The sequence below is a fragment of the Streptomyces sp. NBC_00212 genome, from assembly GCF_045206365.1.
Taxonomy (GTDB): Bacteria; Actinomycetota; Actinomycetes; order Streptomycetales; family Streptomycetaceae; genus Streptomyces.
The window spans coordinates 8,353,332-8,577,053 of record NZ_CP108115.1; the positions used below are offsets into that span (position 1 = coordinate 8,353,332).

211 protein-coding genes, 1 tRNA gene and 21 pseudogenes (2 of these 233 running past the window's edge) are annotated in these 223,722 nt (G+C 68.7%); 120 read left to right on the forward strand and 113 right to left on the reverse strand.

Features of this window, described 5'->3' with window-relative positions:
* From OHA17_RS38205 to OHA17_RS38230, 6 genes are all read left to right on the forward strand, one after another.
* Positions 1-923, forward strand: the 3' portion of a protein-coding gene (locus OHA17_RS38205; protein ID WP_406510925.1) for a molybdopterin-dependent oxidoreductase. It extends 364 nt beyond the left edge of the window; only the last 923 of its 1,287 coding nucleotides appear in the window; its start codon lies beyond the left edge, outside the window; its stop codon occupies positions 921-923.
* A 2-nt stretch (positions 924-925) separates the two neighbouring features.
* Positions 926-1,402 carry a hypothetical protein gene (locus tag OHA17_RS38210; protein WP_398881447.1) on the forward strand — a complete coding sequence of 159 codons (477 nt, stop codon included), beginning with the start codon at positions 926-928 and terminating at the stop codon, positions 1,400-1,402.
* A gap of 113 nt (positions 1,403-1,515) precedes the next feature.
* Positions 1,516-2,094: an RNA polymerase sigma factor gene (locus OHA17_RS38215; RefSeq protein ID WP_406510358.1), complete on the forward strand. Its 579-nt coding sequence runs from the start codon at positions 1,516-1,518 to the stop codon at positions 2,092-2,094.
* Positions 2,091-2,762 (forward strand): hypothetical protein, encoded by a 672-nt coding sequence (locus OHA17_RS38220; RefSeq protein ID WP_406510359.1) that lies wholly within the window; start codon positions 2,091-2,093, stop codon positions 2,760-2,762. The genes OHA17_RS38215 and OHA17_RS38220 overlap by 4 nt, the downstream gene beginning before the upstream one ends.
* 290 nt (positions 2,763-3,052) lie before the next feature.
* Positions 3,053-4,108: a beta-propeller fold lactonase family protein gene (locus OHA17_RS38225; RefSeq protein WP_406510360.1), complete on the forward strand. Its 1,056-nt coding sequence runs from the start codon at positions 3,053-3,055 to the stop codon at positions 4,106-4,108.
* A gap of 93 nt (positions 4,109-4,201) precedes the next feature.
* A complete protein-coding gene (locus OHA17_RS38230; RefSeq protein ID WP_406510361.1) occupies positions 4,202-5,206 on the forward strand; it encodes a helix-turn-helix domain-containing protein in 1,005 nt (334 codons plus the stop codon).
* Positions 5,207-5,287: 81 nt separating this feature from the next.
* Here the strand turns inward: OHA17_RS38230 and OHA17_RS38235 are convergent, their stop codons facing one another.
* Positions 5,288-5,902, reverse strand: coding sequence for a hypothetical protein (locus OHA17_RS38235; RefSeq protein ID WP_406510362.1), 615 nt, complete (start codon positions 5,900-5,902; stop codon positions 5,288-5,290).
* A 148-nt stretch (positions 5,903-6,050) separates the two neighbouring features.
* On the opposite strand from OHA17_RS38235, the gene OHA17_RS38240 reads away from it, so the two are divergent.
* A complete protein-coding gene (locus tag OHA17_RS38240) occupies positions 6,051-6,179 on the forward strand; it encodes a hypothetical protein (protein WP_406510363.1) in 129 nt (42 codons plus the stop codon).
* A 66-nt stretch (positions 6,180-6,245) separates the two neighbouring features.
* Here the strand turns inward: OHA17_RS38240 and OHA17_RS38245 are convergent, their stop codons facing one another.
* The 5 genes from OHA17_RS38245 to OHA17_RS38265 form a co-directional block, all read right to left on the reverse strand.
* Positions 6,246-7,439, reverse strand: a complete 1,194-nt coding sequence (locus OHA17_RS38245) for a macrolide family glycosyltransferase (RefSeq protein WP_406510364.1) — start codon at positions 7,437-7,439, stop codon at positions 6,246-6,248.
* A gap of 231 nt (positions 7,440-7,670) precedes the next feature.
* Positions 7,671-8,450 (reverse strand): ATP nucleotide 3'-pyrophosphokinase, encoded by a 780-nt coding sequence (locus OHA17_RS38250; protein WP_406510365.1) that lies wholly within the window; start codon positions 8,448-8,450, stop codon positions 7,671-7,673.
* A gap of 224 nt (positions 8,451-8,674) precedes the next feature.
* Entirely contained in the window at positions 8,675-9,454 is a 780-nt protein-coding gene (locus OHA17_RS38255) for an SDR family oxidoreductase (protein WP_406510366.1), read from the reverse strand.
* A 146-nt stretch (positions 9,455-9,600) separates the two neighbouring features.
* Positions 9,601-11,001, reverse strand: coding sequence for an Ig-like domain-containing protein (locus OHA17_RS38260; RefSeq protein WP_406510367.1), 1,401 nt, complete (start codon positions 10,999-11,001; stop codon positions 9,601-9,603).
* A gap of 222 nt (positions 11,002-11,223) precedes the next feature.
* Positions 11,224-11,772, reverse strand: a complete 549-nt coding sequence (locus tag OHA17_RS38265) for a GNAT family N-acetyltransferase (protein WP_406510368.1) — start codon at positions 11,770-11,772, stop codon at positions 11,224-11,226.
* Between the two features lie 148 nt (positions 11,773-11,920).
* Here OHA17_RS38265 and OHA17_RS38270 point away from each other — a divergent pair, with 148 nt between their 5' ends.
* On the forward strand, positions 11,921-12,868 hold the full coding sequence (locus tag OHA17_RS38270; RefSeq protein WP_406510926.1) for an isopenicillin N synthase family dioxygenase: 948 nt from the start codon (positions 11,921-11,923) through the stop codon (positions 12,866-12,868).
* 124 nt (positions 12,869-12,992) lie between these two features.
* On the opposite strand, the gene OHA17_RS38275 is transcribed toward OHA17_RS38270, so the two are convergent.
* Both OHA17_RS38275 and OHA17_RS38280 read right to left on the reverse strand, forming a co-directional pair.
* Positions 12,993-13,583, reverse strand: a complete 591-nt coding sequence (locus OHA17_RS38275; protein WP_406510369.1) for a snapalysin family zinc-dependent metalloprotease — start codon at positions 13,581-13,583, stop codon at positions 12,993-12,995.
* A gap of 166 nt (positions 13,584-13,749) precedes the next feature.
* Positions 13,750-17,103 carry a BTAD domain-containing putative transcriptional regulator gene (locus OHA17_RS38280; protein WP_406510370.1) on the reverse strand — a complete coding sequence of 1,118 codons (3,354 nt, stop codon included), beginning with the start codon at positions 17,101-17,103 and terminating at the stop codon, positions 13,750-13,752.
* A gap of 217 nt (positions 17,104-17,320) precedes the next feature.
* Here OHA17_RS38280 and OHA17_RS38285 point away from each other — a divergent pair, with 217 nt between their 5' ends.
* From OHA17_RS38285 to OHA17_RS38320, 8 genes are all read left to right on the forward strand, one after another.
* Positions 17,321-17,929, forward strand: coding sequence for an SUKH-4 family immunity protein (locus OHA17_RS38285; protein ID WP_406510371.1), 609 nt, complete (start codon positions 17,321-17,323; stop codon positions 17,927-17,929).
* 119 nt (positions 17,930-18,048) lie between these two features.
* Positions 18,049-18,711: a carbonic anhydrase gene (locus OHA17_RS38290; protein ID WP_398881478.1), complete on the forward strand. Its 663-nt coding sequence runs from the start codon at positions 18,049-18,051 to the stop codon at positions 18,709-18,711.
* A 67-nt stretch (positions 18,712-18,778) separates the two neighbouring features.
* Positions 18,779-19,582 carry a class I SAM-dependent methyltransferase gene (locus tag OHA17_RS38295; protein WP_406510372.1) on the forward strand — a complete coding sequence of 268 codons (804 nt, stop codon included), beginning with the start codon at positions 18,779-18,781 and terminating at the stop codon, positions 19,580-19,582.
* Between the two features lie 201 nt (positions 19,583-19,783).
* Positions 19,784-19,990 (forward strand): hypothetical protein, encoded by a 207-nt coding sequence (locus OHA17_RS38300; RefSeq protein ID WP_053727104.1) that lies wholly within the window; start codon positions 19,784-19,786, stop codon positions 19,988-19,990.
* Positions 19,991-20,163: 173 nt separating this feature from the next.
* The gene (locus tag OHA17_RS38305) at positions 20,164-20,796 is read left to right on the forward strand and encodes a hypothetical protein (RefSeq protein ID WP_406510373.1); all 633 of its coding nucleotides are present in this window, start codon (positions 20,164-20,166) and stop codon (positions 20,794-20,796) included.
* 112 nt (positions 20,797-20,908) lie between these two features.
* Complete coding sequence (locus OHA17_RS38310) at positions 20,909-21,166, forward strand: ferredoxin (RefSeq protein ID WP_398881482.1); 258 nt, start codon at positions 20,909-20,911, stop codon at positions 21,164-21,166.
* A complete protein-coding gene (locus OHA17_RS38315; protein ID WP_406510374.1) occupies positions 21,159-22,550 on the forward strand; it encodes an NAD(P)/FAD-dependent oxidoreductase in 1,392 nt (463 codons plus the stop codon). The genes OHA17_RS38310 and OHA17_RS38315 overlap by 8 nt, the downstream gene beginning before the upstream one ends.
* Before the next feature lie 25 nt (positions 22,551-22,575).
* On the forward strand, positions 22,576-23,814 hold the full coding sequence (locus OHA17_RS38320; RefSeq protein WP_398881486.1) for a cytochrome P450: 1,239 nt from the start codon (positions 22,576-22,578) through the stop codon (positions 23,812-23,814).
* Positions 23,815-24,068: 254 nt separating this feature from the next.
* Here the strand turns inward: OHA17_RS38320 and OHA17_RS38325 are convergent, their stop codons facing one another.
* The 3 genes from OHA17_RS38325 to OHA17_RS38335 all read right to left on the reverse strand — a co-directional run bounded on the left by OHA17_RS38325 (position 24,069) and on the right by OHA17_RS38335 (position 26,850).
* Positions 24,069-25,307, reverse strand: coding sequence for an acyltransferase family protein (locus OHA17_RS38325; protein WP_406510375.1), 1,239 nt, complete (start codon positions 25,305-25,307; stop codon positions 24,069-24,071).
* A gap of 305 nt (positions 25,308-25,612) precedes the next feature.
* Entirely contained in the window at positions 25,613-26,515 is a 903-nt protein-coding gene (locus tag OHA17_RS38330) for a hypothetical protein (RefSeq protein WP_406510376.1), read from the reverse strand.
* Complete coding sequence (locus tag OHA17_RS38335; protein ID WP_406510377.1) at positions 26,512-26,850, reverse strand: PadR family transcriptional regulator; 339 nt, start codon at positions 26,848-26,850, stop codon at positions 26,512-26,514. Before OHA17_RS38335 ends, OHA17_RS38330 begins: the two co-directional genes overlap by 4 nt.
* Before the next feature lie 164 nt (positions 26,851-27,014).
* Between OHA17_RS38335 and OHA17_RS38340 the strand changes: the two genes are divergently transcribed.
* Positions 27,015-27,818 carry an NAD-dependent epimerase/dehydratase family protein gene (locus OHA17_RS38340; RefSeq protein ID WP_406510378.1) on the forward strand — a complete coding sequence of 268 codons (804 nt, stop codon included), beginning with the start codon at positions 27,015-27,017 and terminating at the stop codon, positions 27,816-27,818.
* A 122-nt stretch (positions 27,819-27,940) separates the two neighbouring features.
* On the opposite strand, the gene OHA17_RS38345 is transcribed toward OHA17_RS38340, so the two are convergent.
* The 4 genes from OHA17_RS38345 to OHA17_RS38360 form a co-directional block, all read right to left on the reverse strand.
* Positions 27,941-28,843: an aminoglycoside phosphotransferase family protein gene (locus OHA17_RS38345; protein WP_406510379.1), complete on the reverse strand. Its 903-nt coding sequence runs from the start codon at positions 28,841-28,843 to the stop codon at positions 27,941-27,943.
* A gap of 104 nt (positions 28,844-28,947) precedes the next feature.
* Entirely contained in the window at positions 28,948-30,783 is a 1,836-nt protein-coding gene (locus OHA17_RS38350; protein WP_406510380.1) for a glycoside hydrolase family 15 protein, read from the reverse strand.
* Positions 30,784-30,928: 145 nt separating this feature from the next.
* Positions 30,929-31,375, reverse strand: a complete 447-nt coding sequence (locus tag OHA17_RS38355; RefSeq protein WP_406510381.1) for a nuclear transport factor 2 family protein — start codon at positions 31,373-31,375, stop codon at positions 30,929-30,931.
* A complete protein-coding gene (locus tag OHA17_RS38360; protein ID WP_406510382.1) occupies positions 31,372-32,220 on the reverse strand; it encodes an NmrA family NAD(P)-binding protein in 849 nt (282 codons plus the stop codon). Before OHA17_RS38360 ends, OHA17_RS38355 begins: the two co-directional genes overlap by 4 nt.
* A gap of 111 nt (positions 32,221-32,331) precedes the next feature.
* On the opposite strand from OHA17_RS38360, the gene OHA17_RS38365 reads away from it, so the two are divergent.
* A complete protein-coding gene (locus tag OHA17_RS38365; protein WP_406510383.1) occupies positions 32,332-33,270 on the forward strand; it encodes a cupin domain-containing protein in 939 nt (312 codons plus the stop codon).
* A 147-nt stretch (positions 33,271-33,417) separates the two neighbouring features.
* Positions 33,418-35,121 carry a protein kinase domain-containing protein gene (locus tag OHA17_RS38370; RefSeq protein WP_406510384.1) on the forward strand — a complete coding sequence of 568 codons (1,704 nt, stop codon included), beginning with the start codon at positions 33,418-33,420 and terminating at the stop codon, positions 35,119-35,121.
* Positions 35,122-35,319: 198 nt separating this feature from the next.
* Here OHA17_RS38370 and OHA17_RS38375 read toward each other — a convergent pair.
* Positions 35,320-35,881: pseudogene (locus OHA17_RS38375) on the reverse strand (carboxymuconolactone decarboxylase family protein).
* A 118-nt stretch (positions 35,882-35,999) separates the two neighbouring features.
* Positions 36,000-36,923, reverse strand: a complete 924-nt coding sequence (locus OHA17_RS38380) for a S41 family peptidase (RefSeq protein ID WP_406510385.1) — start codon at positions 36,921-36,923, stop codon at positions 36,000-36,002.
* A gap of 57 nt (positions 36,924-36,980) precedes the next feature.
* Here OHA17_RS38380 and OHA17_RS38385 point away from each other — a divergent pair, with 57 nt between their 5' ends.
* Both OHA17_RS38385 and OHA17_RS38390 read left to right on the forward strand, forming a co-directional pair.
* Positions 36,981-37,523, forward strand: a complete 543-nt coding sequence (locus OHA17_RS38385; protein ID WP_406510386.1) for an ArsR/SmtB family transcription factor — start codon at positions 36,981-36,983, stop codon at positions 37,521-37,523.
* Between the two features lie 83 nt (positions 37,524-37,606).
* Positions 37,607-38,754 (forward strand): annotated as a pseudogene (locus OHA17_RS38390) (IS630 family transposase).
* Positions 38,755-38,837: 83 nt separating this feature from the next.
* On the opposite strand, the gene OHA17_RS38395 reads toward OHA17_RS38390, so the two are convergent.
* Positions 38,838-39,197: a nuclear transport factor 2 family protein gene (locus OHA17_RS38395; protein ID WP_406510387.1), complete on the reverse strand. Its 360-nt coding sequence runs from the start codon at positions 39,195-39,197 to the stop codon at positions 38,838-38,840.
* A 25-nt stretch (positions 39,198-39,222) separates the two neighbouring features.
* Positions 39,223-40,004, reverse strand: a pseudogene (locus tag OHA17_RS38400) (SDR family oxidoreductase).
* 109 nt (positions 40,005-40,113) lie between these two features.
* Between OHA17_RS38400 and OHA17_RS38405 the strand changes: the two are divergent.
* A complete protein-coding gene (locus tag OHA17_RS38405; RefSeq protein ID WP_406510388.1) occupies positions 40,114-40,620 on the forward strand; it encodes a winged helix-turn-helix transcriptional regulator in 507 nt (168 codons plus the stop codon).
* A gap of 250 nt (positions 40,621-40,870) precedes the next feature.
* Here OHA17_RS38405 and OHA17_RS38410 read toward each other — a convergent pair whose 3' ends face one another.
* Together OHA17_RS38410 and OHA17_RS38415 are read right to left on the reverse strand one after the other, a co-directional pair.
* A complete protein-coding gene (locus OHA17_RS38410; RefSeq protein WP_406510389.1) occupies positions 40,871-41,245 on the reverse strand; it encodes a hypothetical protein in 375 nt (124 codons plus the stop codon).
* Positions 41,246-41,413: 168 nt separating this feature from the next.
* Positions 41,414-41,809 (reverse strand): hypothetical protein, encoded by a 396-nt coding sequence (locus OHA17_RS38415; RefSeq protein ID WP_406510390.1) that lies wholly within the window; start codon positions 41,807-41,809, stop codon positions 41,414-41,416.
* Positions 41,810-43,459: 1,650 nt separating this feature from the next.
* Between OHA17_RS38415 and OHA17_RS38420 the strand changes: the two genes are divergently transcribed.
* Positions 43,460-44,923, forward strand: a complete 1,464-nt coding sequence (locus OHA17_RS38420; protein ID WP_406510391.1) for an alpha/beta hydrolase — start codon at positions 43,460-43,462, stop codon at positions 44,921-44,923.
* A gap of 355 nt (positions 44,924-45,278) precedes the next feature.
* On the opposite strand, the gene OHA17_RS38425 is transcribed toward OHA17_RS38420, so the two are convergent.
* Positions 45,279-45,782 (reverse strand): NUDIX hydrolase, encoded by a 504-nt coding sequence (locus tag OHA17_RS38425; protein WP_406510392.1) that lies wholly within the window; start codon positions 45,780-45,782, stop codon positions 45,279-45,281.
* 358 nt (positions 45,783-46,140) lie between these two features.
* On the opposite strand from OHA17_RS38425, the gene OHA17_RS38430 reads away from it, so the two are divergent.
* Positions 46,141-46,284, forward strand: coding sequence for a hypothetical protein (locus OHA17_RS38430; RefSeq protein ID WP_406510393.1), 144 nt, complete (start codon positions 46,141-46,143; stop codon positions 46,282-46,284).
* Positions 46,285-47,740: 1,456 nt separating this feature from the next.
* Here OHA17_RS38430 and OHA17_RS38435 read toward each other — a convergent pair.
* Together OHA17_RS38435 and OHA17_RS38440 are read right to left on the reverse strand one after the other, a co-directional pair.
* Positions 47,741-47,950, reverse strand: a complete 210-nt coding sequence (locus OHA17_RS38435; protein WP_406510394.1) for a hypothetical protein — start codon at positions 47,948-47,950, stop codon at positions 47,741-47,743.
* A 195-nt stretch (positions 47,951-48,145) separates the two neighbouring features.
* A complete protein-coding gene (locus tag OHA17_RS38440; protein ID WP_406510395.1) occupies positions 48,146-49,210 on the reverse strand; it encodes an aldo/keto reductase in 1,065 nt (354 codons plus the stop codon).
* Positions 49,211-49,325: 115 nt separating this feature from the next.
* Between OHA17_RS38440 and OHA17_RS38445 the strand changes: the two genes are divergently transcribed.
* A complete protein-coding gene (locus OHA17_RS38445; protein WP_406510396.1) occupies positions 49,326-50,159 on the forward strand; it encodes a helix-turn-helix transcriptional regulator in 834 nt (277 codons plus the stop codon).
* 429 nt (positions 50,160-50,588) lie between these two features.
* Here OHA17_RS38445 and OHA17_RS38450 read toward each other — a convergent pair whose 3' ends face one another.
* Positions 50,589-50,939 carry a hypothetical protein gene (locus tag OHA17_RS38450; RefSeq protein WP_406510397.1) on the reverse strand — a complete coding sequence of 117 codons (351 nt, stop codon included), beginning with the start codon at positions 50,937-50,939 and terminating at the stop codon, positions 50,589-50,591.
* Positions 50,940-51,284: 345 nt separating this feature from the next.
* On the reverse strand, positions 51,285-52,892 hold the full coding sequence (locus OHA17_RS38455) for an MFS transporter (RefSeq protein WP_406510398.1): 1,608 nt from the start codon (positions 52,890-52,892) through the stop codon (positions 51,285-51,287).
* 632 nt (positions 52,893-53,524) lie between these two features.
* On the opposite strand from OHA17_RS38455, the pseudogene OHA17_RS38460 reads away from it, so the two are divergent.
* The 5 genes and pseudogenes from OHA17_RS38460 to OHA17_RS38480 all read left to right on the forward strand — a co-directional run.
* Positions 53,525-53,827: pseudogene (locus OHA17_RS38460) on the forward strand (hypothetical protein); the annotation flags it as partial.
* 33 nt (positions 53,828-53,860) lie between these two features.
* Positions 53,861-55,069, forward strand: coding sequence for a cytochrome P450 (locus tag OHA17_RS38465; RefSeq protein ID WP_406510399.1), 1,209 nt, complete (start codon positions 53,861-53,863; stop codon positions 55,067-55,069).
* 36 nt (positions 55,070-55,105) lie between these two features.
* The gene (locus OHA17_RS38470; protein ID WP_406510927.1) at positions 55,106-55,642 is read left to right on the forward strand and encodes a cupin domain-containing protein; all 537 of its coding nucleotides are present in this window, start codon (positions 55,106-55,108) and stop codon (positions 55,640-55,642) included.
* 333 nt (positions 55,643-55,975) lie between these two features.
* Positions 55,976-57,025 carry a zinc-binding alcohol dehydrogenase family protein gene (locus OHA17_RS38475; protein WP_406510400.1) on the forward strand — a complete coding sequence of 350 codons (1,050 nt, stop codon included), beginning with the start codon at positions 55,976-55,978 and terminating at the stop codon, positions 57,023-57,025.
* 110 nt (positions 57,026-57,135) lie between these two features.
* Positions 57,136-57,339: pseudogene (locus tag OHA17_RS38480) on the forward strand (IS630 family transposase); the annotation flags it as partial.
* Positions 57,340-57,393: 54 nt separating this feature from the next.
* Here the strand turns inward: OHA17_RS38480 and OHA17_RS38485 are convergent.
* Positions 57,394-58,155 (reverse strand): class I SAM-dependent methyltransferase, encoded by a 762-nt coding sequence (locus OHA17_RS38485; protein ID WP_406510401.1) that lies wholly within the window; start codon positions 58,153-58,155, stop codon positions 57,394-57,396.
* Between the two features lie 296 nt (positions 58,156-58,451).
* Here OHA17_RS38485 and OHA17_RS38490 point away from each other — a divergent pair, with 296 nt between their 5' ends.
* A complete protein-coding gene (locus OHA17_RS38490) occupies positions 58,452-59,456 on the forward strand; it encodes a DUF1259 domain-containing protein (protein ID WP_406510402.1) in 1,005 nt (334 codons plus the stop codon).
* Between the two features lie 214 nt (positions 59,457-59,670).
* Here OHA17_RS38490 and OHA17_RS38495 read toward each other — a convergent pair whose 3' ends face one another.
* The 4 genes from OHA17_RS38495 to OHA17_RS38510 form a co-directional block, all read right to left on the reverse strand.
* Positions 59,671-60,870: a transposase gene (locus OHA17_RS38495; protein WP_406510403.1), complete on the reverse strand. Its 1,200-nt coding sequence runs from the start codon at positions 60,868-60,870 to the stop codon at positions 59,671-59,673.
* A 163-nt stretch (positions 60,871-61,033) separates the two neighbouring features.
* Positions 61,034-61,333: a hypothetical protein gene (locus OHA17_RS38500; protein ID WP_406510404.1), complete on the reverse strand. Its 300-nt coding sequence runs from the start codon at positions 61,331-61,333 to the stop codon at positions 61,034-61,036.
* Positions 61,334-62,002: 669 nt separating this feature from the next.
* Entirely contained in the window at positions 62,003-62,458 is a 456-nt protein-coding gene (locus OHA17_RS38505) for a VOC family protein (RefSeq protein WP_406510405.1), read from the reverse strand.
* Between the two features lie 89 nt (positions 62,459-62,547).
* Entirely contained in the window at positions 62,548-63,171 is a 624-nt protein-coding gene (locus OHA17_RS38510; RefSeq protein ID WP_406510406.1) for a TetR/AcrR family transcriptional regulator, read from the reverse strand.
* Positions 63,172-63,278: 107 nt separating this feature from the next.
* Here OHA17_RS38510 and OHA17_RS38515 point away from each other — a divergent pair, with 107 nt between their 5' ends.
* Together OHA17_RS38515 and OHA17_RS38520 are read left to right on the forward strand one after the other, a co-directional pair.
* Positions 63,279-64,058 carry an alpha/beta fold hydrolase gene (locus tag OHA17_RS38515; protein ID WP_406510407.1) on the forward strand — a complete coding sequence of 260 codons (780 nt, stop codon included), beginning with the start codon at positions 63,279-63,281 and terminating at the stop codon, positions 64,056-64,058.
* 497 nt (positions 64,059-64,555) lie between these two features.
* Positions 64,556-64,711, forward strand: a complete 156-nt coding sequence (locus tag OHA17_RS38520) for a hypothetical protein (protein ID WP_406510408.1) — start codon at positions 64,556-64,558, stop codon at positions 64,709-64,711.
* Positions 64,712-65,299: 588 nt separating this feature from the next.
* Here the strand turns inward: OHA17_RS38520 and OHA17_RS38525 are convergent.
* Together OHA17_RS38525 and OHA17_RS38530 are read right to left on the reverse strand one after the other, a co-directional pair.
* The gene (locus OHA17_RS38525; RefSeq protein WP_406510409.1) at positions 65,300-65,575 is read right to left on the reverse strand and encodes a hypothetical protein; all 276 of its coding nucleotides are present in this window, start codon (positions 65,573-65,575) and stop codon (positions 65,300-65,302) included.
* 655 nt (positions 65,576-66,230) lie between these two features.
* Positions 66,231-67,148 carry an NADP-dependent oxidoreductase gene (locus tag OHA17_RS38530; protein ID WP_406510928.1) on the reverse strand — a complete coding sequence of 306 codons (918 nt, stop codon included), beginning with the start codon at positions 67,146-67,148 and terminating at the stop codon, positions 66,231-66,233.
* A gap of 467 nt (positions 67,149-67,615) precedes the next feature.
* Between OHA17_RS38530 and OHA17_RS38535 the strand changes: the two genes are divergently transcribed.
* On the forward strand, positions 67,616-67,897 hold the full coding sequence (locus OHA17_RS38535) for a hypothetical protein (RefSeq protein ID WP_406510410.1): 282 nt from the start codon (positions 67,616-67,618) through the stop codon (positions 67,895-67,897).
* 83 nt (positions 67,898-67,980) lie between these two features.
* Here the strand turns inward: OHA17_RS38535 and OHA17_RS38540 are convergent, their stop codons facing one another.
* Entirely contained in the window at positions 67,981-68,409 is a 429-nt protein-coding gene (locus OHA17_RS38540) for a hypothetical protein (protein ID WP_406510411.1), read from the reverse strand.
* A gap of 986 nt (positions 68,410-69,395) precedes the next feature.
* Complete coding sequence (locus tag OHA17_RS38545; RefSeq protein WP_406510412.1) at positions 69,396-70,985, reverse strand: putative glycoside hydrolase; 1,590 nt, start codon at positions 70,983-70,985, stop codon at positions 69,396-69,398.
* 178 nt (positions 70,986-71,163) lie between these two features.
* Between OHA17_RS38545 and OHA17_RS38550 the strand changes: the two genes are divergently transcribed.
* Positions 71,164-72,201, forward strand: a complete 1,038-nt coding sequence (locus tag OHA17_RS38550) for a polysaccharide deacetylase family protein (RefSeq protein WP_406510413.1) — start codon at positions 71,164-71,166, stop codon at positions 72,199-72,201.
* 61 nt (positions 72,202-72,262) lie between these two features.
* Here OHA17_RS38550 and OHA17_RS38555 read toward each other — a convergent pair.
* Both OHA17_RS38555 and OHA17_RS38560 read right to left on the reverse strand, forming a co-directional pair.
* A pseudogene (locus OHA17_RS38555) lies at positions 72,263-72,991 on the reverse strand (transposase family protein); the annotation flags it as partial.
* Positions 72,992-73,150: 159 nt separating this feature from the next.
* Complete coding sequence (locus OHA17_RS38560) at positions 73,151-73,534, reverse strand: hypothetical protein (RefSeq protein ID WP_406510414.1); 384 nt, start codon at positions 73,532-73,534, stop codon at positions 73,151-73,153.
* A gap of 37 nt (positions 73,535-73,571) precedes the next feature.
* Between OHA17_RS38560 and OHA17_RS38565 the strand changes: the two genes are divergently transcribed.
* Positions 73,572-74,582: a hypothetical protein gene (locus OHA17_RS38565; protein WP_406510415.1), complete on the forward strand. Its 1,011-nt coding sequence runs from the start codon at positions 73,572-73,574 to the stop codon at positions 74,580-74,582.
* 119 nt (positions 74,583-74,701) lie between these two features.
* On the opposite strand, the gene OHA17_RS38570 is transcribed toward OHA17_RS38565, so the two are convergent.
* Entirely contained in the window at positions 74,702-75,112 is a 411-nt protein-coding gene (locus OHA17_RS38570; RefSeq protein ID WP_406510416.1) for a winged helix-turn-helix transcriptional regulator, read from the reverse strand.
* Positions 75,113-75,212: 100 nt separating this feature from the next.
* Here OHA17_RS38570 and OHA17_RS38575 point away from each other — a divergent pair, with 100 nt between their 5' ends.
* On the forward strand, positions 75,213-76,070 hold the full coding sequence (locus OHA17_RS38575) for an alpha/beta fold hydrolase (RefSeq protein ID WP_406510417.1): 858 nt from the start codon (positions 75,213-75,215) through the stop codon (positions 76,068-76,070).
* A gap of 202 nt (positions 76,071-76,272) precedes the next feature.
* Here OHA17_RS38575 and OHA17_RS38580 read toward each other — a convergent pair whose 3' ends face one another.
* Both OHA17_RS38580 and OHA17_RS38585 read right to left on the reverse strand, forming a co-directional pair.
* The gene (locus OHA17_RS38580) at positions 76,273-77,403 is read right to left on the reverse strand and encodes an NAD(P)-dependent alcohol dehydrogenase (protein WP_406510418.1); all 1,131 of its coding nucleotides are present in this window, start codon (positions 77,401-77,403) and stop codon (positions 76,273-76,275) included.
* Between the two features lie 73 nt (positions 77,404-77,476).
* On the reverse strand, positions 77,477-77,947 hold the full coding sequence (locus OHA17_RS38585; protein WP_406510419.1) for a DUF4334 domain-containing protein: 471 nt from the start codon (positions 77,945-77,947) through the stop codon (positions 77,477-77,479).
* Between the two features lie 409 nt (positions 77,948-78,356).
* Between OHA17_RS38585 and OHA17_RS38590 the strand changes: the two genes are divergently transcribed.
* Entirely contained in the window at positions 78,357-78,827 is a 471-nt protein-coding gene (locus OHA17_RS38590; RefSeq protein ID WP_406510930.1) for an alpha/beta hydrolase fold domain-containing protein, read from the forward strand.
* Between the two features lie 259 nt (positions 78,828-79,086).
* Here OHA17_RS38590 and OHA17_RS38595 read toward each other — a convergent pair whose 3' ends face one another.
* The 3 genes from OHA17_RS38595 to OHA17_RS38605 form a co-directional block, all read right to left on the reverse strand.
* On the reverse strand, positions 79,087-79,587 hold the full coding sequence (locus OHA17_RS38595) for a VOC family protein (protein WP_406510420.1): 501 nt from the start codon (positions 79,585-79,587) through the stop codon (positions 79,087-79,089).
* Between the two features lie 49 nt (positions 79,588-79,636).
* Positions 79,637-80,167, reverse strand: a complete 531-nt coding sequence (locus OHA17_RS38600) for a transposase family protein (protein ID WP_406510421.1) — start codon at positions 80,165-80,167, stop codon at positions 79,637-79,639.
* Positions 80,168-80,469: 302 nt separating this feature from the next.
* The gene (locus OHA17_RS38605; protein WP_406510422.1) at positions 80,470-81,393 is read right to left on the reverse strand and encodes an alpha/beta hydrolase; all 924 of its coding nucleotides are present in this window, start codon (positions 81,391-81,393) and stop codon (positions 80,470-80,472) included.
* Between the two features lie 181 nt (positions 81,394-81,574).
* Between OHA17_RS38605 and OHA17_RS38610 the strand changes: the two genes are divergently transcribed.
* Entirely contained in the window at positions 81,575-82,465 is an 891-nt protein-coding gene (locus tag OHA17_RS38610; RefSeq protein ID WP_406510423.1) for a helix-turn-helix transcriptional regulator, read from the forward strand.
* Positions 82,466-82,761: 296 nt separating this feature from the next.
* Positions 82,762-83,343 (forward strand): annotated as a pseudogene (locus OHA17_RS38615) (FAD-dependent monooxygenase).
* Between the two features lie 342 nt (positions 83,344-83,685).
* Here the strand turns inward: OHA17_RS38615 and OHA17_RS38620 are convergent.
* Together OHA17_RS38620 and OHA17_RS38625 are read right to left on the reverse strand one after the other, a co-directional pair.
* Positions 83,686-84,105 (reverse strand): TetR family transcriptional regulator C-terminal domain-containing protein, encoded by a 420-nt coding sequence (locus OHA17_RS38620; RefSeq protein ID WP_406510931.1) that lies wholly within the window; start codon positions 84,103-84,105, stop codon positions 83,686-83,688.
* 24 nt (positions 84,106-84,129) lie between these two features.
* Positions 84,130-84,975: a helix-turn-helix domain-containing protein gene (locus OHA17_RS38625; protein ID WP_406510424.1), complete on the reverse strand. Its 846-nt coding sequence runs from the start codon at positions 84,973-84,975 to the stop codon at positions 84,130-84,132.
* Between the two features lie 139 nt (positions 84,976-85,114).
* Between OHA17_RS38625 and OHA17_RS38630 the strand changes: the two genes are divergently transcribed.
* The 3 genes from OHA17_RS38630 to OHA17_RS38640 all read left to right on the forward strand — a co-directional run bounded on the left by OHA17_RS38630 (position 85,115) and on the right by OHA17_RS38640 (position 87,011).
* Entirely contained in the window at positions 85,115-85,858 is a 744-nt protein-coding gene (locus OHA17_RS38630) for an SDR family oxidoreductase (RefSeq protein ID WP_406510425.1), read from the forward strand.
* A gap of 31 nt (positions 85,859-85,889) precedes the next feature.
* Positions 85,890-86,246 carry a nuclear transport factor 2 family protein gene (locus OHA17_RS38635; RefSeq protein WP_406510426.1) on the forward strand — a complete coding sequence of 119 codons (357 nt, stop codon included), beginning with the start codon at positions 85,890-85,892 and terminating at the stop codon, positions 86,244-86,246.
* Between the two features lie 195 nt (positions 86,247-86,441).
* The gene (locus OHA17_RS38640; protein WP_406510427.1) at positions 86,442-87,011 is read left to right on the forward strand and encodes an SET domain-containing protein-lysine N-methyltransferase; all 570 of its coding nucleotides are present in this window, start codon (positions 86,442-86,444) and stop codon (positions 87,009-87,011) included.
* Between the two features lie 29 nt (positions 87,012-87,040).
* Here the strand turns inward: OHA17_RS38640 and OHA17_RS38645 are convergent, their stop codons facing one another.
* From OHA17_RS38645 to OHA17_RS38655, 3 genes are all read right to left on the reverse strand, one after another.
* Positions 87,041-88,321: a peptide ligase PGM1-related protein gene (locus OHA17_RS38645; RefSeq protein ID WP_406510428.1), complete on the reverse strand. Its 1,281-nt coding sequence runs from the start codon at positions 88,319-88,321 to the stop codon at positions 87,041-87,043.
* 609 nt (positions 88,322-88,930) lie between these two features.
* Entirely contained in the window at positions 88,931-89,260 is a 330-nt protein-coding gene (locus tag OHA17_RS38650; protein WP_406510429.1) for a hypothetical protein, read from the reverse strand.
* Positions 89,261-89,546: 286 nt separating this feature from the next.
* Positions 89,547-90,380 (reverse strand): MBL fold metallo-hydrolase, encoded by an 834-nt coding sequence (locus tag OHA17_RS38655; protein ID WP_406510430.1) that lies wholly within the window; start codon positions 90,378-90,380, stop codon positions 89,547-89,549.
* A gap of 1,018 nt (positions 90,381-91,398) precedes the next feature.
* On the opposite strand from OHA17_RS38655, the gene OHA17_RS38660 reads away from it, so the two are divergent.
* Positions 91,399-92,034, forward strand: a complete 636-nt coding sequence (locus OHA17_RS38660) for a maleylpyruvate isomerase N-terminal domain-containing protein (RefSeq protein WP_406510431.1) — start codon at positions 91,399-91,401, stop codon at positions 92,032-92,034.
* Between the two features lie 101 nt (positions 92,035-92,135).
* On the opposite strand, the gene OHA17_RS38665 is transcribed toward OHA17_RS38660, so the two are convergent.
* A complete protein-coding gene (locus OHA17_RS38665) occupies positions 92,136-92,678 on the reverse strand; it encodes a GNAT family N-acetyltransferase (protein ID WP_406510432.1) in 543 nt (180 codons plus the stop codon).
* 17 nt (positions 92,679-92,695) lie between these two features.
* On the opposite strand from OHA17_RS38665, the gene OHA17_RS38670 reads away from it, so the two are divergent.
* The gene (locus OHA17_RS38670; RefSeq protein WP_406510433.1) at positions 92,696-93,286 is read left to right on the forward strand and encodes a GNAT family N-acetyltransferase; all 591 of its coding nucleotides are present in this window, start codon (positions 92,696-92,698) and stop codon (positions 93,284-93,286) included.
* 380 nt (positions 93,287-93,666) lie between these two features.
* Here OHA17_RS38670 and OHA17_RS38675 read toward each other — a convergent pair whose 3' ends face one another.
* The 3 genes from OHA17_RS38675 to OHA17_RS38685 form a co-directional block, all read right to left on the reverse strand.
* Entirely contained in the window at positions 93,667-95,463 is a 1,797-nt protein-coding gene (locus tag OHA17_RS38675) for an alkaline phosphatase family protein (protein ID WP_406510434.1), read from the reverse strand.
* A gap of 780 nt (positions 95,464-96,243) precedes the next feature.
* Entirely contained in the window at positions 96,244-97,248 is a 1,005-nt protein-coding gene (locus tag OHA17_RS38680; protein ID WP_406510435.1) for a TIGR03842 family LLM class F420-dependent oxidoreductase, read from the reverse strand.
* Positions 97,249-97,461: 213 nt separating this feature from the next.
* Positions 97,462-98,529, reverse strand: coding sequence for a glycosyltransferase family 87 protein (locus OHA17_RS38685; RefSeq protein ID WP_406510436.1), 1,068 nt, complete (start codon positions 98,527-98,529; stop codon positions 97,462-97,464).
* A 741-nt stretch (positions 98,530-99,270) separates the two neighbouring features.
* On the opposite strand from OHA17_RS38685, the gene OHA17_RS38690 reads away from it, so the two are divergent.
* The 11 genes and pseudogenes from OHA17_RS38690 to OHA17_RS38740 all read left to right on the forward strand — a co-directional run bounded on the left by OHA17_RS38690 (position 99,271) and on the right by OHA17_RS38740 (position 110,425).
* Entirely contained in the window at positions 99,271-99,444 is a 174-nt protein-coding gene (locus OHA17_RS38690; protein WP_406510437.1) for a hypothetical protein, read from the forward strand.
* A 284-nt stretch (positions 99,445-99,728) separates the two neighbouring features.
* A complete protein-coding gene (locus OHA17_RS38695) occupies positions 99,729-100,466 on the forward strand; it encodes a helix-turn-helix domain-containing protein (RefSeq protein WP_406510438.1) in 738 nt (245 codons plus the stop codon).
* Between the two features lie 69 nt (positions 100,467-100,535).
* Positions 100,536-102,047: a CoA transferase gene (locus tag OHA17_RS38700; protein ID WP_406510439.1), complete on the forward strand. Its 1,512-nt coding sequence runs from the start codon at positions 100,536-100,538 to the stop codon at positions 102,045-102,047.
* A complete protein-coding gene (locus tag OHA17_RS38705) occupies positions 102,044-102,607 on the forward strand; it encodes an IS630 family transposase (protein WP_406503981.1) in 564 nt (187 codons plus the stop codon). The genes OHA17_RS38700 and OHA17_RS38705 overlap by 4 nt, the downstream gene beginning before the upstream one ends.
* Entirely contained in the window at positions 102,607-103,140 is a 534-nt protein-coding gene (locus tag OHA17_RS38710) for a CoA transferase (protein WP_406510440.1), read from the forward strand. The genes OHA17_RS38705 and OHA17_RS38710 overlap by 1 nt, the downstream gene beginning before the upstream one ends.
* Before the next feature lie 158 nt (positions 103,141-103,298).
* Entirely contained in the window at positions 103,299-104,492 is a 1,194-nt protein-coding gene (locus OHA17_RS38715) for a CaiB/BaiF CoA transferase family protein (protein ID WP_406510441.1), read from the forward strand.
* Positions 104,493-104,552: 60 nt separating this feature from the next.
* A complete protein-coding gene (locus OHA17_RS38720) occupies positions 104,553-105,722 on the forward strand; it encodes an acyl-CoA dehydrogenase family protein (protein WP_406510442.1) in 1,170 nt (389 codons plus the stop codon).
* Positions 105,722-106,789, forward strand: coding sequence for an acyl-CoA dehydrogenase family protein (locus OHA17_RS38725; protein ID WP_406510443.1), 1,068 nt, complete (start codon positions 105,722-105,724; stop codon positions 106,787-106,789). Before OHA17_RS38720 ends, OHA17_RS38725 begins: the two co-directional genes overlap by 1 nt.
* Before the next feature lie 119 nt (positions 106,790-106,908).
* Positions 106,909-108,483 (forward strand): annotated as a pseudogene (locus OHA17_RS38730) (BTAD domain-containing putative transcriptional regulator); the annotation flags it as partial.
* 535 nt (positions 108,484-109,018) lie between these two features.
* Positions 109,019-109,546, forward strand: a complete 528-nt coding sequence (locus tag OHA17_RS38735; RefSeq protein ID WP_406510444.1) for a hypothetical protein — start codon at positions 109,019-109,021, stop codon at positions 109,544-109,546.
* A 47-nt stretch (positions 109,547-109,593) separates the two neighbouring features.
* Positions 109,594-110,425, forward strand: a protein-coding gene (locus tag OHA17_RS38740) for an IS5 family transposase (protein WP_406510932.1) whose coding sequence is annotated in 2 segments (ribosomal slippage) — positions 109,594-109,901 and positions 109,900-110,425 — 834 coding nt in all. Because the reading frame shifts where the segments join, the coding sequence is not laid out codon by codon here.
* Positions 110,426-110,452: 27 nt separating this feature from the next.
* On the opposite strand, the gene OHA17_RS38745 is transcribed toward OHA17_RS38740, so the two are convergent.
* From OHA17_RS38745 to OHA17_RS38765, 5 genes are all read right to left on the reverse strand, one after another.
* The gene (locus OHA17_RS38745) at positions 110,453-111,934 is read right to left on the reverse strand and encodes a ferredoxin (RefSeq protein ID WP_406510445.1); all 1,482 of its coding nucleotides are present in this window, start codon (positions 111,932-111,934) and stop codon (positions 110,453-110,455) included.
* Positions 111,931-112,764: a hypothetical protein gene (locus OHA17_RS38750; protein WP_406510446.1), complete on the reverse strand. Its 834-nt coding sequence runs from the start codon at positions 112,762-112,764 to the stop codon at positions 111,931-111,933. Before OHA17_RS38750 ends, OHA17_RS38745 begins: the two co-directional genes overlap by 4 nt.
* 1,139 nt (positions 112,765-113,903) lie before the next feature.
* Positions 113,904-114,041, reverse strand: a complete 138-nt coding sequence (locus OHA17_RS38755) for a hypothetical protein (protein WP_406510447.1) — start codon at positions 114,039-114,041, stop codon at positions 113,904-113,906.
* Entirely contained in the window at positions 114,026-114,271 is a 246-nt protein-coding gene (locus tag OHA17_RS38760; protein ID WP_406510448.1) for a hypothetical protein, read from the reverse strand. The genes OHA17_RS38755 and OHA17_RS38760 overlap by 16 nt, the downstream gene beginning before the upstream one ends.
* Before the next feature lie 162 nt (positions 114,272-114,433).
* Complete coding sequence (locus OHA17_RS38765) at positions 114,434-115,564, reverse strand: haloacid dehalogenase-like hydrolase (protein ID WP_406510449.1); 1,131 nt, start codon at positions 115,562-115,564, stop codon at positions 114,434-114,436.
* A 217-nt stretch (positions 115,565-115,781) separates the two neighbouring features.
* On the opposite strand from OHA17_RS38765, the gene OHA17_RS38770 reads away from it, so the two are divergent.
* From OHA17_RS38770 to OHA17_RS38780, 3 genes are all read left to right on the forward strand, one after another.
* The gene (locus tag OHA17_RS38770) at positions 115,782-116,012 is read left to right on the forward strand and encodes a hypothetical protein (protein ID WP_406510450.1); all 231 of its coding nucleotides are present in this window, start codon (positions 115,782-115,784) and stop codon (positions 116,010-116,012) included.
* 22 nt (positions 116,013-116,034) lie between these two features.
* Positions 116,035-116,370 carry a hypothetical protein gene (locus OHA17_RS38775; RefSeq protein ID WP_406510451.1) on the forward strand — a complete coding sequence of 112 codons (336 nt, stop codon included), beginning with the start codon at positions 116,035-116,037 and terminating at the stop codon, positions 116,368-116,370.
* 504 nt (positions 116,371-116,874) lie between these two features.
* Positions 116,875-117,204 carry a helix-turn-helix domain-containing protein gene (locus OHA17_RS38780; protein WP_398882289.1) on the forward strand — a complete coding sequence of 110 codons (330 nt, stop codon included), beginning with the start codon at positions 116,875-116,877 and terminating at the stop codon, positions 117,202-117,204.
* Positions 117,205-117,235: 31 nt separating this feature from the next.
* Here the strand turns inward: OHA17_RS38780 and OHA17_RS38785 are convergent, their stop codons facing one another.
* The 6 genes from OHA17_RS38785 to OHA17_RS38810 form a co-directional block, all read right to left on the reverse strand.
* Positions 117,236-117,970: a hypothetical protein gene (locus OHA17_RS38785; protein WP_406510452.1), complete on the reverse strand. Its 735-nt coding sequence runs from the start codon at positions 117,968-117,970 to the stop codon at positions 117,236-117,238.
* A 591-nt stretch (positions 117,971-118,561) separates the two neighbouring features.
* On the reverse strand, positions 118,562-119,179 hold the full coding sequence (locus OHA17_RS38790) for a hypothetical protein (protein WP_406510453.1): 618 nt from the start codon (positions 119,177-119,179) through the stop codon (positions 118,562-118,564).
* A gap of 118 nt (positions 119,180-119,297) precedes the next feature.
* Entirely contained in the window at positions 119,298-119,807 is a 510-nt protein-coding gene (locus OHA17_RS38795) for an RICIN domain-containing protein (protein ID WP_406510454.1), read from the reverse strand.
* A 225-nt stretch (positions 119,808-120,032) separates the two neighbouring features.
* Entirely contained in the window at positions 120,033-120,392 is a 360-nt protein-coding gene (locus OHA17_RS38800; protein WP_406510455.1) for a hypothetical protein, read from the reverse strand.
* Positions 120,393-120,446: 54 nt separating this feature from the next.
* Entirely contained in the window at positions 120,447-120,719 is a 273-nt protein-coding gene (locus tag OHA17_RS38805; protein ID WP_406510456.1) for a hypothetical protein, read from the reverse strand.
* 544 nt (positions 120,720-121,263) lie between these two features.
* Positions 121,264-122,103, reverse strand: a complete 840-nt coding sequence (locus OHA17_RS38810) for a helix-turn-helix domain-containing protein (protein WP_406510457.1) — start codon at positions 122,101-122,103, stop codon at positions 121,264-121,266.
* 1,131 nt (positions 122,104-123,234) lie between these two features.
* Here OHA17_RS38810 and OHA17_RS38815 point away from each other — a divergent pair.
* The 8 genes from OHA17_RS38815 (at position 123,235) to OHA17_RS38850 (ending at position 130,247) form a co-directional block, all read left to right on the forward strand.
* On the forward strand, positions 123,235-123,996 hold the full coding sequence (locus OHA17_RS38815) for a DeoR/GlpR family DNA-binding transcription regulator (protein ID WP_406510458.1): 762 nt from the start codon (positions 123,235-123,237) through the stop codon (positions 123,994-123,996).
* 82 nt (positions 123,997-124,078) lie between these two features.
* Positions 124,079-125,440 (forward strand): ABC transporter substrate-binding protein, encoded by a 1,362-nt coding sequence (locus OHA17_RS38820; RefSeq protein ID WP_406510459.1) that lies wholly within the window; start codon positions 124,079-124,081, stop codon positions 125,438-125,440.
* A gap of 1 nt (position 125,441) precedes the next feature.
* On the forward strand, positions 125,442-126,398 hold the full coding sequence (locus tag OHA17_RS38825; protein WP_406510460.1) for a carbohydrate ABC transporter permease: 957 nt from the start codon (positions 125,442-125,444) through the stop codon (positions 126,396-126,398).
* Complete coding sequence (locus tag OHA17_RS38830; protein WP_406510461.1) at positions 126,395-127,222, forward strand: carbohydrate ABC transporter permease; 828 nt, start codon at positions 126,395-126,397, stop codon at positions 127,220-127,222. Before OHA17_RS38825 ends, OHA17_RS38830 begins: the two co-directional genes overlap by 4 nt.
* Positions 127,219-128,208, forward strand: coding sequence for a zinc-dependent alcohol dehydrogenase family protein (locus OHA17_RS38835; protein ID WP_406510462.1), 990 nt, complete (start codon positions 127,219-127,221; stop codon positions 128,206-128,208). Before OHA17_RS38830 ends, OHA17_RS38835 begins: the two co-directional genes overlap by 4 nt.
* The gene (locus OHA17_RS38840) at positions 128,205-129,200 is read left to right on the forward strand and encodes a carbohydrate kinase (RefSeq protein ID WP_406510463.1); all 996 of its coding nucleotides are present in this window, start codon (positions 128,205-128,207) and stop codon (positions 129,198-129,200) included. Before OHA17_RS38835 ends, OHA17_RS38840 begins: the two co-directional genes overlap by 4 nt.
* A 78-nt stretch (positions 129,201-129,278) precedes the next feature.
* Positions 129,279-129,698: a winged helix-turn-helix domain-containing protein gene (locus OHA17_RS38845; protein WP_406510464.1), complete on the forward strand. Its 420-nt coding sequence runs from the start codon at positions 129,279-129,281 to the stop codon at positions 129,696-129,698.
* 360 nt (positions 129,699-130,058) lie between these two features.
* The gene (locus OHA17_RS38850) at positions 130,059-130,247 is read left to right on the forward strand and encodes a hypothetical protein (protein ID WP_406510465.1); all 189 of its coding nucleotides are present in this window, start codon (positions 130,059-130,061) and stop codon (positions 130,245-130,247) included.
* A 214-nt stretch (positions 130,248-130,461) separates the two neighbouring features.
* Here OHA17_RS38850 and OHA17_RS38855 read toward each other — a convergent pair whose 3' ends face one another.
* On the reverse strand, positions 130,462-130,866 hold the full coding sequence (locus OHA17_RS38855; RefSeq protein WP_406510466.1) for an STAS domain-containing protein: 405 nt from the start codon (positions 130,864-130,866) through the stop codon (positions 130,462-130,464).
* Positions 130,867-131,934: 1,068 nt separating this feature from the next.
* Between OHA17_RS38855 and OHA17_RS38860 the strand changes: the two genes are divergently transcribed.
* Positions 131,935-132,339 (forward strand): carboxymuconolactone decarboxylase family protein, encoded by a 405-nt coding sequence (locus tag OHA17_RS38860; protein WP_406510467.1) that lies wholly within the window; start codon positions 131,935-131,937, stop codon positions 132,337-132,339.
* A gap of 56 nt (positions 132,340-132,395) precedes the next feature.
* Positions 132,396-132,469, forward strand: a tRNA-Met gene (locus OHA17_RS38865).
* On the opposite strand, the gene OHA17_RS38870 is transcribed toward OHA17_RS38865, so the two are convergent.
* Together OHA17_RS38870 and OHA17_RS38875 are read right to left on the reverse strand one after the other, a co-directional pair.
* Positions 132,451-134,061: an ISAs1 family transposase gene (locus OHA17_RS38870; RefSeq protein WP_406510468.1), complete on the reverse strand. Its 1,611-nt coding sequence runs from the start codon at positions 134,059-134,061 to the stop codon at positions 132,451-132,453. The genes OHA17_RS38865 and OHA17_RS38870 overlap by 19 nt on opposite strands.
* A gap of 233 nt (positions 134,062-134,294) precedes the next feature.
* Positions 134,295-134,588 carry a transposase gene (locus OHA17_RS38875; RefSeq protein WP_406510469.1) on the reverse strand — a complete coding sequence of 98 codons (294 nt, stop codon included), beginning with the start codon at positions 134,586-134,588 and terminating at the stop codon, positions 134,295-134,297.
* Here OHA17_RS38875 and OHA17_RS38880 point away from each other — a divergent pair.
* Positions 134,518-134,706, forward strand: coding sequence for a zinc-binding dehydrogenase (locus OHA17_RS38880; RefSeq protein WP_406510470.1), 189 nt, complete (start codon positions 134,518-134,520; stop codon positions 134,704-134,706). The genes OHA17_RS38875 and OHA17_RS38880 overlap by 71 nt on opposite strands.
* On the opposite strand, the gene OHA17_RS38885 is transcribed toward OHA17_RS38880, so the two are convergent.
* The 3 genes from OHA17_RS38885 to OHA17_RS38895 are packed head-to-tail and all read right to left on the reverse strand — an operon-like array spanning position 134,666 to position 136,583.
* A complete protein-coding gene (locus OHA17_RS38885) occupies positions 134,666-135,067 on the reverse strand; it encodes a hypothetical protein (RefSeq protein WP_406510471.1) in 402 nt (133 codons plus the stop codon). The two genes, OHA17_RS38880 and OHA17_RS38885, sit on opposite strands and share 41 nt — an antisense overlap.
* Positions 135,064-136,053 (reverse strand): metallophosphoesterase family protein, encoded by a 990-nt coding sequence (locus OHA17_RS38890; protein WP_406510472.1) that lies wholly within the window; start codon positions 136,051-136,053, stop codon positions 135,064-135,066. The genes OHA17_RS38885 and OHA17_RS38890 overlap by 4 nt, the downstream gene beginning before the upstream one ends.
* The gene (locus OHA17_RS38895) at positions 136,050-136,583 is read right to left on the reverse strand and encodes a plastocyanin/azurin family copper-binding protein (RefSeq protein WP_406510473.1); all 534 of its coding nucleotides are present in this window, start codon (positions 136,581-136,583) and stop codon (positions 136,050-136,052) included. Before OHA17_RS38895 ends, OHA17_RS38890 begins: the two co-directional genes overlap by 4 nt.
* A 395-nt stretch (positions 136,584-136,978) precedes the next feature.
* Between OHA17_RS38895 and OHA17_RS38900 the strand changes: the two genes are divergently transcribed.
* Positions 136,979-137,431 carry a hypothetical protein gene (locus tag OHA17_RS38900; RefSeq protein ID WP_406510474.1) on the forward strand — a complete coding sequence of 151 codons (453 nt, stop codon included), beginning with the start codon at positions 136,979-136,981 and terminating at the stop codon, positions 137,429-137,431.
* Between the two features lie 394 nt (positions 137,432-137,825).
* Here the strand turns inward: OHA17_RS38900 and OHA17_RS38905 are convergent, their stop codons facing one another.
* The 7 genes from OHA17_RS38905 to OHA17_RS38935 form a co-directional block, all read right to left on the reverse strand.
* Positions 137,826-139,034, reverse strand: a complete 1,209-nt coding sequence (locus OHA17_RS38905; protein ID WP_406510933.1) for an anhydro-N-acetylmuramic acid kinase — start codon at positions 139,032-139,034, stop codon at positions 137,826-137,828.
* A gap of 80 nt (positions 139,035-139,114) precedes the next feature.
* On the reverse strand, positions 139,115-140,437 hold the full coding sequence (locus tag OHA17_RS38910) for an MFS transporter (protein WP_406510475.1): 1,323 nt from the start codon (positions 140,435-140,437) through the stop codon (positions 139,115-139,117).
* A gap of 412 nt (positions 140,438-140,849) precedes the next feature.
* Positions 140,850-142,205, reverse strand: coding sequence for an OFA family MFS transporter (locus tag OHA17_RS38915; RefSeq protein WP_406510476.1), 1,356 nt, complete (start codon positions 142,203-142,205; stop codon positions 140,850-140,852).
* Between the two features lie 146 nt (positions 142,206-142,351).
* Positions 142,352-142,726 carry a toxin Doc gene (locus OHA17_RS38920; protein WP_406510477.1) on the reverse strand — a complete coding sequence of 125 codons (375 nt, stop codon included), beginning with the start codon at positions 142,724-142,726 and terminating at the stop codon, positions 142,352-142,354.
* Between the two features lie 3 nt (positions 142,727-142,729).
* Positions 142,730-142,984: a hypothetical protein gene (locus OHA17_RS38925; protein WP_406510478.1), complete on the reverse strand. Its 255-nt coding sequence runs from the start codon at positions 142,982-142,984 to the stop codon at positions 142,730-142,732.
* A gap of 253 nt (positions 142,985-143,237) precedes the next feature.
* Positions 143,238-143,984, reverse strand: a complete 747-nt coding sequence (locus OHA17_RS38930; protein WP_406510479.1) for an SDR family NAD(P)-dependent oxidoreductase — start codon at positions 143,982-143,984, stop codon at positions 143,238-143,240.
* A gap of 95 nt (positions 143,985-144,079) precedes the next feature.
* Positions 144,080-144,511 carry an Rrf2 family transcriptional regulator gene (locus tag OHA17_RS38935; protein WP_398881928.1) on the reverse strand — a complete coding sequence of 144 codons (432 nt, stop codon included), beginning with the start codon at positions 144,509-144,511 and terminating at the stop codon, positions 144,080-144,082.
* Between the two features lie 485 nt (positions 144,512-144,996).
* On the opposite strand from OHA17_RS38935, the gene OHA17_RS38940 reads away from it, so the two are divergent.
* The 6 genes from OHA17_RS38940 (at position 144,997) to OHA17_RS38965 (ending at position 149,761) form a co-directional block, all read left to right on the forward strand.
* On the forward strand, positions 144,997-145,485 hold the full coding sequence (locus OHA17_RS38940) for an N-acetylmuramoyl-L-alanine amidase (RefSeq protein ID WP_406510480.1): 489 nt from the start codon (positions 144,997-144,999) through the stop codon (positions 145,483-145,485).
* Positions 145,486-145,950: 465 nt separating this feature from the next.
* A complete protein-coding gene (locus OHA17_RS38945) occupies positions 145,951-146,805 on the forward strand; it encodes a hypothetical protein (RefSeq protein ID WP_406510481.1) in 855 nt (284 codons plus the stop codon).
* A 279-nt stretch (positions 146,806-147,084) separates the two neighbouring features.
* Positions 147,085-147,273: a hypothetical protein gene (locus OHA17_RS38950; RefSeq protein ID WP_053730694.1), complete on the forward strand. Its 189-nt coding sequence runs from the start codon at positions 147,085-147,087 to the stop codon at positions 147,271-147,273.
* On the forward strand, positions 147,273-147,881 hold the full coding sequence (locus OHA17_RS38955; protein ID WP_398881932.1) for a sigma-70 family RNA polymerase sigma factor: 609 nt from the start codon (positions 147,273-147,275) through the stop codon (positions 147,879-147,881). The genes OHA17_RS38950 and OHA17_RS38955 overlap by 1 nt, the downstream gene beginning before the upstream one ends.
* Before the next feature lie 7 nt (positions 147,882-147,888).
* Positions 147,889-148,590, forward strand: coding sequence for a hypothetical protein (locus OHA17_RS38960; RefSeq protein ID WP_406510482.1), 702 nt, complete (start codon positions 147,889-147,891; stop codon positions 148,588-148,590).
* A 427-nt stretch (positions 148,591-149,017) separates the two neighbouring features.
* Positions 149,018-149,761: a class I SAM-dependent methyltransferase gene (locus OHA17_RS38965; RefSeq protein WP_406510483.1), complete on the forward strand. Its 744-nt coding sequence runs from the start codon at positions 149,018-149,020 to the stop codon at positions 149,759-149,761.
* On the opposite strand, the gene OHA17_RS38970 is transcribed toward OHA17_RS38965, so the two are convergent.
* Positions 149,747-149,878, reverse strand: coding sequence for a hypothetical protein (locus OHA17_RS38970; protein WP_406510951.1), 132 nt, complete (start codon positions 149,876-149,878; stop codon positions 149,747-149,749). The genes OHA17_RS38965 and OHA17_RS38970 overlap by 15 nt on opposite strands.
* On the opposite strand from OHA17_RS38970, the pseudogene OHA17_RS38975 reads away from it, so the two are divergent.
* Positions 149,816-150,214: pseudogene (locus OHA17_RS38975) on the forward strand (phosphotransferase); the annotation flags it as partial. The gene OHA17_RS38970 and the pseudogene OHA17_RS38975 overlap by 63 nt on opposite strands.
* A gap of 14 nt (positions 150,215-150,228) precedes the next feature.
* Here OHA17_RS38975 and OHA17_RS38980 read toward each other — a convergent pair.
* Both OHA17_RS38980 and OHA17_RS38985 read right to left on the reverse strand, forming a co-directional pair.
* On the reverse strand, positions 150,229-150,702 hold the full coding sequence (locus OHA17_RS38980) for a hypothetical protein (protein ID WP_406510952.1): 474 nt from the start codon (positions 150,700-150,702) through the stop codon (positions 150,229-150,231).
* A 60-nt stretch (positions 150,703-150,762) separates the two neighbouring features.
* Complete coding sequence (locus OHA17_RS38985; RefSeq protein ID WP_406510484.1) at positions 150,763-152,334, reverse strand: trypsin-like serine peptidase; 1,572 nt, start codon at positions 152,332-152,334, stop codon at positions 150,763-150,765.
* A gap of 943 nt (positions 152,335-153,277) precedes the next feature.
* On the opposite strand from OHA17_RS38985, the gene OHA17_RS38990 reads away from it, so the two are divergent.
* Positions 153,278-153,622 (forward strand): WhiB family transcriptional regulator, encoded by a 345-nt coding sequence (locus OHA17_RS38990; protein ID WP_406510485.1) that lies wholly within the window; start codon positions 153,278-153,280, stop codon positions 153,620-153,622.
* A 117-nt stretch (positions 153,623-153,739) separates the two neighbouring features.
* Here the strand turns inward: OHA17_RS38990 and OHA17_RS38995 are convergent.
* Positions 153,740-154,017: pseudogene (locus OHA17_RS38995) on the reverse strand (HU family DNA-binding protein).
* Positions 154,018-154,453: 436 nt separating this feature from the next.
* Entirely contained in the window at positions 154,454-154,747 is a 294-nt protein-coding gene (locus OHA17_RS39000) for a hypothetical protein (protein WP_406510487.1), read from the reverse strand.
* Positions 154,748-155,448: 701 nt separating this feature from the next.
* On the opposite strand from OHA17_RS39000, the gene OHA17_RS39005 reads away from it, so the two are divergent.
* Complete coding sequence (locus OHA17_RS39005) at positions 155,449-155,877, forward strand: hypothetical protein (RefSeq protein WP_406510488.1); 429 nt, start codon at positions 155,449-155,451, stop codon at positions 155,875-155,877.
* A 173-nt stretch (positions 155,878-156,050) separates the two neighbouring features.
* On the opposite strand, the gene OHA17_RS39010 is transcribed toward OHA17_RS39005, so the two are convergent.
* Positions 156,051-156,392, reverse strand: coding sequence for a hypothetical protein (locus OHA17_RS39010; protein WP_406510489.1), 342 nt, complete (start codon positions 156,390-156,392; stop codon positions 156,051-156,053).
* 410 nt (positions 156,393-156,802) lie between these two features.
* Complete coding sequence (locus tag OHA17_RS39015) at positions 156,803-156,952, reverse strand: double zinc ribbon domain-containing protein (RefSeq protein ID WP_406510490.1); 150 nt, start codon at positions 156,950-156,952, stop codon at positions 156,803-156,805.
* Positions 156,953-157,164: 212 nt separating this feature from the next.
* On the opposite strand from OHA17_RS39015, the gene OHA17_RS39020 reads away from it, so the two are divergent.
* Positions 157,165-157,410 carry a hypothetical protein gene (locus OHA17_RS39020; protein WP_406510491.1) on the forward strand — a complete coding sequence of 82 codons (246 nt, stop codon included), beginning with the start codon at positions 157,165-157,167 and terminating at the stop codon, positions 157,408-157,410.
* Between the two features lie 454 nt (positions 157,411-157,864).
* Here the strand turns inward: OHA17_RS39020 and OHA17_RS39025 are convergent, their stop codons facing one another.
* Entirely contained in the window at positions 157,865-159,610 is a 1,746-nt protein-coding gene (locus OHA17_RS39025; RefSeq protein ID WP_406510492.1) for a DUF4157 domain-containing protein, read from the reverse strand.
* A 76-nt stretch (positions 159,611-159,686) separates the two neighbouring features.
* Here OHA17_RS39025 and OHA17_RS39030 point away from each other — a divergent pair, with 76 nt between their 5' ends.
* From OHA17_RS39030 to OHA17_RS39040, 3 genes and pseudogenes are all read left to right on the forward strand, one after another.
* Complete coding sequence (locus tag OHA17_RS39030) at positions 159,687-160,181, forward strand: transposase (protein WP_406510493.1); 495 nt, start codon at positions 159,687-159,689, stop codon at positions 160,179-160,181.
* Positions 160,182-160,432: 251 nt separating this feature from the next.
* On the forward strand, positions 160,433-160,714 hold the full coding sequence (locus OHA17_RS39035) for a hypothetical protein (protein ID WP_406510494.1): 282 nt from the start codon (positions 160,433-160,435) through the stop codon (positions 160,712-160,714).
* Between the two features lie 660 nt (positions 160,715-161,374).
* Positions 161,375-161,620 (forward strand): annotated as a pseudogene (locus OHA17_RS39040) (DUF2637 domain-containing protein); the annotation flags it as partial.
* Here OHA17_RS39040 and OHA17_RS39045 read toward each other — a convergent pair.
* A pseudogene (locus tag OHA17_RS39045) lies at positions 161,602-162,008 on the reverse strand (transposase); the annotation flags it as partial. The pseudogenes OHA17_RS39040 and OHA17_RS39045 sit on opposite strands and share 19 nt — an antisense overlap.
* A gap of 451 nt (positions 162,009-162,459) precedes the next feature.
* Here OHA17_RS39045 and OHA17_RS39050 point away from each other — a divergent pair.
* The 5 genes from OHA17_RS39050 (at position 162,460) to OHA17_RS39070 (ending at position 165,479) form a co-directional block, all read left to right on the forward strand.
* Positions 162,460-162,780, forward strand: coding sequence for a hypothetical protein (locus OHA17_RS39050; protein ID WP_398881954.1), 321 nt, complete (start codon positions 162,460-162,462; stop codon positions 162,778-162,780).
* A 351-nt stretch (positions 162,781-163,131) separates the two neighbouring features.
* Entirely contained in the window at positions 163,132-163,563 is a 432-nt protein-coding gene (locus tag OHA17_RS39055; RefSeq protein WP_406510495.1) for a hypothetical protein, read from the forward strand.
* Between the two features lie 103 nt (positions 163,564-163,666).
* Complete coding sequence (locus OHA17_RS39060; protein ID WP_406510496.1) at positions 163,667-164,149, forward strand: hypothetical protein; 483 nt, start codon at positions 163,667-163,669, stop codon at positions 164,147-164,149.
* 101 nt (positions 164,150-164,250) lie between these two features.
* Positions 164,251-165,237 (forward strand): hypothetical protein, encoded by a 987-nt coding sequence (locus tag OHA17_RS39065; RefSeq protein WP_406510497.1) that lies wholly within the window; start codon positions 164,251-164,253, stop codon positions 165,235-165,237.
* The gene (locus OHA17_RS39070; RefSeq protein WP_406510498.1) at positions 165,234-165,479 is read left to right on the forward strand and encodes a hypothetical protein; all 246 of its coding nucleotides are present in this window, start codon (positions 165,234-165,236) and stop codon (positions 165,477-165,479) included. Before OHA17_RS39065 ends, OHA17_RS39070 begins: the two co-directional genes overlap by 4 nt.
* Before the next feature lie 100 nt (positions 165,480-165,579).
* Here the strand turns inward: OHA17_RS39070 and OHA17_RS39075 are convergent, their stop codons facing one another.
* Positions 165,580-165,741, reverse strand: a complete 162-nt coding sequence (locus OHA17_RS39075; protein ID WP_406502983.1) for a hypothetical protein — start codon at positions 165,739-165,741, stop codon at positions 165,580-165,582.
* Between the two features lie 747 nt (positions 165,742-166,488).
* On the opposite strand from OHA17_RS39075, the gene OHA17_RS39080 reads away from it, so the two are divergent.
* On the forward strand, positions 166,489-167,787 hold the full coding sequence (locus OHA17_RS39080; RefSeq protein ID WP_406510499.1) for a DUF4157 domain-containing protein: 1,299 nt from the start codon (positions 166,489-166,491) through the stop codon (positions 167,785-167,787).
* A gap of 361 nt (positions 167,788-168,148) precedes the next feature.
* Here OHA17_RS39080 and OHA17_RS39085 read toward each other — a convergent pair whose 3' ends face one another.
* On the reverse strand, positions 168,149-169,426 hold the full coding sequence (locus OHA17_RS39085) for an IS701 family transposase (RefSeq protein ID WP_406503276.1): 1,278 nt from the start codon (positions 169,424-169,426) through the stop codon (positions 168,149-168,151).
* 239 nt (positions 169,427-169,665) lie between these two features.
* On the opposite strand from OHA17_RS39085, the gene OHA17_RS39090 reads away from it, so the two are divergent.
* From OHA17_RS39090 to OHA17_RS39100, 3 genes are all read left to right on the forward strand, one after another.
* Entirely contained in the window at positions 169,666-169,791 is a 126-nt protein-coding gene (locus OHA17_RS39090) for a hypothetical protein (protein ID WP_406510500.1), read from the forward strand.
* 3 nt (positions 169,792-169,794) lie between these two features.
* Positions 169,795-169,923 carry a hypothetical protein gene (locus OHA17_RS39095; protein WP_406510501.1) on the forward strand — a complete coding sequence of 43 codons (129 nt, stop codon included), beginning with the start codon at positions 169,795-169,797 and terminating at the stop codon, positions 169,921-169,923.
* Between the two features lie 324 nt (positions 169,924-170,247).
* On the forward strand, positions 170,248-170,913 hold the full coding sequence (locus OHA17_RS39100; RefSeq protein WP_406510502.1) for a Pr6Pr family membrane protein: 666 nt from the start codon (positions 170,248-170,250) through the stop codon (positions 170,911-170,913).
* A gap of 354 nt (positions 170,914-171,267) precedes the next feature.
* Here OHA17_RS39100 and OHA17_RS39105 read toward each other — a convergent pair whose 3' ends face one another.
* The 4 genes from OHA17_RS39105 to OHA17_RS39120 are packed head-to-tail and all read right to left on the reverse strand — an operon-like array spanning position 171,268 to position 173,370.
* A complete protein-coding gene (locus OHA17_RS39105; RefSeq protein WP_398880700.1) occupies positions 171,268-171,642 on the reverse strand; it encodes a hypothetical protein in 375 nt (124 codons plus the stop codon).
* Between the two features lie 56 nt (positions 171,643-171,698).
* On the reverse strand, positions 171,699-172,100 hold the full coding sequence (locus OHA17_RS39110) for a roadblock/LC7 domain-containing protein (protein ID WP_406510503.1): 402 nt from the start codon (positions 172,098-172,100) through the stop codon (positions 171,699-171,701).
* A 38-nt stretch (positions 172,101-172,138) separates the two neighbouring features.
* Complete coding sequence (locus tag OHA17_RS39115; protein ID WP_406510504.1) at positions 172,139-172,951, reverse strand: transcriptional regulator; 813 nt, start codon at positions 172,949-172,951, stop codon at positions 172,139-172,141.
* Complete coding sequence (locus OHA17_RS39120; protein WP_406510505.1) at positions 172,951-173,370, reverse strand: hypothetical protein; 420 nt, start codon at positions 173,368-173,370, stop codon at positions 172,951-172,953. The genes OHA17_RS39115 and OHA17_RS39120 overlap by 1 nt, the downstream gene beginning before the upstream one ends.
* Before the next feature lie 460 nt (positions 173,371-173,830).
* Between OHA17_RS39120 and OHA17_RS39125 the strand changes: the two genes are divergently transcribed.
* Positions 173,831-174,073, forward strand: a complete 243-nt coding sequence (locus OHA17_RS39125) for a hypothetical protein (protein ID WP_406510506.1) — start codon at positions 173,831-173,833, stop codon at positions 174,071-174,073.
* 118 nt (positions 174,074-174,191) lie between these two features.
* On the opposite strand, the pseudogene OHA17_RS39130 reads toward OHA17_RS39125, so the two are convergent.
* A pseudogene (locus OHA17_RS39130) lies at positions 174,192-174,278 on the reverse strand (IS5/IS1182 family transposase); the annotation flags it as partial.
* 88 nt (positions 174,279-174,366) lie between these two features.
* On the opposite strand from OHA17_RS39130, the gene OHA17_RS39135 reads away from it, so the two are divergent.
* The gene (locus OHA17_RS39135) at positions 174,367-174,669 is read left to right on the forward strand and encodes a hypothetical protein (protein WP_406510507.1); all 303 of its coding nucleotides are present in this window, start codon (positions 174,367-174,369) and stop codon (positions 174,667-174,669) included.
* A 361-nt stretch (positions 174,670-175,030) separates the two neighbouring features.
* Here OHA17_RS39135 and OHA17_RS39140 read toward each other — a convergent pair.
* Positions 175,031-175,333 (reverse strand): annotated as a pseudogene (locus tag OHA17_RS39140) (IS110 family transposase); the annotation flags it as partial.
* Between the two features lie 366 nt (positions 175,334-175,699).
* Here OHA17_RS39140 and OHA17_RS39145 point away from each other — a divergent pair.
* Genes OHA17_RS39145 through OHA17_RS39180 form a run of 8 tightly spaced genes read left to right on the forward strand, consistent with a single transcriptional unit; the run spans position 175,700 to position 181,705 of the window.
* Positions 175,700-176,380, forward strand: a complete 681-nt coding sequence (locus OHA17_RS39145) for a hypothetical protein (RefSeq protein ID WP_406510508.1) — start codon at positions 175,700-175,702, stop codon at positions 176,378-176,380.
* Positions 176,361-177,074, forward strand: a complete 714-nt coding sequence (locus tag OHA17_RS39150; RefSeq protein WP_406510509.1) for a cupin domain-containing protein — start codon at positions 176,361-176,363, stop codon at positions 177,072-177,074. The genes OHA17_RS39145 and OHA17_RS39150 overlap by 20 nt, the downstream gene beginning before the upstream one ends.
* Positions 177,071-177,844, forward strand: coding sequence for an SDR family oxidoreductase (locus tag OHA17_RS39155; protein ID WP_406510510.1), 774 nt, complete (start codon positions 177,071-177,073; stop codon positions 177,842-177,844). Before OHA17_RS39150 ends, OHA17_RS39155 begins: the two co-directional genes overlap by 4 nt.
* 14 nt (positions 177,845-177,858) lie before the next feature.
* Positions 177,859-178,608, forward strand: coding sequence for an SDR family NAD(P)-dependent oxidoreductase (locus tag OHA17_RS39160; RefSeq protein WP_406510511.1), 750 nt, complete (start codon positions 177,859-177,861; stop codon positions 178,606-178,608).
* A 42-nt stretch (positions 178,609-178,650) separates the two neighbouring features.
* On the forward strand, positions 178,651-179,940 hold the full coding sequence (locus OHA17_RS39165) for an MFS transporter (RefSeq protein ID WP_406510512.1): 1,290 nt from the start codon (positions 178,651-178,653) through the stop codon (positions 179,938-179,940).
* Positions 179,933-181,087 (forward strand): aminotransferase class I/II-fold pyridoxal phosphate-dependent enzyme, encoded by a 1,155-nt coding sequence (locus tag OHA17_RS39170; protein WP_406510513.1) that lies wholly within the window; start codon positions 179,933-179,935, stop codon positions 181,085-181,087. Before OHA17_RS39165 ends, OHA17_RS39170 begins: the two co-directional genes overlap by 8 nt.
* Positions 181,088-181,097: 10 nt before the next feature.
* A complete protein-coding gene (locus OHA17_RS39175; RefSeq protein ID WP_406510514.1) occupies positions 181,098-181,415 on the forward strand; it encodes a chorismate mutase in 318 nt (105 codons plus the stop codon).
* Positions 181,412-181,705 carry a Dabb family protein gene (locus OHA17_RS39180; RefSeq protein WP_406510515.1) on the forward strand — a complete coding sequence of 98 codons (294 nt, stop codon included), beginning with the start codon at positions 181,412-181,414 and terminating at the stop codon, positions 181,703-181,705. Before OHA17_RS39175 ends, OHA17_RS39180 begins: the two co-directional genes overlap by 4 nt.
* A gap of 66 nt (positions 181,706-181,771) precedes the next feature.
* Here the strand turns inward: OHA17_RS39180 and OHA17_RS39185 are convergent, their stop codons facing one another.
* The gene (locus tag OHA17_RS39185; RefSeq protein WP_406510516.1) at positions 181,772-181,921 is read right to left on the reverse strand and encodes a hypothetical protein; all 150 of its coding nucleotides are present in this window, start codon (positions 181,919-181,921) and stop codon (positions 181,772-181,774) included.
* A gap of 140 nt (positions 181,922-182,061) precedes the next feature.
* A pseudogene (locus tag OHA17_RS39190) lies at positions 182,062-182,205 on the reverse strand (IS5/IS1182 family transposase); the annotation flags it as partial.
* 86 nt (positions 182,206-182,291) lie between these two features.
* On the opposite strand from OHA17_RS39190, the gene OHA17_RS39195 reads away from it, so the two are divergent.
* The 8 genes from OHA17_RS39195 to OHA17_RS39230 all read left to right on the forward strand — a co-directional run bounded on the left by OHA17_RS39195 (position 182,292) and on the right by OHA17_RS39230 (position 203,960).
* On the forward strand, positions 182,292-182,426 hold the full coding sequence (locus OHA17_RS39195) for a transposase (protein ID WP_398880731.1): 135 nt from the start codon (positions 182,292-182,294) through the stop codon (positions 182,424-182,426).
* Between the two features lie 230 nt (positions 182,427-182,656).
* The gene (locus OHA17_RS39200; RefSeq protein ID WP_406510517.1) at positions 182,657-183,778 is read left to right on the forward strand and encodes an SDR family oxidoreductase; all 1,122 of its coding nucleotides are present in this window, start codon (positions 182,657-182,659) and stop codon (positions 183,776-183,778) included.
* A 94-nt stretch (positions 183,779-183,872) separates the two neighbouring features.
* The gene (locus OHA17_RS39205) at positions 183,873-185,456 is read left to right on the forward strand and encodes a PfaD family polyunsaturated fatty acid/polyketide biosynthesis protein (RefSeq protein WP_406510518.1); all 1,584 of its coding nucleotides are present in this window, start codon (positions 183,873-183,875) and stop codon (positions 185,454-185,456) included.
* A gap of 46 nt (positions 185,457-185,502) precedes the next feature.
* Positions 185,503-191,418, forward strand: a complete 5,916-nt coding sequence (locus OHA17_RS39210) for an SDR family oxidoreductase (protein WP_406510519.1) — start codon at positions 185,503-185,505, stop codon at positions 191,416-191,418.
* 45 nt (positions 191,419-191,463) lie between these two features.
* Entirely contained in the window at positions 191,464-199,077 is a 7,614-nt protein-coding gene (locus OHA17_RS39215) for a beta-ketoacyl synthase N-terminal-like domain-containing protein (RefSeq protein ID WP_406510520.1), read from the forward strand.
* On the forward strand, positions 199,074-201,311 hold the full coding sequence (locus OHA17_RS39220) for an MMPL family transporter (RefSeq protein WP_406510521.1): 2,238 nt from the start codon (positions 199,074-199,076) through the stop codon (positions 201,309-201,311). The genes OHA17_RS39215 and OHA17_RS39220 overlap by 4 nt, the downstream gene beginning before the upstream one ends.
* 813 nt (positions 201,312-202,124) lie before the next feature.
* The gene (locus OHA17_RS39225) at positions 202,125-202,874 is read left to right on the forward strand and encodes a hypothetical protein (RefSeq protein WP_406510522.1); all 750 of its coding nucleotides are present in this window, start codon (positions 202,125-202,127) and stop codon (positions 202,872-202,874) included.
* 546 nt (positions 202,875-203,420) lie between these two features.
* Positions 203,421-203,960 carry a GNAT family N-acetyltransferase gene (locus tag OHA17_RS39230; protein WP_406510523.1) on the forward strand — a complete coding sequence of 180 codons (540 nt, stop codon included), beginning with the start codon at positions 203,421-203,423 and terminating at the stop codon, positions 203,958-203,960.
* Positions 203,961-204,072: 112 nt separating this feature from the next.
* Here OHA17_RS39230 and istB read toward each other — a convergent pair.
* Positions 204,073-204,863, reverse strand: a pseudogene (istB, locus tag OHA17_RS39235) (IS21-like element helper ATPase IstB).
* Positions 204,860-205,165 (reverse strand): hypothetical protein, encoded by a 306-nt coding sequence (locus OHA17_RS39240; protein WP_406510953.1) that lies wholly within the window; start codon positions 205,163-205,165, stop codon positions 204,860-204,862. Before OHA17_RS39240 ends, istB begins: the two are co-directional and overlap by 4 nt.
* Between OHA17_RS39240 and OHA17_RS39245 the strand changes: the two genes are divergently transcribed.
* Complete coding sequence (locus OHA17_RS39245; protein WP_406510524.1) at positions 205,081-205,635, forward strand: transposase; 555 nt, start codon at positions 205,081-205,083, stop codon at positions 205,633-205,635. The genes OHA17_RS39240 and OHA17_RS39245 overlap by 85 nt on opposite strands.
* A gap of 44 nt (positions 205,636-205,679) precedes the next feature.
* Here the strand turns inward: OHA17_RS39245 and OHA17_RS39250 are convergent, their stop codons facing one another.
* Together OHA17_RS39250 and OHA17_RS39255 are read right to left on the reverse strand one after the other, a co-directional pair.
* Positions 205,680-206,228: a DUF4262 domain-containing protein gene (locus tag OHA17_RS39250; RefSeq protein ID WP_406510525.1), complete on the reverse strand. Its 549-nt coding sequence runs from the start codon at positions 206,226-206,228 to the stop codon at positions 205,680-205,682.
* A gap of 320 nt (positions 206,229-206,548) precedes the next feature.
* On the reverse strand, positions 206,549-207,142 hold the full coding sequence (locus OHA17_RS39255; protein ID WP_406510526.1) for a hypothetical protein: 594 nt from the start codon (positions 207,140-207,142) through the stop codon (positions 206,549-206,551).
* A 292-nt stretch (positions 207,143-207,434) separates the two neighbouring features.
* On the opposite strand from OHA17_RS39255, the pseudogene OHA17_RS39260 reads away from it, so the two are divergent.
* Positions 207,435-207,806 (forward strand): annotated as a pseudogene (locus OHA17_RS39260) (transposase); the annotation flags it as partial.
* Here the strand turns inward: OHA17_RS39260 and OHA17_RS39265 are convergent.
* A pseudogene (locus OHA17_RS39265) lies at positions 207,698-208,410 on the reverse strand (ISAzo13 family transposase); the annotation flags it as partial. The pseudogenes OHA17_RS39260 and OHA17_RS39265 overlap by 109 nt on opposite strands.
* Positions 208,408-208,812 (reverse strand): annotated as a pseudogene (locus tag OHA17_RS39270) (helix-turn-helix domain-containing protein); the annotation flags it as partial. The pseudogenes OHA17_RS39265 and OHA17_RS39270, both read right to left, overlap by 3 nt.
* A 139-nt stretch (positions 208,813-208,951) precedes the next feature.
* Here OHA17_RS39270 and OHA17_RS39275 point away from each other — a divergent pair.
* Positions 208,952-209,731, forward strand: a complete 780-nt coding sequence (locus OHA17_RS39275; RefSeq protein ID WP_406510527.1) for an NAD(P)H-dependent oxidoreductase — start codon at positions 208,952-208,954, stop codon at positions 209,729-209,731.
* Positions 209,732-210,444: 713 nt separating this feature from the next.
* Here OHA17_RS39275 and OHA17_RS39280 read toward each other — a convergent pair.
* Together OHA17_RS39280 and OHA17_RS39285 are read right to left on the reverse strand one after the other, a co-directional pair.
* The gene (locus OHA17_RS39280; RefSeq protein WP_406510528.1) at positions 210,445-210,870 is read right to left on the reverse strand and encodes a DUF4267 domain-containing protein; all 426 of its coding nucleotides are present in this window, start codon (positions 210,868-210,870) and stop codon (positions 210,445-210,447) included.
* Positions 210,871-211,189: 319 nt separating this feature from the next.
* On the reverse strand, positions 211,190-211,636 hold the full coding sequence (locus OHA17_RS39285) for an anthrone oxygenase family protein (RefSeq protein WP_406510529.1): 447 nt from the start codon (positions 211,634-211,636) through the stop codon (positions 211,190-211,192).
* Between the two features lie 90 nt (positions 211,637-211,726).
* Between OHA17_RS39285 and OHA17_RS39290 the strand changes: the two genes are divergently transcribed.
* Complete coding sequence (locus OHA17_RS39290; RefSeq protein ID WP_406510530.1) at positions 211,727-212,305, forward strand: TetR/AcrR family transcriptional regulator; 579 nt, start codon at positions 211,727-211,729, stop codon at positions 212,303-212,305.
* Positions 212,306-212,443: 138 nt separating this feature from the next.
* On the opposite strand, the gene OHA17_RS39295 is transcribed toward OHA17_RS39290, so the two are convergent.
* Entirely contained in the window at positions 212,444-212,842 is a 399-nt protein-coding gene (locus OHA17_RS39295; protein WP_406510531.1) for a hypothetical protein, read from the reverse strand.
* 169 nt (positions 212,843-213,011) lie between these two features.
* On the opposite strand from OHA17_RS39295, the gene OHA17_RS39300 reads away from it, so the two are divergent.
* Entirely contained in the window at positions 213,012-213,536 is a 525-nt protein-coding gene (locus OHA17_RS39300; protein ID WP_406510532.1) for a hypothetical protein, read from the forward strand.
* A 262-nt stretch (positions 213,537-213,798) separates the two neighbouring features.
* Here OHA17_RS39300 and OHA17_RS39305 read toward each other — a convergent pair whose 3' ends face one another.
* The 3 genes from OHA17_RS39305 to OHA17_RS39315 all read right to left on the reverse strand — a co-directional run bounded on the left by OHA17_RS39305 (position 213,799) and on the right by OHA17_RS39315 (position 215,713).
* A complete protein-coding gene (locus OHA17_RS39305; RefSeq protein WP_406510533.1) occupies positions 213,799-214,140 on the reverse strand; it encodes a DUF3732 domain-containing protein in 342 nt (113 codons plus the stop codon).
* A 261-nt stretch (positions 214,141-214,401) separates the two neighbouring features.
* Positions 214,402-214,686 carry a hypothetical protein gene (locus OHA17_RS39310; RefSeq protein WP_406510534.1) on the reverse strand — a complete coding sequence of 95 codons (285 nt, stop codon included), beginning with the start codon at positions 214,684-214,686 and terminating at the stop codon, positions 214,402-214,404.
* Between the two features lie 721 nt (positions 214,687-215,407).
* A complete protein-coding gene (locus tag OHA17_RS39315) occupies positions 215,408-215,713 on the reverse strand; it encodes a hypothetical protein (RefSeq protein ID WP_406510535.1) in 306 nt (101 codons plus the stop codon).
* A gap of 851 nt (positions 215,714-216,564) precedes the next feature.
* Between OHA17_RS39315 and OHA17_RS39320 the strand changes: the two genes are divergently transcribed.
* The gene (locus OHA17_RS39320; RefSeq protein WP_406510536.1) at positions 216,565-216,777 is read left to right on the forward strand and encodes a hypothetical protein; all 213 of its coding nucleotides are present in this window, start codon (positions 216,565-216,567) and stop codon (positions 216,775-216,777) included.
* A 198-nt stretch (positions 216,778-216,975) separates the two neighbouring features.
* Here OHA17_RS39320 and OHA17_RS39325 read toward each other — a convergent pair whose 3' ends face one another.
* The gene (locus OHA17_RS39325) at positions 216,976-217,320 is read right to left on the reverse strand and encodes a hypothetical protein (protein ID WP_406510537.1); all 345 of its coding nucleotides are present in this window, start codon (positions 217,318-217,320) and stop codon (positions 216,976-216,978) included.
* Positions 217,321-217,559: 239 nt separating this feature from the next.
* Between OHA17_RS39325 and OHA17_RS39330 the strand changes: the two genes are divergently transcribed.
* Positions 217,560-217,925, forward strand: a complete 366-nt coding sequence (locus OHA17_RS39330; protein WP_406510538.1) for a hypothetical protein — start codon at positions 217,560-217,562, stop codon at positions 217,923-217,925.
* Positions 217,926-218,202: 277 nt separating this feature from the next.
* On the opposite strand, the gene OHA17_RS39335 is transcribed toward OHA17_RS39330, so the two are convergent.
* The 4 genes from OHA17_RS39335 to OHA17_RS39350 all read right to left on the reverse strand — a co-directional run bounded on the left by OHA17_RS39335 (position 218,203) and on the right by OHA17_RS39350 (position 220,275).
* Positions 218,203-218,679: a transposase gene (locus OHA17_RS39335; protein ID WP_406510935.1), complete on the reverse strand. Its 477-nt coding sequence runs from the start codon at positions 218,677-218,679 to the stop codon at positions 218,203-218,205.
* Between the two features lies 1 nt (position 218,680).
* Positions 218,681-219,031, reverse strand: coding sequence for an IS3 family transposase (locus tag OHA17_RS39340; protein WP_406510539.1), 351 nt, complete (start codon positions 219,029-219,031; stop codon positions 218,681-218,683).
* Between the two features lie 55 nt (positions 219,032-219,086).
* Positions 219,087-219,392 carry a transposase gene (locus OHA17_RS39345; protein WP_406510540.1) on the reverse strand — a complete coding sequence of 102 codons (306 nt, stop codon included), beginning with the start codon at positions 219,390-219,392 and terminating at the stop codon, positions 219,087-219,089.
* Positions 219,393-219,693: 301 nt separating this feature from the next.
* Positions 219,694-220,275, reverse strand: coding sequence for an RICIN domain-containing protein (locus tag OHA17_RS39350; RefSeq protein WP_406510541.1), 582 nt, complete (start codon positions 220,273-220,275; stop codon positions 219,694-219,696).
* 651 nt (positions 220,276-220,926) lie between these two features.
* On the opposite strand from OHA17_RS39350, the gene OHA17_RS39355 reads away from it, so the two are divergent.
* Both OHA17_RS39355 and OHA17_RS39360 read left to right on the forward strand, forming a co-directional pair.
* On the forward strand, positions 220,927-222,120 hold the full coding sequence (locus OHA17_RS39355; protein ID WP_406510542.1) for a serine hydrolase domain-containing protein: 1,194 nt from the start codon (positions 220,927-220,929) through the stop codon (positions 222,118-222,120).
* A 251-nt stretch (positions 222,121-222,371) separates the two neighbouring features.
* Positions 222,372-222,617: pseudogene (locus OHA17_RS39360) on the forward strand (GNAT family N-acetyltransferase); the annotation flags it as partial.
* A gap of 106 nt (positions 222,618-222,723) precedes the next feature.
* On the opposite strand, the pseudogene OHA17_RS39365 reads toward OHA17_RS39360, so the two are convergent.
* A pseudogene (locus tag OHA17_RS39365) lies at positions 222,724-223,722 on the reverse strand (integrase core domain-containing protein); it runs 100 nt beyond the window's last position.

A 223,722-nucleotide genomic window follows, 5' to 3' on the forward strand; every position in this document is an offset into this window, starting at 1 on the left:
TCCGGACGGTCGCCCACGGCCTTGAGCGGCTGTCCCTGCTGATGCTGGTGGGCGGGGTCATCTTCGAGTTCGTGACCGGAATCCTCAACATCCAGCTCTACTACGTCTTCCCGGGCTCCTTCTACACCCTGCACTTCTACGGTGCCTGGGTGTTCATCGCCGCGTTCGTGGTGCACGTGGCGCTGCGGCTCGGCCGGATGACCCGTGCCCTCGGCTCCCGCGACCTGGCCGTCGAACTGCGCACCGGCGTGGCCGACACCCGGCCCGATCCCCCCGACCCGGACGGCCTGGTACCGGCCGCGCCCGCGGCGCCGACGATGTCACGCCGCGGTGCCGTGGGGATGGTGGGGGCGGGGTCACTGCTCCTGCTGGTGGTGACCGCCGGGCAGAGCATCGGCGGTCGGCTGCGCACCACCGCCCTCCTCGCGCCGCACAACCGCGACCCGGGCAGCGGGCCCAACGGCTTCCAGATCAACAAGACGGCCGCGGCCGTCGGGGTCTCGCCGTCCCACGTCGGCCCGAGTTGGCGGCTGGAGGTGCGTGGCCGCGGACCGGCGGCGGTCTTCACGCGCGAACAGCTCCTGACGATGCGTCAGCACGCGGCCGCGCTGCCGATCGCCTGTGTGGAAGGGTGGTCCACCGCCGACCAGCACTGGAGCGGCCTGCGCCTCGCCGACCTCGCCGCCATGTCAGGACTGCCCGACGCGGGCAGCGTTCTGGTGGAATCCGTGCAACCGCCGGGCCCCTACAGCTCGGTGGTCCTGCGCGGCAACCAGATCCACGACCCCCGGGCCCTGCTCGCCCTGCGCGTCAACGGCGCGGATCTCTCGCTCGACCACGGCTACCCCGCCCGTGTCATCGTCCCGGCCAACCCCGGTGTGAACAACACCAAGTGGGTGCACCGGCTTACCTTCAGGACCTGACCATGGCACGATTCGCGCGCTGGTACGGCTCCGGGCCCCTCCATCTCCTCGTGCTGATCTGCTCGTTCGCGCTCACCGGCTACGCCCTGGTGCGGCTGTTCGCGGTCAGGCCGCTCGAAGTGGCGATCTGGTTCGTGGGGGCGGCGATCCTCCACGACCTGATCCTGCTACCGCTGTATTCGCTCGCCGATCTCTCGGCCCAGTCCGTACTACGGCACCGCGCGGGCCGCGTGCCGTCGGTGCCGTGGATCAACTACCTGCGCGTACCCACCTTCCTGTCCGGCGTGCTGCTCCTTGTGTGGTTCCCTCTCATCCTCGATCTGGCGGTCCCTTACGAAGGTGCCACGCGGCTGTCCGAAAACGTCTACCTCGGCCGCTGGCTGGCGATCACCGCGGTGCTCTTCGGTGCTTCGGCACTGGCCTTCGCACTCACATTGCGCCGCCTGCGCCGGGCCGCCGATACCGACGACGAGGAGTAGTTCGTTCGGCTCGGGTGAGCACGAAGGCCGATGAGGGATGTAACACTTCCGGGCGCTGCGACCAAGTAGAGATGTAAGGCACCACACGCCCGGCCTGCCCCAAGGAGCCATCCGTGCCAGCGGAGCATCCGACAGCACCACCCATGCGCGACCCCGCCGGGTTCGCAGCGTTCTACGAGCAGCAGTTCGACACCGTGCTCGGCTTTGTCACCCGGCGTGTCGACAGCCCGCACCTGGCCGCCGACCTCACCGCGGACATCTTCGTGGCCGCACTGGAACACGCGCACACCTACGACGCCCGGCGCGGCGCGCCCGTCGCCTGGCTGCACGGCATATCCCGCAACGTCATCTCCGCACACTTCCGCGGCAGCGCCCGCGAGCAGCACGCGGTGGCCCGGATCACCGGACGACGGCTGCTGGACGACCAGGACATCAGCGCCATCGAGGGGCGGATCGATGCCGCCCGCGCCGCCCGGCAGATGGCAGCGGCCCACGCCGCGCTGCCCGACACACTGCGCGAGGTGCTCGACCTGGTCGCCCTGGACGGGTTGACCACCCGCGAAGCCGCGCAGGCGCTGGGCATCACCTCGACCGCCGCCCGGGTCCGGCTGCACCGCGCCCGTAGGGCCCTGCAAGCCGCCGAGCACACCCGAACCGACTCCCGCGAAGCCGTTCTGGAGGCCACCCAGTGAACGCCCCCCTGCACTTCAAGCAGCAGCTCGCGGACGAGCTCAACGCCCGCGCGGCCACCCTGGCCGACTCGCCCGGCCACCGCGCCCGGATCCGCGTCCCACGCCGCCGAGTCACGTTCACGCTCGGCGCCGTCGCGGCCGCCGTCGCCGTGGCGGTCGCCGTGCCACTGGCCGGCGGGACACACGACAAGCAGACCGCGGTCGGTCCCTCGGCCGCGCCGACGCCGCACCGCACCGAGAGCGGCGGCATCGACATCGTCAATGCCGACTACGCGATGAAGTCCATCCCGGACGGCACCATCGCCGTGAAGGTGATGAGCCCCAAGGGCATCCCCGGGCTGCAGGACGCCCTGCGCCAAGCGGGCATTCCCGCGGCGGTGATGGGATTCTCCGCCTCCTGCAACGCCACCGTCCACTACGACAACAGCGTCGACCCATTGAAGGTGTTCCCCCAGGCCGGCGCGGACAGCGGGATCAGCGGGCACTACTCGCTGATCAGGCCGAGTGCCGTCCCGAAGGGGGAGCACCTGCTGTTCGTGGCGACGACCGGACTGCACGGGCAGGTGGGCACGCTGCAGATGTCGGTGGTGCGCGAGGTGCCCAACTGCGTCCCGGAGTCCGACAACGGCATCGGCGAGGGATACGTCGCCCCGGGGACGAACCCGTAGGCAAGTAGGCCAGAAACCCTGCACGGCGCGGCAGTTGTCGTCCTGGACGACACCCTGCCCGCCGTGCTGCGGGGCAGCCCCGAGGTGGCCGCACTCGCCGTACCGCGGCCATGCGGCCGGAGCCGGATCCGGTCGACGAAGTCCGCGATCAGCGGCGGGAAAAGCCGCGATGGCCGGGTTCGGCCGAAGACCGGTTCCGGCCAGACCGGGTGGCGCGGGGCCGTCGACAAGGCGTCAGCGCGCTGTCTAGCGTGCGGGGCAGACTTCCACCCCACCACTGGAGGATCCCCATGAGACGTGCACGTCGAAGCAGCCTGTCCACGGCCGTCACGCTCGCGGTGGCGCTGCTCTGTGCGACCCCCGTGAGCGCCCACGCCTCAGCCGAGCCGGACAACGGGCACCCGGGGCAGCAGAGGAACCAGCACGGTGGCGGCCACGACACGCTGTGGACCACACCGAGCACCCTCAGCAAGGACGACAACACCGAGTTGGTCGGCATCGACCCCGCCACCGGCAAGGAGGTGGCACGCTTCGGGATCGGCAAGGAAGCCGAGACTTGGGCGGCCGCACTGTCGAAGGACCAGCGCACCGCGTACCTGGCGAACCACCACAGCGGCACGCTGTCCGTGGTGGACATAGACGGGCGCAGGCTGGCGAAGGAGATCCCGATGGGCGTGGACGCCGACGCCATCGCACTCTCCCCGGACGGGAAGACCGCCTACGTGACCAGCATGGTCGCGCAGTCGCTGTCGGTGGTGGACCTCATGGCCGGCAAGGTCGTCAGGACCGTCGATCTGGGTGCACCGGCGCAGGGCGTGGTGATCAGCTCCGACGGAAGGACCGCGTACCTGGGTATCTACTCCAGGGACCGGATCGACCGAATGGACCTCTCGAATTACCAGGTCACGGCCTCTTACACCGGCGGCAAGGCTCCTCGCGAGGTGCTGCTCAGCCACGACGGCAAGACGCTGTACGCCACTGACTACTACGGTGGCACCGTCTCGGAGTACCAAGTGGGCGACCCGGCCGCGAAGCCCCGTCAGGCGCAGGTCGGCGGGCGACCGTTCAAGGCCCAGCTGTCGAAGGACGGCAGAAGCCTGTACGTGGCCAACACCGCGAACGACAGCGTCTCGGTGGTGGACACCCGCACGCTGAAAGCCCGTCAGATCGCCGTACCGGACTCCTTCGGCACGCTGGCTCTGGCATCGAACGGCAAGCAGCTGTTCCAGGCGCAGGAGGACAAGGCCGGCATCACCTCCATCGACCTGCGTGCCGGGAAGCCCACCGCGACCCTGGACCCGGCCGGGCTGCCACAGGTCACCTCGCTGTTCCTGACGGCCGGCTGAGTTGAGGCCGAACGCGAGCTCTGCGTCGACGAGTTGTCCACAGGCCGCCGCCGGATGCTGTCGGGTCCGGCGGCGGCCGGATAACCTGCGGGAGTGTGGGAAGCCGTGGGGTTGGGTGAGAGCGAGGAGCGGGTCTATCGGGCGCTCGTGAGGCTCGGCAGGGGCTCGGCCCAGGAGTGCGCGGCGGAAACGGGCCTGGCCCGGACCGAAGTACGGGCCGCGCTGCGGAACTTGGCCGGGCTCGGGCTGGTCAAGGCCGACGGTGACGATGCGGAGGGGTCCGACGGCGAAGCGTGGCTGTCAGCCGATCCCCAGGTGGCGCTCGGCGCGCTGCTGCGCCAACGCCGCACGGAGCTGGACCGTATGCGGCAGTCGGTGGACGAGCTGTCCGCCGAGTACCGAGAGGCTCAACTACGGGACGACCCGGCGCGGTTGACCGAAGTGGTACGGGGTGGCACGGCGCAGTATGCCCGAGTTCAGGACCTCCTGGCCGGCACCGAGAGGGAATTGCTGACGCTGGTCGGCCCGCCGTTCCTGGATCCGGCCGACGACAGCCTGGCCCCGATGCAGCGGCTCTTGGAACGGGGTGTGGAGTGCCGCGCGGTACACGCCGCCGAGGTGCTGGCCGCGGACGGGGGCTGGCGGCAGGCACAGCGGCTGGCGGAGCTGGGCGAGCGGATACGGGTGCTGCCGAGTGTGCCGGTGAAACTGGTGATCGCGGACCGGCGGCGGGCGCTGCTGCCGCTGTCCACCCATGCCGACCGGATGATGGACAGCGCGGTGCTGGTGCGCCATTCGGCGTTGACGGACGCACTGGTGGCCCTGTTCGAGCAGTTGTGGGAGCGGGGCATTCCGCTGGGAGCGCTGGACGGAGCGCGAATCGGCGCCGGCCCGGTGGCCGCGTCGGCGCAGACGCCGACACCGGACGATGCGCTGCTGGCGCTCCTGGCGGCGGGTTTGAAGGACGAGGCGATCGCGCGGCAACTCCACATCAGCGAGCGGAGCCTGCGGCGGCGGATGTCGGTGCTGATGGGACGCCTTGCGGCGACGAGCAGGTTTCAGGCGGGAATTCAGGCGACGCGGCGGGGCTGGCTGTAGGGGAGCCACAGGGAGTCGCCTCCGGGCCTTCCTCGCGGAAGAGCCGCACTCAAAGGAATTCTGCTCAACGGGAGTGGCCGGCTACCACAGTCCCCAACGCGGCATCGTCGGCGAGGAACCGACCAACACCTCCAGCTCAGGCGGTAGCCGGTCGGGGCGCAGCATGAACGCGGTCAGGCGGGCGTGGCCCTCCAGCACCACCAGGTCGGCGTCGGAGCGGGGCTCGGCGGTGACCAGAATCAGCGGCGGGAACCGTGCGGCGTCGGCGACCGCTGCGGCCATGGCCGGCAGCCAGTCGCTTCGCACTCCGAACGGTGCCACGCCCGCGCGGATGCGCGGGGCGGCGTCAGTCGCCAGGCGGGTGCCGCCCGACAGCTCGACCCAGTAGCTGTAGTCGATGTATCGAACCCTGGCGAGTTCGGCCGGAGTAATGGCCGCCCACTCCCAGCGGACGTCGTCCGGGAAGCCGTTGAACAGCCCGGACCGGGTGCCGTATTCGCGGTGCCAGGTCAGGAGTTGGCGGCGTGCGTGATTCTCGTCGCGGTCGTCGAGGTTGGGGTCGGTGACGACCCGCTCGGGCTGGCCGGCGCGTGCCAGTAGCGCTTGGAGGCCGTCCTGGAAGCGGGCGGAGGCCAGTTCGGTGCGCAGGAACAGGGCGATCATCTCCGCTTCGCTGCTCGGTTGCAGCCGCCGCATCCTCCACACCTCACGCAGTGTCCGTAGCCGTGCCGCTCCCATCATGCCAGCGCCCGAGCCCACACCCAGTGCCCGGCCACACAGGCACTGATCCAATCGCCAAGAGCGGTGCACGCCCATCGCTCATGCGGCCTGATCCACGTCGTCGATGCGGTCCTGGTCGCGGCGTGCCGGGAAGCCGCTCGGCCCGGACAACCCTGCGGCCGAGGACCAGACGGTCGGCTCCCCGGTGCTCAAGCAGCTCTTCGGCAACGGCGACACCGGGCCGGGCGTGTGACCCGGGCCGAAGGCGGTTCCCCGGCTTGTCGGTGAGCGGTTTCGCCCGCGCGGTGCTGACGTGCTGTCAGCCCACTCGCTCCTTCGCCAGTTCCTCCTCGATCAGGTCCGCGGCCCGGCGGGTGCCGCCCTCGGCGCGCACCTCGGCCCACAGCCATGCTGAGCGCGCGGCGATCCGTGGATCGCCGATGAGTTCCATCAGGGCTGTGCGCAGCGCCGCCGCTGTGAGGTCGGTGGTGTTGATCCGGCGGGCGACGCCCAGTTCGACCAGCCGGTCGGCGTAGATGCCCTGCTCGGCGCCGTCCGGCACCGCGATCGCCGGCACGCCGGCGTACAGGCACTCGCTGCTGCTGCCCATCGCGGTGTGCGTCACGCATGCGTCCGCGTGCTCAAGGATCGTCATCGGGCTTGTCCACGGCCGCACTTCGAAGTTGGCGGGAATCCGTTCCGTCAGCTCGGAAGGATCGCTGTCGCCGGTGGTCTGGAGCACCACATGCCAGCCCGGAAGGTCCGCGAAGGCGGCGACGCACTGCTGGTAGATCTCTTGCGGTCCGAGGTACGCCGAGCCGGCCAGCGACACCAGCAGTACCTTTTTGGCGCCGGCCGGCCGCATCCAGCCGTCCTGCTCCTCGCCGGCGCCTGTGCACGGGCCGACGAACGTGACGGCCTCGGTGTCGACCCGGTCCGCATGTGGCTGCATGGCGTGGGGGATCATGGAAAGGACGCGCCTCGGGTGGCCGGTGAACTCTTCCATGCTCGTGGTCACCGCCCCGCACCGCGCCAGCCAGTCGGCGAACCGCGCCCGGTGCTCGTGGCCTCCGGGCAGCTCGCCGAGCGCCGCGCTGATCTCCTCCTGGGCACCCTCCCAGGCCGCATGCGTCGGTGACAGCTGAACGAGGGGGCGGCCCTGCGCCTCGGCCAGCGCGCGGGCCGCGTAGGCGCCGGTGTCGTAGAGGTAGAGGTCGGCGGGGTCGTCGTCGTACGCGGCGTGCAGTTGTGGCAGAACGGCCATCGCCTCGTCGAGGAAGAGGGCGGCGGCGGCGATGGGGTCCTGCGGCCAGTCCTGGTGCGCGACCGGCAGCGTCGAGGTCAGGGGGACGAGTTCGGCGCCGGTGTGGGTGATCAGTTCGGCGGTGTGGTCGGCGTTGGCGTACGTCACGCGATGGCCGCGGGCCACCAGCTCACGGATGATCTCCAGGCTGGGCAGCACGTGGCTGACCAGGGGCGTGCCGATCATGGCGATGTGGGCAGGTCGGGGCATATCAGGACTTCCTTGAATATGAGGGCTACGTCAGGGAAACGCCGAGGAGCCCGACTCGGCAACGGGCAGAGCGCAAAACGCAACGCATCGCGCGGTGCCCGGGGCACTCTCGTGCGGGTGTGGGGCACGAAAGCACCCCACACCCGGTCGGCGCACCCGGGCGCGACTGCGAGCGCGCCCGTGCCCTCTCCCTCGCACGACCTCACTTCCGTCCCCTCGGCGGGGCCCTCGTCAGCCGACGGGCACGGCTGGCGGCGCGGTCAGGCGGTCGGCGCCCGGAGGCACGGGGACGGCGGCGAAGATCGCGTCCTGCTCGGCCTGGAGTTCGCGGGCGCGTTCGGGACTGGTGGAGGGCAGGCGCTGTTCCTCGTAGAGCTTGTGGGTGACTTCCTGGGCGTGCTTACTGGCGGGCGTGTGGAACTGGACCTCGAAGACGTGCTGCGAACTGGGCGCTCGCCAGGCGGAGTTGATGGCCTTGTAGCCCTTGCCGCGAGCCCAGGTGTTGGACCATTTGGTGCTCTCGTTGCCCCAGGCGGAGAGCACCTCGGAGGCGACGGTCACTCCCTTGGTGTAGCGATCGTCCGGCCACTGGAGGGTGTAGCGCACGGAGTCCTTGATCTCGGCCAGCGCCTCGTTGACCTCCTGGCCGGGGTGTTCCTTGAGGGAGGTGGCGACCTTGCGCTTGAGCGAGTCGGGTGACTTGAGGCGGTAGTCGAAGCCGATGAGTTCGGCGCCGCTGATCCAGGCGGCCGTCCGCACCTGGGGGCTGATGGTCCGCTCGGCCTTCGTCGCCCGGTCGTAGAACGCGTTGACCGCAGCATTGTCGGCGGGCTTCAGCGACAGGCCGTCACCGCTCCAACTCCCGTCATCCGCAGGCAGGTTGAGGCGATGGGCCTTGCTCGTCCTGTCGGTCAGGGGCCCCGCTTCGGCTCCGTGGACGGTGACTGTACTGAGGGCGGCGGCGAGGGCGGCGGCGGTCGCGGCCCGCGCGACGGTGCGGCTGAGATTCATCGGCGGTGGTCGTTCCTCTCTCGGTGACAGCCGTCCGCCGCCCCGCGAGACACGGAGCGACGGACGACCTCTGGCGAAAGACCCAACAGGAACCACCCCCTCCAGGTGATCCCGCCACTCTCAACCAGAGGGAATCTGGCTTGATCGCACCGTGCCTCGACGAGATCCGAACCCTGGACGCCTCGGTACGTAGCGGGGGCGCCCGGTACGGGCACCCGGGCGGATCACCCGGCTGCGATGGGGCCGAGGTAGGTGCCGCCGGAGACGTCTATGGTCTGGCCGGTCACCCAGCGACCCTGTGGGCCCGCCAGGAAGCCCACCACGTCTGCGACGTCCTCCGGCTGCCCGATCCGGCCGAGCGCGGTGATCGCCTCAAGTCCGGCGACCGCCTCGGGAACCGCGGCGTAGTGGGCGATCAGGGCGGTCAGCACCGCCCCGGGTTCGACCGTGTTCACGGTGATCCCCCGACGGCCCAGCTCGTTGGCGAGCGACGGGCCGAGGGCGGCCAACGCCGCCTTGCTGACGGTGTAGCCGATCTGGAGGGGGTTCGCGATCCGGGTGGCGGCCGAGCCCATGTTGACGATCCGCCCGCCGTCCCGCAGCAGCGGCAGCGCCCGCTGGACCACGAAAATCGGCGTGCTCACGTTGATGGCCAGCAGCCGCTCGAACTCCTCCTCGGTGAGCTTCCCGATCGAACTGGTCGAGTGGATGCCCGCGTTGTTGACGAGGATGTCCAGGCCGTCCGCGCCGTGGTCCGCCAGGCCGGCGGCGAGCCCCTCGAACAGCCGGTCCACCGCACCGCGCTCGCCGAACCGGGCCCGCACTGCGAACGCGCGCCCCCCGGCCTCGGCGATCCGCGCCACACTCTCCGCGGCGGCCGCGTCGTTGTCTCCGTAATGGACCGCGACCAACGCCCCGTCGGCGGCGAGCCGCAGCGCGACCGCGCGCCCGATCCCACGCGAGCCGCCCGTCACCAGTGCGGTCCTACCGTCGAGTTCCCCCATGATCGCCCCTTCTCTTATGACGCCCGGCCGAATCCGGGAACGACTCAGTCTCGCGATGAGCCTGTTCCGGTGCGACGGACATCATCGGTGTGGGGGGTGGATCGGTGGCCCCGTTGTCCCGTCCTGGCGCGTGGGGGATGGCGGGATCAGGGCGTGGGGCGGAGGCGGGCGGCGGTGGTGGTCGCGTAGTGGGGGACGTCGGTCAGGGAACTCCCGGCACGCCACTGCTTCCAGGTGAGGTTCCAGTCGCCGTAGCCGTTGTCGAAGACGGTCATGGGGGCGCCGTAGCCGTCGATCACGTTGACGATGTCGCCGGGGCGGACGGTGTCGTAGAACCAGGCGGCGTCGTCGGTGGACATGCCGGTGCAGCCGTGGCTGACGTTCTCCGCGCCCTGGGCTTCGAGGGACCAGGGCGCGGCGTGGACGTACTCGCCGCTCCAGGTGAGGCGGGTGGCGTAGGAGACGGGCAGGTCGTAGAAGTCGCTGGTGCCGCGGGCGATACCGATGGAGTCGCCCCGCATCCGTACGGTGAGTTCCTTGCCCAGGACCACCTTGATGCCCCCGCGGGTGCGGAAGCCCGGCTTGCCGGTGGTCACCGCGATCGTTCTGACCGTGTGGCCGTTGCGCTTGACGGTCATCTCGTGTGCCGCGACGTCGGTGACGGCTTCGATCCGGTCCCCGGTGGTGAGGGTGAGCGGCTGTGAGGGGCCGCCGTACAGCTTGCCGGTGACGTGGATCCCGTCGAGGCCGCTGCGGACCTGGATGGCGGCGTGGGTGGGCCAGTACGTCTTGGGCCGGTAGTGGAGCGTGCTGTCGTCCACCCAGTGCCACGAGCCCTCCACGGCGGGCTGGGACGTCACTTGCAGGGACCGTTCGGCGAGCCTTCGTGCCTGGTGGTCGGCTGCCGGGACCGGCTGGGACAGTTCGGCGACGAGGGGCTGCCCCACTCCGTAGACGCCGGGCGTGGGGCCGAAGGCGGCGGTGAGTCTGCTGCCCGGTGGCGACGGCGCGGTCTCCAGGTCCCAACTGGCCTGCCCGGGCAGGCCGTCCTGGTCCTCGGCCACGGCTCGCAGGAGGTAGCGGGTGCCGGCGCGCAACGGTGTCGTGCTGTGCCAGCAAGCACCGTCGTCGCTGGTCCGGCCCGCGAGGTGGCGCCCCTGTGCGTCGGTGACGTTCACGTCCGTCAGCCGGCCGTCCGCCCTCAGCCTGATCGTCAGAGAGTCGGCAGGATCCGCCAACGGCATCACGGAGTCCGGGTCCAAGTCGGCACGGACGATGGGCAGTTGACTTTTGTCGTCGTCATCGATCGTGTGCGGCCGGTCGTCGCCCCAGGAACCCGCGGCCCCGCACGCCCCGACGGGACAGCTCGTCGTGCACTGCCCGCCCGCCGGTTCCTTCCCCGCCACGGCTTCCAGCGCCGTGTCCGCGAGGAGGGGCACTGTCGAGGAGGCGGGCAGCGCCGATGTGGGCATGGTCGCCGCGGCCACCATGGTCATGGCGCCTGCCGTGGCGAGCACCATGCTCCAGTTCTTGACCCGGGGTCTCACGGTGCGGCCCTCCCAGGCATCGACAGCGGGATGGCGTCATCACAGCAGACCGCGGGAAGACCATATGACCGCGTCGTCGCCGATGGCCCCGAACGGGTGCAGCGGACCGCCCGGTTGAACCAACCGTTCCGCGCAAGGTGAAAGGTCGGCGGGAGGCCTCCCAGCTCCGGGCATGGTCGATCCTCCTCGCTCACCACCTCGATCCACTGTGGATGTGCGCCCTCAGACCTCGGGAAGCGATGGATCGGGTGTCCAGGGGGTCGGTGCGGTGATGGCCCAGCGTTCGTGGTCCCGCCAGGCCCCGTCGATGTAGAGGTAGGCGGACGAAACCCCTTCGTAGCGGAAGCCCAGCCGCTGGACCAAGGCGAGGGACGCCCTGTTCGACGGCTGAATGTTGGCCTCCAGGCGGTGGAGCCGCAGGTCGGTGAACGCGTGCCGCAGGATGGCGGTGAGGCCTTCGGTCATGTAACCGCACCCGGCGGACGGGGCGAAGGCCGCATAGCCGAGGGACGCGCCCTGGTAGCGGCCCCGGATGATCGAGTTGATGTTGACCGTGCCGGCGGCCGCGCCGGTCTCCCGGACCCGGATCAGATAGCCCCGATTGGAGCCGTCGTCGAAGCGGCGCATCCAGACCTGGAACTCCTCCGCGGTCGCGGGCAGCCGCATCCACGGCAGGTGCAGTTCGGAGCTGGCCCGCACGAGCGTGCAGAACTCGTCCTGGTCGGAGAGGGTGAGCGGGCATAGTTCGACACGTGACGGCATCTTGGGCATGGAACAACGTTAGGGCCTGTCGGTACTGGGTCACCCAGTGATCCATCACACCGGGATGATCTCGGCGTGGATCGTGGCGATTTGACGGGCGCTCAGTTGGTGGTACTGCGCGATGCCTGCCCTGCGGCCGGCACATGTTCCGTACCGGATGGGGCGGCGGGGCCTGGTTTCGGGAGGCGGAGGGGTGGGGGAGACCTCCCCCGTGGACCTCATCCCCACCGTCGATCTGGCTGCCCCTGACCCGGCCCGGATCGACCGTGCTCTCCAGAGCGCCGGTTTTCTCCTGGTCACGGGCCACGGCATCGACCCGTCGCTGCCCGCCGCCATCCGCGAGACCGCCCGCGCCTTCTTCCACCTCCCTGCCCCTGCCAAGCAGCCGTACGCCGTGAAGGTGGGTGGAAGGGGATGGCTGGGCCCGGGTGCCGAGGCCAATGGCTACGCCGAGGGCACCGAAACCCCGCCGGACCTGAAGGAGTCGCTGTCCTTCGCCGCCGAGCACCCCACCGAGGACGCGGCCGTCGACGCGGAGTGGTTCGCGCCCAACACCTGGCCCGCCGAGGTCCCGGACCTCAAACCGCTCCTCGACGACTACCTCGCCGGGATGAAGGCGCTCTCCGATCGCCTCCTGGACCTCCTGGCCGTGGCCCTCGGCCGCCCCGAGGACTTTTTCACCCGGCACACCGGCCACCCCACCTGGGGGTTCAACATCAACTGGTATCCCGGGACGGACACCGTCGGCGCCCCGCAGCCGGGCCAGTTCCGGATCGGGCCCCACACCGACTTCGGGACGGTGACGGTCCTGGACCGGCAGCACGGCAAGGGCGGGCTCCAGGTCTTCACGGACCGGCACGGCTGGCAGGACGCCCCGTACGATCCCGCCGCGCTGACCGTCAACATCGGTGATCTGATGGCGCGTTGGGCTGACGGGCGCTGGAAATCGGGCCGCCACCGCGTGCTGCCGCCGCCCGCCGACGCCCCGGCGGAAGAGCTGCTGTCGCTGGTGTACTTCTACGAGTGCGACCCGGGCACGGACGTACGGGGCGTCGACTCGCACAGCTACCTGCGCGCCCAACTGGACGCGATCACAGCCGACTGACCCGGCTGCCCCCGCCTGCCCGTCCCCAATGGGCCCGGCGGCGTGGGCAGTTCACCGGAGCGCCCTCGTACGGCACCGGTGGGAGCGCGTGCCGCGACCGGCCCGCGGGGGCATCGGTCTCGGTTCAGTGCGAGCCGGTGAGGACCCGGCCGGACCAGATGTCGATGACCACTTGGTGGCGCTGACGGTGCGGCGCCGCCACGCCGGCGGCGTAGTTGCTGTCGACCTGCGCCGCCTCGGCCGCATCGGGCTTGGCGTTCGTGCAGGACGTGCCGGGGCCGTGGCCGGACATGAGCTCCGAACACGGGCCGCTGTAGTCGTCGGGCAGTCCCAGGATGTGCCCCGTCTCGTGCGCCGTGATCCGGATCGCGTCGTAGCCCTCGTCCACCGCCTGCTGGCCCAGCTGCACGTCACCGCCGCCACCGGGGAAGATCGGACCCAACGTGGTCTGCGGCCAGCCGCTCGTCGCCTCGTAGACGTAGTCGGCCGAACCGGGGCTGCTTGCCGGTTCCAGGCGCACGTTGTGCACCGCGTCGTTCCAGTTCTGAACGGCCTGCTTGACCGAGTCGGCCCACGGGCCGGCCGCGTCGGCGTCGTAGGTCAGAGTGATCACGGCTGCGGGCGCGCGCGGCGCCGAGTGGGCCGGAGCGAGGCCGGTCGTGGTGCTCAGCAAGGCCGGGATGAGTGCCGCCAGGACGGCTGTTCGCTTCCTCATGAGACTGTTGCGCCTCCTTGAGTCTCAGCTGTTGTCCGCAGTAAACAAGTTCATCGCGGACATGACAACAGTTGGTGCGGGGTCCGGCCCGAAGTCGTCAAGTTGACTGGAAACACGCGGAGTTCGGCTGGAGTGGGGGAGTCGGCTCGCTCGCCTTCGACAGTCGTCAGCCGGGTCCACCGCGGGTGAGGGCCGCTCGGGCGGCCTCGGCCCAGTGCGGGGCACCGGTACGTTCGGCGATGGCCAGCGCGTGGCGGTGGTGCGCGGCTGCTTGGTCCGGCCGGCCCAGGCAGCGGGCGAGCTCGCCGAGGTAGTGGGACACCGGGCCGAGGGTCACCACTCCGCTGCCCGCACCGGCCAAGCAGTCGGCGGCGGGCAGGAGTTCCTCGTAGACCGACGCGGCCATCTCACGGTCGTCGAGGGACACGGCCAGGATGGCGGCGAGACCGAGGCGCGCCTCAAGGAGATAGTCGCGGGGCAGCTCCCGCGCCGCCGAGGTGACGGCGCGCGCCTGTGCGGGGTGCCCCTCGGCCAGCAACATCAGGGCCTTGCCGCGGGCGTAGTTGGAGCCCCAGCGCTGGTACTGCTCGTCGGCCTCGCCGGCCAGGTCGAGCAGGGTGCCGTTCTGGATGTAGAGGCAGAACAGGGCGAAGTGCAGCAGATCGCGTTCGATGCCCCACATCCAGGACTCGCCGAGCCGCTCGGTGGTCCGGCGGTAGGCGGTGTCGGCGTCCGCGAACCGGCCCGCGATCGACACCCGCATCGCCCGGTACCAGCCGAGCAGTGTCCCCGGCAGCGGCAGGTCGTAGCGGTCCGCCAACCGCTCGACCGCGTCGGCGTGTTCATCGGCCGTCTCCGGCTCGGCGAGCGCGGCATGCGCCTGGGCGAGGATCACATGGCCCAGCACCTCCACGGCGGCCAGGTCGTGGCGGACCCCGAGGGCCAGCAGCTCGCGGCCGATGGCAAGGCGTTCGAGGGCGAGCCCCGCGCGGTGGTAGGCGTGCGCGTGCCGGGCGTTGAGCGCCTGCGCGAGCAGATCCGGCCGGTCCAGGCCGCGAGCGAGGGCCTCGGCCTGGTGCGCGGCCTGCCGGCCCCGGTCGTCCTGGGTGCCGTCGAGTTCCAGGGCCAGCGTGGTGAGCACGCGGCAGCGCGCTTCCCCGGCGTGCGGGGGCAGGAGGCGCAGGACGCGCTCGGCCGCGGCCACGACCTGCTCGTCCTTGGCCGCGTAACGGCGGTTGGTCCAGACGGTCGGTACGTCGAAAGCGGAGAGCAGGTCCGCGGTGAGCAGGGGGTCGCCGAGCCGCTCGGCGTCGGCGATGGCCGCGTTGCGCCGCTCGCGCGCGGCGACCACGTCACCGGCAAGGGCGAGCGCTCTGATCGTGCCCATGACGAGGCCGAGGCGGGTCCGTTCGTCGTGGACCTCCGAGCGGTCGTGGGCCGCGAGGGCCTCCTGCCACAGCCGGGCCGCCTCACGGTGGGCGAACCGCCATGCCGCCTGTTCCGCGGCCGCCTTCGCATATCGTGCGGCGCGCGGGGCGGTGGCCCGGTCGCCGGCCGCCAGGAAGTGGTAGGCCAGCAGGCTCACTTCGGCGGGGCGCAGCCGCTGGATCTCGGTGCCGGCCCGGGCGTGCCAGCGCGCCCGGCGCAGCTGTGGAGCCTCCTCGTAGAGGGCGTCGCGCACCAGGATGTGAACGAAGCGCACCCGGTCGGGGCCGTCCTCCACGAGCAGCCCCGCATCCAGGGCCGTCTCGACGGCGGTGGCCACGGTCTCGGGGTCGCTGTCGGTCATGGCGGCCAGGACGTCCAGGTCGACTTCACGGCCGAGTACGGTGGCCTGCCGCAGCAGGGCCTGGGCGGTCTCGGGCAGCCGGGCGAGGCGCTGCCGGACCACCGCGTGGACCCCGGCGGGCACTTGGGAGAGGGCGTCCTCGGCGCCCGCCGCGCTGATCAGCCGCGCGGTCTCGCACACGAAGAACGCGTTGCCGCCGGTCCGCTCGGCGACCGCCCGTACCGTGACCTCGTCCAGGTCGGGTGCCCCGGACCGCAGGAGCTCGCCCACGGCCTCCTCGGACAGTCCCGCAAGATCGACGCGGACCGGAGCGTAGCGGGCGAGCTGGCCGAGCGCGTCCCGCAGCCCGGGCGACTCCTCGTGGGGCCGCAGCGTCGTCACGACCATGATGGGCGCCGCGCCGGCGCCGTCGACGAGGTGGGCCAGCAGGTCGAGTGTCTCCTCGTCGGCCCGGTGCAGGTCCTCGATGACGATGAGCAGCGGGGCCGTACGGGCCGTGGCAGTGAGGTGGTTGACGACCGCGTGACGCATCCGGAATCGACCGCCGGTCGCGTCGTGGGAGGTGTGCGCGGACGCGCTCTCCAGGAGCGGAGCCAGCACCCGGGCCGATTCGGGGAGCGGCTCGTGCCCGGCGGCCGCGAGTTCGGACAGCAGCTCGGTCCACGGCCAGGCGGCCGGTGCGCCACCGCTCTCCGGGCAACGCCCCCGCACACAGGTCCAGCCCCGCCGGGCGAGTACGTCGCCGACCTGCTCGACCAGCCTCGTCTTGCCCACCCCCGGCTCGCCGGTGACCAGGGCCAGGGTCAGCCGCCCGGCGGCGGCCACGGCCGCGGCTTCTTCAAGGCGGCCCAGCTCGTTCGCGCGCCCCACGAACGGCGGGGCGGCGAGGAGCGCGGCCGAGGGCGTGAGTTGCGCGCTAGGGGGTGTGACCGAGGGGGCGAGCTGCGCGGTGGGCTGGGCGACGGCGGCCGGCTCCAGGCGCGGCGCCTGAGCGAGGACGTCGGCCTCCAGGCGCCGCAGCTCCGCGCCGGGCTCCACTCCGAGATCGTTCATCAGCACGCGCCTGACGCGGCGAAGCGCCGCGAGCGCGTCACCCTGGCGCCCGGCCTGGTAGAGGGCGAGCGCGAGCAGCCGCCAGCTCTCCTCGCGCAGCGGATGGTCGAGGACCTGCGCTTCGAGGTCGGGCAGCGGTTCGGCGGCACGGCCGAGCGTGATCAGTGCCTGGGCCCGCTGCTCCACCGCCCGTGCGCGGAACTCTTCGAGCCGGGCCGTCTCCCGTGCGGCCCAGCGCGCGGTGGAAAACTCGGCGTAGGCGGGGCCGCGCCACATGGTCAGCGCGCGGTCGAGCTGCCGCAGCACCGCCTCCGGGGGAGTGCCGCTCGCGCGGGTCCCCCGCACCGCAGCCTCGAAACGCCAGGCGTCCACCGCTTCTTCGGGCACCCGCAGGGCATAGCCGGTGGGGGCGGATACCAGCAGCCGCGGTGGTGTGCGTGGTGGCCGGTCCGGCTCCAGCGCCTTGCGCAGACCGAAGACGACGGTCCGCAGAACGCCCGTGGCGCGCAGCGGCGGCACCCCGTCCCAGAGCCCGTCGATGAGACTCTCGACGGACACCACCTGGCCCTGAGCGGCCAGCAGCCGCGCGAGCATCATGCGGCGCTGAGGTCCCTGCACTTCGACGGGCGCGCCGTTCCCCGTCACTTCCAAGGGACCGAGCACCCTGAACGTGAGCATTGAACAGCCCCCTCCTGCCCCGGACATCAGCAGCACCATGAGTGTGCGGCTGACAACCCTGCCACGCGGCGGCCACGGGCCCTCATACCAACTGGAAGGTATGCGCTCGGTGGAAACTCGTGCCTGTCGTGGAGGAGCTGACCCGTCAGCGGTCGCTGTCCGTGCGACGCGCTTGAATAGGGTCCGTCGCACCACTTTGACCGGGGGAGATCCACCCATGACAGCTGCCGTTGACGCCGAGTTCCTTGCCGCCGCCAGGAACCCCACCGTCGAGTGGCTGGAGTCCTGCTTCGGTGCAGGCACCCTGTGGCGCCCGAGCCCTCAGTCGCTGCCCGAGGGGCTGGAGCACGCCAGGACCCGGGCGTTCCTCTCGGAGGTCGGCATCCCCGCCACGCGGAACCGTTTCACCGGGTTCGACGGGATGGAACTGCCGGAGCGCGGCCTGTGGGAGGCGGATCCGGACGAGATCTTCGGCCGCCGCTACCCCGACGACGACACCCCGCCGGACGGCTACGCCTACAGCGCAGGGCTCGTCAACGGGCTGCACCTGATGGTCGACGGAGGCACGGGCTCGGTCGAGGCGTACGATCCGAACGGCTGGGACCACGCCGCCGGCCACGTGGGCTACGTGGCCGACTCGGCGTCGCAGGCGCTGGCCGCGTTCGCGCTGCTGGCCCGATACGAGGAGCGCTTCGACGGCGGCGACGTGACGGCGCTGACCGAATTCACCGAGCTGCTGGAGGAGTTGGGCCTGTACCTGGACGACTACGACTTCTGGCAGAACGTGGTGGACGAGCTGCGCGAGGGCTACCTGAACCTCGACTGACGCCTTGTGGAGGGCCGGCCGCACCACCTCCGCCGGGTCGGCGACGGCGCGCCGGCCCGGCGGCCTCGGATGGCGGGGGGCGGCAAGGCGAGGGGTGAGTCGCCTCGTAGGCTGCGGGCATGTCATCCACCGCGCTCTCGCCCGGCCAGGCGCTTGACGCCCTCCTCAGGGGGAACGGGCGCTTCGTAGCCGGAACTCCCGACCATCCCAACCAGGACGCCGCGCGGCGGGCCGAGCTCGCGCCTGCCCAGAAGCCCTTCGCGGTCCTGCTGGGTTGCTCCGACTCCAGGCTGGCCGCCGAGATCATCTTCGACCAGGGGCTCGGTGACCTGTTCGTGGTCCGCACCGCCGGCCACGTCCTGGGGCCGGAGGTCCTGGGCAGCATCGAGTACGGCACGAGCGTGCTGGACTGCCGCCTCGTCGTCGTCCTGGGGCATGACTCCTGCGGTGCCGTCGCAGCCGCACGCGCCGCTGTCGAGGAGGGGCTGTCCGCCACGGGATACGTCCGCGATGTCGTTGAGCGAGTCACCCCGAGCGTGCTCGCTGCCCGCGCGGCCGGCCTCACCTCGGACAGTGACTTCATCGACGCACACATACGGCACACCGTGGACCTGCTTCTGGACCGCTCCCGCGTCCTCGCCGACCAGGTCGCCGCAGGCCACACCGGCGTCGTGGGCCTCGCCTACCAACTCGCTGAAGGCAACGCCCGGCTCGTCACCGCGCACGGCATCCCGACCGCAGCGTCGTCCAGCGCACCGATCGGGCGTGCACTGCCCGCCTGAAAGGGCCGTCGAGAGTATTGGGCGGCGCGGCGCGGTGGGGGTTTCCTGGGGTGGCGCTAGCGTCTCAATGGTGACGGATATCGATGCGGGCCGACGGTGGTCGGAGTCCATGCCGGCGGCGTACGAGCGGTACCTCGTGCCGGTGCTCTTCCGGCCCTTCGCCGAGGACCTGGCCGCACGGGCGGGGGCCCTCCGCCCGCAGCGCATCCTCGAACTGGCCGCGGGCACGGGCGTGTTGACGTCCGAGCTGCTCGCGAAGGCACCGTCGGCCGTCGTGACAGCGAGCGACCTGAACACGGCCATGGTGGATTTCGGGTCGGCCCGTGTGCCGGGCGCGGTGTGGCGGCAGGCCGACGCCCAGCGGCTTTCGTTCCCGGACGGGTCATTCGATCTCGTGATCTGCCAGTTCGGTGTGATGTTCTTCCCCGACCGGGTCGCGGCCTTCACCGAAGTCCGTCGGGTGCTGGCCCCAGGCGGCCGATTCCTGTTCAACACCTGGGGCCCGCTGGAGGCGCACGGCTTCGACGCCGCGGTGCAGGCCGCCCTGGAGCGGGCCTTCCCGGTCGATCCGCCGCGGTTCCTGCCGACGTTGCCGCACGGTTACGCGGACCCCGCCGTCGTGGCCGCTGACCTGGCGGGGGCCGATTTCACGGTCGAGGAGGAGCAGGAGCTGACGCTTCAGGGCCGGGCCGCGTCGGCCGCCGACGTCGCCACCGGGTTCCTCACGGGGACGCCGGTGCGTGCGGCCGTCGAGGAGCGCGGCGACGGGCCCGCCGTCCGAGCCACCATCATGGAGGAGATGACGGCCCGTCTGGGTGAGGGGCCGGTCACCGCCCCGATGACGGCGTACGTCTTCCGCAGCGCGGCCTGAACGCAGGTTGCGCCCACTGTCCCGGACCCGGTCCGTGGTTGGAGCCCGGCTCGCTCGGGGCTGAGGGCGCCGGGGGAGGGCTCGGCCTGTGAGCTGCGCCATTCGGGGGATGGCGGGCCGACAGCCACGGCTCCGGGCGGCAGGGAGAGGAGAGTGGGTGTGTGAGCCCGCCTGCGGGGTGGCTGTCAACGGGAGTTGCGGGTGAACGCTTCGCTTTCGGATGTCCAGCGCACAGCGATCGCGGCGATCGTCAGGGCCGTGGACGAGGGGCGCGGACACTGTGTCATCAGGCTGTTGGACGAGTTCGTGCGGGAGGCCGACCTGACCGCGTTGTTCGCCTTGCGCGAGGCCTTGCACGATGCCAGGACCAGCCGCGAGGACCGTTCGTGGTCTTTCAGCTCGTGGTGAGAATCGCTGTGATGTCTTTCGGCCCACCCCAGACTGGCCGACCTTCACCGCGCGCTTCCCCCGCAGGAGGTACTGGGGGTACGAAGCCCCCCCCCGCCAGGCACCCTGTCACCGGTTCACCCGGCTGGCTGACCCCGTTGGCAGCCGGGCGGGGTGCTCGGCTTGCTGGACGGATGAGAGAGCGATCACGGGGCGCATCCCGGACACAGAATCTGGAGACGCCGCGGGCGGCGGGAGTGGCAGGCATCGTCTTCGCGGTCCTGCTGGCGGCGGCGATCGTGCTGGCCCGGATCGGTCTGCCGGAAGGAGCCGGCGGCTCCACCGTGCGGGTCGACGCGGGACAGCGCGACGAGGTGAACACGGCGGTGGAGCTCATCCCCTTCGCCGGCATCGCCTTCCTCTGGTTCATGGGCGCCGTGCGCGCGCATACCGGTGAGGCCGAGGACCGGTTCGTCGCCACCGTCTTCCTGGGCAGCGGACTGGTCTTCGTCGCCTCCCTCTTCGCCGCCGCCGCGGCCGCCGGGACCGTGCTCGCCGCCCACCAGCCCCAGGACTTCGGCCGGCACTTCGGGTACGAGCTGCTCACGACGTACGGCATGCGGATGGCCGCCGTCTTCGTATTCGTGACGTCCACCATCGGGCGCAGGCTGGGCACCTTCCCGCGCGGCTTGAGCCTGGCCGGGGTGGTGGCCGGTCTGGTCCTCCTGGTGGTGGGATCCTCCGTGCCGTGGTCCGAGCTGGTATTTCCCGCCTGGGCCCTCCTCATCAGCGTGTACATGCTGTGGGCCGCCCGCCGCGCCCCGTGAGAACCCGTGGCCGCGCGGCCGTCACCCCGATTGTCCGCGTGGACGGGCCGAAACGGCGCGCGTCGGGCAGGCTGGTCCGGGGAGCCGAGGGGGTCACCGAGAGGACCGCACGTTGCTGAGGCTTGTCGTCGATCTCAACCGGTGCCAGGGATACGCGCAGTGCGCCTTCCTCGCGCCCGATGTCTTCGCGATGCACGGGGACGAGGGGCTCCTCTACGATCCCCAGGCCGAGGAGGAACAGCGCGAGCGGTTGGCGCAGGCCGCCGCCGCGTGCCCCGTCCAGGCCATCCTCGTGGACGACCTGGACCGCGACCGGACCCGCGAACAGGACCGGGACCGGACGGTCGCCGCGGAGGCCTCCGATGCATGAAGCAACCCTGGAGCACCTCAAGCGCGACGGCCGGATCGTCGTGGTGGGGGCCTCACTCGCCGGCCTGCGCGCCGCCGAGACCATCCGCGACAAGGGTTTCACCGGCTCGCTGACCATGATCGGCGACGAGCCGTACGAGCCCTACGACCGCCCGCCCCTCTCCAAGGGGGTCCTGCTCGGCAAGTCGAGGGCCGAGCGCACCGCACTGCCCCGCCGCCGCGCCATCGACGCCGAGTGGCGGCTCGGCGTACCGGCCGTCGGCCTCGACATGGCGGCCCGGCGGGTCAAGCTGGCCGACGGGGACGAGGTCCCGTACGACCGGCTGCTGATCGCCACCGGCGTACGGGCCCGGCCCTGGCCGAACGCGGAAGAGGGCGAACTCGACGGCGTGTTCGTGCTGCGCACCCGCGACGACGGCGCGGCGCTGGCGGGGCGACTCGACGCGGGGCCCCGCCGGGTCCTGGTGATCGGCGCCGGTTTCACCGGCTCGGAGATCGCCTCGGCGTGCCGGGAGCGCGGGCTGGAGGTCACCGTCGCCGAACGCGGCGACGCGCCCCTGGTCGGGGCGCTCGGCGGGGTGATCGGGGCCGTGGCCGCCGAGCTCCAGCGAGAGCAGGGCGTCGACCTGCGTACCGGCATCATGGTCACCGCACTGGAGGGCGACTCCACCGGACGCGTACGGGCCGCGCACCTCTCCGACGGCACCACGCTGGATTGCGACGTGGTGGTCGTCTCGTTGGGCGCCCAGCGCAACACCGAGTGGCTGGCGGGCTCGGGGCTCGGCGCGGGTCCGCGCGGCATCGCCTGCGACGCGGGCTGCCGGGCCTTCGACATCCGGGGCATCGTCACCGACGACATCTACGTGGCGGGGGACGTGGCTCGCTCCCCGCACCCCTTGTTCGGGTACCAGTTCCTTTCCCTGGAGCACTGGGGCAATGCCGTCTCCCAGGCGGAGACCGCGGCACACAACATGCTCAGCGTGAGCACCGACCGGCGCCCGCACATCTGGGTGCCGGCCTTCTGGTCCTCGCAGTTCGGGGTCAACATCAAATCCGTCGGCGTTCCGTCGATGGGCTCCGAAATCATGATCACGCAGGGCTCGCGCGCGGAACGCCGCTTCACCGGTGTCTACGGGTATCAGGGCCGCGTCATCGGGGCCGTCACCTTCGACAACTGCCGGTGGCTGCCGTTCTACCAGCAGCAGATCGAGAGCACCGCGCCCTTCCCGGTGCCGTTCCCGACGGTCGACCGGCGCTCCGACGGCCACCGTCCCGTCCCCGCCGACTTCCCCGACCCGTCCGTGCCCACGCACGGGCCGACCATCACCCTCAGCGGATACTCGCCGGCCGACCGGCGGATGACGTTCACCCCCGCCGGGCACTGACCCGCAGGCCCCCGGAGGACCGCAAATGACCCAAGGCATCCTGAGCGAGATCCTGGACTACGCCAACCGCGCGAACCCGTACCCCCTGTACGAGGAACTGCGCAAGACTCCCGTCTTCCACGACGGGAGCGGGCCGTACGTCATCAGCACCTACTACGAGATCCAGAGCCTGCTGCACGACCCGCGGCTCAGCTCCGACACCCGCAACCTGGCCGCGACCGCCAAGGACCCGTTGGCCGAGGGTGCCGAGGAGGAGGCCGCGGCCCTGCCGCCGAGCTTCCTCAAGCTGGATCCGCCCGAACACGACCGGCTCCGCCGGATGACCAACCGGCCCTTCGGGCCGCCGCACTCCCCGCGCCGCGTCGACGGGATGCGGGACGACCTCCGCTCCATCGTCACCGGGCTGATCGACAACCTCGGAGACCCCGGAAGCATCGACCTGGTCGACCAGTTCGCCTACCCGTTCCCCGTGACCATGATCTGCCGGCTGCTGGGAGTGCCGCACGAGGACGAGCCCCGCTTCCACGTCTGGGCCGACACCCTCGCCGCGAGCCTGGACCCCGACCCGGACGCGGATCCCGCCGAAAGGCAGCGCAAGACCCACGACTCCCGCATGGAACTGGGCATGTACCTGGCCGGTCTCATCGAGGAGCGGCGCAAGCAGCCCGGAGACGACATGCTGTCCCAACTGGCCACGGGGCACGGGCAGGACGAGTCCATGTCGACCATGGAACTGCTCAGCACCGCCGCGCTGCTGCTGATCGCCGGCCACGAGACGACGGTCAACCTGATCACGAACGGGATGCTCACGCTGCTGCGCAACCCCGACGTACTGGAACGGCTGCGCCGGGACCCGGCGCTCGCGGCACCGCTGGTGGAGGAGCTGCTGCGGTTCGAACCGCCGGTCCAACTGCTGCCCCAGCGCACCCCGCTCGTCGACATCGAGGTGCGTGGCGTCACCATCCCCAAGGGCTCCTCGATGTGGCTGATCCTCGCCTCGGGAAACCGCGACCCCCAGCGCTTCGAGAACCCCGACCGCTTCGACCCGGACCGCCCGGACGTCCAGCACCTGGGCCTCGGCAGCGGCATCCACAGCTGCTTCGGTGCCCCCCTGGCCCGCCTGGAGGCCCAGCTCGCCCTCACCGAACTGGCCCGCCGCCTCCACAACCCCCGCCTCCTGGAGGACCCGCCCCCCTACCGCCAGAACGCCGTCCTCCGCGGCCCCCGCCACCTCCGCATCGCCTGCGACGAAGTCCGCGCCTAGCCCCTGGGCGGGCTGTGGTGGCGGGTCCTTTCGAATGCGCCGAGTACGGCTTCCCACCGCCGTTCCCCGCGACGATCGTGCCGAGCAGCAGAACCTCGGCGTAGTGATGGCGGGCGGCGGGTTCGATGTCGTGCGCTCGGATCGTCGGACCGCACCAGGAGCCCGGCCGCCCCGCCAGGTCGTCCGCGTCGAGGACGCGCACCGGCAGCCCCTCATCCGCGCGAGCCAGGGCATGTCGTTCGGCGCTCTCGCCGTCATGGGCGGCGCTGTGTCAAAGGTCCTGTGGAGAGGGCGGGTTCTGGGGCATCGCCATCGGGTGCTGGCGTGTGGGGATTGTCGGCAATGGGTGGTGTGGGGTTGAGGGCTGCGGTGAGGTGGTGGCGGAGCAGGCGGCCGAGTTTGCGGTCGACCAGGCGGTTCAGCGCGGCTGCCAGGAGGAGGGAGAAGAGGAGACCGAGGGCGATCGAGGGGAGCAGGCCGAGGCCGGGGGCGGTCTTGAGGATGCCGCGGGTCACTGGTATGCCGAGGCTTTGGTGGACCAGGTAGAACGGGTAGGTCAGGGCGCCCGCGTAGACGAGGGTTCGCCATTGGAGGTGGCGCAGCGGGCCGGGGCCGGCCAGGGCGAGCAGGAGGAGGAAGCCGGTGAGGACGGCCGCGCTGACCGCCCAGTTGGAGCCGGAGTGTCCGGCGACACGGTCGTCCAGGACGGTGAGGGTGTAGCACCAGGCGAAGCCGGCCAGGAGCCACAGGAGCAGGTTGGGCCCGAAGCGGTGCACCAGGTGGAGCGCGATACCGGCCACGAAGAGCCCGGCGTACTGGCTGAGCAGGAACTCGTCCAGGACGGTGGAGTGCAGTTCGCGGCCGATGGACGCCAGGACGAGCCAGAGGAAGCCGAAGGCTATGACGCGCCGGTACGTGAGGCCGATCAGCAACAGCGCGCCCATGAGCAGGTAGAAGCGGGCTTCCACCCAGAGCGTCCAGGCGACGCCGGCGGTGAAATCCAGGCCGAGCGGGCTGGGAATCATCGTCAGGTTGCCGAGGGTGGTGCGCAGGTCCGTGGGTGCTCCTGAACGCTGTCCGGCGAGCACGGCGACGGTACCCGTGGCGACGATGATCAGGACGACGGCCCAATACAGCGGGAAGAGCCGGGAGATACGGGAGACGGCGAACTGCGCCGGGGTGCGGCCCCAGCAGCTCATGCAGATGACGAAGCCGCTGATCAGAAAGAACGCCTCGACGCCGAGCCAGCCGTATCCGCTGACCGCGTGGAGAAGTGGTGCAGCCTGCGGGAGGTCGTGGGCCTCGCCCCAGAAACGGGGGGTCGGGGTGCCCAGGTAGTGGTAGGCCGCCACGGCTGCTGCTGCGAGCATCCGCAGCCCGTCGACTGCGGCCAGACGCCCGCCCCTGGCTGAAGCACGGTTCACGCGCTGCCCGACAGCCAGGACTGGCCGGGGCCGGCTGCCGGTGCCTTCGGTGCGTACGGACACGGGCATGGGAACTCCTGTGACGAGGCGGCCGGTCGAAGAAGGGCTGGCTATAGGGGGGAAGGGAGGGGCCTGCCGCCTCGTCGTCGGCGGCAGGGGCGGCGAGGTGGGGAGTCGGCTCTGTACCGGGGCGGCGATGCGCAGCGCACGTGGTCATTTCCCCGGCTGTTTCACGATCGCCGAAGTCGCCGAAGTCGAATAGCCACAACCCGCATCACGGGGGGCCATCACCCGTCGGGTGAATCCTGGTGTGCACGCCCGACGTTGCACCTCTGTCTGCTCTGCCTGGCAACGGTGGGCGAACTCCCCAGTGTTCAGGCCGGGTTCACCGTGTCGGAGCCGCTGCGGCGGCGCAGTCGCAGGGCGACGGCGGTGACAGCGAGAGCGCCGAGGGCGGTGAGGATGTCGTCGCTCTGCGCCCATCCGGAGAAGTACAGGATGACGAGGAACGGTGCGGCGGCGCAGGCGAGTTGGACTGTGGTGCGGATCCCGGCGACGGCCCGGCGGCCCGCCAGGAGCAGGGCTGCGGCCATCGGGACGCCGAACCTCCAGGGCAGGAGCAGGCCGATGCCGAGCGGGTCGATCACGGTGACCGCGGCCACCAGAAGCACGGCCCACGCCACCAGCGCGAGCACGCCTGCCGTGCCGCGCACCCGGTGGGCCGGGCGGAGGTCGGGCGGGCAGGCGAGGGGGAGTGCGGCGATCAGGATCGGTGCGAGAAGGAAGCCCACAAGTTCCCATCGCAGGTCGGGCGGCATGCGCCAGACCGGGTAGAGGAAGGCGACCGAACTGCCCGCCGCCCCGATGACCGCGCACAGCACCCCGGGCAGGTAGCGTCCGGCCAGTGCGACCACCGCGCCGACCAACGTCAGCAGGTAGCAGCCGTTCATCAGGGTCACGAGCGGACCCATGTCACCTGCGGTTCCCGCGGTGCGCATGACGTACCAGTCGCCGATGCTCCCGATGAGGTTGAAGGCGGAGTACGTGGCCGTCGCGGCCAGACCGAAGGGGGCGACGGCCGCGAAAAGCCGTCCGCCCGGGTGCGCGGAGCCGACGCCGAGGCGCAGCCGCAGGGCGTGCGTGACTATGTCGGCCGTCTCGCGGAGGCGGGCGCCACGGCCCGCTCCCTCGGTCGCCTCCCGGTAGGACTCGGCGATCTCGTCGCCGAAGGCGCGGCGGAAGCCGACCGGATACAGGTGCAGCAGAACGGGGTTCACGCGGTGGCCGCCTTGCCGGTGGCTCCCAGGCGCCGGGTGGCTTCGCGGGCGGTGGCCGCGATCCGCTCGGCCTCGACGGCCAGTGCCGTACGGCCGGGAGGGGTCAAGGTGTAGGTGCGCCGCAGCCGGCTGTCGACGACCTCCTCCTTGTGCACCTCGATCAGGCCCTGCTGCAGCAGGCGCTCCAGCGCCCCATAGAGAGTGCCGGTCCGCATCTTCACCCGCCCGCCCGAGATCGTCTCCACCTCACGCGCGATCGCGTAGCCGTGACGTGGCTTGTCCGCGAGCGCGGTGAGGAGAAGCAGGGTCGGTTCCTGCATCGCACGGTCAGTCATGGAACCAGAGTATGTCAGTCACCGGCATATACGGAAACTGGGTCCGGGTCTGCCATGACGCTGCTCCCGCGCGAACCGGCGCCCCCTCATCGCGATGACCCGTGATGGGAGGATCACCGCGTGCTCGGATCAGGGCCTTGGCGAGATGGAGTAGGGGAGACGCCATGGGGTTGGGAACGGTAGTTGTCACCGGTGCGGCCGGGAGTATCGGTCGGGTTGCACGGCGGGCGTTGCGCGGCGAGGTTGGCCAGTTGGTTCTGCTCGACCGGGTTGCGATCCAGCAGGAGGCAGCCAACGAAGTGGTTCACACGGTCGACCTTCGGGATGCGCCCGCTGTGGAGGTTGCACTGTCGGGCGCGGACGCGGTGCTCCACCTGGGCGGGCTGCCGGACGAGGCGCCGCTGCCCGACCTCCTGGAAGCCAATGTGCTGGGTAGCCACAACGTCTTGGAAGCTGCCCGGCGCACCGCGGTTCCGCGTGTGGTGCTGGCCAGCAGCAATCGCGTGACCGGTTTCTATCCCACGGCCCACCTCACCGGTCCACAGGATCCGGTGCGCCCGGATGGTCTGTACGGGGTGAGCAAGGCAGCCATCGAGGCCCTGGGGCAGCTGTATGCCGACAAGTTCGGCCTCTCTGTGATCTGCCTGCGCATCGGCAGCTTCGAGGTGACACCCACTGAGCCCCGCCATCTCGCGACGTGGCTGAGCCCGCGTGATGCCGTCGGCTTCAGCCGGGCCGCGCTCACCTGCCCGCTCTCCACCCGGTTCGCCACGGTGTACGCCGTCTCTGCCAACACCCGCCGCTTCTGGCAACTTCCCGCGGAGTCTGAACTGGACTACACGCCCGTCGACAACGCCGAGCTCTATGCGGCACACATCACCGGCGCCGACACGCCTGCCGACCCCTCAGCTCCGCAAGCCGGCCCGTATGCCCTGCCCGAATTCACGTTGAAGCACATCCGGCCCTGACCTTCATCGCTCGGGCACTCGCCCATGATGCGTCCGCATGAGGAGGTGGTTACTTCCGCCTGACGGACAACGGCTACCCGACTCCGGCGGCGGGTGTCGGACGGGGCTCGGTCGCTCCGTGCCTACGTCAGATCGTCGCTCAGGACGCGATCGAGTGCTGCCCGGCCTGCGGGTCCCCATGTCGGCTTGCCGCCGGGCAGGCCCCGGTCGCCGCTCTGGCCCATGAGCATGAGGAACAGGCTCTTGAGGGCGGCCAGCCCGCGGGCGCGCCGGATGGTCCCCGCGTCTGCCTGCGCGTACATGTTGAAGAACCGCGAGGCGCAGCCCGCGGGTAGGAGTACCCATGCGGCGGCGAGGTCCCAGGCCGGGTCGCCGGCGAACAGGGCACCGAAGTCGACGATGCCCGAGAGTGTTCCGTCCGTGACGACGACGTTCGCGGGATGAAGGTCGCCGTGCACCCAGAGTGGCGGGCCTGCCCACTCTGGGGCCGCGACGGCGTCGTCCCAGACGGCCCGGACGTCGTGGGCGAGGTCGTCGGGGACGGCGGCGTGGAAGAAGTGGTCGAAGCCGTCCGTGCACTTCTTGGGGTGTTCGCCGCGGTCCTCACTGATCGGCGCCTCGGTGGGCGCCTCCACGTGGAGCGCTGTGAGGAAGCCCGCCAGGATGTCGGCCGCGTGGTGGCCGCGGCTGATCGAGCCGTAGTCCAGTGGCTGGCCGGGGACCCACGTCATGATGGTCCAGTGCTTGGGGAAGCGCTCGGACGGTTCGCCGAACCGCACCGGGGTCGGCACGGGGAGTGGCAGGCGCGGGGCCAGCACGGGTAGCCACCGCCGCTCCTTGAGCTGGAGCTCCGGGGTGGGGTCCATGCGCTGCATGCGCACGGCCAACTCGTCCCCGAGGCGCCACATTTGGTTGCCCCAGCCGCCCGCCACCTCGCGGATGGCCAGCCCTGCGAGGTCTGGATGCTGTTCCTGCAGCAGGTCGCGGACCAGGTCCGCGGTGATCTCGATCTCGGCGTCGGTCATGCGAAGCCACACTACTGGGGCAGGATGTTGACCTGCTGTCGCTGCCCACAGCCGTCGACCCGCAGCAATACTTCCGGCACCTCCGACCCGGCGGTGACGCCGCGTCAGCCCAGTGCCCGGTCGAGGTTGAAGGCGGCGCTGATCAGCGAGAGGTGGGTGAAGGCCTGGGGGAAGTTGCCCAGTTGTTCGCCGGTCGGGCCGATCTCCTCGGCGAACAGACCCAGGTGGTTGGCGTAGGTGAGCATCTTCTCGAAGGCGAGCCGGGCCTCCTCAAGCCGTCCTGCGCGGGCCAGCGCCTCCACGTACCAGAACGAGCAGATCGAGAAGGTGCCCTCGGAGCCGTGCAGGCCGTCCGGGCTGGCGGTCGGGTCATAGCGGTAGACCAGCGAGTCGGACACCAGGTCCGTGGTGAGCGCGTCCAGGGTGGAGAGCCACTTGGGGTCGGTGGGCGAGACGAACTTGGCCATCGGCATCATCAGCAGCGAGGCGTCCAGCACGCTGTCGTCCAGAGCCTGGACGAACGCGCCCCGCTCGACCGACCAGCCGCGCTGCATGATCTGCCGGTAGATCGCATCCCGGGACTCCCGCCACCGTGGCAGGTCGGCCGGCAAGCCGCGGCGGTTAGCCATCCGCATCGCCCGCTCCAGTGCCACCCAGCACATCAGCCGCGAGTACACGAAATTCCTCCGGCCCCCGCGGGTCTCCCAGATTCCCTCGTCGGGCTGGTCCCAGTGCTCGCAGAGCCAGTCCGCCATCGCGCCGACCTCGTCCCAGCGGGCGCTGCTGATCGGCTGCCCCCACTTGTCGTACAGATAGATGGAGTCGATCAGGGCTCCGTAGATGTCCAGCTGAAGCTGGCCGGTGGCGGCGTTGCCCACCCGGACCGGCGCGGAGCCGAGGTAGCCCTCCAGGTGCGAGAGCTCGTACTCGGGCAGCTCGCTGCGCCCGTCGATGCCGTACATGATCTGCAACGGGCCGGTCGCACCGGTGCCGCGCATGATGCCGCGCTCGCCGAGGAACCCCATGAACGCCTCGGCCTCCGAGGTGAACCCGAGGCGCAGCATGGCGTAGACGCAGAAGGCGGCGTCGCGGACCCAGACATAGCGGTAGTCCCAGTTGCGCCCGCCGCCGATCTGCTCGGGCAGGCTGGTGGTCGGTGCGGCGACGATCGCACCGGTCGGCGCGTAGGTGAGGAGCTTCAGCACCAGCGCGGAGCGGTGCACCATCTCCCGCCACCGCCCGTGGTAGTGCGAACCGGCCAGCCAGTGGCGCCAGAACCGGACGGTCGCGTCGGCCTGCTCCTGCGCCTCGGCGCGCGGGCACGACCGGGCCGGGACGTTGTCGCCGATCTGGTCGAGGGCGAACACGTGGGACTCGCCCTCAAGGAGCTTGAAGTGCGACCACACGTCCAGGCCGTCGCTTTCCAGGGGCGCGGTGGCGGTCAGCGCGAGCGTCAGTGACGGGGAGCGGAACACCGCCGCGTGGTCTTCGAGGTGCGTGGTGTGCGCTTCTGCGCCGTAGCCGAAGCGGGGGGCGATCCGCGCCCTGAACGGGAGGGTTCCCCGGACGCAGATCACCCGCCGGATCAGCCGGTGCCGGGCTTTCTCGGACGACTCGTCGGCCACGGGCATGAAGTCCTGGATCTCCGCCACCCCGTCCGCCGCGAAGAACCGCGTGATCAGCACGTTCGTGTCGGGGAAGTAGAACTGCCGGGTACGTGTCGGGACCTCGGCGGCCAACTCGAACGATCCGCCCCGGTCGGCGTCGAGGATGGACCCGAAGACACTGGGCGAATCGAAGCGGGGGCAGCAGTACCAGTCGATGGTGCCGTTCGTGCCGACCAGGGCGGTCGTACGAAGATCGCCGATCAGGCCGTGCTCGGAGATCGGCATGTAGCGGTAGCTGTCGGCCTGCTCGAAGCCGGCCGTGTCGAACGCCATGCGGGCCTCCTTGCGCCGACGCGCGGCCCTGGAGGTGAAGCCGTGCTTTCATGCTAGACCCCTACTTCGAGGCGGGGTCCTGACGGAGCCGAGCGGCCGGGACCCGGCGGCCGGGCTCGCTCGTCGCCAGGTACGTGATCCCTGTCTAGCGAGGCTCGGCCGGCCAGCCGAGGGCCCGGAAGACGGCGACGGGGTCCAGGTAGTCCCGCCAGTGCGTTACCTGCCGGTCCTTGACGGTGATCACCGAGACGAAGTGGTTGTCGTAGGCGTGTCCGGTGTGGACCGCCCGCCCGTGCACGGCGTACTCCAGGACGACGACGGATGTCGCGGGGTCGTGGTGGACGGCGAGTTCGTCCGCGCCGTGCAGGACGATGACGTCGCCGTAGCCGCGGTACAGGTCGGCGACCGCTCGTCGGCCCTGGACGCGGCGCGGGTAGCCAGGGGCAGAGACGACGTATTCGACGACCACGTCCTCGGCCAGGAGGTCGAAGAAGTGCTCGCCGTCGACCAGGCCCGCCAGCCCCACTCGGATGATGCGGAAGAACGGGTCCAGCGCCGCGAAGTCGGCGATGTCGCCCACGGGCCCGGTCACCGGCCCGCCGTCCAGGCGTGGGCCTCGCGTCGGGCGAAGTCGAGAAAGGCGGTCGGGGGCCGGCCGGTGACCCTCTCGACGTCGGCGTTGGAGGTGGAGCCGTCGCCGGAGCTGAGGGTGCCGGTCAGCCAGCGGAGCAGCACCGCATAGTCGGCGGGGACGACACCGGCGGCGACGGCGCCTCCGATCCACAGCTCGGGGTCTGGGTCGTGGTGCGCGACGGGTCGGCCGGTCACGGCGGTGATGGTGTCGGCGACCTCTGCGACGGTGAGGGCCTGCGGGCCGGTGGGCGCGTAGTGGGCGCCTGCGTGGGTGGTGGGGGCGAGCAGCGTCTCGGCGGAGACGGCGGCGATGTCGTCCGCGTCGACGAAGGCCTCGGTGCCGCCGCCGGTGGGGACCGTGATGGCCCCGTTGACGACCGGAAGGTGGGCGTCGGCGAAGTTCTGCATCACCCAGGCGGGGCGCAGGACGCAATGGGTGATGTTGCTGCGGGCGGCGAGGTCGGCCTCGACGGCTCCGATGTCGGCCTGGGGCGGTGCCTGGTCGGCGCCGTAGGTGCTGAGGTAGGTGACGTGGCGGACGCCCGCGGCTTCGGCGAGATCGAGGAAGGCGGCGACCTGGTCGGCGTACGTGACACGCATGACGGGGGTGACGAGGTAGAGGCGGTCGACCCCGGTCAGGGCGCCGGGGTGGGTGGCCGGGTCGTCCCAGTCGAAGTGCACGTCGGCGCCGTGGCGCGCCGCGGTGCGGGTGGCCAGGCCGCCTTCGGCGAGCTTCTTCGCCAGGCCTGAACCGGTGCGGCCGGTGCCGCCGAGGATGAGAGCGGTCTGTGGTGATCCAGTCATGAGTCCATCGTGAGAGTAGCGATGGAGCGGATCAATGTGTGAATCACTCAACTCTTTATGTCAAACGATCGTTCCGTTGCCAGGCGTGGTCGTCCTGTCGATACTGAGTGAGTGGACATACTGCATGATCACCTGGCGCGGGCTCGCGCCGGCGGCGCGGTCTTCGCCCGGACGGTCGCCGAGCCGCCGTGGGGGCTGCGGCTGGCCGGCTCGATCCAGTTGGCCGTGCACACAGTGGTGCGCGGCCGGGGATGGCTGTGGCTGGACGATCCGAGCCGGGCGGTGGAACTCGTGCCCGGGGAGGTGACGCTGGTGCGCGGCGGACCGGACCACCACATCGGGCACGAGGCGGGCACCGACTGCCTCGAACCGGAGGAGTTCCGGGCCCGGCATGCCCACGACGCGCAGGCCGACAACCCCCGGGCGACGGTGTTCCTCTGCGGCGCCTACCGGTTCACCGGCGACATCGGCAACGGGCTGTTGGAGGCGCTGCCCCAGGCCCTCACCCTGCAAGCGGCGGTCGGCGACCCGCTGCGGGATGTGATCGGGCTGCTCTCCCACGAGCTGGCCACCCCCGAGCCGGGCCAACCCACCGTGCTCGACCGGCTTCTGGACGTCCTCCTCGTCCTGGCCATCCGCAGCGACTTCCGCCGCAGCCCCACCGCCCCCCGCTGGTACCGGGCCCTGGCCGATCCCCGCCTGAGCGCCGCACTGCAGGCCATCCACGAGAACGCCGGGCGCGACTGGTCGGTCCCCGAACTCGCAGCGATCAGTGGCCTGTCCCGGGCCGCTTTCGCCCGGACTTTCCGCGACGCGCTCGGCCAGACCCCCATGCAGTACCTGACCGACTGGCGCATGGCCCTCGCCCGCGACCACCTGCGCAGCGGCGAACTCGGCATGGCGGCCATCGCCCGCACGATCGGCTACAGCTCGCCCTACGCGTTCGCCGCCGCCTTCCGCCGCCACCACGGCGAACCCCCCGGAGCCTGGCGGCAACGGGAGGCGCAGCGCGAGCGGGAACTCCCTGTCCTTGGTTCCGCCACACACTGACCCCGCCCGCCTAGGTGATGAGGGCTGTTGGAAGGTTCGCCTGCGCGCCGAGGCCGGGGGCCGCGCGAACTCGCCCGCACCATTACGCCTACCCTGGGGCCCGCCACGTGGCGGATTTTGAACAGTGCGACGAACGGAGCGTGACACGTGACGGGGGCCAACGGCGCGGAGCTGGTCGGCGAGGTTCTGGGCGGCCGATACCGCGTGACCGCGATGATCGGGCGCGGTGGCATGGGCGTGGTCGCCCGCGCGGTGGACCAGTTGCTGAACCGGGAGGTCGCCGTCAAGGTCCTGCGGGCCTACACCGACGCCTCCCCGGCCGAACTGGCCGAACTGCGGGACCGGATGCAGCGCGAGGCGCAGGCCGCCGCCCGTATCCGGCACAGCGGTGTGGTCACCGTGCACGACGTGGTCGAGGAGCGGGGGCTGCCCGTCATCGTCATGGAGCTGGTCGACGGGCCCTCCCTCGACGACGTGCTGACGGAGCGCGGCCCACTGGACCCGCGCGAAGCGGCCGCGATCGGCGCCAAGTTGATGGACGCGCTCGACGCGGCTCACCGGGCCGGAGTCCTCCACCGGGACGTCAAGCCCGGCAACGTGCTGCTGGAGCGCGGCGGCCGGGTCGTGCTCACCGACTTCGGCATTGCCAGCATGGAGACCTCCGGCGACGAGGCCCTGGCCAAGCTGACCCAGAGCGGTCAGATCGTCGGCTCCCTCGACTTTCTGCCGCCAGAACGCGCACAGGGCCGGGAACCGAGTGCCGCGTCGGACATCTGGGCGCTGGGCATGACGCTGTACGCGGCCGTGGAGGGCTCTTCTCCCTTCCGCCGTACGTCGGTGTGGTCCACGCTGTCGGCGATCGTCACCGACCCGCTTCCGCAGGCCCAGCGGACGGGAGCGCTCACGCCGGTGCTGCAGGCGCTGATGGCCAAGGATCCGCTGCAGCGGCCCGACGCCGGGCAGGCGCGCGAGATGCTGGAGGCGGTCGCCGGGGGCAGCACTGCGGACCTCGCGTCGGCACCGGCCCCCCAGCCCGTCACTCCGCCGGGCTTCGGTCCTGCCGCGCCGTTCTTCCAGCCTGCCGCGCAGCCCGCCGCCCCCTACACGCCGGCCGACGCCTACGGCGCCCCTCCGCAGCCGGACGCCGCACAACCGGGCATGGTGCCCGGCATACTCGACGGTGTCGGCAGCCGTTCCGAGACCCGTGCCACGATCGTCCCCGCGCGGCGCCGCCGCACCCGTACCGTCGTCGCGGTGGCGGCCGCTACCGTCCTCACCTGCGGCGGAGTTGCCTACGCTCTGATGGACATGCGGGGCAACGCGGGCGGCGGGTCGAACGCGGCGCTTCCGACGGCGAGCACCGGCGCCGGCGGTGACGTGTCCCGCGGCCCGACCTCCCCGGGGGACCTGGCGTCCACAGGCCCCAGCGGGACGCCGTCCAGCACCCCCTCGAAGAAGGACGACGTCCGAGAGACAACAGGTCCCACGCCGACGCCAGGCAACGGCGGCGGCAAGTCGACCGCGGACCCGTCCGGCTCGCCGAAGGCGACGCCCAGCTCACCGGTGAAGGAGCCCGTCCCGGTGTCGACGGCGTGCACCGGCTGGGCCCACTCGAACCGCAGCGACGGCTACGGTAACGCGGCCCAAGACACCCACCTCTACACCGGCCCGTACGCGGTGTGCTCCTATGTGACCGCGATGAAGTCCGGCGTGAAGGTCTACTACCACTGCTACGTCACCAATGACCAGGGCAACAAGTGGATCTACGCCCGTATCGCGGGCACGAACACCGAAGGCTGGGTGTTCAGCGACAAATCCACGCTGAAGAGCGGCACACTCGCCCGCTGCTGAAGCAGGTGATCCGGCCGATGGGGGGGGGAGGGGCGAACGGCCGCTGCCGCCGATCACGCAAATGGGCCGACGGTGCAGCGCCACGGGCTCATTGGTCAAGCAGGAAGCCTTGTGGTTCATGACCTGGAGGCATTGCGGGCCACCCCGGCTGTAGCCGACCGCCTTGCGGCAGCGCGATCGAAAAGCTCTCCGTGAGCTCTACGTCCTGGGCGACATCAGGGCCAGTGGGATCTCGCAGGCATCGGAGCAGCCCTGCGAGGTGATCCCATGCGCCGTGTTGCACCTGGCCGCCAAGTCGGCGAAGCCGATGAATACGGTGAGCTCGACCAGCGCCGCCGGGCCGAGTTGGCCGAGCAAACTCGCCGACAGCTCATCGGTGACGGTCGTCGGCGTGTTCGTCATGGCCTCGGCGTACTCCATCACCTCCCGCTCCAACGGCGTGAACACCTCCGACTCCCGCCGGCGCGGCACCTGGCTCGCCTTGGCCAGGTCCAGGTTCTGGTTCAGTGCCGCGAAGTGGTTGACGTCGAGGCACCAGCTGCAGCCGACCCGTGCGGCAACAGCCATGTACGCGAACGTCTTGAGGCTCGCGTCGACCGCGTCCCAGGTGGCCACCTTGGCTTGAGAACTCCTGGTTGGCCTCGGCGAGCTTCGGGTTGTTCCACAGCACCTCGTTGGGCTCGGGCACCGAACCGAGCTGCTTGATCAGATTTTCGCGGAGCTCGGCGGGGAGCTCGGCCGTCGGGACGCGTAGCGCCATGGTGTTCTCCTTGGACGCCTGCCTGTTTGGCATGAAGACACCACCGGGTCCACGAATGTGACAACCTCCGTCGCCACTGCGCATGGATCGTCAGCGCGCGCGCCGACCCTCGGCCACGTCAGACAGCAGCGACCGGAAGGTCATTGAGCCGGGCGAGGGCCAGCGCGTGTGCGCGGTCGAGGGAGTCCGCAGCGGTGCAAGGGATGTCCGGGTGCACGCCGGTGCCCTCCCAGTTCGTGCCGGAGACGGGGTTGATGGCACGGCCCACAGGGATGCTGGCTTCCAGGTGCGGGTGCACGGTCCAGCCCTCGCGCGGGTGCGCGCCGCCGCGGGTGCGTTCGCCGACGACTACGGCGCGGCCGAGCTGCTGCAGGTCGTACGCCAGCTCCTCGGCGGCGGAGAAGGTGCTGTCACTGGACAGCACGTACAACGGCTTGCTGCCGCCGAAGCGGGCGCCGGGGACGTGCGGCAGGCTCCAGGACTGCTCGCTGCGCTCGCCGGCGCGCCAGTACATGGTGTTGAGGTGGGTGCGCTCGTCCAGTAGGTAGCTGCAGACGAAGGCGACCGTGTCCGGGTCGCCGCCCCGGTTGGCGCGGAGGTCCACGATCAGCGCCTGGGCGCGGGCAGCCAGGGTGAGCGCGGCGCTCAACGGTTCGGCGGCCCACTCCAGCGGAAACAGCATCGGCGCCAGCTCCAGTACGGCGACCCCTCCGTCGAGCAATGCCACCCGGGGCGCACCGCCCAGCGAGCTGTCGAACTCCCGGCGGACGGCGGCCAGGTTGGCCGCCCCCTGCTTGGGGGGCACCGGGTCGGTGTGGTGCTTCAGGCTCAGGTGCCGGTCGCCGTTGACGGACTGCAGGTCCGTAGTGACCAGCCGGGCGAGCTCCTCGGCGTCGTCGACGTCATAGGCGCCCTGGGCGAGCCGTCGTTGCAGGAGGCCGGTCAGCTGCTCGGCTATCTCGGGGAAGACGTAGTGCTCGGTCAGCAGCCGGGCCGTCTCGTCGATGACAGGGGCCGGTTGAAGCTTCGTCAGGATCGTCATGGCAGGAAGTAGAGCACCGCCCTTGCGGAAGCGTCAAAGAATTTAGACACTTTCGGTATGCGCGATCAGCCTTCCTGCCTGCCGCCTCCTGAGGACGTCCTGGAGATCGGTGCGCCTGAGCAGTTCGCGGCGCTCTCTCACCCGTTGCGCCAGCGGTTGCTCTTCGCCCTGGGCCAACGGCCTGCCACCATCAGCGGGCTCGCGGCGCAGCTCGACGCGAAAAAGGGCAACGTGGCCCACCACCTCAAAGTGCTCCGCGGAGCCGGCCTTGTCCACATCGCCGAGACCCGCCAGGTCCGCGGCGGCACCGAGCAGTACTACCAGCGCACGGCACGTCACATGGTCGTCGCCGAACCCCAAGCGGCAGGCACCGCCGCGATGCTCGCTGCGGTCGCCCAGGAGCTGGACCGCTCACCCGCCGAGACCCACCTGACACTGCGCCACCTGCGTCTGAGCCCCGCGAAGGCAAGAGAACTCGGCGAGGCCCTCGCCGAACTGGTCGACGAGGCCGAGGAAAACGCGGAGGACCAGCCCGTGCACGGCGTGTTGGTGGCGCTCTATCAGCAGGCCCTGCCGACCAGCACCACCAGCTCCGCCTAATGCTGTGACCACATAGGTTTGCCGGTTTGGTGATCGTGACGGTTGGACGTGCGGTGACGTTCGATCCCACCGCTGGAGGCGCGGTGGCCGCGCCCGTCCGTATGCGCAGACTGACCGACCAGGAAGGGCAGAAGAAGGGCAGAAGCTGCGGCAGATTGTGCGGCGTGGCAGCACTCACGCGGTGCGCTACTGGCGCACGGGGATGCTGCTGGCGTCGGCTGGCGGGAGCCGCGTGTCGGTGATTGCCCAGTTGGTGCAGGCCGACGAGGGCACCGTCCGGGATGTGTTCCACTGGTTCAACAAGGTCGGCCTGGCCTGCCTGGACCCTATGTGGGCGGGAGGCCGTCCCCGCCGGCTCAGCCCTGACGACGAGAACTTCGTCATTGCGACGGCCACCACCCGCCCGACCAAGCTCGGTCAGGCCTTCACCCGCTGATCACTGCGCAAACTGTCGCCTACCTGCGGAAAGCCCAGGGCCGAGTGATCCTCATCGGCCGCGAAAGCTTACGTGGCCTGCTCGCCCGCCGCGGCGTTACCTTCCAGCGCACCAAGATGTGGAAGGAGACCCCCTACCTGGACAGCGAAGCGAAGCCGGACCGGATCGGATCGGATCGGGGAGGTCATTGTCCGTTTCCCGGACCGGCGCCGCGGGTCTTCGCCTTCGACGAGTTCGGACCGCTCGGATCGGCTCACCGCAGGCTCAGGCTGGGCCGAACGTAAACACCCTGACCGGCTCCCGCCACCTACCACCGCACGCACGGCGGGCGCTATTTCCACGGCTGTTACTCGCTCGGCGACGACACCCTGTGGGGCGTCACCCGCCGTAGGAAGGGGGCCGCCAATACGCTGTCTGCGGCTGAAGTCGATCCGTGCCGCCCGGCCCGACGGCGTCCCGATCTACGTCATCCTGGACAATTTGGCCGCCCACAAAGGCCCGGGCATCCGCCGCTGGGCGAAGAAACACAAGGTCGAGTTGTGCTTTCCCCCGGCCTACGCCTCCTGGGCCAACCCGATCGGGGCCCACTTCGGACCACTGCGGCAGTTCACCATCGCCAACTCCAATCACCCCAACCACACCGTGCAGACCCGGGCCCTGCACGCCTACCTCCGGTGGCGCAACGCCAACGCTCGCCACCGCGATGTCTTGGCCGCCGAACGCGAGGAACGCGCCCGCATCCGCAGCGAGAAGGGCATCCGCTGGGGCGGACGGCCACTGCCATTGGCGGCCTGACCTGGCACGAAGGTGAGTCACCGAGATTTCGGGGCGAGCGGGGCTTCTCGCCTGAGGCGGCAACGGGTGGCGCCGGCAGGGTCTCAGGGTTCGATGACGAGGCGTTCGATGAGGCCGTCGCGGAGTGTGAACTGGTATCGCAGATCGATGGTCCCGCCAGGGAAGTTGCCCTCAAGGTGGTGGGTGGCGATGTAGCGGATTGCGTCGGTCTGCTCGGCGCCGGTGAGGTGGATGCTGTAGGTGAATTCGGTGGCCGATCGGTTCAGCCACTTCGCGATCGCCTCGATGCCCTCGTAGGTGTTGCCGTCGTCGATCACTGTGGCTTCGCGGGTGAACGCCGTGATCGCGGTTGCGGTGTCGTGGGCGCGGTGTGCTGTCAAGTAGCGGGTGATCACCTCGGGCAGGGTGTCCGGGGTGCTGGTTCGGGGCTGGTTGTCGTGCATGACGCTCCCTGGGGTGGTGGCGGGTTCAGACGGTGGGGGTGGTGCCGCCGTCGATGACGTGTTCGGCGCCGACGATGGCCGAGGCGCGGTCGGAGACGAGGAAGGCGACGAGCTCGGCGACTTCCTCGGGCCGGTTGGGACGGCCCAGCGGGATGCCGCCCAGGGAGTCCATGAGCCGGCCCAGCGCCGCTTCCTGCGTGATGTCCGCGTCGTGGGCGATCCGGACGACGAGGTTGTCGGCGGCCGAGGTCTGCACAAAACCGGGCGAGACGGTGTTGACGCGGACGCCGTGCGGGGCGACCTCGTTGGCCAGGCCCTTGCTGTAGGTGGCCAGGGCGGCCTTGGCGGCGGCGTAGGCCAGGGTGCCGTTCCACAGCGGCATGCGGCGCTGGATCGAGGTGACATGCACGATCACGCCCTTACCTGTGGCGATCATGTGCGGCAGGAGTGCGCGGTCCAGCCGGACGGCGGCCAGCAGGTTCGTGTTCAGCTCCCTGGCCCAGTCGTCCTCGCCGAGCGCGGCGAACCCTCCGGTCGGCGCCTCGGACCCGCCGAGGGTGTTGACCAGGATGTCGACACCGCCCACGCGGGCGTCCACCTCGGCGGCCACATGAGAGGCGCCCTGGGCGCTGGACAGGTCGGCGGCGATAAACGCCTTCTCCTCGACGTCGTCGGGGCGGCTGCGAGCCGTTACCACGGTCGCACCGGCTGGGCGAGACGCCCGGCGATGGCGGCTCCGGTGCCCTTGGTGCCGCCGGTGACCAGAGCACGTCGGCCTTCGAGGGATTCGCTGATGGATGTGGTCACGGTGTGCTCCGTTCCCGGACGCGGACGCAGAAGGCACCGCTCCCCTCAGTTACTGCTAAAGTAGAAGCTACTAACTTCGACGTTAGCAGTAACTGAGGGGATGGCCACCATGGCAAGCCGGATCAGGCTGGAGGACCGAGAGTGCCCACTGTCCACGACGGTGGAACACGTAGGCGAGTGGTGGACGCTGCTGATCCTCCACGACGCGTTCGACGGCTACACGCGCTTCGACCAGTTCCAGGAGAGCCTGGGCATCTCCTCCAGCATGCTCACCACCCGGCTGAAAACCCTGGTCGCCGACGGACTGCTGGAGCGCCGGCCCTACCAGACCAACCCCGTACGCCACGAGTACGTCCTCACTGAACTCGGGCACTCCCTGCGACCGGTGATCGTCGCCCTGGCCGCCTGGGGCAACTCCCGTCTCGCACCGGCCGAACGCAGCATGATCCTCATCGACGCGCACAGCGGCGAGGAGGTCGAACCCGTCGTCGTCGACGCCAAGACCGGCCGCCGACTCGACGACAGCGACACCTACGTCTTCACCGCAGGCCCCTCAGCCAGCGACGCCATGCGCCACCGATATGCGACACGACCGACCACCCCCGGGGAGGCGTAAGGCCGGCTCAAGCCGGCGCCGAACAGCCGCGTGCAGTGCCGGACGCACCTCGTACCTGATCGACCAGGCAACACCGGATCGCCGGCAGCATCACGCATGCCGTACTGCTTGCAGAGCATTTGGATGTGGCTGCCCATCACCCTGTTCGGGTTGAGCGCGTTGATGCCGAATGTGTGCGCCAAGTCCTTGCCGTCCTTCGTCCAGCTGAGCCGGGAGTCGATGCTCTGACAGACGTGGAAGCTGTCGGGGATCATGTTCGGGTCGCCGTCTCCGTCACGTCGGAGATGCCGTCGGCGACGACCGGGATCAGGGAACCAAAGGCACCTCCGGAGCCCACCACAGGGACGTCCGGCCCGCCGCGACTATGTCGTCGGGCCAGTCGGCTGACACGTCGGGCCGGGTGCAGACGGTGCCGGTTGACGGTGACGCGCGCCCCTGGGGCCACCCGGCCCTGCCGAAGGAGGGCGACGGAAAGGCTGTTGCCGGCCCCGTCGAGGTTCGCCGCGGTCAGGTCCGCTTCCGCGCTGATGACCGCCTTGTTGAGGGCGCTTTTGAAGGACGGGTACATGACCTCGGAGGAACTCGCGGTCGCCGCTGCCAAGGTGACGGCGGCCAGACTCGGCACGGTCCGTCCCTTCTGCTCGCGCCATGGCGGAGCCATGCCCTCCGAGCGGCACGGTCTCTCCGTAGTTCGATTGCCTCACGGCGACGCTGATCGCCTGGCCGGTGCGGTACGCGCCATCGCGCGCACCGTCGGCCCACAGGCTCCGCCGCATCGCTCACAGCCACACGGCTACGAGCTCGTCTGGGACATGCACGCCGAAATGACAGCGAGCGTGCCGATTCCAATGGACATGGCGATCCACCACAGGGCCAACATGTTCGGCTGCACCTTGGTGCCCGGATTCTGCTCCTGTTCCAGGATGTCGGCTGCGATCCTGTTGCGTACCGGAGCGAACGCGATGACGAAAATTAGCAGAATGGAGCTGTAAAGAAAGAGTGTTTCGGCTGCGGTGAAACCCTTCACCACGGCGCTCGCCCACAAGAACAACCCGCCGACGAGAGGCATGAAGGAAACACTCTTCTTGGACTTCGCTGTTGGCATGCACCACCGCATCACGCTGAAGTGGATGGGGGTGACGACCGCGGCAATGAGAGCCCAGGCGTACGTGGACAGATGAAGGAACATGATGGTGGCGCCTCCCCGGGGCGGAACACGTTGTGATTTCTGGTGTGAGGCAGTGCGTCCCGCCCCGGAGGGTCTCAGTTGCCGATCATCGGGGGACCGTCACGTGGTCACCAAGGGGTCAAGTCGTGCCAGGTGTCACTGATGGGTCTCCCACGCCGGTGACGGCTCCGACCGTCGGCGGGCGTCCTGATGGCGCCGAAATGAACTGCCTGGACAAGAAATTAAGGCGCAGGGCTCATGGCTTGGCGCTCCCCTTTGGTCAACTCGGCCCATTCAAGCCTCACTTCGGTGGCTTGCCCAACGTGCAAACTGGGACAAATGGGCGATTTGGTGGATGAATGGAAGTTCGAAAGGGGCTGACATTGCGACGGTTGTACGGCTCGGTCTATGGAATCTGTAAACAATTGGAAAAGTGGTCGACCTCATGAAACGGGCGTCTCCAACGAACTCTGCATGTGCCTCACACGCCCAACCCTCACGTCCCGGCGGAGACCATCACTGGAACTTCGTGTTGGGATTGGAATCCGTTACGTCCTGCCTGCGCTGCAGGGCAACCAGCAACCCCTTCACTCACCTGGTGGACGGTGTTGTGGGGCCTTGCCGGCGTCGCCCGCTACGAGCCCCAGAGCTCGACCAAGTCGATCGATATTGATTAGAAGAGCGACCAGGCAACCAATGCCATAGAAAACCTCCTCGCAATGGCTCTCTGTCTGTCATCCCCGAACTCGGCACTCGTGAATTGGGATCTGGGCCGGCCCCTGGTTGGTCGTGCAGGCCGGATGCGCGGACGCTCCCATCCTCGGCGCGGAACGCGGCAGCTCCTGCGGCGCTGACCACGAACACCTCTTCTGGTACGGGTCGGAGGGGGGCAACCATTGTTCTGCGCTTGTCTTTCAGAGACTGGCTCGGGAATGTATAGCGCTGCGGCAACTCGGGCTGGCGCTTGGGCTGATGAGGTGACCACGCCACGGCGTTGGTGCTCCGGCAGGCGTACGTCTCCCATCATCTGGTTGCGTCCGGCCACAGTCGCGGGGCATTTGATGGATTTACCCCTGCGTCGTAGCTGCGCTGCCCCTCGAACTCCTCTTCCGGCGTGGGGCGATGCTGGATCAAGGGTGCCAAGCAGTCGGGCGAGGCCGGTTTTGAGTGCGGCGCAGGAGTCGTCCAGTGCCCTTGCCGCGGCGGGTACGCGCGGGGCGAGGGTGCGGAGGCGTGGACCAGGTCTTCGTGGTTGCGGTGTTCGACCGGGGCGCCTGCCGCGCGGAGGAGTTGGGCGTAGGCGGGGAGTCGGACACCTGCTCATCCTGCCAGTGGGGGTCGGCGCGGCGGCTCCCCCCTGCGGGGGAGAAGGAACCCACAGGCGGGGGAGGCCGCAGTACCCCCTGGGCGGCGAAGATGGCTGTGATCAGCATCGACGGCCATGACCTTCCAAAGGGACCGGGGTGGCATGCCGGGCGGGCCGGTTCCCCGTCAGCGTGGGGCCGGTCCGGGACACGACCCCCGGCATCGCTTTCCCGGCGCAGCTCAGCGCCCCGATGGTGACTGGCCGCGCGAGGCCATGCGCATCCATGCGTGCGGCCCATCGCAGAGACCGCGCCACGACGCGGATGTCGCAGGCGGCCGTCAACACCTCTAGATCTGGAGACAATGATGAAGCACAGACTCGCCGTTGTACTGGGCGTCCTGTCCCTCGGTGCGACATGCCTGGCTGGTGCCGGCCCAGCGTCAGCGTTCTCCTGGAAGTCATGTGCTCAGCCCGACGGCCCCGCTGACCAGCAGTGCACTGCTCTCTCCGTCCCCGTCGACTACCGCAAGCCGGACGGCGCCCGCCTCACCTTACGAGTCACCCGTCTGCTCAGCGACCGCCCGGCCGCCCGACGCGGCACCCTGCTGGTCATCCCGGGCGGCCCGGGCGGTTCCGGCGTCGACGCGCTCGCCCACACTGGCCCGGCGCTGCGCGAGGCCTTGCACGGTGCCTACGATCTGGTCAGCCTCGATCCGCGTGGGGTGGGTGGCTCCACGGCAGCCGACTGCGCGCTGAGCGCGGACGACCGGGACGTGATGAACCTTCGCAGCTGGCCCGGTTCCGGTGGCGACATCAGCGACAGCGTCGCCCGCGCCCGTCGCATCGCCGACGCCTGCGCCCGCAACGGCGGTGCCGTGGTTAGCAGTTACTCCACGGCGAACGAGGTGCGCGACATCGAGCGCCTCCGCCAGGCCCTCGGCAGCGCGAAGCTGTCGATCTACGGGGTGTCGTACGGCACGTATGCGACTGCCGCCTACGCGCAGGAGCACCCCGAGCTCACCGACCGGGTGGTGCTCGACAGCACCGGCGACCCCGACCCGGCGCGAGTGGAGCGCGGCTGGCTCGCCAACACGGCAGCCGGCGCCGACGAGCGCTTCTCCGACTTCGCCCGCTGGGCCGCCGACCCCGCTCGCGAGCAGCGCCGCCTGGCCCAACGCGCCGTAGACGTACGGCCGTTGGTGCTGTCACTCGCCGACCGGCTGGACCGCGCACCCCGGGCGACCACCACGCCGAACAAACCGCTCACCGGCAGCATCTTGCGCCAAGCCGTCCAGCAGGCGCTCTACAGCGACGACAATTTCCTCTGGCTGGCCCAACTGATCAAGGCGGCCGAGGACCCCCACACCACGCTGGCCCTGCCTCCCGGATACGCCACGCCGATGCCGGACCGGGACGCCGCCGTGTACACGGCGACACAATGCAACGACGTGAACTGGCCCAGCGACGTTCGCGACTACGCCCGCGCCGTGGCCGCCGACCGCGTCCGGCACCCGCTCACCGCCGGGCAGCCCGTGAACATCACCCCCTGCGCCTTCTGGCACACCGGGCCGGCCGACAAGCCGGTCCGCATCACCTCGGACGGGCCGTCCAACATTCTGATGCTCCAAAACCTCCGAGACCCGGTCACGCCCTACTTCGGCGCCCTGCGCATGCGGACCGCCCTCGGCGACCGCGCCCGTCTCGTCACCGTCGACCACGGCGGCCACGGCTCCTACCTCGCCACCGGCAACGCCTGCGGCGACCAGTTGGTGACCGACTTCCTCCTGAGCGGGCACCGCCCGCAGACCGATGTGCGGTGCCAGGCTTAGCGGCATCGCTTTCCATCCTCCAGGCCAGAGCGGTCTGCGCCGCCAGGCCCAGCGTCGCTACGACCAGCGAGAGGCAGGTGCCCAGGTGTTCGGCGATTCGGATCGCCACCAGCGCCTTGACTGTGCCTGTCGCCGAGACGAACAGAGCCCGCGTGTGGGGGCGGTGCCTTGACGCACCATCCCATCTGGCCCCCGCTCTTGGTGTGCCTGCAACATTGGAGCGGTCGGCGAATACCGGCGAGAAAGAACTCATGCGTTGACCATGGCCCAGCCCAGATGGCATAGCGGCTGATTGCGTACGGGGGAGGTTGATGCCGATGCCGCCTACTCGACCGGGGACCCAAGCCGCGCGCAGCTAGGACTTGTCTGGGCGATCTCCGATGGCCCGTGCGATGAGGTCGTGGATCAAGAACTCCCCGGGTCTGCGGTTCTCTTTGAGGCGGACGAGGTTGTCGGCGCCGAACCAGTCGTAGGCAGAATGCTTGGACCATTCCAGCGTGGGGTGGTCCAAGTCGCCATCGACCTCGACGAGATAGTCGGCCTCGTGGCGGAGTCCGCCGCCATCGTCCCCCGTCCAGGTTGTGGTGCCAAGGAACCGCCGCACGTGGGTCAGGCGCCAGCCGGTCTCCTCCTCAATCTCGCGTGCGAGGGCCTCCAAGACCGTTTCCCCAGCCTCGACGTGGCCACCCACGATGTCCCAGGTATCGGGAAACAGACGGCGGTCCGGGCTCCGCTTTTGGGCGAAGGCTTGGCCGTCCTGGTTGAGGATGACGGCGCCGACGGTCCAGACTTCGTCTGAGGCGGGATCGGGCACCTCGACGTCGTCGTTGACAGTGAATGACGGGTTGTGAGTGGGCATGACCGATAGCGTAAGACGGGCGTTTTCCGCGGCAGGCCGATTTCGGTGGGTGGGCATGGGGCGGGGAGATCTGAGCGATGCCGAGTAGGAACGGCTACGGCCGCTCCTGCCGGTCAGCAACAGGAGTTGTGGCAGGTAAAGGGAACACCGACATCAACTGCGCGCGGGCTGTGTGCTGGAGAACACCTCACACCGGCGCGGATATAAGCAGATAAGTCGATCCGTACCGCTACGACTGCGCTCCGGCCCAGCTCGCCTTGCCGGCAATAGTGGACGGGACCGGACAGCAGACGGCGCTCTCGCCCACGCGGGTATCGGAGGCGGGTCAGGGCAAGGCAGCGTGGCGTTCACCGGCCGGATGCGGCTGTTTGCGCCGGTCGCACACGTGGTGTCGACCCGGCAACTCGGCGAGGTGGCCGAGGCGTTCGCGCACACGGTCGCGGCACGAGGGGTGCTGTGTTTCTACGGGGACCCGGGCCACGGCAAGACCGTCGCGATATAGGAGGCGTTGCGTCTGCTCCCGCACCGCATGGCGGTCCACCGGGCGCTGGTGGTCGGGAAGCCGGTGCTCCCGTAGTTGCGGGCCGCGCCGCTGACCGCGTTCAGCTTCCCCCGTGAAGGCGCTCACGAACGGCGTTGTCAGCACCCGGTGTGCGGCGGCTCGACGAGCGGGACGTGCCCGGTGTCGCCAAGTGGGTGCTGCTGTGGCGCGGTTCCTGATTTCCCGGCATGTGAGCCACTCAAATCACTACCGTGTGTGATGAAATACGGGCATCCAATTACCCTATGTGGTCGCTATTGTGCTGTTCCGCGCCGCGCACAGCGTCCCGTGTTCTCACGAGGAGTCCCATGTTCCGCAAGGGGATCCGCCGCAGGGGGAGGTGGACGTTCGCGGCCTGTGCCGCGCTCGTCGTCCTGTCCGCCACCGCGCCTGTCACGCTCGACCCCCACCCGGCTGGCTGGCGTCCGTTGGGCCTCCGGCGGGTCCAGGGTGCCGATCTGGTGCCGGAAGTGGTCTGGCGGCACGGCCAGTTGGGACCGTGCGGCCACCAGGGCGGCGCCCGGTCCGCCGTTTACGGGCAGCGGCCGCACCTGCGCCTCGTTTTCGACACGTTCGATTACGTCGAGCACGCGCCGTGTGCTGAGCGGGTCCCACGGCAGGACGTGGGCACCCTCCCGGTTTTCCGCGGCCGGGACGCCGCTGAGGAAGCACAGGACGCGAAGGGCGGGCATGTCCGAGCTGACGAACACGGCCGAGGTGAGGAGACACGTGGAGGCAAGCGTGATGGGGAGCGGGTGGGCGGGGCGTCAGCCGAAGAAGGCCTGTCCGTCCGGGAGCCGGCCGCGCACCTCGCGAGCGGCCCGCAGTACCAGCGAGTCTTCCCGGCCGCGGGCGGCCGGACGACGGCGGACCTGCCGGAGTCGGGCTCGGGCCGCGTGAGACGGACCGTCAAGCCGGCGGCCGGCGCACCCCACCCGACGAGTCCTCGGCGGGGCGCGGGCGGCGGCTCCGCCGGCGCGGACAGATCCGGGGGAGCCGCGGGGCCCCCGACGTGGAGCAGCCACGATGGCCGCCCGGTCTCACGGGACGGCGGCCCGAGCGCCCCGGCGAGGAGCCGCGGCGAAGGTTCGCAGAGTCGGCCGATGCGGCCGGTCTACAGGGTGCCGATGGCCCCGGCGTACAGTCCCGGCCGCTCGCCCAGCTACCCCTGGGTGGGGCAGCCCCCGGCGTGGGGCCAGGCCACGGCCACGGCGACGTCCACGGCGACGGCGTGGAGCGGACCGGTCGCACCCCGCTGAATCGCCCCAGGGCGCCCGGTCATACGGCGCCGGATCGTCCCGGTGTCGAACGGTGCGGGGCGGCGACGCACATCGACCCCATGGACTGACAATCCCGCTCGCCGATCACTGAAGGCCCGCGCTCGGCACGGGCCTTCAGTGATCGGCGAACAGCGATGTTACGTTGGCAAATTGGCGTGATCGGCCAGCACCGGCTGTTTCAGGATCGCCGTGCGGGCCAGTCCCGAAGCAGCGGCCATGGCGACGGCGGCAAGGGCCAGTGCGGTCCCCGGCCCCGACTTCTGGGTCACCAGACCGCTGATCGCCGTGCCGGCGGAGCCGCCCAGGGCCATGAAAGCACCGATCCATGACTGCGTCTCGGCCGCCATGTCCGGTGGGGCGAGATCGCCGGCGGTGCTGAGAGCGCGACGAAGGTAGGCCCCAAAGCCAGTTGGTGCGGCTCGTTTTCAGTGAGGGATCCGCCCAGCTCAGCGAGGTTGCTACGGACGAGCCGCACCCAGCGCGCTCAGTGTTCAATCCTGGCCGTTTCGCCCCTGGCCCCGCCCTCGGCACTCGGACAGGTATCAGCGGCGGGTTTCGATCTTCAGGTCGCCTGCGGTCACGGTGCGCATGTGGTCACTGGCGAGCAGGTCGTGCGGGTAGCCGAGGTCGATCGCGCTGACCTTGTGGAGGCGGGCCAGCTGATCGGCAGCGAAACCGACCTCCAAGGCACCCAGATTTCCCATCAACTGCTCGGGGGTGCGAGCGCCGATGACGGGTGCCGTCACGTCCGGGTTCTGCAGGGTCCAGGCCAGGGCGACCTGAGCGGGTGTGCGTTCCACCTCCGCGGCCACCTCCCGCACGACGTCGGCGATGGCGAGGGTGCGTTCGGTGACCATGCCCAAACCGGCGTTGAAGCTCTTGCGGTTGCTTTCACCGGAGTCGGCGCCCGTCGCGGTCAGATCGGCGCGGCTGTACTTGCCGGAAAGCACGCCGCCGCCCAGCGGTGAGTACGGGGTCACCCCCAGCCCCATCGCCCGTGCCATCGGGATCAGGTCACGTTCTCCGTCTCGGTTGATGAGGCTGTATTCGACCTGTAGCGCGACCAGCGGTGACCAGCCGCGCAGGTCGGCGATCGCTTGCATGCGGGAGATCTCCCAGGCCGGAGCGTTGGACATCGCCACGTACAGGACCTTGCCCTGCCGGACCAGATCGTCCATGCCACGCAGGATCTCCTCGACCGGTGTGGTGAAGTCCCACACATGCAGGAAGAGCAGATCGATGTAGTCCGTATTCAGCCGCCGCAGGCTGGTCTCCACAGACGCGAGCAGGCTCTTGCGGTGAGCGCCCCCGGAGTTGGGGTCCCCGGGTCGGCGCTGCGTCGTGTATTTCGTGGCCAACACCAGGTTGTCGCGGTTGTCGCGAGTGAATTCGCCCAGCATGCGTTCGGAGCTGCCGTCGGTGTAGGTGCCGGCGGTATCGATGAAGTTGCCGCCGCGCTCGACATAGAGATCGAACAGCTTGCGCGCATCGTCCTGCTCGGCGCCCCAGCCCCACTCTGTGCCGAAGGTCGCCGTGCCCAGGGCCAGCGGTGAGACCCGCAGCCCGGAGCGGCCCAGCAGCCGGTAGGTGTCGAGGGAGAGCGACATCATGTCCTCCTGTGCTCGTGAACGTCGTCAAGCACAGCCTGCGGCCACCCAGAGCCAGGGGTAAGGGAGGGAAGTTCCTGGGAACACCAGTCCTACCCGGGCTGTTGGACCAGGCATGATCCCCGGCACCGTGGACGCGACACACGAACTGGCCGTATTCCTGCGGACCCGACGAGAACGCCTGGACCCACGGGATTTCGGCCTACCGGCGCGTCGGCAGGCCCGACGGACCCCGGGACTGCGCCGCGAAGAAGTCGCAGAACTGGCCGGGGTCAGCACTGACTACATCGTGCGGCTGGAACAGGCCCGCGGGCTGCGGCCCTCAGCGGAGGTGGTGGAGGCGCTGGCCCGGGCACTGCGCCTAACACCCGACGAACGCGCCCACCTCTTCGGCCTGGCCCGGCAGCGGCCTCGCAGTGCTGACAAGCTCGCCACCGTCGCAGAGCCAATGCTGGCCCAGCTGGTCGCCGATCTGTCGCCGCTGCCGGCGATGCTGATGAACCACCGCTACGACATCCTGGCCTGGAACAGCGCAATGGCGAAGCTGCTACCGACCTTCGACACCTTGCCGCCACAGCAGCGCAATGCGATGTGGCTGTGCCTGATGCATCCGGAGACACGGGACTTCTACGTCGACCGCGAACGTGTCGTGCGAGAGGGGATCGCCCACCTGCGCACTGCGTGGGCCGCGCATCCGGAGGACCAGGCGTTGACCGACCTCATCACCCAGTGCATCACTCACGACCAGGAGTTCGCGCGATTGTGGGCCGAGCGAGAGGTCAAGGTCAACGGCCGCGGACGCAAGACGATGCGGCATCCCGAGGCCGGTGTGATCGCAGTCCACTTCGAAACGCTGACACCGCTTCAAGATCCGGACCAGCTGTTGGTGATCTACCGCGCCGCCGACGATGAGAGCCAGTCGGCATTGGACCGGCTGTGCACACGATGATGGCGAACCGCCCCTTCGTTCACCGAGACCGAACCGCCGCAACGGCGTGGCTTCGGGATCCACCGGTGAGATCCGAGCCGGAAGCATGCCGATCCGCCCCACCTGCGACGACGTCAAAACCCGCCTCCAGCAACTGCTGTTCGCCAAGCTGACCACCTGACACCGGAGCCTGGGGTCCGTCGCGTGACCTGCACCTGACCAGGGGGCTCGCTACATCAAGGTCGACTCAACCCGGGTTGGGCGCGGCTCGTCCTCGGTGAAGCATCCAGCCAGCTCCATGGGTCCCTACGGAGGAGCCGCACCCAAAGCCAGTCCCAGAATGGCCGCTGCCACGATGAGGATGCTCACGTAGATCTGACTGGCCACTGCGACCAGGGCGGCTCCGAGAGCGAGGACGGTCAGTGTCACCGAAAGGCTCGCCATCCCGCCTCAGCGGGGTGGCAGCGTGCCCAGGACCACTCCGCCGATGACGCTCCCGATCGCCATGGCGCTCAGCAGGACCCCGCTCATCAGCGGGGCATCGTGCTGCTGGGCCCAGGCGGGGAAGGCTAGTTCGATCGACCGCACCGCGAGGAAGAACAGCACAGCCACGGTCAGCGTGTGCCTCAGCGGTCCCATCCAGTCACGTGCGTCGGGCTTCTCCTGCCGCACGTGACTGGGGCAGTCGACCTGGGGCAGTCGGCGGAACAGCAGCAGGACCGTCGTGCTGGTGGTGAGGAAGGCGGCGGCAACCAGCCCTGCCCAGGGCGCCACCAGCTCCGCCAGGAATCCCGCCAGCATCGGCTCGGCGATGAAGCCGAGGTCGGCCAGGACGGCGTCCAGGATCCGTCTTCGTGCAGCTGGGAACGAGAGGGCTACGTGACCAGGCCTGCTGAGGCACCCGTCGGGAAGGTTCTTCCCAGTTCACGTGTACGCGGACACTGCCCCGCAAGGTGCGCGGCCCAGCGACGGCAATCAAGAGGTGACGGTCACCGCCGCCACCACCGGGCCCCCGGAGCTTGTCCGCGCCGAGGTCACGGACCATCAGTGCGAGGGCATGTATTACGGCCGCGGACTGCGGCGATCAGCGACGGGGGACCGCAGGTCTCGGGGTGCGAACCCCCGTGCCGGCTGCGAGTCCCGCGCTCACCCTTCGCTCCTCGCGCTCACCTTTTCCTGTTCGCGGGCGGGCGGCTCCTCAGGGGTGTGGCGCGGCAGGAAGACCAGCGTCACAACCGCACCGAGAGCGGCGACCCCGGCCGATACGGTGGCGGTGACGTGCATGGCATGGACGAACGCGTCGTGGGCGGGCTGGACCAGCGCCCTGCCCGCCGACCCCAGCTCCTGCGCGACCGCCAGGGTGGTCTCCACCGACTCGCCCGCTGTGCGCCGCAGGTTCTCGGACAGGTCGGGGACCGCCGCGAGATGGCTGTCGATGCGGCTGTGGTAGATGGTGGACAGCAGCGAGCCCAGTACAGCGACCCCCAGCGCACCGCCGACCTGCCGGAAGGTGTTGTTGACCGCGGAGGCGGAACCGGCCTTCTCGCGTGGCAGCGATGACATGATCATGACGGTGGCGGGTGGCATCACATGCGCCGTCGCCGTGCCCATCAGGAAGAACACCACCTCCAGTACCCAGATCGGCGTGGTAGTACCGAGTAGCAGGAAGCCGAGGAACGCGATCGCGTCCAGGGCCAGCCCGGTGGCGCACACGGCACGTGGGCCGAACCGGGCGACGACCAGGCGGGCCCGCGGCGCGAAGAACATTTGGGCGGCGGCGAGCGGGAGCATCAGCAGGCCGGTCTGCAGGGGGGTGTAGCCGCGCACGCTCTGGATGTAGAAGACACTGAAGAAGGTCACGCCCACCAGCCCGAAGAAGACAAAGCCGATGGCGACCACGGAGGCGGAGAAGCGCCGGTCGCGGAAGTACGCGATGTTGAATGCCGGGTGGTCGCTTCGGTGCTCGTGGAGCACCCAGCCGCCCAGTACGGCGACACCGGTGACGATCGTCACCCACGACACGGGCGCGGTGAAGTCGGCGAGCTGGCCGCCCTTGATGATGCCGTACGCCAGCAGGACCAGACCGATGACGGACAGCAGCACCCCGACCGGGTCGAGCCGGCCGGGGAGGGGGTCCTTGGAGTCCGGGACGAGCGCGGCCATCGCGACCACGCCGATCACCACGATGGGCACGTTGATCAGGAACACCGATCCCCACCAGAAGTGCTGGAGCAGCACCCCGCCGACGATGGGGCCGAGCGCGATGGCGAAGCCGACTGTTCCGGTCCAGATGCCGATGGCCTTGGGCCGCTCGTCGCGGTCGAAGACGTTCGCGATGATGGCCAGGGTGCTGGGCATGACGAACGCGGCACCGAAGCCCATCAGGGCGCGGAACGCGATCAGTTCACCGGAGGAGCCGGAGATCGCGGAGAGCAGGGAGCCGATGCCGAAGGTCAGCATGCCGAAGATCAGGGTCTTCTTGCGTCCCAGCCGGTCGCCGACAAGCCCGGAGGTGAACAGCAGCCCGGCGAAGACCAGCGTGTAGGAGTTGATCGCCCACTGCAGCTGGCTCTGAGTGGCGCCGAGTCCAGTAGGGGGTGGCTGGGCGATGGTCTTCATCGCGACATAGAGGATCGAAGTGTCGAGCACGACAACGATCAGACTGAAAAGCAGCACGGCCAGGATCACCCAGCGGCGGGAATGTACCGCCTGGGGAATCTGTACGGCCGGAGACCGGGACTCGGGGGCAGACATGTTCCTACGCTAGAGTCACTTACCGACAGAATCAGCACTGTCTCGCAGCTGTCCCCCGAATGGCGGATATATCAGTCGTCACCCGTGATTCCTCCAGCACCCGTGATTTCTCACTTCAGGGAAACACCGCTCACTCACTCGACTGTGACTGAATAGGCGTCTGGGAGTGCGGGTTGTGCGGTGTGTTCACACCTGCGATGCCAAGAGGCAGAACCCGCAAGTCATTTCCTTACAGCCCCGGTGTCCACCAGCCCGGGCCGCCCCCCCAACGCGCTGGTGGAGGGGTATGCGGGCTTCGGAGTGCGGGTTTCGACAGGCTGTCCTAGCGTGGAACGCGGCGCCCAACAGGACACCGTCCTTGAGGAGCAGATCCAGGGCCGTTCTGTGCAAGCAGGAAATCGCGGCCCCTGATCACATCGCTCCCCTTGAGGAAACCCTCGAACCTGGCGCGGAGGATGCACCATGACCAAGTTTGCGACGTGATCTCGCACTCCGGCTGATCGAAAATACCGGAGTTCTCCAACGGCACGCCGTCCAGCCTCTCGCGAGAGGTGTTGCACCATCCCGGAGTGGACGCCCGCAGTGCCGTCCACCAAGCGGAATCCAAGGCTCGTGCGGGTCACGTCCGCAAGCTGGACTTCTGCATTTTCCATGCGGGCGTGCCGCCACTGCCCCGGAGCGCTGCTGCGGGCGGGCCACGCATCCTCGCCGATCTGAGCCGCTTTCTGGGCGTCCGCCCGAAGCCTTCCGGCTCAGCCGCGCCACGATCACTGAGTACGGCAACAGCGCCGGTGCCGTGGTGCTCGACGCACTGGCACGGCTTGTTTGACGAGGCGTCGGCCCTCGACTCCCACGAGGAGTTGCCGGCCAGCTTCGGTCCCGGCGTCACCGCTGAGATCTGCCTCGGCACTTGGCCCTTGGACCAGGCAGCTTGAGTCCGCGTCCGCACCGAGCAGGAGGTATGCATCATGAGCAGTCAAACGGATCGGCCACCGGTCCGCTTCTGGAGCGTTGACGACATCGAAGCCCTCGACTTCGACCCGGCGATGCAGGAGATGCTGGACGACGGCGGACTCGCCCGCATCCGGATGCCATACGGGGAGGGCGATGCGTGGGTGGCGACGAAGTACGAGGACGTCAGACTGGTCACCACCGACCCGCGGTTCAGCAGGGCGGAACTGCCCGGTCGTGATATCACCCGGCTTGCCCCGCACTTCATCCCGCTCGACGACGCGGTGGGGTTCACCGACCCTCCGTACCACACGGGGCTGCGCAAGACCGTAGCGAAGATGTTCACCCGCCGGCGCGTGGAGCAACTGCGCCCGCGCGTAGAGAAGATCGCCGAGGACCTTCTGGACGCGATGGAACAGGCCGGAGCACCGGCCAATGTGATGGAGCACCTCAACACGCCCCTGTCGGTGGCCGGGATCAGCGAGCTGATGGGTGTGCCGCAGGAGGACTGGTCCCGGATCCTCGACTGGACCCTGCTGGTCATCTCGTCGGCGCAGGGCCGCCGGCGCAGCGAGCAGGCCAAGGAGGAGATCGGCGCCTACTTCGACGCGCTGGCCACCCAGCGGATGGCGGAGCCCCGCGACGACGTACTCAGTGATATGGCCGCCGCTGAGCGAGACGGCCAGCTCTCCCGAAAGGAGCTGGTGGCCTTCGCTGTGCTGATGGAGGTCAGTGGCATCAACTCGGTGCGGTTCAACAGCGCCAACATGGTCTACCTGCTGCTCACACACCCGGAGCACCATGCCAGGCTGCTGGCCGAGCCGGACTTGCTGCCGCAGGCGGTGGAGGAGTTGCTGCGCTTCATCCCCCACCGCAACGCGGTGGGCATGGGCCGCATCGCCACCGAGGACGTGCAAGTCGGCGAGGTGACCGTCTGCCGCGGCGAGCCCGTCTACGCCTCGTACGTGGCGGCCAACCGCGACCCGGAGAAGTTCGACAACCCGCACAGCCTCGACTTCGACCGCGCCTTCAATCCACACCTGGCCTTCGGCAACGGACCGCACTACTGCGCCGGCCCCTGGCTGGCCCGGATGGAGATGCAGGTGATGCTCCGCGGACTGCTCGACCGCTTCCCCGACCTGCGTCTCGCCGTTCCGCCGAGTGACATCCGCTGGCGGCAAGGCGAGCTGATCCGGGGTCCGGTAGCGATTCCGGTGACCTGGTGACGAGAAACGGAGGACTTCCCGATGACCGATCTGACGATGTCCACGATGGACGGCCTGGTGCTCCCGCCGGGCGGGGGACGGACCCTGGTGACCAGCGCCCAGGAGGTGACGATGAAGGTAACGGGCGCGCGCACCCAGGTGGGTTCCCTCTTCGAGGTGGTGGTGCCCCCCGGATTCGACGTGGGCGCACACGCCCATGCCAACAGCGAGGAGGTGTTCTACCTCCTCGAAGGTGAGCTGGAGGTGCTCGCCTTCGAGCCGCGGGAACGCACGCCGGACAACTGGCAGCTGTGGGAGTCCCGTTCCGGCGAGGGGCCGGTGCGGGCCACCCGGGGCTCGGTGGTGCATGTGCCGCCCGGCTGTCCGCACGCCTTCGCCAACCGGACGGACCAGAACGCCAGGATGCTCGTGCAGGCGGCTCCGCCCCCGAACCACGAACGCTACTTCGAGGAGCTGCTGGAGATCCTGAACGCCGACGGCCCCCCGGACGAGGCAGCCGTATCCGCCCTGCGCAAGCGCTACGACATCCATCAACTGACCCCGTTGCGCACTCGGCTCAGCGGGCCGTCGTGATCCGGTCCCGCTCTCCGATGACGTGGTCCCAGGTGTTGAAGCTGGTGAGTTTGACGTCCGTCTTCTGACCTCGGCCGGTCCGCCCGCGCAAGTAGTGCGGGCGTATACGGCAGGGGTAGGAGGAAGCACGAATCGTGAACGCACCAGTAGGAGATCACAGCGGTTCCGCCGGGTGCGGTGATTCATACGCCCGCCCTCACCGATGGCGCATGCTGGCGCAGTTCAGAGAGTGCAAATGGTCATACCGGCACCTCTGGCGCCGCACCATCCGGCGACACCATCCCGCCGACGGCAAACCGTCGGCGCCGCCCATCCGACGGGAGGTATGGACCGGTGAAAGCACTCGTCATAGAGGAGTTCGGCGGCCCGGAGGTGATCCACCTCGCGGAACTGGCCGATCTCGAACCTGGGCCCGGCGAGGTCCGGGTCCGGGTGTCGACGGTCGTTGTCGGCCGCACGAAGGACATCGCGACCCGGGCCGGACGTCCTCCTTTCGCGGGACAGGTGCCGGGATTCCCCCACGTACTCGGCAGTGAGCACGCCGGCGTGGTCGACGCCGTCGGTCCCGGCGCGGACCCGGCGCTGATCGGGAGACGAGTAGCCGTCTCCGCGGTACTTTCCTGCGGAAAATGCCGCGCTTGCCAGGCCCGCCGTGAGGAGGCGTGCTCGTCGTTCGGCCTGATCGGAATACACCGGCAGGGCAGCTACGCGCACTCGTGCGTGGCGCCGCAGTCCAACATCTCGCTGCTGCCGGATGACGTCCCCTTCGCCCAGGCGGCGGCCCTGGCGGGCAACGGGCCCGTGGCCAGAGCACAACTCGAAGCTGGTCATGTCGGCCCGGGCAGCAACGTGCTGGTGATCGGTGCGGCGGGGTCGCTCGGCGCGACCGCCGCATCGCTCGCCGGCTTTCGCGGGGCCCATGTCATCGGCGTCGACCGGCTGGCCGTCAAACCGGGTTGCATGGACGGCCTGCCACTGCGGGCGGCCCTCGACGGTGACGCGGAGGACCTCGCCGGCGCCATCCGCCTGGTGACCGGCGACTGGGGTGTCGACTGCGTCATAGACAACCTCGGCATCCCGGCGGTCTGGCACAAGTACCGCGAAACACTGGCTGACATGGGCCGGATCATCGTGTCCGGAGCGATTTCGCACGAGCCGCTGCCCATGTCGCTGCTGCCGTTCTACCTCCACAGCCAATCGCTCATCGGGGTCCGCACCGGCAACCGCACGGAGATCACCGCCTTGTGGCGGGATGTGGCGAACGGCTTCCGTATCCCGGAGGCATTTGTGGATCCCAGGCCGTGGGAATCCGTGAGTGATGCCCATCGCGCCGTCGAGGCGGGGGTCTCCCGCGGCCAGGCGGTGCTCGAAGTGGGGGACTAACCAGGCAGGGGATTCCGGGACAGACGAAAACAGATGCATTACGCATAGGCGGCCTGGGCCGCGCTGAAGTCGATCCGTGCGGATCGCCCGGGACGGTGCCCCGACCTCCGGCGTACCTGGGGCCGCTGCGACAGTTCACCCTCGCCAGCTCCTACTATCCCAACCAAGCCGTCCAGGCAGCGAGTTGCACGGCTGTCTGTGTCTGTCTGCGCTGGCGCAACCAGAACGCCCGGCATCCCGACGCCTTGGCCGCCCGACGACGTGAACGCGCCCGCGTACGCAGCGAGAAAGGCATACGGCTCGGCGGCTCGCCCCATCGCCGGACCGGTCTGACCGTCCTTCCGAATTCCAGGCCATTGGGGGGCAAGTCACGGACGAGTGGCCACCAGAAGATCCACCACGTAGGTCTCTTCCACCACCTCGTCGGGGAAGAGCTCACGCAGTCGGCCGCGCTCTTCGGAGAGAAAGGCACGCCTGTCGTCCTCGGCAAGGACAAGGAACGCTGAGCGACTGCTGGTGTTGGCAAGGTGCGTATCGAGGGGGATCGTGCGACTCCAACGCACCTGGCGGCGGGCGACCCGGAGCCCGGAGAGGCCCGCGAGGCGGATGGCGTCGCTGTCGTCGGGACGTACCCGAGACGTCGGCTTCACTCCGCAGTGGTGCGCGATCCGCTGGTGCTGCTCGCTGATCCAGGGCACGTCGAAGGCGGTGGTGTTCCACCAGATCGCGAGCGCACCGCCCGGAAGCAGGACGCGCAACGCCTCCGGGACCGAGCGGGCGGTGTCGGTCCACTGCCAGGATTGCGCGTACGTGATGAAGTCGTGGGAGGCGTCCGCGAGGGGGAGGGCGTTGCCGTCGCCTCTGACGATCGGCACATCCGGGAGCACGGTGCGGAACTGGGCGGCCATGGCGTCGCCCGGCTCGACGCCGATCACATCAGCCCCGCGCTCACGCAGCAGAGCGGTGGCGATTCCGGTGCCCGCGCCGACATCGGCGACGCGGGCACCCATCAGGGGACGGCTCGTGACCTGTTCGATGAAATCGAAGAGCGCGGGCGGATACGAAGGGCGGCTGGCCGCGTACTGGTCAGCAGCCGCGTTGAACGAAAGGGCGCGTGAAGTGGCGGTCATCCCCGCATCATCGCCCCCGCCCCACTGATCACCCACCCCGTTCATCGTTTCCGGTCACAGCGTGAGCGACGGCGTCGGGAGTCAATACAACGCGAACATCCGGTTGTCCGGACGCGAGTGGGACAGGCACAGGAAGTAGGGAGAGGCAACTTTTGTCGGCCAGGTGGGCGAACGCGGGCGCGGGCGCACACATCTGATCCCCAAACCGGGACAACATTCACGCAGTCACGCAGTGACGCAGTCATCGAGTCACGTAGGCGTAGGCGGGGACGCTTACCTGGACGAAGAAGGTTCCCATGTCTGCCACCCCACGCGGGCGCACTGGCACGCTGTCAGTCCTGGCCGCGCTCACCACATCCGCCCTCGCCCTGGCCAGTGGCGGTGCCGCCGTCGGGCACACCGCCAACAGCCATGCGGGAGCCCCGGGCCACCTGCACTGCCCCCGGCTGCAGCGCCCGATCGCTACGACGGAGGCTGACTGGCAACCCGTCGCCGAGGCGTTGGGCCGCACCGGCGCGTTGCGGGAGAACGTGGTCTACGGGATCTCGCTGCCCCGCAGGGATCTGAAGGTCACCAGCCGGGGAGTGAAGATCGGGGCGTCGCTCGCGCTCAACGGCAGCGCGGACTTCGCCCGGTACTGCGACGGCACCATGCTCATGGGCGATCTGGTGCTCACTGAGGCCGAACTCCCCAAGGCCACCGAAGCCCTTCAGGAGGCGGGCATCGAACAGACCGCCCTCCACAAGCACCTGCCCGACCAGAAGCCCCCCATCTGGTGGACGCACTTTCACGCCATGGGCGACGCGGTCACCCTCGCCCGCAAACTCAAGGCAGTTCTGAAAGTCAGCGGCGACCCCATCGCGGTGCCGGCGCCGGCGGTCACCAAGCCCATCGACCTGGACACCGCCGAGATCGACGAGACGCTGGGCCGCAAGGGCATCGCCGAAGGCCGGACTTACAAGTTCTTCATCGGCCGCGCGGAGACCGTCACCTCACACGGCCATGTGCTGCCCGCGCCCATCGGTGTCGACACGGTGATCAAGTTTCAGGCCCTGGGGAAGAAGCGGGCCGCGGTCACCGGCGACATCGTGATGACTGCACATGAAGTGCAGAACGTCCTCCGGATCCTGCGCAGGGGCGACTTCGAAATCGTCGAGCTGCACAACCACATGCTGGACGACCAGCCCCGGCTGTTCTACGTGCACTACTGGAAAGTCGGGGACGGCGTCGAGCTGGCGAGGGGCCTGCGTCCGGCCCTGGACGTCACCAACCTGGCGCCGCCGCCCACCCCGGAGTCGTGACCCACGCCGACGATGGGCTCGTGGGGCCGTTTTGAGGTTTCGTCAGGACTAGAACTGGCCCCGCAGCCGGTGCGGATACGGCCCGTACCCGCCCATCGGCGGCAACGGCTCCATCAACGCCCAGTCATCACCGCGCAGTTCACGTCCAGCCACACGGACGTTCCACCGGAGCATTGATCACGGCTCGGCACAGGCCCTGGGCGCTCGCGTGCTCCTACGGTGGTGAGGTGGAGGTGGGGCGCCATGGTGGCTCTATCCCGATGAGCCTCAGGCACGGGAGGCCGCGGCTCGCCAGCACGTGCAGGACCTCCAGTCTGAGGCTCAGTCTGAGGCTGCGGATTTGGCTCTCCGGTTGGAGAGGGCACGGGAGGATCTGGCGCGGTTGGAGATCACGCGGGAGACGGGGCTGCCACCATGATCGTGGACACCGGTTGTCATGCAGCGCCGGCCAGCGTAGTTGATCTTTCTTCGAAGGTGATCGGGGCGAGGCAGCCGATCGTGGAGTGCCCGCGCTGGTGGTTGTAGAAGCCGAGCCAGCGGGAGACCGCGAGCTGGCCGGTTCGTTCGGTCGGTCGGCCCCGTCGGCCGGGCAGGATCTCCGCTTCGGCGAGGCGATGAACGACTCCGCGGCGGCGTTGTCTGCAGAGGTGTCGACCGCGCCCATGGACCGGCGGATCCCGGCCCTTCGGCTGGTGTCGGCGAACGCCTTCGCCCCGTACGGGGCTCCGTGATCGCCGCGGAAAATCACGCCGTCCACCAGGCCGCCGCGGACGCGGACGGTCATGTCGAGGGCGTTGGTGACGAGCTCGGTGCGCATGTGACCGGCCATCGACCAGCCCAGCAGGCGACGGGAGTACACGTCGATGACCGTGGACAGATAAAGGCGCATCCCACCGACAAGGGGCAGGTAGGTGATGTCCCCGATCCAGGCGCGGTCGGGGCGGACGCGGAGAAGTTCCGCCGGAGCAGATCGAGTACTGCCTGGGCGGCGAAGTCGGGAAGGGTGGTGCCGTGCCGACGCATCAACTTCCGCCTCCGGATGGCGTGTTGGTGCATGAGTCGTTAGATGCGATTGTGGTTCACCGCCAGGCCGCCCGCGCGGAGTGCGGTGGTGATCCGCCTGGCCCTGTACGACCCTGATGTGCTCGGCTATGCCCAAGCGCCCCGACGATCCCACGCCCGAACATGTCGAGGCCTGGGTGGAACTCGCCGGACTATGGCAGGACGCGGACTTTCGTGTCGCGATACGCCGCTCAGCTGAGGACCAGGCGGAGACGGTGTCCGGGTCCGGCCGGTGGGGTGGTGAGTGTGCCGGGTTCCCGGGCGACTGGTTGGACTCGGGGGCCCTTGGGGCACTCTCTGACGTGATCCTGCGCCCGTTCAACGACTCTGTGCGGCCCCGGTCATCCCGCATCCCTGCCCAGCCCCTTGCGGCCTTGCGCCGTGGTCCTGGCCATCCATGACGGTCTGTTCGGTGTGCGCTGCGCAGCGGCGGTGGCCTGTCCACCGGCCCCGGGTGTGCGGACAGCCCCCTGCGTGGCAGGGGGCTGTGGGTCAGGCGCGGTGGTCGACTGCCGTCAGAGGAGCTTCTGGGGGGCCTGGTACTGGTTGACGGGTGCGATGTTGCACGCGGCCTTGGGGCCGCCGAGGCCGTGTCCGCCGATGCCCTCGCCCTCCGGCAGCGGCACCAGGCAGCGTCCGTCGACGTTGACGAGCGGGGCGCCGTAGGTGTTGAGGATGCCGCCTGACTCACCGGCGATGACGGTGTTGCCGTTGCGGGTGCCGAAGTCGGAGGCACCCTGCGCCGAGGCGGGTGCGGCGACGGCCATCATTGCGGCGGCGGCGAAAACCGCTCCGGCGAGAACCTGCTTGATCACGATCATGCTCCCATTCGGTGGATCGGCGAGGAGTGACAGGCCCGCCCGGCGGGCAGCCTGCCGCCCCTGGGCAGTGTCCTGTGGATCACGGACAGGTCGCGGCCTCCGACACGGCACCTCGCCGCGTTGCTGAGCAATCCCCACAGCTCCTCCCTCAAGCCCTCAAAGGCCAGAGGGGACCCCATGAAGACGCTCCAGCGCCTTGCGATGCACCGCACCAGAGGCTGCGACCTGTCCGACCGTGATCCACCAGACACTCCAGGAACGAGCAGCGTGCACAACAGGTCACAAACTGCGCCCATTTAGTCTAAAAGAGACATAGCCGGGGGCGGGGACTGGTGCGCCTGCTGTCCGTCGGCGGCCTCCCGGGGCCGTCGGCGCAGCCGCAAAAGCGTGAGCCGCGGCCCTACTTGAGTGACCGTGGTTACGCAGCCCGATCCCGGTCACCCGACAGGAGCCACACCTCAACGCGGACGTCGTGACCGTCGGCGCCACCGGTATGCCAGGTATGCCGGTATGGATGTGTAGGAGTGTCCCCAGCGGCAAGGCGCAGCCACTCCGTCGGCCACAGCCCAGCCCAGCGAAACCACACGCCACCTGGGGGAGACCGCGACATGAGGTGCCGGGGGCCTGCCGACACCGTTCGAGGCTGCATCGTGTGACGAGCGCTCAGCTTCTGGACGTTTCGTCGATGGCGGGCATCGGATTCCCGCCCGGATGCCACCCGTTGAGGAAGCTGGCCTGCCTGGCGACGTCAACGAGTTCGATCCGGGCACCGATGCTGTCCATCTGGTGATAGGCGAACGGCCGGCCATAGGGACAGCCGGAGAAGTCCACGGGCATGCCCTCTTTCTCCAAACGCTGGGAACCGTGCCGCACATCGCTGGTCCAGAAGCCGATGTGATCGAATCTGGCTCCCCTGGACGCGTCCCAGAGGCTGCCTGACGGCCCTTCAATGAGCTCGATGAAGGGCGGCCCGCCTGCGGTGAAGACGATGCGGTAGTCCCACTCACCGAGCCGGTCGGACACGGGATCACTCCACTCGACCCCGGCCGCACGCTGGAAGTCCTGCATGGCCTGCTCGATGTCCGGGACCACGAAGCACACATGGTAGAAGGCAGTCATCCACCCATGATCGGAGCAAGTGTCAAGAGCTGTGGATCGGTTGGGTCAGTGGCGGCCGGCCGGAATCGCTGCGGTCAGGTTCGTCGCGGTCAGGTTCTGCGCGTTGTTTGCCATCCCGCGATCAGGGCGCCCAGCGCGTCAGTCCAGATCGGCGTGCTGTCCGGCTGCTGGTCCGAGGACGCCTCCGAGGTCGCCCGTCGGACGTCCAGCGCGGCGAGTCCCTCACACAGGCTGCTGAACTGCCAGGCGGCCTCCTGGACTGTTCGCCCGCCGGTGCCCCCGGAGTCCTGAAGCCGGCGGATCCGCTTGAGAAGAGTCTCCAAGGCTTCCCTCCTGGCCGGTTCGAAGCGCTTGCGGACCTCTGGAGACGCTGTGGCCCGCTGCTGGAAGGCGACCTGGAACAGTGCGGGATGGACCAGGGCCCATGCCCGGAATCCCGACACTGCGGCCACAATCAGGTCCCCGGCGGGATCGTCCGTGGTGGGCAGCGCCGCGATTTTCGCCGCGAGCAGCGCGAACCCCCGCACGCCCAAACCGGCAATCAGGGCGTCTTTGGAACCCAGGCTGGCGTAGACGGCCCGCGTCGTGGTCCCCACCTCGTCGGCGACCCGGCGCACGGTCAGCGCCTCCAGGCCCTGGGCCTGCAGGATCTGCTCCGCCGCGTCCAGCAGCGCCTCGGCTGTCTCCGCGTTGTGCACACGCTTGCGTCCCACGTTGACAGTATATCGGAACAGCGTTACGTTACAAAGAAACGAAACATCGTCGCGAAATGGAGGCGACCGGGCCTCATCGCGGTGAGACATCTCCGCGGAGGTGCGTCATGGCAACCGCGACCGATCTGAAGACCGGCCTGGCCTACGACATCGAGGGAACGGGCACGCCCGTCGTCCTCCTGCACGGGATGACCTTCGACCGACGTACATGGCAGCCGATCATCGACGAGCTGGACGGCGCCGTCACGACCATCACCATCGACCTGCCGGGACACGGCGGCAGCAGTGGCGAACCGACACGGCTGGAGGGCGTCGCCGAGCAGATCCACCGACTGCTGGAGTCACTGGCCATCGAACGCCCGGTTGTCGTCGGGCACTCGATGGCCGCCGCGGTGGCCGCGCTCTACGCGTCCACGTACCCGGCGCGCGGCATCGTCCTGGTGGACCAGGCGATGGAGGTGCTCCCTTTCGCCCGGATGGTCCATCAGATCGCACCGATGCTGCGCGGACCTGCCTTCGACCAGGTCTGGATGAACATCGAGAACAGCTTCGGGCTCGACCGCATCCCCGAACCGGCCCGCGCGCTCGTCCTCGGCACGCACAAGGTCGAGCAGGATGTCGTGCTCGGATACTGGGATGAAGTCCTGACCACGGACCCGGCCGAGCTGCAGGCCCGGATCGACGCGAAGACGGCCGGGATCCAGGTCCCCTGCCTCGCGGTGTTCGGCCGGCTTGCCACCTACGGGGAGCGCGAGCGGCTCGAAGACATGCCGGACGCAGAGATCGAGGAGTGGGTGGGCGATGGGCACTTCGTCCACCTCGTCGATCCCAGGCGATTCGCGACCAGGATTCGCGCCTTCGTCGACTACTGCGACCAGGCAACCTGACCAACGAGCAGGGGACCGCAGCTGAGGCGGAGGAATTGTCATTCCTGAAGGGGCGGGCTCTGTCAACAGTGAGTTTTCTGCTGGTCGTTGGTGGGATCGGGCACAGCCGACCTGCTCGTGGCCGGTCCGCCGTTGAAGGGGCCAGATAATTGTCTGGCCGTGAGCCCGCCGCCACCGAGCTGTTCATATGGAAGGTCACTTAATTACGCGACGGACGACAACTCCAGCCCGAGGCGTGCGGGCTACGGGCTGGGGTCGGCGCTGGCACCGGTGAAGGGTGAAAATTCTGGGGTGTCCCGTACACCCGTCCCGTAATCTGCCCATATGGCCAGCGCTCATCGTGAACTGCTTTCCCGGACTGCCCGCAAAACCGTCCGGGGACTGATGAGCGGTCTTGTGGCAGGGGCGATCGGCGAGTACCGGGAGAACGAACACTTCGCGCAGAACCCTGGCGCCACGCCTGGCGGCTCCTCGACTCCTGCGCCGGGTGTTCGAGCATGCTGCTCAGCCGCGACCGGGAGTGCCGAAACAGCGAAGACGGCCTGCCTGTCGACGGGGCGACGGAGCTGCGGGAGGCGTATGTGCGGGACGGCAGCCGCCTGGATGACGAGCTGCGGCTGCACACTGTGCGCGCTGCCCGCGCCGGTCAATGATCCGGACCGGATCACCCGCTTCGACGTCCGTCGGCACGATCGACTCGGCGGAGCCCTCCATGAGTATCGTCATGACGAGTCCGACAGAGGTGGCCAAGCCGATGATTCCGACAATCCACTGTGCAATCGGAACCTTAGATCCTAGTCAGGTTGCCCATTCAACTACTCATCGGGCGGGATTAAGGCCTTGGGAGTAATTCGGGCGGTGCAGGCCAGACGGTGAAATATGAGGGGGCGCACAGCAGGGCGTTTCTGCTCACCCGTTCGGGTGGCGGGTGCATGTCTACCCGTCGAGTCGGGCAACCATGCGGTAACTCGAACAATCCACTGGGCCAAGCCCCACTGATGGACAGTAAGGGAACCTCATGCGCCGTATCGCCGCACTTATCCTCGGAACTGCCTGCATCTTTGGGATCACAATCACCGCCGCAATGGCTGCCCCTTCCGACGGGCCCTTCGGTGACGGCGGTGACACTGTGCTCATGCTTCCCGGCTTTCATGGCGTCCGGTAGTTCTGAACCGCGGGCCCGGTTGATGTTCAGTCGGTCGAGGATCCCCCAAGCCTTTGTGAGTGCAGGGTCGTTCGGCTCAGACTTCGACGCCTCCCGGTACTGTGCGTGCCGATAAGTTCATCCGGGGTGTGACCTGATGCGTCTGGTCTACCTCAACATCGGCCACCTGTTCGCCGCGATGCGTCCGCTTGGCCGGGATGCGGACGACAGGGATACGGAGATCCTGGTGCTGCGCCACCAACTCGCGGTGCTGCAGCGGCAGGTGGCTCACCCTCGTCCCAGCCGCACCGACCGGATCCTGCTGGCGGCGCTGCTGCGGCATGTACCCCGAGCCCGTCTGCGTCGGCTGCACCTGATCGTCTCTCCTGACACGGTGCTGCGCCGCACCGCGCTCTGCTGCGCCGCCGCTGGGCGGCACGCTGCCGGGTCGGGCGAACGGGCCGTCCGCCGACTCGCCGGTCCATCCAGTCGCTGGTGCTGCGCCTGGCCCGGGAGGATCCCGGCTGGAGGTACCGCCGCATTCACGGTGACTCGCCGGTGTCGGGATCACAGTCGCGCCCTCCGCCCTGTGGGAGATCCTCAAGCGGCACGGCATCCCGCCGTCGCCCGATCGGGACGCCACGGCTCGCCCGTCGTCGGACGTGTCCTCGACGCCCTGCACGCGCCCTCCCCGACGCTGCGCATTTTGTGGGGAAGCCGCCTGGGACACGCCCGTATGACTCACCGCGCCAGCGGCTCAGTTCCCGTTGACCGCCGAGGAGATCATGGAGCAGTGCCCCTGGACCACGCGGCTTCCCCACGGGCAGCGTGATTGAGAACGTGCGCTGGCGTGCGCCGGCGGTCGCGGTGTGCGCCATCGGGCCAGCAGCGTGATGATGCCGTCCACCGCGCCTGCCGAGGCCAGGCACAGGACACGGTCGACGACAGCGGACTGGTGAGGGCGGCCGATGCACACACTGCGTTGGGTTCCAGGGTGGCTGTTCGCTGGTTACCCAGGACAGCCGGGGCTACGGCAGCAGCACGATCTTGCCGTGGGTATGCCGCTGTTCCAGCTCGTGGAACGCGTCTCGTACCCGTTCCAGGGGGTAGGTGTGGGCGATCGGCACCTCCAGTTCCCCGCGTGCGGCGAGCCGGGCGAGTTCGCCGAGCACGACCGCGCACGCTGCCGAGCCTTCGCCGTAGGTGCGTGCACCCACTCTGGCCGCGGCCTGCCAATCGCGGATCGTGTTAACCCGCTCGGGCCGCACCCCCAGCTCCACGGCGAGATCCACGTAGCCGTCACCGAACGTGTCGATGAACGCGTCGACGTTCCCGCCGGAAGCCTGCCGGATCCGATCGGCCACGCCGTCCCCGTACGCGACCGGGACGACACCGCGATCTTTCAGCCAGGCGTGGTTCGGCTCGCTCGCCAGCCCGATCACCGTGGCGCCATGCCGCCGCGCGAGCTGCACGGCAAGAGACCCGACGCCTCCCGCCGCACCGGACACGACCACCGTGTCGGCTGGTTGGGGGTCCACCGCGAACACGGTGGCGTACGCAGTCGTGCCCGCCACGTACAGCGACCCGGCCACGTCCCAGGACAGCCCCGCTGGGCGGGACACCAGATTCACGTCGTTGACCACGACGAACTCCGCGTGGCTCGCCCTGTTATGGGTGAAGCCCAATACCTCATCGCCCACCGCGAAGCCGCGCACCTGCGAACCGACCTCCACCACGACGCCGGCCAGATCGCTGCCCTGCCCGGAGGGGAACGTCGCCGGCCAGCGTTCGTGCAGCGCGCCCGTGCGGATATTCACCTCGCCGGGCTGGATTCCGGCCGCCCGGACCTCGACCAGCACCTGGTCCGGGCCGGGCACCGGCCGCTCCACCTCCTCCACCCGTAGCACATCGAGCCCGCCGTACTCGTGGAACCGCACAGCCTTCATCGCGTGATCACCGCACTTCGTCGTTCGGATAAAACCTTGGGCGGCCACGTGCCGGACGACGACGCCGCGACCCCGTGACATCGCGTTCAACGATCAGGAACGCATGTGTCTTCCCAGAAGCACCACTAACTAGGGCGGCATCCTGCGGGCTCTGGCGACTCCAACTGGCATCATTCAGCGGATGGTTGGTGAAGACCGGGCGATGTGAAGCTGCTCAGGAGGGCGAGTTCATCGGGGACCACGGGCTCCACACGGGTGCAACATCGGACCAGGGCGCGACGGAGCCCACCGTCCTTGTCGATCGTCTTGGACATGGCGAGAGCAGGGGGTGCCTTTGCCCTGATGGATGATTCCGGGACTCCCGCAGAGGCGGACGATGAGCTGGTCGCCATCCGCAGGTGGTACGAACTGAGCGAGCGGACGTTTGCTGATCTGCATTGTCCGGCGGAGATGCGGCGGAGATCCCCGTGGACAAGGCGCGGGCCGATCTGCCGCTGGTCGCAGGCGGCGACGATCCGATGTGGCCGTCTGTTCCCTTCGCGGAACAACTGGCACAACGCTGGCGCTCGGCCGCGACCTCGGTAGGTCTGATCACTCGCCACGATGTCGGCCACCGCCCATGTTTTTCTGGCGAGAGCCCAGGGTCGGCATCCCCGCGCTTCCAGCACGGAGGCACGCCCGAAGCTGACGCGCTTTTGGAGACTGCTGCCTGGCCCTGTGTCCTCGACGCGCTCCGCAACAGCGGCTGACCCTCCCTCCGTTTGACCGCGCGCGAAGCTCGGAGAAGGTCTTTATCGGGCGGCCCCCGAGCGGCGGCCAGCCACGTTGGCGGCTACTGGCCCTGGCGCACCTTGACGCCGCCGACCAGCGAGTACGCGCGCACCTTGACCACCGCGCCGCCGGGCTTGCCTGCCAGGCTACGGCTGCGCCCGCCGACCAGGGAGAACCCGCTGACCTCGACCGTGGTGCCGGCCGGAACCGTCAGGTCGACCCCGCCGAAGACCGAGAAGGCGTCGACCTCGGCACAGGCGCCCTCGGGGTAGGTCAGCTCCGCGCCGCCGACCAAGGCCGCCTTGATGAGGCGGGTCGGACCGGCCGGGAGCGCCGCGTTGGTGTGGTCGAGCTTGGCCCCGCCGACGGCGGCGACATGCACGGTGCGCTCGCCTGCCTCGAAAGCGTCGCGGTGCTTGAGTCCGCCGAGGAGGGACAGGCTCCACTCGGTGCGGCGGGCCGGGGACGCGGTGTTCTTCGTGATCTCCATGTCCCCAAAATTACGGCTGCGGCCTGACGTGCCATCAGTGTCCGCGGGCATCGACTCCGCATGACAAACGTCATCGTGCGCAGATGACGCGGGGGCGGCACCCCTGGACCGCCGGCCATACAGGGGGAGGGACCTGGCCGCTGACCCGCTCGCCGGTCAGGTGAGGTTCTCCTGCGGCAAGCGGCAATGCCGCCGAGCCTGGCTCCCGCCACAGCGCTGTCGCCGGTCCGGACGAGCTGGCCGCCCTCGTGGTCGTAGCCTTCGAGGCCGATCCGATCCCTTCCTCGACCATCCGCGCGATGCTGGTCGAGCGGTATGCCGGTCGTGCTCGCTTCTCGGAAACGGCCCCAGCACTACGGTGGGATGCATGTCCGAGCCTTCCGTGCGGGGTTTCTACGACGATGTGGCCGACGGCGGCTGGCACGGGGGCCTTCCCATCTCCGCGACCTCCGTTCTGCGCGCGGTCCGGCTACGGTGTCACTCTTCTGGGACCCATGAGGCCGATCACCCCCTCGCGCCACCGTCCAGGCTTCACCATCTGCCGAGCCTGCGAGGACCGGCTCGCCTGCACCACCAGCACCGACGGCTGATGCCCCGTCCCCTGCAGGCGATCCAGAACCGAACCCGCACGGAAACAGGAAATCCCCGACTGGCAGGCCCGCGAGCTGTTGCGCGTGGGGTGCCAGGCCATCGTCTCCGAGACCGTCCATGCTATGGCCCGCGCCACTGCCGCTATCGAGGGCCGGCGACGGTGCACGTTCAGTACACCGCCGCCGGCGCCAACATCGTCCGTCTCAGGGAATGCTTCCCACCCGGCACCATGCCCTCACACACATCACGGCTGCTCACCCCGTTCCAGTAACTGTGCCGGAACACCAGCCCTCAGACGGGCAGTTGGCTCGCGAAGATCGCCAACAGCATCCCGAATGTGAGACAGGGCCGTTCTCTTCACAGTCCTTGTCCTCCTGCCGGGGATCCAGGTCTTGTCATTGCAGGGTGGTCAGCGCCGCCCCTTGATACGAGGCTCCGGCGTTCCAGAGCAGGAAGGAGTTCATGCCGTCCTTGGCCGCCGCTCTGATCTGGTCGGCGACTTCGGTGGGGCCGTAGTGGACGCCCAGGGAGAAGTCCTGGAGCCAGGGGACGACCGCAGCTCGGGTGCCCTTGACCTGCTTGGTGAAATCGGCCAGCGACCGGTTGACGATCTCGTACGGGCTGGCGTTCGGACTGGCGACCCCGTACTCACCGACGGCCCAGTGCGAGGGGTAGACCATGGGAGCGATGTAGTCGGCGTGTTGGGCAATGGCGGGGATGTCCTGGGCGATTTCGGTGGGCCGGGTGGCGGCGATGCCGAAGACCGAGACCCCGAGGTATTTGCCTTCGGGCTGGACGCGGAGCTGGGTTTCGGCGACGAAGTCGGCGATGGACTTTTCGGGGGTCTTGTCGCCCAGGCCGGGAAAGCGCAGTGTGGAGAGCTTTCCGTCGGGGCGTCGCACGTAGTCGTACAGGATGTCGTCGAAGCCCAGCTTGGCCGCTTCGGTGGCCAGGGCGATGTTGTACTGGCGGACCTCGGGATCGGCGAAGTTGGTGAACGAGAGCGTGCCGTAGTGGCCACCGTCGTACGGGCTGCCGTCAGGCGCCAGGACCAGGCGGTTGTCCTTGCCCTGGTGGTGGGATGCCTGGGCCAGGATGGGGTCGCGGAAGGCGACGATGCGGCCGATGACGCGGGCTCCCATGCCGTGCAGGGTGTCGATCACCTTGCGTGCGTCGTAGCGGTTCTTCACGGCGCCGATCTCGCGGGCCAGCGGCACGGAGGAGTCGTAGCCGACCTCGCCGTTCTCGTCCTTGATGTCGAGCTCGACGGCGTTGAGCTTCTTGTCTTTGACGAGCTGGAGAACCGGGTCGCGGACCTCGGACGAGGACCAGCCGATGGCGGTCAGGTGCGCGGCCCGGGTGAGGGGGTAGGGCGCGACCGCGTTCACGTGCTCGCGGGTGACGTTGCCGGCCTGGTCCGTGGCCGTCACCTCGATACGGGCGGGGGGCTTCTCGAACCGGCGGGAGAAGGTGCCGTCGTTGCCGACGGGCACGGGCGTGCCGGCTATGGAGACCTTCACCGGCCCGGCGTCCTCGACCCGGCCGCCTACCGTCATCGGTGCGCCGGGCTTGGTGGTTTGGGCGGGGGACAGCCGCAGTTTCGGGGCGGTGGTGTCCACGGTGAACGTCCGGGATATGTCGTGCAGGAAGGACAGGCCACTGTGGGACGTGGCCGTCAGTTCGTGCTTGCCCTCGGCGAGTGAGGGGGTGTCGAGTGTGAGGCGGTCGTCGGCCCGGTGGGTGCGCACCGGTTTCCCGTCGAGCAGCACCTCCAGCTCGGCCAGGTCGGCTCCGTCCTTGGCTGTGATTGCGAGGCGCAGGTTGCTGACGTCGGCTCGGCCCAACGTGTCCTTGCTGCTGAGTCCTTCGACCTGAAGCTGGCGGGAGGAGGATTGTATCGCGAAGGCCCCGAGCGCCGCGCAGACCGGCACCAGCAGGGATATGGCTATGACGGCGTATCGCGTTCGGGGTCGTTTTCCGCGCATGTTCACTCTGCCGTTCTCGAAAGAGGGTTCCTTGCGATATGACATAGCCGCCGCGCCGTCCGCCCAAGAGGTTTCGAGCGGGTAATCATGCATTCGGCCCATCAAGCCGGGGTGTGGGTCGCGTTGTTGCCTGAGGCTGGAGGCGACGGGAAGCGTCTCGTTCACCTCCGGAGGCATCATGCGTCAATCCCACCGAAGCGGCGGCGCGGTCGTCGTCGCATCGGCCGTCCTGCTGCTCACCGCCTGCTCGGCAGCCCAATCCCCACCGGAAGGGCGCCAGGAAGGGCCGTCGGGACCGGCGCGCAAGGCCGCCGGGCAGGCAGCGGTTGCCGACCCGGCGACAGTGCAGGCCAATGAGCTCGGGGCGGTCCCGGTGCTGATGTACCACCAACTGGTGGCCGAGCCCAAGAGTGTGTACGACCGCACGCCGCAGGACTTCCGCGCCGAGCTGGAACGGCTGGCAGGGGAGAGGTACGTACCGGTCACCGCGCGGGAATTCAGCAGCGGGAAGATGGACATTCCCGCCGGTACTCACCCTGTGGTGCTGACCTTTGACGACTCGACCGTCTCCCAATTCCGTCTTGGCACGGATGGCCGGCCCGCGCCCGACACCGCGGTGGGCATCCTGCTGGACACCGCCGGGAAGCACCCCGGATTCCGCCCCGTGGCCACGTTCTTCGTCAACGCCGACCCGTTCAGCGAGCCGGGCGGCCGAAAGTCGTTGGACTGGCTCGCCAAACACGAATTCGAGGTCGGCAACCACACCCTGCGGCACACCGCGCTGGGGACGGTGGACGACGACACCGCCCAGAAGGCCATCGCCGACAACCAAAAGGCGATCACCCAGGCCGTGCCCGGCTTGTCGGTGGTATCGCTGGCACTTCCCAACGGTTCGATGGCCCACTCCCGGCAACTGGCGCTGAAGGGAGCCGCCGACGGCGTCAGCTACCAGCACGAGGGCGTCTACCTGGTGGGAGCCGACCCCGCCCCTTCCCCCTTCTCGACCACCTTCGACCCGGGTGCCATCCCGAGGATCCGCTCCCAGGCGGCGACCGGCCCCGAGGCCCAGTTCACCTCGACGGCCTGGCTGGACAAACTCCGCGACGGGACGGTCAAGCGTTACACCTCGGACGGCGACCCGAAGAAGATCAGCTTCCCCAAGTCCGAGGAGGCCCGCCTCGCCCCGGCCCACCGGCAGGCCGCCCGGCCGTACTGAACGGGGAACGGTTTACGGGACCCGAACCTCGTTGAGGATCTTCAGCGGGGACGCTTGAGTGTGAAAGCACAGCCTTCACGATCGACGTCATTCGGTTCGGGCTGATCCTGGCTTCGCGGAAGATGCGCCAGCACTTGAGGCGGGCGAAGGCCCGCTCGACGGGGAGCCGGAGTCGGGCACGTGGCCGGGTTGACGTTTGCCTGATCTCGCGTGAGGGCTCGTCCGAGGTGCCGTTTGAAGGGAATCTGGAAGGCGTCGCCGGCTCCCGCGTACGCCTTGTAAGCGAGGACGGGGAGCCGCGACGCCCACAGGTGGTGATGATGCGGTGAGTGGGGGCCGCAGTGATGGCCACGGCGCGGCCGGGCAGGGCGGGCGAGTACCAGATCAGTTCCTCGGCCGGTAACGGTAACGGCCTGGATGTTCACACCGTGCCGCCTGGCCTTGCCCGAGTAGTGCGTTTCCTGGCCACCGACCCGGTCGCACCCGCGATCGTGCCGTCCACCAGGACATAGTCGAAACGGGCCCGGCGCAGCGACCGGGTCGGGGACAGGGCCCGCGCCGCGAGCAGGTTGGTGACACTGCCTACGTGGGCGCGAGCGGTGGCCTCGCTGATCTGGACCCTGCTGCGATCTTTGCGAGCGTGGTGTGTTCGCGCAGGCGGACCAGGGCCCCAACGCCCGTCCGGAAGGCGGGAGTTGGTACTGGCGCCACCCTCATGGGTAACGATCAACATCGTCACCCACTCCACCAGCACATGCGGCAGATCGAGTGCGGCAGGACAGATGACCAACGAGGCCCCCAGGCAACCGAGTTGAGACGTGAGATCTCTCGCCCACCTGCCCGAGGGCCCCGTCTGCTACGTGCCGCTCCCCGCCACTCGATCGAGCCGCTTCAATGAGCCGATCGACAGGCGCAGGAACGAACTTGAGATGAGCATGCCTCAGTGCTGTCATAACTGCGTTTCGACGTCATCGACGGAGGTTCCTTTCCTGTTGGTGAGTATGGTCGCCTGCTGGTGGTCGAGCCAGGCTTGCCGTGAGCGTCGGCCGTGGGACTGCTGGTGCAGGAGCCGGAGCCGTTTGACTTCCGTCGGGTCGACTCGGATGACCCGGAGCCGTAGTGGTTCGTCGAGCTGGCGGCCGGTGGCCCAGCCGCGTCGGAGCCAGCCGTGGAGCGTGAGGTAGGGGATGCCGGTGTGGCCTTCGGCTCGCACGGACAGGGCGGTGACGCGGGCGCGCTGGAGGCCGAGCCCCGAGTAGAGATCGTGGGCGGTGCGGGCGAGGGCCGCGGGGCCGGGCCGGGGCCCGAGCAGGCGCGGACACCGGTCAGCCACAATGGTGAGCGGACAGAAGAACGATCGTGGGGGACGGATGGCAAAGTGGCGCCCGAAGGTGCTGGTCGGTGCGGTGGTGCTCGCGCTCGGAGCCGCCGCACTGGTCTGGGGCGTGTGGCTGAGGGACGAGGGTGGGGACGACCTCGCCGACCGCTGCCAAGGGACGCTCGCGGTGGAGGAGGCACGGGCGTTCTTCGGCGGAGGAGAACTGAAGGCGCGCGGCCACACTGGTGACTGGGTCGGTCACGAGTCCCAGTGGTGCTCGGTGTGGGCCAAGAGCGACCCCGCCGGGCCGCTTCTCCGCCTCCAGATCCGGCCCCGGGCTGCCTACCGGGCCAACGGTGCCGGTGACGAGGCGTCCGCGACACCGATCGGGCAGGGCTGGAACGGATCTTTCGCCGTCCGGCCCCAGCCGCAGGCAGCCGTACTGGTCGACTGCGCGCCTCTGGCGGGCAAGGGCCTGTATGTCACGGCCGAGACGACCAAGTTCGCCGAGAAGCTCTCGGCCGGACAGCTCCTCCAAGTGGCCCGCCTCGCCACCGAGACGGCACGCAGCGCGGCGGGCCACTTCTCTTGCGAGGGCAAGCTGGGCGAACGCCCCGCGAGTGTCGACCGCACGGACTGGACCCAGCGGCCCGTCGCCCAGGCGGCAGGCACCTGCGCCGGCGTCGTCAACGTCCGCGAGGCCGCCTGGCTGACCGTCACAGCAGTCACTGAGAAGCCCGCCGGGCGCGCGCTCACCGAGCAGTGCTCGCTGGAGCGGGGCGAGTTGGGGCTCTTCCACATGACCGCGTACTACGGGCCGTCAGCCGAGCAGGAGATGTACCTCGACGGCCGATACCCCGGCACCGCGACGGACTCCTACAAGCGGTCGGTGCCGTGCAAAGGTGCCATCGGGACCGCGTACTTCAAGCTCGTACGTACCAATGACCGCGCCCCGGACGGCACTTCGGGCGCGCACGGCACGAGCGACCCGGCCGCGCTGAACCGGCTGCTGGATTCCTTCGTCACCGCATCGAGCGGCCGACACGGCTGCCCCACAACCTGACCCGGGGTATTCCCCCTTGCGCCGGTGACATCTCCTCCATCTTCTACGTGGTACCAGGGCGGCGATGTCGGCCGCATCGAATACCCGAGCCACCAGTACTGAGCGCGGAACCGGGCTCCCTAGCCCTCATCGGCCTTCTGGTCGGCGGCTTCGTTGGCGCGGTCGATCTCGGCCATGTGCTCCTCCGCCCAGGTCCGCAGCCCCGCAAGCGCGGCTTCAAGGGACAGCCCGAGTCCGGTGAGTCGGTAGAAGACCCGCGGCGGCACGGTCGGTTCGACCCGGCGCGACACCAGCCCGTCGCGGGTCAGGCTGCGCAGCGTCACGGACAGCATCTTCTGCGAGACGCCCGGCATCCGGCGTTTCAGTTCCGCGAAGCGCACCTCGTCCGGTGCGGCATCGGCGAGCGTCTTGACGGCCATGGACGTCCACTTCGTACCTATGCGGTCCAGCAACTGCCGCGTCGGGCACTGAGGATCGAACAGATCGCCGCGCACCCCGCGACCGGCGGCCCGGGCTCCTCGGGTGGTCACCTGTGGCTCACCACCTTCCCTGAAAGTGCCGTCTAGGAAGCGGCCGGACAGTTACCTATCGTTCTGTGGTCACCAATGGTAACCAGCCGGGGGAGCCGCCATGCCCGTCACCACCGCACACCAACTCCGCCGCATCGCGACGAACGGCGTCCAACTCAATGTCGCAATCGCCGGGGACGGGCCTGCGGTTCTCCTGCTGCACGGTTTCCCGCACACCTGGCAACTCTGGAGCGGCATCATGGGCCGGCTCGCCGGGCAATACCGGGTCATCGCCCCGGACCTGCGAGGCTTCGGTGCCAGTTCACGTGCCGTCCATGGCTACGACGCAGGCACCCTCGCCGCCGACGCCGAAGGGCTGCTCGACGCACTCGGCGAACCCTCGGCAGCAGTAGTCGGCATCGACGCGGGCACCGCCCCCGCCGTCCTGCTCGCTCTGCGCCGGCCCGGCCTCGTCCGGCGGCTGGTCGTGATGGAGGCACTGCTCGGCCGCCTGCCCGGAGCAGAACACGCCATCGCGGGCGGCGCCCCGTGGTGGTTCGGCTTCCACGCCGTCCCCGGCCTCGCCGAGACCGTCCTGGCCGGCAACGAGGCCCCGTACATCGACTGGTTCCTCGACTCGGGGACGCTCGGGCGAGGAGTACCCGACGACATCCGTGCGGCCTTCGTCCACGCGTACACCGGGAACGAGGCCCTGCGCTGCGCGTTCTCCTACTACCGGGCCCTGCCCACCAGTGCGCAGCAGATCCAGGACGCCGTCGCGACGGCTCGGCTGACCATGCCCACCATGGCCGTCGGCTCCCACCCTGTCGGCACCGGGCTCGAACGCCAACTCCGTCCCATCGCCGATGACCTGGTCGGACACCACCTCCAGGACTGCGGCCACATCATCCCCCTCGACCGCCCCGACGCGTTGTTCGCGCTCCTTGCTCCCTTCCTCGCCACCGATCTGCCGAAGTGAGCGGAGCAGCACCGGGCAGGACGGTGGGAGGCGTTCTGCCACGCGTGCGTGCGTTCGGCATGCCAACGCCGACTGGCCTGAATGGATAGTCGCCGGTGCGTTTCGCTTCTTGGTCCCGCACTTCGCGCTGCCTGCCTCCTTGCCGGGAGGCCGACCATCCAGGCACGGCAAGAGGAGCGTGCTGACTTGGGCCTCCCCGAGCTCATTCTCCTTCTGGGAAGGTGAGGACGGGCTTGATGACGTGGCCTGCTGAGGCGGCCTTGGCGGCGGCTTCGATGTCGTTGAAGGGGAACTCGGTGATGAGTTTGTCCAGGGGGAGTTCGCCTTGCCGGTGAAGGGTGATCAACTGTGGGATGGCTTCGGTGGGTACGGCATCGCCCTCGGTCACCCCGCGGATGGTGAGCCCTTTGGTTATCGCGGGCATGGTGTCGAACTCGGCCGTGCCGAGACCGACCAGGGCGAGTGTGCCTCGTTTACGCAAGGCGCTGATGGCCTGGGAGACCACGGCGGGCCGGCCGGTCGTGTCGATGGCGTGGTGCGGCCCTCCGCGCGTGAGGTCGCGGATGGCCGCTGCCACGTCGTCCTCGGTGGTGGGGTCGATGACTGCTGCGGCGCCGAGCTCCTGAGCCATGGCGCGTCGAGCGGTAACGGGGTCGATGGCGATGACGGTGACGCCGTCGGCGACGGCTGCCATGACGGCGCTCAACCCGACGCCACCGGCGCCGAAGACGACCAGGGTCTCGCCCGGTGACGGACGCAGGACGCTGCGGACCGTACCGACGCCTGTCTGGACGCTGCATCCCAAGGGCGCGGCCACAGCTGGGGGTAGGTCTGCGGGGATCTTGATGGTGTTGCTCTCGTAGGTGAGGCAGTGAGTCGCGAACGCGGACTGGCCGAAGAAGTTGCCGTAGACCGGCGTACCGTCCAGGCGGGAGAGGGGAGTGCTGCCGTCGGGGCGGGAGCCGCTGAAGTTGAGGATGCCGGCGCTCTCGCAGTACGCCGGGCTTCCCGTCACGCACTGTTGGCAGGCGTTGCAGCTTCGCAGGCTGAGGCACACGGTGTCGCCGGGGACGACGGTGGTCACCGCGTCCCCCACGGCCTCGACGACGCCGGCGCCCTCGTGGCCGAAGACCATGGGCAGACGTTCTCGGGGCCAGATCCGTCGTGTGCTGAGGTCGGTGTGGCAGATGCCAACGGCGGTGGTCCGCACCAGGATCTCGTCCGGCCGCGGCTCGTCGAGGTTCAGATGATGGATGGTGAAGGGGCCGCTGGGGGACTCCACCAGCGCTGCTTGTATGCGCACGCGTGTATTCCTTGTGCTGTCAGCCGCCATGGTGCCGCGGCCGGGACGGTTGGACGGACGTTGGTTGGGGGCAGGGCAGCACCCGTGTGCAACTGCTGTGCTTTTAAGTGCGTTTGAGAGTGAAGTAGAAGTGGCGCCCCTCATCGAGGACGTTCTTGCCGTTCATCACGCCCAGGAGGGTGTTGGTGTCGACCCGCTTGAAGTGGTCGAGCACGGGCTGTCCGTCATAGACCATCGTGGCGGTCACCTCCCCGCGGAACTCCACCATCCACAGGCTTGCCTCGCCCTTGGCCAGCTCGGCATTGGAGAAGAGTGCGCCGTGCTCGTCACGGCAGATCAGGGGTTCGACACGGGAGACGGAGTGGAAGGTCTTGCCGTACCACCTGGCCTGGGCCAGCAGGCTCTCCACTCGGTGACCGGTGACGATCCCGATGCCCTCCCAGGTCCCGAGGATTTCCTCCGGGCGTACGGTCTCCAGCGCCGCCCACAGCTGGTCCAGCTCACCGGTGTCGCACACGGTGCCATCGGCCGCCCGGATCGCGGCAATACGGGTGCGCGCTTGCTCGATGTCCATGAAGCAATCACTCCTTTCTCGGGTTCTGACACACTAACTCGCCTGGAGCTGTGGGCTGTTGGCGGCTACCCACCCACCAGCGGCGCCTGCGATGGGCTGTCCGGCCCTCCGTACGAGGCCTCGGGTGACTCCGGGGTGACAGTTCCGCGACGGCAGCCTGCGTGTCCCAGCGTGTCTCATTCAGGGGCCATTCAGGGGCCACGGCAACGTGTCTCACGATCTTGTCCCTTTGCCGGTGCCCGCTTCGACGCGGTTCAGGTTGTGACTCCAGGGCATGCAAGGCCGGTACGTTGCTCAGGACAACCGCAACTACCTGAAGGACAAGGTGGGTTGGGGTGAGCGAGCGCGGCCGACGGCGGCGTCACCGAACGGCGGACCGGGGCGTGTGGGTTCTGGAGGCCGCCGCACCATGCAGGGGTTCTGGGACGCCTACGCGCCTCCCGAAGCCATACGACACGACCCGTATGCGGCCCCGTTGTGGGCCAGCGACCGGCAGCTCACGGGACTGCCTGCCTTGGTGATCACGGCCGAGGCGGATGTTCTGCGCGACGAAGGTGAGGCGTACGCGGAGCGGCTGCGCCGTAACGGGAACCGGGTGAGCGCCGTACGGTATCCAGGAATCCCCAGCGACTTCCTGTCCCGCAGCAACCTCTACGCCACACACGCCGCTCACCGAGGCATCCACCGGGTGATCACCTACCTGGCTGCGGACCTGACTCGCCCCGGCAGCCCCCCCCCGTGGGTCCGGGGCGACGCCCGGCCCGCACGGGCATCTCCTCCATCGGCCGCCGGCGGATGCCCGCATACTCCTTGGTGCCCGATCCTGCAGCGTCCCGGTCGGCTCGCTGCCGAGTTTTGTGGCGACGGCCTTCTTCGCTGACCACTCGGTGCTGTCGTCATCTGAATTGCTGCGGTGGCCAGAGTGGCCAGCAGGCATGACCGGGTGCTATCGGTGGATGGGGCAGAGGCGTGCCTGGGTGTATGGCGAGGTCACTTCCCGAGAATCGGCTCGCCGTGGCGGGCCGGTCGGAACCGGAGGCATGTTGGCGAGGACGTTCTGCTGCCGGCGCAGGGCAGTCGGTGCCTGCGCCCACGCGGGGTGGCTCGGATCCCTGCTGTACTCGACTCCGGATCGTCGTTCAGGTTGCGGATCCGGCCGCTGCGCCCGTTTTGAGGTCGGGACCCCAGCGCTTGAGTGATTCTTCGAGGTCGAGTGCGCCGGCGCTGGCCTCTTCGGTCGCGGACGGCCAGTCCTCGCGAGGCACGCGCCACATGATCTCGAATTCGTTGCCGTCGGGGTCCTTGGCGTAGAGGGATTTCGACACCAGGTGGTTCGTTGATCCGACCAGGGCGCCGCGCTTGTCGATCTTGACGGCGATATCGGCCAGCTCGCCGAGAGTGCCTACTTCCCAGGCCAGGTGGTAGAGGCCGACGCTGCCTTGCTCGGGGCTGGGGGCCTCCGGCCCGACGGAGAAGAGGCCGAGGTCGTGGTCGTTGAGCGTGCCCTCGGCGCTGAGGAATGCCGCGCGGCCGGGGATGTCGACGTCGACCTTGAAGCCGAAGACGTCTGTGTAGAACTCGACGGATCGTGCGACATCGCGTACGTAGAGCACCGCGTGGTTGAGGCGGCGTACAGGCATGGGCTCTCCCGGGGCTGCGAAGTGTGAGGCGGTGGCCTCTCTTGTGACACTAAACAATGTGAGACTTCAAGTAAATCCCTGGATCTGCGAGCATCGCGATGAGATATCGGTGGGATGTCGGTGAGATATCGGACCGACTGGGTGGATTGGGAGGTTTTCGCTGCCCGAACATGATCCTTTGATGTGGAGTGGGCGGGCGTGACCTTGACTGACGAGCTCGCGCATGGATTTGGCGGCGTTCGGCTTGTTCTTGCCGGAGATGAACTCCTCCCGGTCCATGCACCCGGGGTCGGGCCTCCGGAGCCGGATCTCGGTGCCATCGACGATCCCGGTTCGGACCGTTCGCTCCGAGGCGTTCGATGACCTCGGCGAGCGATCGCAGCCGGACATCGGGGGTGACGGTGCAGCCGGGCTGCTGGGCCAGCAGGGGGCGTACTTCACCGATTGCGCGCGTGATGGTGGAGCGGTCTGCACCAAACCAACAGGCCGGTACGTCGTGGGTCGCGCCGTGGAGGGGGTGGGCAAGGGTCGTCAACAGGCGGTCGATGAAGGCCAGTTGGTGCTTCGCTCCGGCATTCACCGCTCGGCAACGGGGCCGTGAGGCGAGCGTGGCCTGATGTCGCTCACCGCAACGGGCCGATCTCGGCGAGGAGTTCAGCAATCACCTCGGGCGTCAGGCCCGTGATCCGCTGGCTTCAGATGGCTTCGGATGGTCGCTGCACGTGCCTGGTTCTCCACCACACAGACACTGATCAACGATCAAGGTCCCGACGCCCCCCGCCGACCATGCCCGAGCCGGTTATGCTGGCCGGCGCGTTTTGCCGGCAGCTGTGTCCGGGACGTGATCGGGGTGGCCGCGCTGCGGCACTCATGGCCACCGGTCTACTTGGCCTTGGGCAGGTGTGCCCCGAAGAAGCCGGAGAGCTTCGAGACCGCTGGGCCGACGTACTGCTCTTTGTCGTAGAGGTCGACGTGGCTGGCTCCGTCGATCCAGTGCAGTTCCTTGGGGCTGCGGGAGTTCTGGAATGCCTCCACGGCCATCCATGAGGTCACCGCCTGGCTTCCGACGATCATCAGCAGCGGTCGGGGTGCGATCAGGTCGACGAAGCGGAAGGCATCGAAGCTGACCAGGCGGTCGACGCTGGACCAGGTGAGGAACTTCGCCGAGCGCGGGTGCTGGGCGCGGTCGGTGCAGTAGTACTCGAAGCCCTCGAAGCCGTGCCGGCCGCCCAGGGCGCGAGCCTGCTCGGCGGTGTCGGGGAAGAGCTGGAAGGTCTGCACGCCGTCGCCGCGGGCTTCGGCGGTGCGCGCGGCTGCGGCCGCGTCGAGCATGCCCTGGATGACGGTGGGGTCCTGCGCACCGTCGGCGCCCAGGTGGAACTGGCGGGCGATGTCGACGGCGCTGACGGCAGCGACGGCCCTGATGCGGTGGTCGGTAGCGGTGGCGGAAAGCACATACCCGCCGGAGGCACAGATGCCCAGCGCCCCGATGCGGTCAGGGTCGACATCGTCGCAGGTGGTGAGGAAGGAGACCGCGGCCTTGATGTCTTCCACCCGGTGGGCCGGGTCCTCCAGGCCGCGCGGGGCGCCCTCGCTCTCGCCCTGGTAGGCGGCATCGAACGCGAGGGTGACGAAGCCCTGCTCAGCCAGGCGCCGCGCGTACAGGCCGGCGGTCTGTTCCTTGACGTCGCTGCCGGGATGGCCCACTACGACAGCGGGGCGGGGACCGCCGGATCCACTGTCGGGGGTGTAGAGGTGGCCGGCGAGCTTCAGGCCGGCGCTGGGAAAGGTGACGTCCGTCTTCATGGTGCTGCACTCCGGTCACACAGAGGGCGGGCTCGCCCCAGGGGCGGGATCCGGTGACCGCACCGGGTGTGCCGGCCACGTTCACCACCGTCGCGAAGCCCGGTACGCGGTGCCAGGGAGGGCCCTGCCTGTGCAGACCAGTACCAGGCACGCGGCTGCAGCCTGGCGGACACTGGGAACCATGGAAAACCGCGGCAATCCGTCAGGCGGCAACGAACTGGGCGACTTCCTGCGCGCCCGCCGCGCCGCCCTGGACCCGCACCGCGTCGGCCTGCCCGACGACGGCCGCCTGCGCCGGGTAGCGGGCCTGCCCCGGGAGGAACTGGCCCAGCTCGCGCACGTGAGCATCGACTACGTCGTACGGCTGGAACAGGGCCGGACCCGCCGGGTCTCCCGCCCGGTCCTGGACGCCCTCGCCGACGCACTGCAACTCGCCCCCGACGAACGCGCGTACCTGTTCACCGTGGCCGACGTCACGCAGCCCACCCCCGCCCGACAGGCCGCCGGGCAGAGGGTCGACCCGCAACTACGGCAACTGCTCGACGGCATGCACGACATCCCCGCCATGGTCCTCAATCGCCGCATGGACGTCCTGGCCTGGAACCGCGGCGCGACAGCCCTGCTGACCGACTTCGCCGCACTGCCCGCACCCGAGCGCAACCTGATCCGGCTGACCTTCCTCGACGACGCCTACCGGTCCCTGTACGCGGACTGGCCACGCGCCGCCCGCGAGTGCGTGGCGGTCCTGCGGATGGAGGCCGGGCGCAGTCCCGACGACCGGGATCTGATTGCCCTGGTCGGTGAACTCACCGTCCGGGACGCGGACTTCCGTACCTGGTGGGCAAGCCACCAGGTGCGAGGGCCCAGGCAGCTCACCAAGACCTACCGCCACCCGGTCATTGGCACCGTGACCCTCGACGTCCAGCAGTTCTCCGTCGACACACAGCCCGACCAGCAGCTGGTCGCTTACACGCCCCCACCGGACTCCCCCTCCCAGGAATCACTGCGCTTCCTCCTCCAATGGTCCGCCGGCCCAACCAGCCACACCACGGAACGAAGCCGCGGCCGCTAACCCGGGCCTTTCGCCCACAGCCACGTCCGGGTCGTGACCAAGAAGCGAAAGGGCCTTCTGAACTGGGGCGACGAGGCGCGCCCAGGTGTCCGTCGTACCAGCGGGGAAGGTGCTCTCTGAGTACGCACACCCCGGTCCCGCCCCAAGCGTTCCGTCACCGCCGACGGACACGGGCTCGTCAGCCACGCTCACACGTCGATTCCCGGCCCGTCGCCATGCGCGGGGCAGGCACGGGGTGTTGCTCGTGTACTGACGCAGTGGTGGCGGCGGCTTCCACCTACCGTGCCCAGGAGCGGATGGCCGAGCAATTCCGTGCCGGACCGGTCTTCCTGGCCGGCGATGCCGCCCATACGCACAGTCCGGCCGGGGCTCAGGGTATGAACACCGGGATGTAGGACGCCGGGAACTTGGCCTGGAAGCTCCACGCCGTCCTGACCGGCGCCGCCCCCGAGACGCTGCTGGACACCTATCACCGTGAGCGACAGCCGGTCGCGGCCCAACTGGTGGCCTTCACCAGCCAGTTCGCCCGGATCACGGACCTGACCGACCCTTCGGCCGGGCGGCGCCGCAAATGCGCTGCTGGCCGCCGCGGCCGCCAGACCGGGCATCACCGACTGGCTGGTTGCCACTCTCGCCCAGCTCGATATCGCCTATATCAGCGAACCCGACGTCGGCGTTCCGCGCTGTGGCACGCGCGTCTCGCCGCTGGTCGTCCCGCCGCACGGCCTCCGCTGGACTCTCGCTCTGCCCGGCACACCAGGGCGTGGCATCACGGCGGGCAGGCACGGGTCGATGGCCGTGCGGTACTGCCCGGACCTGCCAGCCACGCTCCTCGTGCGCTCCGACGGATACCTGGCCGCTACCGGCGTCCCCAGTGATCCGGAGTGATCCGGCCGCGGTCATCGAACGCCTCGGCCAGTACCTGCCCCCAGTAGGTCCGCCCGAACAACAGCCCGTTCAAGGAGACACGGGCATGACCACTCGTACTGGATCAACCAGCCTCATCCGACAGACCGCCGGTCTTCGACGGAAGCCGGCTGCTACCCGCACAGGACGTCCTCATCGACGGCCCGGTGACCGCAGCCGTCGGGACCACCTGGAGATCCCAGCCGGGCCAACGGTCCTGGACGGCACCGGACGCACCCTGTTGCCCGGCCTCATTGACGCCCACACCCACATCTCCGACACCGCGCAACTGCGCCAGGCGCTCGTCTTCGGGATCATGGCCGAACTCGACATGGGTGGCTCTGCCGAAACGGCCCGTCGGATGCGTGCCGCCGCCAACGAGCGGGACGACCTGGCAGACGTTCTCCGCGGCCGGCATGGGCGCGGCCGCCACCATGATCACGGGCGCGCAGCGCCGCCGAGTGCCAGGGCGAGGGAGGAGAGGCCGCCGACCGCTGGTCCGCATCGACCGGCGTCACCAGGTGGCGGCCGATCAGGAGCCCGGGCATGAGTGTCATGAGGACGGTCGCGACCTGCTCCAGGTCCGCCGTGGACGCCAGGGTGCCCTCGTCCCGCCAGCGGCGGGCCAGCTCGCTGAGGCTGCTGCGCACGGCCAGGTAGAAGGTCCGGGTGCGTCCTTCGAGTTCCGGACTGCGCAGTGCCTCGCCCCATGCCTGGATCGCGATGCGGGTCAGGTCATACGGCGATGGCTTCCGTTACTAAGGAGCGCTGAGCGCCTGCTGATCCTCCAGGGGCCGCACTGCACAGAGCAACGCCAGGCGGTCGGCGTCCTCGCTGCCGGGCTCGGCGGTGCCGACGAGGAGGCTCTGCCCGGGAGCGTCCTGCACCTCGAAGGTCTGGTACGTGAGCGTCATTCGGCCTGCAACGGGGTGGTGGAAGGTCTTGAAGCGGCCTCCCAGCCGAGCGACGTCCTGACACTCCCACAGTGCCGTGAACTCCGCGCTCCCGGTGCGGAGTTCGTCGATCAGGGCCGCGAGGTGGGGGTCGTGGCGCTCGTGGCCGTAGGCGAGCCGCAGCGCGGCGACGGTGTCACGCGCCACTGTGTCCCACTCCACGAACAGGGTGCGTGCGGCAGGGTCGCGGAAGAGGGAGCGGACCATGTGGCGTGGGTCCGCCAGCGGCGACATCAGCGCGGTGGCCGGCGCGTTCGACGCGAGAACGTCGAGGCGGCGGTTGACCACATACGCGACCGCCGCCGGAAAGGCGTCCATCAGACGTTGCAGTTGGGGTGCCACGCGCTCCGCGTCGGGGCCGGGGGCGTCATTGCATGGGACCAGGCCGGCCAGACGGTAGGCGTGCCAGCACGCGTCGGAGTCCAGGTTCAGGGCTCGGGCGAGGGAGTCGATGACCTGGCCGGAGGGGTGCCGTTCGCGGCCCTGTTCCAGGCGGGCGTAGTAGTCGGCGCTGACGCCGGCAAGGACGGCGACCTCCTCACGCCGCAACCCGCTCACACGGCGGCCCGTGGAGCGGGGAAGCCCCGCCTCCTGCGGACTGACCCGGGAACGGCGCGCCAGCAGGAATTCGCCCAGTTCATTGCCGCTCATACCCAAAAGCCTACGCCGCCACTTCCTAGGAGTACGGCACCCAGGAAGAGCCCTCCTGCCGCCTGCGCACGATCGGGCACATGCTGACGGAACCGTACGGCCCGCCATCGAGGCCGTCGCCCTGACGAAGGAAACGAGCATGACGCACCCGTCCACCACGGCCGCCCCGAAGACCGTCCTGGTCACCGGGGCCAGCAGCGGCATCGGCGAGGCCACCGCCCGGCGTCTGGCCGCAGCCGGCCATCACGTGGTCCTCGGCGCCCGCCGCGTGGAGCGTCTCACGGTACTCGCCAAGGAGATCGAAGGCGGTGGCGGCAGCGCGCTGCCGTACCCGCTGGACGTGACCGACCCGCTCAGCATGCGCTCCTTCGTCCAGGCCGCCCTCGACCGGTACGGCCGCATCGACGTCCTGGTCAACAACGCCGGAGTGATGCCCCTGTCCCGCCTGGACGCACTGCGGACCGACGAGTGGGACCGCATGATCGACGTCAACCTGCGCGGCGTCCTGCACGGCATCGCCGCAGTCCTTCCGGTCATGACCGCCCAGGGTGCCGGGCACATCGTGAACATCGCCTCCGTGTCCGGCCTGCGGGTCGACCCGACCGCCGCCGTCTACAGCGCCACCAAGCACGCCGTCCGCGCCCTGTCGGAGGGCCTGCGCCAGGAGAGCCGCCACCTGCGGGTCACCGTGATCAGCCCCGGCCTGACCCGCAGCGAGCTGGTCGACACCATCGCCGACCAGGACACCAAGGAAGCGGTCACGGGCCAGATGGCTCTCGCGATCCCCGCCGCCGCGATCGGCGAAGCGATCCACTACGCGATCACCCAGCCCGCCGACGTCGACGTCAACGAACTCGTCATCCGCCCCACCGCCCAAGGCTGAGCGGCACTCCCCGTACAGAAAGGCAACTGTCATGGTGACCGAAGACCAGGTACGCACCTGGGTCGAGGGATACCTGCGGGCCTGGGCCGGCAACAGCAAGAAAGACATCGCCGCACTGTTCACCCCGCAGGCCGAGTACCACGAATGGCCCTACGAGACCGACTGGATCGGCCGCGACGCCATCGTCGAAGGCTGGCAGAGCCGCGCACCCTGGCAGGAAGGCGGCTGGGACTTCGACTGGTCCCTCCTCACCCTCAACGGCGACACGGCCGCAGTCGAAGGCACTGGCCGCTATAAGGAACTGGGTACCTTCGCCAACCTGTGGACGGTGACGTTCGACAAGAACGGCCGCTGCACCATGTTCCGCATGTGGAACAACGAGATCTGATCGGAGATCCCGATCCCTGGCCGGCCGCCGCACGGTTGCAGGGAGGTCGCAGAGCCGCTGTCCTGGCCGGCCCCGGCCGCGGGGGAGCAGTGTCGACCGGATGTGATGGCTGAGAAGTGTTCCTAGCCGCCTCCATTCCGGGGCCGCTAGCGTCCCTCTTCTTACGGCCCAAGATTCTTTCGGGAGAGGCTTCGGATGAACGAGGACATCACCGTGGCTGGCTCCGCCGCGTTACCGGTGCAGGAGGCGGCGTCCCATGGACTCGGGCGGGCGATGCAGGACGGGGCACTGGATGCACTGTCCGGCGGGGTTGTCGTACGGGAGGCCGTCGGCAAGGGGTTGGGCGTCTACGCCGATCGGCCGTTCGCGGTCGGTGAGTTGGTGGTGCGGGGCCGGGTTGAGCGCGCCGCACCTCACCGTACCCGGCACTCCTTCCAGAAGGACTGGGACCTGCACGTCGAGCTCGACGAGACGGCCCGCAGCGTAAACCACTCCTGTATGCCCAATACGGGCGTCGTCGACAACACGCTCGGCGGCTACGACTTCGTCGCCCTCGTACCGATTCCTGCCGGGCAGGAGATCACTTGGGACTACGAGACGACCGAGTACGAGAGCATCGCGGTCGAGGACTGCCTGTGCGGCAGCTCCGAGTGCAGAGGCCGCACCCGGGGCTTCAGGTACCGCACGGATCCGATCCGCTACCTGGCGGCCTACCTGCGCAGCCGCCCACACCCCGTCCAGACGGCCACCGCAGAGCCGGCTTGAGGGGCCGCGGCACCCGGCTGCACAACTCCCTATACGCTCAGGTTCCTCAGCCGTCTCTCCAAGGCCTGGGCGCTTTCCAGATCCGGGGCCAGTGCGGCGTACTCGACGGTTCGTTGGTTCAGGGTGTCGTCGCCGGTGATCACCACCCCGGACCCGGTTGTCGGGTTGAAGCTCAGCTGGTCGCGGTCCATGGCGTTCAGGAGTGCGCGGATGCTGGGGGTGGGCAGGTCGTTGTGCGAGACCAGGACGTGGCTGTTCTGCCAGTGGGGGCCCAGGAGTTGGGTGGCGAGGTGGTGGAGGTGGGTGCAGCCGCCGAGCCGGGCGTTGACTTCGTTGAACCATACGTGTCCGGCGGAGTTGATGATGGCATCGATGTTGACCGGTCCGCGGTAGCCGAATGCGCTCATCGCGTCGGCCAGCCGCAGGGTGTGGCCGACCACCTCTTCAAGTACCCGGGAGGGGATGGACTGGGCGGGCATGATGAAGCCGTTCCAGATCGGTTCCATCAGCATCTCGCCTACGTTCAGCAGCCGAGGAGGGCCGGAGTGGGGGCCGGGGCAGTGCACTTCCAGGCACAGGGAGCGGCAGTCGGGATGGTAGGTCTCGGCGACGACTTGCCCGTGGGGAGCGTGGCTCTGGGCCAGTCCGGTATGAGCGATGATCGCCCGCCGGTCCTTGTCGGTGTTCAGTGGGTGGGTGCCGGCGGCGCCGGCCGCCGTCATGCCCGCATCCTTGTAGCACAGCAGGTTGCCGGCTCCGCCGCCGCTGCGGTCGGCTTTGACGATGACCGCCCCGGTCGGCACGGTCAGTCGCTCCAGTGCCCGCTCCAGATCACCGCTGGTGGCGCACACTGCCCCGTCCGGAACGGGAACACCGATACCGGCGGCCAGGGCTCGGAAGACAGCCTTGCTGTTGAACAGTTCTGCCCCGCCCTGTGTATCGAAAGCGGACACCGCGGCCTCGGGCAGGCCGATCTCCAGCGCCAACGCGGAGACCCCGCGGTCCGGCAGATAGGCCCGGATCTCCCACTCGCCGGGGACGGCCACGAGCTTCTTCAAACGAGCCAGCATCTCCGGCTGCCACAGCACCTGTTGACTCAGCACCCGCACACCGCGGTCCTGCGGGTCCAGCAGGTTCACGCGTGCGGGGCTGAAGTCCATCATGGCTCCCACGTGGGCAACGTACGCCGCGTCCACCGGCTGCGGCAGCACCAGCGCGTCCCCCTCGCGCAGCAGCCACACCATGCGCGACGCGACGACCGGAGTACCCAGCGCCTCCCTGGGATCCAGATCCTCCAGACGGTCCACCATGTACTCGCTGTTGCAGTTACCCACCCATAGCCTGCGCACATCGCCTCCCACCGGCACGTGATGATCGCTTCATCCTGTCCCGCACGCATGGAGACGAACCGTGCCCGGCCCACTCTCGCGTCTTGCTGACAGCCTGGTCGGCTCGCACCTTCTTCCGCTTCTTCCGCTCGTCGTCGACGGACCGGGCGAGGTACCCGTGCGGGTCCGGGCGAGCAGGGAAACCGGGGCCGCTGGCAGCAGATCCCACCATCAGGCCGCAAAGGTCAGCCGGATCGGCCGACCGCTGCCCACTTCTCAACCGAGCGTGCCGAGCGTGCCGAGCTGCTTCCGCAGCCTGCCGTCACTGGAAGTCCCGCTGCGCGGGGCGGTTCGCGCGATTTGCTGTCCGGTCCTCGCCTGGTGGGTGGTTGGCCGGGGACCTTGTCGTCCAAGCACTCCTGCTGGGCAGGTACTGGCATCGGAGGGGCGGTTATGTGTCAGATCCAGGACCGGATCACCGAGTCGATCGCTTTCCGCAAGGCCGAGTTCTCGCCCGCGGAACATCAGCGTCTCTATCCAGCTGGCCAGAACCGATGCGCTTTCACCGCCTGAGCACCACACCACTTCATGCTACCGGGCGTTGGCGTTCCCGATTTCGGCAACCAATGCAGCCATCTCCCGCAAGCGCTCGTAGTACTCGATCGCGCCGCCCTCATCATCGATCAACGGCAGGACCTTTTCAACGGCCGCGAGGCACCCAAGCAGGATCTCGTTCACACTCTCATCGAGGGACCCCGGCAGCGACGAGGAGGCACAGCCAGCGATCTCTGCGTCCAGCAACACCATGTCTTCACCCTCGATCTCTCGACGGCGCATGTGTGGTGGGAATGGCGCGCGCATGTGCTCTTCCCGCAGCCGTGAGAGCAGGTTCAGTCCCGGTTTGCTCATGTTCGCGATCATGCCCTACATCCAGGCTCTGCGGAAAAGAGCCCCCGCAGAGCCGTCGAATGACCGCTCGACCTGCTTCTTCGGCCATGGACGCCTGCCTGCCGACCTGAGGACCACCGCACTCAGAAAACGGCCGCCCATTTACCGAGGGCGGGTCTATTCGCGGCTCACGCACGCGCGGGCGATTGCACCCTTCCTGCGATGGGAGCAGGGTTTCTCCTATTTGCTTCCCTGATGAGAAAGATTTGGGTTTAGTTACCCGAATAATTGTGCCAACTGGGCGAAAGTGCTCCTGTTCTTAGGTGAGTAGGCCCAGGCCGCTGTACCAGAGGGGGCCGGGGTTGAGGCGATCGCCGTGGAGCTTCGTCATCTCGTCGAAGAACTCCAGCGGGGTCGGCCTGCCGGCCAGCAGGCGGATCGCGTCGCGCAGGTACTGGCGGGTCTCGTCCAGGATTTTCGGGTCGTCGGGGAGGTCTTTGTTCTTGTGGCCGGCGACGACATGGCGCGGGTTGAGCGCGGCGATACGGTCGATGCCGTCGAGCCACGCCTGGAGGCCGCCGTTGCCTCCTTCGAGCATCATCTGGTGCACGCCGTTGTAGACGACGTCTCCGGCGACGACGAGGTCGATCGACGGTACGTGCAGGACGCTGGAGTCGTCGGTGTCGGTGTGGCCGGTCTCGACCGCGCGCAGGACTCGGCCCTCCAGGCGGAACCCTTCGGCCGGTACAGGGATGGCGAGGATCGGGGTGTTCTCGGGGACCTGGGGGAAAGTCTTTGCGAACCCCTCCTCCTTGCCCTTCAGCTGCTCGCGCATCTGCCCGATGGTGCCCTCGGTGGCGTACACAACGGTGCCGTCATCACCGAACCGCTCCAGCAGCGTCGCCGTCCCGAACCAGTGGTCGGGGTGGCCGTGGGTGATGTACACGTACGCGAGTCGCTTGCCGGAGCGCTCCACGCCCTCGGCGACCTGGGCGATCTGCCCGTGCGTCAGCGGCGGGTCCACCAGGACGGCATCCCGTTCCCCGTAGATCAGGGTGGACGAGACGGGAGAGGAGATGATCTGGTCGCCGTTCGGCATCCGCAGATCGGTCCTCCTGGGGACGCCGTCCGCGACGAGCACCTCGTAGGACAAGGGCGCAGGCTCGGTCAATGTGGGCACTTCCCTCACGCATGGGCGTAGGTACCGCTATCACCCTCACACAAGCAGAAGTGGCCTGCCCGTCGAATGTCTCTGCGAGCAGGTCCGGGGCTGAGTCTCCATGGGGCAGCCTCGCGACTGGCGACTTTCGCTGAGCAGAGTGGCCATCTACGGTTGAGCTTGCGGGCTGTGACCTGCGATTCCGTGTGCTGCTGTGGCCAACTACCGGTGGAGGCCACAGGGACGGGCCCGGTGCCTGGTATTCCTGCGCGGTCTGCAGGTCCAGCGTGGGAACCAGCACCAGGACCCGGCCTCTGGGGAACATGTCCAGCACGGCCAACGCGGCGGTGAACATCCTGCCCGCCCCTGTCGCCGACACCACGGTGTCCCGCGCACCCCGTCGGTCACGGCGGGACGCGACATGGTGAGACCGCTTTCTCGTGAGGGACTGGTCGCCAGGAGGCATCGGAGGTGGGGCAGGCCCGCAGGGTTCGGACGGAAGCCGCTGCGGGCGGAACCCGGAGCTGCCTGTGAGGTGTTGAGCTGGGTCGCGGGGTTTGGTGTGTCATCCTGCCCGGCAGAGTTCCAGATCTGTGTCGTCAGTGGCCAGGTCCCGTGCCGAGGCGCGGGTCTGGTCGCTCTGGTGGCGCAGCATGAGGCCGGCGGCATCCAGCAGCTGCTGGACCCTCGTCCAGTTGGCGTCACCGGGTGGCCCCGTCCTCCCAGAATGCCATCATCAGTACGGTGCGTTTGTCCTGCCGCAGGATCACCGGTCCGTCGGCCTCGAATACCGGCGGACGTGCATGCCGTCTGGGTCCGCGGCTTCGGCCAGCGACAAGTCCCAGCGCGCCGTAGAGGGAAGCCAGCGGGTTCCAGGCTTGTGGGGGCCGTTCTCGCGGGAACCTGGTTGGGGCAGTGGATGTTCTGGGGTTCCGGCCAGGGTGGCTTCTCGCGGGCTGTATCTCCCAGTTGCCCGGACCGCATACTGGGGCCAGTCGATCATGGGGGTCTGATGAGTCTGACAGGCGCGTATCTGGATACCGCGGCTCAAGCCGTGACGTTGCTGGGTGCGCCGGAGGTCGCCGCTTCCTGGGAGAAGACCAGCGCGTTGACGGACATGACGGTCGGCGCCTTGGCCGGTCACATCGCGTACCAGGTCTTCAGCGTGACTCCGGCCCTGCACGGGCCCACGTCGCATGAGGTACCGATCCAGCTGCTTGAGCACTATTCCCGCGCCGCGTGGGTCAACGCCCCGCTCGACGGTGAGGCGAACGCCGGTATTCGGACGAAGGGTGAGGACATCGCGTCCGAGGGCGCCGCAGTGCTGCTGGAGCGCGCCCGTGCGGCACTTGTTGAGCAGAGGGCTGCCCTTCCGACGGTTCGGGGTGGCTGGACCGTATTCATGCCCCAGACGGGGTGGACTCTGAGCCTCGACGACTTCCTCGTGACGCGCATGATGGAACTCGCCGTTCACATGGACGACCTGGCCGTCAGCGTGGGAATCGCTGCGCCGGAACTCTCGGCCACGGCATTTGATCCCGTGCTGACGTTGTTGGCCAGACTCTCCGCCCGCCGACACGGCCAAGCGGCATTGCTGCGCGCTTTGGCCCGAGCGGAGCGCGCGCCGTCCGCGATCAACGCGGTCTGAGCCGCTCAGGCCTCAGTTGGATCGATCGTGAAGTACTCGGGACGGGTAGCGCGGACGCGGTGGATCGCAGTGTGCAGGTGATGCCGGACAGGCGCAGCGCATCAGCGGTGCTGCCGGAATGCAGGGAGTCGCGGAAGTCCGGTTGCCCGAACATCTCGTACTTCCGGGTCCCTTGAGTACTCGCTTCTCGGTCGCGAGTCATCGTCAAGATCCGTGAGTCGGGTCGCTCTGGGGCGGTCGGGGCCGGACATCCTGATCTTGATGTTGTCCTTGCCGTCCCGGGCGACTTCATGCAGGCTCATGCGCCCGTAGAGAGCCTGGGCCCGCTGGTTGACCGCGAGAACGTCCAAGGCGAGGTCCATGCCTGGCCGGTGAGCCTGCCGCAGGAGGGTGCGGATGAGTCCGCTGCCGATGCCGCGCCTCTGGTAGTCCGGGTGGAGCTGGATCCGGGCAAGGTAGATCTCGTTGGGCCGGTGTTCGACGTGGAGCACCTGGTGTGCTGCGAAAGGCCAAACCGGGCATGACCTCAGGCGCCGTCCTCTGGGGGCACTTGGTCGCGCGGATGAGCGGACACGTCGTTCTACCAGCCCGCCGAGAAACCCCGTTGCGAGTGGCTCGCATCGGATGTCTGATTGACCGGCCACCGATCAAGGGAGGGAACATGACGACGTCGCTGCCCACCCCCGCGCTGCACACCGCTCGCCTTCGACTGCGTGCCTTCGAAGACGCGGATGCGAACGGCCTCTTCGCATTGCACAGCAGCGCCTATGTGCTGCGTTACTGGGACGCGCCACCGTGGAGCGCACGCGTGCGCGCCGAGCAGTTCATCACGGCTTGCCGGCAGATGGCGCAGCAGGGCAGCGGGGCGCGGCTGGCCGTGGATCGTGTCTGCGACGGGGCGTTCATCGGCTGGTGCAGCCTGAACAGGTGGGATCCGGACCACCGCAGCGCGTCGCTGGGCTACTGCTTCGACGATGCGGCGTGGGGCCATGGCTACGCGACGGAGGCAGCGCGCGTTCTGCTGCAGTGGGCGTTCGACACTCTGGACCTCAATCGCGTCCAGGCTGAGACCGATACGCGCAACGTGGCATCTGCTCGTGTGCTGGAGAAGCTCGGCTTCGTGCGCGAAGGGACGTTGCGAGAAGACTGTGTCGTGAACGGCGAGGTCTCTGACTCGTGGGTCTTCGGGCTGATCAGGCGAGAGTGGCGGCCGTCGTCAGAGCCGGTTCCGCCGACTGAATCGAGGCTGTGAAGCGAGAGACGCTCTCAAGGGCGCGAAAGCGCGGCCCACCCCCCCGCCACACGAGGCTCGCGGCGTTCCGTGGGCGAGCCGATACCACACCGTCCCAGGCAGCGGACGCGCAAAGCCCCCGCCGGCCCGGAGTCCGGCAGAGGCTTCGTAGCGGGGATCAGTGGCCGAAGACGACTCGGCGGTGGTGCCGTGCCCACCGCTAGGGCACAGGGCGATAGACAGGCTGGGTGGTTGGCCTCCGGGGAGTCTTGGGAACCGCAGGTCCCCGGCCTGCGCGGGTGTTTCTGCGCAGGCCCGCCTGGCACCCTCGTTCGCTGCGCGTCATCCCACTCGTGCCTCGCCTCGGGTGCTGCCTGGTGTGCCGGAGCAAGGCTGCCGGATCAGCCCACGGCGAGTGAGAACGGTCCGGCCAGCACCGAGTAGCCGTCATTGGCCAGGTAGTACACGTCGTAGCTGCCCGGGCCGCTCAGCTTGCCGGTGGAGAAGGTCTCCGCGCCGCTGGAGTCGGGTGCGTAGGCCCAGGCCAGGGACGACTGCTTGCCGGGGGCGACACCGGCAGGGTAGATGCCGATCCAGTTCTTCGCGTTCACCTGCGCGGCGGACGGCACCGAGTACCGGAAGGTGACGTTGCCGCCGTTCGCGACCGAGTTCAGGTCGCCGGTGAGAGTCGGTGTCGTCCCGGTGTACGGTGCGAAGGCCGCGTTGAGCGGCGTTGCGTAGGTGTCATTGGCAGTCAGGCCGGGCAGGCCGAGGGCCGCTTCGACGGTGCGGGCGATGCCGTAGTGGTCGTAGTGGGCGGGACTGGTGGTCGCTGCCGGAACGGTGCCCTGGGAACCCACGAGCGTGGTCACGATGTGGTTGTACGCCTCGCTGTTGCTCTCGTCCCAGGTCAGGACGAGTAGTGAGCGCTCCTTGGTCCAGGCGGGAGAGGTCAGGACCGGGGCGAGGGTCTGCTTCAGCCAGCCGTCCTGGGTCTTGAGGCTGGTGACGTTGCCGTTGCCGGAGGCCTCGCCGTCGTAGTAGTCGTCGGCGGCGATCCAGGAGAAGTTCGGGGTGGTCGAAGCCGATCTGAGGTCGGTGGCAAGCTGCGTGGTGTCGAAGAGGTGCGCGGCACAGCGTGACGCGTTGCCACTGACATTGGTGTAGTTGATGAACGGCGCGTCGTCGGGCTCGTAGTAACTGTCATTGTTGTTCTTGGTGTTGCAGGGCGTGCCCATCCCCTGTTCGTAGGCCTTCCAGCTCTTGCCGGCCGCCTCCAGGGTGTCGCCCAGGTGGCGTTGGGGCGAGTTGATGTTGGGCCAGTAGGTGGCGCCCTTGGCGTAGGTGTCGCCGCCGGCGACGGCGAGGTAGTTCTCGTCGCTGGGGTGGTAGACGCCGTGGAAGTCGGTCATGGTCGCGCCCTGATCCATGAGGCTGTGCAGGTAGGGCGTGTCGGTCGGATCGTTCATGACGGCGGAGTAGTCGGTGTTCTCCATCATGACCATGAACACGTGGTCGTAGCCCGGCACTTTCGACACGGGAGGAGTGAGCGGGGCCGGCGCAGTGACCGGTGTGTTCAGGGTGAGGGAGAGGTTGTCGACGTAGCCGGTCTCGTGTGACGTCGACAGGAACTGCACCTCGACCTGGATCGAGCGGGTACCCGCAGGTACCGGACCGGTGGTGCTACGGGCGAGGAACTTGGTGGCCAGGGCCCGGTCGGAGGCGGAGACCGTGGGCAGCTTGGCGATGCTGCCCAGCGGACGGCCGTTCGCGTCCTGGAAGTGCAGGCCCACGGCGGCGTACCCGCTGTAGGTGGTCCAGCCGCCGAGCCAGCCGGAGAGGTTGTAGCTCACCCCGCCGCCGTCCACCGCCGCGGCCGCCGAGGAGACGTCGACGGTCTGCGACATCGAACCGTCACCGAAGTTGCCGGGCCCGAAGAAGGCCTTGCCGGGAGCATTGCCGTCGCTGGGCAGCCCGAACGAACCAGCGGTGTGGCACATCACGTTCACCCCGCCGGCCTGAGCGGTCCAGCCGGGCACAGTGGTGGCCGCCGCCCAGTCGTCAGTGCAGTAACCCCCGGCCTCCGCATCGCCGTTGACGATGAGATTGCCGCTGCCCCCGGCGGCGTGAGCCGGGGGAGGGGAGAAGATCAGCAAGCTGAGGAGGGCGAGCCCCCAGCTGAGGAGTCTTCGGCGCAAGTGCATTTCTGTACCTCGTCCCGTGTGAAAAGCGTGGGTGTCATGAGGGAGCGGGCCGTTCGGCCCCGGCCGTGCGCGATGAACGGGACATGGATATCGATCCCCGCCGTCAGACGGAAGAACCAAGTCCAAACTTGGTTAGACAAGTTGGCATGGTGATGGTCATGGCTGCCCTGGCGGGAATCCGTGCGGGGCTTCGCAGGCCGTTCTCGTCGCCGGTGGCGGCCGATTTGCGGTACCAGGACTTCGCCGCATCTCTGTCTCCGAGCCGCAAGCGGATGTCTCCCGGGTGTTCATCACGGCAGCACTGCCCGCGACGGCGGCCTGCCGGGCCCGGCGCTCGGCCTGGCTGCTCTCACCCCGGTGCTGCCCTGACCTGCGGCAATGCGATGCAGGGGTTCGATGTGCTCTCGGAGTCGGAAGCGCAATTACGCAGCCGTGAACTGCGTGGCGGGAATGGCACAGGGGCCGTTAGCCGCCGCACCGCGCTACTTGCTGGGCACGTTCCCGCTGTGCTTCCCGCAGGAGGAGGAGCCGGACGACGTCTTCCTGCGCTCTCCCTTCCTGGCGCACACGGCGCCAACCGCAGCACGGGGTGCGAACGCTGCGGCCGGCAGAAGCGGAGGCTGGGCCATGAAGCGCGGTCGCTGAGAACCGCTCAATCCTCACCGGTTTACTTTCGTACGTACGAGAAGGGGACCCGCGGAGCCGGAGGGGGACCGGGGCGGGACTGTCAGAGGTCTGTCCTCCCGCGCCGAGGTCGGTTCGGCGGGCCGACGCTCAACCCTGGGTCAGGGCGGGGATGATGTGCTGGCCGTAGGCGTCGATGACTTCCTCGCGGGCGTCGTGCATGGCGTACAGGGCGAACTGATCGACGCCCAGTGCCTTCAGATGCTTCAGCTTTTGGATGTGCTGGTCGGCGGTGCCGATGATGCAGAAGCGGTCGACGATCTCGTCGGGTACGAAGGCGGTGTCGGGGTTGTCGGTGCGGCCGTGGTGGCTGTAGTCGTAGCCTTGGCGCGCCTTGATGTATTCGGTGAGCGCCTCGGGGACCAGGCCGGAGTGTTCGCCGTAGCGGGAGACCAGGTCGGCGACGTGGTTGCCGACCATGCCGCCGAACCAGCGGCACTGCTCGCGGGCGTGCGCGAGGTCGTCGCCGACGTAGGCGGGTGCGGCGACGCAGATCGTGATCGAGGCGGGGTCGCGGCCCGCGTCGGCGGCGGCCTTGCGGACCGCCTTGACCATCCATTCCGTGAGGAAGGGGTCGGCGAGCTGGAGGATGAAGCCGTCGGCCTTCTCCCCTGCGAGCGCGAGGGCCTTGGGGCCGTACGCCGCCATCCAGACGGGCAGCTTTCCGTCCTTCACCCAGGGCAGTCGCAGGCGCTGCCCGTCGATGTCGGCCTCGCGGCCCTCGGCGAGGTCGCGGATGACGCCCATCGCCTCGCCGAGCCGGGCCAGGGTGTTGGGTTTGCGGCCCGCCACCCGCATCGCCGAGTCGCCGCGCCCGATGCCGCAGACCGTCCGGTTGCCGTACATGTCGTTCAGGGTGGCGAAGGTGGAGGCGGTCGTTTCAAGCGACCTTGTCCCCGGAGCCGTCACCATCGGGCCCACGAGTAACTGCTCGGTGTGTTCCAGGATGCGGCTGTAGATCACGAAGGGCTCCTGCCAGAGCACCGCCGAGTCGAAGGTCCAGCCGTAGCGGAACCCGTTGTCCTCCGCGCGCCGCATCAGCTCCACGACGGCCGAGGCGGGCGGGTCGGTCTGCAGAACAACGCCGAAATCCATACGTACACTCCTTGATCACGTGCCCCGCCTTCCCCGTCAGCATCTGCCAGGGCCTATGTGCACAGGAAGTCCGGATCACGCCGAACCCGTCCATGTTCGCTCCCGTGAACTGGCGCGTTCGTGTCGAGCCCGCCGAGCACTGGCGGCCGAGAGCGGCGAGGTGGTGCTGCCGTTCCACCTGGCCCGCCGCGCCGGACGACCACGCACATCCGGTCAGGGCGCAACTGCCCGCCCCGGATGTGATCGAGCGGGCGGGCCTTCGCGCCACTGCGCCGTATCCGTACTGTCCTTGCCCCTCGTGGAGCGGGTCAGACGGCAGAGCGATGGCCAGGCGAAGAGGGCGACGGGGTAGATGGCGTAGCCGACGCGGGTGGCGGGGGACAGGGCTATGGCCAGGGACAGGCCCCAGCCGAGCCGGTGGGCCGCGGCGGCCGCGGTTCGCGGCGGACGGATGAGGAGCGAGGCTGCGACGGCCACGGCGCTCACGGCGATGAGTGCCACGGCGACGCTCTTGCCGTGCGGCAGTGTGGCGACGAGCAGATGCCCCAGCAGCGGGCTCTCGGCCGATGACGTCGTGGCGCTCAGCCCGAACGGGTAGAGGACGACGTTCTGGTAGAACCCGGCGGGGTCGACCAGGAGCGGGGGCAGCACGGCGAGCGCGCCGACTCCCGTCGAGACGACGACACACTTCGCCGCCGGGCGTCGGCCGCCGGAAGCCATCAGCAGGGCGGCAACTACGGGAATGGCCGGCCACGCAGTCCACTTCAACGACGCCGCCACACCCAGCGCCACACCGGAGAGGCCGGGGCGCCCGCGATGTGCACACGCCAGAGCGAGCAACAGGAGCCCGACCACAGGGGGATCCACGCCACCGAAGGCAAGGGGAAGAGCCACCAGTGGGCATGCAGTGAGCCACAGCACTCCTGTAGCCGTGGTGGAGCCACGTTCGTCGCGGCACACCCCTTGCATCGTCACGCGCATGGCACCGATGGCCGTGGCCAGATAACCGACGAGACACGACAGCCGGGCACTGGTGAGCATGCTGTCCCCGAACAGCACACGCGGCAGCCCGAAGAGTGCCATTCCCGGCAGGTACGGATTGAAGTCCGGCACCTCAACGGGGTGGTGGAGATAGGGAGTTCCGGAGGAGGTCAGGAGGTCGGCCCCTCGCTCGACGACTCCCACCTCCATCTGCTCAAGACCGGCGACCGTCAGCCACACCAGCGGCACGGCCACCGTCCCGATGGCGGCGATGAAACCGGCGAGGTGTGGCCAGCGCACGGGCGACCTGGCCACCGCCAGGCTCGCGCACGCATAGCCCACCGTGGCGATGAGACCCCATGTCCGCTGTGAGGTGTGGACGGGTGATGCCAGGCCAACGACCAACGCCGCTATGGCACTTGCCGTCAGTGCGGGCCAATCCCATCGCCAGTGCTTCGCGCGGAGTCCTGGGATGGAATGGGTGATGTCGGTTGCCTGTCGGGATATGCGCATCAGCATGAGTGGCCAGCCGTTCGTGAGCACCCGAGCCAGTGGCAGGGGCCATCTCGGCTGTGTCGGGCAGGAGCGGTTCATGGGTGCGGGAGACTATACACAGGATGTATACGCACTATGTATAGTGGCACCATGTTCAGCCGCTCCATCCCCCTCATGCCGCCATGAGTAACTCTTCGCCGGGGGTGCCACCGGGTTCTCCGCCGCTCGGGTTTCGCGCAACTACGCCTCGATCTCCGCGAGTTGGACGCGATGGCCCCAGTGGCTTGAAGGCCGCCGCAGATGAGGTGCGCCAAGAGGTCACCGACCTGGCCTCGAACGGCGCGTACGAAGGGGTACGTAGCGACCAAGCTCGTCAACGGCGGCGGCCCTGAGGCCAAGGGCGCGGTCATGGCCGTACTGCAGGGCCCGGCGAACCAGCTCGACGAGTTCATCCAGGCAGGCCAGTGCATGGCCGACCGAAATGACCAGCTCACCAACAACCCGTCGCACAGGTCCAGTGCCTGATCAACGAAGCAGACGGCGTTCTTGTTGTACGGCCTGCCCGCCGTCGCGATCGCCACGCGACTCGCCGCACCGGTCGACTACGACGCCCTGGGCCGGCCCCTGATGGTCTGGCAGCCGGACCGCTCCCAACGTGACGGCAGCCGGGCCAGCCGGGAATTCCGCTCCGGCACGAGGCGAACGCCCTCCAGTTGGTGATCACCTTGACGGTGAGCAGCGACAACAGCCCGGACATCACTTGCACCCTGTAGGGCGGCGTTGGCCGGGTCCGCCAGACTCGGGCCCGGGCCGGGACGGCGGCCGGAGCCTCAGCGACACGTGGCCACGGCAACGTGTCTCACGATCTTGTCTCTTTGCCGGCCGCGTGACGTCTGTGTGTGGGGGAGGGGTCGGCTTGCTCGTCGGGGTGGTGCGGGAAAGGATCGACGGGCCGTGTCGGCGCCGGTGGCCGACGGCGTAGAACAAGGACGAGATGGGGCGGGATGAGCGAGCACAGCCGACGGCGTCGGCACCGTACGGTGGACCGGGTCGTGTGGATCTTGGAGGCCGCCGCGCGGGTGCCGGGTGGGGTGACCGTGGCCGAGTTGGCGCGGACGGCCGGGGTACCGGCGAGTTCGGTGCAGGACCTGGTCAACAGCCTTGTCGCGACGGGTTTTCTGCTGGAACAGCACCGGCGCTTCAGGCTCGGGCCCGCCCCGCACGTCCTCAACCTCATCGCAGACCGGGTCGTCCCGCGGATCAGCCAGGCCGAGCTCAACGAGCTGAGCCGCGTCGCGGGTACCCCGGTGCTGCTCACCGTGCGGGTCGGGCTCGACGCCGTGCACCTCGCGCGCGGCGGCGAGGACGAGATTCCCCGCCTCGTGCCGCTCGCCGACGAGCACATGGCCCGGCCGCTCCTGCGTACCGCCGCGGGCCGTCTGCTGCTGGCCTTCACCGACGAGGCGGAGCGCCGTGGGCTGCTCGACGAGCTCGCCCGCCACGACGCCGAGGCGGTCGCCGAGTTCCGCAGCGCTCTTCCGGCGATCCGCGCGTCACGGATCAGCCGCAGCGAAGGTCTGGCCGACCCCGAAGTCAGCGCGCTCGCGATCCCCGTCACCGACGGCCCCGACGTCACGGGTGCCCTCGTTCTGATGCACCGGCGTCGCGGCCGCTCGGAGCGGCTGAGTCTGGACCGGGCGGCGGCCCGGCTCCTCGCGCACATCCAGGAGAGGCGGACGTGACGTTCGCATCGATTCACGGATATCCGTGAATCTGGGCGCTGGTGCGGTGCTGGGAACGAGCATTCCGGCATGACTTCGAACACGCTGACCACGACCGAACCGACGCCTCCGCCATCCACCGGCGAGATGGTCTCCCGGCTGCTGCACACCCTCGGCGACCCCGATCCGGCCCGGGGGGCCGAGGACATCACCGTCGTCGGGGCCGATCCCCTGGTGCCCTCGGTGCACCGCCTCGCCGATGCCATGTCCGCCGCGATCGGGGTCTTCGGGCGGCAGATGGCGGCGGTCGGTGAACAGCGCGGTCACCGGCACCAGAGGGTTCAGGTGCAAGCCGGGGCCGCGATCGACCAGCTCATGGCGACGTATCACACGACGCTGTCGGGGCGCCCGCTCGGTGCTCTCCTCGACGATCCGACGTTGCTCGGCAACAACGACTTCTACCGGGCGCGCGACGGCCGGTGGATCTTCATCATCACCACCTATCCGCATCTGCGGGACGCGGTCTGCTCCGTGCTGAGGTGCGGACTCGACAAGGTGGGGATCGCGCAGGCCGCGTCAAGCTGGGACGCCTTCACGCTGGAGGAGGCCATCTGCGCGCGGGGCGGCGTGGCCTGCGCCGTGCGCACCCGCGACGAATGGCTCGCGCACCCCGCAGGACGGTATGTCGCGCAGCGCCCGGTCGTCGAGATCGAACGCGTCGGTGACGGGCCGGTCCGGCCTCTGGAGCCGATCGGCGAGGCCGACGAGGCGCTCGCGGGTGTCCGGGTGCTCGATCTCACCCATGTCATCGCAGGTCCCGTCGCGGCGCGGCTCCTCGCCCAGTTCGGCTCCGACGTGCTGCACCTGTCGCGTCCCGACCGCCCCGACCCGATCCCGATGATCGCGATGACCGGCGGCGGCAAGCGCAACGCCTACTGCGACCTGCGCGACGATCACGACCGTGCGGCCTTCCACGACGCTCTAAAACACGCGGACGTGTTACTGACCTTTCCGATGGGTTGTCGGCGTGATGTCGGCGGTGTTCCGCGCTATGCCTGGGCTATGCGATACGCGCAAGGGGGTGGGCTCCGGGCTCATGAACAGGCCGCCCGTGAACGGGTACGGATGCTGGCAGCCGAGGGCTTTGAGCGGGGCGGGAAGAACACGGTCATCGCGAAGGACCTGCGGGTGAGCGTCCGTTCGGTCGAACGCTGGAGGCGGGACTGGAGGGCTCACGGCAGGGCCGGTTTGCGCTGTTCGGGGCCGGCCAAGAGTCCGAAGGTCGGCCCGCAGGAGTTCGCCGGACTGGAGGAGGAACTGCTGCGGGGGACGGTGTTCCACGGATGGCCGAACGAGCGGTGGACCCTGTCGCGGGTGCAGACCCTTCTCGTTGAGAAGCTCGGCGTGTGGCTGTCGATCCGCGGAGTGTGGGAGTTGCTGCGGCGTCACGGCTGGTCGTGCCAGCAGCCTGCGCGGCGCGCGGTGGAGCGTGATGGGGCGGGCGTCGCAGGCTGGGTGAAGGAGACTTGGCCGTCGGCAAAGCCATCGCGGCGACGCGCGGGGCCTGGCTCGTCTTTGAGGACGAAGCCGCTGTCTCGATGACGTCGCACCGCGGCCGGACCTGGGCCCCGAGGGGGAAGACCCCCGTGATCCAGTTCAACGGCTCCTCCCGCGGACGGGTGACCCTGGCCGCACTCGCCTGCTACAAGGCCGGTGAGCGCAGCCGGCTCATCTACCGCCCACGCGTCCAGGGCCATCACCTGGGCAGTCAAAGGGGGTTCACCTGGCGGGACTACCGTGATCTGCTGGTGCGGGCCCATCTCCAGCTCGGCGGGCCCGTCGTGGTGATCTGGGACAATCTGAATGTCCACCGCAGCGCCGACCTCAGGGACTATGCCGCCGAGCATGACTGGCTGACCATCGTCCAGCTGCCGTCGTATTCACCGGATTTGAATCCGGTGGAGGGCATCTGGTCCCTTCTGCGGCGGGCCGTGACCGCGAACATCGTCTTCGCCGACCGCGACCACCTCGTCCGGGCCGTCCGCAGCGGCCTGCGGCGAATCCAGCACACACCAGCCCTCATCGACGGCTGCCTCGACGGCACCGGCCTCTCGCCACCTACAGATGACACCAGCCCGACAACCCATCGGAAAGGTCAGTAGTGCACGCCTACCGGGGACTTGCCCGGCACGGGGCGTCGACCGAGGAACTCGTCCGGCGCCGCCCCGGACTCATCACCCTCGAATACCACGCCTGGGGCGCCGAAGGCCCCTGGGGCGAACGCGGTGGGTTCGACCAACTCGCCTGCTCGGCAACCGGATTCGCCGTCGAGGAGTGGACGGACCGGCCGTCGCTGCCGCCAACGTACCTGCTCAATGACTACCTCGCCGCCTACCTCGGGGCCGCCGCCGTGGCAACGGTCCTGCGCCGGCGTGCGGCGGAGGGCGGCTCCTGGCGGATCCGCGTGACCTTGGCCGGGGTGTGTCACTGGGTGCAGGAACTCGGGCTGCTGGCGAGGGAGGACGTACTCGACCTGCCCCGGCCCGGGCACGCGCCACTCGCCGCGCTGTCGACCACCCAGACCGACTTCGGCCCGCTCACCGAACCGGCGACACCGTTCGCGTACAGCGGGCGCACGGTCCCCCAGCCCGGCCGGCGTACCCCGCTCGGGTCTGCTGCGCTCCAGTGGCGCTAGGGGGCGTCGCCCAGATCTTCGTGGGCCCGCGCCTTCCCCAAGCTCTCGGCTTCGCTCAAGCAGGGGAGACCTCATCGGCACGGCACCACATGTCCGTCGCCGCCCGTACCGCACCACCGTTCGCCCACCCCACCCGATACCCCAGGAGACACCGGAAGATGCCCAAGAACCCGAGCGGTCAGTCCGGCCGAGGACTCCTCGCCGGAGTCCGCGTCATCGAACTGGCCAGCGTGATCATGGCTCCGTACGCCGCCCAGCAACTCGGCGACCTGGGCGCGGACGTGATCAAGGTCGAGCCGCCCACGGGCGACATGACGCGCCATTACCCACCGCGGCGCCACCCCGGCATGGGCGGCCCGACATTGAACCTGAACCGCAACAAGCGCAGCGCCGCCATCGATCTCAAGGCCCCGCACGGCCGCGATGCCCTGCTCGCCCTGCTGCGCACCGCCGATGTCTTCATCACCAACCTGCGCCCGCAGGCCCTGGAGAAGCTCCGTCTGGGCTACGACGAGGTCGCGGCCGTCAACCCCGGCCTCATCTACGCCAATGCCCAGGGTTTCCGCAGCGACAGCCGCTACGGCACCCATGCCGCCTACGACGACATCATCCAGGCGGCCAGCGGCCTGGTCTGGCTCAACCACCAGGTCTCCGGCCAGCCCCACTACGTACCCACCGTGCTGGCCGACAAGATCTGCGGCATGCAGATCGCCCAGTCGGTACTGGCCGCGCTGCACTACCGGGAGCACGGCGGCACCGGGCAGCACATCGAGGTGCCGATGGCCGACACCATGCTCGCCTTCAACCTGGTCGAGCACCTGGGCGCGGCCGCCCTGGAGGCCGACGGGGCGTTCGGTTCGGCCCGCTCGCTCAGCCCGCAGCGCCGTGCACAGCGCACCGCCGACGGCTGGATGTGCATCCTGCCGCACAGCGACCGCAACTGGCGGGACTTCACCGCCTTCGTCAACCGCCCCGAGCTGGCCGAAGACCCGCGTTTCGCCACCGGACCCGACCGGGCCCGCAACGCCGACATGTTCTATCCGCTACTCGCGGAGCTGACACCGCAGCACACCAGCGCCGCATGGCAGGAGTTCTGCGACCGGGCGGGCATCGCCGCCGCCCCGGTGCTCGACCTGGAGTCAGCCGCCACCACCGCCTACGCCCGAGAGGGCGGCCTGCTGCACGAGGCCGACCACCCCACCGAGGGCCGCTACCGGGTCATCGGCCGACCGGTGCGCTACTCGGCCGACCCGGAGCCCGAACTGCGGCCCTGCCCGGGCATCGGCCAGCACACCGACGAGGTGCTCCGCGAAGCCGGCTTCGACCCTTCCCTGCTGCACCCCACAGGCTGACCGAATTCCGTAACGCAAGAAATACATCCATTGATTCACCAACCCGGGAGCGAATGAACCATGTCGCCTTCGACGCTTTCACCGATCGCATTCCCCGATGTCGCCCTGCCCGAATCGGCCCGCCGACTCCGTACCGAGGTCCGCGCCTTCCTCGACCAGGAGCGCGCCCGCGGTACCGTGCTCGGCCGCCCCGACTCCTGGCTGGCCGGCTGGGACCCCGACTTCAGCCGCCGTCTCGCCGAGCGCGGCTGGGTCGGCATGGCCCTGCCCACCGAGTACGGCGGCGCGGGCCGCGGCTTCCTGGAGCGCTACGTGGTGATCGAGGAACTGCTCGCTGCCGGAGCCCCGGTCAGCGCCCACTGGGTCGCCGACCGGCAGGCCGGCCCGTCCATCCTCCAGCACGGCACCGAGGAGCAGCGCCGCTTCTTCCTGCCGAGGATCGCCGCCGGACGGTGCTTCTTCTCCATCGGCATGAGCGAGAAGAGCAGTGGATCCGACCTCGCCTCGGTAGTCACCCGCGCCGAACGCGCCGCCGGTGGCTGGCGGTTGACCGGCACCAAGATGTGGACCGGCGGTGCCCACGTCAACGACTACGCCATCGTGCTGGCCCGCACCGATGAGGCCGAGGACAAGCACGCCGGGCTCAGCCAGTTCATCGTCGACCTGCGTGCCCCGGGCGTACAGGTCGAGCCGATCCGGCTGATGAGCGGCGAGCACCGCTTCAACGCCCTCCACCTCGAAGGCGTCGACGTCCCCGACGGCATGCTGCTGGGGCAGCAGGGCGGCGGCTGGAAGCAGGTCACCGGCGAGCTCGCCTTCGAACGCAGCGGCCCGGAACGCTACCTGTCCACCTTCCCCCTGCTGGTCTCCCTGCTCCGCGAACTGGAGCAGCGCGGCCCTGCGGTCGAACAGCTCACCCAGGTAGGCATCCTGACGGCCCGTCTGCACGGCATCCGCCGACTGTCCCTCGGCGTGGCCGCGGCCCTGGACGCCGGAGCCTCGCCCGACACGCAGGCCGCCCTGGTCAAGGACCTCGGCACCCAGCTGGAGGTCGCGCTGGTCGACACCGTCCGCAGCATCCTGCCGACCCCGGCCGACCCGCACGCCACCCCTGGCAGCCACTCCGAACTGCTCGCCTTCGCCCTGCTGCACAGCCCCGGATACACCCTGCGCGGCGGCACCAACGAAATCCTTCGCGGCATCATCACTCGCGGTCTGGAGCAGCACTGATGAACACCCACACGATCGATACCACCGCACCCGTCATCTCCGCCGACGCCTACGACACCACTGCCTTCTACTCCGATGCGGGCGTCATCGCCACCGTCACCAACACCACCGCCCCCGACGCCGTGGCCCTCCCGCCCGAGGACGTCTCCACCGCCGAACTCCTCGCCGCCGCCCAGGAGGCGGGACGCCGCGCCGTCCCCGCTCCCCTCGCCGAGACCGCCCTGGTCGCCCGGCCGCTGCTGCGCCGCGTCGGCCTTCCCGTCCCGGACGGCCCACTCAGCTACGCCATCGCCCCCGAGCTCACCGTCCGTTACGCCCACCCGGCCGCCTCTCCCGTCGGCTCGGCCGGCTGCCTGGGGGACGAGGACACTCTGCTGGTCACCGGCACCCTGCGCCGCGTCCCCTGGGCCCGCGCCGCCACCACCGTGACCGTCCTGGCGACCGCCCCCTCCGGCCCCGTCCTGTTCACGCTCACCCCGGATCAGGCCGTTCTCACCCCCGGCGGCAACCTCGCCGAGGAACCCCGCGACGACCTGCACCTCGCCGCCCTTGAGATCCCTGCCTCACAGGTCCGCCGGATCGTCCCCGGACTCCTCGACGAGGCTCGGCTCCGCGCGGCCCTGGCCCGCTCCGCCCTGATCGCCGGTGCCGCCGAACGCTGCGCCGAGCTGACGGTCGCCCACACCACCGCCCGCACCCAGTTCGGTCGTCCGCTCAGCCGCTTCCAGGCCGTCAAGCAGGAGGAAGCGCGCCTGATCGAGGAAGCCGCGCTGGTACGGGCCTCCGTCCAGGCCGCCGCCGTGCCCCTGGACACCGGCGGGGTGGCCGCCCACTTCGCCGTCGCCGCCGCCAAGACCCAGGCATCCGCCTCGGCCGCCGAGATCGCCCGCATCGCCCACCAACTCCACGGCGCCATCGGCATCACCCAGCTCAACCCGCTCCACCTCGCCACCACCCGCCTGTGGTCCTGGCGCGACGAAGACGGCGACGAAACTTACTGGGCACGCCGCGTGGCCCGGTCCGTGAAGGCCACCGCCCTCTGGCCCGCCCTCACCGCCGAGCCCTGATCCCTCGTCCCATCGCCTCCGCCGCCGACCGGCCCGACCTGGTCGGTGGCGGAGCAGCGCGGTATCCGTAGGCGAGACGTCCCGATCCCCAGTAGCCCCCGGAAGATAGGGTTCCGTCCATGGAGTTCCAGGTCCTCGGTCCCGTGTCGGTCAGCGGGAGCGACGGGCCGTTGCCGCTCGGGCCCGCCAAGCGGCGCAGCCTGCTCGCGATGCTGTTGCTGCGGGCCAATGTCGCGGTCTCCGTCGACACACTCACCGAGGCGCTGTGGGACGACGAACCTCCCCTGCACGCCCGCACCGTGATACAAGGCCATGTCTCGCGCCTGCGGGCACTGTTGGCGGGCGTCGACGCATCGGCGTACGGCGTCGAGCTGAGCACGCGCGGCGACGCGTACCACCTGGAACTGCCGGAGACGCTGCTCGACGCCCACCGCTTCGAGGGTCTTGTGGCGCTCGCCCGCCGCGCCACAGACCCCGGTGACAGGGCCGCGCTGCTCACCGAGGCGCTCGCCCTGTGGCAGGGCCCCGCGCTGGTCGGCGCCTACCCGTCGCCGCTGCTGCGCTCCGCCGCGCACACCCTGGACGAGGCGCGGCTCGCCGCGGTCGAGCTGCTCGCCGACACGTACGTCGCGGGCGGTGAACACGAGCGCGCCGTCCAGCTGTTGCGGCCGGAGACCGGGGCCCATCCGCTGCGCGAGCCGCTGACCGCCCGGCTGGTCGAGGCGCTGCACCACGCGGGGCGTTCCTCGGAGGCCCTGGACGCCTACCACCGCGCCCGCCGGGTCCTCGCCGACGAGCTCGGCGTCGGTCCGGGCACCGAGCTGACCGCCGCCTTCACCCTCGCCCTCGGCCCCGACAGTGCGGTCCGGGCCGATACGCCCCAACCCGCCCTGGAACCAGCGCAGTTCCGGCCCGACCTGCTGCCCCGTACCCCGCGCGGATTCCACGGCCGCACCGCCGAGAGCGCCGCGCTGACCGCGGCCGCGGCCGGACCTGACGGGCCGGTCGTCGTGGTCACCGGGCCCGCCGGGGTCGGCAAGACCGCGCTGGCCGTGCACTGGGCGGCCGGCCGGCGCGCCGACTTCCCCGACGGGACGCTCTACGCCGATCTGCGCGGGTTCAGCGACACCTCGGACCCCGAACCGGCCGAGCTGCTGCGGGAGTTCCTCGTCGCTCTCGACGTTCCACCGTGCCGGATGCCCGAGTCGGCGCACGCCTCCGGCGCCCTGTTTCGCTCGCTCACCGCCGAACTGCGCCTGCTCGTCGTCCTCGACAACGCCCGTACCTCCGCCCAGGTGCGCCCGCTGCTGCCCACGGGACCCGGCTGTGTCACCGTCGTCACCAGCCGTGCCCGCCTCACCGGTCTCGTCGCCTCCGACGCCGCCCGCGTCCTCGCCCTCGACGTCCTCGCCACCGACGACAGCGTGGCTCTGCTCACCCGCGTCCTCGGCGAGCATCGCACCGCCGCCGAGCCCCAAGCGGCCCGCCGCACAGCCGAGTTGTGCGGCGGGCTGCCGCTCGCGCTGCGGGTCGCCGCCGCTCGGCTCGTGGAACTCCCCGCCCTCGGCCTCGCCTCCCTCGCCGACCGGCTCGCCGACGAGCGCCAGCGGCTCGCGCTGCTCGCCGCCGAGGACATCGGCGTCGCCTCCGCGCTGCGGCTCACCACCGCCCACCTCCCCGCCGACGCCGCGCAGCTGTTCACCGTGCCAGGCCCCGGGTGAATGCCTGCGCGCCCCGGGTTGGCGGGGAGCCTTGCGGGTCTGTGGGGCGGCGTGTACGCCGCACTCGGCGAGCCGCTTGGGCTGCTCTGCCGCTCGCGCACGGAGGGAAGCAGGGGTATGCGTTCCTGGTCATGCCCCGCGTGGGAGCGCCGACGCCGAGATGATCGCCCAGCGGTACGCGTCCGACGGCCTGTTTGACGTGGTGGCTACGGCCAGTGACCCGGTCAAGGGGTGGGAGTCTGAGGGCGGCTAAGCAGCATCTGATGGCTCTGACCCGGACGGTGGATCTGTTGCTGTTGCGGGCGAGAGCCTCGGCGGTGGCGTCGCCTTGGCGCGGACGTGCGGGCAGGCTCTCGTTCAGGTGAATTGTGGTGACACAGTCGAGTTGTGTGCGTGCGCAGCTCATGCTGAATGCGACTGATCGGCTGATCGGGAGGTATGCGACATGAGGCTTGGATCATCTCGTTGGGCTCGTGCTGGCGTGGTAGCTGCCGTCATGGGCGTCTGTGTGCCTGCCTTCGCAGGCACCGCGCACGCTGCCCCGTCGTCGAGGCTGCTCTTCTCGGCCGACGGTGGCGCGACCTGGAGCTCGGACGTCAGCACATCATCGGGCGCTACGGTTCTCGCAAGGATTTGGTCATACAACGACACCGGCGCCACGATCCACAACGCCTCGGTCACCACGTCGCTGCCCAGCGGTACGACACTGATCCCCAACTCCACGCAGGACTGCCTGAGCCCCAGCACAACCGACCCGGCTTGGCCCTCGGGCGACAGCTCCGAAACCTGCGGCGGGCCGGTCACCGACGCGGCCGTCTGGTCGGGCAACAAGCTCACCACCAGCCCGACAGCAGGCATCCAAGGACGCTCGACCACGGCCACTTCGGGCGACCTCACGACAGGCTGGAGCTACGTGAGGTTCTCGATGACCACGCCCTACGTGGACTCGACTAGCACCATCACCGAGACCGCAAGTCTCAACGGGTCCGGGACAGGACATCCGTCGTCCAGCGGGACGATCACTGTGTCGGACTAGGGCCTGTCGCCAATTGACGATCTTGAGTGGTGGACCATGGTTGGGTGATACGCCGTCATGAACTGTCCGATGCGGAGTGGGAGTTCGTCCGTCCGCTGCTGCCCGCGCCTTTGCGGGGGCGGAAGAGGTTGGACGACCGGAGGGTCCTCAACGGGATCGTGTGGAAGTTCCGTACCGGGGTGGCCTGGCGGGATGTGCCCGAGCGGTACGGGGCGTGGGCCACGCTCCACACCCGTTTCCGTCGCTGGGCCAAGGACGGCACCTTCGAGCGGATGCTCCGGTCCGCACAAGCGAAAGCCGACGCGGCCGGTGACATCGACTGGCTGGTGTCGGTGGACTCTGCCGTCGTGCGCACACCAGCATGCCGCCGGGGCTCGAAAAGGGGGCTCCGGTCAACCGGCGCTCGGGCGCTCACGGGGCGGCCTGACCAGCAAGATCCACCTGGCCTGCGACGCGTTCGGCCGGCCGCTCTCCTTCACCCTCACGGGCGGGAACACCAACGACTGCACCCAGTTCACCGCCGTGATGGAGGCGATACGGGTGCCCCGGATCGGCCCCGGACGACCGCGGCGGCTGCGGCCCGCCCATGTCCTGGGCGACAAGGGCTACAGCTCGAAAGCGATCCGGACCTGGCTGCGGCACCGGGGCATCGCGCACACCATCCCGGAGCGGGCCGACCAGGTACGCAACCGTGCCCGGCGCGGCAGCCGGGGCGGTCGTGCACCCCGCTTCGACAAACAGCTCTGCAAACAACGCAACGTCGTGGAGCGGTGCTTCAACCGACTGAAGCAATGGCGTGGCATCGCGACCCGCTACGACAAGACCGCCGAGTCCTACCAAGCAGCCGTCACCCTCGCATCACTCCTGATGTGGGCGTGACACTTTGACGACAACTCCCAGGGGGCGTCATACGGGACGGCGGAGACGCATTGCCAGGGCCGGGCACTGGTTGACGGCGCGGCGGGCGTCGTGCTCCTGCCAGGGGGCGACCGGGATCGTGGCGGAGGTGGGGTAGCCGTGCGGGCCGAGGCGAATGACGCCGGGGGCCAGCACGGCGCACAGACCATGGCCGGTGCAGCGGGACCAGTCCACCTCGAGCCGGGCGCCCTTCGCGAGTGGGAGGGGCAGTACTCCGCGTACGCCCCGGCCGCAGCCGGGGCCGGACAGGTGGGCGTCGACGTCCTCGGAGAAGACATCCAGCGCGGTGAGCAGGAAGCGGGCCGTGCCGTCCGGGTGCGAGCATGCGCCACCGGCCTGGGCCGCGCCGAGGGCTCGCCGGGCGTCCTCCAGTACTGCGGGCTCGACAGCACTGGCGGCCAGCATGGCCAGCGCCTCAGCGGCTTCGGGCAGGCCGCGTTTGCACGGTCCGCACTGACCGGCGGACTCGGCCGCCAGCCAGGCCGCTACCTGGGCGGTCTCGCCGAGCGGGCAGGTGTCGTCGGGGAGCGCGATGATCGCGCCCGCACCGAGGGTCCCGCCGAGGGCGGCGAGACCGGCGCGGGAGAGCGGAGCGTCGGCGGCCACCGATGGGTGCAGCCAGGCGCCGTGATAGCCGCCCACCAGCACTCCGGCGCCCGGCTGGAGGCCGCAGGCGTCCAGTACCGGGCCCAACTGGGTGCCGGTCGGAACTTCGACGACGAGCGGATCGGCGCCTGGCCGGTTGACGGTGAGCAGAATCGTGCCGGGTTCGGCGGCGGTGCCGACGGCGGTATAGGCGTCGGGTCCGAGCCGGGCCGCGAGGGCGAGTTGGGCCCAGGTCTCGGCGTTGGAGAGCAGCGTTGGGCGGCGGCGCACCCCGCCCGCTGCGCCGTCGGCCGCCCGGGTCTTCAGCAGCGCTGGTGTCACCGGCAGACCGTTGATGCCCCGGATCAGGGCCCCGGATTCGCCGGAGACGAAGCGTTCGGGCAGGGATACGGTCCGGGCCGGGCAGGGAAGTTCACGCTCGGCGAGGGCGGCCGGGACCGATATCTCGCCGGGGCTGCCCGCGGCGACGCCGATCACGATCTCCTCGGCGTCGAACGCGGCCGCGGCCAGGCAGGCGCCGTCCAGTACCAGGTGCGGCACACGGGCGAGCAGCATCTTGTCCTTGGCACTGGCCGGTTCGCCCTCCGCGCCGTTCACCACGATGACCGGCGCTGTGCCGGTGCGGTCGGCGGCGGCGAGCGTGGCCCGGGCCTTGCGGGCGAACGGGAAGCCGGCGCCGCCGCGGCCGGACAGTCCGACGGCCTCGGCGAGGGCGAGCAGATCCTCCTGGTCCGGTTCGGGGAGTGGCGGGTGGACACGGGTGTGGGCGGAGAGGTCCATGCGCTGATGGCGGTCCAGGCCGGCGGTCAGCCGGCCCGGATCCACCCAGCGCACCTCGGGCAGCTTCAGCGGGGCGTTCTTCATTCGCTGCTTCCGGGTTGGGCCAGGCGGAGCGGCCGGGGCCCTGGTCGCCTGGCGTGCTTCGGCTGTTTGGGTACGCCGTTACTCTGTGCGGATCGGCGGGTCGCCGTTGTCGGTGCTGCGGGCCAGGCGATCGGGCCGGCGCCGGTCGTGGGGCGCGGGGAGCGCGTGGACAGTGCGGACAGCGCGGCCGGGCGGACGGCAGCGGGCCGGTATGCCTTGGCGTCGCGCCGACGTCGGCTCCGGGTCCGGTGGCGGCCCAGATGGGAAAGGGAACGGACCAGCAGTGCGAGTGCCACCAGGGCCGCGCACAGGCCGTAGCCCCAGAGCACCCACGCGTGCGCCTTGCGCCCCGCCGCCAGCCCGTGCGCCAGGGAGATCGGCCAGCAGACGTATGCCGTCGAGTGCAGCACCCGCCACAGCCAGGGGCGGCGGCCGGCGAAGCGGCCGCGGAGCACGCCGGTGGCCGTGATCAGGACGAGCAGGTCGGCGGCGATGGTGCCCAGGCTCGCTGCGAGGGCGGTGCCGCCCGTGAAGGGGACAACCGCGGTCTGCGGAGCGGCGTGCCGCTCGACGACCTTGACCGCGATGTGGATGGCGAGGAAGCCGAGCGCCGCGACGGCGCTCGCCCGGTGCACCGACTGCACAGCCACCCGCAGTCGGGGGGTCAACACCAGCCGGTCGGTGGCGGCGAGCCCGCATGCGACCACAGCGGTCAGCGAGAGCAGGGTGAAGACGCCAGCGAAGTAGTCCAGGAAGGCCATAGTCCGGCCGACTGCTGCGGCCGACGCGGTGCCGAGCCCAGGATGAGCGAGCAGGGCGACGCTGGACATGGGGCACCTTCTTCCTTGCGCTCGGGTCGCGCAGCCAAGCCGTGGCGGGACCGGATCGGGATTTCGCATGCCCACGTCTTGGGGGCATCGCCGGGACGTGTGGCACTGACGGCACTACACGTCAGGGCACATCGTTAGCCCGGACCCAGCCCCGTGCCAATCGCCCCTGATACGGCCCACGACCGTATCGACCCCGGCATCGACCCCGGTTTCCGTGCGCAGGTGGCAGTTTGCCGCCAACGACCGTGCCTAGTAGTTGCCGAGAGCGACGTGACCAGGCTCACCCGTGCAGGTACGGGCAGTGTCAAGATCCCGGGCAAGGCGATCGCCTGGTCCAGCAGTACTGCGATCACGAAAAGTGCGGTATTCGCGGAGCTCGGATTGTGGGACACCGAGGCACCGAGACACCGGCGGGCCGGGGGAGCTGGTGTCGGCTGACTGCGGAGATGAAGTCGGCAGGAGAGCTGCGCGCGTGGATCAGGTCGGCCCCGGTGCGGCACGGTCCGGCCTTCATGAGGTCGGCGAGAGGACCGTGCGGGATCACCGATTCCGCCTCAGAGGCGCTGCTCCGGGTCTTCAAATGGCCCCGCTATCGAGCTGTGGAGATGGCCAGGGCGGGGCCACTTCTAGCTGCCCTCGAACGCGTGGCGGAGCCGGCGCGAGCCGCCCCGGTGGAGCCCGCTGTGGCTCTGGCACCGATCTTGGGGACCGGTCGCGGAGGGTCACTGGAGCAGGATCATCTTGCGGAGCAGTGCGAATCCGGCGCGTCCGTACAGCTGCCTTTTGATCTTCTTGATGCGTGCCACGGCACCCTCGGTTCCTCCAGAACTCCAGTGCAGGGGTCGGTCCGGCGACCACGGCCTCCAGGTCGGAGGTCAGTCCACGGGCGAAGCCGGTGATGCCGGGCAGTGCCGCAGCGTAGGCGGCGTCGATCCAGGGACGCAGTGGCCGGGCGTTCGAGATGCCCTGGTGAGGCCGATGGGAGTTGTAGAAGTCTTCGAATCATCATGCCGCGTTGATCGCCAGTTGTACCAGAGTGCCAACTCAAGTGACGCGGTCGACATACGTATGCCGTGCCCCGCGCACACCGACCCCCACCAGGGAGGGTGGGTTTTCGGCAAGCGCAAGGTCGTTCAGGTTCATGCAGCGGTCGCGGTTCGGGCGGGCGTCAGCTCCGGGAAGGCGTCCTCCCACACGTCACGGGCCAGGTGACTGATCAAGGTCCGCAGCACCGGCCACTGTGCGATGAGCAGGTCCCGGTTCAGGAAGTCCACCACGTCCTGCTGCTGTCCCTCGGCGAGGACGGTCGGTACAAGCCCATTCGCGGGCGCAGGGCGTCCATGTCGAAGGAGCGTCGACCCGACCAGACCACGTGCAGCGGCAGGTTGACCATGCCGTGCGCGGGACCTTGCAGGTCCTCCAGCCGGGCGGGCAGCCGCCGGATGTAGCGGGCGCGCAGGATCTCGCCGGCATTGGGCACCGGGAAACGGGAGGACGTGACAGCCATGTCCCGATTTCGCCTGCCGGACCCGGGCTGGTCACCCCGGACACCGAACTGGATGCCCGATGCGGTGGGACTGGGGCGGGGCTCGGCGGGCGAGGCGGACCGAAGCCGCTGCACCGGGGGACCCGGACGCCGTGCGGCGGGAGTGACCCCCAGGTGGAACGACTAGCGGATTTCGTCCGGCACCACCGTCAGCCACCGTTTGTCCGCGGTCACCTTCTGCCCCAGCTCCCGCTGCCGGTCGGCGTTCTTCCGCTTCATCCCGTCCAGCTGCTTCATGTACGCGTCCTTGCGGTTGACCCATACCCGCGCCCCGCCGTGCTCCACGTCCGCCGAATGGAACAGCATCGGGCCGTCGCTCGCCGGGGTGTCGCCCGCCACCAGGACGGGCTTCTTCCACTCGTCGATGTACGTGTTGATGGCAGCGGGCTTGCCCTGGTACCAGGTCAGCGGCGCCCACAGGTTCGGCGTCAGCTCACGCCCGGCGAGCTTCTTCTCGTCGAAGCGGCCCTCCGCGATCTCCTTGCGGGAGCTGGTGACCTCGCCCGTCTTGCGGTCCTTGAGCTGCATGGAGACGCCGATGACGTTCTCGGGCTTCACGTTGTAGCCGTACTTGGGGTCGGTAAGGACCATCCGCACCAGGTCCTCGCTGGCCGCGCTGACGACGTACACCTCGATGCCGTGCGCGCGCAGCGACTTGTAGAGCTCCTGCATGCCGGTGAAGAACTCGGGCGCCTCGACCTCAGTCTTCGTCAGCTTCCCGTCCTCGTAGTACTCGGCGGGGATGGGCTTGTCGTAGGCGAGGAGATCGTCGACGTACCCCTTGAGCTCCTTCAGCCTAAATCCGGAGAAGATCTGCGCGGCCCACGGATAGCAGACCTGGTCGTCGACCTCGCAGAGCCGGTTGTAGTAGCTGTAGAGGCTCTCCTTGTGCTTCGCCGTGTCCTTGAAGGGGATGATCTTCAGCGACGGGTCCATCGACTTGCGGGTCAGCACCCCCTTCATCTCCAGGAAGGAGAGGAGGGATTCCTCCAGGTCGTTGCGGTACGTCGTGTTGTCCGCGTCGAAGACGGCGTACGCGCCCTTGTGGTCGTTATTCGCGATGATCTTCCCCAGCTCCGTCGCGACCGGCTTGGGCCAGTGCGGCAGCTCGGCCGCGGTCCGGGCAGTCTTCGCAGAGGCGTCCGCGGCCGTCGCGTCCGCGCTCGGCCCAAGCGCCGTCCCCGCGAGTACCGCCGCGGTGAGCACGCCCGCCGTGCCGAGTACGGCCAGTTTGCTCTTTGCCCTTACTGCCATGCTGCGTGCCCCCTGAGAGCGGTCTGCGCCCCGTCCGGAGCGGCGGGTCATCGTACGAGGTCGGACAGCGGATTCCCATGATCGACGTCACCGGACGTAGCGGGCATGGAATGACCGCGCGCGGGTAGCCGCATCGGACGCCCTCGGGTGCTCGGCGGATGCTCATCGGGCGCCAGGACCTGCTTCGGCGCCGATGCCAGCGCGGGATCGCGTCGGGGTGGACCAGCAGCCGCAGCTGCCGGAGGACCTCGAGGGGCAGCGGCGCGAGGAACACCGCGAGAAAGGCCCGGTCCTCGCGTGTGAATGTGACCTTCTCGCTGCCGAGTTGGCGCTGCTCGCCTCGTTCACGGTCGCCACGATTGATCAGGCGTTCATGGCGGTGCAGCAGGTGCGGTACGGGGCGCTGCGTCTGCTGGGGTTGTCGGGGCGGACGGTCGTCATCCGATGAGGCGCATGCCCACAGCGTCTACATGCGCCGTCAGATGCTGCGGTTGCTGCACTGGCTGGGGGCGCTGGCGACGCCGGTGGTGGTGCTGTCCGCGACCCTGGATCCGGAGGTGGCCGGTGAGCTGGTGGCCGCCTACCGCGGCGGCGCCGGGACGGGCGGGGGCCGGGTTGAGGAGGCAGCGGCGGTGCAATATCCGGGCTGGCTGTTCGCCGCCCGGGACGGGGCGGTGCGGCGGATCGACGAGCGGGACCGGGTGGTGCACGCCCGGCAGACGGACACCGTCGGGCCGCCCAGACCCGAGTGCTCCTTCCTCACGGGCGCGGATGGCTGCCGACGGCAGCCGGGGCCGGGGAGTTGAGGCATGTGAGTGTCGGAGTCCGCGGCGAGTTGCGTCTCCACCGGCCGAACATGGCCAGTGGCGTCCCGCCGGCACGCGCCCGGTTCACTTGCCTGCTCGCAGGCAAGAACTCGACGGCCCCCCTTGGCCTGGCCACAGCGGCGCGGCCGGAGCGCACGGATCGGAGGACCCTTCCCGTATCGCCGCCGTGCAGGCTCCTGCGACAGAGCGCGGTTCGGTGCACAGGAGGAACTGCGACCCGGACTGTGCGGCGACGCAGGGCTCTGTTGTGCAGGATCCTGATGATCCAGAAGGGCCCATTTTCCGGACCGGGTGCATAGCCCGCAAATGAATGGCCGAATAGCGCCGCTCACAGCGTCATTGCTGGTCATGAGGTGGCGAACAGGGATGAATGATGACGTTGGATCAATTCTTTGCCGTGAAGGGGCTTTTAGGTAAGGCTAAACGTGGGAAGCTCTCAGTAGAGGGCGACGCAGTGCGGCGCTGTGACTACCGGGGGTGGCTATGGCCTGGCGGAACCGCGACGAGACCCGGGAGTTAGCCGGCATCCAGCTCACCCATCAGGCGACGGCGTCGTTGGCGGGGCTGCTGGCGGAACGCAACGTGACGCGTGGTCAGCTCGCACAGCTCATGGGCGTGTCCGCCGGGAGAGTCAGCCAGATCCTCTCGGGGGACGAGAACCTCACCCTCAAGTCGCTGGCCAGCATCGCCTCGTCGCTGGATGCCTCTGTGGAGGTTCGCTTCTTCGACGCACCGCTCGCCGGCCAGCCGGACCGCAATGAGGCGGGCGTCCCAGGGGGCCCGGCCCAGCCTTATGTCCCTTCCGGCCGTTAGCCGGCCGACGGATTCGTCGGCCGGTGTCCGGTCAGCGGCGCCCGCGTCCACGGGAGACTTCCCCCGCGACCGGCCTGGTGCGTGCAGTGGGCATGCCCGCCATGCCGTGGGGCGCTCCGTCGTGGGCTAGCTTGGCCTTGAGGGCTTCGATCTTCCGGTCGTTGGTTCGGTTGCCCGTCTTGTAGGCGATGCCGAGCAGGGTGAGGCAGTGCTGTTCTGCCTCGGCCCTGGCTTTGCGGCACTTGCGCTCCAACCGTTCGACCTCTGCGGGTGAGGTTCCGCGAGCCTTGATCAGTTCGCGTTCCTGCGTCGCCCATCTCTGCACCGCGGTCTGTATGTTCTTGTGGGTGGCGGTGATGGTCCGGCGCCTCAGACTCAGCCGCTGGGCCGACGGACTGGCGGCATCGACACGCGCGATGAGGAAGCGCTGGACGTCCTCGGCGAAGTCTTCCAACTCGTGGGCCCAGCAGAAGCCGCCGGCCAGTCGGTCGCACCATTCAGCCTGTTGGTTGCTCAGCTGGTCGACCAGGTGGTCCAGGATCACGGAGTCGTAGGCTGTCAGGGTCTTGATGACGGCGCCCCCGCCAGGCTGCTGTCCCTTGTTGGTCGAGGTGCGCGACGCGACCCCCAATCCGGCAGCAGCGCCGAGGGCCAGCGGGGGCAGCCGTGAAGCGTGCGGTAGGAGGAAGGCGCTCACCAGGCCGGCGACGCAGGAGGTCCACACGACCACGAGCAGCGCCCACCGGCGGGATTTCCAGGTAGCCATCAGCCGTGCCTTGCCGTGGAACCTGACGAGGAGAGACCCCCAGGTCACCACGGCGCAGGTGGCAACTGGGATCCACCACTCATTTCCGGTCACGTCGCCCCCCGCTTCCCCCGCCCCGGGCTGGTGGACTGACTCAGCCCGGGCCGGTCCCCGCGCGCCCCGGGCTTCTCCTGGCGAAACGCAGTGCCCCCTGGACGCGGATACCCAAGGATGTTCCCACCGAGGTGATGCATATGCCAGTGAACCGAGCAACAGGTAGCGTGACGGAACACTTCGCGCCATCACCGAAAGGAATGGAATTCCTAGGACTAGCGTTGGGCCCCATTTTCCCCACAGGTAACACCAGTTAGGCGATCGGCCAGATTTCTGCATTTGCACACCATGAGCTGATGCTTGGAGGAGGGTTGGGCATCGCCGGGCATGTGGCTGAGCAGCCGATCTGGCCCTCTTGGCGCCTGGGCTGGCACTTGAGTGTCGGGGTTGGCCCGCGGGGTAGCGTCCCCGGTCACTGTGCTCGCTCTGAACAGGCGGAAGGGGTTCGTCAGTCAACTGACGACCCCTCATGCGACGTCGAGTCTGGCCTCCGGCACGTCAGGGCTCGTACTCGCGCGGCACGACCACCACAGCCCAGATGTCGATCTTGAGGAACTTGCCCCGTCTCAGACAGCGCTCCGCCTTTCGTGAGATCGCCCCCGCGTAGGCGCTCACAATCCCCAGCGTGACGCTGTCGATCAAGCTTGCCAGCACGCCAACGACAACACCCGCCTTCTTGGACCCGTAGGCGATCTTCTCGGTCTCTTCCTTGGAGAAATAGAACGTTTGGACGCCGCCGCGGTGTGGCCCAAAGTAGACGTGCTCTTCCCTGACCACTGCACCCCCAGCCAGTATTTCGACCGCCCGCCCACGAAAACAGCAATCGCGTGCTGTCGACGGATGGGTGAATTCCATCTTCGAGCTTTCCCCGCTCGCCGATTGATCACCCAGGACCAACTCCTGAGGACAGCTGAGGCGAGTGGGACGCAGCTCGACGTGGACGTCGATCCGCTGTGCGAGCAGGACCTGACTATGCCTGGCCGGGGCCGGTCCGGGCCGCTCGGGTGGCAGGCGGTCGAACTTACGCCGCGCCATTGGTTGGTACGGCCAAGGCATAGCCCTGATCGGTGACATCACGGCCACCGCGGCCGTCGGCAACGGCTGTGCCACCGTCAAGAGCCCTGTGGAAGAGCGGTGCCCATCTACCGGCCTTCGGAGGCCGGTTGAGGCTTCGAGATGTAACGCGGGTGGAAGTCGGGGCCGGGAGTCTGCCCGGCCCCGATGGGACGGGTGATCACTGCTGGTGCCACCTGTCGTACTGGTCAGAGGGATCGCAGGGAGTCGTCTGCACAAGGGTGCCGTTGCGCACACTGGGCGTCGACAGGCAGAACCCGCTCGATACGTTCTGCCACACCTGGTACCAGCCCGAGGGCGGCCCGTTGGGGTTGTCCGCGAAGAACACGCGCCACTGCTGGGCGGTCGCGGCGGCGTTACAGAACCCCACCCCGACTGTCCCCGACCCCGCAGCGGGAGCGGTGATGCACCGCCCCGTGTGCTGGTTGGTGAAGGTGAACAGACCGGTCTGGGTGTTGAACCCCTCAAGCCACTTCTGTTCGGAGCCGCCGGTGCACGACCACATCTGGAGCCTGGCGTCGTTCTCGGTGGCGTTGTCGAGACAGTGGCTGGAGTTCCAGACATTGATCGGACTGAAGCCTGCGGCCTGCGCAGGCGCGCCGGCCAGGGCGATGGCCAGGATCGCCAGCACCGCCGTGACGAACGCGAACAATCTGCGTCGGATGGACATGGAGCCTCTCCGGATGCGTCGTTGGAAGATCAGCGAGTGAAACTGCTGCTCATCGATCCTGGGGCACGAAGTCCCAGGTGCCCGGGGGATCGCATGCGCGAAATCCGCTTTCCTGGGTTCCGCCCTCAGCTTGGTGACGCCGGGGTGAGGTGTCGAGCTGTCTTCCGGCCAGCCGACCGATGCACCGTGCACATGGGTCCGTACGACGCTGTGGGGCGGAGCCATTCATGGCCAGGCGCTTCCGTCGAACTGCGGGCCCAGCACGACCTGGGCCCAGCGGGAGGGGCCGGGGCCGGGATCGCTGACACAGAACCAGAGGGTGCAGGTGCCCGTGGGGTCCTGGAGGGCGGTGAACTCGCCGGCACGGCCGTTCCGAGGGAGTTCGGGCCCGGGATTGCGTCGGCGGCTTGACCCTCGGAACGCTGATAGGTCAGGGCGGAAGTCCTCGCGCGGAGGGGCGAACACATCGATGAGCGTGTGCGGTCCTGCTCCCACGGCGCGGATGGTGTGGACGACGGTCGGCGGGATCAGTGTCATCGAGGGGCTGTTGACCTGGACGTGCGTGGCGTCGCGCCACTCACTCATCCGAGCGGTCCAAGGGACCCTGAGGTGGTGGGCGTAGCGCCCGGTGAGGGTCACCTACATCTGCTCGAAGTCCTGGTGGGAATGGGGCGAGAGCCGTTCGGTGTCGCGCGGCCCCTCGTGCACCGGAAACCAGTTCACCATCAGCGACGCCGTACGGAAGATCCGGCCGAGGCGCCCTTCTCCGTCGGGTACGTCACGCAGGCGATGGATCCGGATCACGTCCTGGCCGGACTCGGTGGTCTCCGGCAGCGGTGCGGCTCGCAGGTCGGCCCCGGCGCCGTGGTTGACGGCCCGTTTCATCTGCTCGTCGCAGTGGGCCGTGAACACCCGCGCCACCGTCGTCGCCGACCCGCACGCACCGTGCTCGTGCCGGCCGGTACGACGACGAGCGCCGCCTCGGACACCGACACAGGTGGGTGCCCGACCGCCGTGCTCCACCTCCTCCACGGCGTCGTCCTGGACGAGCAGTACGTACCTGTCGGGCAGTTGGTGCTCCGTGAGACGGTCACCCGGTGCGAGCTCGGCGACTCGACCCGTATCCCGGAGGGCGGCTGGCCGTCGTGCTTGGCACGTGGCCGGAACTGTCCGTGCCCGTCCACCAGGAAGTGCTGCACCAGGATCGTTCGGAGCACCTGGGCCTGCGGCGAAACGGCGCCGCAGGGAATCGGGCGTCAAGTTGTTGAAGCAGCTCGCGGGCGTCGGCGCCCACCTGCTTGAGCCGGGCTGCTGGGCTGGCCACCGCCACCGCCGTCGGGGGAACCTCGCGAGGGCCCCGCAGAACCGCAGGGAATTGCAGCGGCACTTGCGACCGCGCTCGCGTAGCGCCCCTGTTCTGCGATCTGCTCACCCACGCCCAGCTCAACGGGGAGTGTCACGTCGGCTGGGATCGCTGCCGGTACTGGAGGGGTGAGCAGCCCAGGTGTTTTTTGAAGACGCGGGCGAAGTTTCCCGGGTTGGGGAAGCCGCAGCGGCTGCCGACCTGGGATATGAGTTCGTTGCTCGTGGTGAGGAGGCGGCACGCGGTGTCGACACGTAATTCGGTCAGGTACTGGACGGGCGTTTTTCCCGTGGCGGCGGCGAATTGGCGTACGAAGTGGTAGCGGCTGAGTAAGGCTTCCTTGGCCATGTCTTCGAGGGTGATGTGCGATGCCAGGTGCTCGTGCATGTAGTCGGTCACCGCGAGCAGTCGTTCCGGGTTGAGGCCCGGGGTGTCCGACCGTAGGTCGTGGTGCGGGTGGAGCAGATGGGCGGTCAGGTAGTGGGCCGCTCTGAACGCGTAGTGTTCGCCCACCCCGGCGTCGTGGGCACGCAGTAGACCGGGGGCCATGGCCGCGGCTACGGGGTCGAAAACCCGCGGAGTCTCCAGGGCCGAAAGGTCACGAACGGCGACTTCCGGATGTTCGTCCGCGTAGTACCGAAAGTGCTGTGTAGGCAGTGCGATAAAGGCAATCTCGACGCGTTGCTTCACTGACGGTGGCCGCCGAAGCCGCACCGCGCTCTTGCCGACGAGGCGAGAGGTGTCTCCGGAGACGAGTGTGGTCTGATGCCAGCCCGAACCGTCCAGGTATTCCACCTGGCATAAGCCATGCAGAGGAGCCACGATGGTGAACCAGTCCTGGGGTGGCTGGTATGTCATACGCCCCTGATCGGGAATGAATCGCCTCTCGATGGTCAGCGAATTCCACAGCGGGACGCCACGAGGGTCGGCCATGTCCGTGTCACCTTTCTGGTAGGTACTGCTTGGGCGCCCGCCGCCTCAGAGCCTTCTTGAAGTCCGGTTGAGCGGGGGAAGTCGCTGGTCCTGCCAAGTCGACTGTGCTGGCGGAATGTTGAGAGTTGTCGTTGGTCGATCGGCTGATCGATGCCCGGACCCATACCGCCGTCGCGGCGCACGGTCGACGGCTTCCAACACGGGACGGCCAGGGTTGAGGATCGCCGCCAGCGGAAGGTGACTGTCTGGGGGGCATTGCATGATGGTCCGTCAAACACGCGTGAGGCCAGGGTTGTTGAGGCCACTCCGTAAAGCTCGTATTGCGTAGTGGGTGTGGGATTTGACCGCCGGCCTCCTCGGCGGCGACTGGCGCCGTGCCGAAGACATCCTCCAGGAGACTGCGATATGCGCCTGGCAGTACGCCGCCGAACTCGACACCGCGGCGGAGGCACTGCGCCCCTGGATCCGAGTGGTGAAGCGGAGCAGCATGGACCCGTGTCGCTCATGGAGGGCTCGTAGGAACTCCTTGTCGGGTTCGATGCAACGGGCGTCAGGGTGGATCGCTAACTCGGGCATGTCGTCGCCTCCGGACAGTCCAGCCGTCAGATATCGCTCGGAACCGACAGGGCTCGCCGGTCGCGTAGAGCGATGGGAGAAGTTGTAAGGCCGAACGCGCAAACCGAACGGGCCCGTTCGACTACGCATCGGAACCGACTCTGTCCGTTTCCCTGCGGCCGACAAGGCCGACGACTTGCCCGGATGCTGCCCATGGGTCTGGTACCGGTGTCCGAATGGCACCTGCGGAGGCCCGTTTCCGACCCGGTTGCCTCCCGATCACCGCCCGATCCGGGCCCGGAGGCGGACGTCGGGGGAGTAGGCCCAGTTCTCTCCGGCCGTCACGGTCCACCGCCCGGTTCGGCGCCTGATTCGCCGCCGGCGGGCACCCGTTCGCCCTTCGATCGCCAACTGTCGCCACTTGGCCTGCGATTGGACCGTCGGGTAAACGGGCAGATCCGGGCGGGCTGTGGTCTGGAACGGGCCGGTCCCCTTGAGTGCTGCGGCGGTATAAATTCTGGCGGGTCCATTCGGGCTTCGGATGCCCGAACGGGCTGTGAAGGGCAGGTAGTTGAGATGGGTTCGGAGGAGCGGCACCACAGGCTGCTGACTCTGGTGCGCCGGGAGGGCCGGGTGGAGGTCGCGGTGGTGGCGGCGGACTTCGGGGTGGCGCCGGAGACCATCCGGCGGGACCTGAGCGAGCTGGAGCGCCGGGGCCTCGTGCGGCGCACTCACGGTGGCGCCTATCCGGTGGAGGGCGCGGGGTTCGAGACGAACCTCGCCCAGAGGGTGACCCTGCACGTCGAGAACAAGCGCCGTATAGCCGCTGAGGGGGTGAAGTGGCTCGGTGGGGCGGAGACGGTGTTCGTGGACGAGGGTTACACCCCCCAGATCCTTGCCTCGCTCCTGCCCACAGACCGGCCGCTGACTGTGATCACCGCCTCGCTGTCGACGGCTGCCGCCGTCGCCGAGTCGGCGAACACCACGGTGCTGCTGCTCGGCGGCCGGGTCCGCGCCCGGACCCTGGCCAGTGTGGGTGCGTGGGCCTGCTCGATGCTGTCGGGTTTCGTCATCGACCTCGCCTACCTCGGGTCCAATGGCATCTCGCGTGAGTTCGGGCTGACCACGCCCGATCCGGCCGTGGCCGACGTCAAGGCCAAGGCTCTGGCGGTCTCCCGGCGGCGCGTCTTCATGGGGCACCACGGCAAGTTCGGCGCCAGCAGCTTCTGCCGGTTCGCCGAGATCTCCGACTTCGAAACGATCATCACCGACACCGGCCTGTCCACCGCCGAGGCCCACCGCTACTCCCTGCTCGGCCCGCAGGTCATCCGGGTCTGACCCGGGACGCCGCGTTCTGGCATACCGGAGCACGAGAGCCGCCCCGGGCTGCCCTTGGCATGCCCGCAGCATTAGGGAAGGAATGATCTACGTGAGGAAGAACGGGCACATCGTTCGCGCAGGGACCGTAGCCCTCTGTGGCGCGCTGCTCGCCGCGTGTTCCGGCGCGGGCGGGGCGGGCGGGGGCTCCGGCGCCCACTCCATCAACGTCCTTATGGTCAACAACCCGCAGATGGCGGACCTCCAGAAGCTGACGGCCGACCACTTCACCAAGTCCACCGGCATCACCGTCAACTTCACGGTGCTGCCCGAGAACGATGTACGAGACAAGATCAGTCAGGACTTCGCGAGCCAGGCCGGCCAGTACGACATCGCCACCATCAGCAACTACGAGACACCGATCTACGCCAAGAACGGCTGGCTCGCCCCGCTCACCGACCGGGCGAAGGCCGACAGCGCCTTCGGCCAGGGCGACATTCTGCCCGCCATCCAGGAATCCCTGACCGCGTCGGGGCAGCTCTACGCCGAGCCGTTCTACGGCGAATCCTCCTTCCTCATGTACCGCAAGGACGTCTTCGCCGCGAAGCAGCTCACGATGCCGGACCACCCCACCTGGCAGCAGGTGGCCGACCTCGCGGCGAAGGCGGACGGGGCGCAGCCCGGCATGAAGGGCATCTGCCTGCGCGGACAGCCCGGCTGGGGCGAGGTGGTGGCGCCGGTCACCACCGTCGTCAACACCATGGGTGGCACCTGGTTCGAGAAGGACTGGACGGCGAAGGTCGACAGCCCCGAGTTCACCGAGGCCGTCACCTTCTACGTGAACCTGGTCCGCTCCCATGGCGAGGCGGGCGCCCCGCAGGCCGGGTTCACCGAGTGCCTGAACGACATGACCCAGGGCAAGGTCGCCATGTGGTACGACGCCACGTCCGCAGCCGGGGCCCTGGAGGCCACCGGCTCACCCGTCGCCGGAAAGATCGGCTACGTGCCCGCGCCGGTCGAGAAGACCAAGAGTTCGGGATGGCTCTACACCTGGGCCTGGGGCGTCCAGAAGGCGAGCAAGAACCAGGACGACGCCTGGAAGTTCATCTCCTGGGCCTCCGGCAAGGACTACGAGAACCTCGTCGGCACCCAGCTCGGCTGGTCCAAGGTCCCCGCGGGCAAGCGCACGTCGACCTACGGCAACCCCAAGTACGTCGCCGCCGCATCGGCGTTCGCCTCTGCCACCAAGGACGCGCTGACCGCCGTCGACCCGGGCAACCCGGGCGTGCAGCCCCGGCCCGCGCCCGGCATTCAGTTCGTGGGCATCCCCGAGTTCACCGACCTCGGCACCCAGGTCTCCCAGCAGATCAGCGCCGCGATCGCCGGAAAGACCAGCGTCGCCGACGCCCTCAAGGCGGGTCAGGCCCGCGCCGAAGCGGTCGCCGACAAGCACAAGGGACAGTGACATGACCGCCGCGCCCCTCGCCCGACCCGCCCGCCGCGTCCGGCTGCCCGCCTCCCGCGCCACCCCCGGGCCGCGCGGCACCTGGGCCCGCCGCGCACCCCTGCTGCCCGCCCTGGTGTTCCTCGTCGTGGTCACCCAACTCCCCTTCGTGGGAACCCTGGTGATCTCGTTCATGCGCTGGAACGCCCTCGAACCCGACCGGCGCGGCTTCGGCGGACTCGCCAACTACAAGGCAGCCTTCACCGACCCCGACCTGCGCTCCTCGCTGGTGACCACAGTGGTCCTGACCGCGGCCGTCGTCCTGGTCAGCCTGCTCCTCGGACTCGGCCTCGCCCTGCTCCTGGACCGCCGATTCCGGGGACGGGGCGTCGTGCGCACCATGCTCATCGCGCCGTTCCTGGTCGTTCCGGTGGCCTCCGCGCTGCTGTGGAAGCACGCCCTCTACAACGCCTCGTACGGGTTCATCAACGGCTCGCTGACCTGGCTGTGGCAGCTCTGCGGCAGCCACAGCGCTCCGCAGCCCGACTGGATGTCAGCGATCCCCCTCATCGCCGTCGAGGCGTCGCTGATCTGGCAGTGGACCCCGTTCATGATGCTGATCCTGCTCGCCGGGCTGCAGAGCCGCCCGCCGGACATCGTCGAGGCGGCCCGGGTCGACGGGGCGACCACCTGGCAGGTCTTCCGCCACCTCACCTTTCCGCACCTGCGCCGCTACGTGGAACTCGCCGCCCTGCTCGGCAGCATCTACGTCGTCCAGAACTTCGACGCCGTCTTCACCCTGACCTCCGGCGGCCTCGGCACCGCCAACCTGCCCTACACCGTCTACGAGACCTTCTACCAGGCGCACGACTACGGCCAGGCCTCGGCCGAAGGCGTCATCGTCGTCGCCTGCACCATGCTCATCGCCACCTTCGCGCTGCGCACGGTCTCGTCCCTGTTCAAGGAGGAGGCACTGTGACCGCGCTCGTCCGCCGCGGCATCTGGGGATTCCTCGCCTGGTTCTGCGGGCTGTTCTTCTTCCTGCCGTTCGCCTGGATGGTGCTCACCTCGTTCCACGGGGAGGCCGACGCGGCGACCAACCCGCCGAGCGTCGGCGCCGCACTGACCCTCCAGGGCTACCGAGAGTTCTTCGGTACCAGCACGGGCGTCAGCCCGTGGCCGCCGCTCATCAACTCCCTCACAGCAAGCGTCACTTCGACCCTGCTCGTACTCGCACTGGCCACCCCCGCGGCCTACGCCCTGTCCATCAAGCCGGTCCGCAAATGGACCGACGTCCTGTTCTTCTTCCTCTCGACGAAGATGCTGCCTGCCGTCGCGGGCCTGCTCCCCGTCTACCTGATCGCCAAGAACGCCGGAATGCTCGACAACATCTGGCTCCTGGTCATCCTCTACACCTCGATGAACCTCCCGATCGCGGTGTGGATGATGCGCTCCTTCCTGGCCGAGGTCCCCGTCGAGATCCTGGAGGCCGCCTCCATCGACGGCGCCGGACTGCCCACCGTCCTGGTCCGCATCGTCGCCCCGGTGGCTGCCCCCGGCATCGCCGCCACCGCTCTGATCTCCTTCATCTTCAGCTGGAACGAGCTCCTGTTCGCCCGGGTGCTCACCGGCGTCGTGGCCGGCACCGCACCCGTCTTCCTCACCGGTTTCGTCACCAGCCAGGGCCTGTTCCTGGCCAAGGTGTGCGCCGCCGCCGTCTGTGTCTCCCTGCCGGTCCTGGTCGCCGGCTTCGCCGCCCAGGACAAGCTCGTCCAGGGCCTGTCCCTTGGAGCAGTCAAGTGAAAGCAGCCGTCATCAGCTCGCCCGGAGTCGTGTCGGTCGAGACGGTCGACGATCCGGCACCGGGGCCCCGGGAGGTGGTGGTCCACGTCGCCGCGTGCGGTCTGTGCGGCACCGATCTCCACATACTCCAGGGCGAGTTCGCCCCCAGCCTGCCGATCGTGCCGGGCCACGAGTTCGCCGGAGAGGTCGTCGCGCTGGGAGCCGAGGTGGACACGCTCTCCCTCGGCGACCGGGTCGCCGTCGACCCCTCCCTGTACTGCAACGAGTGTCACTACTGCCGGATCGGCCGCAACAACCTGTGCGAGCGGTACGCGGCGATCGGCGTCACCACCGGGGGAGCGGCCGCCGAGTTCGCCCTGGCCCCCGCGGCGAACTGCGTCCGCCTGCCCGACCACGTACGGACCGAGGACGCCGCCCTCATCGAACCCCTGTCGTGCGCCGTACGCGGCTACGACGTGCTGCGCTCCCCGATGGCCTCCCACATCCTGATCTACGGCTCCGGCACCATGGGCCTGATGATGCTGGAGCTCGCCAAACGCACCGGCGCCGCCACCGTCGACGTCCTGGACATCAACCCCCAACGGCTCGCGACAGCACGGGAGTTGGGCTGTACGAACGCCGCGGCGGCAGCCGACGAGATCGAGCGGCCGCGCGGTTGGGACGTCGTCATCGACGCCACCGGCAGCGAACGGGCCATCCAGGACGCCCTCGGCAGGGTCGCGCGCGGCGGCACCTACCTCCAGTTCGGGGTGGCCGACTACGCGGCGCGGGCCACCATCGAGCCGTACCGCATCTACAACCAGGAGATCACCATCACCGGATCCATGGCCGTACTGCACAGCTACGAGAGAGCGGCCGACCTCTTCGCGGCGGGTGTCCTGGACTCCGAGATCTTCATCAGCGACCGGCGCCCGCTGACGGACTACGCCGCCGCACTCGCCCAGTTCCAGGCGGGCGTCGGCCGCAAGATCCTGGTGACGCCGTGACGGCCGGCGCACCTCCGCTGCTGGTCATCGGCGAAGCCCTCACCGACGTCATCGTGAAGCCCACAGGTACCCGCAGGTCGCGTCCGGGCGGCAGCCCCGCCAACGTGGCCCTCGGGCTCGCCCGGCTCGGCCACCCCGTACGCCTCGCCACCCGCATCGGGCACGATGCGCCCGGACAGCAGATCTCCGACCATCTCCGGGGCGGCGGAGTCGAGTTGACAGCCGGATCCGTCACCGCTGCCCCGACCTCAAGCGCGGTCGCCCGACTCGACGCCCAGGGATCGGCGACGTACGACTTCGACTTGAGCTGGGACCCGGATCCCCGGGCCCTGGACCCGGTGACCCCAGGTCTCCCGTCCCACCTCCATACGGGCTCCCTCGCCACCTCCTTGGCCCCCGGAGCGAGCCTCGCCGTCGCCGCCGTCGAGAAGCTCCGAGGCACGGCGACCGTGTCGTACGACCCGAATCCGCGCCCCGCGCTCCTGTCCGCCCCCGAGCGGGAGCGTCCCCGTGTCGAGCGCATGGTCATGCTGAGCGATGTGGTGAAGGCCAGCGCGGAGGACCTGCGTTGGCTCCATCCGGGTGGGGATCCCTTTCAGGCGGCTGCCCGCTGGGCACGCATGGGGCCGTCGCTGGTCGTCGTCACCCTCGGGGAGGAAGGAGCGTGGGCCTTCTGGCGGCACGGCGACTGCCGGTTGCCGCCGAGGCGGATTGACCGTGTCGTCGACACGGTGGGAGCGGGGGACGCCTTCATGGCGGGACTGCTCAGCGGACTGCTGCGCACGGGGCTCCTGGCTTCGGGCGGCGGGGGAGTGGCGGACGCGGAGGGCGCCCGCCGTGCCCTGCACGCCGCGACGCTCTCCTCGCACCTCGTGGAACACCTCGCCGCAGCGCTGTCCTTCGCCGCCCGGGTGGCGGCGGTCACGTGCACGCGGCAGGGCGCGGACCCGCCGACGCTCACTGAACTGGAGAGGGATAGCAGGGACGCATGAGGAGGGCCCGGAATTGGCCCGGTAGCCGGAAGAACAGGGCGCGAGTCAGGACACTGTTTTCTCGGAGGGGACATCATCATGCAGGACAGTTGTCTGAGGGTGGAGACTCTCGGACCACTCCGTGCCTATGCCGGAAGGCGGGAGCTCGTCCTCGGTCCGCCGAAGCAACGCGCGGTGTTCGGAGTTCTCGCACTGAGTACGAACAGTGTGGTCTCGCGTGATGATCTGATCGACCGCATCTGGGGCGAGTCGCCGCCGGCCACCGCCGCCGGCAGCCTGCACACCTATGTGTCCGGACTGCGCCGGGCCCTGGCCGGACTGGGGGATCCGTTACCCAGCTCGGGATCGGGCTACGCACTCCGACTCGATCCCGGGCAGCTCGACATCAGGGCGGTCGAGCGGCTGGCGGCACGAGCCCGGACCAGCCGGACCGAGCAGGACCTGTCCACCGCCGTCACCGCATTCGACGAGGCGCTGGCCTGCTGGCGGCCGGGCTGACGACTACCGCCTGGTGGTGCAGTCCTACCCGGCTCCGCTGCCCCCGGGCACCGCCTACCGATACAGCGAGTCACGCTTCACGCGGTACAGCAACGGCGGCTGCCCGTTCTGCGACGAGGACACGAACTGGGCCCGTCAGGCCCTCGTGGGCGGTATGAGCCGCGCGATCGAGGCGGCCGCGGACTCGGTGCGGGTCAAATTCCTCGACATCAGCGACGCGTTCGCCGGTCATGAACTGTGCAACGAAGCCTCCGCTCAAGCCACCGAAGCCAACTCTTCGAGCAATCCCCTCACCTCCCAAGCCGCGGAGTGGGTCCCCTGGGTCCCCTACCTCCCCGCCCCCCCCGGGCCCTCAACGGGGTGCCCCAACGAGACATCCAGGAAGCCGTCCATCCGAACGCCTTCGGCCAGCTGGCGCTTGGCACATGCCTGACCAAGGTCAGCAAACGGACAGACCTGCTGAACAACACCGCCACCGTGTTCACCTGCGTCAACGACGGCCACAAAGGCAAGGACGGCATGACTGTCACGGAAATGGGATTCTCCTGATCGACTAGTCAGACGTCGCCGTACCGCATCCAGCCACCCCGTTGATCGACTGGGAGCACTGCAGAGAGCGACAGCCGAACAAGGCCGGGCCTGTGGGTAGCTCTGGGGTGCGGGCGGCTGGGCCTGGGGCTCGCCGGACAGGCCGGTGACCGGGCGCTGGCCACAGGGGTGTGCTCGCCCTCCGCGGGAGGGGGATGAGCGCCCCTTGAACGCGTCAGTCCTCATCGTGCGGTTCGCGCGCGATGGCTTCCTCCACCGTGGCGGCCGGGCGAAGAATCGTGTTCAGCCCTGTTGCTTGCAGTAGCTGCAGGTGCCACGGGTGTGTGCAGATCAATCCGATGGTGCCGCCGGTGTGCAGGGCTCGGCGGCGGGCGCGGCAGATCAAGGCGAGGGTTGTGCAGTCGAGGAAGTGGGCGGGCCGCAGGTCAACGATCACGCGGGCACCCGCGGTTGAGGTGGCTGCGTCCAGTTGTTCCCGGACCGCGGGAGCTGAGCACAGGTCGAGCTCGCCGTGGAGCTCGACCACGGTGTATCCGTCGAGGGTGTGGGTGTGGGTGTGCGCGCTTTCCTGTGCTGTCGGGACGTGTTCTTCGCGTGTGGGTTGGGTTTCGTGCGTCATGGCAGTTCCCCGGTTGAACGGGCCCCGCGTGGACGGGGTGTGGCTGGCTCAGGCAGCCACCGGGGTCTGGAGTGACACCTGCCCACGGTAGGGAGGCATTTGGGTGCAGAAACGTGCAGGCAGTCGCTGGTTCATCCGTGTGAGCGGTGCCGTCTCCAGCAGCCCGCGCGGCCCCGCCCCTGCCCGATAGGGTCATCGGCCAGCGCAATCAGGGGCGGGCACGACCACCACCATCTCCCCGCCGGTCGACAACTGGTGGCCGTGGCCCTCGATCATGGGGCACTCATGCGGCGGGAGTTGCCAGGTGCCTCCAGGCGAGACCGATGAGCTCCTGCCGGCAACCCAGGGCCGAGCGGGACGCCGTTGGGAGTGGCGTAGTCGGCCAGCAGGAGGCCCAGGCGGCCGCTCCTCCACACAGGAACCATGCTTGGGATCTGGGTCGTAATCGCCTCCATGGCGGGGCCTGGTGGTGAACGGCTGTTACCAGGATCGATTACATGGCCGAAAGCCACGGGGCAAGGTTCCGGCGTCGGCGTATCCGGCCTACGCTGCCCGCAGAGCGGTGCAGTCCACCCACTGGCAGTGCTGGGGGTGGTGACTGCGCACTTGCTGCTCTCCCAGACCCCGAGGCGGCACCGACACCCGGACAGACAGGCCAGCTGGAGCCGCAGCATCGACTCCGCGGCTCCAGCCCATGCCCGTCCGGTGACTTCAGGGCGGGGATTCCCGCATCCCCGCTGCCGGAAGGGCGCCTCGCGCGGGGGACGTTGGAGGGGAGCTCACCGTTCCCCGCGCGGATGAGGCCGCCGCTCCTTCAGCCAAGGGCGGCGGCCGTCCCGGGCACTCGCACCCAGCATCCCACCGCGAGGCTCAACACGAGCAGTGCTCGCGGCCCCAAAGCACAACCTTGGAGGTGGTCGGCGGTCACTCCAGGGCAGCAGTCTTCAACCAAGGGCCCGCTCTGGCCCGGGGCGGCCGTCGTCAGAAGGCACGCTTCTCCTCGGCCCACCCGTGGGGGCCGTTCCGAGTTACCCTCGGGCCCCCGGGGCCGATGCGAAGGGCAGCAGGATGGCCGACCAGGACGAAGAGCGGGACTACGCCGCCGCACTCGACACCGCCGAGCGCCTGCTCGGCATGCGGCTGGAGCGGTTCCTCCAACCCGGCGTGGGCGAGCCCGCCAACGGGGCGGACTTCAAGCGCCTCGCCACGGTGCACACCTTCGGCGACGCGTGGCCGCGCACCGACGTCCTGGACACCCGCACCCGAGCCCTCCTGTCGGTGACGATCGCGGCGACGCTCGGCACCCTGGAACCGCTGCGCGGCCAACTCCGCATCGCGCTCAACAACGGGGTGACTCGGGAGGAGATCGTCGAGGCGTTCATCCACATCGAGGCCTACGCCGGAGCCGCCCGCGCCTTCGAGGGCGATCAGGTGGCCCTGCAGGTCTTCGAGGAGAAGGCGAAGGATGCGTAGAGCGAGCCCGAGTGGTCAGGGCTTCGCCGCAGGTGGCGTAGGGTTGGGTTCACCGACGCGGGGTGGAGCAGCTCGGTAGCTCGCTGGGCTCATAACCCAGAGGTCGCAGGTTCAAATCCTGTCCCCGCTACTGCTGAAGAGGCCCGGATCCATATGGATCCGGGCCTCTTTGCACCAGAACTGCCCGAGGGCGAGGTCCTCCGGTACAGACGATCCCTTCTGGCGGCAGCCGGGCCTGTCGCGGTGTTGCTCAGTGCCAGGGCGGCAGCGGTCTTCGTCATCTCCGACGTCGTCCTCGGCGGGGTGGAGGAAGTCGTTGAGCCGGATCGGGGTCTGCAAGGCGGGCCGCTCCAAGCCGACGGGCAGGGGGCCGAGTTCGGCGGTGAAGTGGGTCGGGTCGGTGGCTTCGGAGAGGCCGGCGGTGGTACTCGAACCAGGGGGTCTCGTCCTCGCGGAACGTGCGGTCCCGGACGTGGTGCAGGAGGTTCTCGATGCTCCAGTGGCTTCTGATCCAGGTGGCGATCTCGGTGCAGGTGTGTCGAAGACGCTCAGGCTGGTGATCAGGTAGACGTGCTCGACGGTCAGCTTCCCGGTGCTCAAGTCGCGTTGCCACCGTACGACTTGGATCGCCTGGCGGGCGCCGGGGTGGTCGAGGTGGCTGAACGCGGTGACCTTGAGCCGGCGGATCTCGTCGCGTTGGTGGGCATGGTCGCGGGTGCGGTGCCCGAGCGGGATGTCCCGCCAGGGCAGTTTCCCGACCTGGGCGTACAGGCCTGGATGGTTCTTCTTCACGACGGCCACGTAGTGCGCACCGCGACTGATCGGATAGGCCCCGTGGTCGTGCTGGGTGTGTAGGGCGCCGGCGGTCACCACCGTGTTCTCCAGCCCGAGACCGTCCAGCAACGGCGCGACGGAGGCGATCTCGTTGGTCTTGGAAGCGATCTGGCGCTGGGCCAGGACCACGCCGTGGTGGTCCATCGCCGCCAGCAGCTGGATCGCCGCGGCCGTTGCGCTTCGCGATCCGCGGACCACCTTGCCGTCGACCGCGATCACCCGTCGCGCCGGCCCATTCTCCGTCTCCGGCTCAACCGGGGGTGGCGTTCTGGCCTGCAGATACGCGCTGATCGCCGCGTCCAGCGCGTCACCGTCCACACGCTGCAGCAGGCAGCGCACGGTTGCGGCGTGGGGCACCGGCCGTACACCAGTAAGTGGATCGGCAGCGAAGCCGAGGACGCCCAGCACATGCTGCGGGGCATCCTTAATCCACTCGCTGATCGCGATGAGCGAGCGAGCCCCGGTCAGCACCGCCGAGACGACTGCACACAGCAACGCGAGGGCCGGATGCCGAAGTGCTCCGACGCTCAAGTAGGTGATGTCGCCGACGTACTTCGTGTTCGCCTCCGCCGCGGTGAAGTCGCGGCCGATCAGGTCCGGGAACTTCGCCGCGGCCGTATCGGAGACGGTGGTGCGGTGCCGGCGCCGCAGGCGGACTCCTTCGATCCCGATGGCCCGCATGATCCTCGCGACCCGCTTGTGATTGACCACCAGGCCGTCCTCGTCGCGGAGTTCGGCGGTGATCCTCGGAGCGCCGTAGGCGCCGTCGGAGTCCTGGTGGGCCTTGCGTATCCGGGTCGCGAGCTCGGCATCGGCAGCCTGGCGGGCCGCGCGGGTCGCAGCGGTGCGGCGCCAGTAGTAGAAGCTTGAGCGGGCGATCCCCAGCAACGAGCACAACCGCGTGACGCCGGACCGGCGCTGGTGATCTTCAACGAACTGGCAGCGGTTCACCAGCGCGTCTCGCCCGCGAAATACCGGGCAGCCTTGCGCAGAATGTCCCGTTCTTCCTTGAGCTCGCGGACCCGCTTGCGCAACGCCGCGACTTCCGCCGAGTCCGGTGTCGGAGCGGCCGACGGGGACGTCGACTGGGCGCCGGAACGGCGTCCGTCGGCGGCCCGTATCTAATTCCGCAGCGTCTCGGTGTTCACTCCGAGATCGGCGGCGACCGACTTGATCGTCGCTCCCGGCCTCGACCGGTACAACGCGACCGCGTCCATCTTGAACTCGGCGGGGAACGCTTCATCCCCACAGGGACTCCGTTCTCCTGGACCATCAAGATCCAAGTCTCTCCGGTGTCCAAACTCCAGGGTCAAGGCCCGGGCCCCGGGGCAGGAGAGTACCGCGGTGGGTCCGGGCGCGAAGGTGCTCGCCGAGCTCGCCGCCCGAATCGCCGATGGGCGCCTTGGGGTGCCCATCGCGAGCGTCTACCCGCTGGCGCAGGTCCGCGAGGCATACACCGGACTCGAACGCCGCCACACCCATGGCAAGATCCTCAGGCCCTGGCTGTCCGCGGGCGTCGCAGGGTGCGGATGAGCGCGGGTGCGAGCAGGAGCAGGGTGGCGGTTTCGACCAGGATGCTGATCAGCGACTGGGGCGACGGTTGCAGGCCGCGTTCGACGAAGCCGAAGACGCCGGTGGTGCGGGAGACGGCGAATCCGCCCAGGGCTCCGGCGGCCGTTCCCGCGGCGGCGAGCCGGATCAGCAGGGAGTCGCCGATCAGCAGCAGAGCGGCGATCGCGAAGGACGCACTGGCCTGAAGGAGGAACATCACGCCGATGACGTGGATGTAGCGGTAGCCGGTGATGTAGAGCTGGGCGTGGATGTATCCGCTGGCCGCCAGGGTGGCGGCGAGTCCGGTACGCAGGACGATGGTCCGGGCGAGTGTGCTCTTCATGCCAGCCTCTCGTCGGTGATGGCCAGGGCGGCGGTGCCCTGCCGGTAGGTCACGCTGCGGATGCCGAGGGCGGATTTGAGCTGCCCGGCGGGCAGGACCTGCGGAGTGGGCGCCGAGCCATGGCCAGGGGCGGGGAGTGGGTAGGCGGTAGTTGTGGCGGAGTGGAAGGTGACGTTGCCTTCGGTCCTGCTGAACAGCTGGTGCACATGGCCGTTGAGGCAGGTCACCGAGGAGAAGCGCTTGAGCAGGGCCAGGACCTGCAGCGCGTCGTCCGTGCTCCAGCCCCACTTCGGGTACATCGCGAACAGCGGGATGTGGCTGAACACCACGATCGGAGTGTCGGACTTGAGCCCTGCGACGTCTCTGCGTACGAAGTTGATCTGGTCGGTGCCGAGGTGTCCGAGCTTCTCCAGGCTCAGGGTGTTGACCAGGGCGATGAAGTGGACGCCGTGGGTGTCGAAGGAGTACCAGCCCTCGCCCGAGGTGCCGGCGCCGAAGCGCTGCCGGTAGGCGCGCCCGGCGTCGCCGACCGAGTCGTGCTCCCCGGGGACGGTGAACACCCGGCCTGTGCGGACGCCGCCGAGCATCTGCTGGACCTGGTCGAACTGGGCCGGGGTGGACAGGTGCGTGAGGTCGCCGGTGTGCATGACGAAGTCGGGGCGGAACCCCAGGGTGTTGATCTGTTCGAGGGCCTGATTGAACGAGCCGGTCACGTCGGCGTTGGCCGGGCCGCCGAAGCCGATGTGGCTGTCGGACACCTGGACGAACCGCAGGGCATTGGCATCCGCCGCAACGGCGGCTGCGGCGGTGCTGTCCTGGTCGTGAGCGATGTGGCTGACGACCTCGCCGCCCGCTGCCGTCAGCACGACGGCGGAGCCGAACCATCCGGCGTGGCGGAGCAGTTGGCGCCGGCTCATGCCGTGCTCGGAGGCAGGTCCGGACTGGTGGGCGGCGGGGTCGGCGGGGCTGTGGGGGGTGTCGGTCACTTGGTCACCGTCACGGTCGCGGTCATGAAGGGGTGGATGGTGCACAGGTAGGCGTAGGTGCCTGGGGTGGTGAATGTGTAGGAGTAGCTCTGCCCCGTGCTGAGGGCCGCGGACTTCAACGGGCCGCCGGTTCCCTGGCTGGTGACGGTGTGGGCGTCGGCGTCCCGGTTGGTCCAGGTGACGGTGGTACCCGCCTGGACGACCAGCGCGGCCGGGGCGAACGCGAAGCCCTTGATGGCGACCGTGTCACCGCCCACCGGCGCCGGGGCGCTGGCGGCGGAGCCGCTCTGGGCGGGAGGGCTCATGGTCATACCCGGCATGGCGGTTGGGGCGGTGAGCGGGCCGGTGGCGGTGGAGCCGGGCGTCCCGGCCAGCGACTGTCCTGGCCCGGGGGACAGCGCGGTCTGCTGCGCGGCCGGGTGGGCGGGGCTTCCGCAGGCGGCCAGCAGCATGCTCGTGCCCAGGCCTGCAAGGCTCAGGACGGCTGGTTTCAGCATGCGGGACGTGCGGCGGTGAACGTGCAGATTCATGACTCTCGTCTCTTCATCTGGGCGGGGCGCCCAGGGCCGGGCAACGACCGGCGTCCCGCGAACTCACATTGGAGATAGGGGGCGGGGTTACACCGCAGAACACATCGGGGCACCGCAGAGACCGCAGCACTGGCACGGTGTAACCCGGGGCGCTATGGCTATTGGCATCGTGGAAGGCGCCCCGGGCGCGCTCACCTGCGTCGCCCCCACCCATGGGGAGTCACCCTCACTCTGCGCCCGCTGGACGGAAGCCTGCCCAAGCCCGTCAAGCTGTTCCCCACCCAGCCCTCCGCCTCCCTGCGCATCCAACGGACCACCCTGGTACGCGCCGTGAGGAAGGCGGCAGCGTTCATCAAGGCCAAGGGCGCCGACCGTTACACGGCCGGAGTGTTCGGGTGGAAGGACCGCTCGCTCACCTTCCCCCGCGCATCGGGGACGTCGACCAGCAGGCCCGTGTACGCGGAGTGGAGGTCCCCGTGGTGTTCACGTACGGCACCGCGGAGACGCTGAAGGACCGCCCGTCGGTGTTCAACCCGCCCTTCCTGCTGGACGCACTCGACTCCTTCACCGGCGACAGCCTGACCCTCCACCTGCCGCCGACCGACGACAAGAAGACCACGGGCCCGATGCTCCTCACGGACGGCCCAGAGATGGCCGGGCAGGGCTGTGAATGTGCGAGGTGGTGGCAGTGGTTGGTTCTGGGGCGCGGCGTGCGCTGGTGGCTATGGCGAAGAGCCGACTGTCGAGCGTGGGGCGTAACCGAACCGCTTACGTTCCACAGCAGGGCCTTGCCGTCCGCCACGCCCGCTGCCAGCCGGTGGCCGTCCGTGGAGAAGGCCACCGCGTAGATCCGGGAGCCGGATACCAGTAGCCGCGTCACCTCGGCCGGATGGCCAATTTCGCTGACGTTGATCAGCCGGACCGCGTTGTCGGTCCGGTGGACGGCGGCCAGGCTTCGGTTGTCGAGGCTGGGCAAACCGCCGGTCAGCGGGTGGGACGGGAACGGGGACGGCAGTCCCGGCGTGAGGGCGCCCGCCGCAAGGTGCTCGGGGCCGGGCAAGGCAGGGTCTCGCAGTGGCAGGCAAGGAGGTACAGCTGCTAGCCAAGATCAAGGTGGGCCGGGCAGGGCCCGGGGTCGGGGTGGGCGCGCTCCCTGTCGAACTCCCGCTCATTCCTGGGGGTGTTGTGATGGCGCTGGAGGCCGGACGAGGCGCACGTGGCCCCAGCGGGATCGGGCCGCGTCTAGGGGCGGACAATCAGCTCGGTGGGTGGTGACGTCGGCGGCTGCGGTAGCCCGCGGCCTGGTCTGCCGGGGGTGATCGAGCCGAGGACGCTGGGGTGGCGCGCGCCGGTACAGGTGGGGATCGTTCCCGGGAGGCTGTGAGAGGTGAGCCAGCCGAGCACCGCGAAGGCGTAGGCCTCCTTCGCGCCCGACGGCAGTCCGAGCTCGTCCGAGGTTCGCAGCACGCTGGGGCCGGCGTCCTCGTGCCGGGCCATTTCCTCCGCCAGCCACCGCATCAGCACCGGGTTGCGGGTTCCGCCGCCCGAAGAGATCACCTCTGTGGCGCCGAAGGGCCGGAGGGCGTCGGCGACGGTCCGTGCGGTGAGCCGGGTCACCGTGGCGAGGACGTCCTCGACGGGCACCGGCCCGCACGCAGCCAGCGCGGTGCGCAGATAGGGCCAGTGGAACAGTTCCTTGCCCGTCGTCTTGGGGGTGGGCAGCGCGTAGTACGGCTCGTCCAGCAGCCGGTGAAGCAGTGGCTGGTGGACGCTGCCCCGTGCGGCGAGCGCGCCGCCGGTGTCCATGGAGGGGGCCGAGCCTGAGGCGTCGGGTCGCGCCAGCTCTCTTGCGGCCGCGTCGATGAGCGCGTTGGCGGGGCCGGTGTCGAAGGCGAGCGGCGAGCCGGCCGCTCCCTGCGGCACCACCGTCACGTTTGCGATACCACCCAGGTTGAGCGCGACGGGCACGCCTGGACGGCCGCGCAGCCACAGGACGTCGACGATGCTCACCAGAGGCGCGCCCTGACCCCCGGCTGCCACGTCCCTGGTCCGGAAGCCGGATACGACGGGACGGCCCGTCGCCTCGGCGATCCAGGCCGGTTCGCCGATCTGGAGGGTTCCGTGCACCCGGCCGGCCTCGGCCCAGTGGTAGACGGTCTGCCCGTGCGACGCGATCAAGTCGGCCCGCCCGTCGCACAGTTCGGCGTCGGCCCGGACGGCCAGCGCGGCGAACTCCTGCCCGATGCGCGTATCGAGCCTGCACACCGTGGCCAGGTCGGTGCCGGCGGGTGGGAGCGACCGGGCCAGTTCCGCGCGGAGTTCGTCTCCGTACGGTGTGCTGATCGTGCCCAGCGGGGTGAGGACCAGTGTGCTGCCTTCCAGGGCCACGTCGGCTGCGGCGGCGTCGATGGCGTCGTACGAGGTTCCGGACATCAGGCCGATCACCCGCAGGGCGTTCGTCCGGGGTCTGTCCGGGCGCGAGTCGGCTGTATGCGGGGCCTTGGCCGGGGGGCCTTTGTCGTGCCGGGCGTTCACCGCAGGCTCCTTCGGTGGGCGTCTCCGCTCAGTGTGAGCAGCGCGGCGAGGCTCACCGTGCAGGCTGCCGCGGCGTAGTACGCGGGGATGTCCGCGTCCCCGGTCCGCTCGATGGCCTCGGTGATGATCAGGCCGGCGCATCCGGAGAACACGGCGTTGGAGAGGGCGTATGCCAGCCCGAGTCCCGTGTAGCGCACGGTGGTTGGGAACATCTCGGCCAGCATCGCCGGCCCGGGCCCGGCCATCAGGCCGACCGCGGCGCCCGCGACCAGGAGCAGGGCCCCCTTCACGTACGAGGGTGTGCCCGGGTCCTGTACCAGGTTGAGCAGCGGCAGCGCGAACACGGCGACCAGCAGCGCACCGGCCAGCATCACCGGTCGTCGTCCGATCCTGTCGCTCAGCTCGCCGGAGGGCAGGATCGTGGCCGCGAAGCCGACGTTCGCCAGCACGGTGGCGAGCAGCGCCTGCTGGAACGAGACGTTCGCGGTGTGCTGGAGGTAGGAGGGCAGGACCACCAGGAAGGTGTATCCGGCGGCCGACCACCCCGTCAGCCGTCCGATGCCCAGCGCGATCGCTTTGACTGTTTCTCCAATGGGTGGATGCCTCAGAGTTTCGCTCTCCTTCGTCACGGCAGAGGCTGCGAAGGCGGGCGTTTCGTCCAGGTGGAGACGCAGCCACAGGGCGCCGACTCCCAGTGGCAGCGTGAGCAGGAACGGCAGTCGCCATCCCCATCCGTCCAGTTGCGCGGTGGTCAGCACCGTCGCCAGAAGCGCCGTGGTGCCGGCGCCCGCGAGCAGACCGATCGACACGGTGAATGACTGCCACGCCCCGTAGCGTCCCCGGTGCCCCGGCGGCGCGAACTCCGTCATGACCGCCACGGCGCCCCCGAACTCCCCACCTGCCGACAGCCCTTGGACGACACGCAGCACCGTGAGCAGCCAGGGTGCGGCGGCGCCGACGGACGCGTACGTCGGCAGCGCGCCGATGAGGGTCGTGGCGCCGGTCATCAGGCAGATGACCAGGACGAGCACGGGCCGGCGGCCCATTCGGTCGCCGAGCCTTCCGAACACGGCGGCCCCGACGGGCCGGAAGAAGAACGCGAGCGCGAAGGACGCGTACGTCCTGACGAGGCCTTCGGTCTCACTGCCTCCCTCGGGCGTGAAGAACCGTGCGGCGATGACGGTGGTGAGATAGCCGTAGACGCCGAACTCGTACCACTCGATGAAGTTGCCGACGGATCCCGCAAGCAGTGCGCGGTGGGGTCCGGGTGGCCGGGCCGCGCCGGGAGACCGGACCGGAGCGGGGTCGGGTGGGGTCATGGAGCCAAGCGTGCTGACCGAGGCCGGGCTCCACAAGCCCCGTCCGCCATCTGCCGGAGACCAGGGCCCCGCCATATGCGCCGGGCGGTAACCAGATGCGCCCGGGGGCAGCGTGCGCAGCGTCATGCGGATGGGGATCACCGGTCCGGCCGTATGCAGCCTGCAGCGTGCTCAGGGCGTCCTCGTAGAGTCGGCTTCGGTGTCGATGTGAATCGCAACATTCCTCCCCGGTGGCCCAGTTGGGAGGCTCACCGGCTGAAGGGCCCGACGAGGGGCGATCGCACGGGTGGTGGGGTTGTTCAAGATCCGGTGAACAGCTGCTTGAGCTTGAGCCCCAGTTCGTACATGCCGTACGCGAACGGCACACCGGCCCACAGCCAGGCGACGGCGAACAGGGCCTTTTGGCGGACCGTCATGACAGCGCTCCCTTCTCCGGGGCGAGGAGCGTCGACTCGCCTTCGGCGGACGGGGATTCGTGGTGGCGCGGGTGGACGGGGCGTACCAGTTCATTGGCCGCGAAACCCACCGCGAGGAGCCCGATCATGATGAAGAAGGAGGTGCTGTAGAGGTCCGGTCCGGTGCGTCCGGCATTCTTCTGCGCGTCGGCGATGGCGTTGACGATCAGCGGGCCGAGGACGCCCGCGATGGACCAGGCCGTGAGCAGCCGGCCGTGGATCGCACCGACCTGGTAGGTGCCGAAGAGGTCCTTGAGGTAGGCGGGGATCGTGGCGAAGCCGCCACCGTAGAAGGAGAGGATGACGGCGGCGCAGACGATGAACAGTGGCTTCGAGGCGTTGCCGGTGAGCGCGATGAGCAGGTACATCAGCGCTCCGATGCCGAGGTAGCCGCGGTAGACGTTCTTGCGGCCGAGGACGTCGGAGGCCGAGGACCACAGGATGCGGCCGAGCATGTTGGCGAGCGAGAGCAGACCGACGAAGCCCGCGGCGGCGGCCGCCGCGACTGGTGACGCCGTACCGGCGAAGAAGTCCCCGATCATCGGCGCGGCCTTCTCCAGGATGCCGATTCCGGCGGTCACGTTCATACAGAGCACCACCCACAGGCACCAGAACTGCGGGGTGCGCACGGCGTTGCGGGCGGAGACCTGGCCGGTGGCGGCCGGGGCCGCGTTCGCCGGTGGGGAGGGGGGCCGCCAGCCGTCCGGGGGCAGCCGCACCAGGAGTATGCCGAGCGTCATGAAGACCGCGTAGCCGGCCCCCATCACGAGGAAGGTCCGTGCGATGCCCGCGGAGTCCGAGCCGAAGGAGGAGAGCAGCTGGGTGGAGAGGGGCGCTGCGATGAGGGCGCCGCCGCCGAAGCCCATGATGGCGATGCCGGTGGCCATGCCCGGCCGGTCGGGGAACCATTTGATGAGGGTGGAGACCGGCGAGATGTAGCCGATGCCGAGTCCGATGCCGCCGATGAAGCCGTAGCCGAGGACCACGAGCCAGTACTGGCGGGTGGCGGCGCCGAGCGCGGCGACCAGGAACCCGGAGGAGAAGCAGACCGCCGAGACGGCCATCGCCCACCGGGGCCCGTTGCGCTCCACGAGGGTTCCGCCGAAGGCCGCGGAGAGGCCGAGCATGACGATGGCCAGCTGGAACGGCAGGGCGGACGCGGTGCCCGACAGGTCGAGCGAGGACTCAAGGGGCGGTTTGAAGACGCTCCAGGCGTACGCCTGGCCGATGGCGAGGTGGATGGAGAGCGCGGCGGGCGGCACGAGCCAGCGGCTCCACCCCCGTGGGGACGGCGTGCGCGAGCGGGCGAGCATGTCGCGGACCGTACAGCAGACCGGCAACTCCCGGAAGACCGCTGGCCGTTGGCGGAACAGGCACATCGCATACGCAGACCCAGGCCTCGACGGCGAAGACCTGTGCCCGCTCCCGCTGGAGCCGACGATGCTGACGAGCAGCGTGGTCACAAACGCCAGCGGCGGATCTTCTCGGCGCAGGTGAACACGTCGGCTCCCGCGCGTACGTCCCGGGCGAGGTCGATGAAGCCGCCGTACGGCTCGGCGAGCCCTTCGCCGGAGGCCTGCATGTAGGAGATCGCGATGAGCGCCGCGAAGGTCGGGTTGCGTGCGGGCAGCGGCCGCACGCTGACGATCTCGTGGAAGAGCGCCGCCGCGCGCCACGAGGCATCGGGCAGGTAGCCGAGCCGTGGAGTGTTGACCTTGTGGCGTGCCACCGCGGAGACCAGGCTGGAGAAGTCACTGACGTCCAGGGCCTTGGGGAGGAACGCGGCCTGCTGCTCCAGCAGCCACGCCACGTCGATGTAGAGCTCGGGCGGCACCGGTCAGGCGGCCTTCGTGCCGGAGCGGTCGGGGGCATCGGGTTCCTCGTCGGGGAACGCGGCCGCGAACTCCTCGACCAGGCTCGATTTCTGCAGTTCACGGAAGCGGGCCGCTGCCAGCTCCAGACGCGGATCGCGCTCGGCGACCTCCGTGAGCAGTGCGGTGACCGTGGTCTTCTCCGCCTCGGCACGCAGCTTGAGCCGCTCCGCGGTCTCCGGGCTCACCCGGATGGTGATCTTTTCCGTCTTCTCACCCATACCCCCAACGTACAGCACTTGCCATACGCGCAGGAGGGGATCGGCGAACGGCACCAGCCGCCGCGCGTTCCCCGAACCCTCGGCTGTCCGGGAGGGAAGATGGGCCGGCTCCCGATCGAGGACGCCCAATGCCCGTGCCCGGCGCCGCCAGGCCGACGCTTCCCACGTGGCCTCACTGCGCCGGGACCCGAGCCGGGCGAGTGGGGAAGACGCCGTGAAGACCGTGCCCCCAGTCGTTGGGCGTGGTTCCGGTCTAGAGCTGGGTGGCGCCGCCGTCGACGAACAGTTCGGCGCCGGTGGTGAAGGAACTCTGGTCCCCGGCGAGATAGAGGGCGGTGGCGGCGACCTCGTCGGGGTGTCCGGTGCGGCCGAGCGGGGTCGGCGCGGCGGACTCGGTGGCCTGATCGCCTTGCCGGATTGCGGCCCGCAGCTCGTCGGCGCCGGGGGTGGTGACGGGGCCGGGAGTGAGGGCGTTGACGCGGATGCCGCGGCCGGCGAGTTCGGCGGCCCAGGTGCGGGCGAGGCTGCGGATCGCGGCCTTTGTTGCGGCGTAGACACCCAGGCCCGGGGTGGCGCGCAGGGCTGCGCTGGAGGAGAACAGGATCACCGAGGCGCCGGACGACAGCAGCGGCAGCGCCTTTTGGACGGTGAAGATGGTGCCCTTGAGGTTGATGGAGGTGGTGCGGTCGACCTCTTCCTCGGTGATCTTGCCGAGCGGGCCGAAGTCGCCGACGCCGGCGTTGGCCATGACGATGTCGAGACAGCCGCTGCGCTCGGTGATCTCGGCGAAGAGCCGGTCGAGGTCGTCGAGTTGCGACACGTCGCCCTGGATACCGATGCCGCGGCTGCCGACCTGCTCGACGGCGGCCTCCAGCTCGGCCTTGCGGCGGCCGGTGAGATAGACGGTGGCTCCTTCGGCGGCGAATCGGCGGGCGATGGCCAGGCCGATGCCGGTGGAGGCCCCGGTTACCAGGGCGGTCTTGTTGTCCAGCTGTCCCATGAGATCCTCCCGGATCATTCTTGACGTAACAATGTTTGTTACATTTTTGGGCGCGGGAAGCGCCGTTTCGCAGCCGGGGAGGCCGTCGGTCGACGCTAGGTGGTTTTCAGTACGTCGTGCAGTACGTCCTCGAGCGTGGTCTTCGCCAGCTCCTTGCGGAGGGTGGCTTCGACCCCGTCATAGACGGCCGCCATGGCTGGCCCGATGCCGTGGCCCACAACGCACTCGGGGTCGGGCGTGGCGCGGTGCAGGGCGAAGATCGGCCCCGACTCCACCGCTTCGTAGACATCGAGCAGGGTGATCGCCGACAGGTCCCGTGACAGCATCCAGCCGGCGCCGGCACCCCTGCGCGAGTCGGTCAGCCCGGCCGTGCGCAGCTGGGCCAGCAGGCGACGGATCACCACGGGATTCGTATTGACGCTCGTTGCGATCTGCTCGGAAGTGGCGACCTCGTGGCCGCGGCGCTGATACAGGCCGATCCAGGTCAGGGCGTGTGCGGCAACGGTCAGTCTGCTGTTGGCGCTCATGTCCTCACCTCACCTCCGGCCGTGTAGTAACTGTATTGGTTACGACAGCGTTGGGCAAGCCTTTCGAGGGGGGGCAAAGCCCCGAACCCCTCAACATACAGATCAGGAAACGGACTTTGGCCCCCGCCGTCGACCGTAGGCCAGCCTCAACCCTCGTATTCGACCGAGCTGTCATCTCTTCATCACATTGCCATGAAGCGGTCATCACATTCGCGGGTCACGTTGGACGGCATGTCCACCCCCTGCAACAGCCTTGCACCCCTCGGCACACCGTCGCGGAGCCACCCGTGACACGGATGCATCGCCGACCGACCCGGCGCGGCGTATTCATCCTCGGGGGAGGTCTGCTCCTCGCTCCTGCATCGGCGAGCGTCCTCTTCTGGGAGGGACCGCCGGCGCAACAGACCCCAGCCTCTGCGGAGACCGACGTTGCCAAGCGGCCCGTCTCCGGGTTGACCGGTCCCGCCTCCCCACCCCTCGGATGGATGCCCGGCATCATCCAGAAGCCGATTAAAGAGAACTTCAGCCGAGGCGGGCGGACGAGCCAACTGGGTCTGGTCCTGCACGTACAGGAGGGTGAAGGGTCGTTGTTCGAGCGGTTCTCCGACCCCGCGACACGGTCTTCAGCCCATTTCTGGGTGTCGCAAGCGGGCGAGATCGAGCAGTACGTATCGGTCCAGGACCAGGCCTGGACGCAGAGCGCGGGCAACGCCGAATGGGTGTCGATAGAGACCTCGGGCTTTGCCGGCAAACCGCTCACCACGGCGCAGGTCGATGCCGTCGCCCGCGTCTACGCGTGGGGCGCCCGCGAGCACAGCTGGCCGCTCGAGGTGACCGACTCCTCGAAGGGGCGGGGCCTGGGCACCCATGCCATGGGCGGAGCCCCCTGGGGCGGACACGCATGCCCAGGGACGATACGGGCGGGGCAGCGCGAGGCGGTCATCAGCCGCGTACGGCAGTCTCACGGGATCTGACGACCTGTGCCGCTCGAGAAGTCATCAGGGCGTAGTGCTGCGCAAGGGGACGGCGGCTACTACGGGATTGTGGTTGGTCTCGGTGGGCGTACACCTCGGACCGGGCCTGTGGGTTGACTATGTGGCCGGGGTCGGTGTGCTGGGCGGTGTGTCGCTCTACGCATATCTGGCGATCGGCCTGGGGACGCAGAACCTCTTGGTACGTAGCCGGTCCACCGCGCTGTGAACGAGGCCTGACACGACGTGGCCAACTGGCTCAACCTTGGCTTCCAACAGTGGTGTGCGCATAACCTGCATCCTGGTCGATCCGCACCGCCAAGGGCGGCGGTCACAGTGAAGCTAAGCGGTCTTGGATATTTGTGTGCGGCTTGGGGGAGCAGCCGTCCGGCGGTTGGGTGGGGCAATGCCCGTGGTGGCGTCGTTCTCTTCTCCGGCGTGTCCGGACGGAGTCCTGTCAGGCACCTCATGATCGACCCACAACAGCGGTTTCATGACTCACTCGATGTCCTGGACGCCGCCTTCGCGCCGCTCTCCGAGCCATCGGTTCCCGTGGGCGGCTGCACCCACTGCTACACCGATGCGGATCTCGAAGCCTTGGCCGGTCCCGTGCACCAGGTGCCTGATGAGCTGATCTTCTCCGTCGCGCATGAGACGCCCGACCACTGGGACGACTTCCCTGGCCTGTACCGTCGGCTGACGCCCCGGATCGTACGTCTCCTGACCGCCGGCCGGTTCGACCACGCGATGATCGCCTCCCGGCTCCTCGCCGCCGGCTGGGGCGCCTGGCCCGCACCGGAGCGAATAGCCGTGGAGAGGGTACGGCATGCCTGGTGGCGTTCAGCTCTGCACGCCCACCCGAGCACCGGACACATCACCCACGTACTGGAAACGCTCTCGGTCACCGCGGGCACCCTCGCCCCCTGGCTGGCCGCGTGGGCCGAAACTCGCACCGAGGCGTCAGACCTGCACCTGAGCGATGCGCTCGACCACTGGCTCTGCGAGGGCGAACTCGCCGATCTCCGCCTCGGCTTCTACGACGAACTGCACGCCACACCCGAGCTGCTGCCCTGGCTCCTGCCCTTGGAAGTCGGCTGCATCGGCGCCGTTCACGCTGGGGGCGTGGCGGCGAGCGTGTTGGCCGTCGGCGGATGGCTGGCAGACCGAAGGGCCGCGCACCGGATCATGGCCGGTCAGCTAGTACTCGTGGACATCGGTCCGCCGCGCCGCCTGAGGTCGCGGCCTGGCCAGCTCCAGGTGCGTGATCTGGGTCACGTTCCGGGTTCGGTCGACAGTTGGGCACTTTGCGCAAAGTCTGGTTGACCGTTGGCCTTGTTTTGTCGCTGCCCAGGTCGCGGGCGGTGGCGGGGCGGGCGGGGCAGGGTGGCGCGTCGTGGTGAAGTCAACTGCGAACGACCGTACGGGATTTGCTGTAACCGGAATGCTACCGTCCGTTAAAAAGTCAATGTCAGGGCTCTGCACGTTTCGGGGGACCCACCCGATTATCTGTTCCCAGGAGCAACGAGGCTCCAGGCACAGCGGGCTCTGCGGGGATGGCAATTCAACGCGGTGCTGACCGAAGGCGAAGGGCCTTGAACCATCGTGAACTACGACGTTGCCAGCTTCCTGCTGGCCTCGGCGGCCGCGGCGCGTGCGTATGCGCCGGATGCGCGGTCGGCACTGCGGCGCCTGCTCGGCGCCGGAGTCCGCGTAGGAGCAGCGACTCTGATCGAACGTCAGACACCGGTGGCCCGCCCCGGTGCCGCCCCGCTGGACGAGGGGGAGCGGTGATGACCGAGCCGCCGCAGGACCCCGCGGAATACGCGACGCGTGAGCCGAGTGAGGCCATGCCGCCCGCGTTCTGGGCGTTCCACGCCCGTTACCACCGGCCCTACCTGGAGTACGCGCGCATCCATCTGGGCGATGACGAAGCCGCGCACGACCTGGTTGACGGAACGTTTATCTACCTGGCCGTGGTGTGGGGCGCGGCGACGGAGCAGGAGAACATCAGCTCCTACGCCTGGGTGCTGCTGAAAGAACGAGTGTGGGCCGAGCTGGCGATGAAGGGCCGGGACCCGGCTGCGGCCGAGACGCTGGCATTCGCCCGCGCCGTATGTGCGGCCACCGACCCGATCCTGGACAGCTTCCGCGCGCAGTTCCGTCAGCAGATCACGGAACTGGAGGAGACCATGGGCCTGTTTGCCGCGATGGCGCGGCTTCCGGAGCGCCAGTTCGATGTCATTGTCCTTCAGTTCGCCCTGGACTTCGACACCAAGACCACCGCTCTGGTGATGGGGATCCGCGAGGCCACGGTCCGCTCCATCCGCCGTACCGCCAAGCGCCGGCTCGCTGCCGAGCTGGGGCTGGGCGTCGACGAGGACACCGACGATGAGGAGTGATGGGCAGATGCGGCGAGAGCGCAGCATCGAGGAAGCCCTGGCCCGGGCACGGGTCTTCGAGGGGGAGTACACCAGCCAGGACCGGGAGGCATCCCGGCGCCGGATCACCCAGGAACTGGGGGAGTTCCGGTGGATGCAAGTGCTGGCGAGCCCGGGCACCGTCCGGGTACGGCACGCCCCGTCAGCACTGCACGAGCGGGCGGCCCGAGACCTGCGGACCCTGAGCCAGGGCATCATCCTCGACGAGGACGCCGCCCGGCGCATCGCCCGCTTCGACACCGCGCGCGACCCAGGCGGGGCCCTGGCCTTCGCCTGCCTGCTCGTCCTCGCCGACAAGGAAGAAGGAGCCCAGTTCTGGTGGCAGTTCGCTGCCGGGGCCGGCAACGCCACCAGCGCCCTGTGCCTCTACCTGCTCCACCTGCGGCGCGGCGAGCTGCGCGACGCTCAGTACTGGGCTCGGCAGCTCGCCCTGCTGCAGAGCGAGCCGTGCCAGTACATGCCCGTGCCGCACGAGGTCGTCACCGGCACCGAATCCCCGATGAGCGTCACCGTCCACTACGAGCTGCCCACCGACAACCACGCGTTACTCGAAACTGCGGTCAAGGACGCTGTCGAAGAGCTCGACATTGCTCAACTCGACGACTTCGGCCCCATTCCGCAGCCCGGGCCCGACCTGGCCGACCAGTGGGCTGAACTCGTGGCCTCCTGACCAGTCGGCCCGGAGATCCGGCGACAGCCAAGGGGAGATGCCGAACGGCCAGCCGATCAGGCACGGGCCGCATCGGAGGTCTCCCCTTCGGCATGCCCCCGGGGGGGGGAGGGGGGGGGAGGGGCGGGATCAGCTGTCGTTGATGTGGTCGAAGCCGCGGAGGACGGGGTCCAGTTCCTGCGTTATCTCGCTTCCTTTGCCTGTTATTGACCCGGCTTGCGAGGGTGTCGTCCTCGCAGGCCAGGTCCACAGCCGAAGAGCTTCAGGAAGCAACAGGGCGTGAGCAGCGATGGGCGGTCACGGCAGCGACTTCGAGCGTGAGCAGCTGGGGTGTAGGACATCGCAGTGAGATGGATGGAAGGCGGTCAGGCGGCGGCCGGTGCGTGGGGGCCTGTCCGGCGGATCACGTGATTACTAGGCTGCGACGATGCAGTCTGCAGATCGGGACCAGACGAACGACTACGACAGCTTCGCCGCAACGTATTCAGCGGAGAACGAGAACAGCCTCGTAAACGCGTACTACGAGCGGCCCGCAATGGTGGCCCTGGCGGGAGACGTAACGGGCCGTCGGATCCTGGACGCCGGCTGCGGCTCGGGCCTCCTGTCTTCTGCCCTACGCGACCACGGTGCCGTCGTCACTGGCATCGACGTCAGCGCCGGGATGCTGGCGCTGGCGAGGCGGCGGCTCGGCGACGACATGGCCCTGCACATGGTCGACCTGTGCGACCCGCTGCCGTTCGAGGACGGCGTGTTCGACGACGTGGTCGCGTCGCTGGTGCTGCACTACCTGGAGGACTGGGCGCCGACGCTGGCCGAGTTGCGGCGGGTACTCCGGCCCGGCGGCCGGCTGATCGCGTCGGTGAGCCACCCTTTCACGGCGTACGCGCACCGGGATCCCCGACCCGACTACCACGCCACCACCAGCTATACCTTCGACTGGACTCTCAACGGGCAGTCAGTCCCGATGGAGTTGTGGCGCAGGCCGTTGCACGCGATGACCGACGCCTTCGCCGACGCCGGCTTCCGTCTTTCCGCCATCAGCGAGCCGCAGCCCGACCCGGCCGCCCGCGACCTGTTCCCGGACGGCTTCCAGGACCTGTCGACCAACCCCAACTTCCTGTTCTTCGTCGTCGAGGTACCGCCGTCGGCCACCGGCTCAGACATCCACTAGCCAGTCGCGGATCACGAGCGAAGCCACAATCCTGCCCCAGTAGTGTGGCTTCGCATGGCCGACGCCGAGATCGAGATCACCGCGGACCTGGTCCGCGACCTGCTGCAGGAACAGCATCCAGACCTCGCAGGGCTGGCCATCCGCGAGGTGGCGGGTGGGTGGGGCAACCAAATGTGGCGCCTCGGGGACGAGTTGGCTGTGCGCATGCAGTGCATGGACCCCACCCCGGAGCTCCAGCTCAAGGAGCGGCGGTGGCTACCCGTGCTGGCCCCGCGCCTGCCGCTCCCGGTGCCGACCCCGGTGCGGTTCGGCGAACCGTCCGAGCGCTTCCCCAAGCACTGGACCATCATGACGTGGGTCCCCGGCCAGCCACTGGACCACACCTCGATCAACCGCGGCGACCACGCGGCCGACACCCTTGCGGGCTTCCTCACATTGGCCTTGCACGCCGAGGGGTGTCCTCGTTGTCACCACGGCCGCTTGGTGACGGTCTCCACCGCGCCGTTGATGACGTACACCCATCCCTCGTCGTGGAACTTCTCGTCCCGCCACGTGGTGAATGCGTGCGCGACTCGGTCCGCGCTCTTCTTCGTCTCCGCGTCCACGTTGGGTGCTTCGAGGTGGGGGTCGTAGTCCGTGAGGACGTTCGCCTCCCTGTCGCCGCCCGGGCAGTCGCGGAGCTTGGCGTCCTTGACGTGCTCGGTCAGCTCGGTAGCCCCCGACAGCTTCAAGTAGTCGCGGAACTCCGCCAGTACCGACTTCCAGGAGCCGGCCTCGCTCGGCTTCGTCTCATCGCAGGTACCGGGCCCTCCGGAGGGCTGCGGCTGCGCTGTCGCCGAGCGGGAATGGGCCGGGTGACCGCCATTGCCGCTGTCACAGGCGGCCAGCGTCACCAGACACACGAGAGTGACGCCCGGCAGAGTGAGCCTTCGGCTGTGCATGACTGTCCAATCAGAACGTGGGCCACGGTGCCCGGACGTTTCGCCCGGGCACCGTGTGCGCTACTTCTTGGGGGTGACGAGCGGGTTGTCCTTGCCCGGGCCCTTCTCGTCGCCGTCGGTGTAGAGGGACAGCTCGCCGTCCGTCCAGCGGATGATGGTGTCGTCCGCGTACGGGTTGTCGGAGAAGTCACCTCCAGTCACCAGGACTGCATGGGTCAACAGCTCATTCGGGGCGTACCACTTGTTCTCCCTCCATGTGCCTCCACCGTCGAAGTCCGCGTAGTTGGTCACTTCGCCGTCCGACCAGCGCACGATCAGGTCCCAGCCGTCGTTGCCCGTGTAGTCCCCGGATCCGATCTCGACCGCGTGCTTCCAAGTCTCCGCCCGGGGGGTCTTGGGCGTCACGGCGATGATCTGTCGGCCGAGTGCCGTTCCTGTGTTCTGGTAGATGGTTACCTCGCCGTCGGTCCAGCGGACCACGAGGTCGTCCGCCTTGTCGTTGCCGCCGAAGCGGCCGACCGTCATCGCGGCGGCGTGCTTCCAGGTGTCGTCCGGCTCCGGCTTGTGCAGCTGTACCTCGCCGTGGAAGCCCTTCTCGTCCACGGACGGGTACAGCGTCACCTCGCCGTCGGTCCAGCGCACGATCAGGTCGGAGCCGCTGTCCCCGGTGAAGTCGCCGGCGACCACCTGTACGGCGTGGTCCGCCCAGAACTTGTTGGGCCCCTGGACCTTGAACTCCTTGTCGAAGAAGTTCTCGCGCTGACTCGCGCCCCGGTAGATCGTCAGCTCGCCGTCGGTCCACAGCACGAACATGTCCATGCGGTCGTCCTCGACCGCTCCGGCGAGTGTGAAGTAGCCGTTGGCGATGTCCTTGGCATGCTTCCACATCTCTGCGTCCGGCAGCACGTTCGACGGCGGCTGGGTGCCGGCCACGGCGGCGTCGAAGACCCGCTTCACATTGTTGTCGAAGTACGAGGAGTACGAGGTGTTGGGGCTGTGGCCCCCGGTCTCGAAACCACCAGTGACGCCTGCGAGCCCGCGCTTGCCTCCACCGGTGTCGATCAGGAACGGGCCGCCGGGAGTACCGGACACATAGCCGTCGCAGTCGACCTGGGCGAACGAACCGCCCTTCCAGACCTTGCCCTTGTCCGTCTTGTCACCTGTCGTGAACTTCTTCATTGTCGTGATGCAGTCCAGCGGGTCCTGCTTGGGCTTGTAGCCGTGCATGCCCGGCAGCCGGGGGTAGCCGATCACCCGGGTGCCCGGGTGGTCGAACCCGGCGTTCAGGGCCAGCGGAATCGAGCCCACCACGTCTTCGAGTCGCTTGCCGTCGGAGCGCGGCTCGGCTTTCAGGAACGCGAAGTCGAGATCGGTGTACTTGTGGTCGCCATCCGGCTCCGCATACTTCGCGTCCATGAAGATCTGCTCGGCACGGACCACGAACTTGCCGTGTGGTGCGGGATCCTGCGGCCGGTGCTGCGGTACGAACACGAGGTTGGACTTGGGCTCAGTACCGTCGAAGCAGTGCGCTGCCGTGGAGACGATGTCCTTGCCCGGCGATGCCACCACGGTGCCGGTACAGAACCGGTAGTCCGCGTCCGTCTCGAAGAAGAAGGTACCGACCTGACGCACTTCCTCGGACGAACCCTTTTTGGCTGCAGGGGAGTTCTGTGCAGCCTTCACACTTTGTCCCTGCACCGGCTTCGCCTGAGCCATCCGCTCGGGGGTCCAGAAGTCCTCGATCGCCTTGAGGGCCGGATCGCGGTCGTCGGTACTCGGGGCTGGGCTCGGTGATCCCCCCCCCGGGGCCGGCAGCGCCGTTACGGCGAATGCCGGCGCCACGCCGGATATGACCGCTGCGACGCCTAGAGCTACGGCAGGCAGGACATGTCTCGCAAACATGCGCGGAAAGTTCCCAACTTGCTTTGAGGCCGTCCCTGTTGGCGGACTCCGCTCAGACCCGGGACGGGGTCTCGGCCCAGCACGAAGGCGCTGTCCAGCCGCAGACGGCCGCACGGAAATGCATCCAGTCCCCCCATAGGAATGGTCAAGAGATTGCATTGTCAGTGCAAAGCATCGGATCGAGCCTCGGACTGTACAGGAGGTCTTTGGTCTAGTCCAAGGCTTGGTTTTTGTCGCAATTAACCGGGAACGCCGTCAATGCCAGGCTTCTCATCAAGGAAGCAGCAACGTCGGCTTGGGGCCCTTGCCCAAACGCTGGAAGCGTGATCACGTTGACGTGCACCTATGCCTCCGGTTCGCCGCCACACCCTCCACATGGAGGGCAGACACACACCCACGTCACACAGGGCAGGTGGCGCCTACCGCAGCCCTTCTGACACGGCTCTTGAGCCTGTCTCATTCTGCGCAGTTGGAGTGAGTGAAGGGGCTGCTCAGGTGGGTGTGCCAGGCTGGGGACGCGCCTCTGGTGTCCTGGGCCGGGCGCCGGTCGGACACGATGTCTGGACGCGGCGGCACGATCCTGCTGGCAGAGCAAGTGACGCGGGCCGTCCTGATCGGGCCGTCCGGAATACGGGGGAGCCGGGCAGCGGGAGATGACGAAGGGGAGGGGTTCGTGAACGCATTACCCGACTGGAGGACCCGTGCCGCCTGCGGGGGCGCCGACTTGGAGGAGTTGTTCGGTGAGGCGGCGCAGCAGCACCGTGCCAAGGCGGTGTGCGAAGGATGTGCAGGGCAGTTGGAGTGCCTGGTCGAGGCACTGGACCACCGGATCGAGTTCGGAGTCTGGGGCGGGATGACCGACCGCGAGCGCCGCGCCCTGCTGCGGCGCCGGCCGACGGTCACGTCCTGGAGGAGCCTGCTGGAGACAGCCCGTAGCGAGCACCAGCGCAAGCCCGCCCCGCCGGCACCCCATACCGGTGATCGTCTGCCGGACGTCCCGCTCACCGGCACGGGCTGAGGGGACCGCGACCTTTGACCGGCCGCGGAACGCAGGTACCAACCCTCGCGAAGGGCCAGAACGCCACGATCACTGTGCGAGACGACCATGCCAATCGCAGCTCGCGACGGTTGCCTGCTATCCCTTGGCGGCTTCCTTGAGCTTCGAGCCCGCGGAGACCTTCACGCTGTAGCCGGCCGGGATGTTGATCGGGTCGCCGGTCTGCGGGTGACGAGCGGTACGAGCGGCACGGTGGGTGCGCTCGAAGGTCAGGAAGCCGGGGATGGTGACCTCTCGTCGCCCTTGGCGACAATGTCGCCGACGGTCTCGGCGAGAGCGGCCAGCACGGCGTCGGCGTCCTTGCGGGTCACCTCGGCGCGGTGGGCCAGCGTGGTCACCAGGTCGCTGCGGTTCATGTTCCTACTCCCGTGTTCGTCGCGCCCACCGTGGGCGTGAGTGTCGTCTACGACGCCGATGCTGTCAGGTCCCGCTGACGAGAGCCGCGGTGGATAGTCGTACAGCGGGTCGCTGTGACCGACCGGGAATGAAGGAGTCCGTCGGACGCAGATCCAGCAGGAGAGGCGATGCCTTCGCTCAACTGCCCGGCTCGCCAGGTCAATGGCTTGATCGGGGAACTCGGCAAGGCCGTCCGGGGCCGGCGGCGCGGTGAACACCTCCGAAGTGGCCCATGCCTGGGCAACACCGTGCAGCGCAACGCGAACAGCGATCACCGCCGAACCTTCCGCAATCTGGCGGCCAACTGCGGGAGGTTTTCACCTCGGAGTCGCTCCGGGGGGGCACCGGCTTCGATGCCCCGGCTGGTGGCTGGGGCATCGAAGCCGATGGTGACTGTTACTTGCTGAAGGCGGTGTTGTTGCAGCCCATGCTGGAGCCCATGGAGGTCTGCTGCGAGCTCGGGTTGCCTTCGCCGTTGAGTCCGTTGCCCAGCAGGCCGTTGAGGATGCCGACCTGGCCGAGGACGTTGAGGTTCAGGTCGTGCGACCTGCAGGTGGTGCTCTGTCCGATGTTGAAGTGGTCGCCGCGCTTCCCGTGGCCCCCGTCGTGTGCCTGGGCTGTGCCGGTGGCCAGCATTCCGAGGCTGCCGAGGGCAGCGACCAGCACGGCGGCCTTGCGAAGCTTGTGCATGTCATCTCCGATGGAGAGAAGTGGAGTCGATCTGCAGCAGATCGACTTCGTGTAGTTGCAGAGGTAATACGACGCATCCCTCAAGCACCTGGCGGCGCGCCGAATTCGGGGAATTCTCACCGCCTTGGTCGGCGCGCCGGGCAGCCGGCCGGGCCGGAATCGGCGGTGAACCACGGCACGGGGAGGGCGCATGGCAAGTGCGGCCGTCGGATTCTGCAGGGCCAACCAGACAACGGGCCGTCAGATCATCGCCGTTGTCACCCGGTCCGGCTACCTTCACAAAAGGTCTGGGCCGCTGGGCAAACCCGGATGCTTCACCTGCCCTCGCGACGTGACACGCTTTCCGGCGGCCCCGCAACAGCCACCCGGTGCAGGAGGCCGGGGTGTCGGCGGCAGCGTCAGCAGGATCACCGGCGGGGGAGAGCGCGTCCTGTCCGGCTGCTCCCATCGCAGGAAGGCTTTGGCGAAGAAGAACTGCCCCGGTTGCCAGGCCCTGCGCCTGGAGGCATCGAAGCCCGGCGCGCCCCTCGCTGATTTCCTGGTCCGTGTGGCGCTGCACGAACGGTCGGCAGAGTGCCGCGAGCCGGTCCCCGCGCGAAAGAGACCGAAAGCGTAGGGCTGATTGCGAACGTGATGGCCAGCCTCACCTGCAGGGCAAGAAATACCAGGTCAGTGCCGCCTTCACCTGCCATTCTGTATCCGTGGGAACCATCGGGCCTGACGACGAGCACGTGGCGGCGATCAGGGACGCTGATTCCGTTTCATGGTCGGTAAGGGCCGCAGCAGGGCGGCGCCTTGCAGCATCAGCAGAGCTCGCGGGCTTCACCCACGTCCTTCATCGTCTCCTCCTCGACAACCAGGACACAGGAGTGATCGAGGAAACTGCCGAGGCGCTGCTGGCACGAGGGAATTCCAGCGGACTGCGCACTGTGCCCGCACTCGCTTGCGCGGCGTCGACCGATGCCTTGGACGAGCTCAGCGCGGCAGTGGACTGCAACCCCAGGTGGATGACCGTGGAACGCACGGCACGTCTCGTCAAGCAGCTTCAGGAACTGGTCGTCGATGACGACGAGGGAGTCCGGAACGAAGCCCTGCGACTCCTAGATCCGATTGCCCAGCGCCGGAAGTAGCTGCCAACTTCGCTCTTTACGGAACTCCGGTCAGAACCACTTACAACGAGCCCCATCAGGGACGCTCTACTTCAGGGCGACGCAGGGGCTGGTGGTGGCGCCGTAGTTGAACTCCGCGCAGACCTGTGTCCCGGCCGGCATGACGGGCCCGGTGTGGCCGTGGCCGCGGAGCCCTAGGTGATCTCCGTCCAGGACTGGACGCTCGTGCCGCGGCGCCGGGCCCCGCCCACGCGGGCTTGGTCGCCGGGTGCCCGGTACCACCAGCGGGCCAGGTTGTTGGTGTTCGCGGGGCTGCACGTGGCGTAAATCCAGCTCACGGCGCGTTGTAGGGATCCGGTGCGGCGCCAGGAGGTGACGACCAGTCCGTACGCGCACGCGATGCCGCCCTCGGGCCGGCAGGTGTTGGCGCGCTGGTCGACGGAGGAGTCGGTGGAGGCCGGCGCCGCAGCGAAGGCGAGGGCGACAACAGCCAGCGCGCCGGCCAGCAACGCGCGCATCGTGGGGCATGTCGGCATGGAGCCCTCCTGGATCGCTGGTGCTGGTGAGCTCACCCGTCTTGGGGCGGGGAAGCATCGAAGGCAGGCGATGGCTCGCACAGGACGACGGAGACGGGTCGAGGTCTTACGGGTTGGCCAATGTCGTTCAGCGGCCGAGTTGTTGGCGGCAGGCGCTTACGACGGACGGGGCGATGCCGGTGTCCTGCGCCCACGAGCAGGCGGCGCCGGGGTTGTAGCGGGGGCGGTCCCGGTGAGGGTGGGTGCGGGTGCGGCGTGCCAGGGGGGTCGGTGCATACCCCTGTGGGCGCCCCCGGACACCGCAGGTCTCCAGCAGGCGGGCCAGTCACCGGCAGGGGTGGCGGGATGGACGGCCGACGGCCTGGAGTCTTTTGGCGGCAAGGCCGGGCGGAAGCGGCCGGGGCGGTATGTCAGCGCCTGGCGCCGCAGGATGGGCAGAAGGTCGAGTTGTCCGGCACCACGGCCTGGCAGGAGGCGCAGTGCGCTTGCAGGGCGAGGCGGTGCCCACAGGTTGCGCAGAACGGCGCGCCGCGTGTTTCGGCCTGGCATTGCGGGCACACCAGCGGCCGTGGGGTCGTAGTCCTTGCCCTGCACTTGCCCTTGGGCGTACGCCTGCTGCGAGGCCATGTCGTTGATGCCCCGCCTGCGGGCAGCCTCGGCCTCCGCTGCTGTGTCGGGAGCGCAGTTCAGGCACAGGCCGTGCTCTGGGTTCCAGCAGCGGTCGCACACGTAACTGCTGCACCGTCCGCAGCGGTTGAAGTGTCCGCGCGCCGTGTCGACCGCCCGCTGGAAGGCGGCTTCGCGGGTGCCGCCCCAGCTGGCGCCGGCGAGCCCGTCAGCGGCGCTCGACATGCCGCTGCCGGCCCGCCCGCCGATCACGCTCCACGCCGCGGTCACCCCCCTGGACAGCCAGCTCGCCATGCGGCCCGCGGTGAAGTTCTCGAACGGCGATCGCCAGGTGTCGAAACAGCGTGAGCAGTGGAACTCGAACTGGAAGCCGGCTCCGGTGCCGTGCTGATCGCACAGGTCCCGGTAGTTGTTGGAGAAGTAGATTTCGGAACTCATGGTGCTCGCCCCCGAGTGGTCGCGACCGGACCCGCTGTGAGATGCGAGGCGGGTGGCCCCGGTTTCACCGGAACCGCCCGCCCTCGGGGATCTGACAGCGGACGTCCAAATGGTGGCAGAACAGGGCAAGTTCGGCCACGGAACGTACGGGTTCCATGCAAGGTCCCACACCGCCGGGCCAGTGCCCCGGAGGGCCCCCGGCCCCCTCCTCTTCACAGCCAGACCGGCTCGTGTGGCAGGCCAGGGCGTGGAGGCGGAGCCGGGAAGCCAGCAAGGAGTGCAGCGAGCCCGCCCAGGCCGAGCTACGCGAGGCCAAGTCCCAAGCGAGGCGGGGGTTTACGGCCGCGTAAGGGTCGGCCGTAGCCTGGAAGGCTACGGCCGGGGTGGCTCTGCTGCGGTGGTGCCGGTTATGCCAGGATTTGAACCCAGGGGTTCATGAGCTGGTAGGGCGTGCCTGCGGGAATATTGAGGCCTGGCATCTTCCCGGTGATGATTCCTGCTGCCTGGGCCGCGTCTTGGGTGCCGGACGGAATGAAGTGCGAGCGTCCGTTTGCCTGGGCAAGGCCCCAGTACTGATAGTGCGTCAAAGTCAGGTAAACGCGCTTCTGGATGTAGTCGAGTACGACCTTGGTGTTGTGCTCGAAGTTGGATCCGGTGCCAGTGTATTCGGCAAAGCCACGGGGAAAACCTGCGGCAGTTTGGATCGCGGATCCTGTGCCTGATTGAGAGTGGTCGTTGTAGTGGTCGTGGAGGGCGAGGCTTTCTGCCGGGACCTGGTCGCTGAATTGGGTGGCTCCTGTGCGGTGGTCGGCACCGTGGGAGGGGAGTCGGCCTGTGTCGTCCTGGTGCCAGCTCCGCAGTGTGCCGGGCTCATTGGGGGTGGCATCCTGTCTGGCCAGCTGATTTGGTGTCCGCTCGTCGATCAGGGCGCCGCTCTCGAGTTGGAATCGGACGTCGAAGATCAAGTTTATGAGGGGCCTGGGCAGGAGTCGCTTGGCTTGGTCCCAGGTGAGCTGCTTGAGCGGATCATTCCCTACACGGCCGACCGTCTCCGTGGCGTCCTGGGCGTGCTGCCCGAGCCCTTGCCCGAACTGGTCCCACATCGCTTCGTCGTTCGCCCATGGATCTCTGACGCCGAGAGACTGATGCTTATACCCCCCTTGCGGGTCTACGTGGTACCGGGTGTTTTTGTTGGCGCGGTATTCTGCGGGGACGTCCCGTTCCATCACGCTGTTGACTTCCGCGATCAGGAGGTCGAGCTCGGCGACACCGTTTCCTTGAGAGCTGATTACCGCCTCGAATCTCGCCTTCAGGGAAGCATCGCCATCTTTCGAGTACTGGGCTGCCATTCGATAATCGTCGAAGACGGCTACCTTGAGGTACTCCATGACTTGCGGACGAGTGAGAGCGTCCTTGTTCTCGAGGCCTTTGGCTTGCGCGTAGCCGTCAGCGGTGACCTTGATCGTGCGTTGCACCGCCGCCGCGTCGGGCACCGGCCCACTCGACGCCTGACGGCCGGTTCCCGTACTCGACGTTGACGCGGCCGGCCGCTGAACCCCGGCCGTCGACATCACCCGGGTCGCGTTGGCTTCGGCTTCACGCTCGAACCGGTCGGACGGGTCCGAGACCTTGAGCCCGGCTCCGTTGTCGGTTCCGGCCACGGAGCCTTGGCGCTGCTGGATCACGTGGGTCAGTTCATGGGCGAGGGTGTGCTTGTCACCGCCTCCATCACCGATCACCACGTGACTGCCAGAGGTGTAGGCACGTGCCCCGACTTCGGCCGCGGATGCCTTGGCCGCGCTGTCCGTGTGGATGCGGACAGCGGAGAAGTCCGCCCCGAGACGGCTTTCCATGTCGGTGCGGGTGGCGTCGTCCAAGGGGCGGCCGCCCGATCGGAGAACGTCATGCACGGCAGACCGCTGCACCTGGGGCTGCTCGGTCTGTTGGTGTCCACAGCCGGCACTGTGCTGGTGCCGGCCCTGGGCCCACTCGTGGCCGGTCTGGCGCAGCATCTGCACGACGGCTGCGTTACCGGCACTCGCCTGAAGCGCTATGAGGCCCAAGGGTAAGCCGCCTCCCGGAGTCTGGGTCTTGGCGGGCGAGCGGAGACGCTGCTTGCTGTCAGAGGTCGGGGCTTGTTCGTTGGCGTGCATCGGGTCCTTTCGAGGCTGCGGACGCGCAGCCAGACGGGGCTCGCTGATCCTTTCAGAGGGTGGCAACGCGTAGCCAATGCAGGCACAGCCGTTGTTCTGTGACAACTCCGGCTGCACCAGGGTGACGTTCGCCGAGCAGGTCGAGGGGCTGACCTTCTTCTACAGCCGCCGGACACCGTTGCTGCGAACCCTGCTGGAGGCAGTCGGGGTCGCGCTCGCAGGGCGGGCCCGGGGCAGACTCACCGACGTACTGTCCGCTCCGGTCGACCGGTCGGTGCTGCTGCGGCTGGTGATGGCCCTGCCCGACCCGCCCGCCGCCACGCCGCGGGTGCTGGGGGTGGACGACTTCGCGACCCGCAAAGGACAGGTCTACGGAACGCTGCTGGTCGACACGGAGACGCACGTGCCGATCGACATGCTCCAAGGCCGTGAAGCCGGACCTCTGGCCCGCTGGCTGACCGCACACCCCGGGGTGGAGATCATCTGCCGGGACAGGTCCGGGTCCTACAGCGAAGCGGCCCGCACCGCAGCTCCGGACGAGACCCAGGTCGCGGACAAGTGGCACATTTGAAACAACCTCGGCAAGGCGACCGAGCATTGTGTGACTGTCCATCGCCGCTGTCTGCCCCCATGGCCCCCGGAGTTGGGGCCAGCGCAGGCCGACGTCCGTGACGGTGAAGAGGCATTCCCCGCCGCGCACCAGCGCGCCGCGGAACTCGCCCGCACCCGCTGGCACCAGGTCCACGACCTGTTCGATGCCGGGACGGGGATCCGGGCGATCGCGCACTGGCCGGGCTGGGGCGGCACACGGTGCGGCGATACGTGCGTGCCGCCCGCCGGCAGGACCGGGTCACCCTCCGGCCGCGCCGCACCAGCACTCTCGACCCGCACGCCGACTACCTGCGGCAACGGTGGCAGACCGGCAACGTGATGATCAAGGACCTCCAACGCGAACTCCACGAGCAGGGCTTCGACGGCAGCTACTCCACCCTGCGCGAAGCCGCACCTCCCGCCCCGCGAGGCACCTCCCGAGCCACCACTGCGGCCACCGACGGTCCGCCAGGTGACCGGCTGGCTCACCCGCCACCCGGACAAGCTGCGTGAGGAAGAGACCCGCCAGCTCAAGCTCACGCTCGCCGCATGCCCCGAACTGGCCACCGCCCACGGACACATCCGCGTCCTCGGGAAGATGCTCCAAATGCGCCAGGCCACCGAACTGCCAGCCTGGATCGAGGAGTCAGCACCAGCGGGCTGCCCGGCCTTACCGGTTTCGCGAAGGGACTGACTACCGACCTGGACGCGGTCACCGTCGGCTTCACCAGCGACTGGAGCTCGGGTGTCGTCGAAGGCCGCGTCAGCGACCTCAAGATGCTGAAGCGGCAGATGGCAGGACGTGCGGGATTCCCGTTGCTGAGAAAACGCGTCCTGCTCGTCGCGGCCTCCCGACGCTCACGCACCGTGACCTACGCACGAGCAGCGTGATCGCCTTCAGGGAATTCGCGCCAGGACCCAAAAGAAGACGCCCTAGCCACAGGGGCATCGTCACCCACGACCTTGGCGAATTCGCCACAGTGCAGGAGGCAGTTGCAGTGACCGTGCGCCAGCTGCCGCTCCTCGGTCCAACCCAGCTCGGCAGATGATCCCGCCCGGCGGGCCCGATCTGCCTCAACGGCCTGAGGCGAACCAACTCGTCGGGAAAGTGTGGATGGATCTTCAACTCCGAGGCACCACAGTGAACCGCCCAACGCGGCAAGGAGATACTCGGTGGGCTACCCCGCTCAGCTGACACGGAGGCACCGGGTTCTGGTCGGGGTGGTGGTCGCGGGTGCCGTGGTGATCGCCGGGATCGGTTTCGCGGGTTCGTACGCCGCGGTCCGCGAGCTCGCGCTGCACAAGGGTCTCGGGAACTTCTCCTACGTCTGCCCGATCGGCGTGGACACGGGCTTCTGTGTGCTGCTCGCGCTCGACCTGCTGCTGACCTGGATGCGCATCCCGTTCCCGCTCGGCCGGCCACCCTTGGACTGGTGAACGCGAGGCGGGGCCGGAAGCCGCAGGGAGCGGTCCGAGCGCAGGCGTCCGACCGGCTCAACGGGCAGGTCCGCAGCAGCCAGGCCAGGCGCATCACGTCGTAGCCGGCGTCCATCACGATCAGCATGTCCCGGTCGCCGGTCCGCCACTGCCCGGCCGCGATCAGCCGCCTGGCCACCTGCCGGAGCTGGTCCGCGGTGACGGCCGCGGCGTCGTCGGCGGGCCCCAGCCGGGCCGCGTCCGGGACCTGCGTCCACGAGGTGCGGTCCGAGGTGAGCGCGGCGACGAACGAGTGCGGTCAGCCCGGAATGATCTGTGCGGCCGCCTTGGAGCGACCATGGACGTGGCAGAACAGCCGCTCCGGCGAGCACGGGCGTCAGCAAGTGGTCGCGGCGGAAGCGGTCGTCGACGACCACGGTTCGGGCAGCTACTACGCGGCGCACGGGACGCACCGCGCACCGGATATCGGTCACCGGCCGACCGGCTCCGGTACAGCTTCCCCGGCCGAGGCCTGAGTCATTCGAAGGCTGATGGTTTCTCCAGACCCGTTACGTATGCCTGTGACTCGGCTGCCCCGGCGACCCGACTGTCCCCACTTCGGCAGGGCGGGACGTCCCAAGTCGCAGGTCACGGGCCGGGACGGGGACGGGACGATGCGCGGGAAGGGCTGGCTGACGCTCGGCGGGCACCCTGCTGCATACGGTTGTGTGGAGCGCTGGCCGACCACTAGCGGTCCACTCCTCGTGCCTGGCCGCCTGCTGAGTAGCGGCGTGCGTACGGCCGAGCGGAAACACCTCACACGAGACAAAACGGGAGTTGTCATGTCACGTCTGCGTTTCGCAGGAACCACGTCCGCCGCGCTGGCTGTGGTGGCGGGAGCGATGCTCTTTGCCGCGCCGTCGGCCAGTGCGGCGTCCAACTGCCACGCCTGGACCGACAACAACGGAAACGGCATCGGCTGGTGCGACAGCGGCAACGGCCGCTGGAAGGTCCACGGCAGCTGTGCCAACGTCGGTGGCGTTCACACGGGCATGGAGGGCTCGGAGGGCGGCCGTTCCATGGGTAAGGAGTGGGCCTCGGTCCTGAACTGCTCGGCGGGCGGCGGCGGGGCCCTCAACATGTGGGTCGAGACCTACGGCTGACACATCTGGATCATCTGATGTGCGGGCCTCCGGGCCTCATGGGGGCGCAGTCATTGGCTGTGCCCTCTCGCCGTTGACAGCGCCCGATCCCCGCCGACTACTCCATGTGCCCCACGCACCGCTCACGAAGCGCCCCCAAGTGGGCCAGGTGGTACTGCGCCTGCTCCTTGCCCAGTGCCCTGATACCGGCCCGTCCGGGTCCTCGCCTTCGCCGGCCCCGACGATCCGCCTGCTGGCTCGCGCCTCGAAGACCGGTCCGCGTCCTGCACGGTGTCTGCGCTGCGGGGAGACCCACACCGAAGGCGACGGGGGGGGAATGTCGACTGGCGCCAGGGCCGGGGTCACGGTCTGGTGTGCGCCACGTGCCGGACGCCCGAGGAGGGCGCCGAGGCGTCGGTGAAGACCGCCTACTTCGACTACGGCAACGCGGCCGTCGGCAGCGACGGAGCAGCGCGGGCGGCCGCCTTCGGCGGATGGCACAGCGTTCAGGCCGCCCACCATCCCCTGGTCGACGACCCCGACATCCATCTCACGGTCACGGTGAAGAAGAGCCGGCTGCTCATCGCGGTTGCCGCCCACAGTGACGCCGGACTGCAGGCGGTCTTCGCCGACGGGCCGTGCACGACCGTGGCCCGTGAGGCACTCGCCAAAGCCGGAGCACGTCGACAGGACCGGCGGATCTCGGTCCAGCCCCTCGACGGCTGGCCGCACGACAGCGTGATGCTCGCGGAAGACCGCGCTGGCCCCCCGCCCGCCGTCGAGGCCGACCTGCCCGCTGGCTGAAGCCTTGTGACGCACCCCTCCTACGGGCCGTCTCATCTTGACGGATCCTTGAGATCACCCCTGGGTAGGCTCGTCTGATCAGCCATTTGACGGGGTGTGGGGCATGTCGTTCGATCAGGAGTGGGCGGTGCTGAAGGCGAAGGCCCAGGTGCGGCTGGGCAGTGTGCCCAGCATGGATCCTGGCGGGCCGTCGCCCGATGGTGCGGACCTGGTCCTCAAGTACGACGACATGGGGAAGATCGGGCACGCAGCCTTCCTGCTGCACCAGCATCTGTCGAGTGCGGGCAAGCACGCTCAGCAGGCGACCGAGGCCGCCGCGAAGAGCCTGGAGGGCGACGGGTTCGGCACGGGTGGCGCCCTGGCCAAGGCGGGTGAGGGCTGGCAGGGGCAGCTTCAGGTGCTGCTCGACGCCTGCGCCCAGATCTCGGACCATCTCGACTACTCGGTGACGTCGTCGAATCAGGATGACCAGTTCATCGGCGCGCAGCTGCGGGTCTCCAAGATCTCCGAGTACCTGGACGTGCCGCCACCCACTTCAAGTTCCGACGTGCCTCACGTGCGGAAGGCGGAAGGTCCCGTCATGTGACCCCTGTAAGGGGTGTGCGGGCGGAGGGATTCCTGAGCAAACCAGGGGACTCTTCGGAACAATCGACGACGGCGGCGACGCCGGGAATGGCAGGGGGGCCGGTGCCGACCTTCGAAGAGCTTCTCCACATCAAACTCTCACCGCTCCAGTCGGCGGCCGACGACTGGGCCGCCATGGCGGTCCTGCTGAAGAAGGTCGCCACCGAGGCCGGGAGCATGCGCAGCCTGGCTCAGGGCACCGAGTGGAAGGGCGAGAACGCCACCGTCACCAAGCCGTTCGTGGTCCGCGTGTCCGACGAGTTCACCGATACCGTCACCGAGGCGGAGAGCATCGCCAACCTGCTGAGCTCCGCACACGACCAGATCAAGGCGGCCCGGGACGACCTCAAGAACCTCTACGAGAACCCACCCGCCGGAATCACGATCCTGGCCGGCGGAACCCTGACCCGCAGCGTCCAGCCCCGCCGCATGTCCCACGGCGACCCCGTGGAGGTGGTGACGCAGGACGATCTGGACGCCCTGCAGCGGCGCATCGACGCGATCCTCGGCCGGGCGGCGGAAGCGGACTCGACCTGTTCCTGGGGCCTGGCGCAACTCACCAAGGACAAACACAAGTTCGGCAGCACGTACTACAACTCCCTCCAGGACGCGAAGACCGACGCCCAGCAGGCACAGCAGTCCAAGACGGATTCGGTGGACTACACACCGCCTGCGAAGTGGGGCAGCGGCACCATCAAACCCATTGCCGAATTCCTCAGTTACCGCTCCTGGATGGGCGGCGTCGAAGCGGCGCTGCACGGAGACGTCAACGGCGCGATACAGGGCGCGATTGGCGGCTCTCCGTCCGCAGCCGGCGGCGAGGCCAGCAAGGGTCTCGCCAAGGGCTCGCTCCTGGGCAACGTAACCGGGAAACACCACCGCCCCACGTTCATCAACACGATCGGCAAGGTCGGGACGAAAATATTCAGCGTGCCGGTCTCCGTGGTCGCGACAGGGATCGACTTCTATTACTCGCCCAACCAGCCAAGGACCCCGGGCGACACCCATGTGGACGCCCCGGCAGAACCGGGAAAGGTGAAGTACCAATGACGCACTCCGCAGGCCCACCCACGCGCGGGCGACGCCGCCCGAGCCTGCGGCACTGGCTGAGACCTCAAAGTCCACAGACCCTCGTCCTCGGCATCTGCATGTCTGTTGGCGGACTCGCCGGCGGCGTGCGCGGCGTGATGGACGGAAAGGGGATTGGGACGGTCCTAGCCCTCCTCGGCGGGGGCGTTCTCGGCATCCTTATCGTCGTCAGCTACTTCACCAACTACGAAGACCGCCGCTGACAGATGCCAACAGGCCACGCCCCCTGCTGGCCTGGCCACCCGGGGGCTGGGGCAGTTCGAGGTCATCGAGCATACGGTCGGCGCTTCAGGCCGACCTCCATCACTGGAGCCCGAAGTCGTGGAAGTCGTGCAGGGCCGCGGGCGCGCCGCCGGCCGGGGTCCCCGATGCGCTCTCCCACATCGAGCACGGGTCACTGTTCGCGCCGTCGATCCGACAGCCACCGCCCCAGCGGGTACGCCCTTCGAGGTGCTCGTAGGGCACTTCCAAGTTCCCGTCGCGGTCCTGGTAGAGGGCGGCGGCCTGCGAGCTTGCCTTTGTAGATGGCCGCCCCGGCCGGATTAGGCTTCCTGCCAGCCTGCGCCGGAATGGAGTGTGTGGGACAGGCCCCGGTCCCCGTGACGGGACGCAGTACGGCCGGCGCCGAAGCGCGCTCCCGGTGTCCCGCGTTCGCGGCCGCCGGAGGAGCGGTCGGCGTGCGGGGCAGGCTGCGGAATGTGCTGGGCAGGTCTGTTTCCCCTGTGACGTGCCGACCTGCGTCGGGCGCGAGTGTTGTTCCGGTGTGGCGATGATGCAGTGGCTGGTGGTGGCAGCTGATGGTGTACGGCGGACGATCGAGGCCAGGAGCGGGAAAAACCGTCCGCCGAGATCCTTGTTTCGCTCGTGTTGTCGTGTGGCTCGCGGGCCGACGGGCGTTGGCGCGTCTACGGTCTTGGGGCCGATAGTGGTGATCGCTGTCGTGGACGCGTCCTTCGCCCGCCTCGCCGACACCGAGACCCACACAAATCGAGTGACTGCCAGGCAGCCGGTCAGCCGGCGACGGCTTTTCGCAGGGCCTCGATCTGGCACGAAGGCTATAGAACAAGGCCGTTGGCCAGAGAATTTGGCTGTCACGCTAATGCCGTTCTACACCTGGCGTTAGAAAAACGTTTGCGCCGCCTGGAAAGGTCCCGAGGCCTCATGAGCCCCGGGGTTGAATACCCCTGCTCTCAGCCGTCCGGGAAGGGACCGATGCACGCCGACGCGCACACCACAGACAGCAGGAATTCCGACCGTACACCAGCCAAGGCCCCTACCCCAGCCGGTGGCGTACCTGCCGGCCTCCTCGCCCTGCAAAGCACCGCAGGCAACGCGGCTGTCGTCCAGATGCTGCGCCGGGCCGGCCACGCCTGGGCCCAGCCCGAACAGCACCAGCACGGCTCCGGCTGTGGTCACCAGCAAGCCGAACAGCCCGCTGTACAGCGCTCCGCCGTCCACGACGTCCAACGCACCGGCGGAAAGCCTCTGGACGAAGCCACCCGTACGGACATGGAATCCCGACTCGGCGCCGACTTCTCGGACGTCCGCATCCACAACGACGGCGCGGCTCGCGCATCGGCAGCCGAAGTCGGCGCCCGCGCCTACACGTCGGGCAGCCATGTCGTCATCGGCGACGGCGGAGCCGACAAGCACACGCTGGCCCACGAGTTGACTCACGTCATCCAACAACGTCAGGGGCCCGTCGCCGGCACCGACAACGGATCGGGGCTCAAGGTCTCGGACCCCTCCGACCGGTTCGAACGGGAAGCAGAGGCCAACGCGACACGGGTCATGTCAGGGGCCGGGCCTCGCCACGAGGCGGTGGCACAACGCGCCGTCACGCCCGCGGTGCAACGTGCAGGCGCCGTTGTCCAGCGTGCGCCTGTCAGCCATGCGCAGGGCGAACACATCTTCAATGCCCTCGACTCCCTGGCTCTGGAGGCTGGCGATGCTCTCGTCGAAAGAGTCACCGCCCGCATCGCGCTGCTCGAAGGAAATAATAAAAGACTTACCGCGAAGCAGAGCGTGGGCAAGTGGAACTTTGACGTGCAGATCGATCAACTACGTGAAGCGGTAGTACTGGCAAAAGAACTCCGAGACAACAGGCGCTTCCGATCGGCAACGAGCGGTGAACCGCTCAACGCCGCGGGCCAGGACCCCAACTCAATTCGCTATGGAGACTTCTCCACGACAGTGAGAACGACACTTGCGAACTGTGGTACTCCAACCTGGAACGACGGCGCAGCGCTCGATGCTCTTAAAGCTAACCTCATTACCACCATTACGGACCAAGTTGCCCATGGAGTGAAACGGAACACCGATTTGCAGAATGGGCCCGCCAGGTCCGAGTTCGATGAATGGTACAGGGAGACCAAGGAGCAGATGGAGTCGCTGTTCGCACAGCTCACCGGCACCGCCAAGGCAATCCATCCGGTGCTCCTCACCACGGTCCGTGCCGCATACGGTTACGAGGAGAACGACGACATGCCCGATGAGTGGTACTACAACTGAGCGGGCTTCGCGACGACCCAGACGAGTTCGCGGCCCATCAGTTCCGGGCGGCAACTGTTGGTGCGGTACGCCCTCGCAGGGAGAGACAGGTGCTGATCAGCTGGTCGAGGCGGAGTGATGGGTGTTCAGGTGGCGTCGATCCTGGCGAAGACGTTCCGAATGGTGCAGGCGGCCTGGCGGCTGCGCAGCGAGCAGCTGGGCGCAGTGGCGAGGCGGCCCCCATGTCGACGGCAGTCCTACGGGCCTCGGCGACCACGGCTAGTAGTACTCCGTTAGGTCGTTCTGGCTCTTGGGTTCTGGCTGGTGGTGGGTGTTCCGGGCAGGGGGCGGTGGCAGGTGGTGCAGGTGCCGGTCCAGCAGTTCAGCAGGTCCTGGATGATGTCGAGAATCTGGTAGAGGGTGAGTCCGGTGTATCGGCTTTTGGGGCCAGGCGCTGTTCGGTGAGGAAGGCGTGGGCGGCGGTGGCCAGGGTGACGTGGTGGTGCCAGCCGGTCCAGGAACGTCCCTCGAAGTGGTCGAGCCCGAGGCCGTGTTTGAGTTCCCGGTAGTCGTGCTCGATGCGCCAGCGGATCTTGGCCAGGCGGACCAGTTCAGCCGACACGGTGTCGGCGGGCAGACTGGACAGCCAGTAGTCGGTGGGCGCTTCGGCGCCTTCGGGCCACTCGACCAGCAGAGTGGCCTCGGGCAGGACCCCGTCCCAGACTCCCTCCTGGGCGGTGGCGGCGGCCTGGACCAGGCGGCGGGCCCGGACCCCGGCCGGCCGCACCCGCAGCGCCAGGAAGTGTGAGCGCATCGGTCCGCGGGAGCCTTCCCGCCAGGTCATCTCGGTGAAGGCCTGCCGTCCCCGGCCGGCCGCCAGCGCGGCCACCGGGGACGGCTTGTCCCGGTAGCGGGGCTGCGGCTTGCGGCCGTTGCCCGACCAGGGCGGCGTGACCGGCCTGGCGTCGTGCGGGTGGACGGCCATATCCGAGCGGACGGCCACGACATAGCCGATGCCCCGCGTGTCCAGACTGTCGCGGAAGTCGGCGTTCTGGCCGTAACCGGCGTCGGCCACCAGGACCGGCGGGCACAACCCCCATCCGGCCAGCTCGTCCAGCATGTCCAGGGCCAGGCGCCACTTCTCCCGGTGCCCGAGCTCCTCGGGTATCCCGGTCCTGCGCCGCCGTTCGGGATCGTCCACCCACTCCTGAGGCACGAACAACCGCCACTGCAGCGGACAGGACGCGGTGTCGGAGACCGCATGCACGCTCACCGCGACCTGGCAGTTGGCCTGCTTGCCCAAAGCCCCGCAGTACTGATGCGCGACCGCCACCGACATCTTCCCGTCCTTGGGAAACGACACATCATCGACCGCCCACGCATCCGGGACGACCTGCGGCACCATCCGCTCAGCAATGCGCCGTCGTACCGGCACCGGGTCCCAGGTCGACTGGTTCACGAACTGCTGCAGGTTCTGCTCGTTACCGTCCGGCAGGCGGCCGGCCATCGCCTGGATCGACTTGCGGCGACCATCCGTCATCAGTCCCCGCAGATAGCAGTCGCTCTTGGCCCGCTGGTCCTTGCGCGGCACCGAGGCGAACACATCCGCCACGAACAACGCCAACTTCGCCCGAACACGCATCACTTCATGTGCGTCCACCCACCCACCATGCTCCCGAACAGGCCCGCCAGGAAGACCTAACGGAGTACTACTAGACGTCTCCCGCCTGGCCTCAGAGCGCCGACTGGCGGCACACGCTGCGCACCTGGATGACTCACGCGGCGCGCGACCGACGTGCGTGTGCGACAGCGGCTGCCAGAAGGCGGGCCAGGTCCTGGACACAGTCGGCCCGTGGTCTCCCTGACCGGCTCAGCAGCGAGCACCACCCAGTGCCGTGGGTGCTGCGCTGCCAGATCCACACGCTGGCGCCGTACGCGGCGCTGCGTCGTGAGCAGCCGTCGGGCGAGGACCCGGAGGCCATCGTGTACTTCGACCAGGCGGTGAAGGCCGCGAAGGCGCTGTGAGCTGTGCGGCGGGCCGATTTCCTGGCGACCGCGCAGCTGCGGCGCCGTGAGTACGTCGGCCTGGCGGCCCGGCTCGTGGAGTACACCGAGGACGCCCTGGACGCAGACCGTGAGGAGCGCCAGCTGTGGTGAGTGAGGCAGAGCGCCGCCGCTTCCGCGATGCGGCGAACGGTGTTTTGTGATCCGCGCGGCCGTCACCGCTGAGGCACTCAGTCGCTAGCTCGATTCCAGACGATGGCCCCGGTTCGACGGCGACGCACTCGCCGCAACGGGCCCCTCCGAGCCACTACCAACACGAAGTTCAACCCACGCCTTCAGCCGGCGTGACAGCGGCCCCAGGCGCCCCTCCGCGCAGACGTGCAGACATGGAAGGCGCAGACCCGGGTGTGGGGATCAGTGCGGCGAAGGCGATCTGCCGAGCTATCCGCCGATCTACATACAAGTAACATCCAGGCCATGTCACTAAGCACCAGGCTGGAAGGGTCGGTCAAGGCGGGGCTTGCTCTGCTGGCCGTCGCCGCCCTCGCCGCCTCGCTGAACCGAGCAGCGCACACCGACGAGGGCGCCGCGAACTGGATCTCGTACTTCACCAATCTCTCCAACCTGCTCGGCGCCGCCGTCCTGCTGACCGGTGGGCTGGCCCTGCTGCGCGTCACCCGCCCCGTCCCCGACCTGTTGCGCGGCGCCGCCACCCTCTACCTCGTGATCACTGGAGCGGTCTACTGGACCTTGTTGGCCGGAACCATCGACGCGAACACGATCATCTGGGCCAACGACGTCGTGCACGGTGTCATGCCGGCCGTCTTCCTCGCCGACTGGCTTCTGCGCCCTCCGCTGCGCCGTATCTCGTGGACCAGGTCTCTCCCGTGGCTGGCTTTTCCGCTGCTCTACCTTGGCTACTCGTTGCTGCGCGGGCCGAGTGCCGGTTGGTATCCGTACGACTTTCTCGACCCCCGCGAGCCGGGAGGCTACGGGCATGTGGCGACCTGGTCGGTGATCATCACGCTGGCCTTCACGGTGATGGCGTCGCTGCTTGTCCTGTATGCCAACGTGCGGAGCAGGAGTGGCGGCAGTGGCATCAGTGAGCGTGACGGCCGTGACAGGGAACTGAGGACGACCTGAGGGCAGCCGGGCAAGCGGTTTGACCAGTGACGCGGTGTTCCGGTCCAAGGGGACCTTGATCGAGGGGGGTGAGGACGTCCTCGATCAGTTGCAACAGCTCAGGCTCGCTGTTCGGCACCCTCTGTGACAGCACCCTGACCTGGGTCTGCCTTGCTCCTTGTTCCCCCGCGCATGTGGAGCGACGTGTTCGATCATGGGTGGATGACGGCCTTCTACCATGCGTGCTTCGCCGTGCCAGACCTCCGATGAAGAGATGCATGAGGCGTGGGGCTTGCGGGTGACCGGGCTCGGTGCGGGTGACGCCGCGCCCGGTGGGGCGCGGCGTCATTGAACGGGCCTGTGGAGGGCCGGGGTTCACACTTCCAGTTCGTTCTCGATCTTTTTGAGCTGGTGGCGGGCCATCGCGAGGTTGGCCCGCTTCTTGTCCAACGCGATGTAGAGGAACAGGCCGCTGTTGCCGCGGCCTTTGAGGAGCCGGATGAGGTGGTACTGGCCGCCCAGCGTGATCAGGATGTCCTCGATCTCGTCCTTGAGGCCGAGCATCTCCATGGTCCGCACCTTGGCGCGCACCACATCGGTGTTCCCGGCGGCGGCCACCGTCAGGTCGAGGTCCTTGCCGCCGCCCAGGGTGCCGAGCGCCATGCCGCTGCTGTAGTCGACGAGGGCCGCGCCCAGGCTGCCCTCGATCACGGTCATCGCTTCCTTGAGGGTGGTCTCGGTGTTGGTCATCGGCGTTGTGCTTCCTTTCCTTCGGGGGCTGTTCCGGCTGGGTGTGCCGGTGCCGTTCATGGGGTCTCCTGCCGGTCGAGGGCGCCGTCGATCAGCTCGCCGACGCGCGTACTGGAACGGCGTGCTTCGAGGTGCAGCCGGCCGACGTTGACGCGGGGGTCCGCGAGGAGGGTGAGTACGGCGGTGGAGCCTGCTGCGTAGGTGGCGAGGTAACCCGCCTCGCCGCGCACGACCAGTTCGCGGAAGCCGCCCTGACCGGTGGTCTCGGTCAGCCGCTGGGCGACGCCGAGTGCGGCGGCGGTGAGGGCGGCGATGCCTTCGGCGGCCTGCGGGGTGCCGTCCTGGGCGATAACGAAGCCGTCGGAGCTCGCCGCGAGGGCTCCGGTGAGCTGGGGCAGTCTGGCTCTCAACCTCCGCAGTTCTTCGAGGACTTCAGCGACCTGTGCTTCCGCCGCCATCAGCTGTCTCCTCTCGGCGCGCTGCCGCAGTGCGCGGATCACAGCGTGGCCTCCAGTGCGTCGCGCAGTCGCCGGAGCAGCGCGACATCGGGATCGGCCGTCTCCGCCGACATCCGGGCGAACCATGCGGGGACGGGGTCCGGCGGCGGCGTGCGGGCGCGCGGGGTCTCGACGGCCCCGACGGCCGCCAGCCTTCGCACGTCGATCAGGGTGTGGAACGCGGGGCGGCCGAGTGCCCGTGCGATGTCCTGCGGGGTGCGCGCCCCGTCGGCCCGCGTCAGCACCGCCCGCTGGCGCGGGGTGAGCGGGGCGTCCGGGCGGCGCCGGCTGCGCACCACGGGGGCGGTGTCCAGGTCCGGGCAGGGCCAGAGCCTGTCGAGGAGCTCTCTGCGGCGGGCTGCCTCCCGCTCCACCGCCGCAGCGGGCACGGGCCTGACCGGGCCGATCCAGTGGGCCACCCCGTACCGGAATCGGGTGGGGCCGCTGCCGGGGGCCAGTGCGAAGAACGCCGCGTCGTGCAGTGCGCCGAGGTGGCAGATCTCCAGCTCGCCGTCGCCGACTTGGCCGCTCTCCACCAGGAACCGGCCGACCCGGCGGCGCGGGCCCGCCCGGTCGACGGCCTCCCGCCAGCCCTCGGGCCGCAGGCGTCCGGCGGTGGTGAGCAGGACGTCTATGCCGGGCGCCGCGGGACTCTCCGCGTGCACCACCTGGCCGTCGCAGAGGTACAGGGTGCCCCGGTCGCGCAGCAGGGCACCGGTGGCCCGCTCGGCGACCAGGCGGACGAGCATGGGGGAGACGGGCGTTCGCGCCCGAGTAGCTGGTCCTGCCGGATTGTCCATCGCCGCGCTCATCACAGCACCAGCCGTTCGGCCAGGCCGCGCAGCCGGAGCCGGGCGAGGGCGAGATTGCCCTCCTCGCGGTCGAGCCACAGGTGCAGGAAGACGCTGCTGTCGAAGGCCGTCTCGACGAAGCAGAGCACGTGGTAGGCGGTACGGGTGGTGATGATCAGGTCCTCGACCGGCAGGTCCGTCGCGGGCGGGCCCACGGCCGGCAGGTCTTCGCCGCCGCCCGAGGGGGACGCGCCGAAGTCGGGGTGCTCGGCGGCCGTCCGTGCCAGCTCTGCGGTCTCGGCGGCGGTGACCTCGTGGTCGCCGCCGGGCGAGTCGCCGATGGAGCCCAGGGCGAGTCCGCTGGCCCAGTCGACCACGCCGGCCCCGAGCGCTCCGGGCAGCAGCATCGCCTCAAGCAGGCACTCGTCGATTCCGGGCACGCGGAACCCCCTCCCGGCGCGGCGCATGGATGTGTTCGGGCCGCCGGAACGAGCGTGCGGCGGTGACGGCGACGTTACGCACCGTGGCATTCGGTGGCGAGAGTTCTGGCATTTTCCAGTGGCGCATGCCCGGCTTGGCTAGAGTCCGACCCTTTGGGCAGAACCGAACTCCCGCTGTGGGTCCGTGAGTTCGGGCCCTCGCTCCGACGGCCGGAGCGGCCTTCTGCGCGTCCGCGGCCCTCTCGTGTGGCAAATCCGTTGATGATCACTAGGTGGGCGACCGACCTGTCGAACGAGCTGGAGGGAGTACAGCAGTTGGGGGCGTGACGGGCCCCGCTCTTTGGTCGTTGGAGTGGTGATCTCAGTTCGAGGGGTATGTGCCCTGGATACCTGCACCGTGCCGCTTGGTCTTCGGTGGCCGTGGGTCAAGATGGCCCGTGATCTCGCTAGGAGAAGTGGAATGCTCAAGTCTTTGGGGGCCATGTCGGCAGCCGCGGTGGGCGCTGTCGCCCTGGTCGTGGCTGCCGCCCCCATGGCCGGCGCGACGGGAAACGCGGCCTTCGGTAACTCCTGCCTCAATGCGGCCGCCGCCCCCGCTCGCGGCGTCACGCAGGCGGGGGCGGGCGTGGCTACCGCCCTGCTCGCCGCCCTGCCCGTGAGCGCTCCCGCCAGTATGTGCGGCTACGCCGATCTTATGGATTGAATGGGGTGGCGGGAATCACCGCGGTGTGCCTCTGATCGTCGAACCTCGCGGTCGTGCCCCGTGAGGCGGCGGCGACGCAGCGCGGAAGGGTTCCTGCGTCGGTGATTTAGACCGTGGCCTATGTGGTGAGGCGGATATATCGCTCGTAGCAGCAGAGGGCGGCGGCGAGGCCGAGAAGGGCCAGGTAGCTGCGGGGGTGGCGTTCGCTCGCTATCCCGCCCGGCGCTGACGTACTACGACCTGCGCTACCTCACCCCGGCGACACCACCACGCTGCCCACGTCGGCCTGGCTCGTGACGTTCCCGCGCGGTGGCGAGGGGTATCCGGGCGAGTGGCGGATCAGCCACGTCTTCGACTGGCTCCAGGCGCCGCACGCCGGCTGGGGACACTTCCTCGGCGACTACGAGGGGCTGATCACCGACGGGGGTTCGGTCCGGCCGATGCTGGTCGAGACGAACGACAACAGGCCACTCGACTCGACCGACGTCTTCAGCGGGCTCTTCGCGCCGGGTGCCGCGGCCACGGCGCGGGTCCCCGCGGCCGTACCGCACTCGGTGGCCCCGGGGCGCGGAGCGGCGCACCCCACCAGGCGCTGAGCAGAGCAACTCCCGTACGGGCCGGACGGATTGACCGTCCAGCCCGTATGTCGTTGCGCGGCCCCGTTTAGGGGTACTCCGTTCGGCTGGATGGCCAACCTCCCGCAGGAGGCGGAAGCGGCGACGTTTTGATTCTTCCCCTTGATCGTGGACACCTGGAGACTAGGTCACTCCTACCCCGCCCGGCGGCGACATCGGGCGCGACGAACAGGGCCGGCTCAACGGGCACCTGATCGTCAACGCGAGGGACCTGGTCGAGCACCCGCTCCGGCACCGGACCCGCAGACCCGCGCCGGCGGGCTGCGCCTTGCCGCTCAGGACTACGCCGCCACCGGCATCGGCGCCGTCCGCGACGTCATGGTCCCTCGGCTCGCTTTCTGTCGTAGAAACGGCGCGAGTTGGGGTCGCTGCGGGTGCTGATCAGCGCGGAGGTGCAGAAGACGCGTTGAAAGCTGCGGTGATACTGCTGTGGCTGGTGCAGGTTTCCGTGGAGCTTTCCGGAGTCGGGCGGGGCGGGGGCCAGGCCGGCGTAGGCAGCCAGCCGGTCCGGGGTGGCGAAGGGCGCCATCTCGCTGCCCGCGGCGGCCAGGAACTCGGCGCCCAGCAGGGCGCCGATGCCCGGCCTGCTGGTGATCATGTCGGCGAGTTCGACGGGTCGCGCCCGGACTCTTCGCCGCCCTGGCTTGTACCTGGCTTGTATACGAAGAGAACAGCGCTCGCGAAGGCGGCCGGGAAGGTGGGAAGCGCAAATCCGCGGCGACTCGCCTGACTCAACGGGCCCCCTCGCAGGCCCAGTTGCTCACGTCGGGACTTCTCGGCGAAACATGGTTAAGGTCTCGTTTCCGGTTTTCGCAAACTGGACGGCATAAGACTTTCCGGTTATCAAGTCCCTTGACTGCCTCAAGATCAAGATGCCTATAGTGACGTGCGGCTTGAACAAGAGGTCAACTGCCGCTGAACAAGAGGCAATTGCCTGGCCAGGCGGGCCCGGCGCCCTGATCGAGGGAGTACCGCTGATCTCCTTATTTGTGTGCGAACAGCCGTCATTGCGTGCCCAGTTCAAGAGGAGTTGACCAGGCGTGGAGATCTCCAGATCCCCGACATCGAAAGACGAGCGTTCAATGCGCTCGTCCCGGCCGACTCCACCCACTCCACAAAGCTTGGAACGCTGGGGCCCGAAGGGACCAGCAGCGAGTACATCGCCCAATTGATGTCCCGCGCCCTCGGTGAGCGCGGAGGCTTTCGGATCATGCTGGAAGACACGTATGAACAGTGCGTGGAATCCCTCACCGCGGACCGTGTCGATCTTGTCCTGGTGGCTCACGCCTATCCCCAGATCAACGCCTTCTACATGAACCCGGACCTGGAACCCGCGCTCGTATTCCGTGGCAGCACACCCGAGTACGGCCTGGCCACGAGATCCGACTTCGCCTTTCACGAAGAACTGCTCTACACCGACACCGTCGTATCGCACCCGGCACCGATCCCGCTGCTGCGGCACCACTTCGACCGCCCCGTGAATCTGGTCACCGCGAACTCCACGAGCCAGGCGGCCGGTCATGTCGCCGACGGGCGATACAGCATCGCCATCACGAACGAGCAGGCGGTCAAGCAGCACAACCTCAAGTTCGTCTACAAGTTCTCGCGGATTCCCATGACCTGGACCGTGTTTTCCCGCAGGAAGGACCGCAATGACCACGCAGGCGCATGAACGGCCCTATTTCCCGGCTCCCGACGCGGTGCTCCACGACAATGGGATCCGCTTCGATTCGTATCGGCGTGACGACACGGAAGTGCGGGTCTCCTACCTCCCGCCGGGTGCCGTGGTGGCGCCCCAGTCCCGAGCGGAGGCGCAGGTCGGGATGGTCTTCCGAGGTGAACTCTCCGCGACGGTCGGGGGAGTGACGAAGCTGATGAAGCCCGAGCATGACGTCTACGTCGTTCCGCCCGGCGTCGAGCTTTCGGCCGTCAACACATCGTCGAGTGAAACCGTCGTACTTGAGATCAGGCGCGACAAGGCGGGGGAGAGCTGCCCCGCCCCGAGCGGATACTTCCTCGAACCGCTCGAATCCCGCAAGTTCGTCAAGATGGACGTCACGTTCTTTCTGGCCGACTGGATCGAGCTGATGATCGCCGATATCCCCGGCGGCGGAGAGATGCCCTACCACAAGCACTCCCACGAGCAGATCGGGATATGCCTGGAAGGGCGGTACGACATGACCGTCGAGGAGACGAGTCACGAGTTGCGGTTCGGGGGTACATATTTCTGCGCGAGCCAGGAAGGGCACAGCGCGGCGAATCCCCATACCGGAATGGCGCGCTCCCTGAACATCTTCATTCCGCCTCGGTATCACCGGGTCCCCAAGCCGGGGGACGACCAGGACAGTGAACAGGAATCCCCGTGACGCGGGTGGCGGTAGTTCTGGGTTCCAGCCAGGGCATCGGGCGCGCAACCGCATTGCATCTGCATTCCAAGGGCTACACGACGGTTCTGTGTGCGCGCAGCGAGAGCGCGTTGGAGAAAGTCGCACAGGAATCCGGCGGAGGGCAGGACACTCGCGTACACGTCCTTCCGGGCGACATCACGTCGCGAGCCTTTCGCACGGAACTGGTCGGCGACGTCGAGCGCAGATTCGGCCGGATCGACGTGCTGGTCAACAACATGCCCGGCCCGGCACCGGGATCCTTCGACAGCGTGGATGCCGGCGACGTGACATCCGCGATGGACCAGAAACTGGTGCCATACCTGGACCTGATCAAGTCCGTGGCACCAGTGATGGTTCGCCAACAATTCGGCCGGATCGTCAACATCGTCGGCAACATCGGCAAGGAACCCGCCCCCGGCATGTTCCTCTCCGGCCTGGTCAACGCGGCCGTCTCGAATGCCAGCAAGTACCTGGCAACCCGGTACGCCAAGGACAACGTGACGGTGAACTGCGTGCACCCCGGGACCATCCGGACGCAGCGCTATGACCGCGCCGTGGACCAGGTGAGCCGGACCCGCGGAATCTCGCGGCAAGAGGCCGAGGACCGGATGAGACGGGCGATTCCCATGGACAGGCCGGGGGGCGCCGACGAGGTTGCCGCGGTCATCGGATTCCTGGCGTCCGACGAGTCGTCGTACCTCACCGGCCAGCAGATCTCGGTGGACGGCGGGCAACTGACATGCGTGTGAAAGGAGATGGGCTCGTGTTCAAGGACACCGTGGCCGTGGTCACCGGTGCCGCATCCGGCATCGGTAGGCAGACCGCGATCGAATTCGCCCGGCAGGACGCGAGGGTCGTCGTCGCGGACATCGACGAGAGGCGAGGCACCGACGTCGTCGCCGACCTGAAGAACGACGGACACGACGCGCTGTTCGTCAGGACCGACCTCACCAGCAAAGCGGACTGCAAGAACCTCATCACCACAGCCGCCGAGACATTCGGCAGGGTCGACGTCCTGGTCAACAACGCCGGCATGGAGATCTCCACGCCCTTGCACGAGATGCCGGTGCACGAGTGGGACACGCTGGTCGACACCAACCTGAAGAGCATGTTCCTGTGCTCGAAGTACGCGTTGCGCGAGATGATCGAGGCGTCCACGGGAGCGATCGTGAACGTCTGCTCGGTGAGCGGGCTGGTGGCATGGCCCGGCATCGCCGCGTACAACGCCACCAAGGGCGGCGTCATGATGCTCACGAAATCACTCGCCGTCGACTACGCCAAGTACGGCATCCGCGCGAACTGCGTCTGCCCCAGCATCATCGACACCCCCATGACGGACGTGTCCATCGGCCATGACGCGGCGGTCAAGGAACAGAAGGCGAAGCTGAATCCGATCGGGCGCCTGGGAACACCTGAGGACGTCGCGAACGCGATCCTGTTCCTCGCATCGGACAAGTCGTCGTTCATCACGGGTGCCGCACTCACCGTCGACGGCGGCTACACGGCCATCTAGCCGTCCTTCTCATTCACCCGCACCGAGGAAAGGTTGGCTGGAGTGTCGGACCGATTGACCGGCGAGGAGCGTACCGCGGGGTTCCCCGTGCTGACGGTCCTCGCCCTGATGGCGGGGATCTTCGCGGTCGGCTCGGAGGAGTTGGTGGTCTCCCCGCTGCTCGTGGACATGGCCGATTCGTTCGACACGTCGGTGGCCCTGATGGCGCTGTCGGTCACCACGTACGGCATCGGTACGGCGATCGGAGCCCTGCTCTACGCCCCGCTCGGGGACAGGGTGTCGCGGCGTGTCGGTCTGGCGATCGGGATGACGGCGTTCATCTTCGGGACCGTACTGTGCGCGTCCGCCGCCGGGCCGGGCGTGTTCTTCGCAGGACGGGCGCTGGCCGGCCTGGCGACGGGCGTCTTCGTGCCGACCGCGTACGCCTTCGTCGGTGACCAGATTCCGTACCGGTACCGCGCCAAGGCCATGGGCATCATCGTGTCGAGCTGGTCGATCTCGCTGGTCCTCGGCGTACCGATGGGATCGTTCGTCGGGCAATGGCTGAGCTGGAGGTGGGTCTTCGGACTGCTTTCGATCCTCGGAGTCCTCCTGACCTGCGTCCTGCTGCGCACCAACAGCCAGAACGGCGCCGAGGGCGCTTCCACTGTGTCGGCAGAAGCCAACACGGCCTCGCCGAGGCAAGGTTGGCTGCGTTCCGCCGCCGGGGTCTTCCGTACACCGAAGGTGTCCGTCTATGTGGCGGCGACTTTCTTGAACATGCTCGGCTTCTACGGGATGTACACCTACCTCGGCAGCGCCCTGCAATTCCGGTTCGGCAACGGAAGCTCCATGACCGGCATCATGATCCTTCTGTACGGCCTGGGATTCTCCACCAGCTTCGTCACCGGCAGATGGGCCGACGAACTGGGCAAGGAACGCGTCCTTGTCACCTTGCTGGCCGGGCTGGTTCCGGCCCTGGCGGTCATCCCGCTGGTCGTCCACTGGACAGTGCCCCTGGTGCTCTGCCTCTTCCTGTGGGGTGCGATGCAGAGCCTGGTCGTCACGCTGCTCAGCACCCTCCTGAGCGAGTGCTCGCAGCAGCACCGCGGGACCATCCTCGCCTTCTACAGCTTCGCGACCAACCTCGCCGTGGCCCTGGGGGCCGCCGTACTCGGCCCGCTGTTCACGGCGTACGGATTCTCCGCCGTGGGCTGGGTCTGCGCCGCCATCACACTCATCGCCTTCGCCCTGAGCGGATGGGCGCACCGCCGACGCGACGCGCAGGCCCCGGCCCGCGACGGCGAAACCGACCAGGCTCTCCCGGCAAAGGCGGCGGCAATTGATGACTGAACTCGCGCAGCGGCTCCTCGATCTGCCGCGAAGTTCGTTCGCGACGACCACGGGCAGAATCGACCAACTCATCAGGGCAGGTGAGGACGTCGTCAACCTGTGCCAGGGAAATCCCGACCTCCCCACACCGCCCCACATCGTCGAAGCGTTGCGCGAGGAGGTGCTCGACCCCGCCACGCACCGGTACCCCGCTTTCTCCGGGCTCCTCGAACTCAAAGCCGCCATCGCCCAGTGGTACGCGGACAATTACTCGGTACGGCTGGACCCGGAGAAGGAAGTCGCGATCCTCTTCGGCGCGAAGGCCGGCCTCGTGGAGATCAGCCAGTGCTTCCTGAACCCGGGCGACGTATGCCTGATGCCGGACCCGGCGTTCCCCGACTACTGGGCAGGCGTGGTACTCGCCAGGGCGCACATGCACACCGTTCCCCTCCGGCGGGAGAACAACTTCCTGCCGGACTATTCCGCTCTCGACCCGGCCGTGTGCGACCGGGCCAAGCTGATGTTCTTGAACTACCCCAACAATCCCACCTCGGTGACGGCGCCGGTGGAGTTCTATGAGGACACGGTACGGTTCGCCGCCAAGCACAAAGTGATCGTGGCATCCGATTTCGCCTACGCGGCGCTGGGGTTCGACGGACAGGCTCCGGTCTCCTTCTTGCAGGCGTACGGCGCCAAAGAAGTGGGCGTCGAATTCATCTCACTCTCGAAGATGTTCAACATGGCCGGATGGCGGATCGGCGCCGTCGTCGGAAATCCTGACGTCATCGCGGCGATCAATCTCATCCAGGAGCACTATTACGTTTCGCTCCCGCCGTTCATCCAACGGGCCGCGGCCGCAGCCTTGACTGGCCCCCAGGACTGCGTCCACGAACTCTCGAAGATCTACGAACGCAGACGGGACATCTTCGTGGCCGGAGTGCGGGCCGCCGGCTGGGACGTCGAGGTGCCCAGGTCGATCTTCGCCTGGCTGCCGATACCCGGCGGCGGCGGTTCCGTCGCGTTCGCGGACGACCTGCTCACCCGAGCCAAGGTGGCGGTGGCGCCCGGGCGTTGGTTCGGAAAGTACGGCGAAGGATATGTGCGGGTGAGCCTGCTGGCACCCGAGGACCGGCTCCGGGAAGCAGTTGCCAGGCTCGCCGAGTTTTGAAGGGACACAGATGGACAGCTCGACCATGACCGACACAACCGAACCCGAAGCCCGTATGGAGGAAGCCAGAGGAGCGATTGACCGACTCGACATAGGAATCATCGACCTGCTCGCCCAACGGGCCCGGATATCTGCCCACATCCAGCAGAGCCGCATCAGTTCCGGCGGCCCGCGCACGGTGTTCTCCCGGGAAATGGACGTTCTGGCCCGCTACCGGAACGAACTCGGCGCGGACGGCACGCAGATCGCGATGAACGTCCTCAAACTGTGCCGGGGCGGCGCAGATCCAGTTGAGTCCTCTTCGCGACCCACAGGAGACGTTCTGTGATACGCCACGTCGTACTCTTCAAATTCAAGCCGGGAATCGACTGGGACGATCCACGTGCGGCGGCAGGGGAACGCACCGCGGCCAAAGTGGGCAGCGAGGTTCCCGAACTCCGCGACTGGCGCTACGGCCGCAACATATCCCCCCGGGATGTCGCCTACGACTTTCTCGTCGAGGGGCTCATGGACGACATGGCGACCGTCGAGCAATATCTGATCCACCCCTTCCACCAGGAGGCGATCCGCCAATGGCGGGAGATCAGCGAGTGGGTCATCGCCGACGTGGAGGTGTGACAGACGACGGCGGCTCGCCCGGTCATGACCGCTGGGGTACCGGTGGTTTGTTGGACCCGGAAGGGATCAAGGACGGCAGTGAGGTGCCCCCCGGAGGAACTCTGAGGTGAAAACCCTCCGCAGGGCGGTGAGCTCGGCGATCTGCGTGCGGAGCCTGACCGCGAGGTCACGGCCGGCGGCTTCGCGCATCTCGATCTGCTCCAGGAACTCCTGCATGCTCACTCCCGCTCGTTCGTGTCGGCCCGGGGAAGCGGGCCGGCGGCGGGTCGGTTCCGCGCAGGGGTTCCAGCCAGCGGTGCACGCTGCGGGCGCTGCCGAGGTAGCCGAGCTCGCGCAGTTCGCGGTGCAGTCGTCCGGTGAGCCAGGGCGATGAGGGCTTGACGGCCAGGCGTCAAGCGCCGCCACCGTGTGCCGATCTCCCGGCGTCGTGCGGCGAGTTGCTCGGTCGGATACCGCAGGGTGCGGCCGGCCAGGCCGATCGCCGACGGGTAGACAAGCACGTGGTCGTGACACCGTCTACCAGGAGCCTCGTCGTCCCGTCAGGCGCCCGACTCGCGGGCAACCACGTCAGAGTGGAAAGGGCTCCATGCCAGCACCACGTAAGTACCCGGACGAACTCGGCGAGCGCGCGATCCGCGAGGTCCGCAACACCGGTCGCCCGATCGCGCATGTCGCGAGGGACCTGGGCATCCACAAGGAAGCCCTGCGCGGCTGGAATTGATACGAACCACCCTGGCACTCACTTCCGCGAGTTGTTGGACAAAGCGATTTTCAAGGTCCATCAGAGTGGAATTCGGTGATCGTGTCAGCCGTGCCGTTTCTATGCCGGCGGACCGATGGTTGTCCATAACACCAGGTCGGCTGGTGCGACTGGCGCGAAGGTCCTAGCAGCTTCACGCTCCATTGCAAGGCAGCCGGATCCGTTCTTCTGAGCTTTGGGAGCCACTGAAAGTGCAGGTCGCTCTTACTGGTGCCACCGGGTTCCTCGGTCTGCGCCTTGTCGGTGAACTGCTCGAGCGCCACCACTCGCTGACAGTCCTCGCGCACGCCAGGTCTGGGGGCGCGCTCAGGCGGATCACACGATTCATGGAGTTGACGGATGTGCCTGGTCAGTTGATCGCGGAGCTTCCCCGCAGGCTTCGTGTCGTGGAGATCGATCTCGGACAGCCACGCATGGGACTGTCCGCCGCCGCCTTTCAGCAACTGGCGGACGAACTGGACATGATCTGGCACAGCGCCGGCAACATCAACCTGGATGACGACCTTGTGAGACTTCGCCAGGTCAACGTCGAGGGCACCCGGAACGTGCTGGAACTCGCCGCTGCCGGCGTCCGGAATCCGATGGTCCATCACATCGGTACCGCCTTCGTCGGTGGGGCGCGGCGCGACGGCGTGCTCTATGAGGACGAGTTGGACGACGCGTATGGCTTCGAGAACGGCTATGAGCAGTCCAAGTACGAGGCCGAAGTCCTGGTGCACGAATGGTCACGGGCTCACGGCCGCCCGGTGGTGGTCATGCGGCCGAGCATCCTGGTCACTGACCTGCCACCGCACCCGGAACTGCCGGGCCATCCGATGCAGTTCGTCGACCAGATCGTGCAGAACTCGCTGCGCAGTGTCGGACTCGCCGGTATGGCCATTCCCGAGGAGTACCGGCCGGTGGTACGGATGCTGGGCCACCCGCACGGGCACCTGAACCTGGTGCCCGTGGAGCACGCGGCCGCTGTTATGGTCCAGTTGGCGAGCGCGCCGCCCTCAGGGCAGGCGAACACCTACCACGTCGTCCACGATCACGACGTGCCGATTAGGGTCGTCACCGCGTTGCTTGAGCGTCTTGTACCGGTGCAGGTGAAGCTCGTCGAGACGAAGCCGGACGACCCGACCCCACTGGAAGCAGCTGCGGAGCTGTACCCCGGCTTCGCGCCGTACCTCAGCCACCGCCGCCACTTGGACGACACTCGTGTACGGACGTTGCTGGGCCCGGTTTCATCCGGCATCCGCGTCGATCTGGACTACCTGACCACCGGCGTCATCTCGAAGCAGACGACCGCGTCCAGTGCCGGAGCGCACTGACCGGTACCCATGCTGCCGCTTCCACTTCCACAGCGCCGATTTCTGCCTCACGACACGAGGCTCAGACGCCCGCACTCTGATGGGGAGTCCACCCTTGTCCCTACTGGCATGTCCTGACGAAGCCGTCACCGCCTCACCGGTCTTCGCCCCCGAGCAGATTGCGGCCTGTGTTCGGCAGGTTCGGCAACACGCGCACATCGTCGCCGACCCCGCAGGCCGCGAGCTGGGCCTGGTGATGGGGGCCAGGCCCGCGGGAGAGGTCGTCGGCACGCTGCCACCGCTGTATCCGGAGTGGCTGGGCGGGCGGACCTTCTGCGAAGCGCACGGCGTCCGCTTCCCGTACGTGGCCGGGGAGATGGCGAACGGTATCGCGACGACGCGGATGGTGGTGGCGATGGCCCGGGCCGAGATGCTCGGGTTCTTCGGTGCGGGCGGCCTAGGTTTTCCTGAGGTCGAGCGTGCCGTGCAGGAGTTGGCCGCGGAGCTGGCCGGTGTGCCGAACTGGGGTGTGAACCTGATCCACTCGCCGAGCGAACCCGAGCTGGAATACCGCGTTGCCAAACTGCTGCTGCGGCATGCTGTCCCCTGTATCTCAGCGTCGGCGTTCATGGGACTTACTCCGGCCGTCGTGCTGTGCTCGGCGGCAGGGCTGAGCCGGAAGGCGGACGGGCAGATCGTGCGACGCACCCGGCTTCTCGCCAAGGTTTCGCGACCGGAGGTCGCCGAACGATTCCTCTCGCCGGCACCGCCCGAGCTGCTGCGTCCGCTGGTGGAGCGGGGCGAGCTCAGTGCGGAGGAGGCCGAGCTGGCCTCGCTGGTACCGGTGGCCGAGGACATCACGGTGGAGTCCGACAGCGGCGGACACACCGACAACCGGCCGCTGGGTGCCCTGCTGCCACGGATTCTGATCCTGCGGGATGAACTCACCCGGCGTTTCGGCTATGCGCGGGCGGTCAGGATTGGCGCTGCCGGAGGGCTGGGGACGCCGGAAGGGGTCGCTGCCGCGTTCGCACTAGGCGCGGCCTACGTGGTGACGGGGTCGGTGAACCAGGTGGCCGTGGAGGCGGGTATCTCCGACGACGCGAAGGCGATGCTGGCCGACGCCGATATCGCTGACGTGATTATGGCTCCGGCCGCCGACATGTTCGAGCTGGGCGTCAAGCTCCAGGTCCTGCGCCGCGGAACGATGTTCGCGCAGAGGGCCGGTCACCTCTACGAGGCGTACCAGGCATATCCGTCCCTGGAGGAATTGCCGCCGCAGCTGCGGGACAAGATCGAACGAGACGTGCTGGGAGCCCCGATCGACGAAGTCTGGGCGCAGACGCGGAAGTTCTGGTTGCAGCGCGCCCCCGGGGAGATCACGCGCGCGGAGAACGACCCCAAGCACCGTATGGCGCTGGTCTTCCGCTGGTACCTGGGGAACTCCAGCCGTTGGGCGATTACCGGGGACACGGCGCGGCGCAGCGATTACCAGATCTGGTGCGGGCCGGCGATGGGCGCGTTCAACCGGTGGACCGCCGGCAGCTTCCTCGCGGAACCGTCCAACCGCTCCGTGGTACAGATCGCGCTCAACTTGCTCGAAGGCGCCGCCGTGACCACCCGCGCGCACCAGCTGCGTACGTACGGCTTGCCGGTGCTGCCCTCGGCGTTCGCCTTCGCTCCCTCCCACCTCGCCTGACCCGCTTCTCACGCTGACTGCCGGGACCACCAAGAAAGTTGAGAGCATGTCCGACGCTCGCCCCAGACAGGTTCCGATCGCCGTGGTCGGTATCGGCGCGCTGCTGCCCGGCTGGCCGGGTGCCGACGGTTTCTGGCGTACGGTCGTGGCTGGCCGCGATCTGATCACTGACGTCCCCGCCGATCGATGGCTCATCGACGACTACTACGACCCGGATCCCGCCACGCCGGACAAGATCTATGCCCGCCGGGGAGCCTTCCTGCCGGAGGTCGCCTTCGATCCGCTGACCTTCGGCATCCCGCCGAACACCCTTGCCTCGACGGACACCACGCAGCTGTTGGCGCTCATGGTGGCTGAGCAGGTCCTCACCGATGCCGGCGGGCTTCCGGGCATGGAACGTGATCGGGTCGGCGTCATCCTCGGAGCTGCCTCGACGGAACTGCTGACCCACATGAACGCGCGGATCCAACGCCCGGTGTGGCTCAAGGCCCTACGACAGAACGGGATCCCCGAGGACGAGGCACAGGCCGTCTGCGACAGCATCACCGACCACTACACCCCCTGGCAGGAGTCGACTTTTCCGGGGCTGCTCGGAAACGTCATCGCGGGCCGGATCGCCAACCGGTTCGATCTGCACGGCACCAATCACACCACCGACGCCGCGTGCGCGAGCTCCTTCGCGGCACTTTCGGCAGCGGTGAGTGAGCTCTCCCTGGGCCGGTCCGACCTCGTCATCAGCGGGGGCGCCGACGCATCGAACGACGTCGGCATGTTCATGTGCTTCTCAAAGACTCCCGCCCTGTCGCCCAGCGGCGACTGCCGGCCGTTCTCCGAGGCGGCCGACGGCACGATGCTCGGTGAGGGCCTCGCGCTGTACGCGTTGAAGCGGCTGGCGGATGCGGAGCGTGGTGGAGACCGGGTCTACGCCGTCATCCGGGGCATCGGCACCTCTTCGGACGGCAAAAGCACCGCGATCTACGCGCCGCTGCCCGAGGGCCAGTCCCGAGCTCTTCGGCGCACGTACGAGCAGGCCGGCTATGGCCCGGAGACCGTCGAGCTGGTGGAGGCGCACGGCACCGGGACCGTCGCAGGGGACGCCTCAGAGTTCGCTGCCCTGCGTCAGGTGTACGAGGAGCCAGGCCGGTCCGACAGGCAGTGGTGTGCGATCGGCTCGGTCAAGTCGCAGATCGGACACACCAAGTGCACCGCCGGTGCCGCCGGACTCCTCAAGACCATCCTGGCCCTGAACCACAAGGTCCTCCCGCCGACGATCAAGGTCGTGCGACCCAACCCCGTGATGAGGATCGACGACAGCCCGTTCTATGTGAACACCAAGCTGCGTCCGTGGGTGCGTTCTCCCGACTGCCCGCGCCGGGCCTCCGTGTCCAGCTTCGGCTTCGGCGGCAGCAACTTCCACGTCACGCTGGAGGAGTACACGCCCACCGCCGAATCCGGCGGCCGCACGGCGTGGCGCACCCGTACCGCGCCCACCGAGCTGGTGCTGTTCAGCGGCCCGGCCGCAGTTGCGCTGCTGGACCGGAAGATCGACGGCGGCCGCACTCTGGCCGACATCGCAAGGGAGAGCCAGCGCGGCTTCCGGGCGAGCGACCCCGTGCGCCTGGCGATCGTCGCGTCCCACCACGAGGACCTGTCCGAAAAGCTTGAGCAGGCCAAAGCATTGATCGCCCGGCAGCCGGACACGGCGTTCTCCACCCCGACCGGCGTCCACTACGCCACCGGTTCAGCCCCCGTTGGCCGCATCGGGTTTCTGTTTCCGGGGCAGGGCGCCCAGTACGTCGGCATGGGTGCGGACGTGGCCATGCTGTCCCCAGCCGCACAGGCAGTCTGGGACCGCCTGGGAACCGTGGAGTTCGGTGATCGCGCGCTGCACCGCGTGGTGTTCCCGCCGCCCGGCTTCAGCGGCGAGGAGCGGGCCGCTCAGCAGGCGCTGCTGACCGACACCGAGTGGGCGCAGCCCGCGCTGGCGGTGCACAGTCTCGCCCTGCTCGAAGTGCTGCGAGGTCTCGGCCTGAGGCCGGATTGCGTGGCAGGGCACAGTTTCGGCGAGCTGGTGGCCCTGTATGCCGCGGGCGCGCTCGACGCGGAGTCGCTGGTGGGCCTCGCCCGCGAGCGCGGTGAGCTGATGCGTCAGGCGGCGGCCATGCCTGGCGCGATGCTGGCCGTAGCGGCCGGACGCGCTCAGGTCGAGGCGATCATTGCTGGCTGCGGTGCGACGGACGTCTGGCTGGCCAACCACAACGCTCCGTCACAGAGCGTGGTCTCCGGCGCGACCGAGGGCATCGAGGTCGTCCAACAGAAACTGGCTGCCGAAGGCATCACCGCCCGGCGGCTCGAAGCCGCGACGGCCTTCCACAGCCCGGTCGTCGCCCCGGCGAGCGAGCCGCTGTTCGCATACCTGCGTGAGGTAGAGGTCAACGAGCCCCGGCTCGACGTCTACGGGAACACCGACGCCGCGACATATCCGTCCGCACCTGAGGAGATCCGCCGGAGGATCGCTGACCACCTCGCCTCACCGGTCCTGTTTCGCGACGAGATCGAGGCGATGTACGCCGCAGGAGTGCGGACGTTCATCGAGGTCGGTGCCGGCGACACCCTGACCAGCCTCGTCGGGCAGATCCTCGGCCACCGCGACCACCTGGCGGTCAGCCTGGATCGCAAGGGACGCAACGGAATCACTGCCTTGCAGGACGCGCTCGGGCGACTCGCCGCGCGCGGCGTCCAACTGGAACACGACGAGCTGTGGGAGCCGTACGCGCCACCTGCAGCAGCTGCCAAGGAGGACAAGCCCAGGATGACCGTGCAGATCAGCGGCAAGAACCACGGCCGGGTCTATCCACCCGTCGGCGGAGCCGATGCGCTGCCCGCGCCGAATCCGACGCGCCCGCATGAGACGTTCACGCCCGCCGCACAGGATCCGGCGCCGGTGGCTGCCGCTGTTCCGGCTGACGTCATGAACGCGCCCGCTCCGCTTGCCGCACCTGCGGCTCCCGGGGGATCCAGCACGGACACCGACTGGCTCGCCCTGATCGAAAACGCGCAACGGCACACAGCGGAGGCCCATATGGCCTGCCAGCGCATGCTGATCGACAGTCACATGGCCTTCTTGCAGATGACGGAGACGACCTTCGCCGCGATGCTGGGAGTACGAGGAGGCGAATATGCGAGCCCTCCCACGGTGTTCGCACCGCCGAACCTCCCGGCAGCGCGGCCCGAGTCTCCTGCGGTCGCCACGCTCTCCCAAGCCGCCGTGGCTCCCGCGGTCTTCACCCCGCCCGCGGTGCCGACACCGACTGGCGCACCCTTCGTACTTCCGGAACCTCCACCGGTCCTTGCTCCACCCACTCCGAGTGTGCCCCAGCACCTGTCCGCAACAGTGTTCGAGGAGCTGATGCTGTCAGTGGTGGCGGAGCGGACCGGATATCCGGTCTCGATGCTGAACGTGGACATGGAGCTGGAGGCGGATCTGGGGGTGGATTCGATCAAGCGGGTGGAGATCCTTTCCGCTCTGCGGGAGCGGGTCGGCGACCGGCCGAAAGGCAACGGCGCCGTGGGCGAGCTATTGAAGCTCCGTACTCTGCGGCAGATCGTCGAAGCGTTCACTGCCAGTGCCAGTGCCAGTGCCAGTGCCAGTCCCGTCGAGAAGCATGATCAGGGCCACCAGATTCCCGTCCGACGGCACGAGCCCGCTGAACACGTGGAACTCGGCAGGCTCGCCGTCCGCATGCTCGATACGCCCGCGCCCGGCCTGACGATGGCTGGGCTCGGCGACGATCCGGTCGCGGTGACCGAGGACGACTGCGGGACCGCCGATCTGGTGGCAGCCAAACTGATCGACCACGGCATCCACGCCACCGTCGTGACCAGCGTGCCTCCGGATGCTCGCGCGGTCGTGCACCTCGGCGGCCTCTCGCGGATCAGCTCGCCCGAGGAGGCGCTGGAGGTCCAACGGGAGGCGTTCCGATCGGCGCGGTCGGTCGCCTCGCACTTCACCACCCAGGGCGGGGTGTTCGTGGCCGTGCAGGACACCGGCGGAGACTTCGGGCTCGACGGCAGGCAGCCCGACCGAGCCTGGCTGGGAGGTATCGCCGCGCTGGTCAGGACGGCGGCCAAGGAGTGGCCCACCGCCTCGGTCAAGGCGATCGACTGCGAACGCGGCGGGCGCGACGCGGACGCCGTCGCCGAAGCGATCGTCGGGGAACTCCTGAACGGCGGACCGATGGTGGAGGTCGGCCTGCGTGCGGACGGCACCCGCACCTCCCCGAGCGTGGCCCCGGCGCCCGTGGAGACCGGCTCGAACGTGGACATCGGACCGGACTCTGTGATCGTGGCCACCGGCGGAGCCCGTGGAGTGACCGCGGCTGCCCTGCTGGACCTCGCCAGGATCCATCGACCCCGGATCGTGCTGCTGGGCCGCACCGAGCCGACGGAGGAACCGCCGGGACTGGCGACGGCCACCGACGAGGCCGCGCTCACCCGTGTCCTCGCCGAGCACTCCGGCACCGCCTCTCCCGCCGCGATCGGCGCCGAGGCACGCGGAATCCTGGCGGCCCGTGAGGTCCGGTCCACACTGGCAGCCCTGGAGAGCGCCGGGTCCCGGGTCCGGTACGTGCCCGTGGACGTCAGGGACAGCAGGGCGCTCCACGACGTACTGGAGGAGGTGCGCCGGGACTGGGGGCCGATCACCGGGATCGTGCACGGCGCCGGGGTGCTGGCGGACAAGCTGATCGCCGACAAGACCGATGAGCAGTTCGACCAGGTGCTGGCCACCAAGGCAGGCGGCGTGCGCGCGCTTCTCGAGGCGACCGAGGGCGATCCGCTCAAGGTGATCGTCCTGTTCTCCTCGGTGGCCGCCGTCTTCGGCAATGCCGGGCAGAGCGACTACGCCATGGCCAACGAAGTGCTCAACCACGTGGCCTGCGCCGAGCGCGCCCGGCGGCCGGACTGCCTGGTGCGGTCCATCGCCTGGGGTCCCTGGCACGGAGGCATGGTCACCCCCGCATTGGCTGCGCATTTCGGCCAGTCCGGTGTCCCCCTCATTCCCACCGGTCAGGGCGCTGCGGCCTTCACCGCTGAGGTGAGCGCTCCGAGCGGTGACACTCGTGTGGTCATCGCGGCCGGTTGCGACCCGGGCTCGATGGCGGCGGCAGTGACCGAACCACTCGCTGCTCAGTTGCGGGTCGGCGCGCGTACGCACCCGTACCTCGCAGACCATGACGTCGCCGGCGTCTCGATCCTGCCGGTGGCGATGGCGCTGGACTGGTTCGTCGGTGCCGCTGCGGCTTGGCGGCCGAACGCCGACCACTTGGTGCTGCGCGATCTCCGCGTCTACAGCAAGGTCGCCCTGCCGCACCTGGGTGGCGCCGGACATCGGCTCACCCTGCGGGGTCGCGACGCAATGACCGGATCGCCCTCGGCCCTGGAGGCCGAACTGCTGGGAGAGGAGGGTACACCGCACTTCCGGACCCACTTGGAGTTCGAGGCGAGCCCTCCGAGTACGGCGAGCTGGGACACCCCGCAGGGACTCGCCGCGGTGCAGCGCACCGAGATCTACGACGGGCAGGTGCTCTTTCACGGACCGCGTTTCCACGCCATCCGCTCTGTCCACGGGATCGGCACGGCCGGGGCCGAGGCGACGGTGACCGGCCTGACCGAGCTGGGATGGGGTGGTGACCACTGGCACCTCGACCCGGCCGCCGTGGACGGCGGCCTGCAACTCGCGTTGCTCTGGGCCGAGAGTGTGCTTGGTGACGCCACCCTGCCGATGGCGGTCGCGGAGTGCCGGGTGCACCGGCGCGGCCCGGTCGAGGGCACCGTGCGGTGCGTGGTGAGGGCCACGAAAGTGCACGACGCGGGCGCGCGCTGCGATGCGGCGCTCCTCGACCCGGACGGAGCTCCCAGAGTGGAGCTGCTCGGTGTGCAACTCGTGCGACGCCCTTCCTGAGCCCGCGTCAGCCGAATCCGTCCGTGTTCGTGGAATGAGACTGGTATGGGATTCGAACCGATCGCCATCGTCGGCCGGGGCTGCGTGTTCCCCGACGCGCTCGACCCCGACACGTTCTGGGACAACATCGCCGCACGCCGGTGCAGTCTGTCTCCGGTCCCGGACGGCCGGTGGCGATTGCCGCACCAATGGGCCATGGGCACCGTCGACGACCACCTCGACCGCACCTGGACCGATGTCGGCGGTTACGTTCGGGACTTCGATTCGGCGTTCGACCCGAACGGATTCCTCGTCGCCCCTGATCGGATTCTCGGCCTGGACCCGCTGTTCCACTGGGTGCTGTACGGCGCTCGGCAGGCGTTGCGGGAGGCCGGACACGAAGGACCGTCGGCCCGTGCGGGACTGGTCCTGGGGAACCTGTCCTATCCCACGAGTGCCGGCTCGGCCTTCGCCGAGCACGTGTGGCTTTCCGAAAGGGCCCCGTCCCTGTTGTCCGCTACGGGCCGGCCCAGGCCCGACGCGCGCAACCGCTTCTCCTCGGGGCTTCCCGCGCACTTCGCGGCGAGGGCACTCGGCCTCGGTGCGGGAGCCTTCGCGCTTGACGCTGCCTGCGCCTCGTCGCTGTACGCGATCAAGCTGGCCTGCGACCGTCTGCACGACGGCGCGGCCGACGTCATGGTGGCCGGTGCGGTCAACCGGGTCGACAACCTGTTCCTGCACGTGGGGTTCTGCGGCCTGTCCGCGGTGAGCCGAACCAGTCGAAGCCGTCCCTTCCACCGGGACGCCGATGGGCTGCTGCACGGCGAGGGCGCCGGATTCGTCGCCCTGATGCGCCTGCGCGACGCACTCGCACAGAAGACGCCCGTGCTCGGGGTGATCCGGGGAATTGGGTTGTCCAACGACGGGCGCGGCCGGGGACTGCTCAGCCCGGCGCAGGAGGGCCAGGAGCGGGCGATGCGCCTGGCCTACGCCAAGGCGGGCGTCGCACCGCGAAGCGTTTCGCTTGTCGAATGCCACGCCACGGGGACTCCGGTCGGGGACGCGGTGGAAGTCGGCAGCATGGCACGGGTCTTCGCGGACTGCGTCGATGTTCCCATCGGTTCGGTGAAGTCCAATGTCGGGCACCTGCTGGCCTCGGCCGGCGCAGGCGGGCTACTCAAAGTGCTCGGTGCGATGCGGGCGGGCGTTCGACCCGCCACGCTCGCCGCTGAGGAGCCCCTGACCGAGCTGCACGGCACACCGCTGCGGGTGCTGAGTGATTCCGAGCAGTGGCCGGGGCTTCGCCGGGCGGCGGTGAGCGCCTTCGGTTTCGGCGGCACCAACGCCCACTTGATCGTGGACGCCTGGGACGGTGCCGACGCCGCCGAGGTGACAGCGCACCCGCCCCCGCGCCCACCGAGCGACCCGGTGGCGATCGTTGCCGTCGAGGCCCGGGCCGGGGAGGGAGCAGACACCCAGGACTTCCGCCGTGCGGTGCTCGACGGTCATCGGAGCGGCCCGGCAACGAAGATCGACGTGGCCCTGCCAGGTCTGTGCTTTCCGCCGCTGGCGGTCGAACAGACGCTGCCCCAGCAGATCTTGATGCTCGAGGTGGCGCGGGAAGCGGTGCGGGACGTCACCCTGCCGCATGAGCGGACCATGGTCGTCGTCGGGACCGGGGTGGATCCGGAGCTCTGCCGTGCCACCGCACGCTTGAGGGCGCCGTCCTGGCTGGAGGAAGCCGGGAAATCCGCCGACTCTCGACTGGTCGCGCGGGTCCGGGACGCGTTCTCCACGCCCATCGTGCCCGAGCGTGTCGTAGGCACCCTGCCCAACCTCGCGGCCAACCGGATCAACACCCAACTCGACCTGGCGGGCCCCGGATACGTGGTTTCGGCCGAGGAAGCCTCCGGCCTGGTCGCATTGGACCTCGCGGCACGCGCGCTCAGAGTCGGCGAGGTCGACGCCGCGCTCGTCGGTGCCGTGGACCTCTCCTGTCAACAGGTGCATCAGGCGGCCCTGCGCGAGCTCGGACGGGAGGCCATCACCGGGGACGGCGCCGTCGCGGTGGTGCTCAAACGCCTCACCGACGCCCGCAGGGACGGCGACACCGTACTCGCCCTGCTCGACGACGTAGCCGCCGATGAGCCGGACCTGGTCCTCGGCGGCGCGGACGCCGGGTTCGACCCGGCTGAGCTCTTCGGCCGCGCCCATGCCGCCCAGGGCCTGCTGGCAGTCGCGGTCGCGGTGACCGCCCTGCGGCACCGCGCGCTGCCGCGTGCAGGAGGTCCCGCCGACGCCGATCCGGGCCTGCGTACCGCGCACGTCGTGGTGTCGCCGCTGGAAGCACCCCCGATGGGGGTACGGCTGAGGGCAGCTGACACCGGGCCCTGGGCCCCTGGACCGGCGCCACGACTGCGTGTGTACTCCGGCCGGGACCGGCCGGAGGTCCTGGCCGCGCTGGAGACAGGCACCGAGTCAGGGGCAGGCCCGGCCCGGCTGGCCATCGTCTCGGACGGCGATCCCCATGAGCAACGGAACGCCGTGCGCCGCTGGCTCGCCGAGGGCGGCGTCAGACCACCCGGCATGGCATACCGCGACGCGCCCGTGGCGGGCGAGGTCGCTTTCGTGTTCACCAACGGGTCAGCCGCCTACCCAGGCATGGGCCGCGAGGTGATGCTGGCCCTGCCCGCCCTGGGCGACGCGGTCGCGGCCAGGTACGGCTCTGCGGTCATGCGGCCCAAGGCCGGCACCGCGTCGACGGTGCTCGACCAGATTTGGGGCGCGGCACAACTGGCCGCCGTCCACACCGAGCTGACTCGGGACCTGCTCGGACTGCAACCGGACGCTGCCATCGGCTACTCCTCCGGCGAGTCGGCCGCCCTGGTCGCCCTGGGGGCGTGGAAGGACATCGCGGCTCTGCACCACGACACCCGGGAGAGCGGCCTGTTCACCCACGAGCTCACCGGCGAGCTCCGGGGGGTCCGCCGCGCCTGGGAACAGCTCGGCGTCCATGGCGATCGATGGTCGAGCTACCTGGTCACCGCACCCCTCGACCGGGTCCGTACTGAACTCGCGGACGAACGCGCCGTCCACTTGATGGCGGTCAACGCCCCCGACGTATGTGTGATCGGCGGCGAGGCACGGGCGTGTGCCGCCGTCATGGCGCGCATCGGTGCCGCCCATGTCGTTCCGGTCGACTACGACCTGGCCGCCCACGCCCCGGAACTGGCCGAGGTCCGCGACCGGTGGTGGAACCTGCATCACCGTCCCACCAGCGCGGTGCCAGGGGTGCGGTTCTACAGCGGGGCCTCCACACACTGGTACACCCCGACGGCCGTCCACGCCGCCGACGCCGTCACCGCGCAGGGTGTCGGCACGGTCGACTTCGCGGGAACGATCGAGCGGGCGTGGGCCGACGGAGTACGTGTCTTCGTCGAGCACGGGCCGCGCGGCCTGTGTACAGGGTGGGCCAAGCGCATCCTCGGCGACCGTGAACACGTGGCCGTCGCACTCGACGCCCAGGACAGGGGGTTGCGGCAGCTGTACCTCGCCATGGCCGAACTCGTCGCCGCGGGCGTGCCCGTCCGCACCGAGGCCCTCTTCGAGCAACTGCGGGAGGCCGCACCGGCGCAGACCGAGCGTGTCCCCGCCATCACGGTGCCAGCCCACCGGGAGATCACGCTGCCGTCACTCGAACCGCCCGCAGTGATCATGCCCAGGGCGCCCTGGCTGGCACCGACTACGACACGCCGGGCCGCCGAGCCCGCTGCCAGCGACCTCCTCCATCCGTCCGTCGCCGGCACCGAGCCACTGGCGACGGACCTGCGCACGCTCGTTGCCCGACAGACCCACCGGGTAATCGCCCTGCACCAGGAAGTCCTCGCCCAACATCTCCGGTCGCACCAGAGATTCCTGCAGACCAGGGCTCGTCTCGCCACCGCACTCGTGCAGGCTGCGGCGGGAACAGGGACGCCATCGCTGCCGCAGCCACCCGCGCAACCGGCCGATCTGCCCCAGCCCGTACCCACCGACGTGGGGCGGCCGAACCGCTTGCCGGGGCCCGTTTTCGACCGGGCCCAGCTGGAACACCTGGCCTCGGAAGCTGTGTCCACCCTGTTCGGACCGAAGTTCGCCGCACAGGACGCATACGAGGTGCAGACCAGGATGCCCGAGCCACCGATGCTGCTCGCCGACCGGGTCACCGGCATCGACGCCGTCCCCGCGGCCTTGGCCGAACTCGGCCCGGAGCACGCCACCGGCACGATCCGGACTGAGACGGACATCCGCCTCGACAGCTGGTACCTCGACGCCACCGGACGCATCCCGGCCGGCCTGATGATCGAGGCGGGCCAGGCGGATCTGCTGCTGATCAGCTGGCTCGGGATCGACCTGCTCAACCGCGGCGAACGGGCCTACCGGCTGCTCGGCTGCGAGCTGACCTATCACGGCAGCCGGCCTCGGGCCGGGGAGACACTGCGGTACGAGATCCATATCGACCGACACGCCGAGCACGGCGGTGTCCGCCTGTTCTTTTTCCACTACGACTGCTTCGTCGGCGACGAACTCCGGCTGAGCGTCCGGAACGGACAGGCGGGTTTCTTTACGAAGGCAGAGCTCGACAACACCGACGGAGTGCGCTGGGACCCCGCCACCCGCGCCCCGGCTGAGGACATCCCGCTCGACGCGCCAGCAGTGCGCTGCACACGCTCGTCCTTCACTGCCGAGCAGGTGCGGGCCTTCGCCGACGGCCGGCCGGCGGACTGTTTCGGCCCCGGCTGGGACGTCACCAGGTCACACGTGCGCCCACCCCGGATCGACGACGGCCGGCTGCTGCTCCTGCACGAGGTCACCGAGTTCGACCCGGCCGGCGGGCCCTGGGGACGCGGCTACCTCCGTGCCGAGACTGCTGTCTCGCCGGACGACTGGTTCTTCGAGGGGCACTTCAAGAACGACCCGTGCATGCCGGGCACCCTGATGCTCCAAGGCGGTCTGCAGGCGATGGCGTTCTACCTGGCGGCCATGGGCTTCACCGTCGCCAGGGACGGGTGGCGCTTCGAGGCGGCAAGTGGGCGGCCCTACAGCGCCCACTGCCGTGGGCAGGCCACCCCGGCCAGCAAGCGGGTGGCGTACGAGGTGTTCGTGCACGGAGTCGAGGCTGGCCCGGAGCCGACGCTCTACGCCGACATCCTGGGCACTGTCGACGGGGTCAAGGCGTTCCACGGCCAGAACATCGCGCTCCAGCTGGTACCGGACTGGCCGCTGTCGCACTGGCGGCAGCTTGGCGGGCGCACGGAGCAGACCAGCGGAGCCCCGGTGCCGCTCGCTTCCCTCGGCGGACTGGTCGGCCATCGACAGTCCAAGGCGATCGCAGTGTCCGATGACGGGGTCGCGTTCGACTACCCGTCGTTGCTGGCGTGTGCGTGGGGAAGGCCGAGCGAGGCGTTCGGTGCCGCGGCCGAGGTCTTTGACGGCACGCGCAGGATCGCGCGACTGCCCGGGCCGCCGTACCACTTCATGACCCGCATCGTCTCTGTGACCGGGCCGCAGTACGGAATGCAGCAGGGCAGCAGCGTGGTCGCCGAGTACGACGTGCCCGACCAGGCGTGGTACTTCGAGCAGAACGGCGACCAGGTCATGCCGTTCGCTGTGCTGATGGAGATCGCGCTGCAACCGTGCGGGTGGCTGTCCTGCTACGTCGGGGGCCCGCTGACCACGGAGAGCGAACTGCTGTTCCGCAACCTCGACGGAAAGGGAACGGTCGCTGGCGAGATCACGCCGACCACCCGGACCGTACGCACCGAGGCGGAGCTGACCACGATCTCGCGGAGCGGCGAGATGATCATTGTGTCGTTCGCAGTGCGGTGCTCCGCCGACGACGAAGAGGTGTTCGCGCTGTCGACGGTGTTCGGGTTCTTCCCGTCATCGGCCTTCGACCACCAGGTCGGGCTGCCGGTGTCGGAGGGTGACCAGGCCGCGCTGGAGGCGCCTTGTGAGCGCACGGTCGACCTCACAACCAGTCCTGCCCGCTACTTCGCCGGTGCGGCCCGTCTGCCCGCCCCCATGCTGCTGATGCTCGACCGGATCACTGGCTACTGGCCGGAAGGCGGCAGTGCGGGATTGGGGCGGCTGCGGTCGGAGAAGGACGTCGAGGCGGGCGAGTGGTTCTTCAAGGCCCATTTCTTCCAGGACCCCGTCCAGCCGGGCTCACTCGGGATCGAGGCCATGTGCCAGCTGCTCCAGTTCTACCTGATCGAGCGCGGTCTCACCGACGGGGTGCCCCATCCCCGGTTCGAGCCCGTCATGATCGACCAGGAGGTGATCTGGAAGTACCGCGGGCAGATCACCCCGGCCAACCGCCTGATCAGAGTGGACCTGGAGATCCTGGAGGTTGGCGACGACGCGCGCGGGCGATACGCGATCGCCGAAGCCAGGCTCTGGGGGGACGACACCTGCATCTACCACACCCGCGGACTCGGCGTCCGCGTCGTACCCGGAGAGGGTTCGGCGGCCGTGGCGGAGGAGACGCTCGACCCCGCCGTCGACACGTGGGTGAACGACCACTGTCCGACCTGGACGCTCCCCGCACTGCCGATGATGTCCGTCGTCGACCGGCTCGCGCAGGCCGCGGCGGAACACACCGGCCAGAGCGTGCTCGCCGTGCATGACGTTCGGCTGCGGCGCTGGATTCCGCTCACCCAAGCCGTCCGGCTACGGACCGAGGTGGCACCCGCGCGGGCAGGGCTGGAAGTGAAGCTGCTGATGTGGCGGGAGGCGGCTACATCCGCGCTGTCCCGGTTCGAGGAAGTTGCGCGCGGGACCGTGTTGGTGGGCGCCTGGCCGGAAAACCGCCCCGAGCGGTTCGCCCCGCTGCCGGACGCCGTGGCCCAGCCCGACCCGTACGCGGCGGCGGAGCTGTTCCACGGACCGGCGTTCCAGTACGTGACGTCGTTGGCCGTCGGAGCGACCGGATCCTCCGGCGTCCTCGACACCGCACGCGGGACAGTGCCGAAGGGATGCCTGAACCAAGGGGTACTGGACGCGCTCGTCCAGGTGATTCCGCATGCCAGTCTGTGGCGATGGGTGCCGGAGGTCGGAGACGACAAGGTGAGCTATCCCCTTCGCGTAGCCTCACTGGAGCTGTTCGAAGGCCTGCTGGAGACCGGTGAGGTCGAGGTCGAAGCCCGCTTCGCCGGGCTCGACTCCGCGGACGCGACCCTCGGCCCCACGTCGGCGATCGACCTCCAGCTCTGCGTAGACGGACGGGTCGCTGTCGCGCTCCGCCTGATTATCGTTCTGCTGCCCGTCGGGCCGCTGTCCCGCGTCTCGCTTGTCGAACGGCGGGACTTCCTCGCCCGCCGTCGTCCCGTGGAAGGGGTGGGGCTGTCCAGGACCGCCGCCGGAGCGACGGAAATCCTCGCCGACGAGGTTGACGCGATGGACTGGCTACGAGGCTCAGTTGCACATGCCTGGGGCCTAAAGCCCGGCTCCCGAGGGAGGGACCACTTGGCGGTCATCGCCGTCAAGGACCATGTCGGGCGACTGGCCGGGGTACACCCGTCCACCGTGGAGGTGAGCGAGGACCTCGGGTCCGCCCGCACCGCATCCGGGGAGCGCCACCTGGTGAAGGTCGTCCAGACAGAGGACAAGGTCACCGTGCGCTCCGGCGGCGAGCGATGACCAGAATGCTCGACGACGTCGCCGGCCGCCGAGCGCCGCGCCCGAAGCGGCTGGTGCGCATGCTGTGGCGGTGGCGGTGCGCGTTCCTCGCCCTGACGGTGCTGGCGACGGTCGCTCTGGGAATCTTCGGCCTGGGCGTCTTCGGCCAACTCTCCGGCGGCGGCTGGACGCCTGCGAACTCGGAGTCCGCCCGGGCGGACGCGGCGTTGCGAGAGCACTTCCGGTCGGGCAATCCCGACCTCGTGCTGCTCGCCACCGCGCCCAAGTCCGTCGACGAGCCGCGGGCGGCGGCCGCCGGTCGGGGCCTGACACAACGGCTTCGTACCGATTCCCGCGTGCAGCACCTCGACTCGTACTGGCCGCAGGGCGAACCGGCGCTGCGCTCCCGCGACCGTCGAACCGCGCTCATCAGCCTGCGACTGCTCGGCAACGAACGCGAAGTGACGAACGCCGCTGAGAGCATTCGCCGCGAAGTCGCCACCAGTACGGCGCCGCTGACGACGACCGCCGCTGGCCGCGCGGTGGCCAACCGCGAACTCGAGGCGCAGAGCCAGCAGGACCTCGTACGTGCCGAACTGGTTGCCGCCCCGCTCATCCTGTTCATCCTCGTCCGGGTCTTTGGCAATGTCATCAGCGCCCTGCTCGCGCTCTCTGTCGGCGGCATCGCGGTGGTGGGCACACTGGCGATCCTGCGCGCGCTCACCGAATTCACCCAGGTGTCGATCTTCGCGGTCAACCTCACCACGGCGTTGGGCTTCGCACTGGCCATCGACTACGGCCTGTTCATCATCACCCGCCATCGAGAGGAACTGGCCGCAGGACGCGATGTCGGGGAGGCCGTCCTGGCGAGCCTGCGTACGGCGGGACGGACCGTGTTCTTCTCCGCCCTGACCGTCACGCTCTCGATAGCGGCACTGCTTGTCTTCCCGATGTACTTCCTGCGCTCGCTGGCCTACGCGGGCATGAGCGTGGCGGCCCTGGCCGGGCTGACCGCCGTACTGGTCCTCCCGCTGTGCCTGCTGACCGCCGGCCATCGGGTCGACCGGCGGCGTGGCTCGCCACCACCGGGCGGGAGACACCGGGACAGCGCTGCCGTTGAGTGCGGGCAGGGCTTCTTCTACCGCACCGCACGGATCGTCATGCGCCGCCCTCTCGTCACCGTCATCCTGGTGACCCTTGCGCTGCTGATCGTGGCCAGTCCGTTCCAGCGTGTCGAATTCGGTCTGTCGGACGACCGCGCGCTGTCCGCGTCCTCACCCGTGCACCAGGCCACCGAGGTGATGCGCAACGGCTTCGATGCCCGGGCGACAGCCATGGCGAGCATCGTGTTGCCCGGCCTCACGGGTTCGCCGTCGGCGCCCAAGCTGGCCGACTACGCCCGCCGGGTGTCCCTGGCGCCGCACGTGCTCAGGGTGGACACCGCGACGGGTTCCTACATCGGAGGAAGCCTGCGGACCCCGCCCACACCACTGTCCGCCCGCTTCTCCGGTCCGGGCGGCGACTGGCTGTCGGTTGCCACCGATGCCGAGCCCTACTCCGCCGAAGGCCGTGAGCTCGTCGGCGTCCTACGGGCGGTGCCTGCTCCGGTTCCCGCGCTCGTGGGTGGTGACGCGGCCGCGCTCGTGGACACCACAGCGGCCGTCGGTGATCGGGGCGGCGAGGCCGTCGCGATCATTGGGCTGGTCACCTTCGTCCTGCTGTTCCTGTTCACCGGCAGTGTCCTCATTCCGATCAAGGCCGTGCTGGTCAACCTGCTCAGCCTCACCGCCACGTTCGGGGCGATCGTTCACGTGTTCCAGGAGGGTCATCTGCGATGGCTGGTCGGTGGCTTCCTGGTCACGGGCACCACGGACACGCTCCTTCCCGTGCTGATGTTCTGCCTCACCTTCGGGGTGTCGATGGACTACGAGATGTTCCTGCTGTCCAGGATCATGGAGGAGCACCGCCGTACGGGCGACACTGCCGCCGCCGTGGCCGTCGGGCTGGAACGAACCGGTCGGCTGTTCACTGCCGCGGCCCTCGTCATCGCCACCGCAATGGCGTCGATGGCCACCTCCCACCTCACCCCGCTGAAGCTCCTGGGCATGGGGCTGACCCTCGCGGTTGTCATCGACGCGACGTTGGTGAGGATGCTCCTGGTTCCCGCGATCATGAAGATGGCGGGTGGTGCGAACTGGTGGTGCCCGGCGCCCCTACGGTTTGCGCACGCCAGATTCGGTCTCGCCGAGGGCTGAATTGCGAGCGCCGGTTCGGTGTCAGTGGGGTGTGAGGCGCCCTGGGTTTCTCGGGCAGGGGTCTTGCGGGACTAGCTCGCCCCGGGCGACCTCGGCCGGAGGCGGTTCCGGCAAGGCCCGCCGCAGCGCCGGGGCGAGCTGCGACGTGACCGCGGCGGTCGTTGCGGATGCCGGAGCGGCAGGAGCAAGGACGGCGGAGAGACCGGCCGGGGCGATGGCGGCGCGCAGCCACCCGCGAGAAGTGATCGTGTGTCAAGAGATAGCGCCCGTGTGCGCGTACAAGCTCACGAACAGTTCAGCGTCACCCATGTGAGAGGGGGCCTCCACGCTGGCTGACTCCCCGGTCGCGGCGGAGCAGTCGGTGGTGAGCGCTCCCGGGGCGCGCCACCAGGACTGCTCCTGATTCGCGGCCTATGCCCGGGCCGGGCCGGGCGGTGTGCGTGAAGGGCATGCAGATGCAGGCACCGTTGTGGAGGGCGATTCCGACGCCGGACAGGTGGCGGGCTGGGCTGGGCGATGGTGGCCGTGTGGGTGAATAGGGCTGCGAGGCATGCCTCGGCGAGCGCGGGACTGGTCGTGCCGTCGGTGAACTGCGCAGGCAGGGCGACAGGTTCGGAGCAGGACCGGGGGCGGGCACGTCGGTGTCGTCCAACTTGGTGCCCCGGGCCAGGACCCCGGTGATCCCTTGACCTCAAACCGCGTACGGGTCGGGAACGGCTGTCCTGGCGTCGACGATGCCCCTGCCTTCGAGGAGCGCGAACTCATCGGCGAGGATGAAGTGATCAGATCCACTGAGCGGGAGGCCGTCGACGCGTGAGCTACTACCAGCCGGGCCCGTACAGCCCGCAGCCGCCGACCGCCCATTTCGGTCCGCCTCCGTCCGCGGCTGTGGCGCCCGCGCCGACGGGCACGCGCGTGAGGAACACGGTGCTGGCGGTCGCGTTCACGGTGGTGGTCGGTGCGGTCGGCGCCACCGGCTATGTATGGGGTCGGGGCGCCGGCGGGCCGGCGAGCGCCGCAGCCGTGCCGTACAGGGTGAAGACGCCGCCGAGCATCATGGGCGGCGCGTTCGTCGGCGATGCCAACGTCGGTGTGCGGATCACCAATGGCGACATCAAGGGATACCTCGCGGACGGGATCCGCAACCCGCAGGCTGTGAGTGCCTCCTACACGTCCAGCAATCCCGACTCCGAGCAGATGGTCCAATTTCTGGGAGTCTGGGGGACGATCGACGATCCCGAGCAGGCGATCGACCGCGACTTCACCGCCGCCGCCCGCACCGCCGCCGCCGACAAGACCGGTAATACCTTCGTAGGCGTCCCTCAGCGCGTTTTCCCCACCGGACTCGGGGACGCGGTCATGAAATGCCAGATATACAAGCCCACAAGCCCCTCACGCTCAGACGCCGGCAGCACCACCCCCCTCTGCATCTGGGCCGACCACGACACCCTGGGCGAGGTCACGCGCTTCGACCTCGCCACCGGCGCCACCCACCTCACCCTTGACCAGGACGCCGACACCGCCGCCAAAGTCCGCGCCGACACCCGCGTCCGGGCACGGTAGGTAACCCCCTGCCGGGCGCTCGGACCGTGACTGGTCCGACTGCGTGCAACCGGCCCCACGCAGGATCAAGCCGACTGCGAAGCCTCATCGGGATCTCGGCCAATTCGCCTCCAGTGCTCTACGGAGAACCTCGTGGCCTCAGGCTTCTTTCGTGTCTGATCCGGCAAATCGTCGTCCGCCGGGCTGGTAAGGATGGCTACGCTCGCCCCTCGTGACGACGGATGGCACTCACGTCCCGGTTGGTGCTGTGCAGGCGGCGTGGAACCAGGCGCCTGAAGCGCAGACGGTCGAGTGGTAGCCCGGACTACGGGTGTTGGCTTCGTACGTGAAGTCGGACTCCATTTATCAGTCAGCTCTGACTCCACTTTCTGCTTCGGGCACCTCGTTGTGTAAGTGAGATTTGACTCCATCGGCTGGCGTCCGACGCTCGGTCGGGGCGACGACGGTTGGCGGACCCGTTGACCAGGAACTGGATCACTCGGCAGACGCGTCCCCCTCTGCGGCACCGTCTCCTGGTGTCGCTGCCGTCGAGAGGAACAGCCCGTCATGACTGAACTCGGACCCGTCGTCTGGCCACCGGAGCCGATCAGGACCGAACGGCTCGTGCTCCGTGAACCCGAGGCCCGGGACCGTGCGGCGTTCATCGAGCTGCTCGCCTCGCCGGAGGTGCACACCTACCTCGGCGGCCCCCGGCCGCGTGACGAGCTCGAGCGCGAGTTGTCCGGGGCGCCCGAGCGGTGGCCCGGGAGCTTCGTCGTCGATCTCGATGGGTCGATGATCGGACAGATCCTGCTCAGGAGGGCAACGGGGCACCGCCGCCCGACTGCTGCGGGGAAAGTCGATCTCGGTTACCTGTTCCTTCCGCGGGCCTGGGGATCCGGGTATGCCGCCGAGGCGTGCGCGGCGGCACTCGGCTGGCTCACCGGCGCGCTTCCCGGCGAGCCAGTGGTGCTCACAACCCAGAGTGCCAACGCCGCCTCGATGCGTCTCGCGGCGAAACTGGGGTTCACCGAGGTGGAGCAGTTCGAGGCATGGGGCGCCGAGCAGTGGCTCGGCATGCGGTCTCCAGTCACGCCGTCCGGTTGAGCTCATGCGCGACAGTCGTCGACGATGCCAGCCGCGCCCTGCGTTACTGACACGATTGTCCTTGCAGGGAGATCATCACGATCGTCCACCCTGGATAGCCCGGGTGCAGGGGTCAGCCAGCAGCGGCCTGCTGTTCGGCGCGGGCGCGCGTGGCGGCCAACCTGTAGGAGTCGGTGCCGGTCTCGATGATGTTGCCGCCGAACGTCAAACGGTCGACTATGGCGGCGCAGAGCCTTGGATCGGTGAACGTCTTGGTCCATCCTCCAAAGGATTCGTTAGAAGCTATCGCCACGGAGTTCTTTCCTCACGCTCCGTCAACACCTGGAACAGCAGCTCCGCCCCGCGGCGATCAAGTTCCATGCAGCCAAGTTCATCGATACAAAGGAGATCGACGCGTCCGTAGCGGGCGATGGTCTTGGCCAGCACCTTCTCGTCGGCGGCCTCCACCAGCTCGTTGACGAGCTTGGTGGCCAGCACGTACTTCACCCGGTACTCGTGCGTCGCGGCCTCGGTGCCCAGTGCGATCAGCAGGTGCGACTTGCCGGTCCCCGAGTCGCGGATCAAGCACAGCGGCAGGCCCTTCTTGACCCAGTCGCAGGAGGCCAGGGTGTGGATCTGGGCGGCGTTGATGGCCGGGTTGGCCTCGAAGTCGAACTGGCGCAGGGACTTGTCGCGCGGGAAGCCCGCGGCCTTGATCCGGCGTTCGGAGCGGCGCCGGGCCCGGTCATCGCACTCCGACAGCAGCAGCTCGGCCAGGAACTCGCGGTAGGTCATCTGGTCGCGCACCGCGGCCTGGGCCTGCTCGGGGTACTGGGCGCGGATGGTGGGCAGTCTCAGCATCCGGCACGAGGCGTCGACGGCGGTGTCGGCGGCCTGCTCGGTCAGTGCGCGCTTGGCGGTCATGGTCCCTCTTCTCGCTCAGGCCGGTCCGTCGGCGGGACGCCGGTGCAGTCGCAGCAGTTGGTCGCAGGCCCCGACGGCAGGGGCCTTGGGTCCGGGGGCAGGGCCGCCAGGCGCCGTTCGATTAGTGAGGTCACCGTCGCTCCGGCGTCCATCCGCAACCGCCTGGCGTCCTGGTCGGAGAGGGGTTCGGAGCCCTGGGCGGACTCGCCCCACTTGCGTGCTTCCAGGGCGACCGCGTCGGCGGTCAGCGCGCCGGCCCGCAGCGCGGTGGCGATGCCGGCCACGACGTGTTCGTGGGGCATGTGCCGGTGCAGCAGTAGCACTGGTCCGCGCCCACATCGCGACCCTCCGCAGGACTCCGGCCGACGCGGCACCGCGGCCGCCGTCGGTGCGGCAGGTAACCGGCTGGCTCACCCGGCACCCCACGGCCCTGACCGAGGAAGACAGGACCGGCCTGAAGGAGGTCTTGGCCCGCTGCCCCGAACTGGACAAGGTCGCCGGACATGTCCGCGGCTTCGGCGAGATACTCACCGACCGCCTCGGCTCGACACTCCCCACCTGGATCGACGCAGTCGACGCCAGCCAGCTACCCGGCCTCACCGGCTTCGCACTGCACCTGCACCGAGACTTCGACGCCGTGACAGCCGGGCTGACCCTGGACTGGAACTCGGGCAGCATCGAGGGTGCCGTGAACCGCATCAAGAAGATCAAGAGGCAGCTCTATGGCCGAGCCGGATTCGAACTTCTCCGCAAAATGATCTTGCTTCAGTAGCTTTCGCGACAGTGTTGGTGTGTCGCTGGTCGGCCCGTGAAAGGTCAGAGTTCGGTCGTCCAGATCCCGACGGGGTGCTCACTCGGCGGCTGCCACAACTGAGGCTGCGACTGCCGATGCCGTTCCTCAGCCTGTTCTTCCCAGTGAAAACGGTCATCCGCGTCGGGCCACGCGACTTGCAGCACAGGGAAAGGAGGTCGCCGGTAGAACCCGATGGCCCGCCCAAAGAAGGTCCGGTACCAGCGGAGGTCAACGTGCCTGAGCGCGACGTGGTGACCGTCGACAACGCCAGGGTGCCTCTGGCCGTCAGCCAGTACATCGCCCGCGGCGGACTTCTCTCCGATGCTGTTGAGCATGCGGTGCATGGCGTGGATATCGAGTCCGAACACGGCGACCTCAGAAGCGCCGTGGGTGTGTGCGAGTCCGATCGTGTAGGCGAATCCAGGACCGATGTCGTCCTCGGGAACCATGACGACGTGCCATCCGTGCTGCTGCACATTCTCGATGATCGTCAAATCCATGCGGTCCGCTTCGTCTCGGTCGCCGTAGTCATGGCAGAGGACGCAGCGGCACTGGAACGGATCAGCAGTCATACGCGGAGGCTACGAGGTGAGCGTTTGAGCCGGACAGTCGGGCTCGCGACCACCCTTTCAATCGAACAGCACTGTCACCCTCTGTGACCGGTCCCCAAGATCTGTGCCAGAACCCAAGACTCACTTACAAAGCCACCGCTGACATTGGGTGGATGAGGGACGGTCCCGTCTTCGCCTGAGCTAGCACTGCGACAGGAGCCCGCGCTTATCCTGTAGTCAGTCTCGTTGGCCTCCGGCAGGACGCGGAGCCGCCCCGATGCGGGAAGCCCGCGGACTTCTATATGTCCCCGGCTGCAAAGCATCGTTCTTCGGCGGCCCGTTCAGCAGGGGACGACCGTCCACACGTGGTACCAGTTCTGCGAGTTGGCGGCGGAGATCGGCGGGAGGCTCTGGTCGATGTAGTTGCCGGACTTGCCGAAGAACTTCGCAACGTGGGTTCCGTACTGGCGGTTCACCCAGGATCCGGTGCCGGTGTAGTTCATGTCGTAGGAATGGCAGTAGTACATCGGGTCTTCGCTGCCGGTCCAGCCATGGCCGCTGAAGGCGCAGAAGTAGCCGTTCTGGGTGACGGCGTACGGGTTGCAGATGCTGCTGTAGGCGGGGGCAGTGCTGCCGTGGTCGGTGAAGGTGCGCGGGTGGGCCTCGCCGGGGATGGCGACGCGGATGGTGCGCTTGTCGTCGACCTTGATCTCGTTGAGGGAGATCTGCCTGCCGCCGCTGCGCTGGAGGTACTTGGCGACTTCGGTGCGCAGCGCGCCGGCCTGCGCGGGGGTGAGATGTGCGGCGCGGACCTGGTCGGCGAACGGCTCGGGCGTGCTGGCGCCGGCGGTTCCCGCGCTGATCGAGAGTGTGAGCAGTGCAGCGGCTGCGGAAGCGGTGGCGATCTTCCTTATGGTGCGGGTTCGGCCGGCCATGGATGTTTCCCCCTGGTGTGCGGTTGATGGGCCATCGGCGATGCTGGCAGCGGTGGCCGGTGGCGGCGAGGCCGAATATTGGTCAGATCTGGCGCATGGACTGAGGTTCGACCCGCGTGCCTCACATGGCTCACATGTGATCAATGATCTGACCTGGTTTAGTACTCCAGTGGTACTTCACCATTCCCGCTGGTCAGAGGCGTTCTTTCGAACCTAGCGGGGTGACGGTGCCTCAGGGGCCGGTTCCGGGAAGCCGTCACGGACGGCGGGCCGGGACGTGCAGGCTCGGGGCATGGTGGCGGACTTCGTCACGGGACGCTGGAGTGCCGAGCTTGAGGACCTGTTCCTGCGGGTGAGCGGACGGTTTGGCCGAGCCGAGGTGCGGCGCCGGGTGCGAGACTACGTCCGGGGCCTGCTGGGTCCGGTCGGCCGCAAGAACAGCTGGCAGCTGGCCAAGTACGCCGGCCACAACGGCCCGTACGGGCTGCAGCACCTGCTGTCGCGGAGCAGATGGAACCCCGACGAACTCCGGGACGACGTGCAGGAGTACGTGGCTCAGCGACTCGGTGCCCCGGACGGCGTGCCGATCGTGGACGACACCGGATTTCTCAAGAAGGGCGCCGTTTCCGCCGGGGTGCAGCGGCAGTACTCCGGCACGGCCGGGGCCTGCAATTGAATAACCGTCAGAGTTGATCTGCGGGATGCACTTCGGTAGGCGTCCTGCGAGCCTTCAGCTGCTCCAAAGTGCGGGCGGGCGCTTGGGGTATCGGCGTGACGGTGATTCTGTGCAGGTCCAGGAGGCGGTGCCCGTCCTGGAACTGGTTCGACAGGTTGGTTCGGGTGACGCCGAGCAGTTGGGCCAGGAGCGTACTGGTTGCTGCTCGGCGGCGGCGTAACAGTGCCGTCAGCAGTCGGTGGCAGTGGTCCAGGCTGCTGGTCTGTCGGTGGAGGTAGCGGCGCGGGCGGTGAAAGCGTCGTTGGAACGCGGCCTCGGCCAGGGCGTCCCAGTACGGCTCCGAGACCGTCACCAAGTGGTCGAAGTCGGAGCGGGCCATGCCCGTCAGGGCGGGGTCGGTGAGCAGTTCGGTCAGGGCCGGGTCGATCCGGCGCCGAGTTCGTGTGGCCTCGGGAGGCTTGGGCGGAGTGGGTGCGAAGGTGTAGTTCCAGTCGCCGTGGAAGGTGCTTGGTGTGATCGGCAGGGCGTGGAACTCGGCGGGCGTGATGGTCGCACCGAGGAGATAGCTGCCGGTGTCGAGTTCGGCGCCGAGGAGCCCGGCGAGGCGGTTCCCGGCGAGCACGTTCAGGCGGTGGTCCATGATCAGCGCGGGTGCGTCGGCGACCAGGTCGAGGACGCGCAGCAACTCCGGCCGGACCCGCCCGCCCGGCGCCTTCGCGCGGCGGCGGCGCTGCCGGGCGAGCCGGGAGAGGTGCCCGCGTTCGGTCTCGTCGAGGCCAAGGACACGGGCGAGCGCGTCGAGGACCTGCTCGGAGGGCTGGGTCGCGCGGCCCTGTTCCAGGCGTACGTAGTAGTCGACGCTGACTCCGGACAGGTGCGCGACCTCTTCGCGACGCAACCCTTCGACCCGGCGGCGACTGTCGGTGGGGATGCCGACGGCCGCCGGGTCGACCCGGGAGCGCCGGGTCCGCAGGAAGCTCGCAAGATCGTCCATGCCTCCCAGTATGGCCTCGCCGTTGCCCGCGGAGGTGGTACTGCCGTTACCAGGAAGTCCAGTCCGACGGAAGAGGCGCCCCTGAACGCTGGGCGCCGCGGCGCCCAGAGTCGAAGGCATCCGATCCGAAGGAGTTCCCATGAAGACGCTGATCGTCCATGCCCACCCGGAGCCGAAGTCGCTCAACAGCTCGCTGAAGAACCTCGCGGTGTCCACATTGGAGAATGCCGGGCACGAGGTGAAGGTGAGTGATCTGTACGCGATGAACTGGAAGGCGGTCGTGGACGCCGCGGACTACGGCCCCCATGCCTCGAGTCCGCTGAAAGTCGCGCGGGACTCGGGCCGGGCCTTCGACGCCGGGACGCTCACCCCGGACGTCCGCACCGAGCAGGAGAAGCTGCTGTGGGCCGACACGATCATCTTCCAGTTCCCGCTGTGGTGGTACACGATGCCCGCGATCCTCAAGGGCTGGGTGGACCGGGTGTTCACCTTCCACTTCGCGTACGGCGTCGGCGAGCACAGCGACACCAAGTACGGCGAGCGCTTCGGCGAAGGAACCCTCGCGGGCCGCAGGGCCCTGCTGTCGGTGACCGCCGGCGGCCCGGAGCCGCATTACGCCGCTCGCGGGATCAATGGCCCCATCGACGATCTGCTGTTCCCGATTCAGCACGGCATCCTCTACTACCCGGGCATCGAAGTGCTGCCGCCGTTCGTGCTGTACGGCACCGACCGGATGACTGACGAGGACTACCCGGACGTGGCCAAGGCCTGGGAGCAGCGCCTGCTCACCCTGGAGTCGACCGAGCCGATCGCTTTCCGGCGGCAGAACTTCGGTGACTATGAGATCCCCTCGCTGCACCTGAAGGAGGGACTGGAGCCCGCGGGCCGCACGGGTTTCGGGCTGCACGTGCGGGGCTGACCGCGGGAGACGGACAGGACGAGCTGGGCACGAACCCGAGGACAGCCCGAGGGCCGTAGCAGCGGTGAGGGTGAGCGCCACCGGCCAGGGGGTGCGGGCGGGTTCCTCGGGCGCCCGGTGCCTGCCGAGCACGGAGACCGGGTAGACGGCCAAGACTTCCCGGGGCAACAAGATCAAGTTCTGGTGGCTTTTGGGCTTACCTGGGCACTAGGCCCTGACTGACTGGCAGAAGGGGCCGATGCCCAATCTCTGACCTATCCAGAAGAGACGCCACGAAGCCTTCGGATCTCCCCGTAGGGTCTGCCGCTGCCCCAAGTGAGCTTGTTCAGTTCGTTATTCGTCCCGAGGCATGTTGTCGCTCGTCATGTACACCAGGGCTTGGTGTCCCGGGATTTCTTGTCGCTCGCCGTCGTTCTCGACTTTCGCGGTTCAGAGTCGGATTGCCGACATGTGGTGACTGCTTTCTCGTGCCCCGTCTGTCCAGGAGAGGTGGTGCCCCAGGGGAGGGGATCTCAGGTGTTCCAGTGGATACCCGGGGCGGTGAGGGCGGCGATCCGGTCAGCGGTGAGGGTTCCGGCCCGGCGGGCTGCTCGGTGCCGTGTGGGCCAGGCGTCCAGGCGGAGGCCGTGGCCGCCGCCTACGGGAAGAAGTTCGTGCGCCTCGTCTTTGCGGCGGGCGCCGACAGGCGAATACCGACATGCGCCAAGGTGGCGTTAGGCGGGCTGCGTGGCGGGTGTTGCCAGAGCGGTCGCGGCCTTGCGGGTCTCGCGCATTATCAGCAGGCCGTTGACCACCATCAGTGTCGCGGTCAGGCCGTGGACGCCGAGCGCGGTGGCCACGGAGCCGTGGTGGGCCAGCACGGTGGTCATGTCGCCGTACGCGGCGAGGGCCTCCACCAGCAGCACCGAGCCCAGCGCCCGGCGGTGGCCGGTCACCAGCAGGATGCCCAGGACCAGGGCCAGGACGACGTCGCGGGTTCCCTTGATGATCAGGAAGCCGCCGCCGTCGCCGGATGGCCAGCTCGGCAGGCCGAAGCCCGGCGCCGTCGTCTCTGGGCTCAGGATGAACTCCGTCCCGAACCAGAGGATGAAGAGGATGAAGGCGGCGGCCAGGACGGTGTTGATCTTCTTCAGCGACATTGTTCTTCTCCTTGCGAGTCTTCGTCGGCCTGGTGAGCTTCGTGGAGCTTGCTGAGTCGTGTGGGGCCTGATCAGGCCGCGCGGACGCGGCTGATCGAGGGGCGTAATTCGTCGTGATCGCCGTTGTGGATCTGAGCGGCAGCTGCATTCCCGGATGTCGGGATTTCGGCGGCTGGCTGCCGCCCGGCGAGTGGGGATTGTGCGCCACCGGCGCGGCGTCGGCTCGCGGGGCCGGTAATCCAAAGCCCTGTCGGGCCCACCCCGACGGGGTGAATGCCGTGGATATACGGGTGAACCAGTGGATGTCGGGGGCTTGGTATCAGGTGAGGGCGGTGACCAGCAGGGCGAAGGCGGCGATGAGGACGGCGACGCGGACGTGGTGGTAGCGGTCCCAGCGGTTCAGCTGCTGCTTCCAGTCGGCGGGCCGGTTCTCGGGGGTCCACGTCTTGCTCTGGTTGTTGATCGGGACGAGCAGCAGGACCGACATGATCACGCTGAGCATCAGCAGTGCGCCGGCGGTGACGACGAGGCCGGTGCCGTGGTGATGCCATCCGGCGACGGCCCAGACCGCGACGAGGACGAGCGAGCCGATGTACCAGACCGGCATCACGGCGCCGAGCATCCGGCCCCCGTGGGCGCGGCCGAGTTGGCCGCTGTCCTCCGGGAGGGCGTTGAAGATCCGGTTCATGACGAAGGCGACGGAGAACTCCACCCCCACCATCACGCCGACGACCACGGTGGTGATGACCTCGAGTGCGTTGAGCATGATGACCCTCCTGGAATCTAGCGGCGCTAGGAAGTGAGGCAACGATAGTTCTACTGCCGCTCGATTGTCTAGCAATGCTAGGATCGAATCATGTCGGTACAGGAACGCAAGCAGCGCGAACGGGCGGAGCGCGAGCGCCTCATCGTGGCGACGGCCCGCGAACTCGCCGAGCAGCAGGGCTGGGACGCGGTCACCACCCGCCGGCTCGCCGAGCGCATCGAATACAGCCAGCCCGTCCTCTACAGCCACTTCCGCGGCAAACGCGAGATCATCGGCGCCGTCGCCCTGGAAGGCGCCGCCGAGCTGGCCGCGGCGGTGCGCGCCGCGACCGCCGCCGCAGACGGCCCGCGCGAGCGGGTGCACGCCCTCGCCCGCGCCTACCTCGACTTTGCTGCACGCAACCCGGCGGTCTACGACGCCATCTTCCAGCTCGACGGCGGTCTCCCGTACGCACAGGAAGACACCCCGGAACCTCTCAAGGACGCCTTCGCCGCGCTACTGGAGAGCCTCGGCGAGGTCGCCGGAGACGGCGTCGACCCGGGGCTGTTCACCGAGACGTTCTGGGCGGCCCTGCACGGGCTGGCTACCCTGACCCGGGCCGGACGACTGCCGCCGGAGGACACCGAGCCGAGGGTGGAACTGCTGGTGGACCGGCTCTCCATGGTCTGACACACCGTCCCAGCAGGCATGCAGCCGGGATTCTCGGGCCCGGCTACAACGTAGATGCTCCGGGTATGGGCCGAACCTTGTGGGGCTCGAAAAGCCTCGCTGCTGCTCAAGCTGTCCTGTAGCCCGGGTTGCTGATGTTCATGGTTGGTCGGTGCGTGTGAGGACTCCGGTGACGCTGTTTCCTTGGAAGGGCTCGCGCTTGGTGTGCGGCAGGGGTACTTCGACGAGCTTCCCGTTGTAGATCATCCATAGTCCGAAGCAGGAGTCTTCTTCGTCGCGTACGAGTACCTGGACCGAGTGGGGATCGGGCCAGGGGAGCGACTCAAGGTGGGCCAGCAGGCCGCGCCAGTTGAGGCGGATGAACTGGATGACCCACGCGTAGCACTCCTGTGAGAGCATCCGACTCCCGTCGAACATCCCGTCGTCGACGCGAGTGAAGCACTGATGCCACTCCCGGTTGTCGTCGGGCTGAGTCAGTGGCCCCATTATCTCTTCAGCGTTTCTTGCCAGCACAATGACCTCGGCGAATCTGCTCATGCGTGCAGTTTCTCAGCATGTCCGCTGGTGAGCAGGGGAGTTATCCGGGGGGAGGCCAGCGCGTGCCCCGCACCACTGCGGTCGTCTTGCCGCCCGGCCCCAGGGAGGAGGTCTACGCTGGGCAGCACAGGGCCACAGGTCCTGAACACCCGCTCGTGGGGAGGTAGTTGTGGCAGCATCACTGGATGGCGAGGACGGCCATCGCCCTGACTACCCGCCGAAGACCCCGCCCCCGCCCAAGAAGCCGGTCGAGCCACCACGCCCCGAAGGCGCCGCCCCCGGGCCGGTGTTGGTGCGGGCGCGGCTTGTCGCGCGGATTGCGAACCGGCGGGCGGCGAACTGGATGCTGGAGAACGCCCCTTGGACGCCCGGGAAAGCAGGTCGGCACGTCATCGGCAAGCTGGCTGAGTGGGGTTACCGGCTGGACAGTGACCGGGAAGCGAACATCACGGCTGTGACCGCGCTCTTGGCCCGCGCAGCCCTCACGGACGGTGGCCGCCGGATCAGCCTCCACCTGGCCGACCAGGACCACCAGGCCCTCATCCTGGTCCTGTCCCACCAGTCCGGCCACGCGCCTGAGGGTGAGGACCTGTTGCGTGAGGTGACCGCGCTGGGGGTCGTCTCGTGCGGCACGGATACCGATCAGGAAGACGGCGGTCGCCGTCGCTGGGCCCTGACCGACCTTGGCGGGTGAGCCGGTGTCGTTCTGGTGCCGGGTCTGGTGACACCGGGGTGACGATTTCTGTCGCCGGTCGGTGGGGTTGCGTAGTTGTTGTGTTTCTGGCCTGGGGTTGTGCAGGTTGGTTGGTTGGGATCCGGGGTTTGGTGGCGCGCTGGATCTGCGCAGGGTGTGACGTGGGTAAGTCGTTTGAGCTGGGGGTTTTCTGGTTTCTGGGTTTACGTGCGCAGGTTGGTTGAGCGGTGCGCAGTTCGACTGGTTCCCGGGAGGTGGTGTTCTACGGGGCGGGGTTGGTGTCGAGCCAGGTAGTGGGAATGAGTTTTTCGCCGCCGCGCCAGTTGTAGCGGACGGATGCCTGGTACCAATCGTGGGGCAGGTCGGCGTGGTCGCTCACGGTGATCTGGAAGCCGGGGGCGAGTTCGGTGACGACTTGTTGCACGAGCTGGAAGAGGTGGGTGACCGTCACGCGGTCTTCGTCGAGTGGGATGTCTTCCAGCCGCCCGCGTGCTTTGGCCATGTCGGAGGGGTAGTAGGGCTGGGTGGGCTGGTCGAGCATGAGGAAGCGGGGTACGGGCCGACCGTTCGCGACAAGGTACTGATGGAGCGCGAGGTGTGCCACGAGGTGTGACAAATCCGTTGGTGATCACTAGATGGGCAAGGCGTTGACGTGAGGGTCCGGATGCGGCTCAGGGCCCGGCTATGGCTGCGGGGCCCTGAGCCTGTGCACCTCTACGGGGGGTTGAGGCGAGTGGTTCAACGAGTTCGTGGCCGGTCGGTTCCGGGCGGCGGCTGTTGCTGCGGTACGCACTCGCAGGCTGTGCGGGGGCATGCAGCCCCGCGAGTTCGGCTCACCTGTGACCGGCGCTTCCGGGGCAGCTGTTTAGTCGTTCTCGTTGTCGACCCTGATGAGTTCATCGTCGTCGTCGCCGAGGAAGTCAGACACGAGCGCTTCCACGAGTTCGTCCTGTTCGACGCGTTCGGCCACCGCGAGGTCTCGGTCGAAGTCGGTGCGGGGTGCTTCCTCCACGATGACAGGGCGTGCTTGGATCTCCACCACTTCATTGGGCAGCACCGGATCGGGCTCGGCGGCCTGAGCGGTCCCTGACAGAGACAGGGCGGCGTCTGTCAGGGCGAGCGCGGTAAGTAAGCGCTTGGTGTTCTTCATGCCATATCAATGATCTTTAAGCTGTGAGGGTCACTGGGCACGGACGGCACCGACCTGTGACTGGGGCACCAGAGTGTCCGGGGCGCAGGTTCCGTCACGGGCATGGTTGCCAGCCGCCCGCCCCGGTCGTCCGCAACCCAAATGGCCTGCGCCCAGTCCGTTCCGAGCTCGGCGAGCTGCTGTTCGTTCAGCTTGTCGCGTCGGCTTTTCTGGTTGGACTGGACGTCGAGGACGGGGTGGTCGAACTGAACCGTTACGGCTCTTCGTACGCGATGGAGGGGGCGACGAGACCGACAGTGTCGCCGTCGGGGTCGCCTGGGTCGCCGTCGGTGGTGGTGGGGGGTGTGGGGTCGGTGGTGGTTGGGGTGGGGGCTCTTCTGGTTGGAGACCCACACCCCGAGCCGTACCTCTTGCTCGTGGCCGTCGATGGTGATCCGTTCGGAGTGCTGCCGCGAAATGACGGTCCGCTGCTCACGCTGGACGTACTGCGTAAGCGCCGCCAGGCACCGGGCGAGGGCCTCCGCGGCCCGCGCCGTCCCTGCCTTCGCCCGCCGGCCGACGGGGCCTTACGGGCCTGTGAATCCGTTCCGCGCAGTCCGTGAGATGGCCACCGCATCGCGCCCCGAGCTCAGGGCGGATTCGTACGGTCCGAGCCGCACTTCGTCGATGTCGGCTGCGGATCCGCCGTTCCCACCGCCGCCCGAGCCGGGACCCGTGTGGGCTACTTGCCGAAGATGACGGTGTTGTCGCAGCCCTGGCCTGAGCCGACGTTGGTGTTCTGCGTGCCGGGCGAGCCCTTGCCGCCGGACCGGTTGCCCGCCAGGCCGTTCTGGTACCCGGACTGGCCCTGTACGTCGGCGTTGTCTTCGACCGTGCTGCATGTGTTGCTCTGGTTGACGACGAGCGTCTTGGTCTCTTGGCCGGCGTGCTGGTGTTCGTCTCCGTGGGCGTAGGCGGTGCCGGTGCCGAGGAAGCCGATGGCGCTGATGAGGACGGCTACGACAGCGGTCTTTCGAGGCTTGCGCATATCTTCTCCGAGCGTTGAAGCGGACGCGTACGCGATCCGCCACCTCATAAGGTGACGAGAGGTTATGCGCAAGTGACTGATATCCGTTTGTCGGCGCGCCGGATCGTCTGACCAACGAGCAGGGGTGCCGGCCCCGCGGCCGGCCCAAGTTCCCGGTACGGCCAAGGCATCAAGAAGCTGGACGCAGGCGTAAGCGCTCCGCACACAACCACCCGTGTGGCCGCGTCACGAGCGCGCGGCACCCAGGCTCTTCGTCACTGCCCCGGGGCGCCGACAAACTCCCCCGTGCGGCGTCGCCGAGTTCGTTTCATGACGGCGCATCTCGACGACGTCACGCGCCGCGTACCGCGGGCAACGATCTCCGACAGCGCGGGAAGCGACCACCGAACAGGGGGCACGTCGCCTGATGAGCGACGTGTGGGTTCAGTGGATGGCGTCGGTTTTTTGCACTGGGTGTGTGTGGCGTTTTTCCTGGTGGTTGGGGTGGGTGGGGGTGTGAGGTGTCGTCTTCGTGGTGAAGGCCGCTGTCGTTTTCCGGTGAGGGTTGGTTGTCGTGTGTAGGGCGTAGCGGTCCGGTTGCCGAGGTCTGCGTCCTCGTGGTGGCGGCTGCTGCTTTCCGCGTCGGCGGGGCTTGCCGCACGAGGACTGGGGAGCTGGGTCAGCCTGGCCAGAGCGCGTGAAGCATGGGGTCGTCTGACTGTTTCACCCGCGTAATGCGCTGCTCCGGGCTTCTGCGCGCCCGTGCGCCCATGGTTTGGTCAGGTTGCAGTATCGGTAGGTGTCTCTTCTGTGATCACGTCGTCCTTCTGAGCGTCTCAGCAACACGCCAAGGGCGTGAAAGGAGCGGAATCATGAGGGCTCAACTCACCCGACTGGCCACCACTACTGCTGTTGCGGTCGGTCTGGTCCTTGGATCTGCCATCCCCGCTTCAGCCGCACCCAGCGATGGAGGCGGACTCGTCAACGTTGGCCTGAACAACGTCCTGTCTCAAGACCAAATCGATGCTCTCGCCAACGTCCATCAACTTCTCAGCGGCATCCTGAACCATATTGGGATTCTCTGATTACTGCCGGAGCAGGTGGGCGTTCGCAGCGCGTGCTTGGTCGGCCATCTCGGCAATCACGCGCCTGCTGAGGCCAGGGTCGGCACGTCATCCTGTCCGTCTCGTCGATGCCGGCCTGGCATAGGAACTCCACGAGATGGCGCCCGGAGTACCTGGCCGGCAGGCCGGCCAGGTACTGAAGAGTGTTCCCGGTGTTGGTTATGCCACGAGGACCACGGAGTTGATCGGCGTCATATCGTACGGCGCGTATTCGCCGGTGCCGCGGGATACGCCGGAGCAGTTGGTGCCGTTGTAGCCATAGCAGACCGTGAAGCCCGCGCCACCGGTCTGGCTGTTGACGATCACGCGATAGCCGGTGACGTTCGACAGGTTGTGGGCGCCGTAACTGTAGAGAATGTTCTTGCTCAGGAGACTGCCGTCCGTCTCACGGATACAGACTGCTCCGGATGGGCAGGCCGTTGCCGCATCGGCGCTGGGCGCCATGGCGAGCCCACCCCCTGCGGCCAGGGCCAGCGCCGCGGCGGCCGTTGTGATCTTGCGCATGCTTTCTCCCCCTCGTCTTGACGCCCGGTATGGGGTGCCTTCCCGAGAGTCCCTGCAGGATGCCTGCGTCACCAACGGTAATTCTGGCAATTATTGTGGTTACAGCGGAGATGTGTCCCATTCAGGGATTTGGCTCTTTCCGTCCTGTTCCTGCATGTCTCCCCTGTGGTGGGGGGTGCCATCGATGAGGGCTGTCTTGAGGCAGCCCCGCTCCGCGCTACTTCTCTGCAGGGGGCACCATGTTCCGATTCGTGGAAAGCGCGGTCTTCGGCCTGTCAGTTGTAGGCCTGAGTGCGGCAGGACTTGCAGTCCTGCAGGCCGCTGACGCCGCTCCGGACGGCGGCTGCCTTCAAGTCACCGTCCACACCGGCCAGTCCGACGCCATCAACGTGCGTGGCACCAACCAGAACGGGGCCTGGGTCAGCACCGACTGGCGCAACACCCCCAACCCCTGGACCCGCATCAACAACTGGTGGTGGAAGAAGGGCACCTACGTCCAGATCGAATACCAGGGCACCCACAGCGGCACCCACTTCCACGGCACCACCCCGTGCTATATCCAAGAAGGTGGCACACACAACTTCGCCGACTGCGCCGTCCGGTAACCCACCGTAGGTCACAGCAATAACATTTCCCGCTCCCGTCGCCAGGTTGAGGAAAGCCGGGGAAACCCGCAAGGTGATCCATGGACCGCCCGGAGTATGACGGAGCTCCGGCTGCTTTCTGCGGCCGGAGCTCCGTTGGTACCCGGGTTCTCGGCCCTAGATTTAGATCGGCCGCGCTCACAGGTCCGGTCCCCATGGTTTTCTGCGGACCGTCCTGTGTCCGGTCTTGCTCAAGGTGAGGCAGTGAAGTTTCCCCGTGACGTTGGACACTTGATCGTTACGCCGTGAGGGCGTGCTGTTGCCGCTGTCGTGTCTCGGCTGGTGTGAGGTAGCCGAAGGCCTTGTGCTTGCGCAGACGGCGGCGGTTATAGAAGGTCTCGATGAAGGCGAAGACGTCGGCACGTGCGGTGGCCCGGTCGGGCCAGAGACGGGTGCCGATCTCTTCTTTGAGCAGGGCCCAGAAACTTTCTGCAGCGGCGTTGTCGAAGCGCGACCCGGTGCGCCCACAGCTTTGCCGGAGCCCCAACTCGCCTATCTCCCGGCGGAATTCAGTGGACGTATATTCGCTGCCGCGATCCGAGTGCGCAATGCACCCAGGCTCCAGGGCAGCCCGGGCGTGGGCCATCTTCAGCGCGTCGACTACCAGACTCGCGCGGTGGTGGTCGGCCATCGCGTAGCCGACGACCTCGCGGGTGGCCAGGTCCAGCCAGCACGCGAGGCAGAGCCAGCCCTCGGCCGTCGGGAGGAAGGTGATGTCACCGACCCAGCTTGGTGCCGGGTTGCGCGGCGTGGATGTCGCGGCCGATCAGGTCCGGGGCCGGGCGGGCCTTCTTGTCCGGCCTTGTCAGCGAGCGCCGTTGGCGCCAGTGGGCTCCCTGGATGCCCTGCTCGCGCATGATCCGTTCAATGCGCTTGCGGTTGATCCGCCGTCCCGGGCGGCGCAGTTCGGCGTGGATGCGGGGAACTCCGTAGGTCTTGCGTGAAGCGATGTGCAGGACCGTGATCTCGTGGGCGAGGGCGTCGTCGGCCGCCTTCCGTGATGCGCGGACCTTCGCCGCATGCGCCAGGCGTAGAACGAGGAGCGGGCCACGTCCAGCAACCGGCACAGGAAAGCAACATCGTGGGTGGTCTTCTCCGCCTCGATGAATGTGTATATCGCGTTCATCGATCGCTCTCCTTCGCGAAGAAGACCGCGGCTTTTCGCAGCACCTCGATCGTCCTGGCCTGCTCGGCGGCGAGTTTGCGCAGCCGCTTGAGTTCCTCGTGCTCCTCGCTCGTGAGCTCGCCGGGCCGGCCCTCACCACGGTCGGCGCGGGCCTGTTTGTACCAGCTCCGGAGTGATTCGGGGCTCACCCCGAGATCCCGCGCGACCTCGGTGACCGTCCGGCCCGTGGAGTCCACCAGCGCGATCGCGTCCCGCTTGAACTCCTCCGTGTACCGCTTGCTGCGGTTGTTCTTGCTTCCCACCTGGCACTACTTCCTCTGGAACCTCACGTCCCAGTCTCCAGGTGTCCACGATCAAGGGGAAGCTTCAGCCGCCGGCTTCCCCCTGGAGGTCATCCACGAGCCGTCCGCGCACGACTGGACATAGCAGGGCCCTGGGGCCGCGCCCTCGGGTGCGGCCCCAGAGCCTTCTCGCAGGTGCTGGCCCTGCGCGCTGCGGTCGCCTTCACGCGACCGCAGCGCAGACAGTGTCACTGCGACTGTCTGCTGACCTGTGCGGGGGTTGTCGGCGGCTTGCGCTCACCGAGCGGTGTGTCCGCCGGGTTCAGAGGTACCAGGACTGGTCGTTTCGCCCGTTGCAGCCCCACTGGATCGCTTCGGCGCCCTGGGCGTTGCTGCCGTTCAGGATACCGAGGCACTGGCCGGACTTCTTGTTGACGAAGCGGTAGGTCCCGGTCTGGGGGCCGTTGTAGACCATGTGCCACTTCTGGTCGTCGTTTCCGTTGCAGCCCCACTGGATGGCGCGGGCGCCCTGGGCGGTGCTTCCGCCGTCGATACCGAGGCACTCGCCGTCATTGGAGTTGGTGATGGTGATGTAGATGTCGCCGGCCCCTTGGAAGGACCACTTCTGGTCGTCGTTTCCGTTGCAGCCCCACTGGATCGCGTGGGCGCCCCAGGAGCTGCTGCCGTTCAGGATGCCCAGGCACTGTTCGAGCTGTAGTTGTGAAGCGTGGAGGGGGCTGCCATGGCGGACGGGGCAGCCACCAGGGCCGCGGCGCCCGCGAGCGCGAGGCCGGCCGAGACAGATGCGAGTCGTCCAAGAACGCGTGTCATGGAGATGTCCCTTTTCAAGTTCAAGGTGACGCGGACCGACAGGCCAGCGTGCGCGTGCGATGCCCAGCCACACCCGTGAAGGACAGCGGCCGGGCAGATCGTTCAGTGACAGAACATCTGTAGCAGTGCAGGGTGCGCATCCCGCCGTCCCAAGGGGTGTTCACTCGTCCCGGCTCCATCCCGGGACGCCGGGTCGGGAGGCTGGGATGGGGCCGGGAAACGAAGCCGGCTGGTGCACGGAAGGCACGCCACGACTGACCTGGCCTGGTGAGGCCGCAGCGCGAGCAAGGCGCAGCACGGCACAGACTCACTTCGGCCTGCCCGGGGCGGCGCCGTCACGGCCCGCCGACGGCCGCGTGCCCGGTCTCGCTGCGCTCGCCCGGGACCGAGCGCTGCGCGCTCTCACGCGCTGCGGAAGCGGGCAGGCGGTCCCGGCGCGCTCCGCGCCCCGCTCCGCGCCCGAACGGTTCTCCGTGCTCGCCGCGCCCCTCTGCTCTGCCGGCTGGTCCGGGACGCGTACGGATGGTGCCGGCCGTGCAGTGTCTGCGCGGGACGGTGAACGTCGGGGCCCCTGGGGCTGTCCCCACCCCCGATCCGGGCGGTCGCCCCATCGCGTTGCCCCGTATGTCCCGGACACCATGGTGGCGGCGCAGGATGACGTGTCGACCCGAGTACGACGCGCGGCGCCGAAACCATGGCGGCACTCACCTCCGAGGATGCGAACATGACCCGATACCGACGCGCGTTGAGCGGCCTGCTCGCACTGGTCGCGGTGGTCGGCGGCACAGCCTGCGCGCGGGGCGACGACACTTCGGCGTGGCAGAACGCCGCGCACGCCACCACCGATGACGCCGCTGCCGACCACCCCCAGCTCCGTGTGCTCCTGCACCGGCTGACCACGAGGGACGGCGGTCCCGGTGCGCTTGTCGCGCTGGGGGGCAGGCCCGGCGGTGCGGTGCTGACCAGCGGTGTCGCGGACGTGAAGAGCCACGCGCCGATGCGCGGGGACAGCCGGTTCCGGATCGGCAGCATGACCAAGCCGTTCGTGGCGACCGTGGTCCTCCAACTGGTGGGCGAGGGGCGCGTGGTCCTCGACGCACCGGTGGAGCGGTACCTGCCCGGCGTGGTCCGCGGGCACGGCAACGACGGACGTAGGATGACGGTCCGTCAGCTCCTCCAGCACACCAGTGGCATCCCCGACTATCTGGACTACCTCAAGCCGGAGGACGTCCTCAACGACCCACTGGCGCACTACGACACCCGCGACCTCGTGAAGCTCGCGCTCGCCCACCCTCCGGCCTTCGAGCCCGGCACCGACTGGCGCTACTCCAACACGGGTTACCTGCTGGCCGGCATGCTCATCGAGCAGGTGACCGGCCACCCGTACGGCGACGAGATCCGCCGACGCGTCATCGAACCGCTCAGCCTGCGTCAGACGTCAGTCCCGGACGACGCCCCGGAGATCCGCGGGCCGCACCCGCGCGGCTACGCCCGGCCGGGCAAGGACGCGCCGCTCAAGGACATCACCGCACTCAACCCCACGGTCGCAGGCCCGAGCGGTTCCATGATCTCCAGCGGTGCCGACTTCAACCGCTTCCTGGACGCGCTTCTGAGCGGCAAGCTGCTTGCCCCGGCCCAACTCCACGAAATGATGAGGACCCGTCCGACCGGTGATCCGGGCGGCGGGGCCTACGGCCTCGGCCTGGAGAGCCACCCCCTGCCCTGCGGCGGCCTCGTCTGGGGGCACGACGGCGGCATCCCCGGCTACCAGACCACGGGCGCCGCCACGGCCGACGGCAGGCAGGCCACGGCCATGGTGAACCTCTACCTTGGCGGCACGGACGCCCAGAACGACGACATGACATCCGCCATCCAGACAGCACTCTGCGAGAGCCGCTTTTCGAGCCCGCCGCTCTAGGGCGTGACTAATGGGCCTCCGGTCGACTTCGTTCCTGCAGGCATGGCGCTCGGCCGAAGCCGGTAGGCCAGCCGCCGGCAGGGGAACAGGTTGCACGACCGACGGTCCGCTCTGTGCTCCGGCCGCCGCAGGACGGCCGATGTCGCGGCCACCATCGAGACGGGGGCACCCTCCGGGGTCTCCCAGAACGTGAAGTGCCTGTCGCCGAAACGCGAGTCCTCGCATGAGCCGGTGTCGATCAAGTCGAGGGAGTCGTCGGCGGCATGGTCCGGGTGGACCCCGTCTACACCCCGGCCCACCTCAGTGGCCGCGGCTACGCGGGAGCTGTGACCGTCGAGGTGAGCAGGGCCGCGCTCGCCGCGGGGGCGACGGACGTTGTCCTGTTCACGGACCCGGACAACCTCACCGGCAACGCCCTCTACCAGCGCGTTGGGTACGTTCATGTCGCCGACTTCGCCGGGCACAAGTTCTCCTACGGCGCACCAGAGGCCGAGTGAGGGTCACGCCTGGATAGGGCATAGGCCGTATCGCCAGTAGCCCCCCATACCGGCGATACGGCGGGCTGTGGGGCACTGGGCCTGCCGAATATCTCATCCGGCCAGGTCACGCGGCATGTTGGTACTCGTGGATTACTCCGCCGAGCCGGTCGTGTCGGCGTATGTCCAGGCGGGTGATTCGTCCGGGATCGGTGATCGGTTCGGGCACCGCGCGTAGGGGCGCTGCCTGGTTCATGGCCTGGTTGGGCCGGTGCGTGTTGTGGTGGTGCTCGAACTCGCGCAGGGCCTGGCGCAGGTGGCGTTCGTTCCAGATCAAGGTCCGGTCCAGGAGCTCGTGGCGGCATGTCTGCACCCAGTGCTCCATGACGGAGTTCATGCGCGGTATGCGGATGCCGGAGAGCCCGACCTGGATGCCGGCGTCGCTCAGGATCTGGTCGAAGAGCGCTGGGAACTTCGCGTCCCGGTCGCGGATCAGGTAGTTGACGGTGGCTCCGGCATCTTCGAGGTCCATGGCCAGGTTCCGGGCGGCCTGGCCGACCCAGTGGGCGGTGGGATGCGCGGTGGTGCCCAGGACGCGGACGCGGCGGGTGGCGTGCTCGATGACCGCGAGGATGTACTGCCGTTGGCCGGTTAGGGTGACGGTCTCGATGAAGTCGCACGCCAGGAGGGCGTCGGCCTGGGAGCGCAGGAAGTCGGCCCAGGTGGTGGCGCTGCGGCCCGGCGTGGGGTCGATCCCTTCGGCTTCGAGGATCTCCCAGACGGTGGAGGCGGCGACCTTGATGCCGAGGGCGGCGAGTTCGCCGTGCACGCGCCTGTACCCCCACGACGGGTTCTCCCGAACCAGGCGAAGGATCAGAAGACGGATCGAGCGAATGGTACGCGGGCGCCCCGGCCGCTTCGGGCGGCAGAGGCGGGTGTGACGCTGCCTCATCGGGTCACGATGCCAGCGCAGCACAGTCTCCGGTTGGACCCAGCAGCCGCAGGCGGCGCACGACCTCGCCCGGCAGCGGGGCGAGGAGCGCAGAGAGCAGAGCGCGGTCCGTCGGAGCGAACTTCACCCTGTCCGCACCGAGCTGCCGCTCAAGGACGGTGGCTTGATGGCGCA

What these genes read in the sequence shown, in the direction of transcription:
- OHA17_RS38290 (WP_398881478.1), top strand. Translation starts at nt 18,049, where the DNA reads ATGTCATCCACCGCGCTCTCGCCCGGCCAGGCGCTTGACGCCCTCCTC.
- OHA17_RS39125 (WP_406510506.1), top strand. Translation starts at nt 173,831, where the DNA reads ATGCTCAAGTCTTTGGGGGCCATGTCGGCAGCCGCGGTGGGCGCTGTC.
- OHA17_RS39030 (WP_406510493.1), top strand. Translation starts at nt 159,687, where the DNA reads ATGCAGGCACAGCCGTTGTTCTGTGACAACTCCGGCTGCACCAGGGTG.
- OHA17_RS38275 (WP_406510369.1), bottom strand. Translation starts at nt 13,583, where the DNA reads ATGAGGAAGCGAACAGCCGTCCTGGCGGCACTCATCCCGGCCTTGCTG.
- OHA17_RS38925 (WP_406510478.1), bottom strand. Translation starts at nt 142,984, where the DNA reads ATGGGTGAGAAGACGGAAAAGATCACCATCCGGGTGAGCCCGGAGACC.
- OHA17_RS38495 (WP_406510403.1), bottom strand. Translation starts at nt 60,870, where the DNA reads ATGCGGGATGACCGGGGCCGCACAGAGTCGTTGAACGGGCGCAGGATC.
- OHA17_RS39320 (WP_406510536.1), top strand. Translation starts at nt 216,565, where the DNA reads ATGAGGGCTCAACTCACCCGACTGGCCACCACTACTGCTGTTGCGGTC.
- OHA17_RS38225 (WP_406510360.1), top strand. Translation starts at nt 3,053, where the DNA reads ATGAGACGTGCACGTCGAAGCAGCCTGTCCACGGCCGTCACGCTCGCG.
- OHA17_RS38515 (WP_406510407.1), top strand. Translation starts at nt 63,279, where the DNA reads ATGGCAACCGCGACCGATCTGAAGACCGGCCTGGCCTACGACATCGAG.
- OHA17_RS38520 (WP_406510408.1), top strand. Translation starts at nt 64,556, where the DNA reads ATGCTGCTCAGCCGCGACCGGGAGTGCCGAAACAGCGAAGACGGCCTG.
- OHA17_RS38270 (WP_406510926.1), top strand. Translation starts at nt 11,921, where the DNA reads ATGGGGCGGCGGGGCCTGGTTTCGGGAGGCGGAGGGGTGGGGGAGACC.
- OHA17_RS38340 (WP_406510378.1), top strand. Translation starts at nt 27,015, where the DNA reads ATGGGGTTGGGAACGGTAGTTGTCACCGGTGCGGCCGGGAGTATCGGT.
- OHA17_RS38250 (WP_406510365.1), bottom strand. Translation starts at nt 8,450, where the DNA reads ATGAATCTCAGCCGCACCGTCGCGCGGGCCGCGACCGCCGCCGCCCTC.
- OHA17_RS38640 (WP_406510427.1), top strand. Translation starts at nt 86,442, where the DNA reads ATGAACGAGGACATCACCGTGGCTGGCTCCGCCGCGTTACCGGTGCAG.
- OHA17_RS38940 (WP_406510480.1), top strand. Translation starts at nt 144,997, where the DNA reads ATGCCCGGCATCATCCAGAAGCCGATTAAAGAGAACTTCAGCCGAGGC.
- OHA17_RS38980 (WP_406510952.1), bottom strand. Translation starts at nt 150,702, where the DNA reads ATGCACAGCCGAAGGCTCACTCTGCCGGGCGTCACTCTCGTGTGTCTG.
- OHA17_RS38660 (WP_406510431.1), top strand. Translation starts at nt 91,399, where the DNA reads ATGAGTCTGACAGGCGCGTATCTGGATACCGCGGCTCAAGCCGTGACG.
- OHA17_RS38610 (WP_406510423.1), top strand. Translation starts at nt 81,575, where the DNA reads ATGGAAAACCGCGGCAATCCGTCAGGCGGCAACGAACTGGGCGACTTC.
- OHA17_RS38335 (WP_406510377.1), bottom strand. Translation starts at nt 26,850, where the DNA reads ATGACTGACCGTGCGATGCAGGAACCGACCCTGCTTCTCCTCACCGCG.
- OHA17_RS38240 (WP_406510363.1), top strand. Translation starts at nt 6,051, where the DNA reads ATGCGGTCCTGGTCGCGGCGTGCCGGGAAGCCGCTCGGCCCGGACAAC.
- OHA17_RS39115 (WP_406510504.1), bottom strand. Translation starts at nt 172,951, where the DNA reads ATGAGCGCGGCGATGGACAATCCGGCAGGACCAGCTACTCGGGCGCGA.
- OHA17_RS38440 (WP_406510395.1), bottom strand. Translation starts at nt 49,210, where the DNA reads ATGTCGCTCTCCCTCGACACCTACCGGCTGCTGGGCCGCTCCGGGCTG.
- OHA17_RS38505 (WP_406510405.1), bottom strand. Translation starts at nt 62,458, where the DNA reads ATGACTGCCTTCTACCATGTGTGCTTCGTGGTCCCGGACATCGAGCAG.
- OHA17_RS39250 (WP_406510525.1), bottom strand. Translation starts at nt 206,228, where the DNA reads ATGACTGCTGATCCGTTCCAGTGCCGCTGCGTCCTCTGCCATGACTAC.
- OHA17_RS39185 (WP_406510516.1), bottom strand. Translation starts at nt 181,921, where the DNA reads ATGCAGGAGTTCCTGGAGCAGATCGAGATGCGCGAAGCCGCCGGCCGT.
- OHA17_RS38210 (WP_398881447.1), top strand. Translation starts at nt 926, where the DNA reads ATGGCACGATTCGCGCGCTGGTACGGCTCCGGGCCCCTCCATCTCCTC.
- OHA17_RS39220 (WP_406510521.1), top strand. Translation starts at nt 199,074, where the DNA reads ATGACCAGAATGCTCGACGACGTCGCCGGCCGCCGAGCGCCGCGCCCG.
- OHA17_RS38485 (WP_406510401.1), bottom strand. Translation starts at nt 58,155, where the DNA reads ATGACCGCCACTTCACGCGCCCTTTCGTTCAACGCGGCTGCTGACCAG.
- OHA17_RS38775 (WP_406510451.1), top strand. Translation starts at nt 116,035, where the DNA reads ATGCGCCGTCAGATGCTGCGGTTGCTGCACTGGCTGGGGGCGCTGGCG.
- OHA17_RS38935 (WP_398881928.1), bottom strand. Translation starts at nt 144,511, where the DNA reads ATGAGCGCCAACAGCAGACTGACCGTTGCCGCACACGCCCTGACCTGG.
- OHA17_RS38820 (WP_406510459.1), top strand. Translation starts at nt 124,079, where the DNA reads ATGATCTACGTGAGGAAGAACGGGCACATCGTTCGCGCAGGGACCGTA.
- OHA17_RS38255 (WP_406510366.1), bottom strand. Translation starts at nt 9,454, where the DNA reads ATGGGGGAACTCGACGGTAGGACCGCACTGGTGACGGGCGGCTCGCGT.
- OHA17_RS39355 (WP_406510542.1), top strand. Translation starts at nt 220,927, where the DNA reads ATGACCCGATACCGACGCGCGTTGAGCGGCCTGCTCGCACTGGTCGCG.
- OHA17_RS38420 (WP_406510391.1), top strand. Translation starts at nt 43,460, where the DNA reads ATGAAGCACAGACTCGCCGTTGTACTGGGCGTCCTGTCCCTCGGTGCG.
- OHA17_RS38700 (WP_406510439.1), top strand. Translation starts at nt 100,536, where the DNA reads ATGACTTCGAACACGCTGACCACGACCGAACCGACGCCTCCGCCATCC.
- OHA17_RS39215 (WP_406510520.1), top strand. Translation starts at nt 191,464, where the DNA reads ATGGGATTCGAACCGATCGCCATCGTCGGCCGGGGCTGCGTGTTCCCC.
- OHA17_RS39175 (WP_406510514.1), top strand. Translation starts at nt 181,098, where the DNA reads ATGGACAGCTCGACCATGACCGACACAACCGAACCCGAAGCCCGTATG.
- OHA17_RS38725 (WP_406510443.1), top strand. Translation starts at nt 105,722, where the DNA reads ATGAACACCCACACGATCGATACCACCGCACCCGTCATCTCCGCCGAC.
- OHA17_RS38930 (WP_406510479.1), bottom strand. Translation starts at nt 143,984, where the DNA reads ATGGGACAGCTGGACAACAAGACCGCCCTGGTAACCGGGGCCTCCACC.
- OHA17_RS38795 (WP_406510454.1), bottom strand. Translation starts at nt 119,807, where the DNA reads ATGTCCATCCGACGCAGATTGTTCGCGTTCGTCACGGCGGTGCTGGCG.
- OHA17_RS38470 (WP_406510927.1), top strand. Translation starts at nt 55,106, where the DNA reads ATGTCCACGATGGACGGCCTGGTGCTCCCGCCGGGCGGGGGACGGACC.
- OHA17_RS38285 (WP_406510371.1), top strand. Translation starts at nt 17,321, where the DNA reads ATGACAGCTGCCGTTGACGCCGAGTTCCTTGCCGCCGCCAGGAACCCC.
- OHA17_RS38265 (WP_406510368.1), bottom strand. Translation starts at nt 11,772, where the DNA reads ATGCCCAAGATGCCGTCACGTGTCGAACTATGCCCGCTCACCCTCTCC.
- OHA17_RS38385 (WP_406510386.1), top strand. Translation starts at nt 36,981, where the DNA reads ATGCGCGATCAGCCTTCCTGCCTGCCGCCTCCTGAGGACGTCCTGGAG.
- OHA17_RS38585 (WP_406510419.1), bottom strand. Translation starts at nt 77,947, where the DNA reads ATGGACATCGAGCAAGCGCGCACCCGTATTGCCGCGATCCGGGCGGCC.
- OHA17_RS38705 (WP_406503981.1), top strand. Translation starts at nt 102,044, where the DNA reads ATGACGTCGCACCGCGGCCGGACCTGGGCCCCGAGGGGGAAGACCCCC.
- OHA17_RS38815 (WP_406510458.1), top strand. Translation starts at nt 123,235, where the DNA reads ATGGGTTCGGAGGAGCGGCACCACAGGCTGCTGACTCTGGTGCGCCGG.
- OHA17_RS38825 (WP_406510460.1), top strand. Translation starts at nt 125,442, where the DNA reads ATGACCGCCGCGCCCCTCGCCCGACCCGCCCGCCGCGTCCGGCTGCCC.
- OHA17_RS38405 (WP_406510388.1), top strand. Translation starts at nt 40,114, where the DNA reads ATGGCAAGCCGGATCAGGCTGGAGGACCGAGAGTGCCCACTGTCCACG.
- OHA17_RS39100 (WP_406510502.1), top strand. Translation starts at nt 170,248, where the DNA reads ATGTCACTAAGCACCAGGCTGGAAGGGTCGGTCAAGGCGGGGCTTGCT.
- OHA17_RS38590 (WP_406510930.1), top strand. Translation starts at nt 78,357, where the DNA reads ATGCAGGGGTTCTGGGACGCCTACGCGCCTCCCGAAGCCATACGACAC.
- OHA17_RS38280 (WP_406510370.1), bottom strand. Translation starts at nt 17,103, where the DNA reads ATGCTCACGTTCAGGGTGCTCGGTCCCTTGGAAGTGACGGGGAACGGC.
- OHA17_RS38430 (WP_406510393.1), top strand. Translation starts at nt 46,141, where the DNA reads ATGCGGCTGTTTGCGCCGGTCGCACACGTGGTGTCGACCCGGCAACTC.
- OHA17_RS38320 (WP_398881486.1), top strand. Translation starts at nt 22,576, where the DNA reads ATGACCCAAGGCATCCTGAGCGAGATCCTGGACTACGCCAACCGCGCG.
- OHA17_RS38575 (WP_406510417.1), top strand. Translation starts at nt 75,213, where the DNA reads ATGCCCGTCACCACCGCACACCAACTCCGCCGCATCGCGACGAACGGC.
- OHA17_RS38960 (WP_406510482.1), top strand. Translation starts at nt 147,889, where the DNA reads ATGCGGCGAGAGCGCAGCATCGAGGAAGCCCTGGCCCGGGCACGGGTC.
- OHA17_RS39170 (WP_406510513.1), top strand. Translation starts at nt 179,933, where the DNA reads ATGACTGAACTCGCGCAGCGGCTCCTCGATCTGCCGCGAAGTTCGTTC.
- OHA17_RS39310 (WP_406510534.1), bottom strand. Translation starts at nt 214,686, where the DNA reads ATGAAGAACACCAAGCGCTTACTTACCGCGCTCGCCCTGACAGACGCC.
- OHA17_RS38425 (WP_406510392.1), bottom strand. Translation starts at nt 45,782, where the DNA reads ATGCCCACTCACAACCCGTCATTCACTGTCAACGACGACGTCGAGGTG.
- OHA17_RS38395 (WP_406510387.1), bottom strand. Translation starts at nt 39,197, where the DNA reads ATGCACGACAACCAGCCCCGAACCAGCACCCCGGACACCCTGCCCGAG.
- OHA17_RS39010 (WP_406510489.1), bottom strand. Translation starts at nt 156,392, where the DNA reads ATGCCGACATGCCCCACGATGCGCGCGTTGCTGGCCGGCGCGCTGGCT.
- OHA17_RS38860 (WP_406510467.1), top strand. Translation starts at nt 131,935, where the DNA reads ATGGCCGACCAGGACGAAGAGCGGGACTACGCCGCCGCACTCGACACC.
- OHA17_RS38855 (WP_406510466.1), bottom strand. Translation starts at nt 130,866, where the DNA reads ATGACGCACGAAACCCAACCCACACGCGAAGAACACGTCCCGACAGCA.
- OHA17_RS38970 (WP_406510951.1), bottom strand. Translation starts at nt 149,878, where the DNA reads ATGCTGTTCCTGCAGCAGGTCGCGGACCAGGTCCGCGGTGATCTCGAT.
- OHA17_RS38530 (WP_406510928.1), bottom strand. Translation starts at nt 67,148, where the DNA reads ATGAAGGCTGTGCGGTTCCACGAGTACGGCGGGCTCGATGTGCTACGG.
- OHA17_RS38325 (WP_406510375.1), bottom strand. Translation starts at nt 25,307, where the DNA reads ATGCCCGTGTCCGTACGCACCGAAGGCACCGGCAGCCGGCCCCGGCCA.
- OHA17_RS39000 (WP_406510487.1), bottom strand. Translation starts at nt 154,747, where the DNA reads ATGCACAAGCTTCGCAAGGCCGCCGTGCTGGTCGCTGCCCTCGGCAGC.
- OHA17_RS38895 (WP_406510473.1), bottom strand. Translation starts at nt 136,583, where the DNA reads ATGAATCTGCACGTTCACCGCCGCACGTCCCGCATGCTGAAACCAGCC.
- OHA17_RS39315 (WP_406510535.1), bottom strand. Translation starts at nt 215,713, where the DNA reads ATGCGCAAGCCTCGAAAGACCGCTGTCGTAGCCGTCCTCATCAGCGCC.
- OHA17_RS38465 (WP_406510399.1), top strand. Translation starts at nt 53,861, where the DNA reads ATGAGCAGTCAAACGGATCGGCCACCGGTCCGCTTCTGGAGCGTTGAC.
- OHA17_RS38845 (WP_406510464.1), top strand. Translation starts at nt 129,279, where the DNA reads ATGCAGGACAGTTGTCTGAGGGTGGAGACTCTCGGACCACTCCGTGCC.
- OHA17_RS38445 (WP_406510396.1), top strand. Translation starts at nt 49,326, where the DNA reads ATGATCCCCGGCACCGTGGACGCGACACACGAACTGGCCGTATTCCTG.
- OHA17_RS38780 (WP_398882289.1), top strand. Translation starts at nt 116,875, where the DNA reads ATGGCCTGGCGGAACCGCGACGAGACCCGGGAGTTAGCCGGCATCCAG.
- OHA17_RS38650 (WP_406510429.1), bottom strand. Translation starts at nt 89,260, where the DNA reads ATGATCGCGAACATGAGCAAACCGGGACTGAACCTGCTCTCACGGCTG.
- OHA17_RS39195 (WP_398880731.1), top strand. Translation starts at nt 182,292, where the DNA reads ATGCCAGCACCACGTAAGTACCCGGACGAACTCGGCGAGCGCGCGATC.
- OHA17_RS38715 (WP_406510441.1), top strand. Translation starts at nt 103,299, where the DNA reads ATGCCCAAGAACCCGAGCGGTCAGTCCGGCCGAGGACTCCTCGCCGGA.
- OHA17_RS38565 (WP_406510415.1), top strand. Translation starts at nt 73,572, where the DNA reads ATGGCAAAGTGGCGCCCGAAGGTGCTGGTCGGTGCGGTGGTGCTCGCG.
- OHA17_RS38750 (WP_406510446.1), bottom strand. Translation starts at nt 112,764, where the DNA reads ATGTCCAGCGTCGCCCTGCTCGCTCATCCTGGGCTCGGCACCGCGTCG.
- OHA17_RS38625 (WP_406510424.1), bottom strand. Translation starts at nt 84,975, where the DNA reads ATGAGCGGCAATGAACTGGGCGAATTCCTGCTGGCGCGCCGTTCCCGG.
- OHA17_RS38670 (WP_406510433.1), top strand. Translation starts at nt 92,696, where the DNA reads ATGACGACGTCGCTGCCCACCCCCGCGCTGCACACCGCTCGCCTTCGA.
- OHA17_RS39295 (WP_406510531.1), bottom strand. Translation starts at nt 212,842, where the DNA reads ATGAGCAGATTCGCCGAGGTCATTGTGCTGGCAAGAAACGCTGAAGAG.
- OHA17_RS39275 (WP_406510527.1), top strand. Translation starts at nt 208,952, where the DNA reads ATGAAGACGCTGATCGTCCATGCCCACCCGGAGCCGAAGTCGCTCAAC.
- OHA17_RS38885 (WP_406510471.1), bottom strand. Translation starts at nt 135,067, where the DNA reads ATGAAGAGCACACTCGCCCGGACCATCGTCCTGCGTACCGGACTCGCC.
- OHA17_RS39110 (WP_406510503.1), bottom strand. Translation starts at nt 172,100, where the DNA reads ATGGCGGCGGAAGCACAGGTCGCTGAAGTCCTCGAAGAACTGCGGAGG.
- OHA17_RS38695 (WP_406510438.1), top strand. Translation starts at nt 99,729, where the DNA reads ATGAGCGAGCACAGCCGACGGCGTCGGCACCGTACGGTGGACCGGGTC.
- OHA17_RS39230 (WP_406510523.1), top strand. Translation starts at nt 203,421, where the DNA reads ATGACTGAACTCGGACCCGTCGTCTGGCCACCGGAGCCGATCAGGACC.
- OHA17_RS39025 (WP_406510492.1), bottom strand. Translation starts at nt 159,610, where the DNA reads ATGCACGCCAACGAACAAGCCCCGACCTCTGACAGCAAGCAGCGTCTC.
- OHA17_RS38955 (WP_398881932.1), top strand. Translation starts at nt 147,273, where the DNA reads ATGACCGAGCCGCCGCAGGACCCCGCGGAATACGCGACGCGTGAGCCG.
- OHA17_RS39285 (WP_406510529.1), bottom strand. Translation starts at nt 211,636, where the DNA reads ATGCTCAACGCACTCGAGGTCATCACCACCGTGGTCGTCGGCGTGATG.
- OHA17_RS38760 (WP_406510448.1), bottom strand. Translation starts at nt 114,271, where the DNA reads ATGGCTGTCACGTCCTCCCGTTTCCCGGTGCCCAATGCCGGCGAGATC.
- OHA17_RS38350 (WP_406510380.1), bottom strand. Translation starts at nt 30,783, where the DNA reads ATGGCGTTCGACACGGCCGGCTTCGAGCAGGCCGACAGCTACCGCTAC.
- OHA17_RS38810 (WP_406510457.1), bottom strand. Translation starts at nt 122,103, where the DNA reads ATGGCCGACCCTCGTGGCGTCCCGCTGTGGAATTCGCTGACCATCGAG.
- OHA17_RS39240 (WP_406510953.1), bottom strand. Translation starts at nt 205,165, where the DNA reads ATGCCCCACGAACACGTCGTGGCCGGCATCGCCACCGCGCTGCGGGCC.
- OHA17_RS39070 (WP_406510498.1), top strand. Translation starts at nt 165,234, where the DNA reads ATGACGCACTCCGCAGGCCCACCCACGCGCGGGCGACGCCGCCCGAGC.
- OHA17_RS38680 (WP_406510435.1), bottom strand. Translation starts at nt 97,248, where the DNA reads ATGGATTTCGGCGTTGTTCTGCAGACCGACCCGCCCGCCTCGGCCGTC.
- OHA17_RS38635 (WP_406510426.1), top strand. Translation starts at nt 85,890, where the DNA reads ATGGTGACCGAAGACCAGGTACGCACCTGGGTCGAGGGATACCTGCGG.
- OHA17_RS38800 (WP_406510455.1), bottom strand. Translation starts at nt 120,392, where the DNA reads ATGAGTGAGTGGCGCGACGCCACGCACGTCCAGGTCAACAGCCCCTCG.
- OHA17_RS38345 (WP_406510379.1), bottom strand. Translation starts at nt 28,843, where the DNA reads ATGACCGACGCCGAGATCGAGATCACCGCGGACCTGGTCCGCGACCTG.
- OHA17_RS38545 (WP_406510412.1), bottom strand. Translation starts at nt 70,985, where the DNA reads ATGCGCGGAAAACGACCCCGAACGCGATACGCCGTCATAGCCATATCC.
- OHA17_RS39330 (WP_406510538.1), top strand. Translation starts at nt 217,560, where the DNA reads ATGTTCCGATTCGTGGAAAGCGCGGTCTTCGGCCTGTCAGTTGTAGGC.
- OHA17_RS38435 (WP_406510394.1), bottom strand. Translation starts at nt 47,950, where the DNA reads ATGGCGGCCGAGACGCAGTCATGGATCGGTGCTTTCATGGCCCTGGGC.
- OHA17_RS39050 (WP_398881954.1), top strand. Translation starts at nt 162,460, where the DNA reads ATGTCACGTCTGCGTTTCGCAGGAACCACGTCCGCCGCGCTGGCTGTG.
- OHA17_RS38605 (WP_406510422.1), bottom strand. Translation starts at nt 81,393, where the DNA reads ATGAAGACGGACGTCACCTTTCCCAGCGCCGGCCTGAAGCTCGCCGGC.
- OHA17_RS38630 (WP_406510425.1), top strand. Translation starts at nt 85,115, where the DNA reads ATGACGCACCCGTCCACCACGGCCGCCCCGAAGACCGTCCTGGTCACC.
- OHA17_RS38785 (WP_406510452.1), bottom strand. Translation starts at nt 117,970, where the DNA reads ATGGCTACCTGGAAATCCCGCCGGTGGGCGCTGCTCGTGGTCGTGTGG.
- OHA17_RS38550 (WP_406510413.1), top strand. Translation starts at nt 71,164, where the DNA reads ATGCGTCAATCCCACCGAAGCGGCGGCGCGGTCGTCGTCGCATCGGCC.
- OHA17_RS38720 (WP_406510442.1), top strand. Translation starts at nt 104,553, where the DNA reads ATGTCGCCTTCGACGCTTTCACCGATCGCATTCCCCGATGTCGCCCTG.
- OHA17_RS38415 (WP_406510390.1), bottom strand. Translation starts at nt 41,809, where the DNA reads ATGTTCCTTCATCTGTCCACGTACGCCTGGGCTCTCATTGCCGCGGTC.
- OHA17_RS38965 (WP_406510483.1), top strand. Translation starts at nt 149,018, where the DNA reads ATGCAGTCTGCAGATCGGGACCAGACGAACGACTACGACAGCTTCGCC.
- OHA17_RS39290 (WP_406510530.1), top strand. Translation starts at nt 211,727, where the DNA reads ATGTCGGTACAGGAACGCAAGCAGCGCGAACGGGCGGAGCGCGAGCGC.
- OHA17_RS38915 (WP_406510476.1), bottom strand. Translation starts at nt 142,205, where the DNA reads ATGCTCGCCCGCTCGCGCACGCCGTCCCCACGGGGGTGGAGCCGCTGG.
- OHA17_RS38580 (WP_406510418.1), bottom strand. Translation starts at nt 77,403, where the DNA reads ATGGCGGCTGACAGCACAAGGAATACACGCGTGCGCATACAAGCAGCG.
- OHA17_RS38315 (WP_406510374.1), top strand. Translation starts at nt 21,159, where the DNA reads ATGCATGAAGCAACCCTGGAGCACCTCAAGCGCGACGGCCGGATCGTC.
- OHA17_RS38235 (WP_406510362.1), bottom strand. Translation starts at nt 5,902, where the DNA reads ATGCGGCGGCTGCAACCGAGCAGCGAAGCGGAGATGATCGCCCTGTTC.
- OHA17_RS38745 (WP_406510445.1), bottom strand. Translation starts at nt 111,934, where the DNA reads ATGAAGAACGCCCCGCTGAAGCTGCCCGAGGTGCGCTGGGTGGATCCG.
- OHA17_RS38305 (WP_406510373.1), top strand. Translation starts at nt 20,164, where the DNA reads ATGAGAGAGCGATCACGGGGCGCATCCCGGACACAGAATCTGGAGACG.
- OHA17_RS38360 (WP_406510382.1), bottom strand. Translation starts at nt 32,220, where the DNA reads ATGACTGGATCACCACAGACCGCTCTCATCCTCGGCGGCACCGGCCGC.
- OHA17_RS38245 (WP_406510364.1), bottom strand. Translation starts at nt 7,439, where the DNA reads ATGCCCCGACCTGCCCACATCGCCATGATCGGCACGCCCCTGGTCAGC.
- OHA17_RS38945 (WP_406510481.1), top strand. Translation starts at nt 145,951, where the DNA reads ATGATCGACCCACAACAGCGGTTTCATGACTCACTCGATGTCCTGGAC.
- OHA17_RS39210 (WP_406510519.1), top strand. Translation starts at nt 185,503, where the DNA reads ATGTCCGACGCTCGCCCCAGACAGGTTCCGATCGCCGTGGTCGGTATC.
- OHA17_RS38490 (WP_406510402.1), top strand. Translation starts at nt 58,452, where the DNA reads ATGTCTGCCACCCCACGCGGGCGCACTGGCACGCTGTCAGTCCTGGCC.
- OHA17_RS38380 (WP_406510385.1), bottom strand. Translation starts at nt 36,923, where the DNA reads ATGACGATCCTGACGAAGCTTCAACCGGCCCCTGTCATCGACGAGACG.
- OHA17_RS38875 (WP_406510469.1), bottom strand. Translation starts at nt 134,588, where the DNA reads ATGGGCACCCCAAGGCGCCCATCGGCGATTCGGGCGGCGAGCTCGGCG.
- OHA17_RS39280 (WP_406510528.1), bottom strand. Translation starts at nt 210,870, where the DNA reads ATGTCGCTGAAGAAGATCAACACCGTCCTGGCCGCCGCCTTCATCCTC.
- OHA17_RS38595 (WP_406510420.1), bottom strand. Translation starts at nt 79,587, where the DNA reads ATGCCTGTACGCCGCCTCAACCACGCGGTGCTCTACGTACGCGATGTC.
- OHA17_RS38910 (WP_406510475.1), bottom strand. Translation starts at nt 140,437, where the DNA reads ATGACCCCACCCGACCCCGCTCCGGTCCGGTCTCCCGGCGCGGCCCGG.
- OHA17_RS39255 (WP_406510526.1), bottom strand. Translation starts at nt 207,142, where the DNA reads ATGGCCGGCCGAACCCGCACCATAAGGAAGATCGCCACCGCTTCCGCA.
- OHA17_RS38450 (WP_406510397.1), bottom strand. Translation starts at nt 50,939, where the DNA reads ATGCTGGCGGGATTCCTGGCGGAGCTGGTGGCGCCCTGGGCAGGGCTG.
- OHA17_RS38540 (WP_406510411.1), bottom strand. Translation starts at nt 68,409, where the DNA reads ATGGAGATCACGAAGAACACCGCGTCCCCGGCCCGCCGCACCGAGTGG.
- OHA17_RS39080 (WP_406510499.1), top strand. Translation starts at nt 166,489, where the DNA reads ATGCACGCCGACGCGCACACCACAGACAGCAGGAATTCCGACCGTACA.
- OHA17_RS38645 (WP_406510428.1), bottom strand. Translation starts at nt 88,321, where the DNA reads ATGGTGGACCGTCTGGAGGATCTGGATCCCAGGGAGGCGCTGGGTACT.
- OHA17_RS38295 (WP_406510372.1), top strand. Translation starts at nt 18,779, where the DNA reads ATGGTGACGGATATCGATGCGGGCCGACGGTGGTCGGAGTCCATGCCG.
- OHA17_RS39150 (WP_406510509.1), top strand. Translation starts at nt 176,361, where the DNA reads ATGACCACGCAGGCGCATGAACGGCCCTATTTCCCGGCTCCCGACGCG.
- OHA17_RS39060 (WP_406510496.1), top strand. Translation starts at nt 163,667, where the DNA reads ATGTCGTTCGATCAGGAGTGGGCGGTGCTGAAGGCGAAGGCCCAGGTG.
- OHA17_RS39325 (WP_406510537.1), bottom strand. Translation starts at nt 217,320, where the DNA reads ATGCGCAAGATCACAACGGCCGCCGCGGCGCTGGCCCTGGCCGCAGGG.
- OHA17_RS39105 (WP_398880700.1), bottom strand. Translation starts at nt 171,642, where the DNA reads ATGACCAACACCGAGACCACCCTCAAGGAAGCGATGACCGTGATCGAG.
- OHA17_RS38455 (WP_406510398.1), bottom strand. Translation starts at nt 52,892, where the DNA reads ATGTCTGCCCCCGAGTCCCGGTCTCCGGCCGTACAGATTCCCCAGGCG.
- OHA17_RS38765 (WP_406510449.1), bottom strand. Translation starts at nt 115,564, where the DNA reads ATGGCAGTAAGGGCAAAGAGCAAACTGGCCGTACTCGGCACGGCGGGC.